This window comes from Streptomyces sp. NPDC059649 (assembly GCF_042734445.1).
Lineage (GTDB): Bacteria > Actinomycetota > Actinomycetes > Streptomycetales > Streptomycetaceae > Streptomyces.
Genome location: NZ_JBHWDV010000002.1, coordinates 110,920 through 341,605, shown reverse-complemented (window position 1 = coordinate 341,605; position 230,686 = coordinate 110,920). Strand labels below are relative to the sequence as shown.

Genomic DNA, 230,686 nt, shown 5'->3' with positions numbered 1-230,686 from the left:
TCCCTCGGCTGTGAAGTGGCCCGCCCCGACGCCGACTTCCTCGCCCTCGGCGGCCACTCCCTGCTCGCGCTCGTCGTCACCGACGACCTCCGCGAGGAACTCGGCGTCGAGCTGTCGCTCGCCGACTTCTTCGGCTCCCCCACCGTGGCCGGCCAGGCCGCCCTGGTCGAGCGGGCGTTGCTCGCCGCGCACGGTGATCTTCACCCGCACGCCCCGGAGGACCCCGATGGCCACTGACCGCCCCGCCGCCCCGTCCCTCCAGGAAGAGCTGTTGCGCCGGGCACGGCAACGTGCCGCTGCCCGCCCCGCCGCCCGCCCCGATTCCGCCGACCGCGGCCCGGCACCGCTCTCCCGCGCCCAGCACCGCATGTGGCTGATGGACCGGCTCGGTCACGACGGCGCCTCGTACAGCGTGCCGTTCGCCACCCGGCTGCGCGGCCCGCTGGACGTCGAGGCGCTGGCCTCCGCACTGACCGAGCTCGTCCGTCGGCACGAGATCCTGCGCACCCGTTACGTACAGCGGGACGGCGAGCCGTACCAGGAGGTGCTCCCGGCACCCGAGTCGATCGCGGTGCCGGTGGTCCCGGCCGACCCGGCGGACGCCGCACCGCTGCTGGCGGCGGAGGCCCGCCGCCCGTTCGACCTCGCCACCGGGACCGTGCCCCGCGCTCTCGTCCTGCACCACGGTCCGCAGGACCACACCGCACTGCTGACGTTCCATCACATCGCCATCGACGGCCCGTCTTTGGCGATCGTGGCGGAGGAACTCGCCGCACTCTACGAGTCCGCCACCCGACCACGGCAAGCCTCGGCACCCGCGCCCGCACAGCCGCACCCCCAACCGCCCCAGTACGCCGACTTCGCCCGGCAGGAACACCGAGCCGCGGCCGACCGTCTCGACGCGGGACTGCGCCACTGGCAGGCCCTCCTCGACGGCGCCGCGCCCCCACGGCTCCCCGGCCCCGCACATCCACCCACCGACCTCGCCGCCCGGCCCACCGGGACGCACACCACACCGCTCGCCACGGACGTACCGGCCGCGCTGCGCGAGCTGGGCCGACGGCACCGCGCGACGCCGTTCACCGTGGCACTCGCCGCGGCCTTCGCCACCCTGCACCGCTGCACCGCCCAGGACGACCTGGTGATCGGCATCGCCGGTACGCACCGCCGGGGCGCGGCCATGCGCGGGCTGGTCGGGCTGTGCGTCAACACCCTTGCGCTGCGCGTCGACGCCTCCGGTGATCCGTCCTTCAGCACGCTGCTGGAGCGGGTGCGTACCGCACTGCTCGATGCCCAGCAGCACGCCGACGTGCCGTTCGACCTCATCGTGGACCGGCTCGGCGCCGCCGCCCGCGGTGCGGACGGAACGTCCCTGGTGCGGGTGACCGCGGACGTCCTCGGCCCACCGACGACGCTGCGGCTGCCCGGAACGGAGGCGGAGTACGTCGAAGTCGGATTGGGAGAAGCCAAGTTCGACCTCTCCTTCGGCCTGGTGGACACCGATCGGCCGGCCGCTCTGGTCCAGTACCGTCGCACCGCACTGGACGAAAGGGCAGCCACCGACCTCGGCGCGACCTACGCCGCCCTCCTCACCGCGCTCGCCAGCGCCCCGGACGACCTGCCGCTCTCTCAACTGCCCAAGGTCGGGGGCGAACTGCAGCTTCCGGTAGGTGAGTTGAGGAAACGCGAGGCACACCCCGCCGAGCAACTGTTGCGCTCCCACCCGCACCTCTCCGACGCCACGGTGATCTCGCCTCCCGGTGGCCCGCTGCTCGCCTACGCCACCCTGCGGGACATCGGTGGCCCGTCGCCGGCCGAGCTCCGCGCGCACCTGCGGGAGCGCCTGGCACCCGACCTCGTCCCGGCCGCCGTCACCCTGCTCGACGTCCTCCCCCGCGCCGCCGACGGCACGGTGGACCCGGCTCAGCTGCCCGGGATCCCCTCACTCCCCGCACCCGAGGAAGCGTCCGAGGAAGCACCCGAGGGGCCACACGCGGACGCCGTACGCGACGGCTTCGCCGCGCTCCTGGGCCGGACGCCCGCCCCGGACGATGACTTCTTCGCCCTCGGCGGCCACTCGCTCGTCGCCGTACAGCTCGCCGAACGCCTACGCCGCGCACTGACCCTGCCCCTGACCGGCCTGGACATCATGCAGGCCCGCACTCCGCGGGCGGTCTCGGCCCTCCTGGACAAGCGAGCGGCGGAACGCGCCGCCGCGTCCGCCCGACCGGCCACCCGCACGGGACGAACGGGCGGAACGGGCCGGACGGAGCAGGCGGGGCAGGCGGGACAGACGGAGCAGGCGGGGGAGACAGGGCTGACGGGCCGGGCCCGGCAAGGCACCGTACTGGTCACCGGCGCCACCGGCGGCGTCGGCAGCTTCCTCCTGCGGGAACTCGCCGCCCAGGGACGCCCCGTACTGGCCCTGGCCCGCCCGGAATCCGCGCACCTGGTCGCGGCGGACGGCGTCGAGGTCATCGAGGGCGACCTCACCGATCTCGAGGGGCTGCGCAAGGCCGTCGAGGGTGCGGACGCCATCATCCACGCGGCCTGCACCTTCACCCGGCCCAAGGTGGACGTGGCGGCGATGGACGCCATGGTGGACGCCTGGTCGCGAGGCCCGTTCGTCTTCGTCAGCAGCGTCGATGCGTACGGGCATCCCGACGGCGGCCGGGTGGCCGAGGAGTCTCCCTCGCGCGAACCGCTCAGCCCCTATGGCCGGGCGAAGCTCGACTGTGAGGCGCGGCTGCTCCGGGCGGCCGGCACCGCGGGCCGGGGCGGCGCGAGCGTGGTTCGTTCCCCGCTGGTCTGGGGCCCGCACGACCGGCTGCGCGACCAACTGCGCTGGGGCGCCACGGGAGTCCTCTACCAGGCCGCCCGCGAGGGTCGGCCGCTGCTCCTCCCCCGCCCGGGCGCCGGCGGCCACAGCTGGTACGGCGCCCCCTGGGTACACGCCGCGGCGCTGGCCCGGGCGGTGGTCTCCTGCCTGGACACCCCCGTACACGGCGTGGCCAATGCCATCAGCGGCCACGTGGCCTGGCAGGACCTCGCCGCGGAGATCTCCCAACTCCTCGGCGTGGCCACCAAGTTCGAGGAATCGGACGACATCCACCCCGATCTCGACCACCACTGGCACTACCGGTCCGAGCGCCTGTCACGCCCCCTGCGCCCGCTCCCTGGCGAAGACCTCCCTTCCGTCCTCGCCGCCATGATCACCCCGTCCCCGGCCCAACGGCCCAGCCCGGCAACATGAACCTTTACCCCCCGGTCAACCACCTATCACCGCAGGTCAGGCAGCTTCCCCACATCCATTGATCGCCATGCGCGGACCCCTCCGATCAAGTCTGGAGGGGTCCGCCCGGGCAGCCACGGCGCCCTGGCGATCATCGAAGTACCGGAGGAATGACGCGCGATCCCACGGACGCCGCCCCGGCGATTCGCTCTCGAACAGCCTCCTGGTGTAGAACCTTCCCGATCAATCATGATCACGTCATTCTTCGCTTCACGGGGGACTTTCAGCATGAAGCCAACTCGGCGACTCATCAGCACGCTTGCGCTCGTTGCCGCGCTCGGCGCCGGCCTCACCGCCTGCGGCCCGGAGGACGACCCCTACGGCGACAGCGCCGGCTCCGACGGTTCCGGCGGCTCCAGCGCCTCCGCCCAGCCGTCGAAGAAGCCGGCCCCGAGCGCCCCGAGCGACAAGGCCGGCGACAAGGCCGGCGACAAGCCCAGCGACGAGGCCGACGGCCCCGGCGACTGCGGAACGCCGCCGAAGCTCCCGGCCGGGCACAAGCGGGTCGAGCCCGCCGCACCCCCGTCCAAGGGCTCCCTGTCCGCCAAGGACGCCAAGCCGGTCTGCACGCCCAACGACTGGATCTACCACGGTCAGGGCAAGGCCAAGTACTACCTCTTCGCCGAAAACGTCAAGGCGGAACTGGCCACCGGGTCCGGCAGCACGAAGGCGGTCCCGGTCGGCGAGCTGTGGATGCACGCCGGCGACTGCATGACGAACCAGAGCGCCGTGAAGGCGCCCTACAGCTGCTCCGGGAACATCTACGACATCACCCTGGACGCCGAGGGCGAGATCAACAGCATCAAGGAGATCTGGCACCCCTGAGCCGGACCGGCCACCGGAATCCCGGACCGGCCACCGGAATCACTGCCCCGGTGCCTCGTTCCGTACCCGCGCCTGTGCCTGTGCCTGCACCTCCGTATAGGCACAGCCCGGGCACGACCGTGACTACGGCCACGGCGTCGTGCCCGGGCCCGTTTACGTCCGTGATTACCTGCCCGTTACGCCCGGGCCGGGGCAACACCTCAACCCCAGGCTTCCACTTCAGATTCCGGACACCATCGCCACCGTGAACGGTATCTGCGGCGTTCCCTTCCCCATGGGGCCGCCCTTGTCGAACTGGGACCGCACGACGAGCGTGTGCCCGTGACTGCGGACCAGGGTGGTCGGGATCTGCAATGCCTTGTCGGTGACCTTGCGCTCCAGGCGCGCCGACGCGCCGTCGTCGAAGACGTGCCAGCGGCTGATCGTGTTGGTGGTGTTGTGGACCACCCACAGCGTATTGCCGCGCAGTTCCAGCCCGTCGCCGTGCAGGACGTTCCCGCCGTGCAGCGCGACCCGTCGCACCGCACCGGAGCGCAGGTCGACGCGGTACAGCGTGCCGGCGGTCATGTCGACGGTCAGCAGATAGCGGCCTGAGCGGTCGGCTGTGATGCCGTTCAGCGTGACGGCGTCCGCCGGGCGGGGGCCGAGCACGCCGGTCAGGTCGTAGGCGGTGGTCAGCCCGGCCCGTCGGCCGTGCGTGGCCGCCCTTGCCAGTTGCTGCGGCGTGACCCGGTAGAGGACGGCACGGTAGCTGTCCGTCAGATACGCGGTCCCCTCAGGAGTGATCGCGAGGTCGTTCACGAACGACTTGGCCGACCCCGTGACGTCGAACCGCGCGACGAGCGCACGACTCCGCAGGTCGTAGACGGCGACGCCGGCCGTCGAATCGGTGACCCAGAGATGACCGGCACGGTCAACCTTGAGGCCGTTGGCGGTGGTACGTCCGTCGGTACCGGCCGGCAGGAAGACCTTGGCCGTGCGGTGACCGGGTGTCGCCTTGTAGACGGCGCCGGTCGTGTACGAACCGACGTAGAGGTCGCCGCTCACCGGGTCGGCGGCGATTCCCTCGGGGTAGACGCGGTCACCCGGCAGATCGTACGCAGCGGAGACCCGCGCACGTGCGTCCTGCTGGGCGGCAGCCGGATGCGGGGCGCGCCCCACGTCCGCCTGGGCCGTGGCCGCGACGGCAACGGAGACGGAGGCGGCCGTCAGAGCCAGGGCGGCCGCGCCCAGCACATGGCGCCGGCGCCGGTTGGTGCGGGACAAGAAGGTGGATACCTCGCGGGACAAGGTGAGCGCCTCTCGGTAGCAGATGGAGATCCGGCTCCCGGCAGTCAGGAGCCGGAGCGAGCACGCACACGCACGGACCGGGAGCCGCAGCCCCCGTCGGCGATGAGCACGAACCTAGATTAGAACTCTAATGCTCGTCAAGGCTCGAATGGACGCATGCACTCTCACTGACGCCTACACCCTCACCAATGGGTGGATCCTCCCCCTCCGCACAGCCGTTACGATGCGGAGATGACGTCCATGCCCGCTTCCGAGCGCCTCGGATCCTCCATCAAGCTCGCCGAGCGGGCGCTCCAGAGCGCCAAGCACGCGGCGCTCAAGCCGGCCGGTCTGACGGTTCCGCAGTACGCGGCCCTGCTCTACCTCGCCGAGAGCCCCGGAATCTCCGCGGCCGCATTGGCGCGTACCTGCGGGGTGACGCCCCCGACCATGAACACGGTGCTCAAGAACCTCCAGGAGCGCGGCCTCATCGAGCGCACCCCGCACGAGTGGCACAAGAACGTCCTGGAAACCCGGCTCACCGAACAAGGCCGGGCCGTGATGAACGACGCCGACGCGCGCGCCATCCGCGTCGAGCGCGCACTGGCCGCGGAGTTCACGGACGAGGAGCGAGCAACGCTGGTGGCGCTCCTGGGCCGCTGCGCCACGCTCCTGGATTCCGTACGCCCGGACTGACGGGACATCCCGACTGACGAGCCATCCCGACCGACGGGATGCCCCGTCTGCCGTGGCGACCGTCGGGCGGGAAAAACGAGAAGAGGGCCTCTCATCCGTCATGAGAAGCTGCAGCATGTCCAAGCACCTGCGATTCTTCTTCGAAGCCGGCGTCCCGCACACCCCGTTGTGGCCCCATGAACTCAAGAGCCCGTACGGCTACCCCACCGATCTGCAACGGTTGCCGATCAGCCCGGCCACCCGCACCGAACTGACCAGACTGTGCGAGTGGTTCCAGTCCTCCCTCGACTGGAAAAACCCGGCCGGTCCTTCTCCGTGGTCCACCGAAGAAAGGGACCTCTTCGACCGGCAGTCGGACGCCGCGCTGGAAGCCCTCCGCCGGGAGCTGGGCGACGACTGGACAGTGGGCGATGAGCGACTGCCGTGGTGATACCGACAACCACCGCGCACCGTGAGTCTTCTTGAGGCAACAAGGCGGCAAGGCAACAAGGCGACCAATCGCCCGTCGCCCGTCGCCCGTCGCCCGTCGCCCGTCGCCCGTCGCCCGTCGCCCGATCATCCCCCCGTGGCGAAGCCAGGGAAGAGCGTCATCCCGCCGTCCACGTACAGGGTGCTGCCGACCACGTAATCCATGAGGTCGGAGGCGAGTACGGCGACCGCGTTGGCGATGTCGTCCGGGTCGCCGACCCGCCGGTAGGGAATCAGGCGCAGCAGGTCCTCCTCGGCCTCGGGGGTTTCCCAGGCACTGCGGTTGATGGGCGTACGGATCGCTCCGGGGGCCACTGCGTTCACCCTGATCCGGTGGGGTGCGAGCTCCTGGGCCAGCGTCGCCATCATCATCAGCACGCCGCCCTTGGACGCCGCGTAATTCACGTGGCCCGACCAGGGGATGATCTGGTGGACCGAGCTCACGCAAATGATCTTCCCCGCGGAGGCCGAGACCTCCGGGACCACCCCGCGGCGCAGGAATTCCTTGGCCGCCTCACGGGCGCACAGGAATTGTCCGGCGAGATTGACCTCCATGACCTTCTTCCACTGGTCGAGGGTCATATCGGTGCTGGGCGCGTCCCGCTGCAGCCCGGCATTGGCCACCAGGACGTCGATCGTGCCGAACTCCTCGACCATGCCCGCGAACATCGCCCCGACCTGGTCCTCCTGGGACACATCCGCCTCATGCGCGTACGCCCGCACCCCGAAGCTCTCGATCTCCCGGACCACCTCGTCGGCGGCTTCACGGCCGGCGACGTAGTTGACCACGACGTCCGCCCCCACCCGCCCCAGCGCGAGGGCGGTCGCCCTGCCGATCCCGGAGTTGGCACCGGTGACCAGCGCCTTCTGCCCTTTCAGAAGAGGAAGTGACGCCAGCTGGCGCGGCCGGTCAGCCGCGCTTGCCGAAGTGGTTACGGATGTGGTGGTCACAGGTGATCTCCCTGTCTGTCGCGCAGGTGGTCTCCCGGTACGTCGTACCGACCGGAACGTGACCGGCCGCCAGACTTCAGCCGGCCATCCGCCGGGCTCTCAGGCGGTTGCCCCGGCGAGGCGCGGCACAACCATGGCGACGGCGGTCAGCAGGGCGAGCAGACCCCAGACGGGCGTGAAGCTGCCCGCGCGGTCCTTGAGCAGACCAACGCTGCCGCCGGGCTGAACGGTGCTGTAGCCCGCACCGACCACCAGCAGTACGGCGAGCAGGGACAGATACCCCGGTGCCGCACTCCCCGCCAGCAAACCCGCGGCGACGATGCAGCCGCCGATCCCGACGACCCAGCGCTCGTTGTAGCGGTCGAGCAGTTCCCCGGCCACCAACAGGCCTACCAGCGGTACCAGTTGGGCCGCAGAGAGCAACAGCCCCAACTGGGCCGTGCTCAGGTGCAGGTCGCGTTGGAGGTGGATGCCCATCGCCCCGATGCCCTGCACGAAGAAGGCGGAGGCGGCCTGGGTGAAGGTGGCGGTGCCGAGGACGACCCACCGGTATCGCCCCACGCGGCGCGTCGTCCGGTCGACGGTCACCGGCCAGCCGCCTGGGATGACGCATCGCCGAGTCGTCCGAGACTGATGCGGAGGTGGGGTGGGTGCGGGAGGCGAGACCGTCGAGGCTGTAGGGATCCCACGGCTGAGCACCTCTCACGGTCGCCAGTACAGCGACGGGTCGGGGTGGTCGACGAAACCGAGCGCGCGGTAGAGCGGTTCGCCGGCGGCCGAGGCGTACAGGTCCACTCGGGAGACCTCACGCTCCCGGAACCAGTCGAGCAGGCCCGCCATGATGGCGCGACTGTGCCCGCGCCGCCGGTACGCCGGGTCGGTGACCACGCCGATCACATGGCCGACCAACCCGTTCCGGTTGTGCGGACCCGGGAACCACCGCTCGACGGTGCCGATACCGCAGGCAGCAAGCCCGTCGTCACCCTCCACCACGAGGATCCGCACGGCATCCGTCGCCGTCAGCTTTTCCTCCAACACCTTGGCCAGGGCAGACCGCCAATCGTCGCCTGCCGACGGGGGGTTGAAGAACTCCCCACCGAGCGTCTCGAAGAGCAATGCCCGCAGGCGTACCAGCTCAGCGATGTCCTCCTGCACCGCCTGACGCACTTCAGGGAGGTGAGCGGTGCGGTTTACGTAGCGTGTGCGGCGTTCGCAATGCCCATGGCGTTCGCGACGTCCATGGCGTCCGCAATGCCCATGGCGTTCCTGATCTCCGTCGCGTTCCTGATGTCCGTCGCGTTCGCGCTGTTCCATGCCGAGCACGATGATGTAATGGTCTTATGCACCTCAACCCTTACGGCAAGGACGCGGTGAACCTGGCCGCGGACCTGGCCAACCGGCGGCCGGCGAGCCCGGAGGAACTCGCCGACCGCTGCCGCGCCGCCGGGCTGGTGCTCGAACGCCCGGTCACATCAAGGGACTTGGCACGTCTCGCCGTCGCACTGGAGGCATGGGAGAAGGTCGTCGACGCCTCCGACGACGAACGGGAACGCGCCGAGTTGCTCAACGAAATGCTGAGCGAGGCCACCGCCCACCCGCGGCTGACCGACCACGCGGGCAGCGGCTGGCATCTGCACTACCGCGACGCCGACCAGCCGCTCGGCTCCCTGCTGTTCGCCCTCATCTCCGTGGGCACCGCACTGCATCTGGTGGGACGGGGCATGCACCGCCTCCGACGGTGCGCCATCGCCGACTGCGCCCTGATCTTCGCCGACACCTCCCCCACCGGGCGGCAGCGCTATTGCTCCCCGGCGTGCACCAACCGCGACGCGGTACGCCGCCACCGCGCGCGAGCCAAGCGGTAAGGCCCCATCAACTCGCCTTCCCGGCCGGCCCGGGCAGCATCGACGATCCCTCGCTCGCTCACCATGGGAGCCGGTTCGACGATCAACCGACGTGGGCGGCGATGGTTCGCGCACACACCAGGGATTCGGTGTGCGTCGTGTCCACCTCCAGGTCGTAAGACACACCCTGGTGCACCACTTCCGCCTGCGACGCGGCCATCCCCTGAATGCGATCTCCTCGTGCGACCTCACGGACCGCGGCCACCGCACTGTCACACCTGACGCCGACCCACAACACGCTCACGTCACCAAGTGCCTTCTGCCACCGCCGCTGGGACTCCGCACCGCCGAGGAAGACGTCATCGATGATGATCCTGGCGCCGGCCCGGACCATCGCCACGATGCCCGCCGTCCAGGCCAACTCCAGCGCCCGGAACTCCGCCCCGACGCTCACCTCGCCGTCCGCCGCGAACGCGATCCCCTCGTCCGACGCCCGCAACTTCGCGGGCATGGCGTCGACGAACGAGTCGCACCCGAAGGCCAGCCATGGATCCGGCAGTACGTCCTGCAGACACCGTACGATCCCGGACTTCCCCGAGCTGGAACCACCGTTGAGAATGATCATCTGAGTCGCCACCGCGCCACAGTATGACGCTTCCCGCACGGCACGAAGCGAATATCGGCGCATGCTTCTGTGCTGAGCAAGCGGCATCAGGCGGCTTACCCCAGGAATGCCGCAGTGGTCGCCGCGAACCGATCGGCATCGTCGAGCCACGGGTAGTGGCCCGCTCCCGGCTGCACGACGAGTGTGGCGTCACGGAACAGCCCCGCGAACTCCGCTACCGACTGCGGCGGGCTGTTCAGGTCGAACTCTCCGGCAAGCAGCAGCACGGGGCCCTCGTAGGCGGCGAGTGCAGCGCGTGTGGCCTCTGGGGCGAAGGCACCCTCGGACGCGAAGAGCGCGACGGCTTGCTGGTTGTCCGGTTGGCTGGCCACGTGGTGCTGCTGCGCCGCGGTGTCCCACCGGCCGTAGAAGAAGGGGGCGATGGCCTCCCAGTCACTTCCCTCGCCCTCGGTGATCGCCTCCAGGGCGGCGAAGGCCGACGGGAACCAGGGCTCGCCCACCCGTAGTTGCGCGAGATGACGTCGTGTCTCCCCGGTGATCGCGATGCCAACCGCGCGCGTACTGGGGGCAATCAGGGCCAGCTTGCTGACGCGCTTCGGACACCGGGCCGCGTACTGCGTCGCGAGGTTCGCGCCGGCGGAGTGGCCCAGCAGATCGAGCTGGGTGAGTCCGAGGTGTACGCGCAGGGCCTCGACATCGTCGACGAGGCGGTCACAGCGGTAGGTGGAAGTGTCCTCAGGAATCGCGGACTTACCGGTGCCGCGGAGGTCCAGGAAGATCACCTGGCGGTGCGCCGGCAGTCCTCCGAGGTCGCCCAGGTAGCGGGAATCCGTGGGCCCGCCCGGGAGACAGACCACCGGGCGGCCGTCGCCGTGGATGCGGTAGGCGAGTCGGGTGCCATCGGGTGCGGAGAAGGTGGGTGACATGACGCGCATCGTCGCAGCCATAACCGAGTTATACAACCGGGTTATGACGCCAGACGAGGCAGGTGTATAACCGGGTTGTGGCAGGCAAAGACAACCGGCACCAGATCGACGGCGACACCCGGCAGCAGCACGCCGACGGTGGGCGGCAGCAGAACGACGACGGCGCTCGGCAGCACAACCACGACCGCACGCGGCAACACGACGACGACCGCACCGGGAAGCAGCAAGACAACGGCGTGCACCAGGCCCCGCAGGCGCTCACCGAGGAGCAGGCCGCGCGGATACTCGCCGGCATGAACGAGGTCATTCGTGCGGGCGAGGAGATGCGGAAGCTGCGCACCGAGATGATCACGATGTTCGCCGCCTTCGGCTGGACTCAGGACACGATTGCCCAGCTCACCGAGATGAGTCAGCCCGCCGTGTCCAAGCAGGTGAAGAAGTCGAAGCTGGGTGACGCACCGCCCCCGATGGACCTCTCCCTCGACCAGCACGACATCCCCTGGCTCGAAGGACGCCTGTGGGGCCTCGCCGAGGAGATCTCGGAGGCCACGGAGGCCTGCGACGACACCGCCCGCTGCACCCGCTACGTCAACGCCCTCGCGCGGGGACGGAAGCGATTCACCCCCCAGAACATGGACGAGCTGCGACGCCTCGTGGAGGAGGACCTGAGACGACATCAGCCGCACCTGCCCAGCGGCTATCGGGACGCGTACGACCAGATCAGCCGAGCTCTCGACGTCCCCCCGAAGGCCACATCCAGCACAAGCAAAAGCAAAAGCACAAGAAAAGGCACAAGCGCAAGCACCACCACTTCCCCTTCCACTTCCCGTTCGACGTCCGCCCCCACCTCCACCTCCACCTCGTCACCCTCGGCGCGGCGAACCCTCGCCTATCAGATCCAGCGTGACCAACTCCGGGGCGATTCCTGACCTCAGGGGCACTCTCCGCCCCACGGGCGGACCTCGGGACGGATCTCCGGGATACCTCAGGGTCGGTACCTGATGTCACTCAGGGTGCCGAGTCCGTACTTTTTGATCATGACTTCACCACGCACCGCATTCCTCACCGCCCCAGTCCTGATGGGCGCATACGGCGTGCTCCGCATCATCGACGGGCTCGACGGCAGTCGCGGGCCGGGCGCCGCATGGACCGTCGGCCACCTGTGCTTCCTCGGCTCGCTCGTATTCTTCGTTCGGGGCTTCGGCGCGATGCGCGCGTGGGCGGGTCACAACCTGCTTTCTACGGTGGGGCTTTGGACCGGCATAGCGGGAGCCGTTGCCCTCACCGTGCAGTTCCTCATCGACCTCACCGTCGGGTTCCTCTCTGCCGACCACGGTGCCATGCAGGAACTGTTCACCCGTATCCAGGCGATACCTGGAGTGCTGCCGCTGGTCTATGACTTCGGGCCGCCGCTGTTCTTCGTCGGCCAGCTGATCCTCGTCGCCCAGCTCGCCGTCCGGCGCATCCTCAAGCCGTGGGCACCCGTCCTCGTACTCGTCAGCACCACACTGCCCTTCGCCACCAAGGACCTCATACCGCTCGGAGCCGCCCTCCTGCTGCTCTCCTTCGCCCCGCTGTACCGCCGCCGCGCGGTCCCACACCAGCCGACCAGCAAGACACTCGCGGCGTGACGCCATAGCTGCTTGGGGATGCTGGCGAGCCCTTGCTCAGGCCGGCCGCATCCTTGAGCACCTGGCGGAGCAACTCGCCGAGCGGATCGGCCAGTGGTGAACCCGATGAACACCAGTGGAGGTGACTCGTCCAGCGGACAGTCCTACGCCTCAAGGGAGCAGGATCAGCTTGCCCTTGGTGCGGCGGGCCAGCAGGTCCTCGTGGGCGTCGCGAGCGTGGCCGAGGTCGTACTCGGCGCCGACCAGTGGCCGCAGGCGTCGTCGTGCGGCGAGGCCGAGCAGTTCCTCAAGTGCCGCACCACCAGCGCCCTTCTGGGCGATCAGCGGGATCAGCCAGAAGCCCGCGACGGTGATGCTGTCCACCGCGAGCCGGCCGGGGTCGATGGCAACGGCAGCCTGCCGGGAGGAGGCGCCGTACGTCACCAGGCGTCCCAGATATCCGAGTGCGTCCAGTGCGGAGTCGAGTACGGGGCCGCCGATGGCGTCCAGAATGATGTCGACCGGGCGACCGTGATTGGCGGCGAGGACGCGCTCTCGGTAGCCCTCCGCGTCGCCGTCGATCGCCGCGTCCGCGCCGAGTTCCAGAGCGAAGGCGCGCTTCTCGTCGGACGACGCCGTGGCGATGATGCGCCCGGCTCCGAACTCCCGGGCCAGTTGGACGGCGAGACTGCCCGTCCCGCCTGCGGCGGCATGGACCACCACGCTCTCACCGGGCCGTATCCGCGCGACCGAGCGCAGCAGATGCCATGCCGTCAGTCCCTGTACGAGCAACGCCAGCGCCTCGCCGGCGCTCACTCCGTCCGGCAGCGCGACCAGGTCACGGTCGGCAACGACCGTCTTGGCGGCGTAACCGCCCTGCCCCACATAGCCGAGCACCCGTCGCCCGTCCGCGGTCCGCCCGACGACCTCCATGCCCGGAATGCGCGGTAACGGTCCCTTCGGCGCGTACGGGCCTTCGGTGTGTTCGCCGGCGATCTGCTTGATGTCGCCGAAGTTGACGCCGGCAGCCTCCACCTCCACAAGGCTCTCGCCCGGCCCCGCCACCGGGTCCGGCACATCGGCTTCCCGCAAGACATCGGGACCACCGAACCGCTCGTAACGCATCGCCCGCATGGACACACCTCTCCCCGCACTGATCATCACGCCTCGCCCAGTGTCACTCATCGCCAGCCCCCTCAGCAGCGGGAGAGCCACGATCGGCAGCCCGCCCGTGGGAGCCGCCCGTCAGGCCAAGGCCCGATGTCAGTGGCGTCCGCTTCAATGCCTGGCATGAACGAACAGGACGAGGCACGGACCGCCCAGGAAACACTCCTCTCGGCCGTCCACCGCCTGGCGTGGCCAGGCACCGGCGATCTGGCGTGCGAAGAGCCAGGACACCCGGCGGGACACGTATGTCTGGCGGTGCCAGCGCACCCTTCAGACCCTTCGGACCCTTCAGACCGTTCGAACCCTTCGGGCTCTTCGGGCCCTTCGGACTCCTCGGGCCGGGTCGGCCTCTCCGCGCTCCAGGAAGCGCTCAGCGGACGCTACGGGCGGCCGCGCAATCTCGCGATGGACGGGTACGCCGATCCGACCGTCACCCCGCGGACGGGGTTGCCGCTGCTGACCCCGTTCGGTGAGCGGCTTGTCGAGATGCGTGCTTGGGCACACGGGGGCCGGTGGATCGGCTGCGGGGCCGCCCGCTTCGACGACGGCATACGGCCCGTGGTCCTGGTCGCGGAAGGGCAGGACCCGGCGGCGGACGTACCGGAGGGCTCTTCCTGGTTGGACGGCATCGTCGCCGTGACGGGGTGGGACGCCTCCGGGAGGCCTGCGGTCGACTGGGCGGAGGTCGAGGCCCGGATCGGAACCTCGCTGCCCAGTGACTACAAGCGCCTCGTCGACATTTTCGGGGACGGCGCCTTCGACGACTATCTCCAACTCCACGTACCGGGCGCCCACTTCAAAACCACTGACATCGTGCGGCGCACCGAGTGGCTGAGCGAGTGGGCGCGCGCCAGAAACAGCGGCCTATGGGAACCGTATGAGCTGTATCCCACGCCCGGCGGGCTACTGGAGTGGGCGAGCACCGAACAGGCCCACCAATTCTTCTGGCTCACCGAAGGCACCGACCCCGACCGGTGGCCCCTCTTCATCACCGAAGACATCCCCGACTCCTGGGTCCGCTTCGACGGCACAACCACCGAGTTCATCTACCGCATGCTCACCGACCGACAGCATCCCTTCTCCACGGCCCGCTATTTCGAGAGCCACTGGTTCGAGAGTTACGGGAGCGGGGGCCGGGACGAGGACGAGGGCGAGGACGAGGACGAGAACAAGGAGTTGGCTTAGGACTTCGCCTCGGACTTGGGCAAGGACTTGGACTTGGACTGGGGCTAGGACTGGGGCTAGGACTTGGACCACGCGGCCAGGAGACCAGGAGGCCAAGGCCCGAGGGTGCAGCGGGGGTTCAGGCGTCGAGGAGGTCGGTGACGAACTTGCGGAGGCGGCCGGTGCGGACCGGGGTGACTCCGTGGATGACGTGGGCGCCGTAGGCGACGGCCACGCCGGGGCGGGCGTCGGTGGTCCAGCGGGTGCGGGGCGCGGAGATCAGCCAGGTCGGTGCGCTGTCGTGTGGGTACCCGTTGGGGGCGTGTTCGAGTCGGTGGGTGAGGGGCGTACCGGGAAGGTACCCGTCCGCTTCGCCGACCGTTTCTCCGGTCCAGATGGTGGGGCTGGAGGTGGTTTCGATGAAGAACTCGCCTCCCTGGTCGGCGTCCTCCAGGACCACGCCGATACGACCGATACGGCGTGGCGAGCCGGCCGGGTCGGGGATGCCGTCGAGGTGCGTGGGCACCTGATCACCGCTGGTCAGCTCGGTGTAGGCCCACGGTGCGCAGGCCCCGATGGACGGCATGGCGCGCTGGATCGCGGGCAGCGCGCGTGCCGTGGCTTGATGGAGGATCTCCTGGGCGAGCGAGGGCGCGGGGATGACCTCGGCCTGGAACCTGGGGGCCCAGCCGGTCGCGGTCTGCTCGGCGTCCATGATCTTGCGCAGTCGGGTCAGGTCGTCGCCGGTGAGGAAGTCTTCGACGGTCTGCAGGGCCAGGGTTTCGCTGATGTGGATCACGGCTGTCCTTCGCGGTCGAGGCGAGCAGGGAAGCGTGAAGTGGCGAGGAGCGACGTGGCGAGGAGCGAACTGGCGAGGAGCCACGTTGTTCCTTTCACTGTGACCAGGAGACCCGGGGGTGGGCAGGGCGGTGTGGGGGCGCATCGAGGACATCAGCGGCGACTCTGCGGCAGGCTGCGCGCTGGGGGCTTCCGCCGCTGTCCGGTGCGCCCTGGCAGCAACGGGGATGCGGTGCTGCACTGTGCGTCGGGAGAGCGGGTCGGGCGGTATCGGGGGGGCGTTGGCGCTTGGCACTTGGCACTCGGCGACTGGCGCTGGGAAGCGGGGGCCGGGACGGGGGTGGCGGTGCGGCTGTCGGGGTTCGACGGGAAAGTGACGGTGGTGACGGGTGCCGCGGGCGGGATCGGGGCTTCCGTATGCCGAGCTCTGGCGGCCTGTGGGGCTGTGGTCGCCGCCGTGGATGACGACGTGGCCGGGCTCGGCCGCCTGGTCGCGGAGAGGGATGGCGACTGCCGGCGGAAGGTGGTCGCTTACCCGGGAGATGTGGCGGTTGACCGCTCGGCCCGGGAGATCCTGCCGCGGGTGGAGCGGGAATGGGGGCCGGTGGACGGCCTGGTGAACGTCGCCGGCATCCTGCGCGCCGGGTCCGCTCTCTCCTGTACGGCGGAGGACTGGTCCTCGTCGATGGCGGTCAACGCCACCGGGGTCTTTCTGTGGTCGAAAGCCGTGGCGGCGCGGATGGCCGCACGCGGTACGGGAGCGATCGTCACGGTGGCGTCCAACGCCATAGGGGTGCCCCGTATGGGCATGAGCGCGTACACGGCCTCCAAGGCAGCGGCCGCCGCGTACACCCTCGGCCTCGGGCTTGAGGTCGCGCCGCGCGGCGTCCGCTGCAATGTGGTGTGTCCCGGCACCACCGAGACGGCCATGCTGGCCCAACTCGGGCCGGACGCCGCGGCCGCCGCCGTACGGGGCGACCCGGCCGCCTACCGCGTCGGGATTCCCAACGGGCGGGTGGCCCGGCCCCAGGACGTCGCCGATGCCGTCGTCTTCCTGCTCTCCGACCAGGCGCGGCACATCACGCTGCACAGCCTGTACGTCGACGGCGGAGCCGCGCTGCGCGGCTGACGTCGCCCACGTCGTGGCCACGTGGGCAGGCTTCTCAGGTCGTCCCGCTTCTCAGGTGGCCAGGTTGCCCAGGCGGCCAGGTTGCTCAGGAGCGCAGCCCCAGTACCAGGTTGCCCGGAGCCGCAGGGTCGGTGCTGGTGTAGTACTCCATCACCGCCTGCTGCCACTCCTCCACCGTCACGGCCCCGTCGCCGTCCCGGTCCAGGGCCTCGAATGCCGCTCGCGCCGCCGCCGGGTCCTGCCCGCATGCGCACTGCGAGTCGACGAACTCCGCCACGCTCACCACGCCGTCGCCGTCGCGGTCCACCAGCAGCACATGCGCCTCGACCGACGGGCCGACGAGCTCACCGATCAGGCCGGCCTGGCGTGCCCGCTCCAGCGCGTCGACGAACGCCGCCTCATCCAGCCGCTGTTCGGGCCCCACCTGGGCGAACTTCGTCACGCCCTGCCAGAACGTCCGCGCACCGGCCAGCACCGCCCTCCCCCGCTCGGACGTCACGGGCTCTCCCACGGCCCGGAGAAGCCGCTCGGCCCGACGCATCGCGTCCCGCTCGTCGATGAAGCCGTCACCGTCCGCGTCGTGCACACGAAATCGGTGAGCGTACTTCTCCCGCAATTCAGCATCGGACATGGCTGCGCACCTTTTCTCCCGAGGTCCAGTTCGTCACCGAAAGTAGCGGCCCGTCGTCCTCGCCGCCGTCAGGCCACGCTCTCGCGGAGGAGCTTGCACCCCTTTGGTGTGACGACCCGCGACGACCTGACCCTCAAGAAAAAGGCGAGGAGGTAGTCCTCCGTATCTGCGTCGGGGCGCACATGGGAGCGGCCGCCCCGATCCGGTGGTCGGGGCGGCCGCTTCGTGTCAGTGCGGGTGGTGCGGGATCGCGTGCTGGTGGCTACTTGGCCGCGGGCTGCGGGCCGTTCGCGGCCTTGCGGGTGGTGCGCCAGCGGCTGAGGAGCAGGTGGGACGCGACGCCGAAGACCAGGCCCCAGAAGGCGGAGCCGACGCCGAGGAGGGTGACCCCGGACGCGGTGGTGAGGAAGGTGATCAGGGCGGCCTCGCGGTCCTTTTCCTCGGTGACCGCTCCGGTCAGACCGCCGGCCAGCGCTCCGAGCAGGGCGACGCCGGCGATGGCGGCGACCAGTTCCTTGGGCAGGCCCGCGAAGAAGACCACGAGGGTGGTGCCGAAGGCGCCGATCAGGAGGTAGAACGCGCCGCACGCGACGCCGGCGATATAGCGGCGCTTGGGGTCGCGGTGGGACTCGGGCCCGGTGCAGATCGCCGCGGTGATGGCGGCGAGGTTGATGGCGTGCGAACCGAACGGGGCGAGCAGCGTGGAGACCAGGCCGGTCGAGCCGATCAGCAGCCGGTCCTTGGGCCGGTATCCGGACGCGGTGAGCACTGCCATACCGGGGGCGTTCTGCGAGGCCAGGGTGGCCAGGATCATGGGCACCGCGATGCCGATGAGCGAGGCGACCGAGAACTCGGGAGTGGTCAGTACGGGGCGGGCCAGCTCGATGCTGTGCAGGTTGATGTGCAGGCGCGAGGTGGCGGCACTGCACACCACGCCCGCGGCCAGCGCGATCAGCACGGCGTAACGGGGCAGCCACCGCTTGCCGAGCAGGTAGGCCAGCAGGACGGGTCCGGCGATCCACGGCGCGGTCTTCAGGGAGGTGAAGACACCGGTGCCGAAGGAGAACAGGATGCCGGCGAGCATGGCCGACACCACCGCCGTGGGGACCTGCCGGATGAGCCACCCGAACACCCCGGTCAGACCGACCAGGGTGATCACGACACCGGTGACGAGGAACGCGCCGATGGCTTCCGGGTAGGAGTAGGCGCCCAGGCTGGTGACCAGCAGGGCCGCGCCGGGCGTCGACCAGGCGGTGATGACCGGCATCTTCGTCCGCAGGCTGAGCCCGATGCAGGTCAGGCCGCTGCCTATGGAGATGGCCCAGACCCAGGAGCCGGTCTGCGCCTGGTTCAGATGGCCGGCCGTGGCGGCGGCGAGCACGATGACCAGCGGCCCGGAGTACGAGACCACGACGGCCACGAATCCGGCGAGGACGGCCGAGAGGGAGAGGTCGCCCAACAGGCCACGGCGCGGCGCAGGTTGGCCGGATCCGGTGGGTGTGGGGGTGCCAGGACCGTCCGCCGTGCCGGTGCTCCCCCCGGTGGTGCCGGTGCTTGTGCTGGTGTGACCAGTGGTGCTTGTACGTGTGCTGGTGCTGTCGGTGGTGCTGGTGTTGCTGGTGTCTGAGCTCACGGGGCGTCCTTCGCGGCGCGTTCCAGTGCCTGCTCCAGATCGGCGATGAGGTCGGCCGGGTCCTCGACGCCGATGGACAGCCGGAGCATGTCCTTGGGTGATGTGCTGTCCGGTCCCTCGAATGTGTAGCGGTGTTCGATCAGGCTTTCCACCCCGCCCAGGGATGTGGCGCGAATGAACAGTTCACAGTGTTCGGCCGCGCGCAGCGAACGCGTCCAGTCCCCGGCGATGTGCAGCGAGAGCATGCCACTGTAGCCGCCGGTCATCTGCCGGGAGGCGACCTTGTGCCCCGGGTCGGTGGGCAGTCCCGGATAGGCGACCCGGCTGACCAGCGGGTGGGCGGAGAAGTGCTCGGCCAGGGTCATGGCGGAGGCAGATATCTGGCGCATGCGCGGGAAGAGCGTCCGTATACCGCGCAGCAGCAGGTACGTCTCCCACGGGCCGAGGATCGGGCCGGTCAGCCGGCGGTGCAGGCGCAGCCGCTCCCAGAGTGCCCGGTGCTCCTCGGTCGGGTCCGGGGCGGCCACGAGGAGGCCGGCCACGACGTCGTTGTGGCCGTTCAGGTACTTCGTGCCGGAGTGCATGATCAGGTCGGCGCCGAGCTCGAAGGGCCGGGTGTGCACCGGCGTGGGGACGGTGTTGTCCACGCCGAAGAGCGCACCGGCCCGGTGGGCGATCTCGGCACAGGCTTCGAGGTCGGTGACCAGCCAGGTGGGGTTGGCCGGGGACTCCGCCCACAGCAGGGCGGTCGGCGCCGCGTTGACCGCCTGGGCCACCGCGTCCAGGTCGTCCATCGGGACGCGTACGACCTCGAGGCCGCGCTGCGGACCGAACTCCAGCAGCCACTTGGTGAGGCCGAAGTACATGGTCTGCGGCACCACGACCCGGGCGCCGGCGGGCAGGACCTGGAAGACGGCGGTGGCGGCGGCCATCCCGGAGGAGAACACCAGCGCGTCGGAGCCGCCTTCCAGGCCGGCGACGACGCCTTCCACCTGCTCGTAGCCCGGGGTGCCCTGGTCACGCAGATACGCGAGGCCGGCCGGGGTGCGGTACTGGTCGTCGCGGGCGTAGGTCGCCCCCATGCTCACCGGCGGCGGCACGGCACCGGTGGTCGGGCAGCGCCAGCCGTCGCCCTGGGCGGCTCGGGTCTCGATGCGGTACTCCCGGGTCCAGGGAGTGTAGGTCTCGCGGTTGCTCATGTTGTCCTCTTGGTCAGGGCCGGCAGGGCGGTGCGGAGGGCGAGTTCGGCGTCCTTCAGCGCGCGGGACGGTGCGCCGGGCGAGGGGACGTAGTGGTTGTAGTAGCTGGACCCCTCGGTGTGCGGGCCGAGGAAGAACAGCGTGCGCCGTACCTCCCCGGCGGGACCGATGCCTTGTCCTTCGCGGGTGACGTGGAGTCCGGTGACCCGGGTGCCGCGCCGGGCCAGGGTGGAGATGCGGCCGGCCGCGACGAGCCGGCCCAGCAGCGAGCTGGGCAGCCGGTCCGCGCTCGGCTCGGCGACATGGGCGTGCACGACGTGCCGGACCTCGACGTTTCCGGGCCGGGCCAGACAGGTGGACTCCAGGCGCCACGGGCCCTGGCCGCTCGGAGCGATGACCTTCGGCCGCGGTCCGGGGCCGAGCCGGAGCACTCCGGCGTCCAGCAACGACAGCAGCTCCGCCGACCGGTCCAGCTGCGGGCCGATCACCAGGCGGTTGACGGTGGAGTTGAACTCCCCGAAGAAGTGGTCCAGCGAGGGGTCGTCGACACCGGGCGGGTCGATGACGGCCCGGAGGGCGTCGCGGTGGTCGCGCAGCACCTCCAGGGCCTCCTTGACGGGGCTGGCGCCCAGTCCTTCGCGGGCCTCGGCCAGGTCGTCCTCGACCCGGGCGGCGAACCATGCGGCGTACCCGGCCGCGTCGGCCCATTGCCGGTCGGCGGGCTCCTCGGTCAGCACGCCGTGCAGCGGGTACGACCCGAACTCCTCCCGTGCCGCGGCCAGCGCCCGGTCGACGCCCGAGGTGGCCACCCGGTGGGCGAACTCGGCGCCCGCGCCCGCGGCGTCGCCCGTCCTGCCGGCCAGGACGGTGCGGTAGTAGGTCAGTTCCATCTCGGCTTCCAGCAACGGCAGTACGTCGTCGAGGAAGGTGAGCCGTCCGTCCGCACGCTGCCGGCGCAGGGCCTCGATCCGGTCCGTGGTCAGCACGAGGGGCGCGAAGCGGACCCGGCCCGGGTTGAGGTGCGGACGGCTGCGCGAGGGCATCCCGGAACGGTTGGCCAGCACGATCCGCGGCTCGCGGCCGCTGGGTACGTAACGCAACCGGCCGCGGTCGTCCGCCGGTTCGTGCCGGCCACCGCGTCCCAGCGTCAGGCTGGCGATCACGTCCATGGCGGTCAGCCCCATGCCCAGCACCGCGACGTCGTCGCCGGGGGCGATGCTGTCGAGCGCGGTGGGCAGCGGGTAGGGGCGGGTGATCAGGCCGGGACCAGCGGGCGGTTCGGGCCGTAAAGCGTCCGGGAGGTGCAGCGTGTGGTGTCCGACGGTCACGAAGACCGCGTCGGCCTCCAGGTGGGTGCCGTCGTCGAGGAGGACGATCTCGCCGCCGTCTTCGCCGGGGCGGATGTCGGTGGCCGTGGTGGCGTGCCGGATCAGGACGAAGCAGGGCGGCGCGGCGGCGACGATGCGTTCGGCCGCCCAGGTGAGGTAGGCGCTCAGCAGCCGCCGGGGCAGGAAGTCGTTCGGCCGGATCGGCCGCCCCTCCCCCGCCGTCACGGTGTATCCGTCCGCGCCCAGCCGCAAGTCCCTTTCCTGGCACCAGGTGTGCAGGGAAGGGCCGCTGACGCGGGTCGGGCCGTCCACCATCTCGTCGTCCGCGAAGGCGGTGATCTGCGCGCAGACCGTGTTGAGCAGGAGGTGATCGGGCTGGTCGCGGAGGTGGAATCCCGGGCCGAGGGGCTGGGGGTCCACGAGGTGGACGGTGACCGGGAAGGGCTCCGCCAGGCACTGGCTGACGAGCCGCTCCACGAGGCCCAGTCCACGCGAACCGGCCCCCACGATCGCGAGGGTGGGCGGCCGCTCGCCGTCCCCGTCGCCCGCCGGGGCGGCCGAGGAGGCGCCCGCCTGCTGGGTGTGCGCTGTGTACCGCTCCGTGGTCACCACCGGCGCGTCTCCCCGAAGAAGTTGGGGACGGCGATGGCCGAGCCGGCTTCCCGGGCGTGCTGCAGGACGTACGCGCCGACCGCCAGGTCGAGGACGCCGAGGCCGAACGGCGAGAAGATCACCGGACGTTCCTCGGACACCGTCACCTCGCCGCTCAGGACGCCGGCGAGCGTGCCGGTCACGAAGTCCCGGGAGCCGGTCAGCTGCTCCGCGAGGTGCGGCGAGGTGTTGGCCTTCAGACAGTGGTCGATGTCGTCGAGGAGGTTGTCCGCCGCGAGCACCACCTCGGGCTTCAGGTCCCGCAGCGAGATGTTCAGCACGAGCTGGCCGGGCTTGAACGGGGTGGTGACGTACGGCTCCAGTGCGGTGGTGGCGAAGACCACGGTCTCCGCCTCCAGCGCCGTGTCCAGGTCGGCGGTGAAGGAGGCCGGGCGCTGCTGGGTGGTGCGCAGATGGTCGGCGAGGGCCTGGCCCGACTCCTCGTGGAGGTCGTGCACGAGGTAGGCGTCCGGGGTGCAGCCGGCGGCGTGGAGGTAGTCGCAGATGTTACGGGCGATGACACCGCCGCCGACGACCGCGATCCGGGTGCCCTCGAAGCCGCCCGGACGCAGGGTCGTTGCGGCAACGGCGGCGGACGCGGCGGTGCGGGCGGCGCTGATGTTCGCGGCTTCCAGACAGGCGATCGGATAGCCGGTCTCGTAGTCGTTGAGGATGAGCACGGCCGAGGCGCGGGGCTTCCCGGCCTGGGTGTTCTTGGGGAAACTGGCGATCCATTTGATGCCCGCGAGCTGGACGTCGGCGCCGAGGTAGGCGGGCAGGGCGATGATCCGGGAGTCGGGCTTCTCCGGGAACCGGAGGAAATAGCTGTCGGGGTTGATGCTTTCCCCGGCCTCATGGCTGCGATATGCCTGGCTGACGATGCCGAGGACCTCGGCCCGCCGGTCGCTCAGGATCTCGCGTACGGTCTCGCCCGCCACCACGTCGAAGTCGAACATGAAAAACACACCTCTCCTCAGGCGCCGGCCTGAGAAACTTCCGAAATTTCCGAGCAGATGAGTTCGGGCCAACGGTCGGCCACCCAGGAGTCGTTGTAGATCGTCTCCAGGTAACGTTCACCGAAGTCCGGTGAGATGGCGACCACGACGCTTCCCTCGGGGATTTCCTTGGCCTTGGCGCGTACCGCGGAGAGCACCGTCCCGCTGGATCCGCCGAGCAGCAGACCGCGTTCTTCGGCCAGCATTCTGCACATTTCCACGGCATCCGCCTCGGGCACCATGACGACTTCGTCGATACGGCGCTCGTCGAGGATTTCGGGACGCCGGCTCGTGCCGAGCCCCGGGATGTGCCGCCGGGCCGGCGGACCGCCGAAGGACACCGACCCGACGGCGTCGACGGCGATGATCCGGGTGTCCGGGCTGTGCTGCCGGAAGTACTCCGCGCATCCCATCAGGGTGCCGGTGGTCCCGGCCCCGATGAAGGCGTAGTCGACCTGGCCGATCTCGTCCAGGATGGAGCGCCCGGTGCGGTCGCGGTGTACCTGGGGGCCAGCCGGATTCGCGTACTGATTCAGCCAGTACGTGTCGGGCTCGCACGCCAGACGGTCGCGGATGTAGTTGATACGGGACTGCAGATAGCCGCCGTTGCCGTCGCGGATGTCGATGACCACGACCTCTGCGCCGAGCGCCTGCATCAGCCGCACGGACTGCGCGTTGGCATTGGGGTCCGTCACGCAGGTCAGGCGGTACCCCTTGGCCGCACAGACCATGGCGAGGGCCACGCCGAGATTGCCTGACGTCGATTCGATGAGACGGGTACGCGGAAATTCACGCCCCGAGTCCTCGGCCTTGGCCACCAGGGCGATGGCCGTCTTGAGCTTGACCGAGCCTGCCGGATTGAGACCCTCGAGTTTGAGGAAGACGGAACTTCCAGGTACGAGATGATCGGCCCGGATGAACAGGTCATCCAAGACCAGATCATAGATTTCTTCTGCTATCACGGAAATCCAACACTGTTGAGTGCGGGCACGCAGACGTGCGGCCCAGGCCGAAATTGCGAGAACCCATGGGCGTGCTCACTGCGCCCGGTCAATACGCAGACATGCAGAAGATGATTCCCCCCGTTGTCGCCTACTTGTCCCCCGAGTCCGCGACGCTCAAATGGTGCCACATGCCAGCATGGTTCGTACAGGACATTTTTTCGACTAGGGACGTTTCGCCCGCTTCCGACTCGTCCGGAATTTAACATTCCAAATACGCTTCAGAAGTCAACACTTTGAAGGGAGTCGCAATGTGCAGATCGGAGGCGCTGCGCGCGCCGCCGGTATTGCGTTCCCCTCGCACCTCGGACTCAACGGAAGTGGATTTCCGGTCTCCATTTGCCGGTTCCCACCATCGGCCGGCGCCCCGGGTACGGCTACCATCTGCCGATGCCCCGCAGCGAAAAGACCGCCCGTCGCCTCGTCGTCGACGGCGCAACCTTCCTCTGGTCGTTGCACCACCTCCACGACGCCGTGGGCAACGGCGCGTACCACGGCTGCCGCGAAGTCCTCGTCATCCGCCGCTTCAAGGCCCGCGGTCGACTGCACATCGTCTTCCGGAGCGGCCCCGACAGGCTCGTCCCGGACGGCTACGTCATGCCCTCCGGCGCGGTCGGCACCGCCAACGGCCCCCTGCTCAACCTGCACGAGCCGGGAACCGTCCGCGCCTTCCTCGACGAGGCCCTGACCAAGGGCTGGCAGCCCGACGATCCCCCGACCCACGAGATGGACGGCTGGCGGCCCTTCGAGACGGTGGCCGCCCGCCGCGGCGAGGAGCGACCGGACTAGCCCTGCCGCCCGAGCCGTTGCGGCCGTCCAGACGCTCGCGGGAAGACTCTGCGAGCCGTTCCTCGAACATGGTCCCTCTTGACTGATCGAAGCAGGGTGATCAGGCGACTTTTTACCTCAACTCCCGTCGGCCAGGCGCTACTTCGCGCGGACCTCCGAACTCCGGATTGGGCAATGACTCCGGGAGGCGGGGGCCATCATCCGCCGGACGTCCGCAGCTGCAGCGCCCGGACGGACCAGTCGAGCACCGGTGCCAGGCTGTCCGGGGCCGGCCAGCCGTTGACCGCCGCCAGCAGTTGGAAGTAGCGGTCCCTGCGAGGGTCGTTCATGCCTTCCAGGCGGTGCAGCAGCCGGCGGTGCACTTCCGGGGTGTCGCCAGGGGTGTCAGGGTCGGCCTGCAGGGTCACGTAGTGGGCCGTGAAGGCCGCGACGATCGGATCGGCTTCGGGCGCGGCGGGGTCGATGCCGGCGGCCAGAGCGGGACCGACGTGCGCGCGGACGACCGCGGCCAGGTGGGGACGCAGCACCACGGCGGCCCCGGGCTGATTGGCGGCGGAGTCCGCGTACTCCTCGACCCACCGTCGCACCGCGGCGCGGAAGTCGAGGTCCAGGGACAGTTCGGCCAGTTCCACCCAGGCTTTGACCTGCTCGGCGGTGGGGTCGTCGGGCAGCTCAGGGGTCATCGAGCGCATGATCCCCGTGAACGTCGTGGACTTCGTGGACTTCGTGAAGGTGTCGGGGCCAGACATGGGCTCGGTGGTGAGGTCGCCGAAGACGGAGGTGAGGAAGTCGTCGATCAGACGCCGGCGTTCCTCTTCGGTGAGCTGGGACAGCTTGTGCAAGGAATCGGTCTCCTCAGGTGTGGACCCGCGCTCGGCCACCGCCGTCAGCACCGCGTGCCGCAGCCGCAGTACCCGGATCTGTACGGCCAGGGCTTCGGCGTGTGCCGCGGCGACCTCCGGGAGGGAGACCTCGCGCTCCATGACCTTGCGGACCGTGGCGAGATCAAGCCCCAGGTCGCGCAGGGTCCGTACGAGCTCCAGCCGGGCGACGGCGGTGGTGTCGTAGCGGCGGTAGCCGGCCGGGCTGCGGTCGGCCGGTGTCACGATTCCGCGGTCGGAGTAGAAGCGGATGGTCTTGACCGTGAGGCCGGTGCGCCGGGCCAGTTCGCCGATGGAGTAGAGGGCGTCGCCACCCGGGCGCTCGGGGCAGTGGGAGTGGTGGGGATCGGTGGCGGGGTGGGAGTCGGTGGCGGGGTGGGAAACGTTGGCGGGGTGGGAATCGGTGGAGAAATGGAAATCGTGGGAGTGGGTGGAGCGGAGGGGGTCGCCGTGCATGTCCTCACCTTTGCGTCTCCCCTTGCTGGAGACTCAAGTGGGTATCGGTACGTCCGCCTCCCTCAATGCGGTCGCGGCGGCGTCCAGTCGGCATGGCGCAGGATCGTGCGGACGGTGACGCCGGACGGGGCGAGTCGAAGGGCCGTGTTGCGCAGGGCGATGGCCAACGGGTGGGTCAGTTGCTGGCCCATACGGCCGGCTTGGCGGGCGGCGCGGGCGATGGACTGGGTACGGGGGCGGCGTTCCGCGTCGTAGCGGGTCAGTGCCGCCTCGACGCCGCGCTCGGCGGCCAGTGCGGCGGCGAGAGTGGCCGCGTCCTCCAGAGCCTGGCAGGCGCCCTGGCCGAGGTTCGGGGTCATGGCGTGGGCCGCGTCGCCGAGCAGGGCGATCCGGCCCACGGCGTAGGTGGGCAGGGGGGTGGCCAGTTCGTTGATGTCGTGGTGCAGGACGGCCTCGGGTCGGGTGGCGTCCAGCAGCGCCGGGATCGGGTCGTGCCAGTCGGCGAATCGGCGGCGCATCTCGGCGAGCGGGTCGGGAAAGCGCACGCCGGCGGGCGAGTTGAGGACCGCATGCCACTCGGCGCGTCCGTCGGTGAAGGCGATGTGGCCGAACTCGGCGCCGGGCCCCCAGGTCAGTTCGAAGTCGGTGCGCAGCTCGACCGGGCGCTCGGTGATGGCGCGCAGTACGGTCGCGCCGCTGTAGGCGGGCCCGGGGTGGCCGGGGAAGAGCTGCCTGCGCAGCCGGCTGTTGATGCCGTCGGCGGCCACGACCAGATCCGCGTCGAGAACGGCGTCCCCCACCGGTATCCGCACCCGGGCCGGGTCGGCGCGGTCGACGGAGGTCACCTCGGCGCCGATGCGGAGCGACTCGGGGGGCAGGGCCTCGCGGAGCACCCGGTGGAGTGCGGCACGCGGGATGCCGACGATGGGGGTGCCCAGTGCGCGCTCCAGCGCGACGCCGTCCATACGGGCCAGCCGGCCGCCGTCCGGCGTACGGGTGCCGCCGACGTACTGCGGGCGTGCGGCGGCGCGGACCGCCGCGCCGACACCGAGGGCGTCCAGGGCGCGAATGCCGTTGGCGTGCAGGGAGATGCCCGCACCGGCGTCGTCGAGGACGGCGGCGCGTTCGACGACGGTCACGTCCCAGCCGATCCTGCGCAGGCCGATCGCCGCGGCCAGCCCACCGATGCCTCCCCCGACCACCACCGCACTGCTGCCCACCACGGTCCCCTCTCTCCCGGTCTCCGGTCAGGCCTGACCGGAGAGGCCTGCGCCGGCCTCGACCGGCCGCTACCTGTATCTGCCTGTCTCCGCCGGCCTCTGTCGACCTCTGCGGGGAGGCCTCCGTCAGCTTCTGCAGGCTTCTACAGATGTAGAAGATCGTATCCCGTACCTCTACAGGTGTAGAAAGGAGGGGTGACCACGGATCAACGCACGGCTCGACGCACGGTTCTCGCCGATGCCGCCATCGACGTGCTGGCCGAGGCGGGGATGCGGGGCCTGACCCACCGGGCCGTGGACCGCGCCGCGGAGCTGCCGGCGGGGACCACCTCCGCGTACTACCGCACCCGGCAGGCACTGCTCACCGCGCTGGTCCGGCGGCTCGTCGCACGCGACCAGGAGGAGCTGCAGAGGGCGGGGGAAGCGACGCCTGCGCCGCGTGACGCCGAGGAACTCGCGGGCCAGATCGCCGGGTTCGTCGAGCGGCGGCTCACGGGAGAGGGCCGGCAGCGGTCCCTCGCGCGCTATGCGTGCGCCCTGGAGAGCGCGCACCATCCTGAGCTGCGGGAGATCCTGGTACCGCGGGAGAACGCCGGACGGGACACCGTGCGCGGCTTCCTGGCCGCGCAGGGCGTGGCCGATGCCGAAGGCCGCACGCTCACCCTGCTGGCCTGCGTGGACGGACTGGTCTTCGACCGGCTGCTGGGTGGCGGGGGCGTGCTCGAGGAGGAGATCCGGGGGCTGATCGCCGCCGCGTTGCGGTAGCCGCGGGGAGGGAGGCGGTCGCGGGGAGGATGCCGCCCGGCCACCCCCGCCCGGCCGCTCACGGCCCCAGGGGCTCCCAGCCGAAGAAGATCGTCCCGAAGATACTGAGCACCCAGAGCACGGCGAGCGCCGCGACCACGCCGAGTGCGGCGATTCCGATCACAACTGCTTTGGCCCCTGCGCTGTTTGCCATGGCTCGATTCTCCTCCGCACCTTGTCAGGAGCGTGCGGCGGGGTGCCGGTTGCGAGGGTCACCGGCCAGCACGGGCCGCCGGTCACCGGAAGCGTTACGCTCGTGATGCAGGCAGGCGTTCCGACCGCAGTGGCGGCCACGAGCCAGTACGCGGAGGCGGCCATGAGCCAGTACGACGAATACACGACTCCGTCGCAGGCCGAGGGCGAACGGCTGGAGGAGGACATGGATCCGGGCCAGCCGCAGCACCCCGAGACGATGCGGACCCAGCCTTCCCAGGCGGAGGGCGAGCGTCGGGCCGAAGACGACGAGTGAGGGGCCATCGGCTCACGGGCCGAGGGCCGAGTGGGGTTCACCGCGGTGGCGGCGTCCGCTCACCGGGTGGGTGGTGTCGTCCACTCACCGGCTGGTGTCGTCTGCTCACCGGGTGGTGTCGTCTGTTCGTCCCCGCGGCGGCCTTCCGCGCCCGCGAGTGTCTCCCGTAGCGCCGCACGGGCCGCCGCGAGCTCGGCGGACCGCTGGTCGAGGGCGCGCAGCTGTTCCCGGAGCGCGTCGAGCACGCCGGGACAGGGCCGTACCGCGGACGTGCCGGTGGTGCAGGGCAGCACCTGGCGGATGACCCGGGTCGGCAGCCCGGCGGCGAGGAGGGCGCGGATGCGCCGTACGGCCGCGGCGTCGGAGTCCGCGTAGACCCGATAGCCGTTGGCCAGCCGCTCGGGCCGCAGCAGTCCCGCCCGCTCGTAGTAGCGCAGCAGCCGCTCGCTGGTCCCCGTCCGCTCGGCCAGCTCCCCGATCAGCACGGCCTCCCCCTCTCGCTTGACCTTCCAACGGTGTCAGGGATCAACACTGGCCCCGCCGCCCGCATTCCGCCGGTGGCAGGCACCCAGGAAGGCGCACATGATCATCGATGCCCACAGCCACGTCCACGACCCGCTCGACCTCCACCTGGCCGCGCTGGACGACGCGGGCGTGGACCGTACGGTCCTCTTCCCGACCCGTCCGCACCCGGAACGGGCGACGGACCTGGCGTCCCTCCGTCACGAGATGGGCGTGCTGGAGCGTGCGCTCAGTGGCGGAGCCGGTGGTCGTACGGGCACGGCTGGTGACGACGGGTACGCGGCGGCCTGGCGGGAGCTGGACGAGGCGCTGGCCGCCCACCCCGCCCGCTTCCTGGGCTTCGGCTCCGTACCCCTGGGGCGGGGTGCGGACGAGACCGCGGCGTGGGTGGCCCGGGAAGTGGTCGGCCGCGGACTGCACGGTATCGGGGAGCTCACCCCGCCGCCGGACCGGGCGATCCTGGTCGAGCCGGTGCTGCGGGCGGCGCACGACCACGGCGGGCTCCCCGTGGTCGTCCACGGCTACGCCCCCACGTCCGCGGCCGACGTGCGCACGCTGGCCGGACTGGCGGCCCGCTACCCGAAGGTGCCGCTGGTGATCAGCCAACTGGCCGGAACCCATTGGATGGCGGCGATCGAACTGGCCCGGGACACACCCAACCTCTACCTGGAACTGTCCACCGCGAACATCGTGTTCGCCGTCCGCCTGGCCATCCACGAACTCCCCACCCGCACCCTCTTCGGCTCGGACGCCCCGTATGGCGATCCCGTCCTCTCGCGCGCCACCGTGGAGCGGGTCACGCCGCCCGGGGAGGTCCGCGAGAGGGTGCTGGGCGGGAATCTGGCGGAGCTGCTGGGCCTGGGGTGACGCGCTCAGTGGGCGTGCTGCTGCACCGTGGCCGGGATGATCCGGTAGTCCCGCTCGAAGACGAGGTTGTGGACCTGCGCGGCCGCGATCTCGCGCAGCGCCGTCAGCTTGGCGGCGGCCTGCTCCTCGGTGAAGACGTTGAGCGGCCAGTCGCGCAAGCTGCCACCGCGCAGATGCGGATGGTGGAATCCGGCGCCGAAGAAGGCGTGCAGCACGACCGGGCCGACCCCGGCGTCCCGCTGCTCGGGCCAAGTGAGGGACCAGACCGCGTCGGCCCCCTCGTCGCCCGACCGCATGCCGGTGGCCAGGATCTCTCCGGTGCCCAGGAGCAGGTCCTCGTTGATCTCGCCGAGTGCCTGCCGCGCGTACGGGTCGAGGAGCTCGATCGTCCGGGCGAAGAGACGCTCCTTGTCCTCACGGGAGACCGCCCGCTCGTGCGTACCGTCGCGGAGATCGGCGAAATGCCTCAGCAGCTCTGCGGTGTATCCGGGCCGGGACGCGTCCATGGGTCCTCCTCACTGGGGGCGCGGTGCCCGCGGGCAGCGGGTGCTGTGCGGGCACCGCCGCGGCTCTCTCCCTCCAGCGTTTGCCGGAACGGACAGATCCGCACGCCGGGATCCACAGGGCCCGATGCGTCGCGGAACGGAACCCGATGCCGCACGGAGATCGCATACCGCGGAAATTTCGATGCACCTGGCAAGCACGTCGGTTACGCTCTGCGGCGACATCGCGTGTCGGTCACCGGCTGGGTGAGGCATGGAGGTGTCGGGAGATGCCTTCGGAGGCATTCCTTGTCGGTTGAGTTGAACCACACGATCATCCACGCCCGGGACAACCGGGAGTCCGCCACCTTCTTCGCGGACCTGCTGGGCCTTCACATCACCACGGAGTGGGGCCCGTTCATCGCCGTCGGTCTGAGCAACGGCGTCACGCTGGACTTCGCCACGATCCCCGCGGACAAGATCACCCCGCAGCACTACGCCTTCCTGATCTCCGAGGAGGAGTTCGACCGGGCGTACGCACGGATCACCCAGCGCGGCCTTGAGCACTGGGCCGACCCGCACCAGCAACAGCCCGGCGCGATCAACCGCAACGACGGTGGTCGGGGCGTGTACTTCCTGGACCCGGCGGGCCATGCGATGGAGCTGATCACCGTCCCGTACCGCGGCTGGCCGGCGTAAGCACCCGCGCCGAAGCACCGAAGGCCGCACCCCGCCGAGGGGTGCGGCCCCGGCGGCCGTCCGGACCGCCACGGCGTGCGGGTCAGCGGCTGCGCGGCGGCAGCGGGAGCGGGAGGCCCGGCAGGCCGTCGATGCTGGCGGCGATGTGTTCCTTCTTCTCGAAGTAGTGGGACAGGGAGGCGTCGTCCTCCCGCGCGAAGCGCTTGCGGTGCAGATCGCGGTCCTCTTCGTACGTCATGAAGGGCACGGCGTAGCCGCAGGTGTCGCGGATGAGGTCGGCCGTCACCACGATGACGGCGCGCAGGCCGTGCGGGGTGGGGTCGACGTCCGGGAAGTGCCTGAGCAGTTCCTCGAAACGCGGGTCGTCACGGAAGACCGGCTCGCCGTGGCCGTGGACGCGCACGATGTTCGGCGGTCCCTGGAATGCGCACCACATCAGGGTGATACGGCCGTTCTCCCGTAGATGGGCGATGGTTTCGGCGTTGCTGCCGGCGAAGTCGAGGTAGGCCACGGTCTGTTCGTCCAGTACCGCGAAGGAGCCGACCAGGCCCTTCGGGGAGAGGTTGACCGTGCCGTCGCCGGACAGCGGTGCCGTCGCGGTGAAGAAGAGCGGCTGTGCCTCGATGAAGGCGCGCAGTCTGCCGTCTATGCGTGAGTACGTCTTTCCCATGCGTCGATTCTCGTCCGGGCGTGGGCGCATGGACGAGGGAGTTGGGGCGGTCAGCGGTCCCGGTAGCTGTTCCCGGACGAAACAGGAGCGCCCTTCACCGTGGACACCACCAGCATCTTCGTGACCGCTCCGGTGTCCGAGACGACGTCGCGTACGTGGCGGAAGCCGAGGCGTTCGCAGAGGGCGAGGCTGGCGGTGTTCTCGGCGCCGACCATGCCGTAGACCTCTTCGAGGCCGAGGGTGTCGGCGGCGTAGGTCAACAGGCCCTGGACGAGTTCACTGCCGAGGCCCCGGCCCCAGTGTCTTCTGACCAGGGCGGCGATGGCTTCGTGGCCGTCGACGTTGCCGGTCTTCTTGATCTCGGCGTGGCCGATGTAGTCGCCGTCGGACCAGACTCCCCACACGTCGAAGAGGTTCTTGCCGTAGACGTCGGTGAGGATCGAGCGGTAGACGGTGCGGATGTCCGCTTCGGAGCATCTCTCCTGGCCCATCCAGCGGCAGACCACTTCGTCGCTGAGGAGCCCGACGAAGGCGTCCTCGTCCTCGGGACGGTAGGGGAGGAAGAGCAGCCGTGCGGTGCGCAGGGTCGGGGTCATGGCAGACGTCCTTGTCGTCGGTGGGAGGGCCACGGGCAAAAGGCCACATAGGGATATCCGGGGGGGACGGGAGGTGGGGGGACGTGTCGCCCGGTCGGCGTGGGGCGCGGCGGGGTGCCGCGCCCCACGCGTACCGGTGACGGGTGATCAGGCTCCGGCGTTCTCCATGCGTTCGCGGAGGCTGCGGGGGCGCATGTCGGTCCAGACCTCGTCGACGTAGGCGGAGCACTCGTCCTGGGTGCCCTCCTTGCCGACGGCGTGCCAGCCGGCCGGGATCTCCAGGTCGGCGAGCCACAGCGAGTACTGGTCCTCGTCGTTGCGCAGGACCTGGTAGCGGGCGTTCTCGTCCATGTCACTTCTCCTTGGGTCGGTTGAGCCGGGTTGAGGTGCCGTGAGTGATTCTGGTGGGTCGGTGAGGGTGGTTCAGAGGCTGCTCCTGGCGTGCCGGGCTATCTGGTGGAGGGCCTCGGTGAAGTCCTCGGCGACGGAGCGGACGGTGGTCTCCTCGTGGGTGTCGGGGCGGTAGTGCCAGGTGAAGGTGAGCCGGCCGTTCTGGACGGCGCCGACCGCCTCCAGCAGGTGGGAGCCGGGGTCGCGGGGATCGTGGTCCTGGCCGAAGCTGCCGTGTTCGGCGCGGATCAGGCCGCCGTCGGTGCCGGAGCCCGTGCGGCGGGCGTCCCATTGGCCGAGGTAGTTGAAGACGAGCCGGCCGTGGCCGGTGCGCTCCAGGCGTTGGCGGATCTCCGGGCTGCCGTAGGTGCGCAGGGCCCCGAAGCCGAGGCCGTTGCCGGGGACGGTACGGAGTTGCCGTCGGACGGACTTGACCAGGGCGCGCCAGTCCCGGGTGGGCCCGAGGTCGGTGCGGTCGGGGATGTGCAGGCCGACCGGGTGGACGGTGGTGAACCAGCCGACGGTGCGGGAGAGGTCGACGCCGTCCAGGACGTCCTCGCGGCCGTGTCCTTCGAGGTCCACGGAGACCCGGTCCTGGTCGGTCCAGCGGGCCAGGGCGAGGGCCAGGGCGGCGAGCAGGACGTCGTTGATGCGGGTGCGGTAGGCGGTGGGGGCGGCCCGGAGGAGTGCCGTGGTGTCGGGCTCGTCCAGGGTGCGGGTCAGGGTCCTGGTTTCGGCGGTGGTTGCGGGCTCCGGGGTGTGGTCGACGGGGAGCGGGGCGGAGGTCAACGCCTCTTCCCAGTACGGGAGTTCGTGGTCCAGGGCGCCCGCGGCGACATGTGCGGCCAGGCCCCGGGCCCAGTCGCGGAAGGACGTGGTGCGGGCCCCGAGCGTGACCGGCCGGCCCTGGGCGGCCTGGTGGTAGGCGGTGTCCAGGTCGTCGAGGAGGATCCGCCAGGACACCGCGTCGACGACGAGGTGGTGGGCCACCAGGAGCAGGTAGCTGGGGTGGTCCTGGTCGCCGGTGAAGAGCGCGGCGCGGAGCAGCGGGCCGCGGCCGATGTCGAAGCCGGTGTGCAGGGTGTCGGCGGTCGTGCGGAGGGCGGTGTCGGTCTCGTCGGGGGTCAGTCCGGTCAGGTCGTGGTGGGTGAGGAGGCGGGCCGGGGTGGCGGGTGGGGGCGGGTTGTGCTGGTGCCAGCGGCCGTCCTGTTCGGTGAAGCGCAGGCGGAGGGCGTCGTGGTGGGTGAGGAGGGCGGTGAGTGCCGCTTCCAGTGCGGTGGGGTCGGGTGCGCCGTCGAGTTCGAGCAGGGCGGACTGGTTGAAGTGGTGGTGGTTGGCGCGCGGGGTGGTCAGGAACCAGTGCTGGATGGGGGTGAGGGGCAGCTCGCCGGTGACCGGGCCGTCGTCGGCCCGGTCGGGGCCGGTGGTCACCACGGTGGCCAGCTCGGCAACGGTTTGATGGGTGAACAGGTCCTTGGTCGCGAGGTGCAGTCCGGTCCGGCGCAGTCGTGAGACGACCTGCATGCTGAGGATCGAATCGCCGCCCAGGGCGAAGAAGTTGTCGTCGGCGCCCACGGTGTCGAGGCCGAGGACTTCGGCCCAGATCCGGGCGATACGGCGTTCGGTGTCCGTGCGCGGGGCGACGTGGTGGGCGGCGGTGGCCGTGGACGGGGCGGGTGCGGGCAGTGCCCGGCGGTCGGTCTTGCCGTTGGGGGTGAGGGGCAGCTCGGCCAGCGGGACGAACACCGACGGCACCATGTGGGACGGGAGGGTGCGGGCGAGGTCGGCGCGCAGTTCCTGGACGTCCAGGGCCTCCGGTGGCCCGTCGGCGGGGACGACGTACGCGACCAGTCGGCCGGGGGCGGGCGGCCGGGCGTCGGACGGGCCGGTGGTGCGGACCACGACCGCGGCGTCCCGGACCTGTGGGGTGCGCCGCAGGGCGCTCTCGACCTCGCCGGGTTCGATGCGGTAGCCGCGGACCTTGACCTGGTCGTCGGTGCGTCCGGCGTAGCGGAGTTGGCCGTCGGCGCCCCACCGCACCAGGTCGCCGGTGCGGTACATCCGGCTGCCGGGCGGGCCGAAGGGGTCGGCCGGGAAGCGGGCGGCGGTCAGGCCGGGGCGGCCCAGGTAGCCGCGGGCGAGTCCGGCGCCGGCCACGTACAGCTCGCCGGTGACGCCGACCGGTACGGGGCGCAGGGCGGCGTCCAGGACGTAGGCACGGGTGCCGTCGAGGGGCTCGCCGATGGGCGGGGCGCCCGCTCCGGGGGTCAGCGGTCCGGTCCAGGTGGCCACCACGGTGGCTTCGGTGGGGCCATAGGAGTTGATCATGCGGCGGCCCGGGGACCAGTGGTCGACGAGGTCGGCCGGGCAGGCCTCGGCGCCGACGATGAGGGTGCGCAGGTCCGTCAGGGTGCCGGCCGTCTCGGGCGGAACGGTGGCGAGTGCGGCGGGCGGGATCAGGGTGTGGGTGATCCGCCGGTCGGCGAGCACCTGGGCGAGCCGGTCGCCGAGCAGCGGCCCCTCCTCCCCGGCGATCAGGGTGGCGCCGGTGAGCAGGGAGATGCACAGCTCCAGTACGGAGGCGTCGAAGCTGGGCGAGGCGAATTGGAGGACCCGGTCGCCGGGGCGTACGTCGTAGCGGTCGGCGGCGGCCGCGGTGAAGCCGGCGAGTCCGGTGTGCGTCACCACCACGGCCTTGGGGGTGCCGGTGGAACCGGAGGTGTAGATGACGTAGGCGGGGTGGGCGGTGGTGAGGGGGGCCGGGCGGTCCGCGTCGGTGGGGGCGGTCGTGGGGCCGTCGGGGCACCAGACGTCCTTCGGGTCGTCGAGGACCAGGGCGGCCGCGGAGTCGCGGACCATGAACTCCCGGCGTTCGGCGGGGTAGTTGGGGTCGACGGGCAGGAACGCGCCACCGGCCTTGGCGACCGCGAGTTGCGCCACGACCATGTCCGTGCCGCGCGGCAGCGCCAGGGCGACCAGCCGTTCCGGGCCGATGCCGCGGGAGATCAGCCGGTGGGCCAGGCGGTTGGCGGCGGTGTCCAGCTCGGCGTAGGTCAGTACGCGGTCGCCGTCGGCGACCGCGGGAGCGTCCGGCCGCCGGGTCACCTGCCGGGCGAACAGCTCGGGCAGGGTGGCCGGCGGGACCTGGTGGCGTTCGCCGTGCCGGGCGGTGAGCAGGCGGCGGAGTTCCTCGGCGGGCGCCAGCGGGAGGGCGCCGAGCGGGCGGTCGGGGTCGTCGGCGAGTGCGGTGAGCAGGGTGGTGAGCTGGTCGGCCGTCCGGCGTGCGGTGTCCGCGTCGAACAGGTCGGTGGGGTAGGTGAGCAGCCCGTGCAGGGCGCCGGATTCGGCCTCGGCGAATTCCAGGGTGAGGTCGAAGGCGGCCTCGTCCCGCTCGGGTGCGATGTCGCTGACCTTCAGGCCGGGCAGGTCCATCGGCGCGCCGGGGGCGTTCTGCAGCACCACCATGGCCTGGAAGAGCGGGGTGCGGCTGGTGTCGCGGTCCGGCTGGACCTCGTCCACCACCCGCTCGAACGGCACGTCCTGGTGCGCGAAGGCGTCCAGCACGGTGCCGCGGACCTCGGCGAGGAAGTCCGGGAAGGACCGCTCCGGGTCGACGGTGGAGCGCAGCACCAGGGTGTTGACGAAGAAGCCGATCAGCCGCTGGGTTTCCGGGCGTTCACGGCCGGAGGTGACGGTGCCGACGGCGATGTCGCGCTGGCCGGAGAGCCGGGCCAGCAGTGTCTGGACCGCGGCGACGAGGGTCATGAAGAGGGTGGTCTGCCGGGTCCGGCCGAACTCGGCGAGCCGGCGGGCGGTTTCCGGCGGCAGGACGAGTCCGATCGTGGCGCCGTGCCGGGTGCGCACCGGCGGCCGGGGCCGGTCGGTGGGCAGCTGCAGTGGTTCGATGCCGGTCAGTCGGTCCTTCCACCAGCGGAGTTGGTCCTCGGCGGCCGGGCCGGTGAGCGCGGCCCGCTGCCATTGGGCGACGTCGGCGTACTGGACGGGCAGCGGCGGCAGCGTGGCCGGGGTGCCGGTGAGCGCGGCGCGGTAGAGGTGGGCCAGGTCGCCGGTGAGGATCCCGGTGGACCAGCCGTCGGTGACGATGTGGTGCAGGGTCAGGGTCAGGACGTGGTGGTCGTCGGCGAGCCGGATCAGTCCGGTTCGCAGCAGGGGGCCGCGGCGCAGGTCGAAGGGGCGGGTGCGCTCGTCGGCGAGCAGCTGCGCCAGTCGCTCCGGGTGGTCGCCGGGCGGCAGCGCCGTCAGGTCGTGCAGCGGCAGCGGGACGTCCTGCGGCGGGTGCACGATCTGCACGCCCTGGCCGTCGACGGAGTCGAAGGTGGTGCGCAGCGATTCGTGCCGGGCCACCAGTGCGGTCAGCGCGGCGGCGAGCGCGGTGGTGTCCAGCCGGCCGCGCAGCCGCAGTGCGAGCGGGGTGAGGTACTCGGTGCTCTCCGGGGCGAACGAGTCCAGGAACCACAGGCGTTGCTGGGCGAAGGACTGCGGGAGCGGGGTGTCCCGGCCGACCGGGACCAGGGCGGCGCCCGCCCCGCCGGCGGGCTGCTCGGGCGCGGTGAGCAGTGCGGCGAGGGCGGCCGGGGTCGGGTGGGTGAACACCGCCCGCGGGGTCAGCTCGGTGCCGAACTCCTCCGCCAGCCGTGAGGTGAGCCGGATGCTGAGGATGGAGTCGCCGCCGAGGGCGAAGAAGTCGTCGGTCACCCCGACCTCGGGCACGCCGAGGACCTCGGCCCAGACGGCGGCGGTGCGGCGTTCGGCGTCGGTGCGCGGTGCGACGGCCTCCGCCCGGCCGGTGGCGGCGTCGGGGGCCGGCAGGGCGGACCGGTCGACCTTGCCGTTGGCGCTCAACGGCAGCGCGTCCAGCGGGACGAGGGCGCTGGGCACGAGGTAGTCGGGCAGGGTGCGGCGGGCGTGGGCGCGCAGTGCGTCGGGGTCGAGCCCGTCGTGCCCGACGACGTAGGCGACGAGCTGTTTCGCGCCGGAGCGTCCTTCGCGGGCCACCACGGCCACGTCCGCGACGGCCGGGTGGGCCGCCAGGGCGCCCTCGACCTCGCCGGGTTCGACGCGGAAGCCGCGGATCTTGACCTGGTCGTCGGCGCGGCCGAGGAACTCCACGGTGCCGTCGGGGTGCCGGCGGGCGAGGTCACCGGTGCGGTACATCCGGGTGCCGGGCGGGCCGGACGGGTCGGCGACGAAGCGGGCGGCGGTCGCTCCGGGCCGGCCGAGGTAGCCGCGGGCGACGCCCTCGCCGGCCAGGTAGAGCTCGCCCGCGGTGCCGGGCGGTACCGGCCGCAGCCGGGCGTCCAGGACGTGCACCCGCATGTCGTCGAGCGGCCGTCCGATGGGCACCGGGTCGGGCACCGCGGCCGCGTCGGTCATGGTGTGGGTGGTGGCGAAGGTGGTGGTCTCGGTCGGGCCGTAGCCGTCCACGACGGTCAGGCCGGGGCAGGCGTCGAGGACCCGGCGGACGGCCACGGCCGGGACCACGTCACCGCCGGTCCATACCTGGCGCAGCCCCGCGAAGCAGTCCGGCGCGTCCTGCGCCAGCAGCCGGAACAGCCCGGCCGTCAGCCACAGTGCGGTCACCTCTCCCCCGCCGGCCAGCCGCCGCAGCCGGGCCGCGTCGACGGCGCCCGGCGGGGCGACCACGATGCGGCCGCCGTTCAGCAGGGGCGCCCAGACCTCGAAGGTGGCGGCGTCGAACGCCACCGGGGAGTGCAGCAGGATCCGTGCGCAGTCCGGGCCCTGGAAACGGCTGTCGGTGGCGAGCGCGGCCACGTCGCGGTGGCGCACGCCGACGGCCTTGGGCTCACCGGTCGAGCCGGAGGTGAACATCACATACGCGAGGCGGTCGGGGTCGGCGGCCGGTGCCGGCGGCGGTCCGGCCGGGCCGTCGGTGCGGGCGTCGGTCACGTCCTGGTCGGTGAGCCGCACCGTGACCCCCGCCTGGTGGAGCAGGGTGCGGCGGCGTTCCTCGGGGGCGCGCAGGTCCACCGGGACGTAGGCGCCGCCGGCCTTGAGCACCGCGAGCTGGGCGACGACGAGCGGCACCGAACGGTCCATGAGCAGCGCCACCCGGCCCTCGGCAGGCAGTCCGCCGGAGCGCAGCCGGTGCGCCAACTTGTCTGCCCAGTCGTTCAGTTGACGGTACGTCACGTCTTGTTCGCCGTCGCTGAGGGCGACGTGGTCCGGGGTGCGGTGGGCCTGTTCGGCGAAGAGGGCCACCGGGGAACCGGCCGGTGTGCGGCGCGCCGGGGTGTTCCACCGCCGCAGCAGTGCGCGGTCGGCGTCGGTGAGCGGGTCGAGGTCGTCCACGGTCCGGGCGGTGCCGTCGGCGACGGCGGTGAGCAGGGCCCGCAGCCGGTCGGCGGTGCGCTCCACCGTGCCGCGGTCGAACAGCGCCGGGTCGTAGGCGAGACCGAAGCCGAGGCGGTCGGCGAGGTAGGCGCGCAGGCAGAGCGGGAAGGTGGGGGCGTCGTCGGCCCGCACCTCGGTGATGCGGATGCCGGCGCCGGCCGCGGCCGACTCGTCGAAGGGGTAGTTCTCGAAGACCACCATGCTGTCGAACAGCGGCTCGCCGGCGGGGAGTTCGCTGAGTGCCTGGATGCGGGCGAGCGAGACGAAGTCGTAGCGGCGGGAGTCGCTCTGCTGTTCCTGGAGGTCGCGCAGCCAGTCCGGCACGGTCCGGGCGCCGTCGATCCGGGCCCGGGTCGGGACGGTGTTGATGAACATGCCGACCATCGACGCCACACCGGCCAGTTCGGCCGGGCGGCCGGAGACGGTGGTGCCGAACACCACGTCCCGGCGGCCGGCGGCGCGGGCCAGCAGCAGCGCCCAGGTGCCCTGGACGACCGTGTTGACGGTGAGCCCGTGGCGTCCGGCCATCGTCCGCAGCCGGTCGGAGACCTCGGGGGTCAGTTCGACGGCGACGCTGTCGGTGGCCCGGGCGCGGTGCGCCTCGGTGGGCCGCCGGTCGTACGCGAGCGGGGTGCGGGCGGTGAATCCGGCCAGCGCGTCGGCCCAGTGCCGTTCGGCCCGCTCCTCGTCCTGGTCCGCCAGCCACTGGAGGAAGTCCCGGAACGGGCGGCGGGCCGGCGGGCGGACGGTGGTGCCGCGGGCCGCGGCGGCGTACTGCGCGCACACGTCGGTGAAGATCTGGCCGGTGCTCCAGCCGTCGAGCATCAGGTGGTGCGAGGACCATACGAGGAGGATCTCGTCGTCGGGGAGCGCGGCCACCGCGATCCGGCTGAGCGGGGCGCGGGTGAGGTCCGGGCCGGCGGCGCGTTCCTCGGCGAGCAGCTTCTCCAGTGCCCGGTCGCGTTCGCCGGGTGTCAGGGTCCGCCAGTCGTGGTGGGTGACGGGCAGCACGGCGTGCCGGTGGACGACCTGGACGGGGTGCGGCAGGCCGTGCCAGTGGACGCTGCTGCGCAGGGCCGGGGTGTGGTCGGCGACCCGCTGCCAGGCCGCGGCGAAGGCGTGCGGGTCGGCGATGCCGGCGATCTTGACCGCCATCTGGTCGAAGTAGGCGCCGGCGTCGTCGACCAGCCCGTGGAAGAGCATGCCGGCCTGGAGCGGGGTCAGCGGATGGATGTCCGCCACGTCGCGGCCGTCGCCGGCGAGCTGGTCCACCTGGCGCTGGTCGAGTCCGGCGAGCGGGAAGTCGGAGGGGGTGCGGCCGCCGGTGTCCGGGCGGGCGCAGTGCGCGACGATCTCGTCGAGCGCCGCGAGGGTGTCCTCGGCGAGGCGGCGCACGGTGGACTCGTCGTAGACGGCGGGCGGGTAGGTCCAGCCCAGTTCGAGCCGGCCGTCCTGGACCACGCCGGTCACATCGAGCAGATAGCTGCGTTCCTCGTCAGGGTCGGTGTCCTGGCCGGCGGGCGGCAGCGCGGCCCGGTAGAGCCCGTCGTCCGCCGGGCGGTCCGTGGCGGCGATCTCCCACTGGCCGTGGTAATTGAAGCCGATCCGCGGCCGCGGCGCGTCGGGCAGCGGGGCGTCCGGGGCGAGGTGGCGCAGCGCGCCGTAGCTCAGTCCACGCAGCGGGACGGCCCGCAGCTGTTCCTTGACGGACCGGACGGTGTCGCGCCAGTCGGCGTCCGGGGCGACGGTCAGGGCGAGCGGGAATTCGGCGGTGAACCAGCCGACGGTACGGGACAGGTCGAGGTCCTCGAAGAGATCCTCGCGACCGTGCCCCTCGACGCCGAGGAGGACGGTGTCCCGGCCGCTCCAGCGGCTCAGGGTGCGGCCCAGGGCGCTGAGCAGGACATCGTTGACCTGGGTGCGGTAGACGTCCGGGACCTGACGCAGCAGGGCCTCGGTCGCGTCCCGGCCGAGGCGGACGGTCAGGGTGGCGGCGGCGCCGTCGGGGTGGGCGCCGGGCCGGTCGACGGGGAGGGCGGCGGGGGTGCCGCAGACCCGGGTCCAGTACGGCAGATCGCCGTCGAAGGCGCCGGAGCGGGTGTGCCGTTCCAGGCGGTCGGCCCAGTGAGGATAGGGGGTGCTCGCCGGGGGCAGGGCGGCCGGGCGGGCGGCGGAGGTGTCGCGGTAGGCGGCCGCCAGGTCGGCCAGCAGGATGCGCCAGGAGACCCCGTCGATGACCAAGTGGTGTGCGGTGAGCAGGAGTTGGAATGGGCGGCCGGCCCCGTGATCGAAGAGGAGGGCGCGGACGACACGGCCCTCGGTGGGGTCCAGGGAGATCTGTGCGTCGGCGGCCGCGCGCTGGACGGCGTCCTCCTGCGCGCGGTCGTCGAGCCCGGTCAGGTCGAGGCGGGTGAAGACGTCCCCGGGGGCGGCGGGCAGCACCTCCTGGTGCCAGGTGCCGTCGGTGTGGCGGAACCGGGTGCGCAGCGCCGGGTGGTGGGCCATCAGGGCGTCGACGGCGCGGTGCAGCGCCTCCGGGTCGGTGCCCGGGGCGAGTTCCAGCCGCTGGGTCATGGTGAAGTGCAGCCGGTCGCCGGGCCGGCGGCCGTCGAGGTACCAGCGCTGGATGGGCGTGAGCGGTGCCGGTCCCGCCGGGGTCGTGGTGTCGGCGGTCGGCGGGGTGGCCACCGGGCCGGTGCGCAGGGCGAGTTCGGCGACGGTCTGGTGGCGGAAGACGTCCTTGGAGGTGAGGGCGAGTCCGGCCTGGCGGGCCCGGGAGACGATCTGGATGCTGAGGATCGAGTCGCCGCCGAGGGCGAAGAAGTTGTCCTCGACGCCGATGCGGGGGGTGCCGAGCACCTCGGCCCAGATGCCGGCGAGCAGCGTTTCGGCGTCGGTGCGCGGCGCCACGTACGGGGTGTCGGTGTCGGGCTGGAGCGGGGGTGCGGGCAGGGCGCGCCGGTCGGTCTTGCCGCTGCTGGTCCGGGGCACCCGCGCGAGCGGGACGAAGGCCGCGGGGACCATGTAGTCGGGCAGCGTGCGGCGCAGGTGGACGCGGAGTGCGTCCGCGGCGGGTTGCCGGCTGTCGCGGGGCACGACGTAGGCCACCAGCATCGTGCGGCCGGCCTGGGTGCGGGCCGCGACGACGGCGTCGCCCACCTCGGGGTGGTCGAGGAGCGCCGCCTCGACCTCGCCCGGCTCGATGCGGAAGCCGCGGATCTTGACCTGGTCGTCGGTGCGGCCGAGGAATTCCAGGAGTCCGTCGGGGTGCCGGCGGGCGCGGTCGCCGGTGCGGTACATCCGGCTGCCGGGCGGGCCGAACGGGTCGGCGAGGAAGCGCCCGGCGGTCAGGCCGGGCCGGCCCCGGTAGCCGCGGGCGACCTGCGCGCCGGCCAGGTACAGCTCGCCGGGCACACCGACCGGTACGGGCCGCAGCGCGCCGTCCAGCACATAGGCGCGCAGGTTGCGGCCGGGGCGTCCGATGACCGGGTGCGCGGGGTGGTCGGTGAAGCGCCCGTAGACCGCGTCGACGGTGCATTCGGTGGGGCCGTAGATGTTGTACGCGGTGACGCCGGGCAGCGCCCGCAGCTGCTGCCAGGCGGCGGTGCCGACGGCCTCGCCGCCGACCAGGACGAGCCGGGGGTGGTGCTCGCCGGTGGTGAACAGCCCGGCGGCCAGCAGCTCGTGCAGGAAGGACGGCGTCACGTTGAGGCAGTCCAGGCGGTGGGCGGCGATCTGTGCGACGAACGCGGCCGGGTCGAGCCGCACGTCCTCGTCGATCAGCTGCACCTGCTGTCCGAGGGCCAGCAGCAGCGGGCCCTCCCAGGAGGTGTCGAAGGAGAACGCGGCGCTCAGCGCGACGCGCAGCGGGGTGCCGTCGGCGGTGTGCGGGGCGACCAGCCCTTCCCGGTGGTCGTGGCAGAGGTTGATGAGCTGGCGGTGTTCGACGGCGACGCCCTTGGGGCGGCCGGTGGAGCCGGAGGTGTAGGTGAGGTAGGCGGTGTGCGCGGGGTGCAGCGGGGCGAGGCGGTCGGCGTCGGTGGGGTTGTGGGTGGGCTGCCGGTCCAGCGGGGCGTCGCGCAGCGTTTCGGGGGTGAGGACGGTCTGCGGTGCGGCGTCCGCGAGCAGGTACGCCACCCGGTCGGCGGGCAGCTCCGGGTCGACGGACAGCTGGGTGCCGCCGGCCTTGAGGACGGCCAGCAGCGCCACGAACATGTCGGTGGTGCGCGGGAGTTGGACGGCGACCACCCGCTCGGGGCCGACGCCGAGCGCGATGAGGTGGTGGGCCAGCCGGTTGGCGCGGGTGTTGAGCTCCGCGAAGTCCAGGGTGGCGTCCCGTGCCACCAGCGCGGTGGCGTGCGGGGTACGGGCCGCCTGGGCCTCGAACAGCTCGGGGAACGTGGTGTCCGGCACGGGCAGTAGGGCGCCCTGCCACTCCTCCAGCACCTGGTGGCGTTCCGCGTCGGACAGCAGCGGCAGGTCGCACACCGGGCGTCCGGGGTCGTCGGCGACCGCTTCCAGCAGCAGGCGCAGCCGGCCGGTCAGCCGCTCGACGGTGTCCCGGTCGAACAGGTCGGTGTGGTACTCGACGAAGCAGGTGAGGCCGCCGCCGTCCTGCTCGACGAAGTCGAGGCCCAGGTCGAAGGCGGCGGTCCGGCCCGGCGGCTGGACCGTCTCGACCTCCAGACCGGGCAGCTGCGGGGCCCGGCCGCCCAGGTTGTGCAGGGCCACCATGACCTGGAACAGCGGGGTGCGGCTGGTGTCACGTGCCGGCTGGAGCGCGTCGACGACCCGCTCGAACGGCACGTCCTGGTGGGCGAAGGCGTCCAGCACGGTGCCGCGCACCTGTGACAGCAGTGCCTCGAACGGCTCCTCGGCGCGCACCCGGGTGCGCAGCACGAGGGTGTTCACGAACATGCCGACCAGCTGCTCCAGTTCGGGGCGTTCGCGGCCGGCGGTCACGGTGCCGACCGCGATGTCCTCCTGGCCGGCCCAGCGGGCGAGGAGGACCTGGCAGGTCGCGAGCAGGGTCATGTAGAGGGTGGCATCGGCGCGCCGGCCGGTCTCCCGCAGCCGGTCGGTCAGTGCGGCGGGCAGCGAGAACTCCAGCAGTGCGCCGTGCTTCGTGCGCACCGCGGGCCGGGGCCGGTCGGTGGGCAGCTCCAGCGGGGCGAGGTCCGCCAACTGCTCGTGCCAGTAGTCGAGTTGCTGCTCGGCCGCGGCGGACCGGGCGCGTTGCCAGACGGCGTAGTCGGCGTACTGGACGGGCAGCGGGGGCAGGTCGGGCCGGCGGTCCTGCAGGGCCGCGGCGTACAGCTCGCCCAGGTCCCGGCCGAGGACGGCGGTGGACCAGCCGTCGGTGACGATGTGGTGCAGGGCCAGGGTGAGGACGTGCTCGTCCGGGGCGAGGCGGATCAGCCGGGTGCGCAGCAGGGGTCCGCGGGCCAGGTCGAAGGGGGTGGCGGCCTCGTCGGTGAGCAGCTCGTCGAGGGCGTCCGGGCGGGCGTCGGCCGGGACGGCGGACAGATCGTGGGTCGGCAGGTCCACCGGGCGGGGCGGGTGGACGTGCTGGTGGGCACGGCCGTCCTGCTCGGCGAAGGTGGTGCGCAGCGGTTCGTGCCGGGCCACCAGTCCGTCCAGGGCGGTGCGCAGCGCGGCCTCGTCGAGGCGGCCGCGCAGCCGCAGCACGAAGAAGGTCAGGTACTCGGTGCTGCCGGGCTCGAAGTGGTCGAGGAACCACAGGCGTTGCTGGGCGAAGGACAGCGGGAGCTCGGTTTCGCGGTCGGCCGGCGGGATCGAGTCGGCCGCGGCCCGGCGGTCTCCGGCCGGGTCGGGCAGCGCGGCGGCGAGGGCGGCCACCGTCGGCCGGGTGAACAGCAGTCGCGGCGAGACGTCCACGCCGAAGGCGGCGCGCAGTCGGGAGGTGACGCGGACGGCGAGGATCGAGTCGCCGCCCAGCGCGAAGAAGCTGTCCTCGACGCCGATCTCCGCGGTGTCCAGGACCTCGGCCCAGACGTCGGCGACCAGCCGTTCCGCCGCGGTGCGCGGGGCGGTGTGCTGCTCGCCGGCGGCGAAGCCGTCCGGGCCGGGGGCGGGCAGCGCCCGGTGGTCGAGCTTGCCGTTGACGGTCAACGGCAGCGCGTCCAGGGGCACGTAGGCGGCGGGGACCATATGGGCGGGCAGCGTCCGCTCCAGGTGGGCGCGGAGTGCGGTGGCGGACGGTGGGGCGTCCTGCCCGGTGCCGACGACATGGGCGACCAGCCGCCGTACGCCGGGGGTGTCCTCGCGCGCGGAGACCACGCAGGCGCTGATTCCGGGGTGGGCGTTGAGCGCGGCCTCGATCTCGCCGGGTTCGATGCGGAAGCCGCGGATCTTGACCTGCTGGTCGGCCCGGCCCAGATACGTAAGCGTGCCGTCGCGCCGCCACCGGGCGCGGTCGCCGGTGCGGTACATCCGGGTGCCGGGCGGCCCGAAGGGGTTGGCGACGAACCGTGCGGCGGTCAGCCCGGGCCGGTTCAGATAGCCGCGGGCCAGTCCCTCGCCGGCCACGTACAGTTCGCCGACGGCGCCGGGCGGCACCGGCGCGAGGTCGGCGTCGAGCACATGGAGTCGCAGGTCGGGCAGGCCGGTACCGATGGCACTGCCGGACGCGCCGGTCACCGTGGCACGGTCCAGCGGTGCGTGGGTGACGTGCACCGTGGTCTCGGTGATGCCGTACATGTTGACCAGGGCCGGGGCGGTGTCCGGGTGCCGCTCGTACCAGTCGGTGAGCCGGCCGAGGTCGAGGGCTTCGCCGCCGAAGATGACATGGCGAAGGGCCAACCGGCCGCCGTATTCCGGCTGTTCGGCGTCGGCGCGCATCAGCGGGTAGAAGGCGGAGGGTGTCTGGTTGAGGACGGTGACCCGTTCGTCCGCCAGCAGACGGAGGAAGTCCGCCGGTGAGCGGGCGATGTCGTGCGGGACCACGACCAGGCGTCCGCCGTGCAGCAGGGCGCCCCAGATCTCCCACACGGAGAAGTCGAAGGCGTAGGAGTGGAACAGGGTCCATACGTCGTGCTCGTCGAAGCCGAACCGGTCGCGGGTTACGGAGAACAGCCGCACCACGTTGGCGTGCGGGACGACCACGCCCTTGGGCCGGCCGGTGGAGCCCGAGGTGTAGATGACGTAGGCGGGGCTCTCCGGCAGCGGGCGGTGCTCCGGTGCGAGGCCGGTGGTGGGGCGCCGGGCCAGGTCGGCGCGGACCTCGGCGTCGTCTAGGAGCAGTCGCGGTACGGCCGTGTCGCCCAGTCGTGCGGCGACCGCGGTGGTGGTGACCAGCAGGGCGGGGGCGGCGTCGGTGAGCAGGTGGGCGATGCGGTCGCCGGGCAGCTCCGGGTCGACGGGTACGTAGGCGGCGCCCGTCTTCAGCACCGCCACGAGCGCCACGAGCAGGTCCGTCGAACGGGGCAGGGCGAGCGCCACGAAGCGCTCGGGGCCGGCGCCGGACGCGGCCAGTCGATGCGCCAACTGCTGTGCCCGGTCGTCGAGTTGGGCGTAGGTGAGGGTGTCACCGGAGCAGGTCACGGCAGTGGCGTCGGGGGTGCGGGCGGCCTGGGCCTCGAACAGGTCGACCAGGGTCCGGTCGGGCCGGCCGTGCGCGGAGCCGTTCCAGTCCACCAGCATCCGCCGGCGTTCCTCGGCGGTCGTCCAGGCCAGGTCGCGCAGCGGCCGTCCGGGGCCGACGGCGATCTCGTCGAGCAGCAGGCACAGCCGGTCGGCGAAGGAGCGGACGGTGGGCTCGTCGAAGAGGCCCGGGTCGTAGGCGAGGTCGAAGCCGAGGCGGTCGCCGTGGTGGGCGCGGAGCACCAGCGGGAAGTTGGTGGCGTCCAGGGAGGTGACGTCGAGGATGCGCACGCCGGCGCCGGAGGTCCGGGCCTCGTCGAAGGGATAGTTCTCGAAGGCGACCATGCTGTCGAAGAGCGCGGTGCCCGCGGGTACGTCGCTGAGCGAGGTCAGCTGCGCGAGCGAGGCGGTCTCGAAGCGGCGGGACTCGGACTGGGCGTCCTGGAGCTCCCGCAGCCAGTCGGCGGCCGGGATGTGTCCTTCGACGCGTACCCGGGTGGGCAGGGTGTTGATGAACATGCCCACCATGGCTTCGACGCCGGGCAGTTCGTCGGGGCGGCCGGAGACGGTGGTGCCGAACACCACGTCCGGCTCCCCGCTGTAGCGGGCCAGCAGCAGCGCCCAGGCGCCCTGCACCACGGTGTTGAGGGTCAGTCCGTTGCGCCGGGCGGTGTCCTCCAGCGCGCGGGACCGCTCGGGGGTCAGGCCGGCGGCCAGGACGTCGGCGGAGCGGGCGCGGTGGGCCTCGCGCGGCGGGCGGTCGCAGGGCAGCGGGGTCGGGGTGGCGAAGCCGGCGAGGACGGTGCGCCAGTGGTCCTCGGCGGCGCGCCTGTCGCGGCCGGTGAGCCAGCGGACGTAGTCGGCGAAGGGGCGGCGGACGGGCGGCGTCGCGGCCCGGCCGGTGGCGAGGGCGGCGTACTCCTCGCACACCTCGGTCAGCACCTGTGCCAGGCTCCAGCCGTCCAGGATCAGGTGGTGCGAGGTCCACAGCAGCCGCAGTTGCCCGGCGGGCAGGCGGATGAGGGTGAGCCGCATCAGCGGGGCGGTGCCGAGGTCGAGGCCCTGCGCCAGGTCGTCGGCCCGGAGGCGGGCCAGCCGGTCCGCGCGGGTGGCGTCGTCCAGGTCGCGCCAGTCCAGGTGGACGACGGGGACGGTGGCCCGGCGGTGGACGAGTTGCAGCGGGGCCGGTACGCCGTCCCAGACGACGGAGGTGCGCAGTACGGGGGTGCGGTCGGCCACCCGCTGCCAGGCCCGTGCGAAGGTCTCGGGTTCGGTCACCCCGTCGAGGAGCAGGGTGGCCTGGTCGAGATAGACGTCGCCCTCCCCGCCGTCCTTGCCGTCCTCGCCGACGAGGCGGTGGAAGAGCATGCCTTCCTGAAGGGGCGTCAGGGGGTAGAGGTCCTCGATGCCGCGTCCGTCGCCGACGAGGCGGTCGAGGGCGGCCTGGTCCAGTCCGGCGAGCGGGAAGTCGGACGGGGTGCGGCCGCCGGCCCCGGGCCGGGCGCAGTGGGCGACGATCGCGGCCAGCGCGCGGACCGTGCCGTCGGCCAGGTCGCGGACCGTGCTCTCGTCGTGCACCTGGTCGCTGTAGTGCCAGGTCAGTTCCAGTACGCCGTCGGCGACCACGGCGGAGACGTCCAGCAGGTGGTCGAGCGGCACGTCGGCGGCCAGCTCGCGGCCGGGGGCCGGGCCGACGGGCGCGAAGTCGGCGTGCTGTGGGGTCTCCCACTGGCCGTGGTAGGTGAAGCAGACATCGGGCAGTGGCTGGTTGCGCAGGGTGCGGGCGGCCGGGTCGGGTGAGCCGAGGCGGGCCAGCGCCTCGTAGCCGAGGCCGTGGTGCGGGACGGCGCGCAGCTGTTCCTTGACCGCCTTGAGGGTGCCGCCCCAGTCCGGCTCGTGCGTCGGGCCGGCCGGGGTGAGGGTGACCGGGTACTGGGTGGTGAACCAGCCGACGGTCCGGGACAGGTCGACGGCGCCGGCGTCACCGGTATCCGTGTCGCGGGCGTCGTCGTCGGTGGCGCCGAGGTCCTCGCGGCCGTGGCCCTCCAGTGCCACCGTCACCCGGTCGGTGCCCGTCCAGTCGGCGAGGACCCGGCCCAGGGCGCTCAGCAGGACGTCGTTGACCTGGGTGCGGTACACGCCGGGGACCCGGCGGAGCAGGGCCTCGGTGGTGTCGCGGTCGAGGCGGGCGCGTACGGTGCGGACCGATCCGGCGACCGGGGTGCCGGTGCGGTCGGCCGGCAGCGGGGTGCGCGGGACGGCGGTCTGCTCGTTCCAGTGGGCGAGGTCGTCGTCGAGGCCGCCGTTGTGCACATGGCGGACGAGGGTGGCCGCCCAGGTGGTGAACGGTGTGCCGGTGGGCTCCAGTTGGACCGGTCGGCCGGCGGCGGCCTGCCGGTAGGCGGTCTCCAGGTCGGCGAGGAGGATGCGCCAGGAGACGCTGTCGACCGCAAGGTGATGGGCAGTCAGGAACAGTTGCGGACGCTCGTCCGGGCCGGGCAGGAACAGGACGGCGCGCAGCAGGGTGCCGGCGGCCAGGTCCAGGGCGGCGCGGGCGGCGTCGGCGGCCTCGGTGCGGGCGGCGTCCCGGGCCGCGCCGCTGGTCCCGGACAGGTCGTGGCGGGTCAGGAGGCCGGGTGCCACGGGGGCTCCGGGGTGCTGGCGCCAGGTGTCGCCGGCGCGCAGGAAGCGGGTGCGCAGCGCGGGGTGGTGGGTGGCGACGGCGTGCAGGGCCCGTTCCAGCGCGGCCTGGTCGAGGTCGTGCGGCAGGTCGAGCAGCATCGACATGGTGAAGTGCCGCAGCGGCCCGTGGGTGGCGAAGAACCATTCCTGGATGGGGGTGAGCGGGGCCGGGCCGGTGTCCTGCTGCGGCCGGGGCGCGGTCGCCGGGGCGGTGCGCGGGGTGATCGCGGCGGCGAGGTCGGCGACGGTCTGGTGCCGGAAGACGTCCCGGGAGGTCAGCTGCCAGCCGGCGGCGCGGGCCCGGGAGACCGCCTGGATGCTGAGGATCGAGTCGCCGCCCAGCTCGAAGAAGTTGTCCGTCACGCCCACCCGGGCGAGACCGAGGACCTCGGACCAGATCGCGGCCAGCTCGCGCTCGGCGGGGGTGCGCGGCGCGACGAACTCCCGCTCGCGGGGGGCCGCGTCGAGGTCGGGTGCGGGCAGGGCGCGCCGGTCCAGCTTGCCGCTGCTGTTGAGCGGCAGGGCGTCGAGGACGACGAAGGCGGTGGGCACCATGTGCCCGGGCAGGGTGCGGGCGAGGGCGTCGCGCAGGGCGGACGGGGTGGGCCGTCCGGTGGCGGAGGGCGCCACGTAGGCGGCGAGCCGGGCGTGGCCCTGGCCGGTGTCGACGGCGACGACGGCCGCCTCGGCGACGTCCGGCAGGTCCAGCAGGGCCGCCTCGATCTCGCCGGGTTCGATGCGGTGGCCGCGGATCTTGACCTGGTCGTCGGCGCGGCCCAGGTAGTCGAGCCGTCCGTCGGCCGTCCAACGGGCGAGGTCGCCGGTGCGGTACATCCGGCTGCCGGGCGGTCCGTACGGGTCGGCGGTGAAGCGGGCGGCCGTCAAGCCGGGGCGGTGCAGATAGCCGCGGGCGACCTGGGCGCCCGCCAGATACAACTCGCCGCCGACACCCGGCGGCACCGGGTGCAGCCGGTCGTCGAGGACATAGGCGCGCACGTTGGCGAGCGGCCGGCCCACCACGGGACGCCCGGTGCCGGTGATGCGGCAGGCCAGTGCGTCGACGGTGCACTCGGTGGGGCCGTAGAAGTTGTACGCGGCGGTGTCGGGCAGCGCGGACAGCTCCCGCCACAGGGCGGGACCGACGGCCTCACCGCCGAGCATCAGCACCCGGGGCCGGTGGCGGGGGTCGCTGAGCAGTCCGGCGGGCAGCAGTTGCCGCAGGTAGGAGGGGGTGAGGTCGAGGAAGTCGAGGTGGTGGGTGACGACGTACTCGACCAGCGCGGCCGGGTCGAGCCGGGTGGTCTCGTCGATCAGGTGCAGCTGGTGGCCGTCGGCCATCAGCAGGACGCCCTCCAGCGAGGTGTCGAAGGAGAACGACGCGGTCAGGGCGACCCGCAGCGGCCCGCCGCCGGCCTCGGCGACGAAACCGTGCCGGTGGGCGGCCAGCAGGTTCATCAGGGACCGGTGCTCGACGGCGACGCCCTTGGGCCGGCCGGTGGAGCCGGAGGTGTAGAGGACGTAGGCGGTGTGGCCGGGGTGCAGCGGGGCGTGCCGGTCGGCGTCGGTGGGGTTCGTCGCGGGCGTGTCGTCGGGTACGGCACGCAGGGCGGCCTCGTCGAGCACCAGCATCGGCCGGGCGTCGGCGAGCAGGAACTCCACGCGTTCGGTGGGGAGTTCGGGGTCTAGAGGCAGGTATCCGGCGCCGGATTTGAGGACGGCGAGGAGCGCCACGATCAGGTCGGCGGTGCGCGGCAGCCGCAGTGCGACGAGCCGTTCGGGGCCGGCGCCCCGGCGGATGAGGTGGTGGGCGAGCCGGTTGGCGCGGGCGTTGAGTTCGGCGTGGTCCAGGGTGGTGTCGCCGGCGACCAGTGCGGTGTGGTGCGGGGTGCGGGCGGCCTGCGCCTCGAAGACGGCGGGGTAGGTGGTGGGGGCGACGTCCAGGGCGGTGTCGTTCCACTCGGTGGTCAGCCGCCGCCGGTCGTCCTCGGCGAGCAGCGGCAACTCGCCGAGCGGCCGGTCGGGGGCGGCGGCCACCCCGGCGAGCAGGAGCACGAGTTGCTCGGCCATCCGCGCCACGGTCGGGGCGTCGAAGAGGTCGGTGCGGTACTCCAGCAGCCCGGTCAGGCCGTCCCCGTCGGGCACGAATTCCACGCTGAGGTCGAAGGTGGCCGAGCGGCGGGGCACGGTGACGTTCTCGGCGGTCAGCCCGCGCAGGCCGGGGGCGGCGGGCGGGGCGGGGTGGAGCAGGACCATGACGTCGAAGAGCGGGTTGCGGCCGGCTTCCCGGGTGGTGCCGACCGCCTCCACCAGCCGCTCGAAGGGGGTGTCGTCGTGCGCGAAGGCGTCGAGGACGGTGGCGGCGGCGGTGTCCAGCAGCTCGCGGTAGGGGCGGGCGGTGTCGACGGGGCAGCGCAGCACGACCGTGTTGACGAAGAAGCCGACCGCGCGCTCCAGTTCGGTGCGGCCGCGGCCGGGGGTCAGGGACCCGAGGGTGATGTCGTCCTGCCCGGACCAGCGGGCGAACAGCGCCTGGCAGCCGGCGATCAGCGCGGCGAAGAGGGTGGTGTGCTGGTCGGCCGCCACCTGCCGCAGCCGGGCGGTGGTCCGTGGCGGAACGTGGAAGGTGTGCACCGCGCCGCCGGCCGGTTCGGCCCCGTCGCGGGGGCGGTCGAGCGGCAGCTCCAGCGGTACCGCTCCGTCCAGTTGCTTGGTCCAGTAGGACAGCTGCTCCTGGAGCAGGGCGCCGGACAGCCGGCCGCGCTGCCAGACGGCGAAGTCGGGGTACTGCGTGGCGACCGGCGCCAGGGCGGGCGTCTCCCCCGCGGCGAAGGCGTCGTAGAGCGTGCAGAGTTCGTCCAGCAGCACGCCCATCGACCAGCCGTCGGTGACGATGTGGTGCGCGGTGAGCAGCAGGACGTGCCGGTCGGCGGCGGTGCGTATCAGCAGGGCGCGCAGCAGCGGCCCGGTACGCAGGTCGAACGGGCGGGAGTACTCGGTGAGCAGGAGGGCGTCGAGTGCCGCCTCCGGGCTCTCCCCGGACGTGTGGTCCGGTTCGTCCGCGAGGTCGCGCAGCGGCAGCGGCACCGGGGCGGGCGGCCGCACGGTCTGTACGGGCCGGCCGTCGTGGTCGTCGAACGTGGTGCGCAGTGCCTCGTGGCGCTCGACCACGGCGTCCAGCGCCCGGGACAGCGCGGCCCGGTCCAGGCCGCCGGTGAGCCGCAGTGCGACCGCGCTGTTGTAGCGGGCGTCGCCGGGCCGCAGCTGGTCGAGGAACCACAGCCGCTGCTGGGCGAAGGACAGCGGCAGCGGCCCGGACCGGTCCGCGCGGGGGATCGCCGGCCGGGCGCCCGCCGCCGGGCCGCCGGCCTTGCCGGCCAGGCGGCGGCGCAGGGCTTCCTGGAGTTCTGCCGGCAGGGCCGCGGCGCGGCCTTCCTTCGAAGACGTCATGTCGTCGGTCCTCACCGTTCGTCGGGGTCGTGGTCGCCGCGTGCGGCGTCTTCGAGTTCGCGCAGGACGTGCTCCTCCACCAGCTCCGCGAGGGCGGCGACGGTGCGGGAGGCCAGCACGTCCCGAGGGGTCAGGGCCACGCCGAAGGTCTCGTTGGCGCGGGCGGCGATGTGCAGGCTGCGCAGCGAGTCGCCGCCGAGAGCGAAGAAGTCGTCCTCGACGCCCAGGGCCGTCTCCAGGACCTCGGACCAGAGGTCCGCGAGGACTTCCTCGGTGGGGGTGCGGGGCGCGGTGTGCCCGGCGGGCCCGTCCGGTTCGGGTTCCGGTGCGGGCAGGGCGGCGCGGTCGGTCTTGCCGTTCTCGGTGAGCGGGAAGCGCTCCAGGACGGCGAAGGCGGTGGGGACCATGTGGGCGGGCAGCGTACGGGCGGCGAACGCCCGTAGTTCCGCCCCGGCGGGGGTGTCGGCCCCGGGTGCGGCGAGCAGATGGGCCACCAGCCGCGGCTGCCCGGGCTCGTCCTCCCGTACGGTCACCACGGCGTCGCGGACGGCCGGGTGGCGGCCGAGAGCGGCCTCGACCTCGCCCGCCTCGATGCGGTGGCCGCGCAGCTTGATCTGGTGGTCGGTGCGGCCGAGGTGGTGGAGGTCGCCGTGGGCGTCGCGCCGTACGAGGTCGCCGGTGCGGTACATGCGGGTGCCCGGCGGGCCGTAGGGGTCGGCGAGGAAGCGTGCGGCGGTCAGGCCGGGGCGGCCCAGGTAGCCGCGGGCCAGGGAGGGGCCGCTGATCCAGAGTTCCCCGGGGACGCCGTCGGCGACCGGCCGGAGCCGCGGGTCGAGGACGTAGACCCCGGTGGCGGGCAGCGGGCGTCCGATGGGTGGCGTGCCGCCGTCGGGCCGTAGCGGTTCGGACCAGGTGGCGACGACGGTGGTCTCGGTGGGCCCGTAGGAGTTGATCATCCGGTGGTGCGGGGCCCAGCGGCCGGCCAGTTCGGCGCCGCAGGTGTCCGCGCCGACGATGAGGGTGCGCAGGTCCGGCAGGGTGCCGGGGGTGTCCGGCGGCACGGTGGCGAGCGCGGCGGGCGGCAGCAGGGTGTGGGTGATGCGGGCGGTGCGCAGTACGTCGGCGAGTTGCGCGCCGAGCAGCGGGCCGGGCGGCGGTACCACCAGGCAGGCGCCGGCCGGCAGGGCCATGCACAGCTCCAGTACGGACGCGTCGAAGCTGGGTGTGGCGAAGGCCAGTACGCGGTCCCCCGGGCGGACCTGGTAGTGCTCGGCCTCGGCGGCGGCGAAGGCGGCCAGTCCGCGGTGGGTGACGACGACGCCCTTGGGGGTGCCGGTGGAGCCGGAGGTGTAGATGACGTAGGCCGGGTCGTCGAGGTCGAGGGGGCGGGTCCGGTCGTGGTCGGTGGGGCGGTGGGACGGGGTGCCGTCCGCCTCGGCCGCCGGCAGGTCCTGGACGTCCGCGGCCCGCAGGGTGACGGCGGGCGCCGCGTCGCGCAGCATCAGGGCGACCCGCTCGTCCGGGTAGCCGGGGTCCACCGGCAGGTAGGCGGCGCCCGCCTTGGCGGTGGCCAGTTGGGCGACGATCATGTCGGCCGATCTGGGCAGGACCAGGGCGACGAGGTCGCCGGGGCCGGTTCCGCGGGCGATCAGCCGGTGCGCGAGCCGGTTGGCGCGGTCCTCCAACTCGGCGAAGCTGAGCTGGAGTTGGGCGTCCTCCAGGGCGGGCGCGGTGGGCGTCCGGTCCACCGCCGCCTCGACGAGCGCGGCCAGGGTGGCCGGCGGGACCGGGTCGGTGTCCGGCCGGGTGGGCCGGACGGTCAGCCGGGCCCGCTCCTCCGGCGGCAGCACATCGATCCCGTCCAGGGACGTCGCCGCGCCGGGTTCCGTGAGGGCGCCGAGGGTGTGCACGAGTTGGCCGGCCAGGGATCCGGCGGTGGTCTCCTCGAAGTACCGCGGGTCGTAGCCGAGTTCGACGGTCAGCCGGGAGCCGGGCGACACCACCACGGTCAGGGGGTAGTTGGTGGCCTCCAGGGCGTGCAGATCGCGTACCTGCAGGCCGTGTGCGGTGGCGGCCGTGGTGGTGATCGGGTAGTTCTCGAAGACCACCAGGCTGTCGAACAGCGGGGTTCCGGCGGGCAGTTCACTCCAGTCGTGCAGGTCGGCGAGGGCGACGTGTTCAAACCCGCGGGCGTCGGCCTGTGCGGTCTGGACGCCGCGCAGCCACTCGGCCGGGGATGCGTCGCCGGTGACGTCGACGCGTACCGGCAGGGTGGTGATGAACAGGCCCGGGATGGCGTCGGCGCCGGGCAGGTCGGCGGGCCGGCCGGAGACCGTGGAGCCGAAGCAGACGTCCCGTTCCCCGCTCCAGCGGGACAGCAGCAGGCCCCAGGCGCCCTGGACGAGGGTGTTGAGGGTCAGGTGGTGGCGCCGGGCGAAGTCCTGGAGTGCCGCGGTGCGTTCCTCATCGAGGTGGAGCGAGAGCCAGGTGCCGGAGCGGGTGGCGGCGCCGGGGGCCGGGCGCCGGTCGTAGGGCAGCGGGGTGGGGGCGGTGAGCCCGGTCAGCGCCCGGCGCCAGTGCGCCTCGGCCGGGGCCGGGTCCTGGGCGGCGAGCCAGCCGACGTGGTCCGCGAACGGTCTGCGGTCCGGCAGCCGGGGCTCGGTGCCGGCGGCGAGCGCGGCGTGGCAGGCGAAGACGTCGGCGAGCACCTGGAAGACGCTCCAGCCGTCGAGCAGGACGTGGTGGAAGGTCCATACGACCCGCACCTCGGCCGGGGCGAGCCGGATGAGGGTGAGCCGCAGCAGCGGCGCCCGGTCCAGGGCCATGCCGCGGGCCCGGTCCTCGGCGAGCAGCCGTTCCAGCGCGGCCGCCCGCTCGACCGGCGGCAGATCGCTCCAGTCCACTTCGGTCACCGGCAGGGTGACGGAGCGGTGCACGGCCTGCAGCGGGGCGGGCGTCTCGTGCAGCAGCACCGCGGTGCGCAGGACTGGGGTGCGGTCGACGACGTGTTGCCAGGCGGCGGCCAGCAGCCGGGGGTCGCGGACACCGTCCACGACGAAGGTGGCCTGTTCGACGTAGAGGCCCTCCTCGGCGGCGTCGAGGCCGTGGAAGACCATGCCGGCCTGGGTGGGGGTCAGCGGGTAGAGGTCGGTGACGTCCCGGCCGTTGCCGACCAGCCGGTCGACGGTGTCCTGGTCGAGGCGGGCCAGCGGGAAGTCGGAGGGCGTGCGGCCGCCGGCACCCGGTTCGGCGCAGTGCCGGACGATCTCCCGCAGTTCGGCGGCCAGCTCCTCGGCCAGCCGGGCCACGGTCGACCGCAGATGCCGCTCGGTCGAGTACGACCAGGTGAACTCCAGCCGTTTGTCGGCCACCCGGCCGACCACGTCGATCAGCTGGGGCCGTTCGGCCGCCGGGTCCATACCGCCCTCCAGCGGGCCGTACGGTGCGTGCAGCAGGCCGTCACCGGCGGAGGCGTGCCAGTCCTGCTGGCCGAGGTAGTTGAAGCCGATCTGCGGGGCGGCCGGGAGGCCCGGGGCGGCGGGGCCGCGCAGGTGGCGCAGGGCGCCGTGGCCGAGGCCGTGCCGGGGCAGCGCGCGCAGGCCCTCCTTCACCGACTTCAGGGCGGCGCCGAGGCCGGCGCCCGGCGGCACGTCCAGCGTGACCGGGAACATGGTGGTGAACCAGCCGACGGTGCGGGACAGGTCGACGTCGTCGAAGATCTCCTCGCGGCCGTGGCCCTCCAGCCCGACCAGCACCCGGTCGTGTCCGGTCCAGCGGGCCAGTACCCGGCCCAGGGCGCACAGCAGGACGTCGTTGATCCGGGTCCGGTAGGCGTCCGGCACGTCCTGGAGCAGCCGGCGGGTCTCCTCGGCCTCCAGACGGACGGTCACGGTGTCCTCGGAGGCGGCGGTGTTGCGGCCGGTGCGGTCGGTGGGCAGGGCGGCCGGCGGGTGCGCCCGGGCCCAGTACGGGAGTTCGTCGTCGAAGCCGCCGGCCGCGGTGTGGTCGTGCAACCGCTGTGCCCAGTCGCGGAAGGAGGTGGTCCGGGGCCCGAGGTCGGCCCGGCCCCCGGCGCGCACCGCGCGGTAGGCGGTGTCGAGGTCCTCCAGCAGGATGCGCCAGGACACCGCGTCCACGACCAGGTGGTGGGCGGCGAGCAGCAGTACCGGGCGGGCCTCCCCGTCGTCGGCCGGGCGGCACAGCACGGTCTTCAGCAGCGGCCCGTGTGCCAGGTCGAAGCCCGCGCAGAGTTCCTCGGACAGGGTGCGCAGCGCCGCGGCGCGGTCCTTCGGGTCCCGGCCGGGCAGGTCGCGGACCTCCAGGGCGGGGGCCGCGCCGGGGGCGGTGGTGTGCTGGCGCCAGCGGCCGTCGCCGGCCGGTGCGTACCGGGAGCGCAGCGCGTCGTGGTGTTCCACCACGGCGGCCAGCGCGGTGCGCAGCGTGTCCTCGTCGGTGTCGGCGGCGAGTTCGTAGGAGAGCGACTGGGTGAAGTGCGCCGCGGTGCCGGGCAGGGTCTCGAACAGCCAGTGCTGGACGGGGGTGAGCGGCACCTCCCCGACCACCGGGCCCTGGTCGGCGGGGGCCGCCGGGCCCGGCAACTGCCCGACGGCGGCGGCCAGTTCGGCGACGGTCTGGTGGACGAACAGGTGCCGGGGTGCCAGGTCGAGGCCGGCGCGGCGGGCCGCGGAGACGATCTGGATGCTGAGGATCGAGTCGCCGCCGAGGGTGAAGTAGTTGTCGTCCACGCCGACCGTCTCCACGCCCAGTACCTGGGCCCAGATGGAGGCCAGCGTCCGTTCGGTGTCGGTGCGCGGGGCCACCTGGCCGCCGGTGGGGGCGGTCCAGTCGGGCGCGGGCAGGGCGCGCCGGTCCAGCTTGCCGGTGGTGCCCAGCGGCAGTCGGTCCAGGGGGACGACGACCGAGGGGACCAGGTGGTCGGGCAGGCGCGCGGCGAGGAAGGCGCGGACCGCGGCGGGGTCGGGGCGGGCCGCGCCCCGACCGACCGCGTAGCCGACCAGGCGCTTGTGGCCGTCGGTCTCGACGACCCGCGCGGCGGCCTCGGCCACGTCGGGGTGGCGGGTCAGCGCGGCCTCGACCTCGCCGAGTTCGATCCGGAAGCCGCGCACCTTGACCTGGTCGTCGGTCCGGCCGAGGTACACCAACTGGCCGTCGTGGTCCCGGCGTACGAGGTCGCCGGTGCGGTACATCCGCGCGCCCGCGGGGCCGTACGGGTCCGCGAGGAACCGGCGGGCGGTCAGACCGGGCCGGGCGAAGTAGCCGCGGGCCACGCCGGTGCCGGCGAGGTAGAGCTCACCGGGTACGCCGACGGGCACCGGTCGGAGCCGGGCATCGAGGACGTAGGCGCGGGCGCCCCCGACGGGGCTGCCGATGGGCGGGGTGCGGTCCGGGTCGGCGGGGTCGCAGGTCCAGGCGGTGGCGTAGACGGTGGCCTCGGTGGGGCCGTAGATGTTGGCGACCGTGCAGCCGGGGATGGCGGCGCGGACGTCCCGGACGGTACGGGCGGCGAGTCCTTCGCCGGCGAGGACCACGGTGTCCGCGGTGACATGCACGGTGTCCTCGGCGAGCAGCCGGCCGAGGGCGGAGGGGACGGCGCTGAGCAGGCTCGCGGTCCAGGGCTCGGTGCGTTCGGCCAGCGCCAGCAGGTCCGGTACGAGGTCGATGCGGCCGCCGCAGAGCAGCGGGCAGAGCAGTTCGAAGACCGAGACGTCGAAGTTGAGCGAGGTCGAGGCGACGACGTGGGCGAGGCCCCGGCTGCCGAATGCGGCCGCCGCCCAGTCGGCCAGTGCCACCACCGAGCCATGGGTGACGACGACGCCCTTGGGGCGGCCGGTCGAGCCCGAGGTGTGGATGACGTAGGCGGGGTGGGCGGGCAGCAGGGCACCGGCCCGCTCGGCGTCGTGGGGGTCGGCGGCGGACTGCTGCGCGAGCCGTCCGGCCAGCGCCGGGTCGTCCAGCGCGAGGCGGACGGTGGGCCCTTCGGGCAGGCGGGCGGCGAGTTCGGTGGTGGTCAGCAGGATGTCCGGGCGGACGTCGTCGAAGAGGAAGGAGATCCGCTCGGCCGGGTACCCGGGGTCGACCGGCAGATAGCCGGCGCCGCTCTTGAGGACGGCCAGCAGGGCCACGACCAGGTCGGCGGTGCGCGGCAGCGCGAGGGCGACGAACCGTTCCGGGCCGGCGCCGGAGGCGATCAGCAGCCGGGCCAGCCGGTTGGCGCGGGCGTTGAGTTCCCGGTAGGTGAGGCGTGTGGTCCCGGCCAGCACGGCCTCGGCGTCGGGGGTGCGGGCCGCCTGTTCCGCGAAGACCTCCGGCAGGACGCGGTGCGGCGTCGCGGTGTCCGGTGTGCCGGACCGGTCGAGGAGCTGGGCGCTCTCCTGCGCGGTGAGCAGTGGCAGGTCCGCGAGCCGGCGGTCCGGATCGGCGGCCATTTCGGTGAGCAACACGCGCAGGCAGCCGCCGAGCCGCTCGATGGTGGCGGCGTCGAAGACGGCCGGGTCGTAGTCCAGGGCGATGGTGAGGCGATCGCCGGGGGCGACGACCACGCTGAGCGGGTAGCTGGTCGGCTCCAGTTCGCTCTGTTCGGCCACCCGCAGGCCGTGCCGGGCGAGGGCGCCGCGGTCGAAGGGGTAGTTCTCGAAGACCACGATGCTGTCGAACAGGCCGACGCCGCCGGGGAGTTCGCTCCAGTTCTGCAGTTGGGCGAGGGAGACGAAGTCGTGCCGGCGGGATTCCGACTGGGCGGACTGCACCTCGCGCAGCCAGTCCAGCAGCGGACGGTCGGCGTCGATCCGTACCCGGGTCGGGAGGGTGTTGATGAACACGCCGACCATGGATTCCACACCGGGCAGGTCGGCGGGCCGGCCGGAGACGGTGCTGCCGAAGACCACGTCGTCGGTGTTTCCGTAGCGCCCGAGCAGCAGGCCCCAGGCGCCCTGGAGCACGGTGTTCATGGTGAGGCCGGCCCGCTGGGCGGTCTCCCGCAGCCGTGCGGAGTCCGTGGCGTCCAGCGTGAGGTGCACGCTGTCCGAGGACGCGCTGCGGTGGGCCCCCAACGGCGTGCGGTCGCGGGGCAGTTCGGTGGGTGCGGTGAAACCGGTCAGCGTGCGGCGCCAGTACTGCTCGGCGTGGGTGTCGTCCTGCTCCGCCAGCCAGCGCAGATAGCCGGCGAACGGGGCGCGCGCGGGCACCTCGGGGCGGCGGCCGGCGGTGAGTGCGGCGTACCGCTCGAAGACCTCGTCGACGACCTGGGCCGCGCTCCAGCCGTCGAGCAGGATGTGGTGGAAGGTCCACACGAGGCGGACCCGGTCGGCGGAGAGCTTGATCAGGGTCAGCCGCATCAGGGGCGCGGTGGTGAGGTCGAGGCCGGCCGCCCGGTCCTCGGCGAGCAGGGCGGTCAGGGCTTCCTCGCACTGCTCGGCGCTCCGGCCGGTCCAGTCGTGGTGGGTGACGGGGACGGTGGCCCGGGTCTGCACGATCTGCAGCGGTTCGGGGGTCTCCTGCCACACCAGGCGGGTGCGGAGCATGGGGTTGGCGTCGGCGGTCCGCTGCCAGGCCGTGGCCAGTGCCGCGGGGTCGGTGACGCCGGTCAGCAGCAGCTGGACCTGGTTGAAGTAGGCCTCGGAGGTCGGGTCCATCAGGCCGTGGAAGAGCATGCCGGCCTGCATGGGGGTGAGCGGGTAGACGTCCTCCACGGTGCGGCCGTCCGCCACGATCCGGTCCACGGCGGCCTGGTCGAGGCGGGCCAGCGGGAAGTCGGAGGGGGTGCGGCCGCCGGCGTCCGGGGCGGCGCAGTGCGCGATGAGCTCCGTCAGCGCGGTGCGCATGCCCTCGGCGAGCGCGGTGACCGTCTCCTCGTGGTGGACCCCGCGGCTGTAGTGCCAGGTGAGTTCCAGGCTGCCGTCCTCGACCCGGCCCACGACGTCGAGCAGGTGCGGCCGTACGGACTCGGGTGCGGCGGCGCCGTCGAGTCCGCCGCGTACACCGCGGATCAGTCCGTCGCCGTCGGCGGTCCAGTCGAAGCGGCCCAGGTAGTTGAAGCTGATCGGCGGCAGGGGCGCGTCGGCGATCCCGGCGGTGGGCGCGAGGTGGCGCAGTGCGCCGTGGCCGAGGCCCCGGCCGGGTACGGCGCGCAGCTGCTCCTTGACCGACTTGAACGCGTCGGCCCAGCCGCCGGCCGGCACGTCGAGGGCGACCGGGAACAGGCTGGTGAACCAGCCGACCGTACGGGACAGATCGACGCCGTCGAAGAGGTGGTCCTCGCGGCCGTGGCCCTCCAGTCCGATGGCGACGGTGCGGCGGCCGGTCCAGTCGGCCAGCACCCGGCCGAGTGCGGTGAGCAGGACGTCGTTGATCTGCGTGCGGTAGACGCCGGGCACCTTGTGCAGCAGGTCGGCGGTGTGCCGCGGGTCCAGGCGGACGGTGACCGAGCGCAGGTCGGCGATGGTGTTGCCGCCGTCGGCGTCGACCGGCAGCGGGGCCGCGCAGTGTTCGGCGACGGCGTTCCAGTGGGCGCTCTCGCCGGTGAATCCGCCGGCTTCCGTATGGGTCCGCAGCCGCCGGGCCCATTCCTGTACGGAGGTGGTGCGGGCGGGCAGGCGGACCGGCTCCCCGGCGCGTGCCTGGCGGTAGGCGGTCTCCAGGTCCTCCAGCAGGACGCGCCAGGAGACACCGTCCACGATCAGGTGATGAACAGTCAGAAACAGTTCAGGTGATGGCAGTTGACCGCCGGTGAAGAGCCGGGCGGCGAGCAGGGGGCCGTCCGCGAGCCGGAAGCCGGCGTGGGCCTCGGCCATGGCCGCGTCGGCCTCGGCGGTGCGCTCCTCGGCGGTCCGCCCGGTCAGCCGGTGGATCCGCAACAGCTCCGGTTCCGTCGCGTCCGGGCCGGGGCAGTACTGGTGCCAGGTTCCGTCCGTGCGCCGGCTGAAGCGGGCCCGCAGCGCGTCGTGGTGGCGCCACAGCGCGTGCAGCGCCGTCTCCAGGGCCTGTGGGTCGGGGTCCTCGGCCAGTTCGATGACGACGGACTGGTTGAAGTACCCGGGACGCTGCGGGTCGGCGTCGAGGAACCAGTGCTGGATCGGGGTGAGGTCGACGTCGCCGTCGACCGGGCCGGTGCCGGTGACGGGTGCGGCGGAACCGGTGGCGGCCGCCAGGGCCGCGACGGTCGGGTGCCGGAACACGTCCCGGGGCGTGAGGGTCAGGCCCGCCTTCCGGGCGCGCGAGACGACCTGGATGCTGAGGATCGAATCGCCGCCCAGGGTGAAGAAGTTGTCCTCGACACCGACCCGTTCCACGCCCAGCAGGGTGCGCCAGATCCCGGCGAGGATCCGCTCGGTCCCGGTGCGCGGCGCGACGTGTTCCGCGGCGCCGGCCGTGGACCGGTCGGGGGTCGGCAGCCGGCGGTGGTCGACCTTGCCGTTGGCGGTGAGCGGCAGGGCGTCCAGGGTGACGAAGGCGGCCGGGACCATGTAGTCGGGCAGTTCGGCGGCGAGCGAGGCGCGCAGTTCGTCCGCCGTCGGCACGGTCGTGCCCGCGGCGGGCACGAGATAGGCGACCAGGCGTTTGCGGCCGCCGTCGGCGGGGACGGCCACCACCGCCTCGGCGACGGCTTCGTGGCGGGTGAGCCGGTCGGCGATCTCGGCCGGTTCGACGCGGAAGCCGCGGATCTTGATCTGGTCGTCGGCCCGTCCCACGAAGTGCAGTTCGCCGTCCGGGCTCCAGCGCACCAGGTCGCCGGTGCGGTACATCCGGCTGCCGGGCGGGCCGAAGGGGTCGGCGAGGTAGCGTTCCGCGGTGGCGCCGGGCCGGCCGTGGTAGCCGCGGGCGAGTCCGGCGCCGGCGACGTACAGCTCGCCGGGGATGCCCGGCGGCTGGGGCTGCAGCGCGCCGTCGAGGACGTAGACCCGGGTGTTGTCCAGCGGGCGTCCGATGGGGAGGGTGGCGGGCAGCGGGTCGCCGGCCCGGAAGACCCGCCGGGTCGCGAACGTCGTCGTCTCGGTGGGTCCGTAGCCGTCGACCACGGTGAGGTCGGGGCAGGCGGCCAGGACGCGGCGCACGGCCCCGCCCGGTACGGCCTCTCCCCCGGTCCATACCTCCCGGGCGCCGCGCAGGCAGCCGGGGTCCTCCTGGGCGAGCAGCCGGAACAGCCCGGCGGTCAGCCAGAGGCAGCTGACGCCCTGCTCGGTGATGGCCCGGCGGACGGTGGTGGCGTCCACGTCAGCGGGCGGGGCGAGGACGGCGCGGCCGCCGCGCAGCAGCGGCACCCACAGCTCGTAGGTGGCGGCGTCGAAGGCCTGCGGGGAGTGCAGCAGGACCCGGTCGTGTCCGGCGAAGGCACGGTCCGCGGCGAGCGCCACGACGTCCCGGTGGCGCACCGCGACGCCCTTGGGCCGCCCGGTGGAGCCGGAGGTGAACATCAGCTGGAGCACCTGGTCCGGGTGGACCGCGGGGATGGGTACGCCGGCCGGGGCGGGGTCGCCGTCTTCGTCGGTCACCAGCACGGTGCGCCCGTTGGGGGCCACCGCCGTGGCGGTGGCCTGCCAGGCGGCGTCGGTGAGGACGAGGTCCGCGGAGCTCTCCGCCAGCACCTGCCGCAGCCGCTGCTCGGGCGCCCGGCCGTCCAGCGGGACGTACACGCCGCCGGTCCTGGCGAGGGCCAGCTGGGCGACGACGAGGGCGGCCGAGCGGTCCATGAGGACGGCGACGGGGTGTTCGGGGCGGACCCCGAGAGCCATGAGCCGTTGCGCCAACTCCTGTGCGCGGGCGTCCAGTTGGCGGTAGCTCAGGGCTCGGTCACCGGTGTCCAGGGCGGTGGCGTCGGGGGTGCGGCGGACCTGGGCGGCGAACATCCCGGCGACGGTGTCCTCGGGGAGGGCGGTGGCGGTGTCGTTCCACTCCTCCAGGACCTGCCGGCGGCGGGCGGCGCCGAGGACCGGCAGCCGGGCGGGCGGGCGCCCGTCGTCGGCGGCCAGCTCCGTCAGGAGGACGGTGAGGTACTCGGCCATCCGCTCGACGGTGGCGGCGTCGAACAGCTCCGGGTCGTAGCCGAGCCGCAGGGCCAGTTCCGGGCCGGGGTAGGCGACGAGGCTGAGCGGGTAGTTGGTGGTCTCGATGCCGTCGAGGCCGGTCAGTCGCAGGCCGTGCGCGGCGGCGAGGTCGTCACCTACGGGATAGTTCTCGAAGACCACGATGCTGTCGAAGAGCCGGGCCCGCTCGGGCAGTTCGGTGAGCGCCGTGAGCTTGGCCAGCGGCACGTGGCCGAAGCGCCGGTCGTCGCTCTGCATCTCCTGCACCCGGCGCAGCCAGTCCCGCACGGTGCCGTCGGCGGGGACGGTCAGCTGGGTTGGTACGGTCGCGATGAACAGGCCGTTCATCGCCTCGGCGCCGGGCAGCTCGGGCGGCCGGCCGGAGACGGTGGTGCCGAAGACGACATCCGGCCGGCCGGTCTGGCGGGCCAGCAGCAGCGCCCAGGCGGCCTGGACGCAGGTGTTGACGGTCAGGCCGGCGCGGCGGGCCAGCTCGTCCAGGCGGCGGGAGGTGGCGGCGGGCAGGGTGACCCGCACCGCTTCGGAGGACTCCGCGCGGTGGGTCTCGGTGGGTTCGCGGTCGTAGGGCAGTGCGGTGGGTTCGGTGAGCCCGGCGAGGCGGTCCCGCCAGTGCCGTTCGGCCTCGGTGCGGTCGCGGTCGCGCAGCCAGGCGACGTAGTCGCGGAACGGCCGGCGCACGGGCAGGCCGGCGTCCGTCGGGGTGCCGCCGTCGCCGGTGGCCGGCTCGCGCAGCAGCGCATGGCTGCGGAAGACGTCGGACAGCACCTGGAACAGGCTCCAGCCGTCGAGTATCAGGTGGTGGAAGGACCACACGACCTGCACTTCGGTGGCGGACAGCCGGGCCAGGGTCAGGCGCTGCAGCGGGGCGGTGTCCAGGTCGATGCCGCGCCGCCGGTCCCGGTCCTGCAGGTCCCGCAGGCGCTGCTGCCGTTCGTCGTCCGTGCGGCCGCGCCAGTCCAGGTGGGTGACCGGCACCTCGGCCCGGCGGTCGACGACGAAGAGCGGCTCGGGCACGTCGTGCCAGACGACGCGGCCGCGCAGCACCGGGGTGCGGTCGGTCACCCGCTGCCAGGCCGCGGCCAGCGTCTGCGGGTCGGGCACGCCGTCCAGCACGAAGGTGAGCTGCTGGTGGTAGACGCTCTGATCGTCCTGGGACAGCCGGTGGAAGAGCATGCCGGCCTGGGTGGGGGTCAGCGGGTGGATGTCCTCGACGGTCCCGCCGTGCCCCACCAGCCGGTCCACGGTGGCCTGGTCGAGGTCGGCCAGCGGGAAGTCGGACGGGGTGCGTCCGCCGGCCCCGGGCCGGGTGCCGTGCCGGGCGATCTCCTCCAGTGCCCCGGCGAACTGCCCGGCGAGGTGGGCGACGGTCTCCTCGCGGTGCCGGTTCGCCGAGTAGAACCAGGTGAACTCCAGGGCGTCGCCGTTGAGTTGGCCGACGACCTCCAGTGTGTGCGGCCGGTCCGCGGCCGGGTCGGCGTCCAGCGACAGCCCGCGGTGCAGGCCGCGGTAGAGGCCGCCCGCATCGCCGGGCAGGCCGAACTGGCCCAGGTAGTTGAAGCTCAGCCCGGCGGTCGGCGCGTCGGGCAGGGCGGACGGGCGGCGCAGATGGCGGTGGACGCCGTGGCCGAGGCCGCGGCGGGGCACGGCACGCAGCTGTTCCTTGACGGACTTCAGTACGGTGCCCCAGTCCGCGTCCGGTGCCACGGTCAGGGCGACCGGGTAGCGGGTGGTGAACCAGCCGACGGTACGGCTGAGGTCGACGTCCTCGAAGAGCTCCTCGCGGCCGTGGCCCTCCAGGTCCACCGGGGTCCGGTCGCGGCCGGTCCAGTCGCGCAGAACCCGGGCCAGCGCGCTCAGCAGCACGTCGTTGACCTGGGTGCGGTAGGCGGCGGGGAGGGTGTGCAGCAGGGCGGCGGTGGTCTTCGCGGGGAGGCGGACGGTCACCGAGCGGGCCGAGGCGTAGGTGTCGGGGCCGTCGAGGTCGGTCGGCAGCTCGGGATCGCAACTGGCGGCCAGGTCCGCCCAGTAGCCCGTCTCGTCGGCGAAGCCGCCGGCGTCCGCGTGGTCGGTCAGCCGCCGCGCCCAGTGGCGCAGCGGGGTGGACTTCGGCGGCAGGGCGACGGGTTCGTTGCCGCGGCGGGCCCGGTAGGCGCGGTCCAGGTCCGCCAGCAGCAGGCGCCAGGAGACGCCGTCGACGACCAGGTGGTGGACGGTCAGGTGGAGGACCGCGGGGCGATTGTCGGTGCGGTCGTGCAGGACGGCGCGGAGTAACGGCCCCCGGGCGAGGTCGAACGGGCCCAGGTGGGGTGTGTCGTCGTCGGGCCCGGTGTGCCGGTGCAGGACGACGTGGGGCGGCTCGGCGTCGATGTGCTGCCGCCACCGGCCGTCGTCGTCGCGGTCGAAGCGCGACCGGAGCGCGTCGTGGTGGGCGACCACGTCCCGCAGGGCCTGCTCCAGCGCCAACGCATCGCAGTCCTCGGTGAGTTCGACGGAGAGGGTCTGTCCGAAGTGGCTTGCCCGCTCGGCGTCGGTCTCGAAGAGCCAGTGCTGGATCGGGGTGAGCGGCGCGGTACCGGTGGCGGCCTCGTCGGCCCGGGCGGGTTCGGCGGGGCGGTCGGCGGCGTCCAGGCACTGGGCGAGCGCGCCGACCGTCTGGTGCCGGTAGACGTCGCGCGAGGTCACGGCCAGGCCGGCCTGCCGCGCCTGGGCAACCACCTGGATGCTGAGGATCGAGTCGCCGCCCAGCGTGAAGAAGTTGTCGTCGACGCCGACCCGTTCCACCCGCAGCACCTCGGCCCAGACCGCGGCCAGCGCCCGCTCGGTGGCGGTGCGCGGCGCCACGTAGTCGGTGGTGGCCTCGGCGGAACGGTCCGGGGCGGGCAGCCGGTCGCGGTCCAGTTTGCCGTTGGGGTTGAGCGGCATCGCCGGCAGGACGACGACGGCGGCGGGCACCATGTAGTCGGGCAGCCGGCGGCCGAGCGCGCGGCGGATCGCCTCCGGGTCGGCCTCCGTTCCGGGCGCCGGGACGACATAGCCGATCAGCCGCTTGTGGCCGTCGTCCTCCCGGGTGGTGGCGGCGGCCTGGGCGACGTTCTCGCAGGCCAGCAGCGCCTCCTCGACCTCGCCCAGCTCGATCCGGAAGCCCCGCACCTTGACCTGGTGGTCGGCCCGGCCCAGGTACTCCAGCTCGCCGTCGGCGGTCCACCGTGCCAGGTCGCCGGTGCGGTACATCCGGCTGCCCGGCCCGGCGAACGGGTCGGCGACGAACCGGGCGGCGGTGAGCCCGGGCCGCCGGAGGTAGCCCCGGGCCAGCCCACCGCCACCGAGGTACAACTCACCTGTCACGCCCGGGGGTTGGGGACGCAGCCGGGCGTCGAGGACGTAGGCCCGGGTCCGGGCGACCGGCCGGCCGATCGGCGGGGCCTGCTCCGGGGTGCCGTCGTCGGCGAACCATGCGGTGGCGTACACGGTGGCCTCGGTCGGGCCGTAGATGTTGGCGATCTCGCAGGCCGGCATGGACCGGCGGATCTCCCGTACGGTCTGCGCGGGCAGCGCCTCGCCGGCCAGGACCACGGTGCCGGCCCGTACGGCGGCGTCCCGGGTGAGCATCCGGGACAGCACCGACGGCACCCCACTGATCAGCCCGGCCCGCCGCGGCGCGCCGTCCGCCGCGTCGGCGAGGGCCGGCAGGTCGGGGACCACGTCGATGCTGCCGCCGGAGAGCAGCGGGCAGAGCAGTTCGAAGACCGAGACGTCGAAGTTGAGCGAGGTGGAGGCCACCACGTGGGCCAGCCGCTGCGGGCCGAACCGCTCGCCCGCCCAGGCCGCCAGGTCGGCCACGCTGCGGTGGGTGACCACCACGCCCTTGGGCCGCCCGGTCGAGCCGGAGGTGTAGATGACGTAGGCGGGGTGGCCGGGATCCAGCGGCCGGACCCGTTCGGCGTCGGTCAGGTCGTGCGCGGGGCGGGCGGCGAGCGCGTCGACGGTGCCGGGCTCGTCGAGTACCAGCGCCTCGGTGCCCTCGGGCAGGCAGCCGGCCGTCTCGCGGGTGGTGAGGACCACGGCCGGGCGGGCGTCGGCGAGCATGAAACGGATCCGGTCGGCCGGGTAGCCGGGGTCCACCGGGAGGTAGCCGGCGCCCGCCTTGAGCACCGCCCACAGCACGGTGACCAGGTCGGCCGAGCGCGGCAGGGCCAGGGCGACCAGTGACTCGGGGCCGACTCCGCGGGCGGCCAGCAGCCGGGCCAGCCGGTTGGCGCGCCGGTTCACCTCGGCGTAGCCGATCCGGGTGTCCCCGCAGACCACGGCGGTGCGGTCGGGGGTGCGGGCGGTCTGCTCCTCGAAGAGCGCCGGCAGCGTCGTCTCGCGGTCGGGCGCCTGCGGGGTGTTCCAGGCGTCGAGCATGGTGCGCCGCTCGTCGTCGGTGAGCAGCGGGAGTTCGGACACGGTCCGGTGCGGGCCGTCGGCCATGCCCGCCAGCAGGAGGTGCAGATGGCGGGCCAGCCGGGCCACGGTCGCGGCCTCGAACAGGTCGGTGTTGTACTCGACGGTCAGCCCGAACGAGCCGTCGGCGCGCGGCAGGAACTCCAGCACCAGGTCGAAGCGGGCCGCCGGGCGCGGCAGCGGGTGCTCGTCGATCCGGACGCCGCCGGCCCGACCGGGCGGCACCATGGCGGTCTGTTGGACCACGAGGACCTGCACCAGCGGGGTCCGGCTGGGGTCGCGGGGCGGTGCGAGTTCCTCGACGACCCGGTCGAAGGGCACCCCGTCGTGGGCGAAGGCGTCCAGCAGTGTCGTGCGCATGGTGTCCAGGAAGCGGTCGACGGTGGCGGTGCCGTCGACGTCGTGGCGCAGCACCACGGTGTTGACGAAGAAGCCGGCCACCTCCTCCAGTTCCCGGCGGTCGCGGCCGTTGGTGACGGTGCCGAAGGCGATGTCCCGCTGGCCGGTGTAGCGGGAGAAGAGCACCGCGGCCGCCCCGGAGAACAGGGTGAACAGCGTGGTGCCCTTGGCCCGGGCGAGCCGGGAGAGGCGGTCGGTGAGGTCGGCGGGCAGTTCGTGCCGGTGGGCCGCGCCGGCGGTGGTGCGCACCGGCGGCCGGGGCCGGTCGGTGGGCAGGTCCAGCTGCGGCAGCCCGGCCAGTTGCCGCTTCCAGTACGCGAGGTCGTCGGCCTGCCGCTCCGGTGCCGGCCGCCCGTGCTCCCAGAGCGCGAAGTCCGGGTACTGCAGGACGGGTTCGGGGAGTCCGTCGGGCGATCCCTCGGCCTCCGCGGCGTAGAGCGCGGCCAGTTCGCGGACGAGGAGGCCGACCGACCAGCCGTCGGTGACGATGTGGTGCTGGGCCAGGAGCAGCAGATGCTCCGCATCGTCGAGCCGGACCAGCAGGGCCCGGGTCAGCGGGCCCTGGTCCAGGTCGTAGGCGCGCCGGAGTTCCTCGGTGAGCAGGCGCTCGACCTCTTCGGGGCGCCGGTCGGCCGGCAGGTTGCTCAGGTCGGCGGTGTCGAGCGGCAGGGCGGCGGGGCCGTCGACCCGCTGCACCACGCGCCCGCCGACCGTCGTGAACGTGGTGCGCAGCGCGTCGTGGCGGGCGGCGAGCCGGTCCAGGGCGCGGCCGAGCGCACCGGTGTCCAGCGGGCCGCGCAGCCGCAGCCCCACGCCGGTGTGGTACTCGGTGCCGCCAGGGGTGAGGTCGTCGAGGAACCACAGGCGCTGCTGTGCGCGGGAGAGCGGCAGCGGTCCGGTGCGCGGGGCCGCGGTGATCGGCCCGGACGGGTCGTGGGTCTCCGCCACGTCGAGGAGGGCGGCCAGTCCGGCCACGGTGCGGGCGGTGAACAGGTCCCGGACGGTCAGCCGGACGGCTCGTTCCGCCCGGATGCGGGAGAGCACCCGTACGGCCACGACGGAGTCGCCCCCGAGGGCGAAGAAGTCGTCGTCGGCGCCGACGGGTTGGACGCCCAGCACCTCGGACCAGATGCCGGCGACGGTGCGTTCCGCGGGGGTGCGGGGAGGGGTGTGGCCGGTGCCCTGGAGCGGGCCGGGTGCGGGCAGGGCGCGCCGGTCGACCTTGTGGTGCGCGGTCAGCGGGAGGGCGTCCAGGACGACGACGGCGGACGGGACCATATGGGCCGGCAGGGTGCGGGCGACGGCCGTCCGCAGCGTCCCGGGCCGCGGGGGCCGGGCCGGGTCGCCGGCCGTGACGTAGCCGACCAGCCGCTGGCGTCCGGGCTCGTCCTCGCGGACCACGACGACGGCCTCGCCGACCCCGTCCTGGTCCGCCAACGCGGCCTCGATCTCGCCGAGTTCGACGCGGAAGCCGCGGATCTTGACCTGGTGGTCGGTCCGCCCGAGGAATTCCAGCTCACCGTCGGCGTTCCGGCGCGCCAGGTCGCCGGTGCGGTAGAGCCTGCTGCCGGCCGGGCCGTACGGATCGGCCACGAAGCGCGCGGCGGTCAGGCCCGGGCGGCCGAGGTAGCCGCGGGCCACGCCTTCGCCGCCGACGTACAGCTCGCCGGCGGTCCCGGTGGGCACCGGCCGCATCGCCGCGTCGAGCAGGTGGACCTGCGTACGGGGCAGCGGCCGGCCGATCGGCGGGGTGCCGGCGCCGACGGCCAGCGGTCCGGTCCAGGACGCGACCACCGTGGTCTCGGTGGGGCCGTAGGAGTTGATCAGCCGCCGTCCCGCCGCCCAGCGGTCGGCCAGTTCGGCCGGGCAGGCCTCGGCCCCGACGACCAGGGTGCGCAGGTCCGGCAGCGGATTGCCGTCCGCCGGGCCGGGCAGCGTACCGAGCGCAGCCGGCGGGATGAGCGCATGGCTGATCCGGTGGTCCCGCAGCACGTCGGCGAGTTCGTCACCCAGCCACGGGCCGTCCGGCGGGATGACGAGGGTGCCGCCCGACAGCAGGGAGATGCACAGTTCCAGGACGGCGGCGTCGAAGCTGGGCGAGGAGAACTGCAGCACCCGGTCGCCCGGCCCGACGGCGTATCGTTCCTGCGCCGCGGCGGTGAAGGCACCCAGTCCGGTATGGGTCACCACCACGCCCTTGGGGACGCCGGTCGAGCCGGAGGTGTAGATGACGTAGGCCGGGTGCCCGTGGTGCAGCGGGGCCGGCCGGTCGGTGTCGCGCGGGGTGCGGTCCGGGCCGGTGGCGCGGCGGATCCGGGCCGGGTCGTCGAGGACCACCGCGGGCGCGGCGTCGGAGAGCAGCAGCTCCCGGCGTTCGGCGGGGTACGCCGGGTCGACCGGCAGGAAGGCGCCGCCGGCCTTGGCCACCGCGAGTTCCGCCACGATCAGTTCCACCGAACGCGGCAGCACCAGCGCCACCGTGCGCTCCGGCCCCACGCCCCGCGCGATCAGCTCGTGCGCGAGGCGGTTGGCCCAGGCGTCGGTCTCTCGGTAGGACCAGGTCCGCCGGCCGTCCGTCACGGCGGGCGCCTCGGGGGTGCGGTCCACCCACGCCGCGAACAGTTCGGCGAGCGGGGCGCGCGGCACCGGACGGACCGGGTCGGCCCCGGGAACCTGCGAAGCGGTCCGGTCCTGCGCTGGTGCGGACGCGGGTACGGGGTTTCGGGGCTGGTCCTTCATGGAGGTCAGTCCTTCGAGGCGGGGACGGAAAGGGTGCAGCGGTGCGCAGCGGCCCGGGTGAGCGGTCCCGGACGGGTGGGGGTGTGCGGGCGGGTCCGGCGCACGGATGGGGGGAGGCGCGCGGAACCGCCGGTGGGAGCGGTCAGCCGAGGTCGGTGCGGCGTGCCGTCCGGCCGGTGATCTGGAGCCGGTCGATCGCGCCGGTGTCCGGATCGCGGAGGAAGCGTCCGCCGGGCAGCCGGCGGCCGGTGGCGGGGTCCACCAGGTCGCAGCTCAGGTCCGGGTGGCAGACCAGCGGGGCGGGGCTGTCGCCGTTGACGGACAGCGTCAGGGAGCCCTGTTCGTCGGCCGTGACGCGGTAGTCGACGGTGCCGTTGCGGTACGTCCCGGCGCACTGGGGAAGTGCGGGGACGGGGGCGCCGTCGCGCGGAGCGGGGGCGGGCGGGAGGCTCACGCCGGCGATCCGGGCGAGGTCGTCGGCCAGTTCGTGCCACAGGGCGGTGCCGCTGTTGGCGTTGCTGGTGAAGGCGACGATGTCGCCGCTGTCGGGTTCGGCCCGCAGGTAGCAGGACGTGCCCTGGGCGTTGCCGTCGTGGCCGCACCACTGCCGGCCGCTGTCCTGGAAGAGCGCCAGTCCCAGCCCCCAGGCATCGGCGAGCACTCCGGGGTGGGCGCCGGGGACGGGGCGGCGCATCTCCTCGGCGTCCTTTGCCGTCAGCACCGTACGGGGGCCGTCGCCGGTCAACGCCCGCCCCAGTGCGACGAGATCGAGCGCACTGGCCTGCAGTGCGCCGGCCGGGGCCTCCACCGGTGCCAGGGTCTGCTGCACCGCGCGGACGCGGCCGGTGAGGGCGTTGGCGGAGTGGCCGCGTGCCACCGGTCCGGCCGGTGCGGGGTCGGTGAGGAAGGCCGGTGAGGTGCCCAGGGGATGCAGGAGGAAGGCCCGTACGGCCTCCTGCCAGGACATGCCGGTCACCGCTTCGATCAGCCGTCCCGCGGCGACATAGCCGGCATTGGAGTACGAGAAGCCACTGCCGGGCGGGCAGACCAGGTCGGTGGCGTGACCGGCCAGATAGCGGGCCGGGGTCAGCGCCGCCGCGTCGTCGGAGTCGGGTCCCGTCGGCAGACCGGCGGTGTGGCTGAGCAGCTGCCGCACGGTCATCCGCGGCAGCCGCGCCAGCTCCGGAACGTAGCTGCCGACGGGGTCGGTGAGGGACACATCGCCGTCGGCGACGAGCAGCATGACGACGGCCGCGGTGTAGACCTTGGTGACGGACCCCAGCGGCACCGCGGTGCCGCCGCCCATCGGTTCGCCGGTGCTGACGTCCGCGACGCCCGTGTGCACCGCGTACGTCATCCCGCCGGTACGGACCGCGAGTTGGACGCCCGGGACCTGGTGGGTGCGGGCGAGGGTGTCCAGACGCTCTTGTAAGAGGCGTCGTATCTGCGTCGGCTGCCGGGTGGTGACCGGAGCAGTCGTGGCATAGGGCATGAGAAGGGCACTCCCGGAATGTGGGACGAAGAAAGGGATGACGCGCAGGCCCGCGGGCGGGCTATCGCCGCTGCACTTCGACCGGCAGTCGGCGCACGCTGACGATGACGGCCGGATTCTGCAGCTCGACCTCGTCACGACAGGGGATCGCCAGAACGGAGAAACGATCCAGCAGCTGCCGCAGCGCGATCCGCGCCTCCAGCCTGGCCAGGGGGGCACCGAAACAGAAGTGGATGCCGTGCCCGAACGTCAGGTGGGGGTTGGGGTTGCGGGTCACGTCGAAGACATCCGGGTCGGCGAACCGGGCGGCGTCGCGGTTGGCGGTGGCCAGGTTCGCCATCACCACGGAGTCGGCGGGGAGGGTACGGCCGGCGAGCTCCACCTCGCGGGTGGTGCGGCGGCCCAGTTCGGGGAACGGCGGGAGCCAGCGCAGCACCTCCTCGATGGCGTCCGGCAGCCGGCCGGGCTCGGCCCGCAGCAGCGCGGCGGCCTCCGGATACCGGTCGAAGCTCACCACGGCGTTGCCGAGCAGGGCGGTCGTGGTGATGTGCCCGGCCACCAGCAGCAGGGCCACGAACCCGACGATCTCCTGGTCCGCCAGCCGGGTGCCGTTCACCTCGGCCGCCAGCAGCCGGCCGATCAGCCCGTCGCCCGGGTCCTTCCGCTGCTGCCGGATGTGGTCGAGGACATAGCCGTTCATCTGCCGGACGGTCGGCGCGATGGAGTCCAGCGCCTGTTCCACATCGGCCATGTCCAGCGATTCGCCGATGCCGTCCCCGGCGAAGAGGGTGGTCGCCCACTCCTGGAACAACCCGCGGTCGCTGACCGGCACCCCCAGCAGCTCGGCGATCACGATGATCGGCAGCGGATAGGCCAGCGCGTCCACCAGGTCGAACCGGTCCCGGTCCGCGACGGCGTCCAGCAGCTCCCGGGTGAGGGCCTCGATCCTCGGTTCCAGTCCGGCCACCACACGCGGGGTGAACGCCTGGCTGACCAGGGTGCGCAGGGTGCGGTGCGCCGGCGGATCCATCCCGACGAAGTTCCCCCGGCGGAAGGTCTCGAAGTCCTCCTGGGTGGGGACCAGGCCCGAGAAGTCCGAGGAGTACGTCGCCGGGTCGGCGAGCACGGCGGTCACCGTGCGGTGGTCCGTGACCTGCCACAGCTTCTGGTCCTCGTCGTAACGGACCGGACCGGCCTCGCGCCGCGTTCTCCACCGGTCGACGAGCGCGTCGAAGGCGAAGGGTGCCTGGCTCACCTTGCTGGTCACCGCTTCTCCCTGAAGGCCGGACGCAAACGGGGGGCGTGGCGGGAAAAGGAGCGTGCCCCGTGAGCGGGCGGCGGCCCTATCGGTCGGCAGCCGGGTATGCCGCCGGATAAGCACTGCTCCGAACGGCACGAGGAACTCCAGGAACTCACTGTCACCGCAAACTCCAGATCCTGATTGCTGCCTGGCGAGTTGTCGTTGTGCACGCGTTCCGCACCGCTCAGCCGGGCCATGCCGAAATGACCGCAGCCGGAACGGCGGTAGCGGTATTCACGTTGTCATCGGTGCCCTACGCGGAAATGGAGCACCGTAGGCATCCATCGGCCCATCGGTCCGGTGGCCGACGGACTTATGTGGATGTGCGGGCCGGGCGGCACCAGGTGCCTCCCACGACGGCCGCATATGCGTCCGGGCGCGGACAGCCGACGGAAAACCGTCCGGATCCCGCCGCGTACCCCCTCCGCCTCGATGCACACATCCGAGGCGATGCGGACATCCGCGGGGCGCTTCCTCCGCTGTGCGTCCCCGCGAGGACGCCCGGCGGCACCCGCACCATGGCCCGGCTCGCTATCACAGACCCCCCACCACATAAGAGCTGTTGACAACCGACGCGCACGAGACCCCCTCGGCGCGTCGCAGCCCCTCGCATACGAGCCGGCGAACACCCGAAAGGAGGAACGAGAGAAGGGTACGGATTACCGACAAGTACCGTTCGGCATTCTCTGCGATCCGTGCTGCAGAAGCTTTTTGCGCCAGTTCGGCGTGGCCACAGTCTCACCCCCGGTGACGCGCTAGCAACCCCCACCCGGACTAACCGAGGGTAACTTTTACCCTCATTTACTTTACCGCTCGACAACACCGGAGCCCCCCTGTTGCACATGGGACGACGGAATCGCCTGTTCGTTCGAGCAATGCCGTGGACCGGCAGCCTCGACGGCCGGGCCCGGCGGTCCGGAAGTGTACGCGCGCACAGTTCTTCACGGGGCAGATTCTGCGGTGCCCGCCCGGCCAGGGAGAGGGTTCACCCGATGTCTGACTTTCGACTGCCTATTCATTGGCCGAATTTCATGCATTGTCCGAGGCCTACGCCGGAGTAGCCGTCTCACGGCCGGTTTTACCGGAATGAGCCGGCGGGGCACGCCCCGTCGTACGAGGCGTCCGGCAGGGGCGCCCACCACGTCCCCGGCGGTCGCGGGGCCGGAGAGGTGGGCCCCGCGCGCGACCTGAAGCGACGGGATGTGAAGATGCCACCATGAGCAACAACGACGTGTACTTCGACATCACCATCGACGGCGAGCCGGCCGGCCGGATCGTCTTCACCCTGTTCGACGACGTGGTCCCCAAGACCGCGCGGAACTTCCGCGAGCTCGCCACCGGCCAGCACGGCTTCGGTTACGAGGGCTCCGGCTTCCACCGGGTCATCCCGGCCTTCATGCTCCAGGGCGGTGACTTCACGGCCGGCGACGGCACCGGCGGCAAGAGCATCTACGGCGAGAAGTTCGCCGACGAGAACTTCCGGATCAAGCACACCAAGCCCGGCCAGCTGTCGATGGCCAACGCGGGGCCGAACACCAACGGTTCGCAGTTCTTCATCACCACCATCGTCACCGACTGGCTCGACAACAAGCACGTCGTCTTCGGTGAGGTCGTCGAGGGCATGGACGTGGTGAAGAAGATCGAGGCCCTGGGCTCGCGCAGCGGTGCCACGAGCGCCGACATCGTCATCGCCAAGTCGGGCGTGGTGGGCCAGTAACGGCCCCTCCCCGGAACCGAGCCCGAGCGCCCCTCACGCAGGGGCGCTCGGCCGTTCCCGCCGTCCGAAGGTCGGCAGGCCGTTCCCCGCTCTGGCGCCGGCGACCGGAGCACGATGAGGTGGCTTCCACGCGGACGGGAGGAGTTGCGGGCATGGAGTTGGAGCTTCGGCACCTGAGGGTGCTGTGTGCGATCGCCGATGCCGGGAGCGTGGGCCGGGCGGCCTCGGAACTGGGGTACTCACAGCCCGCGATGAGCACCCAACTCCGGCGGATAGAGCGGTACTTCGGCCGTCCGCTGTTCGAGCGGCACTCCTCGGGCGTCGAGCTGACGCGGTACGGCACGGAGGTCCTGGCGCAGGCCCGGGACGTACTGGCCCGCGCGGCCGCGATCGGGCGCCTCCCGGCCGCGGGCCCGCGAGCCGACCGGCCGCTCCGCCTGGCGTCGACCAACTCGCCGGTCCTCGCCGGGATGCTCGTCCGGCTCCGCAGCCGGCTGTCCGATCTCGCGCTGACGGTGAGCAGCGTGTATCCGTCCTCGGAGATCGTCGAACTCCTGGAACGCGGCGAGGTGGACGCCGCGATCGCCGCCGACTACCCCGGACGTGAGCTGCGGCACTCCGCCGCCGTGGCGCACCGCGGGATCGTCACCGAGCCGAGCTTCGTCGCCCTGCCCTCCGGGCACCGGCTCCGGCACTGCCAGGAGGTGGCGCTCGCCGACCTGGCCGACGACCCGTGGTTCCTCACCCCGGACGACGGCGCGGGCTGGCCGGGAGTCTTCTACGCGGCCTGTGACGCGGCCGGGTTCGCCCCGGCGACAGTGCATGAATTCCTGGGCGACCAGCAGCAGTTGCAGAACATGATCGCCGAGGGCCTGGGGACCTCCATCGTGCAGGCGACGTTCCGGCCGATCCCCGGCGTCCTCGTCAAACCGCTGGCCGGTACGCCCCTGTGGTGCCGCTATGTGCTGGCCTGGCGGCGCGGGAGTCCTGCCGACGAGATCGCGGACACCCTCTTCACCTCCGCCGCCGCGGCGTACCGCGCGCTCATCGCCCAGTCACCGCACTTCCGCTCCTGGGCCTCGCGCACCTGGAACGTGACGACCAAACCGTAGCCGGCCCCAACTCCCGTGCTCCGCCCGGGGTTTCTGGGGCCCGTGGGTCCCGATTGTTATGGCGGCGTTGTGCCATGTGCTATGTCACACAGTATTGTCGCCGGCCGGTGTGCGCTGAGAAGGTGCCAGCCGCGCCTCTGCTCCGATCCGAGGCGCATCTGACCCCCCACGAAGGAGCATGGATGCGCTACCGCTTCCCCCTGCCCAGATACGTGACCGGCGCCCTGGCCGCCTGTGCCACACTGGCCGGCCTCCTGACCGCACCGGCGTTGGCGACACCGCGCCCGCCGGCCGCCCCGGACCAGGCCGTGTCCGTATCCCGGACCAGCACCCCGCACGCCGTACCGCCGACCGGTCCGACCGTCGAAGCGAACGAACGGCCCGCGTTGCAGCGCCGCCCCCTCCGGACCCCCCAACTCCCCCCGCTCAGCGCGCAGAAGCCCCTCACCTCCTCGACCGGCGCGGGACGGCACCACGCCCCGAAACCCGGCAAGGGCTCCTGCAGCCCGGGCGACTTCGGGAGTCGTACCGGGTCCGAACTGGTCGCGTTCGTCCAGGCCTCGACCACGGAGTGCGTGAACACCCTGTTCAGCATCACCGGCACCGTTGCGCGCGACGTCTTCCGCGAGGAGCAGATGGTCACCGTCGCCGACGCCTTCAAGAGCGGGGCGACGGCCTATCCCGGTAACAACTCGGGCAACGTGTTGCAGCTCGTGCTGTTCCTGCGCGCCGGCTACTACGTACAGTCCAACCATCCGGACGACGTGGGCGACTACGGCTCGAAGCTGGCAGCGGCCAGCGAGGGCAGCCTGGACGCGTTCTTCGCCAACTCGCATTCCAGGGACGTCTCTTCGGGCAACGGCGACGTCCTGAGCGAGGTCGTCATCCTCACCGACAGCGCCAACGAGCAAGGCCGCTATCTGAAGACCTACAAGCAGCTGCTCAGCGGCTACAACAGCTCCTACAACGACATCCCCAGCATGCTGGCCGCCGTCAACGACGTCTACACCCCGCTGTGGCGCGGAAACTGGAACCCCGAGTACGTCAAGGCGGTCACCGCCGATCCGAGCATCATCGACACCCTGAACAAGTTCGCGCTCGCTCACCTGGACCTGCTGGGCACCGAGAATTCCTACCTCGACTCCAACGCCGGGATGAACGTCGCCCGGTACGTCGAGCACCAGGCCCTCCGGAACAAGGTCCGGCCGCTCATGAAGGGCCTGCTGAACGCCTCGAAGATCACCGGCCCGACGGCGCCCCTGTGGGTCACCGTCGCCTCCCAGGCAGACTCCTACGACAAGGACAACTGCTCGTACTTCGGCGTCTGCGACCTCTCCGACCAGCTGACCAAGGCCGCGCTGCCGGTCACCCACGAGTGCGATGCCACGCACACCATCAAGACGCAGGCGCTGACCGCCCAGGAGCTGGAGGCCGCCTGCGCCAGTGTGCTGAGCCAGGACGCGTACGTCCACGACCTGGTGAAGAACGACGGCCCGATCCCCAACCAGTACGAATCGACCATTCAGCTCGCCGTGTTCGGCAGTCGCAGCGACTATCAGACCTACGCCGGGGCCATCTTCGGCGTCGACACCAACAACGGCGGCATCACCATGATCGGGGACCCGACCAAACCGGACAACAAGCCGCTGTCCATCATGTATCAGCGGAGCGACGACAACGGTTTCCCGGCCCGGATCTGGAACCTCAACCACGAGTACACCCACTACATCGACGCCCGTGACGACATGAAGGGCGACTTCGGCAAGCAGACGTCGGTCCCGGACGTCTGGTGGATCGAGGGCTTCGCCGAGTACGTCTCGTACGGCTACCGCAAGATCACCGACGAGGAGGCGGTCACCGAGGCCGGGAAGCACACCTACAAGCTGAGCACGCTGTTCGAGAGCACCTACGACAACAGCGATGTGACCCGGACCTACCCCTGGGGCTACCTCGCCGCGCGCTACATGGTCGAGAAGCACCCGGACGACGTCGCCACCATGCTCGGCCACTTCCGCACCGGCGACTACGCGGGCGGCTACGCCGTCTACCACGACGGCATCGGCACCCGCTACGACGCCGACTTCGACTCCTGGCTCACCGCTTGCGCCTCCGGTGGCTGCGCCGCCACGGCGATACACAGCTGATCGACGGAGCACTGACCGCCGGCGTGAATGCCGCCGGCCCGAGTACCGCTGTTCGTCCCGCCCGGCCGACCCACGACGGAGTCGGCCGGGCGGGGGCGGTGACGGCCCGCACCCTCCGGGCCGTGACCGCGCGCTCAACCGGCGGCAGCGCCGAACCACTTCGGCAGATGGCCGTTCAGGTCCTGCTGGTCCTCACCGGCCCAGGCCACATGGCCGTCCGGCCGCAGCAGCACCGCGGGCGCGTCCAGTTCCTCGCTGACATCGACGACATGGTCGACCCGGTCCACCCAGCCCGCCACCGAGAGCCGGCCGGTCTGGTCCAGCAGCAGGCCGCGGCCGCCCCGCATCAGCTCGTAGAGGCGTCCGCGCTTCAGCTGCACGTCCCGCAGCCGCCGGCCGAGCAGTTCGTGGCCCGCGCCGAAGTCGTAGCGAAGCCCGATCGCGGTGATCTTCTCGATCAGGTACCGGTTCACCTCGTCGAAGTCCATCAGCTCCGCCACCAGCCGGCGCACTGCCTGCGGGCCCGACTCGGTGGACATCAGCTGCATCTGCGCGCGGGTGTGGTCCAGCACGTCGGCGGCCACCGGGTGGCGTTCCTCCTGGTAGCTGTCCAACAGCCCCTCCGGCGCCCATCCGTTCACCTCGGCGGCCAGTTTCCAGCCCAGGTTGAAGGCGTCCTGGATGCCGAGGTTGAGGCCCTGCCCGCCGGTCGGCGGGTGGACGTGCGCGGCGTCGCCGGCCAGCAGCACCCGGCCGACGCGGTAGCGCTCGGCCTGCCGGGTGGCGTCGCCGAAGCGGGACAGCCAGCGCGGCGAGTGCACGCCGAAGTCGGTCCCGGCGGTCGCCCGCAGCTGCTTCTTGAACTCCTCGAACGTGGGCGGGACCGTGCGGTCCTCGGCCACTCCCTCGGCGGGCACGACGGCGCGGTACACCCCGTTCCCGAAGGGCGTGAAGCCGAACCGCTTCTGGGTCTTGCGGACTTCGGCCATCACGGTGGTCAGCGTCTCCTGATCCACGCCGACCTCCATCTCGCCGAGCAGCGTCTCGACCCTGCTGGGCTCGCCGGGGAAGTCGACGCCGAGCAGCTTGCGCACCGTGCTGCGGCCACCGTCGCAGCCGACGAGGTAACGCGCGCGCAGCTGCGTGCCGTCCCCCAACTCGGCGGTCACCCCGTCCTCGTCCTGACGCAGCCCGACCACCTCGCAGCCGCGCCGGACCTCGGTGCCGAGCTCGGTGGCGCGCTCGGCCAGCAGGCGATCGGTGAGGGGCTGCGGGATACCGAGGACGTACCCGTGCGCGGTGTCCAGCCGGTCGGGCCAGGGCTTGTCGATGCCGGCGAGGAAACCGCCGACCCGGTACTGCGTGCCGAGCGCGAGGAACCCCTCCAGCAGACCGCGCTGGTCCATCACCTCGATGCTGCGCACGTGCAGTCCGAGCGCGCGGACCACCTTGGTCGGCTCCGCCTCCTTCTCCAGCACGACCACGTGCACACCGTGCAGCCGCAACTCGGCGGCCAGCATCAGGCCGGTCGGTCCGCCACCGGCAATGATCACGTCGAACACAACACTCCCCGTTTCCGCAGGTCCTGGCGTCGACCGGTGATTCTGCGGCATGACGGGGACCTTGCCGCAAGGCCCCCCGTGCGCTATACGTTGAGAGTGGCAGGGAGCGGTGCGCTCCTTGCCTTTCTTTTTTGTTGTCTCCTTTTGTCGTCCGCTGCGGACGGACGGCCTCCTCGCGAAGCGGCGGTTCGGCACCGCCAAGACTCCCCCTTCGGGGCCTTGTGGCCTGCGTCACGGTATGGCTAAGCTCCGGCACACTTCGAGCACATTTCCTCCGCAAGTTGACCTAAAGGTGTGTCGATCTTCACGATCTGCACACAGATATGGGGTGGCTTCGCATGGAACGAAGACCAGCGGGGCCCTCAGCAGGCGACTCGCCGTACGACTTACCTCAGGACCGCCGACCGGACGCCCACACCGGCGGCGGACCGCAGGCCCGGCGCGACATCCGGCTCTTCTGGTGGGCCGGCACCTCCGACGCGCTGGGCAGCCAGGCATCCGGGCTCGTCCTGCCGTTGCTGCTGCTGAGCCTGGGCCGCTCCCCCGCCGAGGTCGGCGCCGTCGCGGGGCTCTCCGCGGCAGCGACCCTGCTGCTCGGCCCGTTCGCCGCCGTTCCCGCCGATCGCGGGGCGCGCAAACGTGTCATGGTGGGCGCCGCACTGACATCTGCCGCCTCGATGACGGTCGTCACGGCAGCAGCATGGTCCGGCAGAGCCCCACTGGCCGTACTCCTCGCCGTCGTGCTCATCGAACGGGCGGCGACCGCCTGCTACGAGACGGCGTCCCTCGGCACCGTCGCCCTGGTGTGCGCCCCCGCGGACCACCGACGCGTCCTGTCGCGATTACAGGCGGGGGAACGGGCCGCCCTCATCCTCGGGCCCGCGCTGGGCGGACTGCTCTTCCCCGTCGGGCGCTGGCTGCCGTTCCTCGTGGACGCGGTGTCGTACGTCGTTGCCGCGGCCTGCATCGGGGCCATCCGGGCCGATCTGTCACCGCAGCACACCGGGCATCCGGCGGCCGGCGGACCGTCCCGGTCCTGGCGGGCGCTGGCCGCCGAAGCCGGGGCGGGGCTCGGCGTGGTGCGTCGGGAGCCCTTCCTCAGGCTGGCGCTGTTATGGCTCGCCACCGTCAACGCCGTGCTCATCGCGCTGTATTACACGACGGTCTTCGCGCTGCAGGACCACGGCCGGGGCGCGGCTCCCCTGGGTCTGGTCCTCGCGCTGGCCGGGGCGGCGGGTCTCGCCGGTTCGCTCGCCGCGCCCCGGCTGGCCGGCCGGCGCTCCGCGACACAGCTGCTGGTGACGGTGTCCTGGCTGCTGGTGCCGCCCGCGGCGGCCCTGGCGGTGGCCCGCGAGGCCTGGCAGTTCGGGCTGCTCTTCGGTCTGCTGTGTGCGCTGACCCCGCTCGCCACCGTGGCGCTCCAGGCCCGGGTGCTCCAGGTCGTCCCGCCCGCGCTGCAGGCCCGTACCGGGACCGTGCTGGCCACCGCGTCGGGCGCGGCCGCGGCCGGGGCGCCGGCGGTCGCCGGACTGGTCACCGATGGGGCCGGGACCGTCGCCACCGTCACCGGCTGCGCCGTGCTGCTGGCCGGGCTCGCGCTGTACGCGACCTGCGCCCCGGCAACCCGCCGCGAGGCGGAGACGTCCCGGCGCGACGCAGAGGCGTCCCGTCACGGCGCAGAGGCGTCCCGCGTCAGCCCGCGGGGGCCCTCCGCCGCCCCGAAGGAGCGGGCATGAACGCGTCCGCGGCCCACCCCCGCCCCCTAGCGGCCCCGGGTACCGGCTTCCAGGTCTACCGGCCGGCGCTTCCCGAGGTCTGCCCGCGCGACCCGGCACGGATGGCGCTGGCCGCGGACGCCGACGGCCGGTGCGAGATCTTCACCTGGGACGCCGGTACGGGCACCACCCGCCAGGTCACCGACAGCCGCGACGGGACACTGCACTGCGCGGTCGACGCGGACGCCCGGGTGTGGTGGTTCACGGAGGACCGGAACGGCCGGGGCCGGTGGTACTTCCAGGACTTCGACGGCGGGCCGACCGTCCCCGGACTGGCCGGCCTCCGGCCGGGGTTGCCGCACGGCCTCGCCGTCAGCGACACCGGGACGGCGGCGATCGGCCTGGGGGACGGCCGCCGTACGACCGTGCACCTCGGCCCTGCGGGCGGTCCCGGCCGTCCGGTGCTGACCATCGACGGCCATGCGCTGCTCACGGGCATCTCCCCGACGGGCCGGCTGCTGGCGGTGTCGGGGGCGGCCGGTCCCGATCGTGCGGTCACCCTCGTCGACTGCTCGGGCGGGGCGGCCGCGGAGGTCGCCCGGCTGTCCGGACGGCACGGGCGCCTGTGGGCGCTCGGTTTCGCCCCCGGGGCCGCGGTGGACGGTGAGCTGCTGCTCGTACAGGAGGCCAACGAGGGCTATCTGCTTGCCAGTTGGACACCCGGCGCCGGGCTGCGGAGCCACGACTGGTGCCGCTTCGACACCGAGATCACGGCGCGCTGGTACCCCACCGGACGCCGGGTCCTCGTCCGGCAGGACCGGCACGGCCGTTCCACCCTCGCCACGGCCGACCTCGACCGGTGCACCCTCACCACGGTGCCCACCCCGCCCGGCACGCTGCTCGACGCCGCCCCGCGCCCGGGCGACGAGGTGCACTACCTCTGGACCGACACCACCACTCCCCCGCAGCTCCGCTCCACCGCCGGCACCCGGCTGCCGGCCCTCGCCGGCCTGCCCGCCCCCGTTCCCGGCCGGCACCGCGACCTGTGGACGCCCGGCCCGGACGGTCCGGTGCACACCCTGCTGAGCCAACCGGACCCGGCACCCGGACCGCGGCCGCCGCTGGTCTTCCTGGTCCACGGCGGCCCCGCCGACCACGACCGCGACGCCTACGACCCGCAGGTGCACTCCCTGGTCGCCTCCGGGTTCGCCGTCGCCCGGGTCAACTACCGCGGCTCCACCGGCTACGGGCCGCGCTGGCGCACCGCGTACACCGAGGGCGTCGGGCTCGCCCAGGTCGCCGACCTGGTCGCGGTCCGTGCCGATCTGCTGCGCCGCGGCCTGGCGCGGGCGGACGCGCTCGGGCTGTGGGGCAGCTCCTGGGGCGGCTATCTGACCCTGCTGGCGCTCGGCACCCGGCCCGGTCTGTGGCAGGCGGGCGTCGCCGTCAAGCCCGTCGCCGACTGCGCGGCGGCGTACCGTGCCGGCACCCCCGCGTTACGCGCCCTGGACGAGCGGCTGTTCGGCGGCACCCCCGAGACCGTTCCCGACCGCTACCGGCGCAGTTCGCCGCTGCACTACGCCGCCGATGTCCGGGCCCCGCTGCTGGTGGTCGCCGCGAGCCTCGACGCCAAGTGCCCGCCCGGCCAGGTACGCAGCTACCTCCGCGCGCTGCGGACGGCCGGCGTCGCGCACGAGTCGATGTGGCTGGAGACCGGACACGACGGATACACCGGCGCCGACCACATGGCCGTCCTGCGGCGCGCCCTGGGCTTCCTCGACCGGCAGCTGCGCCCGGCCCCGACGGCCCCTCGAACTCCCCGCTTCCCCGAGAGCGGGGTCCCCGGGAGCACCGGCCCCACCGGTGCTCCCGGACCGCACGATCCGCACTCCGTTCACCGACAGAAAAGGAGAGTCAGTCATGCAGAAGGACATCATCCACAACGACCCGCTCGCGGGTGACGAGGAGAACCGCAAGCCGGGCATCGGCATCACGGTGACCGTTCCGTTCCGCACCGCGGAAGACACCGAGGAGGAGTGACCTCCCCGGCCGGCCCGGTACACCACCGGGCCGGCCGGCCACCGCACCCGCCGGCCCGCTCGCGCCCGCCGGCCGCTCACACCCCGCCAGCCGCCCACGAGGAGCCGAGATGCGCGTCCTGCTGGTCAACATGCCCTGGTCCCCGATCGATCTGCCGTCCCTGGCGCTCGGCATCCTCCGACGCAGCGTCGACGAACGCACCACGGGACGGGCCGACGTCCTGCACGCCAACCTGGAGTTCACCGACTGGATCACCCGGCGCACCGACTTCACCGGCGACGACTACCAGTTCTATGCGCTCTCCTCGTACTTCATGGGCTGCGGCGACTGGGTGTTCTCGTCCGCGCTCTACGACGATCCCGAGTGGCGCACGGCGGAATTCAGCGCCGCGATGCGCGGCAAGCTCAAGGCCGAGCGCATCCGGATGTCGCACCAACTGCACCGCGTGGTACCGGAGTTCGTGCAGGAGATCGCCGAAAGGATCGTGGCGTCCGGGCCCGATGTCGTGGGTTTCACCTCCACCTTCCAGCAGAACACCGCCGCGCTCGCCGCCGCCAAATACGTCAAACGCCTCGCCCCGCACATCCGGACCGTCATGGGCGGCGCCAACTGCGACGCCGAGCAGGGCGCCGCCGCCCACCGCAACTTCCCCTTCCTGGACTTCGTGGTCCGCGGCGAGGGCGAGGCCGCCTTCCCCCAGCTGCTGACCGCGCTGGACGAGGGCACGGACCTGGCCGCCGTCCCGGGACTGTGCCACCGCGGCCCCGACGGCACGAGCACCGCCAACCCGATGAGCACCAGCCCGCTGCCGCCCGCCGCCATCCTGCCGCCCGACTACAGCGGCTACTTCGAGCGCCTGGCCCGCTCCGTCGCCCGTAACTGGGTGGAGCCCAAGCTCGTCGTCGAAGGGGCACGCGGCTGCTGGTGGGGCGAGAAGCACCACTGCACCTTCTGCGGCCTGAACGGCTCGTTCATGCAGTTCCGCAGCAAGAGCCCGGACACCTTCTACACCGAGATCATGGACCTGGCGCGCCGGCACCGCGTGCTCGACATGTACGTCGTCGACAACATCCTCGACATGGGCTACCTCGGCACCGTCCTGCCCCGCATCATCGACAGCGGCTACGACCTGCGCATGCACATCGAGATCAAGGCCAATATGCGCCGGCCACAACTGCGCACCCTCGCCGATGCGGGCATGATCTACGTACAGCCGGGCATCGAGAGCCTGAACAGCCGGGTGCTGGACCTGATGGACAAGGGCGTCAGCGGCTGCCAGAACGTCCGTATGCTCCGCGACGGCGCCGAGACCGGACTCTCCGTCTCCTGGAACTACCTGCACGGCTTCCCCGGCGAGACCGCGGCCGACTACGAGCCGGTCATCGCCCAGATCCCGGCCCTGGAACACCTCAACCCGCCGGTGGACCTGTCCGCGCGGATCGCCATCGAGCGCTTCAGTCCGTACTTCAACCGGCCCGAACTCGGCTTCACCGGGCTGCGACCCGAGGAGCACTACCGCTTCACCTACGACCTGCCCGAGCGCGAACTCCTCGATCTGGCCTACGTCTTCGAGGCCCCGGAACGCGGCATCGGCGAGCCCACCGTCACCGCGCTCAACGAGGCACTGGGCGCCTGGAAGAAGCGTCACGCGGACAGCCGGCTCACCCATGCCGACCTCGGTGACCGGATCGTGCTCGTCAGCCGCCGGCACGCCTTCGACTGGGGCACCCGGGAACTCACCGACCCGGTCGAGACCGAGGCGTTCCGGCTGCTCGACCAGCCGCACGCGCCCGCCGCGCTGGCCCGTAAGCTCGCCGCGCGGCTGCCCGAGCACACCGTCGACGCCGCCACCGTGCACGCCCTCCTCCAGCACTGGTTGACGCTCGGGCTGGTCTTCACCGACGGCGGCCAGTACGTCCACCTCGCCCCGGCCGCCGTCAACGAGGACCTGCTGCGCCTGGACTTCATGCGGCACAACCATGCGGCGGACACCACCCGGCCGGCGCCCGACGCGGCGGCTCCCGCCGTCGCCCGGGCCTGAACCGCCACCTTCCGCCGTCGCCCGGGCTTGAGCCGCCACCCTCCGCTCGCCGACGAGCACGTCGTACTTCCCAGGAGACCGCATGCCCTCCGTCCTCACCCCCGCCCACCGACCGCTGACGCTGCAGGCCTGGCGCGACTACGACGCGCAGGCGTGCGCCCTGCCCGGAATGAGTCTGGGCCGGCTCGACCTGACCGGCCCCCCCGACGCACAGGCCGATCGGCTGTGGGAACTCGGCGTCCGCCGCGTCGAGTTCACCGACGAGATCGATCTCACGACGGTGGATTCCCCCGACGCCGCCGCATCCGCCGTCCGCCAACTGTGCCTGATCCGCGACCTGACGGCCCGGGCCGTCCTCGTCCACTGGCGACTACGCCTGCCCGCGGCCGGCCCCGACGACGACACCTGGCGCGACCTCAGTCACCTCCAGCCGCCCACGGCCCTCACCGGCCCGTCCGACGCCGACGCCGCGCTGACGCAATGGCGCAACGAGCACTACCTCTGCAAGTGCCTGTGGCGGCAGGGTCCGGGCTTCGTGCAGATCCGCGACCGCCGGTGGGGCGACCTGCGCCGCTTCACCGCCGACGAGCCCGCCTACCGCGAGGCGATCGCCCGGCTGTCCTACGGCGCGCCCCGGTCCGCGGTCCCGGAATCCATCGCCACCGACTTCCTCGCCGAACGCCTGGTCCGCCGCACCGGCCCGTTGCTGTGGTGGCTGCCGTACCGGGTGAACCGCTGGATCCAGGAGGCGATGGCGATCTGACCGCCCGCGCCGGCGCCTCACGGGGCCATGCGGGTGACACGCGGCCGGACGGCAACCCACCGGTAGGGACGCTCCCGTCCGGCGCCGCCACCGCTCCCCTCAGCCGCGGAAAACCCCTGCTCACCCCCTGTGCCGGTCTCCGTACGCGGCGCCGCGCCGGCCCCTCGGCGCGGCCTTCCGCACGGGTCCGGTGCGCGCTTCGGCCAACTGGCGGGCGGAGGGGAGAACGCATGTCCTGAAGGTGGGAGAACGCCCTCCCGCAGTCTCACCCCTCTTGGAGGAACTCATGCGTTCCATCTCCGCTCTCTGCGGTGTCGCAGTCGTCGGCGGTGTACTGGCCCTGGGCAGCCCGGCCGGACATGCCGAGACGGCCAAGGGCTCGTGCTCCGGCGCGATGAACTCGGCCAAGAAGGCCAAGTCCTCGTACGACTCCTACGCCAGGGAGCTCAGGGACCTCACCAACCAGGGCGGGCACCCGGACCGGTCGCAGCGCGACCACCTGGACAGGCTCAGGATGAATTCTGACGACGCGTCCTCCATGGCGAACCGGACCTGCGGGAAGCCCAAGCCGGCCAAGCCCCGCAAGACCATGCCGAAGTCCATGCCGAAGCCGATGCCGCACGGCAAGGTGAAGGCCGGCGCCGGGGCCATGAGCGCCACCTCGGGTCCCTCGGACCTGGCCCTCACCTCGTCCGCGGCGCTGGTCGCGGGGGCGGCCGGGGTGTGGCTGCTGCGCCGCCGTGACGACGAGGAGCTCGGCTGACCGGGGCCTCGGGACACCGGAGCTCTGCCCCCACCGCCTGTCCGTGGCAACTCGCCACCGGCAGCCGGGGGCAGGGCTCCGCCCCGTAACCACCAAGGCCCCCTCGCCCCTCGCCCCCCGCACACCTCCGCACCTCCGCACCTCCGCGAAAGACATCTCGCGAAAGCCCTTGGCGAAAGACCTCTCGTGAAAGACACGTCGTGAAACGCCTCGCGCCTGCGTCCCTCCCCCGCGGCACCGCCCGCACCGTGGCCCTGTTCCTGGCCCTCGCCGGCATCGCCTGCCTGGTGTGGGGCTGGCACAGCCATCGTTCCGCCCCACCGCCCCGGCCCTCGCGTGCCGAATCGCTGGCCCGGCAGCCGGACGCCGGAGCCGGGAGCGTCCCGGGCCCCGCGCCGCTTCCGGTGTCGGAGCCGGTGCGCGTGCGTATCCCGCGCACCGGCGTGGACGCCCCGTTGATGAGGCTCGGACTCGACCGCGACCGGCGTCTCGACGTGCCGCCGCCCGACGACCGCAACCTGGCCGGCTGGTACAAGGACGGCGTGACGCCCGGCGACACCGGAACCGCCTTGATCACCGGACATGTGGACACCAGGACCGGACCGGCGGTCTTCTACTCGCTCGGTGCGTTGAGGAAGGGCGACACCATCCGCGTGGTCCGCAAGGACGGTCGCACGGCCGTCTTCACCGTGTATGCGGTGGAGGTCTTCAGCGGCACCCACTTCCCTGACCAAAAGGTCTACGGCGCCTCCGCACGGCCCGAACTCCGCGTCCTCACCTGTGGCGGCGGTTACGACCGGGCCCGCCACGAATACCTCGGCAACGTCGTCGTCTTCGCGCGCATGAGCGCCATCGCCTGAGCGCCATCGCCTGACGGGGGTCGAGTCGGAGGTGACGGCACGCGGGCCCCGTGCCCGTAGAGCGGCAGAAGGTGCGCTGAGCTGCGACGGTAGCCTCCTCCCATGCTGAACGAACCCGTCGATCCTGACGTCGACCTCCGCGGGCCCACCCGTCGCAAGGGGCCCCCGTTGTGGCAGGGCCCGGTCGTGGCGGTCGTGGCGCTCGGTGGGGGCGCGGGCGCGGCCGCGCGCTATGGGGCCGCTCTCCTGTGGCCCACGGCACCCGGCGGTTTCCCCTGGACGACGCTGGTCGTCAACGCCGTCGGCTGCGCGATCATCGGTATCTTCATGGTCGTGATCACCGATGTGTGGGCGGCCCACCGGCTCGTGCGACCGTTCTTCGGCACCGGTGTCCTCGGCGGCTTCACCACGTTCTCCACCTACGCCGTGGACATCCAGCGCCTGCTGGCCCAGGGCCGGGCCGGCGCCGGGCTCGGGTACCTCGCGCTCACCCTGGTCGCCGCGCTGGCCGCCGTCTGGACCACGGCCACCATGACCCGCCGCATCGTCGAGTGGAGGCAGCAGTGAGACTCACCGGCCCCGCCCTGCGCGTCACCGTCTTCATCGGGGAGAACGACACCTGGCACCATAAGCCGCTCTTCACCGAGATCGTCCACCGCGCCCACCGGGCCGGTCTGGCCGGCGCGTCGGTCTTCCGCGGTATCGAAGGCTTCGGCGCGTCGTCCCTGATCCACACCACCCGTCTGCTGTCGCTGAGCGAGGACCTCCCGGTGGCCGTCGTCATCGTCGACACCGAGGACCGGATCCGCGCCTTCCTTCCGCAACTGGACGAGCTCGTCAGCGAGGGGCTGGTCATCCTCGACGCGTGCGAAGTCATCCGCTACACGGGCCGTGGCGAGGAGGAGCAGGCGCGGTGAACTGGCTGCTCGTGATAGCCGGGGCGGTGGTCGGGGCCCCGCTGCGCTACCTCACCGACCGTGCCGTGCAGACCCGGCACGACTCCCTCTTCCCCTGGGGCACGTTCACCGTGAACGTCGTCGGTTCGCTGATCCTGGGCCTGGTCACGGGAGCGATCGCCGCCGGGGCGGCCTCCTCCCAGCTGCAGTTGCTGATCGGCACCGGCTTCTGCGGGGCCCTGACGACGTACTCCACGTTCTCGTACGAGACCCTGCGGCTGGCGGAGGAGGGCGCCCGCTTCTTCGCCCTGGCCAACGTCGTGGCGAGCCTGGCCGTGGGTCTCGGCGCCGCCTTCGCCGGCGCGGCACTGGCGGGGGCCCTCTGGGGTTAGGTCGTCCGGCCTGCCCTCACAGGGGCGGGTTACGGCTGACGGGCGGTGACCACCCAGGCGGTGCTGCGGAGTCGTACCGCGCCGTTCTCCTCGTGGGAGCGCAGGACGTCCGTGAGCCGCTGCCGCACACGGTCCTGAACCTCTGGGGAGACTTGGCCGGTCAGGTGGCGTCCCGGAGCGGAGTCCAGCAGAAAGCCGGCCGCATCCTCCGCGTCCCGGCCCCACAGCCCCTGCATCTGCACCCGTTCCACGGTGACGTGCTGCCACCCGGCGGCGGACAGCACCTCCCGGATACGGTCCGGGTCCGCCAGGGAGAACATGCCCGGAGCTCCCGGCGCACCGAAGTCCCCTACGGGGAGGAGGTCGCTCAGTGCGGCGATCGCCTGGAGCCACTCGTTGCCCCTGGGGTCGGCACTACAGAGGAAGGCCATCCGGCCGCCGGGCCGTACGGCCCGCCGCAGGTGGGCGAAGGCAGCCACCGGGTCGGCGAAGAACATCACCCCGAAGCGGCTGATGACGACGTCGAACGTCTCCGGTGGGAAGGTGTGGACCTGGGCGTCGCCGGCTTCGAAGCGGACGTTGCCGAGTCCCTCTCGCTCGGCGGTGTCACGGGCCCGCGCCAGCATCGGCCGCGACAGATCGAGGCCCAGCACCTGGCCCCTACGGGACCGCTGCGCGGCCAGTCTCGTCGTCTGCCCGGTTCCGCAGCCGACGTCCAGGACGTGGTCGCCCTCGTCGATCGCGGCGGCGGTGAGCAGCGGCTCGTTGAAGCCCCCGTTCACCGCGTCCCAGCGGTCCTGGTGCTCGGCCCAGTAGACGCCCTCGTAACCGTTCCAGGCCTCCGCCTGCTCGGTATTGGCGATGCGTGACATGCGTACCTCCTGCGACGGGGGGTGGACCTCGTGCTGGGCGCGGATCCGCGCCCGGACTAGAATGGGCGTACGCCCAAACAGTATGGGCAGGCGCCCATACTGGCAATCCCCTTCCCTCAACTGCCGCTCCAGCGGCCCCTTCAGGGGCAGTTCGGCGGTCCCGTCGCATCAGGAGAGGCTCATGTCACCCCGTGGAGTAGCGATTCCCGACGTTCGCGACCGGCTCTTCGACGCCGCGGAACGGGTCCTGGCCGACGCCGGCCCGGCCGCCCTGACCAGCAGGGCGATCACCACCGAGGCGGGCTGCGCCAAGGGACTGCTGCACGCCCACTTCTCCGGGCTGGACGGGTTCATCGCCGCGCTGGTCCTGGACCGGTTCGCGCGCATCGCACGGCAGGCCGGACAACTCCCCGGCCAGGCAGGCACCGCCACCGTCGCCGAGAACCTCCACAAGGTCGCTCTCGGACTGCTGACGTCCGTGAACCCGACGGTCGCCGGCCTCGCCATGACCCGCCCCGCCGCCTCACTGACGATCCGTCAGGCACTGGAGGCGGGCGCTCCGGGCTTCACCGCGATCGAGGACTCGATAGCGGAGTACCTGGACGCCGAGCGGCAGCTCGGGCGCCTCGCGGACGGCACCGACAGCCGCGCGGTCTCGCTGGCCCTCGTCGGATCCGTTCACCACCTCCTGATGACCGGCTGGGCCGGCACACCGGACCCCCGCGCACAGCTCAAGGGGCTGGTCACCCAACTCGTCGCCGGCCACACGTGATCGGCCGGACACGGAACATCCGGAAAGGGCGGTTAGGGGCGCCGGGCCGGCAGCAGATCGACCACATAGGTCTCCGCCACCACCTCAGCGGGGAAGATGCCGCGCAGCCGACTGCGTTCGTCCGCGAAGAAGAACGGCTTAGGACGGGGCGCCCGGCCTACGAGGGAAGTCGGCCTTCCGCAGCAGCCGTTGGGGCCGCCGTCCCGGAGGGCGAGGCGCCGGCAATGCCCTCCGGCATCGCGGGCTCGTGCAAGGTGCGGAGGAGGAGCCAGCCGAGAGCGGGCAGGGCGATGAGGGGGATCAGGGCGGTCTGGAGGGTGGTGGCGTCGGCGACCGCGCCGAGGAGGGGGCTGGCGATGCCGCCGATGCTGACGGTCAGGCCCAGGGTGACGCCGCTGGCCGTGCCCATGCGCCGGGGCAGGTAGTCCTGCCCGAGGGTGACGTGCAGGGAGAAGGGCACGTACAGGCCGGCGGAGGTGAGGGCGACCAGTACGTAGAGCGGCGGGCCGGGGACGAAGACGACGCCGGCCACGGCGAGGACCGTCAGGGCGTAGGACCACTGGACGACCCGGATGCGTCCGTAGCGGCCGGCGAACTTACCGCCGGCCACCGTACCGATCGCGCCACCGAGATAGAGCACGAACAGGGCGACGGTACCGGCGACTTCACCTCCGCCGGTGCGCTGGCGCACGTAGAGCGAGATGAAGGTGCTCAGGCCGACGAAGACGATCGAGCGACAGACGATGGCCCCGGACAGTTTGACGAAGGACGCCCAGTCATCACGGCTGCTGACCGGCGCCCGGTCATCACGACTGCCCGCCGACGCCCGGTCATCACGGCTGCCGGCCACGTCGTCCGGCGGAGTGCCGACGGTGGCGCCTCGGCCCGCAACTTCCGCCGGCGCCTCGGCCGTTGGGTTCGCTTCGGCGGGCCCCGACGCACCGGCCGCCCGCGTCGCCTCCGCATCCCGCGCCCGCATCGCCCGGAGGGCCGCCGTGCACAGTGCGGCGCCGGCGAGGGCGGGGAGGACCAGCAGCGGGGAGGCGTGCAGACCGCCCGTGGTGATGGCGGCGGAGACCAGCAACGGGGCTGCCGCGAAGCCGAGGTTGCCGCCGAGGGAGAACCAGCCCATCCCGGTGTGGCTGCCGCGGCTGGCGTGGCGGGCGACGCGCGCCGCCTCGGGGTGGTAGGCGGCCACGCCGATACCGGAGACGGCGACCACGGCCAGGGTGAGGGCGTAGGAGCCGACGATGCCGCTCAGGGCGACGCCGACGCCGCCCACCAAGGTGCTCACCGGCAGCAGCCACGGCAGGGCCCATCTGTCGGTGAGCGCACCGAACAGTGGCTGGATCACCGATGACAACAGCGAGGCGGCCAGCACGATGCCGGAGGCCGCGGCGTAGGTGTAGGCGCGTTCGGAGACGAAGAACGGCACCAGCGCGGCGACCGCTCCCTGGTAGACGTCCACGCAGGCGTGGCCCAGGGACAGGAGGGTGAGGGGGCGGGTGCGCGGGGCGGTGGTGTGGTGGTGGGTCGTGGTCACTCGTCGATCGTCGCGACTCCCCCGCATGTCGCGCTTCCGATAAATTGCCAACCCATGCCGAAGATCCGCCACTTGCCGGAAGCCTGCACCCGTGTCCAGACACTGGCCGCCGGAGAGGTCATCGATGCGCACCGCCACGACGACCACCAGATCGTCTACGCGGGCTCCGGCGTCGTGGCCGTCACCACCGATGCCGGCACCTGGTTCGCGCCCGGGACCCGCGCCATCTGGGTCCCCGCGGGGACGGTGCACGCCCACCGCGCCCACGGCCACCTCGACCTGCACCTGGTCGGCCTGCCCGCCACGGACAACCCGCTCGGCCTGGCCGGCCCCACCGTACTGACCGTCGGCCCGTTGCTCCGCGAACTGATCCGCGCCTACACCGCAGCCCCCGACGACACCGGCCCGGAACGCCGCCGTCTGTGCGCCGTGCTGCGCGACCAGTTGCGCGCCTCTCCGCAGCAGCCCGTTCACCTGCCCACGCCCAGGGATCCCCGGCTGACGGCCGTCTGCGCGATCCTGCACGAAAACCCCGCCGAGCCGCGCACGCTGGCCGCACTCGCCACCGCGACGGGCGCCGGCGAACGCACCCTCAGCCGCCTCTTCCGCTCGGAATTCGGCATGACCTTTCCGCAGTGGCGCACCCAGTCACGCCTCTACCACGCCCTGCGGATGCTGGCCGACGACACCCCGGTCACCACCGTCGCCCACCACTGCGGCTGGTCCTCCACCAGCGCCTTCATCGACGTGTTCCGCCGCTCCTTCGGGTACACGCCGGGCGCCCACAACCGCCGCTCCGCCACTGCCCGCCGTGACTCCTCCGTCGCACCGCATTCCTCCGCGGATCCGCATCCGCATCCCTGACCGCATCCGCATCCCTGACCGGGAACTTCCCGCGCCACATCACCGCTACGTACACCAGCGCCACGAGGACCGGAGTGCCAGGTGGTTCCAGATGATCACCAGCGAGGACACCCTCAGCTTGCGGTCACCGGTGATCGCGTCGAGCCGGTCGTCACGGACCTTGGCCAGCACCGGGTACTTCATGATCAGCAGGCCGACGGCGGGGCCGGTCCCAGGGACCTCGGTGCGGCACACTGGCAGGATCGCTTACGGTCCGCGGCCAGGATCGCTTACGGCCTGCGGCGGAACGGGCGTGCGGCTGATACGTTCCGCTCGCCCCTCCCCAAGGAACCATGAAGGAATCCGGACCCATGGCCACCACCCCGCTGACCTCCGTGCTCTTCGTATGCGTCCACAACGCGGGGCGTTCGCAGATGGCCGCCGGATTCCTGTTCCACCTCGCGGGCGACCGCGTGCAGGTCCGCTCCGCCGGTTCGCTGCCCGCGGACCAGGTCAATCCGGCCGCGGTCGAGGCGATGCGGGAGGTCGGCATCGATATCGCCGACCAGCGGCCGAAGGTGCTCACCACGGAGGCCGTACGGGCATCCGACTACGTCATCACGATGGGCTGCGGCGACGCCTGCCCGGTCTTCCCCGGCAAGGAGTACCTGGACTGGGCCCTGGAAGACCCGGCGGGCCAGGGCGTGGAGTCCGTGCGCGCGATCCGCGACGCGATCCGGGTCCGCATCGAAGCCCTGATCGCCGAGATCGACGCACGGCGGGAAACCGGGCTCCACGCACGACGGGACACCGGGATCGACGCACGACGGAACGCCCAACCGGACAAGTGAACGCGGCCGCGTCACGGCGCACTCGTCCGCCGGGCGCTCAGGGTGCAGAGTGGAAGGCGTGGACCTCCAGCGGCGCTTTGGCGGTCAGTGGCAGCCATGGCAAGCCAGTCATGCGCTGGTCCTGATCCCGCTTGTGCTCATCGCGGTGATCACGCTCGTCGACATCATGGTCCCCGCCGACGTCCATCTGGGGCCGCTGCTCGTCGTCGCTCCCGCGCTCACGGCCTCGTTCGCCGGCCCCTGGCTCACCGGGTTCGTGGGGTTCCTGGCCGTCCTCGCCCAGGCGTACATCGGGGTGCACTTCGGCGTGCTCTTCACGGAACGCAATGTCATGGTGCAGGTCCTGGCCCTGGCCGCGCTTTCGGTCATGATCGTGTTCTTCTGCGTGGTGCGCGAGCGACGGCGGCAGGAACTGGCGAAGGTACGGTCGGTGGCCGAGGCCGCCCAGAAGGCGCTGCTCCGTCCGCTCCCCCACCGCATCGGCCCGTTGCACATCGCCTCGTTCTACCTGGCCGCCGAGGAAGAGGCCGAGATCGGCGGTGATCTGTACACCGCGACCCGTACCCGCAACGGAACCCGGCTGATCATCGGCGACGTACGGGGCAAGGGCCTGGCCGCGATCGGTGAGTCCGCGCTGCTGCTCGGCGCCTTCCGCGAGACGGCCCACCACCACCTGACGCTGCCCGCCCTCGCCGCCGCACTGGACCGCAGCGTCTGCCGCTATCTGACCGACTTCATCGAGTCGGACCGTGACATCCCCGAGCACTTCATCACCGCGCTGCTGCTGGAGATCCCGGACGAGGGCCCCGGGACCCGGATGACCGACTGCGGGCACCCTCCGCCCCTGCTCCTGAGCCAGGGCCACGTCGGCCCCGTCCCGAGCCCGCACCCCGCTCCCCCGCTGGGCATGGGCGGAATGGGGGCCGGCACCTACCCCGTCGACGAGATCACCTTCGAGTTCGGTGACACGCTGTTGCTCTACACCGACGGCGTCACCGAGGCCCGCGACCGCCACGGCACCTTCTACCCCCTCGCCCAGCGCGTCGCCCGCTGGCCCAGATGCGATCCCGAGGCGCTCCTGCACCACGTCCGGCGCGACCTCCTCGCCCACTGCAGAGGGCACCTCGGCGACGACGCGGCCCTCATCGCCATCCAGCGCACGCCCGTCCCCCAGCCCCGCCACCGCCTGGGCTTCCTCAGCCAGACCGACGGCTCCCGCCCTTGAGGCAGCGGACCGGTGCACAGGGATCGCACGGTGACGATCACACGGTGGCCAGCCCCAGACCGTAGAACCGCACCGTGTACGGACGGATGTCCTCGCCCTCACCGCCGATCAGCAGGTCGTCCGGGGACGCCACGCCCTCCGCACGTGCCGTCGCCACGACCATCTCCGCCAGTGTCCGGCCCCGCGGCTCCCCGGGCCCGCCCGCGTCGAAGCGCCACCTCGGTTCGTACGCGTCCTGCCAGGTGTCCCGGCTCATGGGGTGTTCGGCGACGGTGCCCCAGCCGAGCGATGCCGGATCGATGTCGTCCTCCGCGTACGAGGCCAGCATCAGGCGGTGATCGGCGTCGATGTCGAACAGGAGCGGGGCGGAGCCGCCGACCCGACCGTAGACCGGGATGACCCGGGCGATGCCGAGTGCCGCGAACTCGGCGGGCAGGGTGGTGAAGAAGGCCGCCAGCGCGTCGGTCAGCGTCTCCCAACTCTGTGCCGACCAGCGGCCGGGCAGGCTCAGACCGGCGTTGGCGGGGCCCGGCCGGCTGCCGAAGTAGCCGCTGATCGCGTGCTCTTCGCCGTGGCCGAGGCTCCACAGCCAGTTCTCGAACGGGGCGGTGGGCGCGAGGACGAGTTCCGGCCCGCGGTCGCCCGCCCGCAGTTCGAGGGTGTCCCGCCTCCCCCGCCAGCGCAGGAACGGCGCACCCCAGGCCGGAGTGGTGGCGTAGTACGGGCCCAGGGAACCGTACGAGCCGATGGCCGACGGCTCGCCGAGCGCGTCGGTGAGCTCATCCCCCGCGGCACGGAAGCGTTGCGCCTGCCACACCGCGTCAGACGCGGATTCGCCCACGGTTGCGGGTTGGGTTTCGGGTGCGGGCGCGGATCCCGGCTCCTCGGATGCGGATCCAGGCTCCTCGGGCGCGGATCCGGGCTGCTCGGATGCGGATCCGGGTTCCGGGGCGGTCGCCGTCACGCTCGCCACGAGTTCGAGATATGTCACCTTCTCGACATACCGCTCCTCAGCCGGTCCGACGGGACGCAACCTCAGGTCCCCCGGCGTCGCCCCACCCGTCGCCCCGGCCACGGTCTCCGCGCGTCCCGCCGGTGCCTGGACCATCACCTCGTCCCACCGCCGCCCCAGGCCTTCGACGAGCGCGCGGGCACCGTCCTCGGTCCAGCCTCCGGTGTCCATCTCACGGAAACGAACGGCGAGTTCGGCCAGCGGTACGCCGGCAGCGGTACGGCTGAGGTGTCGATCGGTCATGCCGCGATTCTGTCGCACGCCCGCAACTGGTCCGCACCCGCGCCCGTGGAGCGACGACCAGGGCCTTTCCCACCCCGGCCCATCGAACAGGCCCTAAACCAGGGGGTGCCGGTGAACGGGCGGCAGGTCGGGCAGAAGGCCGGGCCAGACGGTGTCCAGCACGTGCGCACTCGGCGTGAACAGCCCGGGCGCCAGGGCCGGCAGGTCGTTGACCTCGTGCCACTCCCAGCGGCGGATGAGGTGCGGCTCGCGTACGACCGGTTCGCCGGTGAAGGCGGTGACCCGCACGGCGGCGGTCAGGCGCGGGATGCCGTGGACGGAGTCCATCAGGATCGCCAGCAGCCGTGCGTCACCGGGCTCGGCCCGCAACCCGGTCTCCTCCGCCAGCTCCCGGACGGCGGCCTCGGTGAACGACTCGTCCGCATCGTTCTTCCCGCCCGGAAGCTCCCACCCTCCTCGGACGGAGTGGCCCAGGAGCACCCGCCCGGCCGCGTCCGTGACCACCACACCGGCACCCGTCAGCGCGTGCGGGGACGGACGGCCCTTGTTGCGGTACGCCACCCGCCTGGAGACCGGAGTGCGCAGCACGAGGACGGCGAGCCCTTCGGCATCCCGGCGGTCGACGGTGTGCCAACCGGCGGTCAGCAGCGCGATCTCCGCTTCGTCGAGTTCATGAGGCGCGATCTCGCGCTTGCCGTCGGGCGCGGAATCGCCGACGGAATCGGCGACGGGCGTGATGACGACCATCGCGCCGCCGGGACGTAGGAGTTCGCGCAGCCGGTTCAGTACGCGGGTGCGGTCGCGGAGGAAGGCGAGGGACAGGCGCAGGGTGATGAGGTCGTACGGTGCGCGCAGACCGTCCAGCGCATCCCTCTCGACGTCACACCGGACGAAGCGCACGTCGCACGGGACGAAACGCGCGTCGCACCGGACGAAGCGCACGTCGTTCGTGGTCGTAGCCGTATCCGGAGCCCGAGCCGGTGCGGGTGGCTGGGCCGCGGCGAGCCGGAGGGCGGCCGGGGCGAAGTCGACCGCGTCGACGTCGTAGCCCTCGGCCGCCAGATGGCGGGCCAGCTCACCCAGGCCGCACCCGACATCCAGCGCCCGACCGCCGCCGTCCGGTGCCGGGACGAGTGCGTGGAGCAGAGCCCGCTCCACGTCGCCCAGCGGACGGAAGGACTTCCCGCTGCCGTAGTGCGCATCCCATCCATCCCGCTCGTCCCGCTCGTCCCGCTCACCGTGTTCCACTGCGCCTCCCACCGTCCGACTTCCCAGGGCAACTTGAGTCCGTCGTCGCCAGTCTTCACCGCCACACGTCCGAGTGAACGCCCCTCAAGGACATCGGTATCGCCCTCACCGCCCCGTGCGCATTCCTTCCTCGAATGGGTGAAAAGGGCTCCAGCGGCCTCACATTGAGCACGTGTGTGCCGAGAAAGGGGAGGACAGGAAGCGGCAACGGGTCGCTTGAATTAATCGGAAGGTTAGGTATGTCACGGATCACGCGGATGACCGCTCTGGCTGCTCTCGCGGCAGGCACCGCTGTGGGCGGTACATCGGCTGCATTCGCCGACAGCAACGCAGCCGGCGGCGCTGTTGGTTCACCGGGGGTGGTGTCGGGCAACCTCATCCAGGTCCCGATCCACATTCCGATCAACGTCTGTGGCAACAGCGTCAACATCGTGGGGCTGTTGAACCCGGCCTTCGGCAACACCTGCATCAACGGCCTGCAGCGTCGTCTGATCGTCCACCGCGTCGAAAGGCACGAGTACCACCACGACTTCAAGCGGAAGGACAAGAAGCACCACGGTCACGGCGGCTCCATGCACAAGAGCTCCAAGCACCACAGCAGCAAGTAGCCGGCACCGCCGCGCCCGGGCCCGGGCCGTTTCCTCCGACAGCCCTTCCACCTTCACCGGAGAAACGGCCCGCCTTCTGGCGGCATAGCGTGGCCGCACCATGCATGCATGGTGCGGCCCGCTGCTTTTCGGAACACCTGCCTTTTCAGAGAACCTCTACCAGTTGCTGGGCGAACTCCTTCGGGTGCTCTGTGCAGCCGACGTGCCCGCCGGGGAATTCCACGGCCTTTCCGCCGGTCAGATCGGCGAGCCGGGTGGCCGGTCCGTACAGCGGCTCCTGCGTACGCGAGTCCCGGCCGACCGCCAGTACCAGACGGTCCGCGGCGCGCTGCAGCGCGGCGACATCGGGCCGGCTCCCCGAGAACGGGCACAGGATGTGCTCCAGGAAGACCGGCAGGTTGGCGTGCATGCGCGGAGCCATCTCCTGGATCTCCGGCGGCAGTTCGGTCGCCCGGTCGCCCGGCCGGCCTCCCAGCCCCTCACTGAAGCGCGCCATCGCGGCGCCGACGCCCTGCGTACGGAACGTCTCGCGTACGTCGGCGAACAGCGCCCGGTGCGGGGCCGGCTCCGGGAGGAGCTCCAGCAGCGGCGGTTCGTGGGCGACGACCCGGCGGAGCCGTTCGGGGTGTCGAGCGAGCAGGTCGAGGGCGACGATGGCGCCTGAACTGCTGCCGAGTACGGACGCCTCCTCGTTCGGCGCGAGCAGGTCGAGCAGCCGGCGGGCGTCATCACTCCAGACCTCGACCCGCTGGTCGGTGAGCGGACCGTCGAGGCGGCTACGGGACAGGCCGCGCGGGTCGTAGGACACCACGGTGTAGCGGGTGACCAGCTCCTTGGTCATGGCCGCGTACAGCCCGGCGTCCGCGGCGCCGCCCGGTATCAGCAGCAGCACCGGCCCGCGGCCGCGGTATTCGTAATGCAGGGTGGCACCGGGCACATCGAGGGTGCCGGTGGTGGGCTCGTTCATTGTTCTTCCCCCTCGGATCGGGTCGGCCAGTTCTCCAGGAGCACATGCAAGGCGTCGAGGGAACGGGACCAGGACTCCTGGACGGCGCGCGGGTGGCCGAAGCCGCCGCTCAACTCCAGGTGGATATAGCCGTGGAAGGTGCTGCGCAGCAGGCGCCCGGCGTCGGTCAGGTCCGGCTCGGTGAGGTCGTAGGCGCGCAGCATGCCGTAGGTGAGCTCGATGCTGCGGCGCAATCCGGTGGAGTCGCGGACCTCTTCCGGATCGAGCTGTATCTGGGTCGCCGCGTAACGGCCGGGGTGCTCCAGCGCGTAGCCCCGGTAGGCGTTGGCGAAGGCGACGAGTGCCGCCTTGCCGGAGCGGCCCGCCACCGCCGCGCCGATCCGGTCCGTCATCTCCTCGGACGCCAGCAGGGCCACTCGAACGACCAGGTCGCGCCGGCTCTTGATGTGCGAGTACAGGCTGGCGTCCTTGACGCCGAATTGCCGCGCGAGCGCGGACACCGCGACCTTGTCCAGCCCGACCTCGTCGGCCAGCTCCGCGGCCGCCCGGGTCAGCCTGGCGACAGTGATCCCCGCGCGCACCATGCGACCTCCCACATCCAATTTCCGTACTGAGCACAGGACTTGTCATGACTTAGCTAGAGCTCTTAGGAATAAACCTAGCATGATTAGGAATGAATGGTGCGGCGACCTGTTTCTGACCGCGGCACGGCCGACCGGTACACGATCGATCTTGCTCCGTGGACGTGATACAGCGGGCGCGGGCGCCATTGGCATACTCCAGCCATGGATACGAGGGCGGGGGAGGACGGGATGCGGCCAGGCCACCCGGCGCCGGAGAGCGAGTCGGAGCGTCCTACGGGATGGGCACTGCGTTCCGCCGAGCCGGCCGACGTCGAGGCAATCGCGGAGTTGCGGGCGACGGTGATGCGCCCGGACCTGGAGCGGTTGGGACGGTTCGACGAGCATCGGGTCCGGCAGCGGCTGCGGGATTCCTTTTCCCCGCGGCACACGTCGGTCATCGTGGCCGATGGCGCCTTCGCGGGCTCCGTCACCGTGCGCCCCGCCGAGGACGGTCGATGGCTGGAGCACTTCTATCTCGCTCCGGCCCTACAGGGCCAGGGGCTCGGATCGGCCGTGCTGCGAACGCTGCTGAAGCGGATTGACGCCGAGGGCGCACTCGTCCGCCTGAATGTCCTGCAGGGCAGCGCCGCCCGGCGGCTGTACGAGCGTCATGGGTTCACCGTGACGACTGAGGACCCGATCGACGTCTACATGGTGCGACGGCCGGATGCGGGCACCCTCGGGGCCGGAACCGCGTGAGCGGCACCGTCCCGCGTGAGGCGTTTCGGGGGCCGCCCAGTCATCAGTAGGCCCCGAACGACCAGAAGACGCCCACCTCGTCGCCAGTCACCGCGATCAGGCCCAGGTCCTCGAACAAGTCGATGCCGTTGAGGTACGCGGACGTGCGGAAGCCATGGGAACGAGTGCCGTGGAGGCCCGCCGTGAGGAAGTCCGGGGCCGGGTTCGACGCGGCGGCGATCGCGTTGGTCCAGTAACTCCCTTCGGAGCCATACCGGTTGAGCAAGGCCCGGGCGTCGGCCAGCACGGCGTCCCGGTCCGGGCGGGAGCGGACGGGGGCGGGTTCCGACTGCCACTCCTCGGTCATGACGGCGAGCAGACCGACCGCCGCATCCGCTTCCAGGCGGTACAGGCGGTCGGGGAACTCCGCCACGGCCGGCGGGTCGAAGGGGTACGCGGGTACGGTGCGGCGAGCGTCGGCATTGCGACGATCCGGGTCCAGTCGCACCCAGCCACGGGGATCGGGGACCGCCCGGTGCATCACGGCGAGGGCATCGTGCGCCCAGTGCTCGTGCCGGCGAGGACCGGTGGCCGCGAAGGTGTACGTGTCGTCGAGCAGCCGCAGCGCTGCCGCGTTCCAGGGACAACGACGGCTACGGAACTCCGCCAGCAGGCTGCCGACCCTGCGGCCGAAGACGTCCTTCGGCTCGCGGGGGATGCTCCGGAGCTGGTCGAGGGCCCACGGCACAAGCTCCCTGGCCCCGTCCGCGGCGCACCCAGGCGCAACTTCCGGCAGCGGAAGGTCCCTTCCGTCCCAGAGCGCCTCCAAGTGGGCATCGAGCATATCCAGGGCGGACCGGTCGTCGGGCAGGGGCATTCTCATCACTTTAGCGATCTCTGGTCACTCCAGTGCGCTCCCGTCACTCCAGTGAGCTGTGGGGCTGTTCTTGCAGGCAGTTGGACTTGCGCTCCGGCTCTCCCGATCGACGCCACCCCGATTCCAGTCCCCATTCCAGTCCCAGTTCCCGTCCGTTCCACGACGAGATTCCGTGACGGCCTGAGACGCGTCGGTGGTGGTCCCTATACTTTCGGCGACTTGTTGATCATCACGGGGGATCGGAGATGCCATGTCGGTCCGACGGCTTGCGGCGCCCGAAGACTTGGCGACACCGCATCCGCTACCCGCGCGTTCGCCCGTCCCCCAGCGGATCACCGCGGTCGCGGTCACCACTGATCTGAGTCGAACGGCGATCGCGACGGCCGCGCCGTGGTTCCGGGACTTCGCCGAGGTGCTGGTGCTGGCGGACGGGGCCGTGACCCGCCTGGCCATCCCCGATCGCCGCCGTGTCCACGATCTCCTCTTCGACCCCGACGGCACGGCGCTGACCGCCATGGCCAGCCGCAACTCCCTCTACCGCTGGGCGCTCGACGACCCCGGCGAGCGGTGGCCGCTCGGCATGACCGGGAGCGGCGGATCGCTCGACCTGCCGCTCGCCCAAGTGGCGGTCGGCGGACGGTCGTTCGCCACGGCCAATGCGTTCACCCAGAACGTCGTCGTCCGGGACGCGCAGACCCGGCGTGTCCACCACGACATCCGCGAGACCTTCAAGGACCTCGCGTACGACGACCGGGTGGTGGGCGAGGGAACCGTCGCCCTGAACGCCGATGGATCACGCCTGGCCTTCTGCCGCCCTCGCCGCTCGTTCCTGAAGGAGGACGAGGGGGTTGTCGTGCAGGAAGTCGGCAGCGGAACGCACACCGAGCACCGCACCGGCATCCCCTGGGCGAACGGTCTGGCGTTCCGTCCGGACGGTGCCGCGCTGGCCGTCGTGGGCGCCCGGCCGGGCGAGACGGTGGCCACGATCCTCGACCTGAACGACCCGGCCGACGATCCCGTCGACGACCCGGTCGACGGCCTGGCCGACGAACCGGCCGACGGTGGGGCCCACGACCCGGAACCCGTGGTTCTGCCGACCGATCAACGCGTCGACCGGATCAACCTGCGGCCCGTATGGTGCGGCGCCGAACCCCGCGTGCCGATCGTGGACCCGCACCGCGTCACCGTCTGGAACCTCGCCAGCGGCTCCGCCATCCTCTCGGTGGACGTCCCCGGCCCGCGGATCGCCGCCACGCTCACGCCCGACGGCCGCACCCTGGTGATCGCGTCGCCCGACGACGGCGTCCATGCCCACCCCCTCCCTTCCCCCTCCCCTCCCCCGACCTCCGCACCACGTAGGACGCCGTTGCCATGAGCTCCCTTGACGAACTGCTGAAGGCGCACCCGACCAAGCAGATCTGGCATGAAGTCTGCCTGTTTCTCGCGGAGTTGGACGAGGAGGGACTGGACGCTGTCGCGCCCCGGGTGCTGGCGTGGCCCGCGCAGCAGCGTCCGATGCCCGACGACTGGTGGGCCCGGTGGACGGCGGGCGATGTGCGCCCGTACCACTCCCTCGCCGGAGTGCGCCACCTCGGACACCTTGACGTTGCCGACGGCGAGTCCGTGGTGGGCGAGGAGACGGAGGAGGCCGAGGAGTCGGGGCTCGACGAGGCGTATTTCTACCACGGGGCGACCGCGGTGGCGGCGCCCTCCGACCTGTCCTGGGTGGCGTTGGGCGCGGCGGCCGAGTGGCACCACAACGGCGGCGACATCGCCCGCTGGGACACCGTGGAGAAGGACCGGCTGACCTGGTTCCTCAACGGAGCCGACTATCACGACGAGCCCCACGACATGCAGGTCAGCCCGGACGGTCGGATGGTGGTGACCTCCGTCGAAGGCCGCCTGCACGCGTGGACCGCCGAGACCGGCGAGGAGATGTGGACCTTCCCGGTGTCGTCCGGGTCCTCCGCCCCGCACGACGAGGACGACCTCGACGACGGTGGTGAGAAGGAGGACGAAGCCGACTTCGCTGACGAGGACGACTTTGATGACGAGGACGACCTCGATGATGATGACGAGGACGACTTCGAAGGCGAAGGCGAAGGCGAAGGAAGTCTCGGCATGGACGACCCCGTCCGGATCGGCTTCAGCGGCGACGGCTGCCGGGTGGCCATCGGCACCTGCGTATCCGGCCGGGTCGCCGTCATGGAGGCGGATACGGGCCGGGTGCTGCTGACCGTTCCGGCCGAGCAGCAGGCGTTCGGCCCCGTCGCGCTGGACGTGAACGGCCGGCTGTTGGTGCACACGTCGCAGGAGGGCCGTGTGGTGGTCCGCGAGGTCGACAGCGGCGCCGTAGTGGTCACCGCCCCGACCCGGCTCAGCCATGTGCACGCCCTCGCGCTGGCCCCGGACAGCACCGCCGTGTTCGCGTTGGGCCGCGTGGCCGATGACGCCGCACCCACAGCCCAGTTGCTGAGTCTGGATCCCGCTGGCACGGTCGGTGAGCTGATCCGGCCGACGGAGTTCCCGGTCGAGATCGGCACGCACTCGGTGCTCGCCGGTGCCGGAACCCGCGCCGTGTGGACCGACCGCGGCCCGTACGCCTTCGTCTCGACGGGCAACGGCTCGGTGCTCTTCGACTCGACCGCGCGAACGTTGTGGGCGGACCCGAACCGCCAGATCGTCTCGTTCACCCCGGACGGGCAGGCGATGGTGACCGTCGACGAGACCATCGAGGCATGGTTCCTCGCGGGCCTGGCACTCCCCGAGCCGCCTCGCGCGATCGGCTGACGCCAAGCACGGACGCATGGGGCCGTGTTGTAGCCCTGACCAGCCGTGACGTGCCTTCGCCACGATGGCGGTGCGACGCCCTCGGGCCGGGCCAGGAGATGCCGCCATGCCGCCATGCCGCCATCCCGGTATGCCGAGATACCGCTATACCGCTATACCGCTATACCGCTATCCGGTGTACCGGTCAGTCGACGTCCGCGGGCAGGGGCGGAAGCCGCAGATGGGCGAGGTCATCAGGCGCCGGGGTGGTGTGGGGCCACATGGGGGTGACGTCGGTGTCGACGGCCGCGGGAGCATCGGTCAGGCGCATGCGCTCGCGCAGCCTGCCGTAGAAGTCGGTCGGCTCCAGTCGCACTACGCGCAACCGCTGTGGAGCCGCGTAGACACCGATCCAGTCCCCCGGAGCCAACACGCCGCGCAATTGGCCGTCGACGCTCACCGCCGCATGGCCGGAATGTTTCAGGACGCGGAGGGCGACGGCCTCGTCGGGGGCGGCGACCACCGAGCGGTTGAAGGTCATGTGTGGGGCGACGGGGGTGAAGATGATCGCGTCGGCTCGTGGTGAGATGACGGGGCCGCCGGCGGCGAAGCTGTAGGCGGTGGATCCGGTGGGTGTGGCGACCAGGACGGCGTCGGCGGAGTAGGAGGCGAGCAGTCGGCCCGCGAGGTACACGCCGAGGGCGACCTGCCGATCGCGTGCCAGTTTCTCCAGAACGATGTCGTTGAGGGCCGTCACATTCAGGGCCACCCCCCAGTCCTGGGCGACGGCACAGTCGGGTCGCACCGGCGGAGGCGGCAACGCAGGCCCCCGCCCGTAGCGCAGGAGCGTCTCCATCCCCTCGGGAAGCTCCAGCGGACAGGAGGCTCGCATCGTCAGCATCAGCCGGGTCTCGACTTCCACATGGCCGCGGTGAACGGCCTCCAGCGCGCGCTCGACCTCGTCGGCCGGCACCTCGGTCAGAAAGCCGAGGGTGCCGAGGTCGACGCCGAGGACGAGCGCGTCGTTCTGCGCGGCCAGGCGGGCTCCGCGCAGGAACGTACCGTCTCCGCCGAGGGTGACGATCAGGTCGGGACTGCCGGCCGCGTCGACCTCCTCGCGCGCATCCCGCCGTTGTTCGCCCGTTCCCCACACGTCGATGGCGACGCAGCCGACACCCTGCCGCTCACACCACCGTCGCACCACATCCGCTGCCGCCACGGCGCCAGGCCGCCCCCCGTGCACGACGACCCCCACCCGTTGCACGCTCACGCAGCGTCCTCTCTTTTCGGGGTGCCCGATTCGTCTCGCGCTCGGCCGTAAAAACGCCCATTCCACGAGCGAACCGAGGCCCGGCCCGCCCGACCACACCAGCGAGCACCGGCCGACCGTAAATCGATAGCGTCCGCATCAGCAGACATTTGCTTACATTCTCGGGCATCCTAACCGGCGTCCTGATGTCCGCTACGGCGGCAACTCACCCGAGGATGCGCATTTCCCGTCCGCCTGGAAACCCGCGATCTTGCTGCTAGCTGCGGAGTCGCCCTATGGGTGGGCGTTCCGTGCGCGCGCCAGCAGGAAGCGGTGGAGGAGCGGTCCGAGGAGGCCGACGACGGCGGTCAAGCCGGCTGCGACGGCAAGGTCGGGGTGGTCGAGCGCATCGTCCAACAGGCAGCTGGCGCCCAGCGCGAGGGCGAGCAAGGCGATTTTGGCGACGGCCAGCCGGACGAACGACAGATGCGTGCGGTGGTGCGCGGGCTGGTCGTGCGGGGGCTGGTGTTCCGTGCGCCGGGCCTCACGGCGGCGGCGTGCGAGGTGCAACAGCGGGGCGGCGACGAACAGGAGGACCAGTAGCTTCGCGGCGTGCTCCCACGGCGGTGTCCCCTCGTTCACGGCCCAGGCGGCGCCGATGACGAGTCCGGCGGTGGGGTACGCGAGGTAGGGCTTGGTCGGGTGCCTCCTGCCGGGAGCCATGTCTGGGGATGGAGCCTGGGGTGGGGCCTGGGGTGGGGCTGGGGGTGGGGCTTGGGATGGGGCCGGGACCCGGGGTTTCGCAGCGTTGCTGGTGGGGGTGGGGGGAGGGTGGCGCGTGGGGGTGGGCATGGCTGCCTCCGGGGGCTGATGCGGCGGGGCGAGCTGTGGGTGCGCGGGTGGGTCGGCGTGGGGTGGGGTGGGGCGGGGTGGTGGGTGCGTACGTGGGTTGGTGGGTGCCTGGGCGGGTCCTGGGGTCGGGGGTTCCCGGGGTTGGCGGTGCCTGGGGTTGGGGGTGCCTGGGATGGGGTGGGCGATGTTGGTGTCTCGTGCGCAGCCGTTGGGAGGGGGCGTCAGTCGAGGGAGAGGGGGAGGCGGCGTAGGCCGCGGAGGGTGATGTGGTCCTTCCACTCGGGATCGCCGGCCAGTCGGACCTGCGGGGCGCGCTGGAGCAGCATGCGCAGGGCGATCCGGGTTTCGAGACGGGCGAGCGGAGCACCGAGACAGAAGTGGATGCCCTGGCCGAACGCGAGGTGCCGGACGGGCGTGCGGCCGATGTCCAACCGCTCGGGGCGCTCGTACGCCGCGGGGTCACGGTTCGCCGCGCCGATCAGCAGCAGCAGCGTGGTGCCCGCCGGTACCGGGACCCCGGCGACCTCGGCGTCCTGCAGGGCGAAACGGACGGTGAGCTGGACCGGCGAGTCGTAGCGAAGCAGCTCCTCCACCGCGTTCTCGGTCAGGTCCGGGTCGCTGCGCAGGCGCGCCAGTTGGTCGGGGTGGCGCAGCAGAGCCAGTGTGCCGTTGCCGATCAGGTTGACGGTGGTTTCGTGCCCGGCGATCAGCAGCAGCGTGCAGGTGGCCAGCAGTTCGTTCTCGGTGAGGGTGTCACCGCCGTCGTGCACGCTGACCAGCGCGGAGAGCAGGTCGTCACCCGGTGTGCGACGACGCTCGACGACGAGTTCGCGCAGATAGTCGGTGAACTCCCGGCGGGCCTGCGCCTCTTGTTCGGCGGCACCGGGCGGCAGGAGGAAGTCGGGGACGAGGGCACGCGCCACCGCGTGGGACCACATCAGCATCCGGTGGCGGTCGGCATCGGGTACGCCGAGCAGTTCGCTGATCACCGCTACGGGGAGCGGCGTGGCCAGACCCTCGATGAGGTCGACCGGCCCCGGCGCGCTCTCCATGGCCGTGAACAACTCGGCGGTGAGCTCCTCGATCCGCGGTGCCAGGAGCTCCACGCGTCGCCTGGTGAATGCCTGGGAGACCAGGGAACGCAGGCGCGTATGGCTGGGCGGGTTCAGGCCCAGGAAGCCGCGTACGGGGCGACCGTCTTCATCGACCAGGACCTCGAGGGCCGGGCGGGACCGGCCGGTGAAGCGGGGGTCGTCGGTTTCCGCGTGCCCGAACCGTGCGTCGCGAAGTACCGCGGCGCAGTCCTCGTACCGGGTGAGCACGAGGAGCTGCTCGTCGAGACGCGCGAGCGGCGCCTGGGTGCGCCAGCGGGAGTAGAGCGGGTACGGGTCGGCTTGATTACGCGGGTCGAGCAGGTCCTGCAGCGACGGCAGGGCGGCCGTGGCGTCGACGTGGGTCATCACTTCTCCTCGTCGTCCTCGGAAGAAGAATCGGGAGATGAATCGAGGGGTGGCGGGTCGGTGGGTGCGGTGGCGTTGGGGGCCTGGGGGCCGGGTGTGGGGGCCTCGGGGGCCTGGGTTCCGGCTGCCGTGCCGTTGGCTGCGATTCCGGCGAACAGCCACCGCATCGCCTGGCCCAGCAGCTCGTCCGGCACGCTGGCCGGGTCGATCCGGCGCTGGCGCAGCAACCCCTGGAAGAGCGCCATCGCGATGGTGGCGACCGCATCGGCGGACACGCTCGGCTGCGCTCCGACGTGCTCCAGCGCTTTGCCCATGAGGCTCGCCAGCTCGGCCCGCGGGCCGCGCAGCTCCTCCGCCAGCGTTTCCAGCAGTGGGGGGTTGCGCACCGCGTAGAGCCAGAACTCGGCCTGGAGCGGAGCAAAATCCGGGTCCTTGTCGGCGGCGTTCGCCAGCAGCCGGCCGAGTGCCGGGACCGGGTCATCGCCGGTCTGTGCGTGGGCCACGATCTCGGTCGCCCGGGACACCTGCTCGCTCGCGCGTTCCTTCAGCAGCTCCACGAACAGCCGGTCCTTGCTGCCGAAGTTCGAGTAGACCGCGCCGATGGAGAAGCCCGCCGCCTCGGCGATCTCCTCCACGGAGGCCGCGGCGAATCCCTTACGCGCGTACGTGCGCGCGGCGGCGTCGAGCAGCAGCCGTCGGGTGCGGGCCTTGGCCTCTGCCCTGGTCGGCCGGCGCTTCGGGGTGTGGTCGGCATCCGCGCTCATACCTTCCACGCTACAGATAGCGTTCACTATGTCAATAGCGCTCACTATCTGAAGCTCACCCCGCGACCCGATGCAGAGAGTAGATGTAGGTAGCATCTAGTTGGTCAGCCTCTCCTCGCGGGCAGACCCATCACCCACCCCGGGCCCGCGTCCGCGTCCGCACCCACCTCGACATCCGTGGGTAGCGTGGCGCCGAGAGGGGCGTGGTGATATCCAAGTCCCCGGTCGAGCCCCGGAAACATCGACTGGCGGGTCGGACCCATTCGGCGTTCCATGAGAGCAGGATTGGTTCCGATAGAGGAACCTCCCTGACGTCGAATTAGGCGCCTATCGCGCGAGCGGCGCAACTCGGGACGGCCGACACTTCGGGACGGCCGATACCTGCCCGGCTGGCCAGTACACGCTCATTCCCGGCCCGGCGAGGATGTCCGGGAGTTGTCCCAGGGCTCCGGTACATAAACGACACGGATCCGGATGTGCCCACCGGGTCCCCTTGGCGAACAGTCGCCGACAAGGCCTCTGACCACCCCTGAAGGGAGAGAATGATGTTTGTGCCGACTGACAAGATAGGGCTCTTTCCGGTCCGCATGGAGATCGAAGACAATGACGGAAGCCCTCGGGTGCGGTTTGATTTCGAGCGATTCGTCGATAGCGGGGTACCCGGCGCCGGAAGTACCTTGGCAGCGGCATTCAGTTTCTTCAGTTCGGATGTCACTGGCGTCTCAACTTCCAACGGGAGCCAACGATTGGAGGCCGATGTCCTGGAAGGTTCGGACCTTCCCATTCCCCAGCAGGAGCCCGATGCCAACCTCAGGGTTGTCCTCTCGGAGGCTGCCCCCACTTCGGCTCTGGAGACCCAAACCGTGAGACTGGCCTTGGGCGGATTCTTCATGGGAAAATGGAGCGTTCAGTTCGAGACGCCGATCCATGTATTCAACCTTGATGGTCGGTGGGCAAAGGCTTGATCCCATAGCGGATGCCTCAACCGGCTTGACGCGCCCACCAGTTGGCGTCTGGATGGGCCCTGGACCGCGTCGGGGCGGTGCCTGGATGCGAGGAGCACAGTCGCTACGCGGTCGGCTCGCCCCAGACCTTCAGCCACCCAAGGACGTTCACCCAAAGACGTGGTGCTGACGGCCCCGCCGCCCGCGCTCCATCGATCGGTCCGCCCCCCGCACGCACTGACACCGGTTCAGGCAGGCCAGTCGCAGGTCGCGTGTCTGGACTTCGTAAAGTGTGGGGCATGTCGGCGGAATCCCCCCTGATCCAGAGCATGCGTACGGCTGTTGCCGCGGCGCCCGATGACGTCCCCCTGCGGTTGCACCTCGCCGAGTTGCTGCTGGCCGGGGGGCTCGACGACGCCGCGGTCAGCGAGGTCGCGGTAGCACTGCAGCACGCGCCCACCGACCTCCAGGCACGGGAGTTGATGCTCCGGGCACTGACGGACACGTCGGCAACCCAGCACGGCGAGGCCGCACTTCCCGTGCCACCGCAGACCCCGGCGCCCGACCACCACCCCGCCGACCCCGCACCCCAACCACCGCACCCCCCGGCACCCGCCCAAGCACCCATCCACCCCGCCGACCACCCCACCAGCCCCGCCCCCACACCCACACCCAACTCCCCCACACCCAACCCCGCGCCCACCCCCACCCCACCGCCGGCGCAGGCATCCCGTTTCGACTGGAAAGCCGCCGAAGACCAGGTCGGTGACGTCGTGCCGCCCCGGTTCGTGGAGGCGCCGCTTGCCGTTGACGGCAGTGGCGATCCCGGGGAGGCGGCCGCGTGGGACGTGGAGCGGCCGGGGGCCGTTCGGCTCGCCGATGTGGGCGGTATGCAGGAGGTCAAGGAGCGGCTGGAGGCTGCGTTCCTGGCGCCGTTGCGCAATCCGGAGCTGCGCCGTCTGTACGGCAAGAGTCTGCGCGGCGGGCTTTTGCTGTACGGGCCGCCCGGCTGCGGCAAGACCTTCATCGCACGGGCGGTCGCCGGTGAGCTCGGGGCGAGCTTCCTGTCGGTATCGGTCAGCGATGTGCTCGACATGTGGATCGGCAACTCCGAGCGCAATATGCACGAGCTCTTCCGGACGGCGCGCAGGCAGGCGCCGTGCGTGGTCTTCCTGGACGAACTCGACGCGCTCGGCGGCAAGCGCAGCCGCACCCAGAGCGCCGGTATGCGCAACACCGTCAATCAGTTGCTGACCGAGCTGGACGGCGTCGATGCGGACGCGAACGAGGGTGTTTTCGTGCTGGCCGCCACCAACGTGCCCTGGGACGTGGACATCGCCCTGCGCCGGCCCGGCCGGCTGGACCGGACCTTGCTGGTGCTGCCGCCCGACGCGTCGGCCCGGGAGGCGATCCTCCGCTACCACCTGCGGGAGCGGCCCATCGAGAACGTCGACCTGGGCAAGCTCGTCAAGGCCACGGACGGGCTGTCCGGCGCCGATCTGGCCCATGTGTGCGAGGCCGCGTCCGAGCACGCGTTGCTGGACTCGGCGCGTACCGGGACCGTACGCATGATCGGGATGAAGGACCTGCTGGCCGCGGCGGGACAGATCGCGCCCTCGACGGAGCCGTGGTTCGCGGCCGCCCGCAATGTGGCGATGTACGCGAACGACGGCGGGATGTACGACGACCTCGTGGCCTATCTGAAGAAGAGGCGCAAGCTGTGACCACACTGCACCCGGCCGTCGAACAGGCCCAGGCGCTCATCGATTTCGACCGCTACGACCAGGCGCTGGCCGTGCTCGCACAGCACCTCGCCGAGAACCCCGACGACACCGACGCCTGGGTCAAGACCGGCTACTGCCATCTGAACACCCAGCAGCCGGCACGCGCCCTCGACGCGGCTGACGAGGCGCTCAAACTGGCTCCCGGGGACTTCGGGGGGCTCATCCTGCGCGCCCGGGCACTGACCCGGATACCCGACAGGGCATGGCGCGAGGCGGAGCCCGTACTGCGCGAGGCGGTCCGGGCCGATCCGCACCACTGGTTCGGTTACGCGATGCTCGCCGACGCCGTGAGCCGTATGTCCATGGTCCGTCACGCCCGGGCGACCGGCGCCAGGGAACTCCGCCCCGAGGACATGGCGGAGGTCATGCGCGAGGCGGCCGATCTGGCCGGAGAGGCGCTGCGGCTGGGCCCCGAGGAGGTCTACGCCCACGAAGTCGCCCAGCAGATCGCCGACTTCTCCGGCAACCGGACGCTCGGTGAGCAGCTCAACCAGGCCATCCTGCGGATCGACCCCACCCACGCCGAGGCGCTGGCCCGGCAGACCCGGAAGGCTGCGGAGGCCCCGGGGGTCCCGGCCGCCCAGGCCGCCGACCTGTACGCCACCGGGCTCGCCGCCGTACCGAACTCCGCCGAGATGCAACAGGGCCTGGACCGGGCGACGTACCGCATGCTGCGCGGGGTGCGGTGGCTGGCCCTGCTCTGCGTGGGCCTGGCCGGGGCGATGATGGACCTGTTCGCCGTGGACGGCGAGGTGCAGCGGGAGTTGCCGCTGTCGCTCGGGCAGCGCCTGTGGTATCTCGTGCCGATGACCGTGATCTGGCTCGTCGGCGGACTGCTGCGCTACCGGCGTCGGCGCGCCGGCGTCCGGCTCAACGTGCGGTCGTTGATCCGCCGCCACGGATGGTCCCGCGTCGTGGTGACCCAGGCGGCCTGGGCCATGCTGTGTGCCCTGCTGATCGCCGAAGTGCCTTGGGCGGAACGGCCGTTGGCGCAGGTGCTGTTCTGGGCGGGACTCGTACCGACGCTCGCCACGGTCTGGTTCGACCGCCCCAAGACCCGCTGAGGCTTCGCCGGCCCAAGAACCGCTGAGGCGTCGACTGGTCCAAGAACCGCTGAGGCTTCGAACGACCCCAGACCCGCTGACGCCACGGCGGCCTTCAGGACGCATACCCATCCTGAGGGCCGCCGTCGCAGGGGCGCCCGCCCGGCTCAATGGCCCGCCGGCCGCACCACCCCCGTCTCGTAGGCGAACACCGCGGCCTGGGTCCGGTCGCGCAGGGCCAGTTTGGTCAGGATGCGGCCCACATGGCTCTTGACCGTCTGTTCCGCCACGACCAGGCGCTCGGCTATCTCACCGTTCGACAGCCCCTGGGCGATCAGGGACAGCACCTCGGTCTCCCGTTCGGTCAGATCGCCGACCCGGGTCTTGAGCGGGGCCCGCCGGGTGCGGGTGACGCGGGAGAACTCGGTGATGAGCCGCTTGGTGATGTTCGGGGCGAGCAGTGCATCACCAGACGCCACCACCCGTACGGCATGGGCGAGTTCGGCCGCCGAGGCGTCCTTGAGCAGGAATCCGGAGGCGCCGGCGCGCAACGCCTCGTAGACGTACTCGTCGAGGTCGAAGGTGGTCAGCACCAGGACCTTGACGGTGGCGCCGGCCGGTTCGGCGATCCGGCGGGTCGCCTCGATACCGTCGAGCCGGGGCATCCGGACGTCCATCAGGACGACGTCCGGGACGAGTTCGGCGATCTTGTCGAGGGCGTCGAGGCCGTCCACGGCCTGGCCGACCACCTCGATCCCCGGCTCCGCATTGAGCAGCACCGTAAAGCCCTGACGGACCATCACCTGGTCGTCGGCGATCAGTACGCGGATGGGCGTCACGGGGTGTCCTTCGTGAGGGCGGAAGCGGGGAACGGGGGTGCGGCGGCGGGCCGGGCGGCGTCGGCGGGCAGGAACGCGGTGACTTCGTAACCGCCGTCGGGCGTCCGGCCGGTGGCCAGCTCGCCGCCGAGCATGGCGGTCCGTTCGCGCATCCCCAGCAGTCCGTGCCCGATGCCCGGTGACCGTGGGGCGGGGCCGGTCGGTGCGGAGTTGGTGATCCGCAGGCTGAGGCCCGCCCGTTGGTGACCGAGGGTGACCCGTACGTCCGCGCCCGGCGCATGCCGCATCGCGTTGCTCAGCGCCTCCTGCACGATGCGGTACGCCGACAGCTCCAGGCCCGGGGCCAGCGGCCGCGGGACGCCCACCGTCTCGGTGGTGACCTCGACCCCGGCGTCGCGCACCTTGCCGATCAGCTCGTCCAGTCGGTCGAGGCTCGGCTGCGGGGCGTGCCGCGTCCCGTGCGCCAGGGCCTCTTCCGAGCGCAACACGCCCAGTACGCGCCGTAGTTCGGCCAGCGCCTCGACGGCGTTCTCCCGGATGCCCGCGAGGTTCTCCCGCAGTTCGTCCGACGGATTCTCGGCCAGGTGCGGGGCGACCTGCGCCTGGATGGAGATGACCGACATGTGGTGGGCGACCACGTCGTGCAGCTCGCGGGCGATCCGGCTGCGCTCTTCCAGGAGGGTGCGCCGGGCCCGCTCCTCGGCGGTGAGCACCTCCTGTTCGGCGAGTTCGGCCCGGGCCACCCAGCGGTCGCGCAGCGCGGCGCCGACCACCACCGCGGTGATCAGTACCGGTACCGTGCGCCCGACGTCGAAGTTGTGCGGCCCGGTGACCAAAGCACTGCAGGCCACCCCCGCCACGAGGGTGATCACCAGCGCCTCGACCGCCACCCGGAGCCGGTGCCGGAACGCCAGCAGGAGCAGCACCCCGCTCTGCGCGACGACCCCCTCGATCGTCCACGGGAAGACCACGCCCGGGTCGACGGTCGGCTCGGAGACCCGCGCCACGGCGACCATGATGACGGTCACCGCCCACCAGGCGGGCACCGGGCGGACCATCGCGACGACGAACGCCACCGCCTCACCCGCACCGAACAGCAGGGCGTAGCCCCCCTCCATCCCGTGCCACCCATGGAGCGAGTCCACGGCGAACACGGCCAGGCACGCGGCGGTCAGCACCCACAGCGTCCCGAACGCCGGCAGCCAGTCCAGCCAGCTGGGCCCCGGGAGGCGCGGCAGCGGCGCACCCCGGGTCGTCCACAGATCCTCGCGCAGCGTACGCGGCAGCCTCCGCAGAGCCCGCAGCCCCCGCAACGGCGCCCCGGCCAGCGGCCGCCGGCCCCGCCATCCCCCCGTCTTCACGAACGTCACCTTAGACACGCCGGGCCTTCCACCACCGAGGCGGGTGGGTACTCCCCCACCAGGGCGGGTGGCCGCCGGCGGATGCCCCGCCCGCCGCCGCGACGTTTCCGCCGCCCCTGCTCGTACGGGTGGAACGCCGCCCAGCACACCCCCAGGGCCACCACGAACACCGGAAGCCAGCCCAGCCGTTCCAGCACCCAGCCGGCCCCGTCGGGCAGGGTGTGCAGGCCGGGCAGCGGGTCACCGGCGAGCAGTCCGGTCGCCGTCACCGCCATCATCGCGGTCTGGTGCCACAGGAAGATCGTCATCGCCGAGAGGTTCACCAGTGCCACCGCCGCCCAGAGCGCGGGGCGCCGCAGCGCCCGCCGCAGCGGCCCGATCAGCAGCAGGGCCGCCCCGCACTGAGCCAGCCCGAAGGTGACGACCGCGAGGGTGGGCGGGTTGAGGTTGGAGACCGCGGCGCCCGGCACCCCGACCATCGACGCCGGATAGCCGCCCCATACGACGAGCCCGGCGGTGACGGCAGCGCCACCGACGAGCAGCACCCACCCGGTCGTACGGTCCCGCAGCCCGCCGCGTGCCCAGGCCGCCCCCAGGCAGAACGGCACCAGCCACCCCGCGGCCACGTTGATCCAGCCGAGCCGGCCGGGCCCGCCCAGGCCGAACCGGACCAGATCGACATGCAGCACGACGGCCAGCGGCCACAGCGGGTGCAACCTGGCGACCAGGGGGGTCGCGGCCGTCAACGCGGTGAAGACCAGCAGGAACCACAGCGGCGACAGCACCAGCTTGCCCAGTGTGTGCACGGTCTCCAGCCGGATCCCGGAGGCGAGCAGCGCGGCCGCCACCACGCCCCACACCACCAGTACCGCCGCGACCGGCCGGAACAGCCGGGACACCCGCGCGCCGAGCCACCGCCGGTACGACCGGCCGCGGGCCCGGGCCGCGGCGTAACTCTGCGCGGCCACCTGCCCGCCCACCAGGAAGAACACCGCCAGGGTCTGGAACACCCAGGAAACCGGCGTGAGTTGGGGCAGGAAGTGCAGCGGGCTGACGGCGCGCACCGTTCCGCTGTCGGCGACCAGGGCGGTCACCATCCAGTGCCCGAGCACCACACCGAGGATGGCGAGCGAACGCAGCGCGTCAACGGTCCGGTCACGGTCGGCCGGGGTTGCCGCGTCGATCCGCCGGGCGAGGTGGTGCAGGGCGGAGACGTGCCGCCGGACGGACTCACGCAGCACGGCGGACCTCCCCGACCGGGTGCTGCCCGTTGACGATCCGCGCGAGATTGGCCAGGGACAGCGAACCGGGCTTGAGGTAGTCGCTGTGCCCGCCCGGACCCGCCGCGAACGGCCGGGCACCGAACGCACGCGATACCGGATCGGCGCCCAACCCGAGGGTGCAGAAAGGCAGTTCCCACCGCATGTGCGGCACCTCTGCGACCCAGTCGTCGCCGCCGCGCCCCGCCCATACCCTCGCCCGGGTGTGCAGCCCCGCGACGCTGTCGGCTCCGGTGCCCGGACTGCCGTACAGCACGATGTCCCCCACCGCCAGCCCGGACGCGGCCCGGCCGCACACCACCGATCCGTACGAGTGGCACAGCACGGTGATCCGCACGCCAACACCCACCATCGACCTCAACTGGCCTATGAACGAGCGAAGTTGAGGCGCGGCCGCGGTCGCACGTGCCGGCGAGACCACATCGGCGCTCACCGTCCCCGGCGTCTCGTACCCGAGCCATGCGAGGACGGCCGCCCGGTCGCCCAGCTGCCGTCGCAGCGCCACCGCACCGGCCCGCAGCCGTCCGTAGGTGTCGAGACCGGTGTCCGAGCCGGGCACCAGCACGGCGATCCGCCGGGCCCGTGCCAGATCGCCGAACGCCTCGACGGTACGGCCCCCGTCCCGGCCGTCGAAGGTGAGGAACTGCCGCGCGGGCGACGCCATGGGGCGCAGCGCGGCCGCCCGTACCAGGTCGCCGTGGCGGGCGGCCATCCGCTCCGCCGCCCGGATCCCGGCACGATTGACTTCGTACCGCCCGGCGAGCTCCCCGGCGGTGGCCGCCCGCAACGGCGCGAGCGGGGCCGGGGCCGGCGCCGGAACGGCCGAGGGACGCGCCGCGCCGGAAACGGGCACGGCCACGGCGGCGGCGACAAGTGCGGCTAGCAGGGTGCGCGACAGACGTCTGGTGCGCGGGCGGGGCGCCATGGTGATGATCGATCCTTCCGTACCGGAAGCCGGTCGTGCTTCCGGTACAGAAGCTATGGAGCAGGCCTTTTGCCCCGCGTCCCGCTGGGGAGCGCATTCGCCGGATAGCTCTCAGGTATGAGAGGTACGGCCACCGCTGAAATGGCCTTCGCCGCCCTGCCGTTGGTGATTACCCTTCGCCCATGAACTCCACCTGGGCGTCCACCATGACCGGGGTCCTGCGCCTGCCGTCCGGCATTCTGGTCCGCGGCCGAGGGCTGCGGAAGCCCCTGCCGCCGGGACCGCATCCGGATTTCGCGCTCTACCTGCGGGGCCGCCGTCCGCAGCCCGTGGCCTGGGAAAGCCGGTGGTTGCGCTGGCCGGACTTCTGGCTGCCGACCGACCGCGACGGATTCGCCGAAGCCCTGCGGGACGCACGGGCACGGGCGGAGAGCGAACGGGTCGAGATCGCCTGCGGCGGCGGGTTCGGGCGCACGGGCACGGCTCTCGCCTGTCTGGCGGTGCTCGACGGTCTGCCCGCCCAGGAGGCCGTCGACTTCGTCCGCCGGAACTACTCACCGCGCGCGGTGGAGACCCCTTGGCAGCGCCACTTCGTCGGCCGGTTCGGGTAGTCCGTAGGAACCGCACGGCGAGCGGACATCGAGGACATGGACTGACCCATGAGGACAGCACCTGACCTATATGGCCCCTAAGTTCGTCCCATGACCACTCATTCTTCGGAAAGCCCGGCCTCCTCCCTTCCCGGCGAGCGCGGCGAGCTGGTGCGCGCGCTCGCCGAGCAGCGTGAGCTGCTGCTGATCACGGTGCGCGGCATCACCGACGCACAGGCGAGGCAGCGCACCACCGTGAGCGAGCTGACGCTGGGCGGCATCATCAACCACATGGCCCGCGGCGAGCAGGTGTGGGCGCAGATCCTGGCCAAGGGGGACGGAGAGCTACCGGACGGCATGCTGGACACCGGGCAGTACCGCATGGCCGAGACGGAAACGCTCCCGGAGCTGCTGGAGCGGTATGCGGCCGCGGCACGGACGGTCGAAGAGACCGTGCGCGCCCTGCCGGACCTGGACCGGACCGTGCCGCTTCCCAGGACTCCGTGGTCCCCGCCGGAGACGGTCCACTGGTCGGGGCGCCGGATCCTGCTGCACCTGCTCAGGGAAACGGCCCAGCACGCCGGGCACGCGGACATCATCCGGGAGACGTTGGACGGGGCCAGCACCACCGCCCAACGCTGATCACCGCACCCCACGGGAGAGTCAGCCGTGATCGGAGATTCAACCGTGACCGGTGGTTCCTACCCTGCCGTCGTGGCCTCGGAGTACTTCTTGATGAGGTCGTAGGAACGCAGGCGGTCGCGGAGGTCGTAGACCGGTGTGGTGAGCATCAGTTCGTCCGCGCTTGTCTCAGCGGCCAGTTGGGCAAGCCGGTGCAGGACGGTCTCGGGTGTGCCGACGGCTTGCTGGGCGCGGAAGCCGGCCAGTGCCTGTTGTTCCTGTGCCGTGAAGGGGTGGCCGGCCGCTTCCTCGGGGGTGGGGAAGGGGATCTCGCTCAGGCCCTTGAGGAGACCGGCCTTGACGACGTTCATCGGCCCGATGCGCCACGCGGCTTCCTCTTCCGTCTCGGCGCAGACCGTCTCCACACACAGCAGCACCCGGGGGCGCTCGCACCAGCGGGACGGGGTGAACTCCGCCCGGTAACGCTCCACCGCCGCCCGGGTGTTGTCCGGCCGGATGTGGTGGGCGAGGGCGACCGGCAGGCCGAGGCGTGCGGCGAGGGCGGCACCCGCGGTGCTGGACGCCAGCAGCCAGGGTTCCGGCAGCGGGTCGAGCGCGACCTCGTCGACGAGGAAGGACAGGATCGCGGCCACATCGTCGTGGTACTCGGCATCGGTCGTCGGGCCGGCTCCGCGGCGCAGTGCCCGGGCGATGGCCTCGTCGAAGGTGCCGGGGCCGCGGCCGACGCCCAGGTCGATGCGGTCCGGGTGCAGGGCGGCCAGCGTGCCGAACTGCTCCGCCAGCAGGAGGGGCGCGTGGTTGGGCGCCAGCACTCCGCCCGAGCCGAGGCGGACGGCGGAGGTCGAGGCGGCGGCGTGCGCGATCAGCACGACCGGGGGGAACGCGCCGATGGCCGGGGAGTGGTGGTGCTCGGCGTACCAGATCCGGTGGTAGCCCAGCCGTTCCATTTCCCGTGCGAAGGCGGTGGTGTCGCGCAGGGTCTCCTCGGGCCGGGTGCCCGTTTGGACCATCGCGACTTCCAGCGCTGAAAGGGGTACATCGATCATGACGTCAGCATAGGGACGAGTGTTCGACGAGGGGCCTTCTTTGGTCCACCCCGGCCGCCTTTGACCGTCTTCGCCGTCAACCGTACGAGTACCGGCAAGCACCCCGCCCCTACGGCGGGTGCGGGAACTAGCAGGCCACCGGCGTCGCGGCGGCCCATCAGGGTGAATCGAAAGGGTGAAATGATCTCAAACCCTTCACCAGAAGCGCACAGCTGCCGAAAGGAAGTGACAGGAGGCGGTAGCGAGCCGCCGCGATCGATCGGGAGATTTGCTATGTCACGCTTCACGCGAGTGACTGCTATTGCCGCACTTGCGGCAAGCACTGCGCTGGGCGGCATGTCGACAGCGTTTGCAGACAGTGACGCATCCGGCGTGGCGGCCGGATCGCCGGGAGTGGTGTCGGGCAACGTCCTTCAGATCCCGATCCACATTCCGATCAACCTGTGTGGCAACACCGTCGACATCGTTGGTGTGCTGAACCCGGCCTTCGGCAACACCTGCGTCAACAGCTCCGAGCACGTCGTGGTTCTCCGCCACGATGTCGAGCACCGGCACTTCAAGCACCACCACGCCAAGCCGGTCGAGAAGAAGCACCACAAGAAGAAGAAGCACCACAAGAAGAAGCACCACCGTCCCGCCGGTGGCATCCACACCGGTGGCGGCGGCCTGGCCGGCTAAGGACGGGAGCCGTACCGGGTGTGGCCGATGGACCACGGCGCCGCCCGGGACGGTCGTTGAAGCCCGCACCACAACACCCGTGCCGGGTCGTTTCCTCCGACAGCCCTTCCACTTTCACCGGAGGAGACGGCCCGGCACGGGCATTTCTGTGTGTCCGGGCAGAAGTGCTTCCCCTCCCCCCTCCCTGCGGCCCCGGTGAGCGTTCCCTCCCCGCGGCCCCGGTGAGCGGACGGTGAGCGTGCGGTGAGGCCGCGTCGGCAGTGTGTCGGCATCGCCGGTTCCACAGAGAGGACCGGCCGCCGAGTGAGGGGCTGACGATGGCTGGGACGACGGGTGCGTTGACGGGGAAGACGGCATTGGTGACGGGCGGATCGCGGGGCATCGGCCGCGCGGTGGCGCTGCGGCTGGCTGCCGAGGGGGCGTGGGTCGCGGTCCACTACGGGGGCAATGAGGAGGCGGCCCGGGAGACCGTGGCCCGGATCGAGGGGGCGGGCGGACGGGCCTTCGCCGTGCGGGCCCGGTTCGGGGACGACGGGGCGGTGGACCGGCTCTTCGAGGAGCTGGTCGCGGGGCTTGCGGGGCGGGGGCTGGACATCCTGGTCAACAACGCGGGCATCTCGTCGGGGAACCCGGTCGCGCAGGTGACCCGTGAGGAGTGGGACCGGCTGCTCGCGGTCAATGTCACCGCGCCCTTCTTCGTCGTCCAGCGGGCCCTGCCGCTGCTGAACGACGGCGGCCGGATCGTCAACATGGGTTCCACGGCCAGCCGCTTCGCGGTCTCCACACAGATCGGCTACACCGTCAGCAAAGCGGCGCTGGAGTCGCTCGCCCCGTCGCTGGCCAATGAGCTCGGCCGGCGCGGGATCACGGTGAACACGGTCGCACCGGGCGCGGTACGCACCGATCTGACCGCCGCCTATACGTCCGTGCCCGAGGTGGTCGCCGGGCTGGAGGCGATCACCGCGCTGGGGCGCCTCGGTGAGCCCGAGGACGTGGCCGACGTCGTCGGGTTCCTGGCGGGACCGCAGGGACGGTGGATCACCGGCCAGACCATCGACGTCTCCGGCGGTACGTATCTGGGTCCGATCGCCTGACCGGTGCGGGTGGCTCACCACCCGCTGGCGCTGTGGATAATCACCCCCATGCGCTTCGGAATCCTCGGCGGGACGCTGATGTGGGGCGACGACGGGGCGGAGGTCTCCCTGGGCGGACCCGCGCGGCGCGCGCTGCTCACCCTGCTGCTCGTCCGGCCCGGGGACGTCGTGCCGGCCGACCGGCTGGCCGACGGCACCGGGCCGCAGGGCACACCGTCGCCGCACGCGCTCCAGTCCCAGATCTCCCGGCTGCGGTCGGCCCTGGGCGAGGCGGCGGCGATCGAGCGGACCGGGGCGGGTTACCGCCTCGTCGTCGCCGTGGACGACGTCGATGCCGGGCGGTTCGAACGGCTCGCGCAGCAGGGCCGGGCGGCGCTGCGGGAGGGCGAGGCGCGGCGGGCGGCCGCCCTGCTGCGCGAGGCGTTGGAACTGTGGCGGGGGCCGGCGCTCGCCGACGCCGCCGACAGCGAGCCGGCCCGGGCCGCCGCGGCACGGCTGGAGGAGCTCCGGCTTTCCGCGTACGAGGACCGGATCGAGGCCGCACTGCTCCTGGGCGAACACCGGGCCGTGATACCGGAGTTGCGCGAACTCCTGGACCGCCACCCGCTCCGGGAACGGCTGGCCGGACTGCTGATGAGGGCGCTGTTCGCCGATGGCGGGCAGGCCGAGGCGCTGGTGGTGTTCGAGAAGACCAGGCGGCATCTCGCCGACGAGCTGGGCGCCGATCCGTCGGCGGAGCTCGTCGGGCTGCACCACGAACTGCTGAGTGCCGACCCGTCCCCCTCCCCCACCGCGCCGCCCGTCCCGCTGACGGCCTTCGTCGGCCGGGCCGACGAGGTGGCCGCGATCACCCAACTCCTCGGCGGCGCACGGCTGGTGACGCTGACCGGGCCGGGCGGTGTGGGCAAGACCCGGTTGGCGGTGGAGGTCTGCGTGGCGGCGGCCGAACAGGTCTGCTTCGTGGAGCTGGGCGCGTTGCGCGACGGTGCGCTCGTACCGCAGGCGCTGCTGCGCGCTCTCGGCCTGCGGGAGCGGGGGCTGCATGTGGCGGCCGGTGAGCGGGATCCGCTGGACCGGCTGCTCGCGGCCCTGTCGGGGCGGGCGCTCCTCCTCGTCCTGGACAACTGCGAGCACCTGGTCGAGGAGGTCGCCGCGTTGGCGGCGCGGCTGCTGGCGGCGTGTGCGGGTCTGAAGGTGCTGGCGACCAGCCGGGAGGCGCTGGGCGTCATCGGTGAGCACCTCCATCCCGTACGGCCGCTCGACGACGGGGCGGCCGGGGAGCTGTTCACCGCCCGGGCGCGTGCGGTGCGGCGCGGGTTCGTGCCCGATCCGGGGGCCGTACGGCGGGTGTGCGGGGCGCTGGACAACCTGCCGCTGGCCATCGAGCTCGCGGCGGCCCGGCTGCGCACGGTCAGCCTCGACGAGCTGGCGGCGCGGCTGCCCGACCGGCTCGCGGTGGCCGCACGCGGCACCCGGACCGTGGAGGAGCGGCACCGGACGCTGCGCTCGGTGATCGCCTGGAGCTGGGACCTGCTGTCCGATCCGGAGCTGCGGGCCGCGCGGCGCTTCGCGGTGTTCGCCGAGGGGGCGAGCGTCGCCTCCGCGATGCGGGTGTGTGACACCGACGAGGAAACGCTGGAGTCGTTGGCCGACAAGTCGTTGCTGGAGGGGGCCGGCGGGCGCTACCGCATGCTGGCGACGGTCCGCGCGTACGCCACCGAACGGCTGGGCGCGGCGGGCGAAACGGCGGCGGTGCGGCGGGCGCACGCCCGGACGCTGCTGGAGCTGGTCCGCGACGCCGAACCATGGCTGCGCCGGCACGAGCAGCTCCCGTGGCTGGCGGTCCTCGCGGCCGAGCACTCCGATCTGCTGGCGGCCGTGCAGTGGGCCGTGACGGCCGGGGAGACCGGGACCGCCGCGGAGCTGCTCGCCTCGGCCTCGACGTACCTGTGGATCCGGGGTGTCTCCGGCGCGCTCGCGCCGCCGGCGGCCGCGCTGCTCGACGCCGTGGGGGACGCTCCGCCGGCCGGGCACGGCGAGGCGTACGCGATCTGTGTGCTGCTCGCGGCGGCCGGACCGGCCGGCCGGGAGGTATGGCGCCGTCACCGGGCCCCGGCCGAACGGGCGCTGCGGGCGGCGTGGTCGGGCCCCGAGCCGGGTCGCTACCCGGCCGCGCTGCTGCTGTGGATGATGCACAACGCCGGCGACGGCGACGGGCCCGCCGCGCTCGCCCTGGTCTCGGCCCAACGCGACCGCCCCGAGCCGTGGGTCCGCGCGGCCGCGCACTACGTGTCCGCCTTCGGCTTCCTCGGCAACGGCGAGGGGGAGAAGGCCGAGCCGGCGTTCCGTGCCGCGGTGGCCGGGTTCCGCGCACTGGGTGAGCGCTGGGGTGCCGCGCTGGCCCTGGACGCACTGGCCGGTCTCGCGGGCGCGCGCGGCGCGCACGAGGAGGCGCTCGCGCTCACCGAAGAGGCCCTCACCCTCGCCGAGCAGTTGGGGGCCTGGGAGGACTGTGCCGATCTGCTCGTCAACCGGGGCGACCACCGCATCGACGCCGACCCGGCCGCAGCGCGCGCCGATTACGCCCGGGCCGCCGAGTGCGCCCGACGGGCCGGCAGCGCCCCGGCCGTGGCGGCCACCCGGCGCGCATTCGGCGATCTCGCGCTCCTGGAGGGGGACCCGGCCGCGGCCGAGGAGCTGTACGCCCAGGCCTTGGCGCAGCTCGACCCGCACTGGATCAAGGGGCTCGGCCACCGGGTGCGTGCGCTGGCCGGACTCGGCCGCGCGGCGGAGGCCCGCGGCGACCGCGCCGGGGCCCGGACCTACTACCAGCAGGCCGCCCGGTCGGCGTCCGTCCAGGGAGCGGCCCTGCCCGACGCGCTGCGCTTCCTGGGGTTGCCCGAGTCGTTGGCCGAGGCGGTCAGCGGCGGATGAGAGAGACGGAGAACCAGATGGATCTGGACGAGATGTCCGAGGCCGACATCGAGGAGCTCAAGGAGCGCTGCCGCGAGGCGTTGGAAGTCACCCCTGACGACGCCGAGTTGTTGACGGAGCTGGCCGTTCTCGAACTCCACGATCTGCAGATACCGCACGGTGAGGGCGTGGAACTGCTCCAACGGGCCTTTGACCTCGACCGCAGCGACACGATCTCGTTCTCCCACTACCTCGGTGAGCTGGCCGGGGTCGCCGATGAGGAGGAGATCGACGAGGTCTGCCGCCAGGCGATCGAGGCCGGGAACGTCACCGCGATGTTCGAGCTCGGCGTGCGCCTGGACGAGCGCGACGAACCGCGGGAGGCCGTCCCCCACCTGCGCCGCGCGGCCGACAACGGACATGCCGAAGCCCCGAGTTACCTCGCCGCACTACTCCGCGAGGTCGGTGATCAGGTCGATGACCAAGTCGGTGACCAGGTCGGTGACTAGTGGCCTTCGAGCCGCCGTTTCTCCGGTGGCATCGGTGTCACTCCGCCTCGAGCCAGACCTCTTCCATGGCGCCGATGGCGTGTTCGGTGTGGCGCACGCGGAAGACGGACTCGATGCGGCCGGTGTGGTCGAGGGGTGCGACCTTCTGGAGGGCGAGGCGGAACAGGCCCTCCCAATGGAAGGTGTTGGCGGCGGCGTCCATGTCGACCCACGCGTCGGACAGTTCCGCCGCGGTGATGCCGAAGGCGCCGACCACGTCGGCCGGTGAGCCGTCGAGATCCCAGAAATCCAGGCTTTCTCCGTACCAGCCGGCGGCGAACAGCCGGGTCCCGTCGGGGTGGATGATCTTGTAAGCGCCATAGGTCATGTGGTGGTCGATGGTGCACGAGGCGATGATCACGGCGTCGGGGAAGCGCTCGGCGAGGGATTCCGCTTCCTCCTCGACCGGGAACCTGCCGTCGCAGTGCACGAGACCGGGGTCGGTGATCTCGGTGACGCCGCCCCAGCTCCCGACCCGGACCAGTTCCAGGTCCGCGCGGGTACCGGCGGATGCGCCATCCGTCGCGGGGACGGTTCCCAGGTCTTCCAGGACCGCGTCGATGGTGCCGAAGGATTCGGCGAACCGGCGCGCGGCGGCGGGGTCATGCGCCGGGAGAGCGGCCGCGTCCGTGGGGGCTCCGGGCCGGACGAGGGTGAGCTCGTATTCGCCGGACCGGACGACATCCGCGTCCGGGGGAAGGTCCCAGAGGGAGGATGCGGTGAGTGAGGAGTCCGTCATGGGCCTCACATTAACTTTCCCGCGAACTGGCGTTTGGGAGGGGTGAGTTGGTTGAGTGAGCGCATGTCCCTTTCCGCACCGCAACGGCGAAGACGCCTCGTTGCCGCGCTGCTCCTCCTGAGCGCCGCGATACCCCTGACGGCCTGTGGTCAGCAGCACGTCGCAGCCGACGCACCGAGCACGTCCCCCGGCACGCCATCCCCCTCACGTCCCGGCCCCGCCGGCCCCGGCGCCTCTCCGTACGTGGAGCCCGGGGCCCACGACGGGGCCCCGCACTACGACGAGAACAACGCCCACCGGCAGCCCCGCGAGATGTCCCCGGCCAGTGAGAAGGACGCGCGGAGGGAGGCCGGCCGCATCGAGCCGGTCCTCAAACGCCTCTGGAAGCAGGGGAAGTGGGACCCCAAGAGCGTCCGCTCGGCGATGCTCGCGCTCGGGTACGAGCAGCAGCGGACCGGCGCCAAGGGTGAGCAGCTCGGCGGGAAGCTCGACGTGCGGGGCATGGAGCCCCGCTTCGAGGGGGACCACTACGTCACGCACGAAGGCGCACGGATCGGCCTCCGCGTCCACCGCGACGCCTGTGTCACCGCGTTCGTGCAGAAGACCAATTACCAGGTGCAGGTCAACGGGCCGTACCTGGAGTCGGGTTGCTTCGAACCGCCCTTCGCGCACTGAGGGACAAGGCCCCCGCCCGCCGGTGTGCGACGGGGGCCGCCGCTCTGAGGGACCCCACCCACTTTCACAAGTGCACAATCTCGTAAGCTGTCCTCAGCGCGAGGGAGCCCGCTCAGCCGTCCGGCGACCAACCTCCGGCTGAGGGGGGCTCCCTGCCTGGAATCACCGTCATCACTCAGCTTCGCGAGAGGGGATCCCCATGCAGTCTACGGAGGAACGGCCGCCGGCACCCCGGCGGTTAGGCCGATGGCGCCGCTACCGCAGGCTGGTCGCCACCAGCTTCCTGCGCGGCGCGTCCTACGCGTGCGGTACCGCGGCCATCAGTTTCGTGGCGTGGTGGGTGCGAACCCGCTGACGCACCGGCGGACCCGCTGATGCGGAGGCCCCTCCGGCTGCTGTCGGAGGGGCCGTTGCGTGCGGCTGACGTCCGTTCCCGCCGTCAGCCGCAGGTGGGCCGGGACGGCGGGGTGGTTCCCACGTAGCGGCGCCATTCGGCGTCGGTCAGGCTGCGGCCGGCGATCCGGCAGAGGCTGTCGATCCAGGAGTCCACGGAGAAGCCCCAGGAGAGGATCTCGCCGCCTTCGGTGGCGGTCCACAGCGTGCCCGAGTCGTCGACCAGGAACTCGGTGTGCTCGCCGATACCTCCCGTTCCGGACAACGTGCGGGGTGGGATGGGGAGTTGGGGGCCGCCGAGCCGGTCGCCGGTGTCGGCGTCCCATCGGGTCAGGGCGCCGCTGTCGGCCAGGGTGACGACGGTACGGCCGTCATCGCTCACCGCCACCCGGCCGCCGTTCGGCTCATCGCTCTGCCAGCGCAGCCGCCGCTCGTCGAGGTCCCAGCGGCCGAAGGTGCTCCGGGCACCGTCGAGGAACAGCGCACGGCCGGTGCCGGCCAGGGCGAAGGCGTACACCGCCTCGTGGTTTTCCAGCCGCGCCGTCTGCAGCTTGTGTCCGGAGGGGACCGCGTAGACATCGACCGCCCCTTGGGGATTTCCCACGGCGACGGTACGGCCGTCGGCGCTCAGGGAGGACGGCAGTAGGTCGTCGGGGCCGTGGGAGCCGGGCGGGACCACGATCCGGGTGCGCTGCGCCGACGGGTCGGCGAGATGGACCGCACCGTCCCCCGTGGTCACGACCAGAGAGCCGTCCGCCAGCGGGGCGATGTGCAGCGGGACCGCATGGTAACCCTCCTGCGACCCGGCCAGGGCCACCGTGCGCCGCTTCTCCAGGCGTTTGCCGACGAGGTGCCACTCCTGGACCAGGTGCTCGTCGCCCGCGTAGAGCGTGCGGCCGTCGCTGCTGAAGGCGACGCAGTAGTAGCTCCGCCCGTCATCGCCGCCGGCGACGGTGCCGCCGTCCGGGCTCCAGACGTGCAGCACGCGTTCCGGTTCCGATGTCGGCTCGTCCTCCAGCAGGTTGCTCCAGGCGATCCGGCCCCCCGGCCCGGTGGCCAGCGGCGGAGCCTGGACCATGGTTTCCTCGTCGGTGAGGGACAGGCCGTGCGCGTGGGCCGTCCGGGCCGCCTGGTCGAAGTTCCACAGCGCGACCGTGCGGCCGTGCGCGGAGGCGAGCCGGCGGCCCGTGGCGGAGAACTCCAGCAGCCCGGCACGCCCGACACCGGTGAGGGTGCGGACCTGGTTCGGCTGTCCTGCGGTCGGACCGTCGTCACCGTCCCCGTCGACCACCGTGATGCCGGACGCCGTCCCGACGGCCATCCGGTCGGTATCGGTGAGCGCCAGCATCAGCGCCTCCTCGTTGGGGATGAGGGGGAAGCTTCCGCAGGTGTCGGTGAGGGCTTCATGGCCCTCGGTCCTGGGGAGGCCCGCGCTGATGAAGCGCCCGTATTTGAGATAGCCGAAGCAGTGCCCGCCCAGGGACACGGCCGGCGCGTGCTGCCCGGCCGGCACCATCGTCTCCTTGCTGTCCATGACCGTGCGCAGCTCGGGCACGGTGTAGAGCGCGCCGCCGCCCACCAGGTCGCGCACCAGCAGGTGGGTCTCCTCGTTCTGGAAGACCACCCGGCTGTCGCGGTGGCCGGTGCTCCGCGAACGGAACTTTCTCCGGGCCTGCTCGTAGAGCGTCACCGTGCCGTCCTTGTCCGCGGCGGCCAGGTCTCCGCCCATGCCGAACGTCACCGAGCCCACCGCGCCCGGCATCGGCGCGAGCCGCCGCAGCTTCCGGCTCCCCAGGTCGTAGACGCCCAGATTTCCCTTTTCGTCGCCGACCGCCAGACGTTTGCCGTCCTCGCTGAAGGCCGCCGCCGTGATCCGGTCGGGCAGCGCGGTTCGGGCGCGTACGGTGCCGCCGTCGCTGCGCCACACCGTGACCGCACCGCCCTCGTCCCCCACGGCGACGGCGGCGTCGTCCGCGCTGAAGGCGAACGCGGTGATGTCCTTCGCGCTCGACACCATGGCCACCAAGTACGGGCTGTCCGTAGCGAGTTGGTTCAAGGCGGCGATGGCCTCGGGGGACCGCTGCATGCGGTACGCCTCGATGCCCAGCAGCGAGGCCAGTCGCAGGTTTCCGTCCTTGAGGTTCAGGGCCGTGGCGGCGAGCTGCCGGGAGGTCGCCAGCCGGGCCTGGCTGCGGGCCTCGTTCCGCTGCAGGACCGCGACCACGGAGGCCACGCCGGCGAGCACGGCGAGGGTGGTGATGACGGCGAGCGCGCCCCGGGCCAGCCGCCTGGTCTTGCGGTGCTGGGCGACGTCCGCACCGATCAGGTCCTCTTTGGGGCGGCCGTGCAGCGGAGCCGCCAGATCGGCCACGCGCTGCTGGAACCGGGGGTCGCGGAGCGAGCCGGGGTTGTCCTCCGGCATCCAGCGCAGGTCCACCCAGCGTGGTTCGTCCGTGAACATGCCCGCCATGGTGCGCGGCAGGCAGGTGGTGCGCTCCCAGTCGAAGTCTCCGCGCTGCTCGTCCCATACGAGCTCCCCGCCGGTGACGACGATGAGCACCTGCCGCGAACCCCGCCCGGCGCGCCACCAGTTGATCTCCTTCTGCACCCACTCCGAACCGGCCGATCCCGGGCAGGCGAGCAGGATGAAGGCACCGGATTCCGCGAGCTGACGCTCGATCTCCGGCCACAGCCCCGGATTCGCGGACAGCGAGGCATTGTCGAGAAAGACGCGCAGTGCGCGTAATTGCCGCCAGCTGCGCGCGAAATTCTGCAGTCCGCGCCGCAGATGGGCGGCCTTGGCGCTGTCCGAAGCATGGTGGTAGGAAATGAAGGCGTCGTTCCGGTACACCCGCACCCGCTGCTGTGCCGCGGTCCCCTCACCCATTTTCGGATCCCCCGTCCGTCAGGCCCGCCACGGGCCCGTCCCGGGGCCCATGGCCGCATCATCCTCATCGGCACCGGCCTGCGCAATGGCGCATTGACGGAGGCGCGTTGAGGCCCTCGCGGTCCACGATCGGCGTTCCCTCCCGGACGCCCGCGATCGCCTCTAGACTTCACCTTCCTCCGGTATTTCGGAGTCACTCTGCGCGGGCGGGGGGGGCGGGCTGCGGATGAGCGAGATGCGCACACTCGGGGACGAGGATTTCCCGGCGGTATTCCGGTCGGCCGACGCCGCTTCCCTGTCGGGGCAGCGGCGTTACATGTCCGGCACGAAATGGCGGCTGCTGCTGGCGATCGCCGCCGCGGTCTGCGCGGTGTCGAGCGCGGACGCCGCGGTGGCGCTGGTGCTCCTGGCGTTCCTGGCGACCGTCTACGTAGAGGTCTGGATGCTGAGCGAACGGCCGGAGCGGGCCTGGTACGACGGGCGTGCCCTGGCCGAGTCGGCGAAGACGCTGTCCTGGCGTTACGCGGTGGCCGGCGATCCCTTCCCGGCCGATCTGCCCACGGACACCGCGGAGCGCCGGTTCCACCGACGCCTGGAGGTGCTGCTGCGGGAGGCGCCCAGCGACAGCATCGTCCCGGTCGGTTCGATGGCCGCCACCGAGGTCATGGCCGAGCTGCGCCGGAGCCCGTTCGCGGCCCGCAAACAGGCCTATCTCGCCGGGCGCATCGCGGATCAACAGCAGTGGTACGGCGCCAAGGCCACCACCAACATCGCCCTCGCCCGCCGCTGGCGGCTCGCCCTGATCACCGTCGAGGGGCTGGGCGTGCTCGCCGCCGTACTGCGCCTCCTGGAGATCATCTCGTTCGACCTGCCCGGCGTACTGGCGGCGGTGCTGGGTGCCGGGGCCGCGTGGTTCGCGGTCCGGCAGTACGAGTCGCTCGGGCGGGCCTACACCTTCGCGGCGACCGAACTCAGCATCGTGCACCAGCGGCTGACCGCGGTGCACGACGAGTCACGCTGGGCGCAGGAGGTGGCCGACGCGGAGGAGGCGATCAGCCGGGAGCACACGATGTGGCGGGCGTCCCGCGGGGCGGTGTAGGCGTCCCGCGGGACGGTGTCGGCGCCGGCGGGCACATGCGACGGACTTCCGGACCGGCCCGGTGGGTCGTCCCTCTCCACGAGCCAACACCCTTCAGTGCAGGATCTTTTCCTTCGCCCGCTGGAATTCCGCCTCGGTGATGTCGCCCTTGCTCTTGAGCTCGGAGAGTTTGGCCAGCCGGTCCACGTCTCCGGCGGGGCCGCCCGCCACGTCCCGGATGTAGGCGTTCATGGCCTCCTGCTGTGCACGCGCATGGTGGATCTCGCGTTCACCCATCTCCCGGCCGCGCACGATCACATAGATCAGGACGCCGAGGAACGGGACCAGCATCACGAGGATGAGCCAGCCGGCCTTCGCCCAGCCGTTCATCCGCCGGTCGCGGAAGATGTCGACGATGATGCGGAACAGCAGCACCAGCCACCAGATCCACAGGAAGATCCACATCACGGTCCAGAAGGCGCCGAGGACCGGATAGTCGTACGCCAAGTACTCAGCCACAGCCATCGCTCTCTCCTGATCACCAGCCCGATCACCAGTGGTACGCCCTCACCGTCGCCCGCGCCGGCCGTCGGCGGCATCACCCGCTACGGGCGAACCGGCGGGCCGGGCGGCGAGTCGTCGCCGGGCGGCGAGTCGTCCTTGTGCGGGCCGGGGGGCGTGTCGTCCGTAGGCGGGCCGGGCTCCGAGTCGTCGGTACGGGGGCCGGGGCCGGGTGGCGCGCCGGGCGGTGCCGTCGTCGGTGGCGCACCGGTGGGCGGGGCGGCGGACGGCGGAACAGTGGCCGGCGGAGTGCCGGCTGCGGCGAGGATGCCCAGCAGCACCAGCACGACGACCACGATGCCGAGGACGAGGGCGACCGAGCCCGGTGTCGGGTAGTTCCACAGCACCAGGACCAGCGCACCGATCGCGATGACGACACCCGTCGTCCAGGCCTGGTGGGCGTCCAGCCACCGGCCCGCTCCCCCGGTGCGCATGCCGACGTGGGCGAGCCGTCGTCCGCTCGCGCCCGTGGTCCTCGCGGCGCCGGAGCGTACGGCGCGGGCAGCGCGGCCGGGCCCGTAGAGGTACGCGGCGATCGCGGTGATCACGGCGATGACGAACACCGTCCAGGTGCTGTTCCGCAGGAAGCGCACCAACGTGTCGAAGACGGCCTGCGCGGCCTGTTGGGTCTGGGTGCTCGGGGGCACCGAATCGAGGTACTGGCGGCGCGCGACCGCGAGCCCGACCAGCAGCAGGAGCATCATCACGGCGAGTCCGACACCCGCCGTCAGCAGGGTGGCCCGGTGGGCCGGCGCCGTCCACACCGCCAGCAGAACCAGCACCAGGACCGTCACGGGCAGCCAGACACCGACGATGTTGAGCACCATCATGGCGTTCTGTGCCTGCTGGAGCTTGTCCGTCTTCAGCAGGACGACCTGCCGGTCGACGTCGGGGATGTACTTGGCCTTCTCGAAGCCGCGGTCGACGAGCCGTTGCTGGACCTTGTCCACGACGGTCCCGATGTTCAGGACGACGGTGTCTCCGCGGGCCTGAATGGCGCTGTTGCCCTCGCCCGTGAGGACGTTCACCACGGCCGCGTGGGCGCGCAGGTTGGCGGCGTCCCAGACCTTGGCGAACTCGTCGCTGGTGACCACCTTGTAGACCACTTTGTGGACCGCGTCGGTCACCGCGTTCTCCAGCGGCCCGCCCAGCCGCCTGGTCTCCTTGACGATGATGGGCGGCGCGTTCCGCTGGGCGAGCGACTTCGCCAGGGCGTCGGTGACCCGTTTGACGTCGAGCTTCTTGACCACGTCGTTGGTCAGCCGAGTGGTCACCGCGTTCTGGATCGCCGGATCGCGGGCCAGCGGGGCGACCGTCTGTACGTACCGGTCGGCGTCGGAGACCTGGGACTGCGCCCAGGCGGCGACGGCGCCGAGCGGGGCCAGCAGGAAGGCCAGGACGAGGAGGACGGCCGCGCACGCGATGCGCAGCCTGCGGTGCTGCACGTGGGACGCGCGCCGGAGCCGCTCGTACTCGTGGCGCTCGGTGGGACTGAGGGGACGGTGGTCCTCGGGGCGGTCGCGGCCTTCGTCCGGACCGTTCGGGCCGTCGGGGCCGGGGGTGGCGGGGGTGGCGGGGGTGGACATGCGCGGCTCCTCGCTGACCGGGCCCCTGCCCTGAGGCGACCGAGGGGGCGTACTGCCCGGCATCGGCGGCAACTCGGAGAGGCACGGGCCGACGGAGTTCCCTCGTAGGCTGCCGCGCGCGGGAGCAGCGGCCATCACTCGTTCCGGGTGACCTTGCGGGCGCTGCCGCCGGGATGCCGGGGGCGGTCGCCTCCACTCAGGGGACTCGGCCGCCGGGCGCCGCCCCTGTTGCGGCGATACGCGAGCGTGCGACGTTACGCTCCCTGCGACCGGGAGGCGCCGGCACAGCAGGCGCGCCGGAGCCCGTGCGGCGACGGCGGCTCGGGGCCCGCCGCGCCCAGCCGAAGGAGCACAGGTGAGCGGAAACGGCGGGTGGGCCGTCGCTGCGGTGGCCGCGGTCACCGGCGGGTACGCCCTGGTCTCCCGGCGACTGGCCGCACGCTCCGTATCGGCCCCGATGGTGTTCACCGCGGCCGGCGTGCTCATCGGCCCGGTCGGTCTCGGGCTGCTCGACCTGCAGCACGACGCCGGACCGGTGCTCACCCTCGTCGAGGCGGCGCTGGCGCTGGTCCTGTTCTCGGACGCCGCCACCGTCCGTTCCGAGGAATTCCGCGGCGGCTGGTTCTTCCCCGCCCGTCTGATCGCCGTCGGACTGCCGCTGACGATCGTGGGCGGCGCTCTGTTGGCGTGGCCGCTGCTGCCGGGGGTGAGCGGCTGGGGACCGGCGCTCGTCGCGGTGATCCTCGCGCCCACCGATGCGTCCGTGAGCAAGAGCGCGGTGTTCGCCCCGCGCATCCCGGCGGTCGTACGGCACGGGCTCAACGCCGAGTGCGGCCTGAACGAGTGCTTGGTCCTGCCGGCCTTCGCCGTGCTCCTCGCCACCCTGCCCGGCACGGCGGCCGCGCACCAGGGCGTGGTGGGGATCCTCCAGCGGGTGCTCCTGCTCAGTCCCGCGCTGGGCCTGGTGGTCGGTGGCCTGGGTGGGTGGCTGCTGCGCCGGTCGCGCGCCGCGGACGGGATCACCCATGAGTGGCGGCGCATCCTCCCGCTGGCCGTCGCCGCCGGAGCGGCCGCGCTCGCGGCGGCCACGGAGGGCAGTCCCTTCGTCGCCGCCTGGGTGGCGGGCTTCGTCTTCTCGCTCGCGGTCCGCCCGGCGGCACGGCCCGGTGCCGCTCCGGACGGTGCGGACAACCCCGTCGAGGCGGTCGAGCACCTGGCCGCGCTGCTGGCCGCGCTGAGCTTCCTGGTCTTCGGCGCGGTACTGCTCGGCCCCGCGCTCACGCAGCTGAGTTGGCCCGTCGTCGGCTATGCGGTGCTGAGCCTGACCGTCGTCCGGCTGCTGCCCACCGCCCTCGCGTTCGCGGGCAGCGGGCTGCGCGCGCCCACCGTGCTCTATGCCGCCTGGTTCGGTTCGCGCGGGCTGCCCTCCCTCGTCCTCGGTCTGCTCGTGGCGACCGAAGCAACCCCCGGGGCCCGGCCGGCGGGCACGGTGGTCGCCGTCACCATCGGGCTCAGCGTCCTGCTGCACGGGCTCTCGTCCGTCGTCCTGGCGGACCGCTACGGCCGGTGGTACGAACGGGCCGCGGCCCGCCGGCCGGCCCTCCGCGAGGGCATCACGGACCGGCTGCCGGGCGAGCGCCGGCCGCCCGAGTGGAAGAGCCAGTGACCGAAGGCGCGCCGGTGGGCCCGACGGTCAGTCCCGCCGGGCGGTGACCCGGCCGCGGTGCACGGCCTCGTCGAGTGCCCGGAAGTCGCGCTCGTTGCGGTCGGCATAGGTTTCGGCGAACTCGGCCAGGGCCCGGTCGAAGACGTCCTTGCCGCCCAGGTAGGCCGCGATGGCGATCCGGTCGCCGGACCGGGCGTGGGCGCGGGCCAGGGTCGCGCCGCACAGCTCGCCGTAGAGCCGCATCCGGTCCGGCGACATCTGATCGGTGCGGGCGGCTCCTTTCCAGTCGTGCAACTGCCGTACATAGAAGTCGCGTTGACGCCCGTCGATGCCGGTGACGCGTTCCCAGCCGAGGAAGATGTCGCTGACGGCCTGCATCAACTGCTGTCCGTGCACCACGCGTTGGCCCTCGTTGGCGCATCCCGTCGGATCCGTGTAGGGCGCCAGGACCGACGGGTCGGCCTCCTTGGCCTGCAGGAACAGGGGATCGTCGTCGTCCCGGCCGAGCAGCAGCACGATCCAGCAGCGGGTGCCCACACTGCCGACACCCACGACCTTGCGGGCGGCGTCGACCATGCGGAACTGTCGGAGGAGGTGCCGGCGATCGGCGGGCAGGCTCTGGCCGTAGCCTTCGATGAGGCGGCGCAGGTGGCCTTCGAGTTCGGCGCGGTGGGCGCCGGTCAGCAGGTCGCCCAGCGGAACGACCAGGGGCGGGTCGGCGACGATCCGCCGGGTGCCGTCGACGACCTCGGTGAGCCGCTCGAAGGACCTCAGGTGGTCCCGGCTGCGGGCGGTCTCCAGGATCCGGGCGAGCCGGCGGCGTCCGCGCTTGCCGAGCCGGTCGGCGAACAGCGCGCGCAGCTGCTCGGTGTCGGACCGCGCGTACCACACGTCGAGGGTGCGCATTCCGGCGAAGCCGCGCATCGCCTCCCGGTAGGAGCGGACCGTGGCACGGACGACGTCCCGGCGCTGCTCGACCGGGAAGCCGTTGTCGCGGGCCGCGACGGCCGTGCTGGCCGCCAGCCGTTTGACGTCCCACTCCCACGGGCCGGGCAGGGTCTCGTCGAAGTCGTTGAGGTCGAAGACCAGATGGCGCTCGGGCGAGGCGTAGAGCCCGAAGTTCAGCAGGTGGGCATCACCGCACAGCTGGGTCTCGATCCCGGTGTGCGGACGGGCGCCGAGATCCGCGGCCATGAGGGCGGCGGCGCCGCGGTAGAAGGAAAAGGGCGATTGCAGCATCCGCCCGTAGCGGAGCGGCAGGAGGTCCGGTACGCGTCCGGCGCTCTGCCGGTCGAGGATCTCGACCGGGTCGGGCCGGTCCGGCCGGGGCTCGAACTCGGCGTGCGACGAGCGTGGCAGGCGGTCCCGCGCCGCCTTGCCGCGCCTGGCACGTTCGGCGGGTGTCGGGTGGGAGGCATCCGTCCTCATGGCCCGCTCCTTCCTCCTCCGGCCAGTTTTGCGCGGTGTCGTACGAACCAGGCGCCCGCCGCCAACAGGGAGACCACGACGAGCACGAGCAGGGCGGTCCCCCAGAACCCGCCGACGACCCGCACCCCGGCCAGTGCGACCGCGGCGGCGGCGAGGAAGGGCGCCACGGTGAGGGCGAGGAGGCGCAGGATGGCCGCGATGCCGGCCGCCCGGGGCACGCGGGTGAACCCGCGCCGGTGGCGGACCCGGTCCCCGGTGGCCCCCGGGGTGTAGTACCGCAGGGCTTTCGCCCCGAGCCGCAGGGAGTTCTGCCGGTAGATCCACGCCAGGGCCGGCACCCAGATCAACGGCAGCACCATGCCCACGAGGAAGAGGGCCCCGATCAGGGCCGTCGACACCACCCGCTGGAGGGTGCTCGGCTTCTCGCCGCCGCCGGTGATGCCGAGGATCGCCGCCATCCTGACGATCAGTGACCACCGGGTCCGACGGGGAAGCCGGCCCCGGCCGCCCGGTGGGTGGCGCGGCACCTCGGGCAGGACGGCCTCGGCCGCCTCGGTCGACGGGTACACGTCCTGCAGGACCAGCAGGTCCGCCACGCGGGCTTCGCTCCGGGGGTCCTGTCCGGCGAGCGCGGCCAGTTCGAGGACCATCCGGGCCTGGGCGAGCAGGGCCGCGACGAAACTCAGCGGCATGAGGACCACGAAGGGCCCGCCGAGCACGGCTCCGTCGGCGATCGTCATCCGCGTGCCGTGGGCGATCACGTCCCCGGCGAGTTCGTCGTGCCCGGCCTCGGGCCGGTGCTGCTTGCGCCGGGCCACGGCGGTCGCGGCCCGCGGCCCGAACCGGCGCACCGCGAAGAAGGCCAGTTGCTCGGGCATGTGCCGGGGGTCGGCCCAGATCATCGGCAACAGCGCCTGGGCCTGCACCCTCGTCGAGTCGTCCGGCCCGGCCGGCCGCGACCCGTCGGTGGTGTCTCCGCCGCCGTTCATCCGGCTCCAGTTCCTCCGCTGCCTCCGTGGCGCCGGGCTCGCTCCTCGGCCGTGGTGGTCCGGACCGTGGTGGTCCGGCCGTGGTGGTGGTCCGGCGGGCGGCCGGCTGGCACGGTCCGCCGTCACCGCTCCGGCCTGCACCCGGCGGCACTGCCACTCTGAGTGCCGCCCGTCCGGACTGCCTCACCCGTTCCGGGTGACGGTGGCGACCGCGTCGGACCGCCACCATGGGGCTACGGACCGGCCGCGAGCGAGACGCCCTCAGCCACATCCGGCCCTCCGGGCCATGCAACAACGTACGGAGATGCCATGAGACGTGTCGGCGCGCCCGGGCGGGCGGGGCAGCGCTGGAGCGCGCGGCTGGCGGTCGTGGCCGGAGTCGGTGCGACGGTGCTGCTGCTGTCCGTGGCGGGGCTCCGGAGCCTGGTGCTGGTGGCCATGGGGCTGGCGGGACTGGTGGTTTCGGCGGCGGCCGGCTGGTGGGCGCTGTCGCGCCGGGGGGTGGCGCGCGGGGTGGCGCTGCTCCTGGCCGTGCTGGCGCCGGTGGCGGTGCTGGTGTCGTATGTGGCGGCGCGCCTGCTCTGGCTCGTGCTGGTCTCCCTGGGGCTGTGGCTGCTGGCCGCCGCCGCGGGCTGGGCCGCGCTGCGGATGGACACCCTCGTACTCCCCTCCCCCGGCCGGCCGACCCAACCGCCGGAGCGCGCCTGCCTGCTGATGAATCCGCGCTCCGGGGGCGGGAAGGTGGGGCGCTTCGGGTTGCGGGAGAAGGCGGAGGCGCTGGGTGCGGAGGTGCTGCTGCTCGACGCCGCCCACCACGGGGACGTGGCCGGGCTCGCCCGGGACGCCCTCGCCCGTGGTGCCGACCTGCTCGGTGTGGCGGGTGGTGACGGGACGCAGGCGCTGGTGGCGGCGGTGGCCGCGGAGCACGACGTGCCGTTCGTGGTGATCCCGGCCGGGACGCGCAACCACTTCGCGCTGGACCTGGGGCTCGACCGGGACGACCCGGCACGGAGTCTGGAGGCGCTGACCGACGGGGTGGAGTTCCGGGTGGACCTCGGGCGGGTCGGGGGGCGGGCCTTCGTCAACAACGCGTCCTTCGGTGCGTACGCGGAGGTCGTACAGAGCCCGGCGTACCGCGACGACAAGGTCGGCACCCTGCTGCGGCTGCTGCCCGATGTGCTGACCCATCAGCACGGTCCGCGGCTGTCGGTCAGTGCCGGGGACGTCAGCGTCGACGGCCCCCAGGCCGTGCTGGTCAGCAACAACCCGTACCGGGTCGGTGATCGTGCCGGGCTGGGCCGTCGCGACCGGCTCGACGGCGGGGTGCTGGGCATGGTGAGCGTGACGGTCGACAGTGCGGTCCAGGCGGCCGGTCTGCTGCGCGGCCGGCATGGGCAGGGGCTGGTCTCGCTGACCGCCGAGGCGCTCGTGGTCGACGCCGACCGGCCGGAGGTGAGGGTCGGGGTCGACGGTGAGTCGCTGGCCCTGCCCACTCCCGTGCGCTGCGTCTCGGAGCGGGCCGCGCTACGGGTGCGGGTGCCCCGGGACCGCCCGGGCGTCCCGCCGGCCCGGCCGCGGCTGGACTGGCGGCGGCTGGGCACCCTCGCCCTCCCTGCGAGGCATGGGTCAGCCGGCTGAGCTGACGGCCTTCGTGGCCGGCCGCTCGGCCGGCAGCCGGCGGGTGAACGGGAAGGCGGCGAGCGGGACGGCCGCGGCGGCCAGGACGGCGGCCTTGAGGCTGTTCAACTGCGCCGTGGCGTAGGAGTCGACGAGCGCATCGGTCTCGGACGGCGGCAGCGCGGCGCGTTCCGCCGCCGCGCGCACCTGGTCCGCGCTGACGAAGCTGACCCCGGCCTCCATGGCGATACCGGCCTGGTGGCGTGCCGCGTCGGAGACCTTCGGGTTGTTCTCGATCTGTGTGGTGAAGGCACTGACCAGGGCGCCGATCAGCAGGGATCCGATGAGCGCGGTGCCCAGGGACGACCCGAGGTTCTGCGCGGTGTACTGCAGACCGCCCGCTTCGCTGCGTTCGGTCTCCCCGACGCTGGACTGCACGATGTTGCCCAGCTGGGAAGCGAGCAGCCCCATGCCCAGGCCGAGGACGGCCATCGCCAGGCCGAAGGAGAGGTTGTCGATCCGGGGCTCGATCGTCGCGAGGAGCCAGCCGGCCGCCACGACGAGCACGAGGAGGCCGCCTCGCACCACCGTGCGGGGTGCCGCGATCCGGCCGAGGAGGGGGCCGGTCATGGCGGACAGCAGCATGGTCACCGACACCGGCAGCAGGCGGAGGCCGGTCTCGAAGGCGTTGAAGCCCTGGACGACCTGCAGGTACAGCGGGATGACGAAGAACAGGCCGAGCAGGACGAGGTTCTGGCAGAGCAGCATGGTCAGGCCGGAGCGCAGCGGCGGGACGCCGAACAGGGACAGCCGGACCAGGGGGATCCGGCCGCGCTCCTGCTCTCGCCGCTCCCAGCCGCAGAACAGCCACAGCACGGCGGCCCCGGCGGCGATGACGAAGAGGGTCGGGGCGAAGCCGAACAGCGTGAAGGGAGGATTGCGCGGTGTGAGCCATCCCCAGGAGCTGCTCTGCAGCACGCCGAGGACGACGAGGGCGAGCCCGGCCGCGGACAGCGCGACGCCCACCCCGTCCAGCTTGGTCCGCGGCCCCGGCGGGGCGTCCGGGATCCACCGGACCACGCACAGCATGGCGACGACCACCACGACCTCGCCGGCGAACACCAGCCGCCAGGTCAGGTACGTGGTCACCCACCCGCCGAGCAGCGGCCCCACCGCGATGCCGGCACCGGCCAGGCCGCCGATGACGCCGTAGGCGACCGCCCGCTCCCGGCCCCGGTACGCGCCGGCGACGAGCGCCGCGAGGGCCGGGAGGACGAGCGTGGCACCGAGGCCCTCGATCACGGACCAGCCCAGGGTCAGCACCCACAGCGACGGCGCAAGCGAGGTGAGGGCGGAGCCGACCGCGTACACGATCAGTCCCACGGTGAAGACCCGGCGGCGCCCGAACGCGTCGCCGAGCTTCCCGCCCGTGATCATGAAGGCGGCCATGACCAGGGTGTAGAGCGTGATGACGCCCTGGATGGCGGTGACCTCGGTGTCGAAGTCCTCGACCAGCTTGCTGATCGACACATTCATCACCGCGGTGTCCAGCACCATCAGGAACTGGGCCGTCCCGAGCACGATCAACGCCCGCCATCGCTGCACGCCTGCACCTCTCCCGTTCCGGTGCTGCCCGATGAGGGCGAGCGACTCTTGATCGCACCCTAGGACCGCCGGTGTCGAACGGTCGGCGGGCCACGGGGCGTGTCGCCCGCCCGGCCGGGCCACCGGCCGGGCAGCCGTTGTGCGATCACCGGCCGGCCGTGGCGAAGATGGACGTGCAGGCACATGACGGGTGAGCAGGGACATGACGGGTTCGCCCCGGGGCGGCCCGGCTCGTGTGGTGCACGGGTGCGGGGCCGGGCCCGCGGCCCCCGTCTCACGGTGGTGATCGGATGCCTTCGACCGGAGACCCGCTCCCGGACGCCGGTTCGCGGACGACGTTGCCGTGGTCCGGCGATCCCCTGCTCGACGCCAAACTGACGGTGCCCGACGCGCCGCGGGCCCACGTCCTCAGGCACCGTCTGCTCGACGCGCTCAACGCCGGCACGGCCGGGCCGCTGACCGTGATCACCGGCCCGGCCGGCAGCGGAAAGACGACCCTCGCCGCCGCCTGGGCGCGGAGCGGCGGGCACCCCGGGCCGGTCGCCTGGCTGACGCTCGACACGTACGACCGGACGCCGGGCGTCTTCTGGAGCTACGTCGTGGAGGCGCTGCGGCGGGCCGTTCCCCGGTTGCCCGACGGGATCGCGATGCCGTCCTCCCCCGGTGACGCCGGCGCCTCGCTGCTGACCCGGCTGGCGGCCGCGACGGAGCGGCTGCCGGCACCGGTGGTCGTGGTCCTCGACGGTTTCGAGAAGGTGGCGGGCCGGCGCGTCCCGGCCGGTCTGGAGTTCCTCCTGGAACACGCCGGCCCGCTGTGGCGGCTGGTCGTCATCAGCCGGGTCGAACCCCTGCTGCCGCTCCACCGTTACCGGGCCGAGGACCGGCTCGCAGAGATCCGGGGCGCCGACCTGGCCCTCACTCCGCACGAGGCCGCCGTGCTGCTGCGCCGCCACGGCCTCAGGCCGCCGGACGACGTCGTGCAGGCCCTCACCCGGCGCACGGAGGGGTGGGCCGCCGGGCTGCGGTTGTGTGCCCTGGCCATGTCCCGGACCGGCGATCCGGCCGCCTTCGCCCGCTCGTTCGTCCGCTCCGAGCAGGCCGTCTCCGGCTATCTGCTCGCGGAGGTGCTCGACGCCCAGCCCGCCGCCACCACGGAACTGCTGCTGCGCACCAGCGTGCTCGACCGCATCCACCCGGACCTGGCGAACGCCCTGGGCGGCGGGGTGGACGCGGAGGCGATCCTGGCCCGGCTGCTGCACGACAACGCCTTCGTCGAGCCCGTGCCCGGCACCACCTGGTGCCGGGTCCACCCCCTGTTCGCGGAGGTGCTCCGCACCCAGCTGCGGATCCGGCACCCCGGCCTCGCCCCACGCCTCCATGCCCGTGCCGCCCGCTGGCTCGCCGGGGCGGGCTGTGTCACGGAGGCGCTGGAGCACGCCGCGCAGGCCGCGGACTGGCCGTACGCCGCCTCGCTGGCCGTCCGTCAGCTGCTGGTCGGAACGCTGCTCGGCACGCCGGAGGCCGAGCGGGTGGCGGGCGCCTTCGCCGGTCTGCCGTCCTCCGTGCCGGGAGCCGAACCGGCCCTGATGGCCGCCGCCTGCCGGCTGGCGCAGCAGGACCGCGCCGGCTGCCGCGCGCACCTCGCCGTGGCCGAACGAGAGACGGCCGGGCGAGAGACGGCCGGGCGAGAGACGGCCGAACGGCGCCCGGCCGGGCCGGACCCGCGCCCGAAGGGCACACAGCCGGCGCCGGAGGTCGCGCTCACCCAGGTCCTCCTCCGCCTGTTGTGCGGGCCGGGGGAGGCCGGGCGGGACGAGCAAGGTGCGCACCACAACGAGCACGAACAGCGCGAGGGCACGGGCGGTGGCGACCGACGGCTCGCGGCAGCCGAGGAAGCCGCCCGGGCGGTCTCGGATCTGCTGCGGCAAGTACCGCAGGATCTGGTCCGGGCGCACCCCGAGATCGAGGCGCTGCGGCTGCACGGGCTCGCCCGGGCGTACTTCGGTGCCGGTCGTCTCGGCGAGGCCCGCCGCCTGGGCGCCGCGGCCGTCGACGCCTGCCCGACCGCATCGACCCTGCCGCTACGCCACCGGGCGCTGGGCCTGCTCGCGCTGGCCGAGAGCGCCGAGGGTGCCCTGACGTCGGCGGAGGACCATGCCCTGCGGGCCCTCGCCGCCACCGACGAGCAAGGGATCGCCCCGGACCACCGCTCGGGGGCCGATCGCCTGGCGCTGGCCGTGGTCGCGCGCGAACGGGACGAACGCGAGGGCCGGGACCTCGCCCGCCGCCACCTCGTACAGGCCCTTGCCTGCCCCGACGTGCATGCCGACCCGGTCCTGGCCGCCGAGGCCGCCGTGCTGCGGGCCCGTCTGGAACTGTCCGGTGGGCGCTGGGAGGCGGCCCTCGACGCGCTTCCCCGCCCGGGAGCCGACGACGAGCCGTGGCCCGCCCAGCGGCTCGCCCTCACCCGCGCGGTCGTGGCGCTGGCCCGCGGGGATCACCGGGCCGCCGTCGCCGCCGTGCACGACGCCCCGGCCGACGGACCGGCCCCGCTCATCGCCCTGGCCGGCGCGCACCTCGCCGCCGGGCGCCCGGACCGCGCCCGGCGGCTGCTGGACCGTGCCGGCGGCTCTGCGGACCTGAGCCTGCCGGACCGGGTGGCCGGGCAGTTGGGACGCGCCCATGCCGCCGTCCTGGCGGACGACCGGACGGCCGCTCGGCAGCTGCTCGTCGACGCGCTGGACGCCGCCCGGCCCGAACGGCTGCGGCGGCCGTTCACCGACGCCGGCCCCTGGCTGCGCCATCTGCTGGGCGACCTCGACGGCACCGCTGCCGCACCGGCCCGAGGTGCCTGGCTCACCGCACGGGGCGGCCCCGCCTTTCCCGGCCCGGTGCAGCCCCTCAGCAGCCGGGAACGCGAGGTGCTGGTGTGTGTGCAGAGGATGCTGACCGCCGACGAGATCGCCGCCGAACTGCGCCTCTCCGTCAACACCGTCAAGACCCACCTGCGCAGCGTCTACCGCAAGCTGGGCGTCTCGCGGCGCCGGGACGCGGTGGAGCGGGCCAGGGAACTGCATGTGCTCTGACCCCGTGGCCGTCCGCCCGGCCCCACCTGTTCCGGGTGGTGGCGACGGCCGCCGCCGGCCGCAGGCTGCTCCTGAAGGTGCCCCAGCCGTGGGGAGCAGCACGACCATGCGCTACGAATTCCGTGTGACCGGCGATGTTTCCCGTCTCCTGAGCGAGGCGTTCCCCGAGCTGGAGACGGAACCGGTCCCCCGGCAGACGCTGTTCTTCGGCACGGTCACGGACGAGGCCCACCTGTACGGGCTCCTGGCCCGCTTCCAGGACCTCGGGCTACGGGTCGAGGAGATGCGCCGCCTGCCGGAATGAGAGAGCCTGCCCGGGATGAGGGGCGCTGCCCAGCCACACCCCGGGGCAGCGGGCCCGTTCCCGCCGGCTCGTGGGCGCGGCCCGGCAGCAGGAGAGGCGCGGTGAAGGTCCTGCAACCCACGCTGACGAAGGTGCCGTGGATGCTCGCGGCGCTGGTCCTCCTGGCCGGCGTCGTCCTGGACCTTCTCGCGCCCGAGCCGTACACGGGGCTTCCGCTGCTGGCCGCCGCCCCGCTCATCGCGGGCGCCACGCTGCCGTTCCGCTCCGCGTGCGCCGTCGTGTGCGTCACCTGCGTGGTCTCGGTGGCGGTGGACGTCGAACGGGGACGGCCGGCGACGCCGTTGCTGGTCGATCTGGCCGTGGTCGGTCTGATCGGTGTGCTGGCCCTGGTGGTCAACCGGCTCATCGTGCGGCAGGGGCTCGATCTGGCGCGGGCCAGGGATGTCGCGGAGGCGGCCCAGCGGGCGGTGCTCCCGGACCCGCCGCGGCAGGTCGGGCCGGTGGCCGTCGCCGCGAGCTATACGGCGGCGCAGGCCGAGGCGCGGATCGGCGGCGATCTCTACGCGGTGCAGGAGACGCCGTTCGGGGTGCGGGTGATCATCGGGGACGTACGGGGCAAGGGGATCGCGGCCGTCGCCGCGGTGTCGGTGGCGATCGGTGCGTTCCGCCAGGAGGCCGAGTACGCCCGCACCCTGGCCGCGCTGTCGCAGCGGATGGACGAGGCGCTGGCCAGGGAGGCGGCCCGGAGCGGCCCGGTGATCTCCACGGAGGGCTTCACCACCGCCGTACTGGTCGAGGTCTCCGTCGACGGTGAGGTGCTGTACCTGGTGAACCGCGGGCATCCTCCGCCGTACCTGGTGCACGACGGTCGGATCGTGCGGCTCGACCCGACCGCCCCGCAACTGCCCCTCGGGGTGGGACTGGGCGATCTCGCGCCGGCCGGCCCCGTGCCGGTCGATGCGGTGCGGCTGCCGCCGGGAGCGTCGTTGCTGCTGGTGACCGACGGCGTCACCGAGGCGCGGAACAGCCGGGGGACGTTCTACGACCCGGTCTCCTCGCCGCGCCTGCACCGGCGGTTCGACGGCCCCGAGGCCCTGGTGGAGACCCTGACGGAGGACGTCGGCCGCTGGACCGGGGGCGACCACGAGGACGACATGGCCATCCTGGTGCTCACCCGGCGCGGCCGCCCTCCCCGCCCCCTCTGATCACGCAGCCGGCCTCAGGCGGTGAAGACGAGGCTGACGTTGTGACCGCCGAAGCCGAAGGAGTTGGCGAGCGCCGCGTGCCACCGGCCGGTCCGGTTCTCGCCGCGCACCACGTCCAACTCGACGCGGGGATCGAGCCGTTCGAGGTTGCGTACGGCGGGTGCGACGCCGTCCCGGAGGGTGAGCAGTGCCGACAGGGCGCCCACCGTGCCGGAGGCGCCGAGCATATGACCGGTCATCGACTTGGTCGCGGTGACCGGGGCGTGGTCCCCGACGGCGAGGCCGATGGCCTGTGCCTCGGCCAGGTCGCCGGACTCGGTGGAGGTGGCGTGCGCATGCACATGGCCGATGTCGCGGGGGCTCACCCCGGCGTCCCGTAGCGCGGCGCCGATGGCGTGGACCTGGCCCTCCGTGTTGGATGCGGTGATGTGGTCCGCGCTGGAACTGATGCCGGCACCGGCCAGCGTGCCGTAGGTGCGGGCCCGCCGGGCGCGCGCGAACTCGGCGCGCTCCAGCACCATCACGCATCCGCCCTCGCCCATGACGAATCCGCTGCGGGCCGCGTCGAAGGGGCGGGAGACGGACTCGGGATGCTCGTGCTGCGGGGAGAGCGCCTTCATCTGGGCGAAGGCGGCGAGGGTGAAGGGGTGCAGACAGGCCTCCACCCCGCCGGCGACCACCACGTCCGCCCGGTCGTAACGGAGCAGGTCCAGGGCCATGGCCAGTGCTTCGGCACCCGAGGCGCAGGCGCTGACCGGGGTGCGGGCGCCGCCCTTGGCGCCGAGGTCCATGCTCACCCAGGCGGCCGGGCCGTTGGGCATGAGCATCGGAACCGTGAACGGCGAGAGCCGGCGGGCGCCGGACTTCTCCAGGAGGTCGTCCTGGCCGAGGGTGGTCAGCACACCGCCGGTCCCGGTGCCGAGGACGACGGCGAGCCGTACCGGGTCGACCTCCGGGGCGCCGGCGTCCTGCCAGGCCTCACGGGAGCTGACCAGGGCTATCTGCTCCACGCGGTCCAGCTTCCGCGCCTGTGTGCGGGGCAGCGCGGCGGCCGGATCGTCGGAAAGCCTGGCGGCGATGTGGACCGGAAGGTCCGCGGCCCACTCCTCGTTCAGGGCCCGCACACCGGACTTCCCCGCCAGCAGGCCCGCCCAGGTCGACGGCGCGTCACCCCCCAAGGGCGTTGTCGCACCGACACCGGTCACCAGCACCTGATCCATCGCGGCCATTCCCGCTCCTTAGAGGCCAGAGGAAACTGACAAGGTCTGCAACGACCTGTTCCGATGATGTCAGTGACTGACCAGCAAAAAGATCGGGAAGTTGACCGATTCGACGAGCCGGGAGTTATGGAACCTGAACAAGAAAGGTCCAGACAAATAACACCGGACAAGAAGGTTCGGAGATAAGGAGGACCGGGGAATCCGTAGCCCTACGGAGCGCGCAAGGCATCGACGGCGATGCGGGCGGCCGTGCCGATGACGGCGTCGGCCGCGGGCAGGGTGGCGGCCGTATTGGCGGTGCGGGTGAAGACGGCGACGGCGTAGCGGCCGCCGTCGGGATACTCGACGACGCCGACTTCGTTGCGCACGGTCGGCAGGCTGCCGGTCTTGCCCGCCACGTGGACGTCGTCGAAGGGGAAGCCGGAAGCCATGCGGTGCGGCCAGACCTGCAGGCCGAGGACGCGGCGGATGGCGGCGGCGTGCTCGGGGGGACAGGCCTCGTCGCGCCAGACGGTGCCGAGCAGGCGGGTCATATCGCGTGGGGTGCTGCGGTTGGTGCGTGCCGGGTCGAGGGCCCGGAGCCGGGTGATGACGTGCGGGTCGGTCAGTGCCCGGGCGCCGCCGGGGCCGGCGTCCGCCCGTATGGTCGCGAAGAGTTCGCCGAAGGTGTGGACGGCGTGTGTGCCGGTGAGGCCGAGGCGGGCGGTGGTGCGGTTGACGGCGTCGAGGCCGACGCGGCCCAGCAGGAGGTCGGCGGCGGCGTTGTCGCTCACCGCCATCATCAGGTACGCGACATCGCGCAGGGACATCCGGACGGGGTCGAGCATCGCGGCCAGCCCGGTGGGGCCCGCGGTACGGCCGGCCGGCGGGCAGTCGATCTGTTCGCCGAGGTCCAGCGCGCCCGCGGCGGCCAACTGGTGCAGGGTGACCAGCAGACAGAGTTTGTGGACGCTGGCGGTGCACACCAACTGGTCGGCGCCGGCGCCGAGTTGGGCGCCGGAGTCGATGTCGAGGGCGTGCAGCCAGCCGGTGACGCCGGCTTCGGTGAAGGCCGCCTGGATGCGGGCCGGGGTGTCGGTCACAGCCAGTACTCCGATGCCGGGCGAAGGTGCAGCGGTCGCAGGGGCGCCTCGGCCCGCGCACCGGCGGTGGTGCGCAGCGCGTGCGTGGCCGCGTCCACGAACGCGCCGACGGCGGCGTCGCCACGGCCCTTCGGCCAGGCCACGGAGTGCCGCCAGGCCAGCGGGGCACCGGCGAGCGGACGCCATACGACACCGGAGCCGGCATCCGCGCCCGGGTCGCGGACGTCAGCGGGCTGGCTGTCGTACGGCCCGAAGGCCACCGCCCCGGCGGACAGGACCAGCCCGCGGACGAAGCTCGCGCCCTGGCCGTGCCGGACGGCGGCGGGCGTGAAGCCGTTGCGGGCGCATGTGGTCAGCAGGTCGTCGTACAGCGCCGGGGCGCTGCTGCGGGGGAAGAGGATCAGGTCGTACCCGGTGAGCGAGGCGAGCGGCACCTCGTCGAGCGCGGCCGCGGCGGCGCTGCGCGGCAGCAGCACCCCCAACTCGCGGCGCAGGACCGGGCCCAGCTCCAGACCCGTGACGTCGCAGGGGTGGTGGATGACGCCGACGTCCAGGTCCTGCGCGGCGAACCGGGCGAGTTGCTGGGCCGTGGACAGCTCGTGCAGTTCCAGTTCGAGACCGGACCGACGCCGAGGGAAGTCCGCCAGTACCGCGGCGACGGTCTCGCCGGCGAGGTCGGGGAGCAGGGCGGCGCGCAGCAGGCCGGTCTCGCCGTCCCGGATGCGGCGGGCGGTGGCCATGAACGCCTCGGAACGGGCGAGGAGTTCCCGCGCCTCGGCCAGCAGCAGCGTCCCGGCCTCGGTGATCGTCACCTGTCGGCTGGTGCGCTCGAAGAGCCGGACCCCCAACTCCCGCTCCAGCCGCTGGATGCGCTGTGACAGCGGCGGCTGGGCGATGCCGAGCCGGGCCGCGGCACGGCCGAAGTGTGACTGTTCTGCAACAGCCACGAAGCACTCCAGATGCCGAACCAGGTCCATGGCCAGCGATCATATCGGCAATTGATGAATCCGAGATCGATATCGGTCTTGGACACGATGCGGTGGACATTGCTCTCCTCGGGACATGGACACCTTTTCCGCATATCGCCGCGGCCGCCCGGTGCGCGCCTGGTACCTCGCACTCGCCCTGCTGCTCGGCCCCGCCCTCGCCGGTTGCGGGACGACCGAACAGCCGGAGTCACCGGCCAAGGCCACCGGCTCGTCGCCGGCCTCCGTGGCCCCCACCCGCGAGAAGCTGCGGGTCGACGGCCGTACGCGGGAGTACTTGCTGCACCGCCCCACCGCGCACGGCGACGGACCCCGGCCCCTGGTCATCGCGTTCCACGGCCGCGGCTCCACCGCCTCGTACCTGCGCGAGCAGAGCCGCCTGGACGCGGACGCCAGGGCGCGCGGCATGCTGATCGCCTATCCCGAGGGCCTGGGCAAGCTGTGGGGCGCCGGCACCCGGGCCACCGCGCGACGGCCGGATCCGGACGTCGACGTGCGGTTCGCCAAGGCGCTCATCGACGAACTGGTGCGCACGGAACGGGCCGACCCCAAGCGGGTCTACGTCGTCGGGTTCTCCAACGGCGGCTCGATGGCCCTGCGCGTGGCGGCCGAGCACCCCGGACTGCTGGCGGGGGCGGCCGCGGTGTCCGGCGAACTCCCCACGGGGAACGCCGTGGTCAAGCCCACCGGACCGGTCCCCCTCGTGATCATTTACGGCGCCGACGACCGGGTACGCCCGCTCGCCGGAATGCCCAGCCCCTCCCCCGCCCCGGCCGGCGAGGAACCGGTCACCCCGACCATGTCGGCCCGGGACAGCGCAGCGGCGTTCGCGGCCGTGGGTGGGGCCACCGCATCGCCGAAGACGAAGGCCGAAGCCGGCTACGACCGCACCGTGTGGCGCCTCAAGGCCCCCGGAGCCACCGTCCAACTCCTCGTCATGCACGACGCGGGACACGCCTGGCCGGGCTCGCGCATCAAGCCACCGGCGGGCTTCGGACGCACCAGCACGGCGCTGAACGCGACCAGCACGATCCTCGACTTCTTCCGCCTCTGACCCACCGACCAGACAAGGACCTTGCGATGCCCCGATCCGGCCACGCCGCCGACAGCGCCACCACCCGCCGCCGTCAACCTCGCCCCGTGGTGCGCACCGTCACCGCGGTGGCGGTGGTGAGCGCGGTCGTCGTGGGCGGAAGCTACGCGGCCGGGCTCGGCCCGTTCGCCCGTGGCGCCACCGAGCCCGAGCCCGCGGCCCTGGCCCAGGCCCGCGCGTTCCTCGCCGACTGGGCCGCCGGGCGCCTGCCGAAGGCGGCCGACCGCACCACCAGACCCACCACCGCACAGGAAGTGCTGCGCAACTTCACCACCGGGCTCGACATCCACCGGCCCACGCTCACGGCCGCGACGACACCCACCCAGGCCGAGGACGACACCGTCAGCGTCCCCTTCACCGCCACCATGCCCATAGCCGACCTGGGCACCTGGACGTACCGGTCGAAGCTTCCGCTGCGTAAGCAGGGTGACGGCGGCTGGAAGGTGGACTGGTCGCTGTCGGTCGTCCACCCGCGGCTGAGCGGGACCAGGAAGTTCCACCTCGCACGGGAGGACGCGGACGCCGCGCCGAACGTCACCGACCGCAGGGGCGTATCCCTGTCGGGCGACCGGTTCCCGTCCCTGCGTCCCGTCCTCGACCAGCTCGACACCGGTACGGGCGGCGGCGGTCAGCGCGGTGCGATCCAGCTCGTCGACCGGGTCACCGGCAGGGTCGAACGCACCGAGGCCACCCTCGGGAAGAAGCCCGACCGGCCGGCCCGCGAGCCCGTGCGTACGACGCTCGACGCCACCTGGCAGGCCGCCGCGGAGAAGGCCCTGGCCTCCGGCGCCCACGGCCGGAACGCCTCGCTCGTCGCCCTCCGGATCGACAACGGCGAGATCCTCGCGATGGCCAACTCCCCGTCGTCCGGCTTCAACCGCGCCGTCTCCGGCACCTACGCGCCCGGCTCCACATGGAAGATCGTCACCAGCAGCGCGCTGCTGCTCAAGGACGCCGTCGCCCCCACCGACATCGTCGACTGTCCCAAGTACCTCACGGTGGGCAAGGAGTTCCACAACGTGGAGACGTCCGAACACCGCAACGCGACCTTCCTGAAGGACTTCACCGAGTCCTGCAACACCGCGTTCATCAGCCTGCGCGGCAAGCTCGGCGACCGGGAGCTGGGCGATGTGGCCGGGAAGTACTTCGGCGTCGGCCAGAGGTGGCACCTCGGCATCCCCTCGTACGACGGGTCGGTGCCGGCGCCGCGCGACCAGACCGAGAAGGCCGCCTCGATGATCGGGCAGGGCAGGATCCAGGCCAATCCGCTGCTCATGGCGTCGGTCACCGCCACCGCGGTCTCCGGCACCTTCCACCAGCCCTCGCTCACCCACGGGAACCGGGACACGACGACCACCACACCGCTCCCGCACAAGGTCGTCACCCCACTCCGCACGATGCTGCGCAGCACCGTCACGGACGGTACGGCCCGGGTCCTGTCCGGTCTGCCCGGCGGCATCGGCGCGAAGACCGGCACCGCCGAGGTGTCCGAGGAGGAACCCAACAACGGTTGGCTCGCGGCGCATCGCGGCAATGTCGCCCTCGCCTGCGTCGTCGAGCAGGGAGTGACGGGCGGCGGCTCCGCCGGTCCCGTCATCCGCGACCTGCTGACCGCCGTTCCCACCGATCCCTCATGACGACCGGTCCGTCGTCGAAGGGACCGTGGAGTTCGCTCATGTCTGGTTCAGATACGCGAGGACCGCGAGGACGCGGCGGTTGTTGTTGTCGTCATCGGTGATGCCGAGTTTGCCGAACATCGAGGTGGTGTACTTGCTGATGGCGCTTTCGCTGAGGAAGAGCCGCTGGCCGATGGCCTGGTTGGACAGCCCTTCGGCCATCAGGCCGAGCACGGAATGCTCGCGTTCGGTGAACCGTTCCAGGCGGCGGTTCGAGGAGCCGTTGGAGAGCAGTTTGGCGATGACGGCCGGGTCCATCGCCGTCCCACCCCCGGCGACGCGTTCCAGGGCATCGATGAACTGATCGGCGTCGAAGACGCTCTCCTTGAGGAAATAGCCGATACCGCCGGCGCCGTCGGCCAAGAGCTCGCGGGCATACAGCTGTTCCACGTGCTGGGAGAGGATCAGCACCGGCAGCCCGGGCACTTCGCGGCGGGCGGCGAGGGCCGCCCGCAGGCCCTCGTCCGACTGCGTCGGCGGCATACGGACATCGATGACGGCAACGTCCGGCCGCCGGGTCAGCAGCGCATCGAGCGTCTCGGGCCCGGTGGACGCGGTCGCCACCACCTGGTGTCCGTATGCCTCGATGAGGCGGACCATCCCGTCGCGCAGGAGGTAGAGGTCTTCGGCTACAACGATTCGCATGGCACCACCATTCTCGCGCAGGTCGGGCCGCCCGCCGGACTGCTGATCTCCAGGCTGCCGTCGAACACCGCCAGGCGCCGGCGCAGCCCCGCGAGACCACCGCCGGCCCGCTCGCCGGCTCCGCCGCGGCCGTCGTCCGCCACCTCGACGACGAGGCCGGTGCCGTCCAGGGCGAGGGAGATCCGTGCCCGGGTGGCCCGGGCGTGCTTGATCGCGTTGGTCAGCAGTTCGGCGATCCCGAAGTACACGGCGGACTCGATCGGCGGGTCCAGGCGGAGCGGGAGGTCGGCGCTGACCTCCGCCTCCAGCGGGCTGTCCAGGGCGAGGGCGCGCACGGCGTCGACGAGCCCTCGCTCGTTCAGCACCGGCGGGTTGATGCCGCGGACCAGTTCGCGCAGTTCCGTCAGGGACGTGGCCGCGCCGGCCCGTGCCTCCCGCATCAGCGCCTTGGCCCGGTCGGGGTCGGTCTCCATGAGCTTCTCGGCAGTCGCCAGGGACAGGCCGAGCGAGACCAGACGGGCCTGCGCCCCGTCGTGCAGATCCCGCTCGATCCGGCGGATCTCGGCGGCCTGCGCGATGGTGGTGTCCGCGCGCTGGGCGGTGAGTTCGTCCACCCGGTCCGCCAGTGCCCTCGTGGGCGACGGACGCAGGAAGCGGACGGCCACCGGCTTGACGGACCGCCAGGCGTACGGGGCACTGGCCAGGGCCACGACCAGGCCGAGCACCCCGGCCAGGCGCGCGGGAAGCGCCGATTGGCCGAAGCCGAGGACCGCCGCGGCGACCCCGGCCGGCGGGACGGCCGCGAGCACGCCCATGGTGAGCGGCGCGATCGCCAGGAACCGCAGGTCGCGCCAGGTCGCCGGATCGCTCCACCAGAGCCGCCACCGCTGCTCCTGGCGGGCGTCCCGGCTGCTGCGCCGGTAGGAGAACCCGTTCCACCAGTATCCGGTGGACATCTGCACCACCGGCTCGGCCTGCCGGTATCCGGCGGGAATGACAGTGCCCGTCCACTGGGCGACGAGCCGGCGGACCGTACGGCAGAGCGGCCGGGACACGGCGAACGTGCCGATGGCCGCCCACACGAACACCGCTGTCCACGCCCACGGGTTCCCCGCCCACCAGACCCCCAGCACGACGGCGGCCCACACGGCCGGCACCAGCATGCTGACGGCCACCACCCCGCACGCCCGGACGAACCCCACCCCGGCACCCGCCACCCACGAACCCAGTTTTCGCATGCCCATCCCTTGTCGCTTCTCCTTGCCCGTGCTTCCACTGTGCGCCGGGCAAAGCCTGGTCCCCGCCGGTTCGGCCCGGTAGTGGGGCTGGCCCCACTCACCCGTACGTCCAGGCTCATACCGCGCCGCTCGGGCGCTCCCTAGCGTCGACACCATGACGACGACACGAAGCACGCACGACAGCAGCACGCATGACAGCAGCACGCACACCACGGGCACCACCGGCCACCCGGCGGCCGCGACGGCCCACCTCCACCCTCCGCGCACCCAGCGGGCGTTCGGCACGGCGAAGAACCTCGTCGCGGCCTACGGTGCGCTCAGCGCCGCCGTCCTCATCACGGTCGCCGTCCTCGCGCTCACCGGACACCCGGTGACCTCGTTCATGTGGGGCCGGTCGGGCGGAATGCTCGGGAGCGCCGCGGTGATCTACTGGATGACCGTCCTCGCCGCGCGGGGCACACGGTGGGCCTATCTCCGCGTGCGGATCCTCACGGTCCTCATGCCGATCGCGATCATCGGCGTCGACATGATCCCCGGCATCTGCCCGCCCTGGTTCGCCCTGAGCCAGGCCGCCTCCGCCCTCCCCCTCGCCGCGGCCGCCTTCCTCAGCAACGGGTCCCGACTGCGCGCCGCCTTCCCCAAGGGCGCCTAGGAAAGCACCTTCTGACGACGCTGCCGGGGCCCACGTCCGGCACCGTTGCCGTACCGCACCGGACGTGGGCCCCACTCACCGCGTGCTCAGGAGGATCTGGCGGGAAGGGTGGCGCGGACGTTGCGGGCCGCGGTGACCAGGTTCTCCAGGGAGGCGCGTACCTCGGCCCACCCGCGGGTCTTCAGGCCGCAGTCCGGATTGACCCAGAGCCGCTCCGGCGGGAGGGCCGCCAGCCCCTTGCGCAGCAGGGCCTCCGCCTCGTCGACACCGGGGACGCGGGGAGAGTGGATGTCGTAGACGCCGGGCCCGGCCTCGCGGGAGTAGCCGGCCTGGGCGAGTTCGTCGGCGATCCGCATATGGGAGCGGGCGGCCTCCAGGCTGATGACGTCGGCGTCCAGGTCCTCGATGGCGGCGAGGATGTCGCCGAACTCGGCGTAGCACATATGGGTGTGGATCTGGGTGTCCGGGCGTACGCCGCCGGTGGCGAGCCGGAACGCCTCGGTGGCCCAGGCCAGGTAGGCGGGGCGGGCCTCGGCCCGCAGCGGCAGGGTCTCGCGCAGTGCGGGCTCGTCGACCTGGATGACCGAAGTCCCGGCCCGTTCAAGGTCGTTGACCTCGTCGCGCAGGGCGAGGGCGACCTGGCGGGCGGTGTCGGCGAGCGGCTGGTCGTCGCGGACGAAGGACCAGGCGAGCATGGTGACCGGACCGGTGAGCATGCCCTTGACGGGGCGGCCGGTGAGTGACTGGGCGTACGTCGTCCAGCGCACGGTCATGGGCTCGGGACGGGCGATGTCACCGGCGAGGACCGGCGGGCGGACGTAGCGGGTGCCGTACGACTGGACCCAGCCGTGCCGGGTGGCGAGGTAGCCGGTGAGCTGCTCGGCGAAGTACTGGACCATGTCGTTGCGTTCGGGCTCGCCGTGCACCAGGACGTCGATCCCGGTCTTCTCCTGGAAGGAGATCACTTCCTGGATCTCGGCCTGGATGCGCTCCTCGTAGGCGGCGGCATCGATGCGTCCGGCCCGCAGGTCGGCCCGTGCGGTGCGCAGTGCGCCGGTCTGCGGGAAGGAGCCGATGGTGGTCGTCGGGAGCAGTGGCAGCGCGAGATGGGCGCGCTGCGCGGCGGTCCGCCGGCCGTACGGCTCCGGGCGGCGGGTGTCGCGGTCCGTGACGGCCGCGGCCCGCGCACGTACGGCAGGGACGCGGGTGATCGGCGAAGCGGCACGGGAGGCCAAGTCGGCCCGGTTGGCGGCCAGTTCCGCGGCGATGGTCTGGGTGCCCCGGCCCAGACCACGGGCCAGGGTGACGACCTCGGTGGCCTTCTGCCGGGCGAAGGCCAGCCAGCGCAGGATCTGCGGGTCGATGTCGTGTTCGGCGGCGGTGTCGAGGGGCACGTGCAGGAGGGAGCAGGACGCGGCGACGTCGACATGGCCGGCGAGTCCGAGGAGGGTGCCGAGGGTGGCCAGCGACTTCTCCAGGTCGTTGATCCAGACGTTCCGGCCGTTGACCACGCCGGCGACCAGCCGCTTGCCGGGCAGTCCGCCGACGGCGGCGAGATCGTCGAGGTTCCCGGCCGCGGCCTCGGTGAAGTCCAGCGCGAGACCGTCCACCGGGGTCCCGGCCAGTACGGGCAGGGCGTCGCCGAGCCGGTCGAAGTACGAGGCGACGAGCAGCCGGGGCCGGTCGGTGAGGCGGCCGAGACCGTTGTAGGCCCGGCCGGCGGCTTGGAGCTCGGCGGGGGTGCGGTCCTGCACGAGCGCGGGCTCGTCCAGCTGCACCCACTCCGCACCGGCGGCCCGCAGATCACCGAGCACCTCGGCGTACACCGGCAGCAGCCGGTCGAGCAGCGTCAGCGGGTCGAAGTCCGCGGCCACCCCGGGGGCGGGCTTGGCCAGGAGCAGATAGGTGACCGGACCGACCAGTACCGGGCGGGGGCGATGGCCGAGCGCGAGGGCCTCGCGCAGCTCGGCGACCTGCTTGCCGGAGTCGGCGCGGAAAACGGTGTCGGGGCCCAGTTCGGGCACCAGGTAGTGGTAGTTGGTGTCGAACCACTTGGTCATCTCCAGCGGCGCCACGTCCTGCGTACCGCGCGCCATGGCGAAGTAGCCGTCGAGGGGGCATCCCGTGCTCGGGCGAAGCCCGGCGCTTGGGGAAGGATCCGCCTCGACGGCCGCGCGGTGGCGTTCGGGCACGGCACCGACCATGACGGTGGTGTCCAACACGTGGTCGTAGTACGAGAAGTCGCCGGTCGGCACCTCATGGATCCCGGCGTCGGCCAGCTGCTGCCAGTTCGCCCGGCGCAGCCCCTCCGCGGTCCGGCGCAGCTCATCGGCGGTGACCCGGCCCTTCCAGTACCCCTCGACGGCCTTCTTCAGCTCCCGCCCCTGGCCCTGGCGGGGGTATCCGTACACGGTGGCCCGAGCCGTCGTGTCCGCGGCCTTCCCGGCCCGGGCACCTGTCGCTGTCACGGTCTCCGTCACAAGAAACTCTCCTTCGCGAGCTTGTCTGTTACAGATCCCGGAGACGGAACGGGGCGCGAAGGACGAACGAACCGGAGGAAGCCGCAGCTCAGGAGTTCAGCAAGTGCCGCCCACCGTCCGGTAGGTACGCCGACCCGCCCTCGAAGGTCACCGGAATGTCCGCACGTGATCCCTCACGCGCGGGCAACGGGCAGGTCTTCGGACTCGCGGGCACGTCCCCCTGGGAAAATCGCCCAGGCGGACACCTACCGGCCGTCGCTTCCCAGACCCGTCCGGGTCCAGTGCGTATGACGGCGATCGTTCCCACTCACCGCTGCGGGGCAGTCCCGGAATCCCACCGGGTTCCCTCTTACGACGCACCTGCCTGGCGGGCAGGGCGAACCAGCTGCCCGACCAGCCTAGCGCCTCTTCAGGGCTGTCGGCCGATTGCGGCCGGTCGGTATTCGGTGAGGAGGAGGGCGATGTCATCGGCGCGGTAGGAGGAGCGTTGGGCGTGGTGGAGGAGACGGTCGGCGAGTTCGTCGAGCGAGTCGGCCGGGGCGTGGGCCATGGTGCTGCGGAGCTGGTCGATGCCCACGTCGATGGGGGTGGTGCGTTCCTCGACCAGGCCGTCGGTGTAGAGGGCGAGGGCGGAGCCGGGCGGGAGGTCGACGGGGGTCTCGGGGTAGTCGCTGGAGTGGTCCACGCCGAGCAGCGGGCCGGTTTCCAGGTCCAGTACGTCGGTGTGTCCGTCGGGATGGCGGAGCAGCGGCGGCGGGTGGCCGGCGCGGACGGCCCGGGCACGGTGGCCGGCGGGGTCGAGGAGGATGTAGCAGCAGCTGGCGAGGAGGCCGGTGCCGAGGTCGATCAGGGTGCGGTTGGCACCCGCCAGGACGTCGCCGGGGGCGTGCCCCACCACGACGAACGCCCTTACCGCGCTGCGGAGTTGGGCCATGGTGGCGGCCGCCGCGATGCTGTGTCCCTCGACGTCCCCGATGACCAGGGACACGCCGCCCCTGGTGCCCGGGATGACGTCGTACCAGTCACCGCCGATGTCCATGCCGCTGGTGCAGGGGAGGTAGCGGGCCGTCGTCCGCAGGTCGGGGAGTACGGGCAGCCGGTGCGGCAGCAGGGCCTGTTGGAGGCCGCGGGCGAGGGCGAACTCGGAGTCGTAGAGCCGTGCGCGTTCCAGCGCCTGGGCGATCAGGCCGGCGAGCGCGGTCAGGACGCTGCGGTCCTTGGCCGTGAAGCGATGGACGTCGTCGAAGCCGAGGACGCAGGTGCCGACGGGACGGCCGGAGGCGATCAGCGGGAGGTACGCCCAGGAGTTCACACCGCCGACCGGGATGCCGGGGTAGCCCTGGGAGAGGCTCTGCTGCGACTCGATGAAGAGGGGGATGCCGGAGGTGAGGGTCTCGGTGCCGGGCAGGGCCGCGTGCAGCGGCATGCCCTGCAGCCAGTCGAGGAAGTCTTCGTGGTGGCCGGTGTGGAAGATCAGGTGCATCGTGCCGTCACGGACCGAATAGAGGGCGAGTTGCTGGCCGCCGAAGGCCGGGAGGAGCTGCTCGGCGACGACTTCGCAGACCTGGTGGGTGGTGACCGCCTCGGTCAGCGCGCTGCCGAGTTGCAGGACGTGGTACATGACGCCCAGGCGGGCCGGTGCGGCGGCCGCGGTGGTCGAGGGGGCCGGAGGGGCCGAGGGAGATGCGGCCGGCGAGGGGGACTGGGGCGGTGAGGTTGCGGCGGGCGGTACGGCGGACTCCGGTGAGACCTCCGGGCGCCCGGTGGGGACGACCCGGCCGGTGACGCCGTTCGGATCCGGGTGGAGGGAGAAGGCCAGCCACTGGTCGGGCGGGCGGCAGACGAGGAAGGACGTCGGTGTCTGCGAGACCATCGCGGACCGGTGCTGGTACTCGATCACGGGGTCGGACAGCCACGGCAGGGCGTCCCACAGACACTGCCCGATCACCTCCTCGCCCTTCACGTCCAGCAAGCGCTCCAGGCTGCCGTTGACGTAGCTGACCCGGCCGTCGGGGGTCAGGGAGAACAGTCCGTCCCGCAGCCGCTCGACCGCCGCGGCCGCCGCACGGCCGGCCCGTGCGTCGATGACCACGCCGACGAGGTGGGCGCGGGCCCGGTCGTCCGGCAGGTCGGGTACCCGGCCCCACAGCGCCACGCTGTGGTACCCCTCGTCGATGCCGTGACCCTCACCGCCGCCGTCCGCGCCGCCGCACGGCCCGGCGCCGGCGCCCTCGCGTACCCGCAGCGGCCGGGACATGATCCGCCCCTCGGCGGCCGCCCCACGGGCCGCGGCACGGAACGCGGCGCGGTCGCCGGGGTGGAGACGGGCGGCCAGCGTGTCCACCCGCGCGTCGAAGGTCTGCGGGTCGAGGCCGAAGATCGCGCAGAACTCGTCGTCCGCGGTGAGGGCGCCGGTGGCCAGGTCCCAGTCGAACAGGCCGGCCCGCACGGCGGGGGCGGAGGGGGCCGGGGTCTCGACCGGGGCGGTGTGCGGATCACACTCCAGGGGGTCGCCGGTGCGGGCCCGGAAGGCGGCCAGGGCGGCGCCGAGGCGGTTGGCGAGGGCCCGCAGATGGCGGCGCTGGGTCTTGGTCAGCCCGTCGCTCCCGGGCGGCGCGGCCCAGACGACCGCGAGCGCCCCGAAGGTCTCCCCGCCCGCCCCGACCGGCACGGAACAGGAGCCGAAGGCGTACGGCAGGGCCACCGCGAGCTGGGGGAAGCGGCGCATGGTCTCGTCGGCGTCGGTCAGGTGGATCGTGCGCCCGGAGCCGTACGCCACGGCGACCGGTATCGGACTGCTCACCGGGACCAGGCTCCAGCCGCCCAGCAGGGACGGCGGCACCCCGCAGGTCGCGGCGAGCACCAGGGAGCGGCGGTCGCGGGAGCGCAGGAAGATGCTTCCGGCGTAGGCACCCGACCCCTGAACGGCCTTGACCACGGCTGCCGCCAGCAGGTCCTCGCGCTCCGCCGTCCCCTCGCGCACGGTCGACCGGCCCATGCCTCCAGTGTGCGCAGAGGCAGGCCCGGGAGCCCAGGCGGTGACGCCATGCACATCCTCCACAACGGAGGGTAAGTGTGGTGCGTCAGGGCCCCGGGGGTTCGGCCCCGGTCTTCCCGGCGGCCTCTTCGCGGGCACCGTCCAGTTCCCACCCTCGGAACGCGAAGAACACGATCAGGACGCCGCCACAGACGATCGCCCAGTCGGCGAGGTTCATCACGCTGAAACCGCGGACGGAGATGAAGTCGACCACGGCGCCGCGGAGTTGGCCGGGGCTACGGAAGAGACGGTCCGTCAGATTCCCGAGTGCACCGCCCAGCAGGAGGCCCAGGGCGATCGCCCACGGGACGCTGTGGAGACGGCGCGCCAGACGGACGATCGCCAGGGAGACGGCCACGGCAATCACCGTGAACACGAAGGTACTTGCCCCGCCCATACCGAACGCCGCACCGGAATTGCGTATCACCCGCAGCTGCAGCCAGGTGCCTAGCACGTTCACCGCGTCGTGGTGTTCCAGCTTCGCCACCACGGCCAGTTTGCTGAACAGGTCGATCGCGTAGGCCGAGCACGCCACCGCCAGGAGGTGCGGGATACGCCGTTTGCCCCTGGCTTCCGCTCCCCCGCGCTCGTGCTCACCCTCGCTGTCGTGCTCGCTCTCCCCGTGCGCCGCCGCGCCCCGCCCCGGATCCGTCACGTTCCGCCCCTCGAAGTCCGTTGTCACGCCCTACCGTTCCATGATCGCCCATGTCGCCCGCGGGGCCGGGGCATCTCACCTCACCCGGCACGAACACCTCCGGCCCGCCTTCCGGAAAACCGGAGGACAGGCCGGAGCGAAACGGTGGGAGCAGACGGTCCGGAAGGTCCGGACGCTCCGCCGGGGTCAGACCGCCGGCGGCACCGGGTAGGTCGGGTACTCCACCCCGGAGACGTGCTGGACGACACGGATGACCTGGCAGGAGTAGCCGAACTCGTTGTCGTACCAGAGGTAGAGGATCGCGTTGTCGCCGTCGACCTTGGTGGCGCCGGCGTCCACGATCGAGGCGTGGCGCGAGCCGACGAAGTCCATGGAGACGGCGTCGGGGGCGGTGGTGAAGTCGATCTGGCGCTTCAGCGGCGAGTGCAGCGAGACGCCGCGGAGGTACTCCAGGACCTCCTCGCGGGTGGTCTCGCGGCCGAGCCGCAGGCTCAGGATCGCGATCGAGACGTCCGGCACCGGCACCCGGATCGAGCTGCCGGTGATCGGCGCCTTGAGGTCGGGCAGCGCCTTGGCGACGGCGGAGGCGGCGCCGGTCTCGGTGATGACCATGTTGAGCGGCGCGGACCGGCCGCGGCGGTCGGCCTTGTGGTAGTTGTCCAGCAGGTTCTGGTCGTTGGTGAACGAGTGGACGGTCTCCACGTGACCGCGCAGCACGCCGTACTCGTCGTCCATCGCCTTCAGCGGCGGCACGATGGCGTTGGTGGTGCAGGACGCGCAGGACAGGATCTGCTCGTCCGGCTTGATCGTGTCGTGGTTGACGCCGTGCACGATGTTCGGGACGTCGCCCTTGCCCGGAGCGGTCAGGACGACCTTCTCGACACCGGGGCGCAGGTGCTTCGACAGGCCCTCGCGGTCCCGCCACTTGCCGGTGTTGTCGATGAGGATGGCGTCCTTGATGCCGTACGCCGTGTAGTCGACCTCCGAGGGGTCGTTGGCGTAGATCACCTTGATCGCGTTGCCGTTGGCGATGATCGTGCTGTTCGCCTCGTCGACGGTGATCGTGCCCTGGAACTGGCCGTGGATGGAGTCACGGCGCAGCAGCGAGGCCCGCTTGACGAGGTCCTGCTCGCCGCCCCCGCGGACGACGATGGCACGCAGTCGCAGCCCGTTGCCCGAGCCGGCCTTCTCGATGAGCAGGCGGGCGACGAGCCGGCCGATGCGGCCGAACCCGTAGAGGACGACGTCCCGCGGCGCGCTCCGCTCGATCTTGTGGGCACCCGTGGCCCCGGCGACGGCCTCGGCGGTGAACTCCGCCACCGAGAGACCGCGGTCATCGGCCTTGTACAGCGCGGCGAGCATGCCGAGGTCGATCTGGGACGGGCCGAGATCGAGCGTGGTGAGGGCCTGCAGGAAGGGCATCGTCTCGGTGACCGAGAGCTCCTCACCGGCGATCTGCCGGGCGAACCGGTGCGTCTTGAGGATGCTGACCACCGACTTGTTCACCAAGGAGCGGCTGTGAAGCAGGACCGTGACGTCCCGCTCCCTCTGCAGCTTCCCGATGATCGGGATCATCGACTCCGCGATCTCCTCGCGGTTTATCCAGTTGGTGAACGAGTCGTCGTTGACAGTCACAGGTTTATCTTTCGAGCTAGGCGGTGCTCATATGCTAACCCCTCCCGTTTTTGATCGTTCAAGCGGTCCCACCTGAACGGGATCCGGTCATCAACCTCATGAGGGCCCAGGGTGCAAAATGTCCCACCTTGCGAAGTAAGTGCGTAGTCACATCAAGGCGATTCGCCCAATTCATCCCTGCCGTGACCGCGACCCCGCCCCCCGGCACCGGATGCGCTCCAGAGTCGTCACCTCCGGACACCGCGTGCACCGAAAACGAGATTGCACCGGTCACCGATGATCACTAAGGTCAGCCGGGTGACTGCCGGGTCGGCCATGGGCCATTCACCAGTGAGGTTCCCGGCCTCGGCGTGAGCACGAGGCGGGCCAGAGCCCCGCCCCCTTTCTCCGCGTCTTCGCTCGCTTCCGGCGCCCCACGCGGCGCCCCAGCCCAGCACTTCAACACTTCAGCGCGTCCAAGACCCGGAGACACACCACCATGCCGTACGACCAGCAGCACTCCGCCATACCCGAGCTGCCGACGACCACCGTCGAGCTCAACCACACCGCCATCTACGCCAGTGACCGCCAGCTGTCGGCCGAGTTCCTCGCCGCGATCCTGGGCCTCAAGGTCAGCGCACCGTTCGGCCCCTTCCTTCCCGTCGATCTCGGCAACGGCGTCACCCTCGACTACATCGAGAAGCGCGACGAACCGATCCAGTCCCAGCACTACGCCTTCCTCGTACCGGACGCCCAGTTCGACGCCATGATCGCCCGCCTGGAGGCAGTCGGCGTCACCTACTTCGCCGACCCGCACCACACCGAACCCGGCGGGATCAACCGCCTCTTCGGTGGCCGCGGCGCGTACTTCGCCGACCCCGACGGCCACAACATGGAGATCATGACCCGGCCGTACGCCCGCCCGTAGGCAACTCCCGCTCTGTCGGCCCGCGTTGCGCCCGGGCCGACAGGGTGGCGCCCCACGGGACCCGCCCTCGCTAACCGGCTTCCGATGTTTCCGTGGTGGCGGTGGCGGCGGGAGGGGGTGTGGGGGCCGCATCGTGTGCCTCCAGCAAGCGGTTGCGGAACAGGTCGAGTACACCGTCCAGGGCTGCGCGGGTCGGCTGGCCCGGTTCGTCGATGAGGTGCTCGGTGAGTACGGAGTGCGGCCGCAGTACGGCGTCGGGGTTCGCGGCGTCGTCGTCGAGTTCGACGGCGACGAACGCGTCGCCGAGTTCGCGGCGGAGGAAGGCGAACCGGTCGCCCGGCACCAAGCGGTCCGAGCGGAACCGCAGCCCCATGACCTGAAGGCCGTCGCGTTCGCAGCGGGTGCGGACGGCGGCGAGGTCTTCGCTGGAGATGTCGATGCCGCCGGCCTTGCTCTTGGTGAGGGGCAAGGGCAGGGACGGCTGGGACAGCACCGGGGCCACGAGGCGCTCGTCGACGGCCATGGCCAGCGCGAAGCCGCCGGTGAGGCACATGCCGACGGCGCCGACGCCGGGGCCGCCGCAGCGCTGGTGCTCGTGGGCGGCCAGCGCCCGTAGCCAGGTCACCACGGGGGAGGATTTCCCGGTGGCCAGCAGGGTGAATTCGCGGCTCACGCAGACCTTTCCCAGGGAAGAGGCCAGGTACGTAGCGGACTTGAGCCGACGGCCGGCCGCGAAGTCGGCAGGCCGGCCGGGCGTGCCGAAGAGCACCGGAAGCACGGCGGTGCAGCCGATCGCGGCCACCCGTTCCGCGAAGTGCAGCACCTTGGGCGTGATCCCCGGAATCTCCGCCAGCACGATCACCGCGGGGCCGGTACCGCGGCGCAGGACCTCGCGGGTGACTCCGTCGCGGGTGAAGGTGTCGCGGTCAAAACCGGTCGGGTGGTGATCCGTTGCCATGGGGTGCCCCAATCCTGTCCTGGTCAAGTGCCGGGGAATGCCTCGGGCGTTGGATCAGGATGCCGGTCCCGGGGCGGGAGCGCAGCGGTGAACAGCACGGCAGTGGTGAGGATCACGGCAGCGGTGAGCAGCACGGTAGTGGATCACGGCAGTGGTGAGCAGTACGGCAGCGGTGAGGGCGACGACGGGGATGAGCATCACGGCGGGCATGAGCATCACCACGGGGAGGAGATCGCGGTAGCGCGGTTGCGGGGTGTGACGTCGCGCCGCGGTCCCTCAAGTGGCGCTCTGTGGGTGGCCGGCCGTCGCCGACCGGGGTGGCCAGGACTGGGGAGCGAGGATGCCGAGGACGTAGGCGCGGGCGACCAGGGCGCAGCGGGTGGGGGCGTTGAGCAGGTCGCGTAGACGGCTGAGGTGGTAGTCGACCGTTTGGCGGGAGAGGTGGAGGGAGGTGGCGATCTCGGCGTTGCTACGGCCTGCGGCAAGGAGGGAGAGGATGCGGACCTGACTGGCCGTCAAGGCCGGGTGCGGTTCGTGGGCGAGGCTCTGGTGGGTGATCACTGCCCAGACGCGGGCGGCGCGGGTCGGGCCCCGGCCCACGGTGGTGAGGTGCAGTTGGGCACGGCGCTGACGGCCGCGGCCGTCGACGAGGACGGTGGACGTCTGGATGCGCCGACTGCGGCGGGCTATCAGGGCGTACCAGCTCTGCCGGAGTGCGGGTAAGTCCGGGGCGGGTGCGAGCACGGAGTCTGCGCGGCGGCCCACGAGGTCGGAGAGCCGGGTCTGCAGGAGTTCGGCGGCTGCCGCGCTGGCCTGGAGGATCCTTCCACCGGCGGAGATCAGGGCGCACGGCAGTCCGCTGTGGTCGCGCAGCGCGTAGAGGTTCTCCTCGGCCTGTTGTCTCTGGTGGAGGGCGCGGGTGTGGTCACTGATGTCGATGTAGATGCCGGCGACGCAGTCCTGGATGCCCTCGCGTACGGGGAAGCGGTGGCCGGCCGCGTAGCCGGTGGTGCCGTCCGCGCGGTGGTAGGTGAGGGTGTGCCGTACCGGTTTGCCGCGGGCCAGCACCTCCTGGTCCAGGGCGAGCACCCGGTCGGCGTCGGCCGGGGCGTCGACCTCGCGCACGTCCTTGCCGATGACGTGCTCGGGGGTGGTGCCGTAGAGGTGCGCGTAGGCGTGGTTGGCCCATAGATAGCGGCCGTTGGGGTCACGGATGAAGGCCGCGGCGGGGGCGAGGTCGGCGAAGGCGTCGTAGCGGCGGGTGGCGGCGGGAGGGGGAGCGTCGGGAGCCGGGGATGGGGCCAGTTCCCGGTCCTCCCCGGACACCTCGACCGCGATACCGCGGAGGCGGTCCTGCCGGGGCGGGTCCAGCGGCCAGTTCACGTCGAAGAGCCGGCCGTCGAACCGTGCCCGCCAGTGGTTGCCGGCCCGCCATGCATCGGCCGCCCACCCTGGGTCGGTGGCCTGCGATGCGTGGGTGGCTCGCGGGTCGACGGCCTGCGACGGGTCGGTGGCCCGCCATGCGTCGGCTGCCCTTCGTCGACCGTAGGCCTGCCATTGGTCGGTGACGGTGTCGAGGAAGCGCTGGGCGGTGCGGGCGTCGTCGAAGGCTCCTCCTCCGCTGTCGATCACCCGTAGTTCGCGGTCGGCCTCCCACCAGGACACCGGGAGGTGTTGGAGCAGCGACTTCAGACCGGTCTCGTCCACGACGGCCTCTCTGTGACGAAGAGACGGAGAGCTGGGCAGGGCGTGGGCGCCGCCTCGCGTGCCGGACCACCTCGCGTGCCGGACCGGCACACGCACCGGACCGACGTGCCTGTCCCGGACCGACTCTCGCGCGCCGGACCGACTTTCGTGCGCCGAGGTGAACCCGTACGCCGAGGCGCTCGCCCCTGGGCATGCGTATCCCCCGCCGTCACGCCGTATGCCCGGTTCTCGGCCGATCTGGTGGGCGAAGGCCCCGAACGGGCCGGACCCCATACGGCATCACAGAACCTTCACAGCCGCCCGGTGAACTCCACAGCTCTGGCATTTGCCTGAGCGTTCGGCGCCCGTGGCGGCGGATCGGGTGCTGCCCGACTGGTTCTCTGGAGGTACCGCGTCCGGGTCCCGGCCGCCGCGCCATCAACGGCCGTTCGTACGGCCCCACCCCGCCTGTGAAGGAGTCGGATTTCAGTGACCACAGTGCTGTTCGTGTATGCCAAGGGCGGGCCGCCCTTGGGGTATGCCCTGTCACGGGTCGCCGCTCGGTCGGCAGTGCACCTGCTGGCGCTCAGCACGCTTCCGCCCACCGTCGCCGCCTCCGCCGAGCGCGAGTGTGCGTCCGTGCGGACCGCCACCGGGCCCGAGCGCGGCGACCTGGTGTCCCTGATCGTCTCCCGTGCCCAGGCCGTGGGCGCGGACGCGGTCGTCACCTTCTCCGAGTACGCCGTCGTCGCGGTCGCCGAGGCCTGCGAGAAGCTCGGCCTGGCCGGCGCCGGCGCCTCCGGTGCGCTCGCCCGTGACAAGCGGCTGATGCGCCGGGCCTGGAGCCGGCGGGGCATCTCCCAGCCGCGGTTCCGTCCGGTGGCCGACGAGCGGGAGCTGCGCGACGCTGCCGCCGAACTCCGCCTCCCCGTACTGCTGAAGGCCGCCTGGAGCGCCGGCTCCACCGCACACCGGATCATCCGTTCCACCGACGAGGTACCGGCCGCCTGGCAGCGGGCCCGCGAGGTGATGGCCGAATCCGCCGAACTGGGCTACGCCGAGCTGCACGTGGCCGACGCCGGGGCGGACTTCCTGGTCGAGGAGATCGTGCCGGGCACCGCGGACGGCTGGTTCGACCAGCCGGGCTGGGGGGACTACGTCAGCGTCGAGGGCGTCGTCGTCGACGGCGTGTTCCGACCGGTCTGCCTCAGTGGCCGGATGCCGACGGTGGAACCGTTCACCGAACGCGCCGGCATCACCCCGGCCGCACTGCCGGCCGACGCCCAGCGGCGCGTCGTGGCCCTCGCACGCGAGGCCGTCGACGCGCTGGGGCTGGAGAACTGCGGTACGCACACCGAGATCAAGCTCGGTGCCGACGGCCAAATGTGGGTCATCGAGACCGCGGCCCGGTTCGGCGGGGCGATGACCGTCCCGCAGATCGAGGAGGTCTTCGGCCTGGACCTCATCGGCATGCTCGTCGACCACCTGCTGGGCCGCCCGGTGTCCTGGCCCGCCCGGGCCCTCACCCCGCAGGAGGCGCGCGGCGCGGCCGGCTCCTTGGTCGTGCTGGCGGTGGACGGCGCCGGTGACGCCTGGCCGGACCGGCGGCGATGGGACTTCCCGACCGTACGGGACGCGGTGCCGCTGAGCGCCGGCAGCCAACTGTCCGTAGTGGCCGAGAACTCGCTCCCGGACGGGGCCCAGGTACCGGTGTACGACCCGGCCGCGGGCGCCAACACGATGGCGGCGCTGTGTCTGTTGTCCGCCACCGACCCCGAAACCGTGCTCCACGACTTCCGCACCCTGGTGGACGCGTTACCGACCGTGCTCCCTCAGGAGGAGAAGCACGGGAAGTGCGAGACGGAGACCGAGACCGAGACCGTGGAGGCGCGCTCATGACCATCACCGACCTCGCCCCCCTCACCGGCGCCACCGCCGCCGCCACGGTCACCGCCACCGCCACGGCCACCGCCCACGGCCACGACCACACGGCAGCCGCCGACCGTACGACCGTCGGCGCGCACCTGGCCCTTCCGCTCTTCCGCACCCTCTGCGGCACCCTGGCCGGCCACCCCTACCTGAAGGTCGTGGTCGACCGTGCCGAGAACACCTGGCACCTGCTGGACGCCGCCGTCCACCCCTTCCACGTCGACTACATCGCCACCCGCGTCCTCGGCATGGAACTGGCGGAACTCGACTCCTGCCTGGACGCGTTCAACGCCTCGGTCTACGCCGACCCCGAGCGCAGGTTCCTGTTGGGCGTGCTCTCCCTGCACAGCGACATGGGTACGGGGGCGGCGGGTGCGCGTGCGACCGCGGGCACCCACCTGCCCAACGACCACCGCCAGCGCCCCTTCCTCGTCCTGGAGACGACCGAGGCCGACACCATGAGCGGCCCGATGCTGGAGGAGTTCTACACGTTCGTCCGCCACCGGCTCGACAGCCGGCTGCCGCTGCTGCTGAAGCCGGCGAACCACGGGCAGGAGCACGCGCTCGCCGCGATCAGTGACGTCCGGGTGCCGCGGATCCTCAGCCACCAGCTGTTCGGCAGCCGCACCCGCACCCCGCTCAACCCCGGCGAGGCCGTCGGCCGGCTGCGCCACTTCCGCACCGCCCAGGAGTACGAGCAGTACGCGGCCGATGCCGGCACGCTCGGCGGGTCCGACATCGTCGCCATGCCGTGCCTGCCCGACGACGTACCGCGGGTCGCCGGCTTCATCAACACCGCGCCCACCACCCCGCTCTCGCACACCAACGTCCTCGCCTCCGGCTGGGGCATCCCCAACGCCATCATCCGCGACCTGGACCGGCTCATCGAGGCGGAAGGGCTCGCGGACGCCTGGGTCCGCTACGAGGTGCAGGACGACGACATCACCCTCGTACGGCTCCCCCAGGCACCGGCATCGCTCCCCCGGACACCGGCCATGCCGCACTCCCAGGCCTCCGCGGCGCGCGCCCAGACACCGGCTCCGAACGCGTCGGACCGGCGTCCGACGCGCCGGATCCGCCTGGAACCCCCGCTCCTGCACGCCGACATCCCCGCGCTGCCCCTGCACCAACTGCGCCGCACCGACCGGAACCGCTACGGCACCAAGGCGGCCAACCTCGGGGAGCTGCATCACCTCCTGCTCGCCAGTGACCAGGATGTTCAGGCTGGTCAGGGCGGTTCGTCGGCTCAGGCCGGTCAGGGCGGTGAGCCGGGGCAGGTTGGCCAGGGCCGTGAGCAGGGTCAGGTTGGCCAGGCGTTCGACCACACCGTCGACCTGACCACGTACTACGGCCGTCCCAGGCCACCCCGAGCCGACCTCTACGCCCACCTCGCCGCCCGCCTGGGCCTTTACCGGCATTCCCACCTTCCGCAGGGCACGCGAGGCGAAGATCTCCGTGCGGAACTCCGTTCCGCCGCACGGGAATTCGTCCGCACCACGGTCACCGCCCCCGACGGCATCGCCCTCCCCTTCGCCCTGCAGCACCGCTTCCTCATGTCCTCCCCCGCCGTCCAGCAGGCCATCGGCGAACTGAAGGCCGCCCTGGCACGCGGAACGGCCGCCGACACAACCGAGGTGACCGACCCGATCGGCGAGGTCGGTGAGGCCGGTGAGGCCGGCGCGATCGACCCGCTCGCCGGGATCGACCCGCTCTGTCGGCGGCTCCAGGAACTCATCCAGCACACCGCCCCGATGCCCGACGACGTGGCCCGTGCCATCACGGACTCCGCCCGCGCGCTGTCGGCCTCCGGCCGGGCGCTGCCCTGCGACCCGTCCGGCACCGGCCGGCTCGTGGTCCGTTCGTCCTCCAACGCCGAAGACCTGCCCGGCTTCTCGGCTGCGGGGGTGTACGACTCGGTCACTCGGGTGCACGGCCCGGACGAACTCCTCGCCGCGGTACGCCAGGTCTGGGCGTCCCTGCTGTCGCCGCGCAGCGTCCGGCTGCGCCACCAGGCGGGCATCTCTCCCGACGACACGTACATGGGCGTGATCATTCAGCGCTATCAGCCCGCGGACCTCGGGGGCGTGCTGGTGACCTGCAACCCGACCCGGCGCGCGGACTTCCGTAACGTCTACCTCAACTGCTCGCCCGGTTCCCCGGAGAACGTCGTCGACGGCACCGCGCTGCCGCTGCAGTACCTCTACAACACGGTCGAGGGCGGCGGCCGCACCGTCGCGCTGGGCTCGTCCGCCGAAGACCTGCCGGCCGCCACCCGCGAACGCCTGGCAGACCTCGCCCTGACCGGCCGGCTGCTGCAGTCCCACTTCAGCAACCCAGGCGCTGACGAACCGGACATGGAAGTGGACTCGGACACGGACGCGGACGCGCACATCGATGCCGTGGACCACCCGCTGGACATCGAATGGCTGATGACCGATCAGGGCACCTTCCGCCTGGTCCAGATCCGCCCTTACGCCCGATGAGCCGCCACCTCACCGGCCCCCGGTGCGGCAGCCGTGCCGGCCAGCGCGCGAAGACCACGAGGGACGCCGCGCCGCCGCCCCTGCCGCCCCGGGCCCGCCGCATCATCCGCCTGAACAACGGCTTCCAGCTCCTGTTCAACCTGCTCTGGTGGATGCCGGTGTTCTACGCCTACCAACGACAGGCGGGGCTCACCGACGGCCAGATCTTCGGCATCCAGAGCATCTACTACACCGCGTTCTGCCTCTTCGAGATCCCCACCGGACTGGTCGCCGACCGCATCGGCACCCGCAACTGCCTGCGGGCCGGCGCGGTCGTCATGACCGCGGCCAACCTGGCCCCGGTCTGGGCTCCCAGCTACACCGGTTTCCTCGCCCACTTCCTGCTCATCGCGGCCGGCCGCTCCCTGACCTCCGGTGCCGCCAGCGCCTATCTCTACGAGGGCCTGCGGGCCGAGGGCGCGGGCGTCCACTACCTCAAGGCCGAGGGCCAGGCCCGCGCGCTCGGCCTCGCCGCGAAGGTGCTGTGCTGGCCGCTGCTCGGTCCGCTGATGGCCCTGGCGCACTCCGCGCCGTACGTCCTGAGCGCGGCCAGCGCGGGCGGCTCCCTCGTCTGCGCCGTACTGCTGCCCCGGCAGGCCGCGGCCGCCCCCACCGTGGGCCGGAAGCGCGCCACGGGCCACGAGGCGGCCGCCGCCCTCCGCGCCCTCCGCAACACGCCCTGGCTCGCGCTGGTCATGGTGCAAGGGGTGGGCCTGTTCACGCTCTCCCGCATCTGCCAGGTCAATCTCTTCCAGCCGGTACTGCTCGACCACGGCATCGGCGAGGGCTCGCACGGCACCGTACTGGCCGCCATGACCGTCGCCGAGGCCGTGGCCTCGGCCCGCCCGCAATGGCTCACCTCGCGACTCTCGCCGGTGGCCTGGGTGTCGCTGCTCAGCCTCGCGATGGCGGCGGCTCTGGCGGGCAGCACGCTCGGCGGGCCCTGGACGGCCGTCGCGTTGCTGTGCGTGTTCGCCGCCGTCACGGGCCTCGCGTCTCCGCTCCAGCGGAAGCTGGTCAACGACGCGGTCCCCGCGGGCGCGCCCCGCGCCACCCTGCTGTCGGTCGAGAGCCTCGTCGACCGCGCGGTGTGCGCCCTGGCGGCCGTCGCCGCAGGCGCGTACCTCTCGGCGCACCGCCTGGACGCCCTGCTGTGGCACAGCGCGCTGGCCACCGCCGCCCTGCTGGCCGTCCTCCACCTGCTCCTACGACGCCACGGCCGCTCGGAGAAGACGCAGACCCACACCGAGAAGGGCCAGACCTGCACGGAGACACACACGCAGGGCGGCCGGTCGGAAGCGGGCCGTACCGACGAGCTACGCCCGCTCGCCACAGCAGGAAAGCCCTGACCCCCGCCGCCATACTGGAGGGGTGCGTGCTGCCGGGCACTACGGTGAAGACGCCTTCCGGCCGGAGGACGCCGGCGAGGCCGACCGCATCGACCTGGGCGCGCTCGCCTACGACGCGGTGAGCACCGCACGGCTGACGGCGCTGGGCGCCGGCCCCGGCTGGCACTGCCTCGATGTGGGCGCCGGGACCGGCACCGTCGCCCGGTGGCTACTGGAGTCGGCGAATGTCACGTCCGTCCTGGCCGTCGACCGTGACACCCGCTTCCTCACCGCCGATCCCCCGCCGGGGCTCGTGGCCCAGGCCACCGATGTCACCGCACTCGACTTCGACCCCGGCCGCTTCCACCTCGTCCACGCCCGCTTCGTACTCATGCATCTCCGCCCGTGGCGACGCATGATGAACAAGCTGAGCTCCCTGCTCGCCCCCGGCGGCGTACTCGTGCTCAGCGACGCCGTCGACCTGACGACCTCCTCCGCACCGGCCACCCCGTACACCCGGGTCATGCGCGCGATGTGGCAGGCCCTGCGCACCACCATCGGTACGGACATCTCCTGGGTGCCCGACTACCCGTCCTTCCTGTTGGAGGAGGGCCTGCACTCCGTGGCCGCCGAAATCCACGTGCCCCCACTCCTGCCCGGCAGTCCCATCAGCCGCTTCTGGGAGGACACTTGGCAGCGCACACACGACGCCATCCTGGCGACCGGCCAGGTGGACGAGGCCCAACTCGAACAGGCCCGGCAGGCCCTGTCCTCCCCGCACTCCGCCGCCCTCTCCCCCGGCATGCTCACCGCCTGGGGCTGGAAACCACGGCACACCGCCTCTCCGCCTCCTTGATCGGGCGGCAGGTGCCCCGTTGGCCCGTTGGCCCGTTGGCCCGTTGGCCCGTGAGAAGATCCGTTCGCCCCATCGGCCGGTTCCCGGCCTGACGAGTGTGAGCGTGGAAGGTGACGATGTACGCGATAACCCTGGGGGAGCTGGGGGACTGCGGTGACAACGGTGACCACCGCGCCGAGCTGCGTCCGCTGGAGCCGTGGCAGGCTGAGGAATTCCTCGCCCACATCGACCGCGGTCGGGAGTTCATCGGGCAGTACATCGGGCTGCCGGACCTGATCGTGGACCTGGAGGCGAGCCGCTCGTACCTCCACTCGTACGCGGAGAAGGCCGCCGCCGACACCGGCCGCATCTGCGGCATCTGGTGGGACGGCCAGCTCGTCGGCGGGGTCCTCCTCCGCACCATGGACGTCGAGCAGGGCACTGCCGAGGCGGGCTGCTGGCTGGAGCCGTCGGCAGTGGGCAAGGGACTGGTGACCCGGGCCGTACGCGTGCTCATCGACTGGGCCGTCGAGGAGCGGGGCATCCACCGGGTGGAGTGGCTGGTCGCGGCGGGCAACGAACCCAGCATCGCGGTGGCCCGGCGACTGGGAATGACCAAGGACGGCGTGCTGCGGGAGAGCTATCTGTACCGCGGCAAGCGGCACGACATCGAAATCTGGTCGGTACTGGCCCCTGAATGGCGCGCCGCCAGGCAGGGAGCATGAGAGCAGGGAACATAGGGGCCGGGAGCATAAGGGCAGGGAGCATAGGAGCCGGGAGTCGTGGGCCCCTTACGCCCGTGCGCGCGAATTACGCCCGTGCGCGCGAAGAGACCACCAGGATGTACGTACTGGTGGCCAACATCCAGCCAGGAAAGGCCAGTTCGGTCCACGGGACGGCACCGACCACGAACAGCAGCACAAGCGCGGCCGCATAGCCGAGCACCGCGAGCCAATGCGGGAAGACCCTCAGGCCGAGGCCGATGGTCGTCGTGGACAGCGTGAACACCGCGGCCATCCGCATGGCGTAGCTCGCCAGCAGGTTGAGCGTGGTCCGCCCGTAGGTCCAGAGCTCCTGCGCGCCGGCCGGAACGTCGCCGGTGATGGCGAGCAGGCCGCCGGCCGCGGCCCCCGCCGCGAGTACCAAGGCGGTGAACATCAGCCCGCTGCACAGGAAAAGGGTCGCGAAGAACCTGTTCTCCGCGCGCTCCACCTCACTTCCCGAGACGGCGTTCGCCGCAGGCCCGAGGCCCCGCTCCGTGCGCCCGACGTAGTCGCGTACGGCACCCATGAACCACAGGAAGAAGATCCCGGAGAACGGCAACAGGCCCAGGGCGGTTTCCAGGACCTGACGGTGGGAGGAGTGGGCCGGCCACTCCCTCGCGTGGGTGGGAACCGCGGAGGGCAAACTGACGCGGACGATGATGAGTACGGCGGCCAGCAACAGCGCCGCCAGCACTCCCGCCGCCCCGGCCGCCCGGGGTGTGCGCAGCGCCCCACCCGGCCTGGCCTCCCGAGACTCTCTCTCCTCCATCGCCCCATGGTGGCGCCACCACATCCCCGACCGGCCGCGCAACCACCCGGCTCCCCCTCATGGCCACCGAAATGGCTTACAGCCTCTGGGACACCCGCTTGGCACGGCTTACCTCCCTCGCTGCCGAGGCGGGGCGGGACTCCCCACTCGCCTCCAACCCTGCCCACCCCTCTTCACCCTTCCCTTCCCTTCCCTTCGCTTCCCTCCGCTTCCCTTCCCTTCGTTCCTCTCAGCCTCCCTCAACCTCCCCTAACATTCCTCAAACTTCCCCATTGCTCCGACAGATAGGGGAAGTTAGGGTACGTTCATGCCTGATCATTTCTACTCCGTGGAACAAGTAGCGGAGCACTTGGGCCTGCATGTCCGCACCATCCGGAACTACGTGCGGGACGGACGTCTCCACGCGGTCCGCATCGGCAAGCAGTACCGCATCGCCCACGAAGACCTGGAAGCCTTCACCGGACGTCCGGCGCCCGCGCCCCTGGGCGACACGGACGTGCGGCCACCTCAACAACAGCAGCAACACACCGAGGTCTCAAGCATCGTCCAGATCGACGCGATCAGCCGCGAGACGGCCGACCGCCTGACCAACCTCCTGATGAGCCTGGCCACCAACCGCGGCCCCGGCCATGCGCCACTGCGGATCGAGACGGCCCACGACAAGGAGCGGGCCCGGCTGAAGGTCATCGTCCTGGGCGGTCTCGCCGACACGGCCCGGGTGTTCGACTGCATGGAAGGAGTACTCACCTCATGAGCACGAGCACGAGCCCCACCCCCACGAGCGCGATCTACAAGACCGAAGCCGGTGCGAGGGAGATGCAGCAGCGTTACCGGGAGATGCTGCACGCCTGGCCGGTCCCCGCCGAGGAGGTACGGATACCGACCCGCGAAGGCGAGACCTTCGTCCTCATCTCCGGCCCGAAGGACGCGCCGCCCGTACTGCTGCTGCACGGATCGGGAGCGAACACGACGATGTGGCAGGACGACATCGCCACCTGGTCGCGGCACTTCCGTACGTACGCCCTCGACTTGATCGGCGAACCAGGTTTCAGTGCCTCCTCCCGCCCGCCCTTGTCCTCCGACGCCCATGCACTATGGCTGGACGAGGTGTTGGACCATCTGGGCCTCACCCGCACGGCGATCGTGGCCGCTTCCCTGGGCGGATGGGTGGCGCTGGACTACGCCACCCGCCGGCCGGACCGAGTGACCCGCCTGGCTCTGCTCTGCCCCGGCGGCCTGGGCAGGCAGAAGGTGGCCTGGCTCTTCAAGGCCGTGCTCCTGCGCGCGTGGGGACGCCGCGGAGTGCGCCGCTCCGTAGCGACCGTCGCGGGCCTGGAGGCACCCGAGGCCCGCCACCTCCTCGATCACGTCATGCTGACCTTCACTCACTTCAAGCCCCGCACCGAGCGGCTCCCCCGCTTCTCCGACAGCGCGTTGCAGCGCCTGACCATGCCCACGCTGGTGACGGTCGGCGGCCGCGACGCCATGTTCGACTCCGCGGACACCGCCCGACGCATACGCCGCTGCGTCCCCCACGCGACCGTGAACGTCCTGCCCGAGGCCGGCCACGCCCTCCTCAACCAGACCGACTCCCTCCTCACTTTCCTCCGCGCTGACTGACCTCCCTCGCGCACAGGCACGACGCCCCGCGCACACACGCCTCACGGCAACCATCAGCGCGTTCCTCCCCAACGTGAGCGGCCCGCACGGCCCCTCGCCCCGGCCCCCGCACGACCCCTGGGCCCGACCCCCACCCCCCGCCCCATGGCATCCCCGGCATGCCCTCTCGCCCGCCCGAGTAGCACCGCGCCCACCCCGGCACAACCCTCACACGGCACCGGAGGGACGGTGGACTGTGGCGACCGGCACCATGACGCGCCGTAGTGGCCCGTTCGTACGGTGAGCAGCAACCCTGCGGGGGCGCCCACCGCTGGCCCGCGGGACCCTTCGAACCGGCCCCCGCGCCCCCGCCCCTACCGTCGCCACAGGAGGTCACGGTGACGCTTCCCCCACCGCACCAGCCACCACCACCGGCATCGCCACCACCCCACCAGCGGACTTCCGCGCCCTCACCCGCCCCAGTACGGCACCGCCGCCGACGCCCGCGCCTGCCCCGTCTGCCCCGTCTGACCACCACCTGCCTGGCCACCGCCGCAGCCGCAGCCTTACTCACCGCAACACCAGCCGCAGGCATCAACCCCCACCCACCAACGAGAAGCAGCAACGGCCCCCACAACCACAGCCACGACCACAGCCACAACCCCACCACCACCGCCACCGCCACCGAACGACCGGCCATCAGCCTGCAAAAGGTGCCCAACTTCGGTGCCAACCCAGGCAACCTCGCCATGTACGTCTACCGGCCGCCCCAACTGCCCACTCGTCCCGCCGTAGTTGTCGCCTTGCACGGCTGCACCCAGAGCGCCCAGATCTACGCCGACAATTCGGGGCTGACGACCTTCGCGGACCGGTACGGCTTCCTCCTGGTCTTCGCCGAGACGACCTCCGCAAACAACCCCAGCCGGTGCTTCAACTGGTTCCAACCCCTCGACAACCAGCGCGGCCAGGGAGAAGCCGCCTCCATCCGGCAGATGGTCGCGTACGCCCGTTCCACCTACGGGGCGGACCCCTCCCGCACCTACGTCACCGGACTCTCGGCGGGCGGCGCCATGACCTCGGTGATGCTGGCCACCTACCCCGACGTCTTCACGGCGGGAGCAGTGGTCGCCGGCCTCCCCTATAACTGCACCAGGGACACCGGCCCGTTCACCTGCATGAACCCCGGCATCGACCGTACGCCCGCCACCTGGGCACAACGCGTACGCGACGCCTACCCGTCGTATTCCGGCCCTTGGCCTCGGGTAGCGATCTGGCACGGTGACAACGACACCACCGTCGCGCCGAGGAACGCCGACGAACTACGCGACCAGTGGACCGCGATCCACGGTCTGGGCCAAACCCCGGACCGCACTTCCACCATCGGCCCGAACGCCACCCTCAGCCAGGAGTACCTGGCGCAGGACGGCACCGTAGCCGTCCAGGTCAACAAGGTGCCGGGCATCGGCCACGGCACCCCGGTCGACCCGGGCACGGGCCCCCAACAATGCGGACGGACCGGAACCGCCCACTTCATCGCCTCCATCTGCTCCAGCTACTGGATCACCGCATTCTTCGGCCTCGGCACCTAGCCGGCCGGTCGCGGTCCTGCATACGGCCGTGCGCACTTGCCCCTCCTTCACGCACTGCCGTCGCTCTCCTTGAAACTGGTGCGTTCGGGAGCGCGGGTGGCACCGATGGAGGCGAGGGCTACGGCGAGGACGCCGGCCCATTGGGGAGTGGCCAGGTGCTGGCCGAGGAAGAGGAGGCCGATGAGGGCGCCGACGGCGGGTTCGAGGCTGGTGAGGACGCCGAACGCGCGGGGTGGCAGGCGGCGGAGGGCTTCGAGGTGGAAGGTGTAAGGGAGAACGCTGGAGAGGATGGCCACAACGGCGGCCAGGGCGAGGGTGGTCGGGTGGAGCAGTCTGGTGCCCGCCTGGGCGATGCCGTAGGGGAGGCTGAGGAGTGCGCCCCAGGTGACGGCGAGGGCCAGGCTGCGGCCGTCCGGGACACGTTCGGCGAGCCGCTTGCCGACGAGGATGTAGCCGCCCCAGCAAGCACCGGCGAGGGTGCCACAGGCCAGTCCCGCGGCGTTGAGCGGGATACCGGAGCGGCTGAGCAGCACCACCCCCGCGGCGGCCAGACAGGCCCACAACAGGTCGGCGGCCCGGCGTGAGCCGAACAGCGCGATGGCGAACGGACCGAGGAACTCCATGGTGGTGGCGGCGCCCAACGGGAGCCGGTCGACCGCTTCGTAGTAGCTGAGGTGGTGGACGGCGAGCAGGGTTCCCGCGGCGGCCGCGATGCCGAGGGTGGTGCGGTCCCAGCGCAGTCCGGGGCGCCACAGAACGGTGAGGACGACGGCGGCGAGGCACAGGCGCAGCGTCACCACCCCCGCCGGACCCACGACGGGGTAGAGCCGGGTGGTGAGCGCGGCCCCACACTGCAGACCGAGCACGCCACCCATGACCAGCCCGGGCGCGGGCACTCCGCCCAGCCCCCGGCTGATCGCGGCAACGGCGTGCTCACGATGACTGGCGAGCTGACTGATGGCGCCCTCCTCCAGGTGGGAAACGTTCGTCCCGGCGGCGTGCGTCTGGCCAGACGGTGCCTCTCGCTGTCGCACGGACGTGAAGCACGCGGACGTGATCACGCGAACGTGATCGCGAGGAGTGCATCTTGAGGACGCAGATCGCGAGGACGCGCACCGCGATGCACATGCATCGCGAGGACGTGAACATGGCACGCCAACAACACCGCCACAACCCCCAAACGATCAACGAAATTCGCATGATGTCCGCCGGCGCCGGCCACTGGTCGGCCCCATCGACCGTGCGTATGCGGGCAGCCGCACCCCCATTGCAGCTCTGTCCACCCATCAGGTTTCCGCGGAAGGAGGCGACAGCCGAACTCCGTCCCTCGTCCAGTCTTTGTCCGGCCTTTGCACGGACTTTGCAGGGCCCAAGAGAGTTCCAAAACCCGCCCCGTACACCGGGCAGCTCAGCCGGGAGGACGAAGACCGCCGTCGAGCGTCTCCGTATCCACCCCCGCATCACTGAGCACCCCGGCGGCCACTCCACGACCGATCTGAGCGAGCCCCAGAAGCAGATGGTCACAGTCGATGCGCCCCGAACCCGCTGCCTCGGCCCGCTCTTCCGCGATCGCCATGGCCTTACGGGAGTAGGGCGTCCAGGCGATCCGCTCCGCCGCCTGCGACGCCCCCATGCTCAGTCGTGTCCCCACGGCCTTGTGCAGGTCCTCGGGCGATGCGTTGACGGCCCGCAGAAGACGCGTTGCCGTGTTGTCCTCCGCGGTGAGGCCCCAGAGCAGGTGCTCGGTCCCGATGTAGTTGTTGCGGTGATGCACCGCGGCCTGCTTCACCTGCACCATGGCCCGGCGGAGGTCGTCGGTCATCGTCTCGGGACCGTAGCGCTTGTGGGGCGCGTGAAAGCGCTGCTGCACCGCCTGCCTGGTCACGCCCAGCGCCGTTCCGATCTCGGTCCACGAGCTGCCGTGCATCCGGCAGTGCTCGACGTAGTCCTCGACCAAGTCATCTGCGAGCGCCTGCAGTTGGCCGGCCACGTTCGCCGCCACCGTGAGCAGTGCGAGCCAGTCCGGCTGCTCCTGCCCGCCGGCTCGGTGCGCGGCGTCGCAGGTCCTGTCTACTTCCGCGATGAGGTCATCCAAATCAGGGAGAGGCATAAAGCAAGTACGCCTTGACACTTCAAAATTGTCAAGGGGTGCTTGCCTGCCGCAGGCGCTTGCCTGAGATCCGCACCCCGACACCCCGAAACCCCGCCCTCGCGTACGCTGCCCCGATGCCCCGCACTCGCCCAATCCCCCACCCCGCCATGGCCGTTACGAACGGCGAGGCACGATGACCACAAACAGCTCCTCGTACCTCCCTTCTCCCGACGCCCTCTGGTCGCACGCCGCCACTCTCGCCGCCTGGAGCGCCGACCAACAACTTCCCGTCCACAACTACCGCGTTGACGAGACCGGGCTACGCTCCGAGGACGTGGGCAACGGTTGGTGGGCCCTGTCATGGGTCGAGGGCGGACGGGCCGTGCTCTACGGCATCGACCACGACTACAGCGAAACCGTCAGCCTGTCCCCACCCCTCGACCTCCTGGCGGGCGGCCCCTCCTGGCTGCCATGGCAGTGGCTCGACGACGTCATCACCGGCGGGGAAGAGATCGGCTTTCTGTATTGGTGGGACGGGGAGGCGTGGGGCCGGGCACCCTATCCGGACGAGGTGCACGACGACGGCGTGCGCAGCATGGTCCCCGCGGACGACAGCGAGGTACGGACGGTCTGCGACGCCCTGGTCGCCGACGGCGCGGACCCCACCGCCGTACGCGAACGCGAGGCAGCACACCGACGCACGGCCGCCGCACACGGTCCGCAGGCGGCGCACCGACGGACGGCCGCCTTCCCGAATGGGGCCGCCGGGTTACCGGACACCGTCCCGAACGGGGCGGCCGGGTCGCCGGACGCCGTCCCGAACGGGGCCGCTGCGTTGCCGGCCGGTCATGGCGAGCCCGCTGACCGGCGGGTCCCGTGCTGGCTACCCGAGCAGCACGCCGCGGTACTCGCCGTGGAGATGAAAGCGGCCACCGAACTCGACCGACCGACGCCGGCCGCCACGCCGGAACAGGAGCAGCTGCTCGCCTGGCTGCACACCAACGGCACCAACGGCGCCGCCAACACCACCTCGCACGAAGGCCGTTCGGTGCTCTCCGCAGCGTTCGTGGATGCGGGGGACCCCGATTACGGACGCGGCGCGGACGGATTCCTCGATGCGCTGGGCCGACGCATCTTCGGCGAGGCAGCCACACTGCTGACCGCCCTACGTGACGCCGAAGCCGACCCCGAACGGGGCCGCTGGCTCTACATTCGGATAACGGTGGCCGAGACCAACACCAACAGCGACACCAACAGCGACACCGACACCGACACCAGCACCAGCACCGACATGGAGACCGACACCCACACCGACACCGACACCGGCACCAGCAGCACCATCGCGCGCGGCTACGACTGCCTGCCCGACTGGTGGCCGGCCGGACGCGGAATCGTCGCCGCCCTCCCCCACACCGTCCGGCTCGAAATGGCACGCCGAGCGGCGCCCTGGCGCCCGAACTGGGCCGACCTCCTCGAAGAAGACATCCGCCACGACGGCGCACCAGCCCGACTCTGCCGGGTGGAGCCGGAACGGGGGCTCCCCCGCATCTCGGATCCGGCGGCAGATGCGGATCCGTCCTCGTAGCCCTTGTATTTCTCGTAGATGCGTGGCGGGGCTCTTTCGTACCGATGACGAGCCCCATGTGGAGGCATGACGGCCCCCACATGGAGGCCACCGGTCACCTTCCGCGGAGTTCTCGCGATTCGCCCGCAGAGGGCATGGCGCGTGGCAACGATCACGGCCTTACCTCCTCAGGCTCAGGCTCGACCTCGACCCCAGGCTGGGTCTCGATCTCCCAGGTCTGCTGCTTGAGCGCCATGCGTGCGGCCGGCGCCCGGCCGGGGATGCTCGCCCAGTACGGGTGCGTGGCGATCCGCACGGACAGCTGCTGCAGTCTGCGGCGCAGCACCGTGGTCTGGGACGGGTTTCTCTCGTGCGAAAGCTCTCGGTAAGCGGTGTACCAGGCACGCTGAGCCTGCACGAGATCTTCGGGGAAGGCGTAAGGAGGAGTCACAGAAAGATTGCATCACATGTTCGAATTGAGGTGCAGCACACGCACGAGTGAATCTCGTCGCCCCCTTCCTTGACCGAACGTTGCTGTCGGCGGATGCGCGTCTGTGCCGCGGGAGGAGCCGATGGGCCGCGCGGCAGCCGGCGAGCAGGGCTCGCGGGCGCGCAGCCGCGCGGGCCCGCGGTACCTCTCCGTCTGCAGGTCCAGGGCCCCGCCCGTGCGTGCCCGCCCCTGCGCCTTCCCGACGCCTACGCGGCGGCCGACTGCCGCGCTCGCGTCCTGGCCTGATCCGGATACCACCTCGTGAAGCGCAACGCGCCCACGAGCAAGGCGATCGGAATGACCCAGTTGAGCCAGTCCGCCCCTGACGGGATGTGCAGCGCGAGGATGCCCAGAAGGGCCATCACCAGGAAAACCGCGCCCCACACCGCCGTCAGCACCCGGTTGACATGCCGGAACAGCGGGCTCCCCCAGTACACGCGGGGCACGGACTCCCGCGCGTACTGCTCGGTGAACGGCATGAAGGCGAGTGAGGTGAAAGCCACTGCGGCCAGCACGCCGCCGGACAGGGTCTGGGCGTACGTCTCCAGCCAGATCAGGTCGTGACGGTCGAGGACGAGCGACAGGATGCAGATGAGAGCGAAGAAGAGCAGGCCGACGATGTCCAGGATCTTCAAGCTGCGGCGCCTGATGTCGGGGATGCTGATTCCGATCGCCGTGATGAACGCGGCAAGCGCGGCGAACCCCCACGAGCTGGGGCTCGCCACCACCCCGAAAACGATCCAGGGCGCGAAGCCGAGGAAGAGATTGACGCCCCGTGTGCTGTCGGAACGTTGCGCCTCACTCGGTGACGGCGCGTCGTCAGGCTTGGGCGTCGCGTCGGGATGACTCATACGAAACCTCCGGTCGGCTCCGTTCGGTCCGGCTTCCCTGCTGCCATGCTCTGCTCCGCCGACCGGAGTCGCATCCGGTACAGGCATCCGGCTCGCCGACCCGCTACTACGGGGAGTGGCCGTGGGTCGACTCCGAGCAAATAGAGACGAAAGACGGGCAAACACCCCGTGCGTGGCGAGCCTGTCCTGCGCCATGACATGGAACCGCCATCCGCCGCGGATCCGGGGGCCTCACCGGTGCCGAGTTCAGCGCTCCGCCAGGCGTTCGATGTTCGACCTAGGCGTTTTAGGATCACGGACGATCGCCGTTCAGACCGACGTTCAGACGCGGGTTGTACTGCCATTCAGACACCGGTCGAATCACCGTTCAGACACCGGTCGGATCACGTTCAGGGAACCGAAGGAAGTAAGGGGCCGATGGCATTCGAGATAGACCTGCCGCTGGGCGAAGAAGCCGAAGCGGCAGACGACAAGGCCGCCCGGCTCGCCACGGAACTCGCCGACCTCGGCAACGAACGGTTCCTACGAGCGGTGCTCCGCGACCAGCCGCCGGCACGCTTTCACCACCGCAGCACCGACCGCCTCGTGGGCTGGTCCGCCGGCGCCTCAACCATCACCGACATCACCGACACCGAACCCACCTCCAGCCTCCTGCTGCGCGCCCTCCACACCTGCTTCACCGCTCACCTCCCCCTGAGCCTCTCGCCCGACCTCCTCTGGTACGCCGTCGTGCACGAAGTGGCCGTACACGTCCGGCTGAACCCCGAGACGTACGAGGGGATTTTCACCGAGACGCCCGGGCACCGGCAGACCATCGTCGTACGGGACGACCTGGCTCCGCTGGACTGGGGGCGCTCGATCAACCTGGTCCAAGAGCCACTGCGGGCCCGGATCGGTGACGAGGTCGCCGACCTGTTCCAGCCCACCTTCTCCACCACCACGGACACGGAGGCCACGGCCATGCTGGTGGCGCTGATGGACGTGGTCAGCCCGTACTACCGCTTTCGATGGCAGACCCTCTGCGGCATTCCGCGGATCCGGCTGGAGGGCACGGACCGGGACTGGCGCCTGCTGGCGGCCCGGGTCCAGGACCTGGCGGAGTGGTTCGAAGGACTGCGGCCGTGGATCACGGCGCTGCAACCGGTGCTGGACGCGATCTGGGCGACGGCCTCGGGATGGGGCGTCGACCAGGACTTCTGGCGTTCCCTCTACAAGTGGGAGTCGGCCTCGGGCGGCGACCGGGTCACGGGGTGGATCACCGCGTTCTTCGCGCACCGTTACACCGACGACGGGCCGCGCCCGAAACAGTCGTTCGGGCCCGGCACGACCGCCGAGGAGGACTTCCCCTCGCACGTCTCCCAGGTCCCGTTCCGCTGGGAGACTCCCGCGGGGACCTTGGACATGGCGTTCCTGGGAGGCGTGCTCGGCATCGGGCGCGAGGGAGAGTGGATCCGGCCCCAACTCGGCCACTCAGTAGTCGAATTGTTCCCACCGTACAAACCCGTCACCGAACCGTACAGCGAGCCGAACGGCGAACCGAACGGGGAATCGGGCGGGGAATCGGGCGGGGATTCGGGCGGCGGACGGGACGGGGATCCGGAGGAAAAGCCGTACGGCGTGCGCCTGCCCGCCCCCTGGACGTTGGCGGACGTCCAGCGCCTCACCGGCTGCCCGCAAGCCCATCTGCTCACCACCATCGGCACCGTCACCCACAACGGCGTCCCCCTCCATGCCGACTGCGCGATCAACCTCGCCGGCATCTGCGCGGTCCGAGCCCGCGCCGCGGACCGCGACGACGAGGCCACTGCCAATGGCGGTGGCGGTGGCGGTGGCGGTGGCGGTGGCGGCCGTAACGATGGCGGTGACGGTGGCGGTGGCAGTGGCGGTGGCAACTGGTATCTGGGCGATCTGGTCTCCGATGCCGGGGACATCCAGTGCTGGGCCTCCTACGGCCCGGACCTTCGCGACGCACTCCGCGCGCTCTAACAGCCAGCCGGCACCGAGGGCCACTTACCTCACGAGGGCCAGGAGGCGGAAGGCCGTCGCGGTTCGGGGAGGGTCACCGGAAGTCGGCCGCGTGGTCAACGGCCCACTGGCGCAAGGTCCGTGGGGCACTTCCGGTGACGTCCTCGACCGTGGTGGTCGTGACCGGACGCGGCGCGTCAAGCATCTCGGCGTACCCGTCCAGCAGGGTGTCCACGAACGAGTCGGGGAAGGCGTCGTCCGCGAGCAACTGCTCCCGGGCTTCCTCCCGCGACAACTCCTCCCACCGGAGCAGCCGTCCCATGGCCTCACCGATGATGCGCACCTGATCGACCTGCGTCAGTACCTCGGGCCCGGTCAGCGTGTAGGTCGCCTGGTCGTGGCCGTCCTCGATCAGGGCGCGTACGGCGACGGCGGCGATGTCGGCCTCGTGCAGCAGGGCCATGGGCACCGCTCCGTAGGCACCGCGCACCACGTCACCGGCGCGGATCTGGTCGGCCCACCAAAGGGTGTTGCTGGCGAAGGTGCTGGGTCGCAGATGCGTCCAGCCAACTCCCGCCCCTTCGATGAGGCGCTCCACCGCGGCGTGGGAGCGCCCCACGGGGTGCGGCTGTTGCTCGGGGGCGAGCCCGTCCTGAACGGCCCCCGAGGAGAGGAAGACGACATGCTCTACGTGGCCCCGCAGCGCATCGACGACAGCGGGCGCGGGGGCAGCCGTGTGAAACGGCCACATAAGGAAGGCCCGGTCGACGCCCTTCAGGGCGTCTTCCAGACCGCGGGGGTCAGCCAGATCGCCGGCCCGCACCTCGACGCCGCCGTACGACAGACCGGCCGAGTCCGCGCTCCGGGTCAGGGCCCGCACACGCACACCGGTTGCCAACAGTTGAGTGACGACCTGACGGCCCACGTTCCCCGTCGCCCCGGTCACCAGAACGGTGCACTCCGCCGTACGCTCCGCCGCCCCATCCATCGCTGCCTGCCTGCCCATTGCTGTTCCCCTGCCCACTGCTGCTCCCCTGCCCATTGCTGTTCCCCTGCCCATCGCGCTACTCCCTCTTCAGTCGGTGCCTGTCCCAGTTGGCACCGTCTACGGTGAGCGACGGGATACCGATGGCAGGCACTACGACGGGGAATGTGGCGGATAACGGCGTCTTGTCATCCGTTACGACGGATACCGTCACCGATCGACGGCGGCGGCAGCAGCAGCACCGGCGGGCTGGCTGATGGCGGGGCCCCTCACCGTCGGTCCGGGGCTACGGTGCCGGGCCGGCCGGGGAGACAGGCCGGGATCGGGCCGGGATCGGTGCGGAGCCGGACCTGGTACGGAGTGGCGCGCGAGCCGGGCGCGGTGCGGTGCGGTACCCCGCACACATGCCGAGTCCGGAGCGCCGGTCACCGTACCGGCGCCCCGGGTGCAATCGGCTCAGGCTCTCATCAGTCACAGGGCTTCGGACAGGTGCAGCAGGTCCACGCAGGTGAGGGCCCAGCTCGAAACCCCTCCTCCTGCCCTGCCCTCCTCCCCCAGCCCCACCTCACCTCACCTCACCGATATCGGCTACAACACCGGATCCGATGTCCCCCGCTGCTGCGGAATTGCCATGCCCTCCGGCTGCTGCAGTGCCACGGTCCGTGTCGGCGCGGGAATTCTGATGCCCTCGGCCCGGTACCGCTGATGGAGCCGCTTGATGAATTCATGCTTGATCCGATACTGGTCGCTGAATTCACCCACCCCCAGAATCACCGTGAGGCCGATCCGGGAATCACCGAAGGTGTGGAAGCGGACTGCCGGTTCATGTTCCGGGATGGCGCCGCTGACGTCGGTCATGACGCTCTTGACGACCTCCATGGTGACCTGCTCGACATGCTCGAGGTCGCTGTCGTAGCCGACTCCCACCTGGACGAGAATCGACAACTGCTGTTCCGGGCGGGTGAAGTTGGTCATGTTGGTGCCGGCCAGCTGCGCATTCGGGATGATGACGAGATTGTTGGAGAGCTGACGCACCACGGTGTTACGCCAGTTGATGTCGACGACGTACCCCTCCTCCCCGCTGCTGAGCCGAATGTAGTCTCCGGGCTGCACGGTCTTCGAAGCCAATACGTGCACACCGGCGAAGAGGTTGGCGAGGGTGTCCTGCAACGCCAGGGCAACCGCGAGGCCACCCACACCGAGCGCGGTGAGCAGAGGGGCTATCGAAATGCCCAAGGTCTGCAGGATGACGAGAACACCCATTGCCAGCACCACGATACGGGTGATGTTGGCGAAAATGGTGGCCGATCCGGCCACGCCGGAACGTGACTGGGCCACGGACTTCACCAGACGGGTAATCATCCGGGCCGCGGTCAGCGTGACGACCAGGATGAGCAGCACGGTCAGTGCTTGGTTGACGTCCCGTCCGACCGTAGGCGTCAGCGGCAGCGCAGCGGCCGCAGCCGCCAGGCCGCCGCATATCGCCGCCCAAGGAACCACGGACCGCAGTGAATCGACAATGACATCGTCGCCGCTCCATCGCGTCCTGCTCGCGTGCTTTCCCAGCCATCGCAAAACCGCTCTGCACAACAGCCCGGTGACGATACCGGCAATCAGCGCGGCACCGGCAATGATCAGGTCATGCAGTGTGACAGCACGGTTCACCGGTCGCCCCCCACTCCCGGGAATTTCGGCCCGGCCACTGCCACGCACCGCATGTGATGCTCCATCATTCGGCTTTACCTGCTTGTCTCTAGGACTTCGAATGCGTCGGGAACCGTTCGCGACGTAGACGTCCTCGTGGTCGTAGAGCCGTCGTGGTCGTAGACGCCGTCGTGGTCATCGATGCCACGCCCTCGTAGACGATCCGCAGACGTAGACAACCCGCAGACGTAGATTCCCTGACGCGATCAGCCATCCTGCCGCACGCCTTGCGGCCCACTGCGGGCACCCCGGCAAAAGCCCATCACCCCCTCCCTGCCCGCCCACCTCCGTCACCCGTGCCGCTCGCCAGGAACCCCAACCCACGTTATTGAGCCCCGATCTGACCCATTTTGCCATCACCCACACGTGCGATCCTGCGCATGGCGGATTCTTGCGAGGGGAGTCATGCGGAGCCGCACACGTCGAACCGACAGGGCGGCGGACCAACTGGTGACTTGAGAAGGGCCCACTTGGGCGTGAGAAGGACCGTGAGAAGGACCACGTGAACCAAGTGGGGTCTGAGGGAGGGGTGTTCCGTGCGCCGCTTGGCCGCTCTCATGCTCGTGCCGCCGCATTCTGCGGAACGGTCACCTCCACACCCGGTCAGGCCATCGCCCTGGCCAAAGAACCATGTGGCTTCTACGAGACGGGCAGTGATGCGTTCTACCGCCATTGCACCATGGACGTTCGGACGTCGTGATCAAGGTGGAGGTCACTAGGGCCCCCGACTACCAGCTAACAGCGTTGCGTGGGCCCCGGCCGCACATGGCTGGGCTCCGCCTCCAGTATCCAGGGCGCCCATTACGTCTGGCGCACCTGCTGATCAGCGGCAAGCTGCCCCTCCTGACACAGCCCGCCGCAACGACTCCGCCACCGATGGCCAGGCCGTCGGTCCGTCACCCTCAGGCCGTCGTAATGGGAAGGGAAGGGACGGAAGGGGACTTCACCATGCGCCAGGCGCGATGCAAAGTATGTGGCAACTCCGCCTGGCTGACTCACTGGCTCACTGGCTCACTGGTGGAGCGGCGGCGGCCCCACACTGGCCGGGGGCCTGAACGCGGACAAGGCCTGATGTGCTCTCGCACGCGCCGGCGGCTGGCTCTACCGGACGGCCGATCAGCTTCCTTGGCCGACATGCTCAGAAGGGCACGGCCACCCCAGCCTCTCGCAACCGGCTCAGGGCGCGGCCCATGCACTCGGCGGCCGAGGCGCCGTCAGCTCGTACCGCTGTCAACGGTCCACCGTTGGCGACGAAGGTCCACGCTGGCCGGCCCTCGCGCAGGCGCTCCGCATCTACGCGGATCATGGCGCCAATCCCCTGCTCACCGAGCCACTCCAGAATGAGCAGCGTCGCATCCTCGACGCCACTGTCCAGGTCCCCCTTGGGCCACCGCCCCATTCCCCTACCCATGGCTGCAAATCCTAGGTGACCGGTGACCAGTGACGGCGATCGGTGCGCGGTAGGCGGCAAGCGGTAAGCAGCAACCGGTAAGCAATGCTGTCCAGGTTGTGCAGTCTCGCGTCCGTCTCGGCCGCCCCAATCGCGATCCGATACTGGCCTTCCTGCCGGCTACGCCGCTGCAGATGGACAGCACCCTGACGCGGACGGCTTGGATCGCTCGGCCAAAGTCGTGGTGGAGGCTTCGGCCAGGGGTGCCGGCGGGAACGTCCACGCCGGCCTCAGCGGTGATCCGGCCCTGATCCGACCCTGGTCGGGGCGTCCGGTCCATGGCGCATAGGCGGGTGCCACGAGCCTGACACCCGCCCAAGGGCGGGCGAAACCCAGCCCCTCTACAGGCGCTTGATGACCGCTGCCCCCCGGCCTACGGACCATGGCTCACGCTCCAGCGCACCTCGGGGTACGGCTCGGCTCGCGTCGCAAATGGGGAGCCCGACGGGCGCATCGGGTGCGGCGGCGCCGTCGCATGTATGGGCGATGGGGCCGGGAGCCTGGGGCCGGGGGCCTTCCCCGGGCCTGGGACCTGCATGAGCACGTGCAGACCGTCAGGTGGTGGTGCCTGATGTCGGCGGCCCTTGCTCTCCAGCCCCAGGGCCTTCCCCGTCTCCCTCTCCCTCCCCATCGTCCTCCCCCTCCCCCTCGCCCTCCATCTGCACCCTTGGCAGGACAACCACGCCCCAAGTGACCAGCACTGCCCCGATCGCCTCCGGAATCAGCCACCATCCGGTGCGTACGCGGTCCCCGTACACCACGATGCCCAGGGCCAGGCTGACGAGCCCCTCGCCCAGGGTGAGGACGGGCTGGGAGACCACCAGTGGGCCGGATTCCAGGGCGTTGGCCAGCAGGAACAGCGCGCATGCGCCTGCCGCCACGAAGCCGTAGGTCTGCCAGGAGGCGAAGAAGGCACCGGGGCCGTGCCGGTTGAAGGTGTCGGTCGCGGACTTCATCAACGTTGCCGTGAGGGCGTAACCGATCGCGGACGCGGCGCCGAAGAGGGCCGCGCGGGCCTTCCCCCGCGGGCGGGGGGCCGCGGCCGCAGCACACAGCGTGATGGCGCCCACGGTGGCCAGCAGCGTCACCACCCACGTGGCCGACGAGACCTCGGTACCCGCACCGGACGGCGCGGCAGCGGCCAGCGCCAGACCGAGGCCGGCGGCGACGCTCAGGGAGGCAGCCCAGCCGGCCGCCGGAAGCCGTCGGCGGGCCAGCGCGCAAGCGATCACCAGGGCGAGCGGCAGTTCGGTCACCAGGATCGGCTGGACCAGGACGAGCGAACCCAGTGCCAGGGCCAGCGCCTGGCACGCCGCGGCGCCCACCACCACGGCGATCCCACCGAGCCATGCCGGATTACGCACCAGGTGCCGGACCAGCCTGGGGCTGAAGGCATCACCCGCCGGGACGGTCCGCGCAGCCAGGCGCTGGAGCACGGTACCCGTGGCATTGCCCACGGCCGCCAGCAGCGCGAACAGCGCAGACAACACAGCCGCCACCGTGCGATCCCCTCGGGTCGTCAGCCATCGGTCCCACGCAGCAACCGTGGCAGAGCAATCGGCAACGCGCGGAGCACGGCACGCCACCAGATGAGGACGACGACCACATCGCCACGCCCATACGTCCCATCCGGAGAGACTTACACGCCTGACACCATCGGGTGGATCAAGGCTGACGGTCATGCGGAGGGCCAGCTCAGCCAGCGCTGAAGCCCACGGCACGCCGCGGACCTTGCCGTGCCGGCATACCTTGGAAACTGCGTCTGGCCGGCTCGGGATCGGCGGTGTCAGTGACCGCGGCTAGCGTGCGCGCATGTTCTCATCACTGCCCGATCGGCTTCCGCCAGGCCGTTGCCTCCCCGAAGTCGTCCGAGGGGACGCCCCACCACCGCGCATGTGGCTGTCCGAGGAACCAGTTTCGGATCCTGTGGACTCGTGGACGCACTGCCAGAGTGCACGGGAGGAAACCGGACTGTGGCCACTGCTCGTCTGCACCCCTTACGGACCTGGGCGGCCCACCGCCCTCGCGGCCGTCGACGCCCTGGACCTTCACGACGTGCTGGAACGGGACTGGCACTCCTATCGCGCCTTCCAGCTGAGGCAGCTTGCGGCGCCGCAAGAACCGGAGAACCTGCCAGAGGACGTCGAACCCTGGGACGAGGATCCCGGGGCGGCGTTCAACCGCTGGCCCGGCCTGGCGGCCGGCATCCCTTCCCTGGCCGGAGCCGACCCGGATACCGCCGCCCGCACGGCCATCGCCCGGCTCATGGCTGCCCCTTACCCGCTGCCCAAGCCTCATCTGGCTCTGGTTCCGGCCACCCGCTCCGCCGACATTCCCGCAGTCATGGGCTGGCAGGCGGAAGCCCCCTTGCCCCTGCTGTGCGCCCTGCTCCGCAGTTGGGAGGACCGCTTCGGTGCGCGGGTCGTCGCCTTCGACGGCGCAATGATTCACGTCTCCGCCGCCCGCCCGCCCCGGGACGCCGATCATGCCACCCACCTCGCTCTCGAACACGTGCTGACCGGCGCCGACAACATCAACGACGGCACCGTCCCGTACTCCGACTACGCCGCCTCACTCGTCAACTCTCCCGTCTGGTCCTTTTGGTGGGACTGACAACGGCCGCGGCAGCAAGCTGAGCTGCCGGTGCGTGATCAGGCACAGGCGAGCTTCAGGAAGGGCCTCATGACTGTCGGCTCGGCGTTCCCAGTCGGCTCGGTGTTCCCAACGGACGCGGAGGCGCCGGAAGCCGTGGAGCCAGGCGAAGCTCCGCTCGATCACCCAGCGATATGAGCCGAGCCCCGTGCCGTGTCGGGTGCCGTATCGGGTGCTGCGGCGGGCGATGGCCGGCACGCTGCCATGAGCCCGGACTTGGTCGCGGTACAGGTCGTGCTCGCTCGTAGCCACGGTCGGCGGGCAGCGAGTCGGGCTTGCGGCAGGGACGGCCTGCCCGGCGCGCCGGGGATGGCTTACCCGGCCGCGGATGGGTGGGATCGCGTCAAGCAGCCGCAGCAGCTGGGGAACGTCGTCACACGGTTTCCGCCGGTCAGGGTGATCGCAAGCGGTCACACCACGGACGGTAAGGCGTATGGATGGCGAGGCGTGGCGGGCCGTCATGCAGCGGGCACGGTGACCGTCGGTGCTGGGCTGAAGAGGGGTATGCCCTGGCGGCGGTGGAAGGCGCGGCTGTGGCGGACGGTGAGGGCGACCATGGTTGCCAGGATGCCGAGGGACTGGAAGCGGCCGATCACTGGCACCAGGTCGACGGGCAGCGTCACTGCCTCGACGGTGCTCAATGCGGCGTCGAGCAGCTGCGCGGTGCCCCACAGCGCCGTGAGTCCGCGGAACGCGGCTCGTAGGTCCGGCCGCTCGGACCAGGTACGTTCCGCCGCCTCCTCCGCGGACGGCCCGCGCAGTCGGCGTCCGAACTGGTACGCCATCGGTCGGGCCGCGAACAGCGAGCCCAGCATCCATACGCCCAGGACGGCGGGGACGGCCGCGTCCTTCAGCAGGAGGACCCGCGGACTGCCGCTGATCAGTGAGGTAACGGCCGACACGACCAGCAGGGCGACCGCCAGCAGGTCGAAGAATTCGATGCGCCGGCGTACCACCGCGGTGCCCGCTGCGTGCGCCGCCGGAACAGCGCCGCTGAGCAGCAACGCCTGCCACTGGGCGATGTCCTGCGCACGAAGCACGTAGTAGACGGCAAAGGGCAGGAGGAGGTTGATGCTCAGCGGGATGAGGAGGGCGCGCCATCGACGTGCGTCGTCCGTATGCGTGGCTACTACTGGACCTCCCGTGGAATCCGAACCCTCCACGGTTTTCCTATCCTCCACGGTTTTCCTGTCCTCCGCGCCTTCCATGGTTTTCACGCCCTTCACGGTTTTCATGAGGCCCCCCAGCGGTGACGAACGAAACGAAGATGACGAGGTGTCCGGCCGTGCGGCAGAACCGCTGCGGCCACGTACATCGACGTTAGGAGTGGGGAGGGTGGAGCAGCATCGACCTCAGGGTTGGTCCTGCGGTGGCCACACTCCACCCGTGCTCCTCAACCTGTGGGTGGAGGCGCGACACGTTGGCCGGCCACGCAGCCGAGGTGACCGTTACGGGCAGAAGCAGGCCCATGAGCGTCGTGAGAGGTGCTGCAGGGGCCATGGTCGCGAACGCGTAGAGGGTGAAGGCCGGGATGAAGAGGCCGTCGATCGCTCCCACCGCGACCAAGGGAAGGCACCACCACAGTGGGCCGCGGAGCCACGGCGCCGAGGAGGGGACGGCAGGGGGAGGGGCACGGCAGGGGGGAGGGGCACGGCAGGGGGTAGGGCCACGGCAGGGGGTAGGGCCACGGCAGAGCGCGAGCGTGAGCCCGCGCCCACGACCCGGAGTCCAAGACCCGGAGTCCAAGACCCGCAGTCCAAGGCCACCCGCTCACCCTGCCCCGTAGGAGAATCAAGCCATGACGCTGCCCTTCACCGCCCGGCTGGTGGTTCTGCGCCATGCCAAGTCCGCCTGGCCGCCGGATGTGTCTGATCATGAGCGCCCGTTGGCCAAGCGCGGCCGCAGGGACGCACCGGCGGCCGGGCGCCGGCTGTTCGCGGACGGGTACGTACCCGACCTCGTCCTGTGTTCCACGGCCCGCCGCACTCGTGAGACCTGGGAGCTGGTCGCACCGGAGCTCGGCGCCCGCCCGGAGGTGGTCTTCGAACCGCGGGTGTACGGAGCGAGCGTCGCCGAGTTGGTCGAGGTGTTGCGTGAGGTCCCGGAGCAGCGGCGCACGGTGCTGTTGATCGGCCATCAGCCGGGCGTCCAGGACGTGGTGCTGTCGCTGGTGGGAGAGGGAGTAGGAGAGGGAGTGCGGCCGGGAGAGGGGAGCCGGGACGGCAATGGGGCCAAGGTCGGGGCCGGGGCCGGCCCCGGGAACGAGGAGGCGCTCGCGCGACTGCGGGCGAAGTTCCCGACGTCGGGGGTTGCGGTCCTGGGCCTGTCGGGCGCCTGGGCGGATCTCGCGCCGGGCACCGCCACCCTCATGGATTTCGCCGTCCCCCGCGGAGAATCCCCCCGGAAGTGACCCGGAACGGAACGGTCAGTGCGCACTTCCCCCGTCGCTGGGCCGCTCTCGGCATGCACCACTCAAACGCCCAGCCGCCTGCCCCCTCACCGCCCCCCGCCCCCGAACATCGCCGCGCTCTCCACGCCCCTTGCCTGGTTTTCCGTCACGTACGGCCGCAGTTCCGCCTCGTAGGCGGCGAAGGCGGTGGTGTGGTCTCCGTTTGCGGCGGCCAGGTGTCGGGCCAGGGTCCGGGCGGCGACCAAGGCCTGGGAGGTGCCCATGCCGCTGGTGGGCGCGGCGCAGTACCCCGCGTCGCCGAGCAGTGCGATCCGGCCCTGTGACCAGCGGTCCAGGTGGACCTGGCAGGCCGAGGAGAAGTAGAAGTCGTCGGCCTCCGTCATGGCGTCCAGCAGGCGCGGAGCTTCCCAGCCGCGTCCCGCGAACGCGGTGCGCAGCGCCTGCTCCTGTTCGTCCCGGTCGCAACGGTCCAGCGCGGGCGTCGGCGTGGCGAACGAGAGACTGACCGTCAGCCGGTCCGGGTCGCCCGCGCTGAACGCGTAGATCGCCGTGTCGGGCGCATGCTGCAGCACGCCACTGTGGTCGAGGCCGAGGTAATTCGCGGTGCTGAAGCCGGCGCCGGAGAGGCCCAGGTGGCGTACCGCGTCGGAGTGCGGGCCGAACGCGAGCCGGCGGACCTTCGAGTACACCCCGTCCGCCCCTATGACGAGGTCGAAGACACGGGGCGCGCCGCGCTCGAACTCGACGGCGACGCCGGAGTCGTGCTGGGTGAGCGCGCTGATCGAGTCGTTGAAGACGTACTCCACGTTCTCCGTGGTGATCCGGTGAAGGATCCCGGTCAACTCCCGCTTCGGCACTTCCAGTTCACCCGCGAAGGCCTCGGCCGGCAGCATCCCCGTCTCGGTGCCGTCCTCGTCCACCAGGGCCGTTCCGCGCATCTTGGTCTCGTGGTGGCGGACCTCGGCGAGGATCCCCAAGTCGTCGAGCACGTCGAACGCGGCGCCGCGGAAGTCGACCGCGTATCCGCTGTCCCGGAGGTCCGGGGCGCGTTCCACCACGGTGACGTCGTACCCGTCGCGGTGCAGGAAGTAGGCGAGGGCGGGCCCTGCCACGCTCGCACCCGAGATCAGAACCTTCGTGGAAGTCATGGGAGGACCCTAGCCAGGGTTTGCCCATTTGGTCAAACCATATGGGCAAGTCGGTGGTCAAACCATTTGGATGAACCATGCGGACAACCCTTGGGTAGGCTGCGCGCATGGGAAATCGAGAGGACCTCCTCGCCGGCGCCAAGCAGTGCCTGATCGAACGCGGCTGGGCGCGGACCACCGTCCGGGACATCGCGGCGGCGGCCGGAGTCAGTCATGCCGCCATCGGCTACCACTTCGGCTCCCGGGACGCACTGCTCACCCAGGCGCTGGTGAAGGCCGTGGACGAGCTCGGTGACGAGCTCGCGAGTCGCACGCCCGAAGGGACGCCGGAACAGCGCTGGCAGGCGCTGATCGACAGCTTCACCACGCATCGGGCCCTGTGGGTCGCCCAGTTGGAGGCCGCGGTGCAGGCCGAGCGGTCACCGGAGGTACGGGCGCACCTCGCCGAGGGGCAGCGCATGGCGCGCGAGGGGCTCGGCGGCTCGGTACCGCTCGCCCTGCTGGGCGGTCTGATGCTGCAGTGGCTGGTGGATCCGGAGAACGCCCCGTCGGGCGCGGAAGTCATCGCGGAACTGCGCTCGACACCCCTCGACTGACGCGCAGGGACGACATCTCTGGATTGACATGCCGCGCAGGGATGACACCTCTGGATTGACGTGCCGGGATTGGCGCCCCCGGAGCCCCCTCACAGAGCCGCCCACTTCCACACCCCACCCCCACCCCACGCTCACCCCCTCCCCACGCTCATCCCACCCCCACCCCACCCAGAGCCCCATTTGTGGCGACTCCTGAGCTATGTGAGATTTGGTGGTGTTGAGGTTCCGGAGCCCGCCGGTCGGCCCCGGTGGCAGCCGAAGGGACGAACCATGGGCTTTGAACCGATGACGCCGGGCCTGGACGAGGTACACATCTTGTGGACCTCCGAGGGCATGAGCTGCGACGGGGACACGGTTTCGGTCACCGCGGCGACGCTGCCCAGCCTGGAGGACGTGGTTCTGGGGGCGATTCCCGGTCTGCCGAAGGTGCATCTGCACAACAAGGTGCTGGCTTATGAGACCGGCGACGATTTCATGGCGGCCTTCCACCAGGCGGCCCGCGATGAACTCGGGCCGTTCATCTTCGTCGTTGAAGGTTCCATTCCCAATGAGAACATCAACGGTGACGGCTATTGGTCGGCGATGGGGAACGATCCGGAGACGGGCGAGCCCATCACGCTGAACAAGTGGATCGACCGGCTGGCCCCCAAGGCGTGGGCGGTCGTGGCCATCGGAACCTGTGCGGCGTACGGCGGCATTCATGCGATGGCGGGTAACCCGACCGGGTGTATGGGGCTGGCCGACTATCTGGGATGGGATTTCCGGTCGGCCGGTGGGCTGCCCATCGTGAACGTTCCGGGCTGCCCCGTTCAGCCGGACAATTTCATGGAGACCCTGCTGTGGGTCCTGCACCAGGCCGCCGGGCTCGCTCCGCCCATTCCGCTGGACGAGCAGCTCCGGCCCACCTGGCTGTTCGGCAAGACCGTGCACGAGGGGTGCGACCGCGGCTCGTATTACGAGCAGGGGGATTTCGCGAAGGACTACAACTCACCCAAGTGCCAGGTGAAGGTCGGCTGTTGGGGTCCGGTGGTCAACTGCAACGTCACCAAACGCGGCTGGATGGACGGGGTGGGCGGCTGCCCCAATGTCGGCGGTATCTGCATCGGCTGCACGATGCCGGGGTTCCCGGACAAGTTCATGCCGTTCATGGACGAGCCGCCCGGTGGCACGGTGTCCTCCGCCCTGATGGGCGTGTACGGGCCGTTCATCCGCACACTGCGTTCCCTCACCAATATCACTGCCAACAAAGAGCCCAAGTGGCGCCATAACAAGGACGCGTTGACCAGCGGTTATGACCCGCACTGGACCGGACGCACATAATTCGCGCCAACTCACACTCCCCGACGCCAACGAACACAACGCCCGCCCCCTACGCCAGCACTCACTCCACGCCCTCCACGCCTCTACGCCCTCCACGCACTCCACTCCCCCCACGCCATCCGCGAGAGGAATCCCCCGTGGCGACCGCCCAGAACAGCGATGCGGAGCGACGCGAACTCACCGAGGTCGCCTTCGACCCGATCACCCGCATCATCGGAAACCTCGGCATCTACACCAAAATCGACTTCGCCGCTCGGGAAGTCGTGGAATGCCGGAGCACCTCCTCGCTCTTCCGTGGCTACAGCGTGTTCATGAAGGGCAAGGACCCGCGCGACGCGCATTTCATCACCAGCCGGATCTGCGGTATCTGCGGCGACAACCACGCCACCTGCTCGCTCTACGCCCAGCAGATGGCTTATGGCGTCAAGCCGCCGCCGCTCGCCGACTGGATCATCAACCTGGGCGAAGCCGCCGAGTTCATGTTCGACCACACGATTTTCCAGGACAACATGGTGTTCGTCGATTTCTGCGAACGCATGGTGAAGGAGACCAATCCCGGTGTCCTGGAGAGGGCCGAACGCACCCCGGCCCCGCACGCCGACGTCCACGGCCACAAGACCATCGCCGACATCATGCGCGCCTTCAACCCGTTCGAGGGGCAGACGTACAAAGAGGCGCTGCAGATGAGCCGGCTGACCCGCGAGATGTGCTGCCTGATGGAGGGCCGGCACGTCCACCCCTCCACGCTGTACCCGGGCGGCGTGGGCACCGTCGCGACCCCGCAGGTCTTCACCGACTATCTTGTGCGGCTGACCCGCTGTCTGGACTTCGTCAAACGCGCGGTGGCCATGAACGACGACGTCTTCGACTTCTGGTACGAGGCGCTGCCCGGTTACGAGGAGGTGGGCCGCCGCCGCACGATGCTGGCCTGTTGGGGCTGCTTCCAGGACCCCGAGGTGGTCGATTACGACTACCGGACCATGAACACCTGGGGGAACGCGATGTTCGTGACCCCCGGCATCGTCGTCGACAACGAACTGGTCACCACCGACCTCGTCGACATCAACCTCGGCATGCGCATCCTGCTCGGCAGCTCCTACTACCAGGACTGGACGGGCGAGGAGACGTACGTCGACAAGGACCCGCTCGGCAACCCCGTCGACCAGCGTCATCCGTGGAACCAGACGACCGTGCCGAAGCCGCAGAAACGGGACCTCGACGGCGGCAACTACAGCTGGGTGATGAGCCCCCGCTGGTTCGACAAGCGAACCGGCGACCACCTGGCGCTCGACACCGGCGGCGGACCGATCGCCCGTCTGTGGGCCACGGCCCTCGCCGGCAAGGTCCGTACGCCCTATGTGCGTTCGACCGGCCACAGCGTGGAGATCGACCTCCCGCAGACGCCCAACAGCCCGGAGGTCCGGCTGGAATGGACGCCCCCGCCGTTCCCCAACACCATCGAGCGCGACCGGGCCCGGATGTACTTCGTGGCGTACGCCGCCGGGATGGCGCTGTACTTCGTCGAGCGGGCGCTGGACGAGGTCCGGGCCGGCCGCACCAAGGTCTTCGAGGACTTCAACGTCCCCAAGGAGGCCATCGGGGTCGGCTTCCACGAGGCCGTACGGGGCGTGCTCTCGCACCACTTGGTGATCCGGGACAAGAAGATCGCCAACTACCACCCGTACCCGCCGACCCCGTGGAACGCCAGCCCCCGCGACTCCTACGGCACCCCCGGCCCGTACGAGGACGCGGTGCAGGGCCTGCAGATCTTCGAGGAGAACGGGCGGGAGGACTTCAAGGGCATCGACATCATGCGGACGGTCCGCAGCTTCGACCCGTGTCTGCCGTGCGGCGTCCATATGTACCTCGGTGGCGGCCGGACCCTGACGCAGAGCCATTCCCCGACCTTCGGCCAGCGGGCGTGAGGAGTGCCATGACCTGGGACGACCGGCAGGCACGGGACCACGTGGTCCGTACCGAGACGCTGCTGACCGCGCTCTCGGGGCTGTCCGATCCCGCCGCGCGGGACCGGGCGACCGAGGCCGCCCAGGCACTCGTCGCGCTCTACGGGGAATGCCTGGCCCGGGTCATGGCGCTGGCCGGTGCGGACACCGCCCGGGCCGTCGCGGACGACGAACTCGTCGGCCATCTGCTGCTCGTGCACGGACTGCATCCCGAACCTGCCGACGCCCGCATCCGCACCGCACTGGCCGGCCTGCGGGGCCTCGGTGACGCCGAACTCCTCGCCGTGAAAGGCGAGTTCGCCCGCGTGCGGGTACGGGCCCGGGGGTGCGGATCCTCCGGCGAGACGCTCCGTACGGCGGTGCGGGAGGCGGTCGCCTGGGCCGCGCCGGAGATCGAGCGGGTGGAGATCGAGGAGGCGGCGACGAGTGTCGAGCCCCCGCTGATCCCCGTGGAGGCACTGTCGCGCGGCGGTGCCCGGACGGGCGGGGCGCGCTCATGAGCACCGTGGTCGCCACCGCCTCGGCGTTGCGGGACCTGGCCCGCCGCCCGCTGCCGGAACCGCGGGACGACGACCGGTGCGAGCTGTGCGCGGAGCCCGTGCCGGCGGAACACCGTCATCTGCTGGACACCACGGCGGACACCCTGCTGTGCGCCTGCCGGGCGTGCGCGCTGCTCTTCGACACCGACCGGCACAGCGGCGGCCGCCGGCCCTACCTGCTGGTGGCCGAACGCCGGGTGCGGCTGGACGGTATGCGGCTCGACGCGCGGCAGTGGGCCGCCCTGCGGGTACCGGTCGGGCTCGCGTTCTTCCTGCGCGGCGGCCCGCCCGACGACGAGATCACCGCCGGCTACCCCGGCCCGATGGGCGTGACCCGCGCCCCCGTGGACCGCACGGTGTGGGCCGGTATCGAGGCCGGTCGGCCGGCCCTCGCCGCCCTCGCCCCGCGTACCGAGGCGCTGCTGGTCAACCGGGCCGGCGGCAGTCAGGAGCACTGGATCGTGCCGCTGGACGACTGCTACCGGCTCGCCGCCCTGCTGCGCACCCACTGGAGCGGACTGGCCGGCGGAGACGAGGTGTGGCAGCACGTGCGGCAGTTCTTCGACCATCTCACCCCCGTCGATCCGGACGATTGACAGCACCCGAGGAGAACCATGGCTGACATCACCGTCGGAAAGCGACAGGTACGACCGGACTTCACCGCCCACGTCCCCGGAGTGCGCCGGGGCAACCACGAGGGCCACTACAAGCGCCAGCCCGGTCACCTCCCCTATGGCAGGTCGACCTCGCGCCGGTCCACCGGGATCCATCCGAAGACCAAGAACCCCATCCTGCCCGGCATGCCCAACCTCTCCCCGGCATGACCGGCGGCAGCGCGGTGAGCGGCATGAGGGACGGGAGTGCGGCACAGGCGCACGGCGGGCTGCCCGATCTGTCGTTCGCGGTGACCGGCGTGGGCGCCCTGCCGCACGCCGCGGTGTCCACCCTCGTCCTGACACTGGCCGTCGCCCGCACCGGCGGCGGCCCGATCCGGTCCCTCACGCTGTCCACCACCGTGCGCATCGATGCCGCGCGCCGCAGTTACGCGCCCGCGGAAGTGCGCGCCCTGGCCCAGCTGTTCGGGCAGCCCGACCAATGGGCCACGAGCATGCAGCCATTGGCCTGGGCGCAGATCACGTCCGTCGTGCCGCCGTTCGACGAGCGGACCGAGATCGATCTCGCGATCCCCTGCGGCGGCGACGCCGGGCTCGCCGTCGTGACCTATCTGCGCGCCGTGCGTGACGGCGAGGTCCCCCTGGACCTGCTCTTCCGCGGCACCGTCTTCCACACGGACCCCGGCGGGCGGCTGGCCACTGCCCAGATCCCCTGGGACAAGGAGACCGCCTGCCGGCTGCCCGCGGAGCTCTGGCACGACCTGATGAGCCGCTACTACGGCGCCACGTCCTGGCTGCGCCTGTCCCCCCGTACCCACGACCGGCTCAGCACCTACCAGACGTCCCACGGCCTGACCGACGCCGAACAGGCCGTCAGCGCCCTCCTGGACACCGCCCTGCCCCGGCCCGCACAGACCACGGAAGCGACATGGACCCCCTAGCCTCGGTCGAGAAGATCGCGCGCACCTGCCTGTACGAGGGCTACCTGTTGTGGCCCTACCGGCGGTCGGCGCTCAAGAACACCAAGCGCTGGACGTTCGGCGGCGTCTACCCCAAAGGGGAGGCGGAGGCCCTCGGCGAGCCCGCCCAGATGCGCACCGAGACGCTGCTGGAGACCACACCCGGCACGTCCGTCACGATCCACCTGCGGTTCCTGCAGGTCGTCGAGCGACAGGTCTACCGCCGGGACGACGGGGAACACCGCCCGGTCGACACCCTCACCGTCGCCGGCGAGACCCACCTCACCTGGCACGAGGCCGCGGAACGCGAATGGGTGCTGCCCGTCTGGTCCCCTTCGGACGGGCGCACCCTCGACACCGTCGACCTGCCGGACGGAGAACACGAGGAGACGCTGCGCGACGAGCACGGCCGGGCCGTCGGCATGCTCGTACGCCGCTGGAAACGGCTGCACGGCACCGTGGAGGTCGACGCGCAGCCGGTTCCGGGCAACGGGCCGGCGGACACCGTCCGTCTGGCGCTCACGTTCACCAACACGACCCCGTGTCCGCCGCACACCGGTGACCCGCGCGAGGGCCGTGACAAGCTCGCCCCGTACGCGTTCGTCTCCACCCACACCGTGCTCACCGCCCGCGACGGCAGCTTCGTCTCCCTCGCCGACCCGCCCGCGGACCTGGCCGGGGCGGCCGCCGTCTGTCACAACGAGGGCACCTGGCCGGTGCTGATCGGTGACGCGGCCGAGCCGGACCGCGACCCCCACCGGTCCCCCACGGTCCTCTCGTCGCCCGTCACCCTCTCCGACTTTCCCGCGGTCGCGCCGGAGAGCCCCGGCGACCTCTTCGACGGCGGCGAGATCGACCAGCTCCTCATCCTCAACGTGCTGAGCCTGACCGCTGAGGAACAGCGGGAGGCGCGCGCCACCGATCCCCGGGCGCGGGAGATCCTCGACCGCTGCGCCGCCCTGTCCCCCGAGGACCTGCTCGCCCTGCGCGGCACCATCCGGAGTCGCCGGACGATCAAGGAAGACGCATGACCGCGCCCCGCCTCGCCGGACACCCGGAGTCCCTGCGGCCGGGGAGCCGGGTACGGCTGCGCCCCGGCCGCCGCAGCGACATCTTCGATCTGGCCCTGTCCGGCCGGCTGGCCGAGGTCGACGCCGTCGAAGAGGACTCCGAGGGGCGGACACACCTCGTGGTCACCCTGGTGGACGATGCGGGCCGGGACTTCCCCACCGGTCTGGGGCACCGTTTCTTCTTCGCGCCGGACGAGGTCGAACCGGTCGGCGCGCCGTCCCCGGGCCGTCCGCGTGTCCTCGTCGCCGCCACCGGCGACTCCTTCGCCCCCGACGACGCCTTCGGCTCCGCGCTCCTGGCCGCCCTGGGCGAGCTTCCGCTGCCCGACGAGGTGCATCTCGTCGACTTCGGGATCCGCGGCGCCGATCTGGCCCACCGCCTCCTGACCGGCTACGGAACGGCGGTCGTCGTGGGCACGGCGGCGCTCGGCGGACCGGCCGGCACCCTGCACCTCACCGAACACGGCGGCGACGGCACCACGGGCCCCACCGGACCGGCAGACGCGGCGGAATCCGCCGGACCGTACCGCCAGCTGGCCGCCGCCGAGCGCCTGGCCCGCGCCCGGCGGACGCCGCTCCCCCGGCTCTTCGTCCTGACCTGTGAGCCTCCCCCGCCCCGGAACGGGAAGGCGGTCGAGGAGGCCGTGAAGCTGTTGGCAGAGCTTCTCGGGAGCCTGTGCACCGGACCACGTCCCGCTCCATTTCCCCCAGGAATTCCCTAACGCAGAGGGAGAACCCGTCATGAAGAACGGCATCTTCATTCCCGCGATCGCGGTGCGCATCACCGTCGGCGTACTGGCCGCCGCCGCGCTGACCGCCATCGCCTTCAGCGCGCCCGACGCGGTGCGCTACATCAAGATGGAAATGATGTGAGAGACCATCCCGAGGACGGTGGGCCATGAGCGAGAAGACGGCAGAGGACGAGTACCTGCGGCACCTCAAGGAAACCCGCTCCCTGGAGCGGCTGATCGAAACCGCCCTGAGCTCCCTCATCGCCTCGACCCGCGCACCGGAACTCAGAAAGCCGCTGGAGACGCACCGTGAGGTGACGCGCCGGCACATCACCGCACTCGGCAGCCGGCTGCACGCCTACCACGAAGAGCCGTCGACCGTGAAGGACATGACGCTGCGGCTCATCGGAACGGGCTATGCGCTGCTCGCCCGGACCCGGCGCGACCACGCCGGAAAGCACGCCCGCGACGCCTACACCCTCATCCATCTGGTGCTCGCGGGCTACGAAATGCTCCACCACCTCGCGGTGCGCAACGGCGACGAACAGACCGCCAGACTGCTGGAGCAGCACATCGCCGAGGAACGGGCGGCCGCCGCGCTGATCGACACCAAGTGGGACCTGGTGGCCGATCTCTCCCTGCGGCACGCCGGCGTGATGGCCGCGCCGCCGGTGAAGCCGCCCCACACCTACGCGAAGGAACGCTGACCGATGGGGCCTGCCCCGGACATCATCGAGGAACTCACCGCGGATCACCGCGCGGTGCAGCGGCTGTTCGACCGCATCCGCGCCGCCGCACCGGGAAGTGCCGCCCGCAAGGCCCTCGTCGAGCAGGTGTCCGCGGCCCTGGTCCGGCACTCCGTCGCCGAGAAGGAGCACCTGTACCCCGCCGTACGGGACTACGTGGCGCACGGGCGGCGGTGGGCCGAGAAGGAGCTGTCCGACCACGAGCGCATCGAGGAGCTGCTGCACGATCTGGCGCAACGGGAGCCGCAGGACGAGGACTTCACGGCCCTGGTCCTGGCCCTGTCCACCCAGGTGACCAGCCACATCCTCGACGAGGAACAACGGCTCTTCCCCCGGCTGCAGGCCACCTGCCCCGCGGACACCCGGCAGGAGCTCGGCGAACGGATCCGGCGGGCGCGGAACAGCGCCCCGACCCACCCCCGCCCCAACGCCCCGGACTCCGCCCTGGCCACCCGCGCGGTGAGCCCCGGCCTCGGCCTGCTGGACGGCCTACGGGACTTCCTCACCCGCCGGGGCCGCGCCCGTCACTCCTGACCGGGCGGCCGAGCGTCCAGACCTGCGCGGGCCGGCGGCCATGTGCCGGAAAGCGGCGCGCCAGGCGGGTGGCGGCGGGGGCCGTTCCGTTTGGCCGGGTCGTGGAGGTGTTACGGCTAGGCGGTGCGCTGGTGGTATGCGTCGAGAAAGGGCTCGTGTGATGACCGAGCAGCGGCCGGACCAAGACGGTGGGGTACCCGATCCGCCGGACCCCGCGGGCAGATTCTCCGAGGCTGCGGGACGGCTGTCCCAGGAGGTGGCGACCCTGGTACGGGCGGAGCTCGATCGGGCGAGGTACGAACTGACCGAAACGGCCCGCGAGACGGGCCTGGGTTCGCTGGCCCTGACCGCCGGCGGGGTGTGCGCCGTGCTGGCCCTGCTGTCGGCCCATGAGGCCGTGCTGCGGGCGGTGGAACAACGCTGGCCGCCGCCGCAGCGGGCCGCCGCCACCGTGGCGCTCGGCTACGCCTCGGCCGGCGCGGCGTTCGCCTCCTTCGGCTGCCGGCGGCTGCAGAAGGCGCGGGCCGCCTCGCGCGAGGCACTGGCGCACATGGTCCCCGACCGGACGGCCGACTGAGCCCGTACGCCGAGCGCGCCGGTGGCGGCCGTCGGGCCCGGGTTCGGTTGGCTCCGCGGTACGGGTACCCGGGTGCGTGCTCGTCGGTGCGGGGCCGGGGCCAGGGAGGCACCTCCTAGGGGCGGAGAGGGAGTGGAGCATGCTGTTCCAGAAGCGGAAGGCCCGGCTCGCCGCGCAGTCCCGCCAGGCGGCCGTCACCAGCTACAGCGCGCTGGACCGCCGGGCCCCGGTCTCCGAACTGGCGAAGGAGCTGCTGCGCAAGGCCTTCCCGGACCACTGGTCGTTCCTCCTGGGCGAAATCGCGCTCTACAGCCTCGTGGTGCTGATTCTGACCGGAAGCTATCTGACGCTGTATTTCGAACCCAGCATGAGCCAGAGCACGTATCACGGTGCGTTCCGCCCGCTGGACGGGCTGGTGATGACCGATGCCTATGCGTCGACCCTCGACATCAGTTTCGATGTCCGGGGCGGGCTGTTGATCCGGCAGATGCACCACTGGGCGGCGCTGGTCTTCGTGGCCGCGCTGGGCGTTCACATGCTGCGGGTGTTCTTCACCGGGGCCTTCCGCCGTCCCCGCGAATTCAACTGGATGATCGGGGTGACGCTCTTCCTACTCGCCCTGCTGGAGGGATTCGCCGGATATTCCCTGCCCGACGACCTGTTGTCCGGCACGGGGCTGCGCACCGCGAACACCATCGTGCTGTCCATTCCCGTCGTGGGGACGTATCTGAGCTATTTCCTGTGGGGCGGGTCGTTCCCGGGCCACATCCTGATTTCCCGGCTCTACACGGTGCATGTGCTGTTCGTACCCGGCATCCTGCTCGCGCTGCTCGGGGCACATCTGGTGCTGGTGGTCTACCTGAAACACACCCAGTGGTCGTCCCGCGGCAGGACCAATCGGAACGCCGTCGGGCAGCCGATGTACCCGCAGTTCACCGCCAAGTCCTCCGGTCTGTTCCTGATGGTCTCCGGGGTGGTGGCCTGGCTGGGGGCGGTGGCCCAGATCAACCCGGTGTGGGACTACGGGCCCTACGTGGCGGACCAGGCGTCCACCGATGCCCAGCCGGACTGGTACGTGGGCTTCCTCGAAGGGGCGCTGCGGCTGATGCCCCCCTGGGAGACCAACGTGGCGGGCCACACCATCATGTGGAACGTCTTCCTCCCGGCGGTGGTGCTGCCCGGTCTGCTCTTCCTCGTGCTCTACCTCTACCCGTACTTCGAGAAGTGGGTGACGGGCGACCTGATGGAGCATCACCTCTGTGACCGGCCGCGCGACCGCCCCACCCGTACGGGCCTGGGCGTCGCCGCGATCGTCTTCTACGCGGTGTTGCTGGTGGCCGGTGGCAACGATGTGGTCGCCGCGGTCTTCGAGGTCTCGGTCGAGGCACTGACCTGGATCTTCCGGATCGCGGTGATCGTCGGCCCGGTCCTCGCCTTCCTGATCACCAAACGGTTCTGCCTGGCGCTGCAGGCCCATGACCGTCAGCTGTTGGAGGAGGGCGAGGAGACCGGTCAGATCAGCCAGAACGTCTACGGCGGGATCGGCGAGAGCCATCGCCCGCTGGACACCGAGCAGCGTTACCGCCTGCTGGTGAGGGACGTCCCCGAGCCGCTGGAGCACCCGGGAGAGCGGGCACCGCGACGGAAGCGGCTGCGCGCCGCGCTGAGCGCCTGGTACTACCGCGACCGGGTCGACATGCCGGCCACCGCGGAGGAGCGCCTGCAGATTTCCGGCCGGACGATGGACCCGGTGGCCGGCGCGGGGCGCGTGGAAGAGGAAGAGACCCCCTAGGAGGAACCCATGGCTGCCGACTCCCCCAGGGACGCGGCGGGGCTGCGCATCGTGGTCGTCGGTGCCACCGGCAACGTGGGCACGAGTGTCGTACGGGCGCTCGCTGCCGAGCCCGCCGTCGAGTCGGTGCTGGGGCTGGCGCGGCGGGTGCCGCGGTGGTCGTGCGCCAGGACGACGTGGGCCGCCGTGGACGTCACCGAGGACGATCTGAGCGGGCACTTCACCGGCGCCGATGCGGTGATTCACCTCGCCTGGCTGTTCCAGCCCACCCGCGATCCGGTCACCACCTGGCGGAACAACGTGCTGGGCAGCATCCGCGTCTTCGAGGCGGTGGCCGCGGCCGGAGTCGGAACGCTGGTGTACGCCTCGTCGGTCGGCGCCTACTCGCCCGGCCCCAAGGACCGGCAGGTCGACGAGTCGTGGCCCACGCACGGGTGGCCGGATGCCGCCTACTGCCGCGAGAAGGCCTATCTGGAGCGCTTCCTGGACGGCTTCACAGGTACGCATCCCCGGGTCCGGGTCGTACGGCTGCGGCCGGGTTTCATCTTCCAGCGGGCCGCGGCCTGCGCGCAGAGCAGACTGTTCGCCGGTTTCACGCCGCCGCGCGCCCTGGCCTCCAAACGGCTCTTCCCCGTCGTGCCCGACCTGCCCGGTCTGCGGTTCCAGGTGCTGCACGCCGACGACGTCGCCGACGCCTACCGGCGGGCCGTCCTGCGGCCGGTCGCCGGACCCTTCAATCTGGCCGCCGAGCCGGTGGTCGACGCCGCGCTGCTGGGCGACCTGCTGGGAGCCCGCGTCGTGCGGCTGCCGGCCGGGCCGCCGCGTGCGCTGCTGTCCGGCGCCTGGCACCTGCGCCTGCTGCCCACCTCCCCGCACCTCTTCGACGCCGTGCTGCGGCTGCCCCTGATGGACACCGCCCGGGCCCGGCAGGAACTGGGCTGGGCTCCCCGGCACAGCGCCCAGGACGCCCTGGAGGACTTCCTGCGCGGCCTACGGGAACACACCGGTCTGCCCACCGCGCCGCTACGGCCGCCCCGATAGGCCGACGAGCGCCCGGCGGGCCGGCTCAGTCATCGCGGCGGGCGAATTCGAAGGCCATACCGAAGACCGCGGTCACGGTGACGCCGAGCCCGATGAGGATCAGCCACGCCGCGTAGACCAGGCCGAGCGCGAGCAGTGCCACGCCCAGCGCGACCACGATCGGATAGCCACTGTGCGGCGGGAAGAAGTCCAGCGGGCCGCTGCGCTCGTGGATCTCCGATTCCTGTCGGTCCTCCGGGCGTTGGCCCTTGCGGCGGTAGTTCATGGCGCAGAAGAACGAGATGACGACCGCCATGAAACAGGACACCGTGAGCGCGGCAATGCCGGCCGGTTCCCGGGCGAACCAGATGTACACGGCGTCGGTGAGCAGGAAGAAAAGGGCCACGCCCGCGAAGAGGTATGCCTCGGTCTTCATTTCTGCTCGTCTCCGAAGGTGTCCGGGGTCGGTTCGGACGTTCCGCGTTCACCCGGGGGGAGTTCAAGGTACTGGGGATGGTGGAGGTCGAAGGCGGGCGAGTCGGAGCGGATCCGGGGAAGGGCCACGAAGTTGTGCCGGGGCGGTGGACAGGAGGTGGCCCACTCCAGCGACCGCCCGAATCCCCATGGGTCGTCAACCTTCACGCGGGGCGCGTATTTCGCGGTTTTCCAGACGTTGTAGAGGAAGGGCAGCGTCGACAGGCCCAGCAGGAACGCGCCGATCGAGGAAATGGTGTTGAGGAGGGTGAAGCCGTCGGCGGCGAGATAGTCGGCGTAGCGGCGCGGCATACCCATCTCACCGAGCCAGTGCTGGACGAGGAAGGTGGTCTGGAAGCCGACGAACAACGTCCAGAAGTGAACCCTGCCCAGTCGCTCGTCGAGCATCCGGCCGGTCCACTTGGGCCACCAGAAATAGAAGCCGCCGAACATCGCGAAGACGATCGTGCCGAACAGCACGTAGTGCAGATGCGCGACGATGAAGTACGTATCGGTGACCTGGAAGTCCAGGGGTGGTGAGGCGATCAGAACGCCGCTGAGGCCCCCGAGGAGAAAGGTGACCATGAATCCGACGGCCCAGAGCATCGGCGTCTCGAACGACAGGCTGCCCCGCCACATCGTCCCGATCCAGTTGAAGAACTTCACCCCGGTCGGCGCCGCGATCAGGAAGGACATCAGGGAGAAGAACGGCAGCAGCACCCCGCCCGTGGCGAACATGTGGTGCGCCCACACCGTGGCGGACAGCATGGTGATGGCGATCGTCGCGCCGACCATACCGACGTATCCGAAGACCGGTTTGCGGCTGAAGACGGGCACGATCTCGGTCACCACGCCGAAGAACGGCAGCGCGACGATATAGACCTCGGGGTGGCCGAAGAACCAGAAAAGGTGCTGCCACAGCAGCGCCCCGCCATTGGCCGCGTCATAGACGTGCGCCCCGAGCCTCCGGTCGGCCAGCAGCGCGAGGAGTGCGGCGGTGAGTACGGGAAAGGCGAGCAGCGCCAGGATGGAGGTGAACAGGATGTTCCAGGTGAACATCGGCATCCGGAACATCGTCATTCCGGGGGCGCGCAGCGTGATGATGGTGGCGATGAAATTGACCGAGCCCAGGGTGGTGCTGAGGCCGGCGACGACCAGGCCGGCCGCCCACAGATCGCCGCCGGCGCCCGGCGAGAACACCTCGCTGTTCAACGGCGCGTAGGCGAACCAGCCGAAGGGTGCCGATCCGCCGGGCACGACGAATCCCGACACCACCATCAGCCCGCCGAAGAGGAAGAGCCAGTACGTCAGGGCATTGAGCCGGGGAAAGGCGACGTCGGGTGCGCCGATCTGCAGCGGCATGACGGCATTGGCGAACCCGGCGAACGTCGGGGTCGCGAAGAGCAGCATCATGACCGTGCCGTGAATGGTGAACAGCTGGTTGTACTGCTGATTGCTGACGATCTGCATGCCGGGTCTGGCCAGCTCCGCGCGCATCAGCATCGCCAGAATGCCGGCGAACAGGAAGAAGCCGAAGGACGTGACGAGATACATGTTGCCGATCACCTTGTGATCGGTGGTCGTCACGTACTTCCGGATCGTGTTGCCCGCCTTGACGCGCGGATTCTGGGCGGTGTCCGGCGGCTCTCGCCGCCGGTCGTGATCCAGCTGCGACATCGCCCCTCCGAGACACTGGCGGCCGGCGGCGGGTTCCGGCCCCTCACCGCGCCTCACTGTGTAGCCGCAACCGTCGGCCGCCAAACCTCCTGTCGACCATCCAGACCCGCGCGCCACGGCCCGCCGCACGTCATCCCGGCACCAGGTCCGAATACCACCGGGCCCGGTGCGGCACCCGTCGCAGACTTTTCCGTGGAGGAGAAATCCGGTGCCGACGCTCCCATGACACGGGCGGCCCGCCGCGCGGACAACAGCTGCCGCGCCAGGAAGTGCCCGCGGGCCGGACCACCCACACGTAACGTCGGACCACGCACACGCAACGAGGGACCCCACCATTGACCGACGCCACCCGACCGGACGGCGCCTCTCCGCACGGCTACCAGGCGTCGGACGGCATCATGGACCGCCGTGACGAGGGACTCCGCCCGGCACAGCTGATCGACGCCGTGACCGCCTCACCGCTGGCGTACGACCCGGCCCGCAGGACCGGTGTCGTGCTGCACATGAGGGGCTCGGGCCCCATGGTCCGCCACGGGAAGTTCGGCGCCCTGTGCATCGGCACCGACCACGCCAAAACCACGGTCCTCATGCAACAACTGCGCGTGCTCGTCGATGAGTTGGTGTCCGGCGATGCGTCCGGGCTACGAGGGAATCCACCACGGAACCCAAGGCGACATCCAGGGCAAGATCCGAGACGCGCGAGGTCCTGTCGCAAGGGCGATCGGAGCGCTGCTCAGGGCGGCGGACCCTCAGCCCGGTCCGTCGCCGGGTCATGGCGACGGTCCCACAAGCGGGCGGAGAGACGGGCGAGCATCCGGGCGGCCGGATCACCGAAGGCCTCCCCCGAGGCCAGGGGGCCGGCGTAGCAGACCGCGACCGCATAAGGGGGCGCGTCGGGTGGGCGGACGATCCCGGCGCTGTGCCGCACCCCCCGCACCCAGCCGTTCTTGCACGCGATCCACGTCCCGTCCGGAAGGCCCGCCGCCAGGTCCTCCCAGTGGACGTTCCCGGCAAGCAACTCCAGCTGCTCGGGCGGCAACCAACACAGCAGCCGCACGAGGTCCGCGGCGGTCACCAGATTGGTCACGCCCGCCGCACGGGCCCCGGCGTCCTCGATGCCGCGCCGGGTCACGCTGTGCCGGGCGCCGGCCAGCCGCCACACCTCCGCCACCGCCTCGCTGCCCACCTGTGCCAGGCAGATGTTCGTCGCCAGGTCCGACGAGTGCTGCACCATCCGCTCCGCCAGCCACCGCAGCGGCACCCGCTGCCCCAGCATCCGCCAGGTCCCGGCGTCGACCTCCCAGTCCGGCGGGATCCGGTACGCGGGCCCGGGTACGGCCGAGGTGAAGCAGTTCTCCACCGGCACGGGCGCGTCCAGGTCGAGGCCGCTGCGATACAGGGCGGCGAGCACCGCGACCTTCATGGTGCTCGCCGCGTAATACCTCTGATCGGGCCCCCGGCTGACACAGGGCTCCGCGCCCCACCGGGCCGCATAGACCGACATCACGCCTGCGCCTTACCCACACGGTCCGTGCCGCACGCTCCGCACGTCAACGGGGGTGGTGCCGTGCCCGAGCCGTGGGGCATCAGTGGTCGACGCGGGTCAGGCAGAGCGTGGTGTCCCCCAGCCTGCCGCCCCGCTCCTCGTACTGGGTGAATTCAGCGGGGCACTCGCCGCGGGGGCCGGGGGCGAACCGGATCTTGTAATCCGCTTGGGAGTCGGCGCAGTTGATGGTGAACATCACCGGCTTGGCGTGCGTGCCCCGGTTTTCCAGACAGTCCCCGGCCCTCGCCTCCCGGGCGGTCCTGGCCGGCTCCTTGCCGTCGCCGAGCAGCCAGAACACCGTGCCGAGAGCGGCCACCACGGCCAGCGCGATCACCGGCCCAAGGGGGCGGTCCGGCCGGCGGGCCATAGGGGTTGGGGCCGTTCTGGTGATGCGGGGACGGACCGCCGGGAGGCGGCGGTGAGTACGCGGACAGAGTGTTTCCGCTCGCCGTTCGATGTTCGGTACGGCAGGCTGCGCCCCCGGCTGTGCGAGGGCTCGGCGAGGGGCTAGCGTCCTCGGCCATGAGCGAATCACCCCATCTGCGCGCCGTGCGCACGGCCTACGACACCGTCGCCGTCGACTACGAGCGGCTGCTGCGCGACGCCCTGGAGGCCAGGCCGCTGGACCGGGCGATGCTTGCCGCGTTCGCCGAAGCGGTGCGGACCGAGGACGCGGGCCCGGTCGCCGATCTCGGCTGCGGTACCGGCCGGGTGACGGCGCATCTGCATGATCTCGACGTCTCCGTTTTCGGCATCGACCTGTCGTCGGAGATGGTGGCCGTGGCCCGCCGGACGTTCCCGGGCCTGCGGTTCGACCAGGGGTCGATGACGGCTCTCGACCTGGAGGACGGCGTGCTCGGCGGCATCGTCCCCTGGTACTCGATCGTGCACACCCCACCGGAGGTGTTGCCGACGGTCTTCGCCGAGTTCCACCGGGTGCTGGCCCCGGGCGGTCATCTGCTGATCGCGTTCAAGGTCGGCAATCAGCTGCGTCACCTGGACCAGGCCTACGGCCACGCACTGTCGCTCGACGTCTACTGGATGCCGCCGGACGAGATCGCCGAGTTGCTGGGCGCGGCCGGGCTGGTCGTGGATGCGCGGCTGATCCGCGAGCCCGACGAACAGGAACGGCCGAAGCAGGGCCGGCAGGCGTATTTCCTGGTCCACAAGCCCGGCCAGCCGGCAGCCTCAGGGACCTGATCGCCGGGGAGGGGACTGCGATGGCCCGTCCAGCTCGCCGGAGGGGACGGCGGAACGCCCTCCAGCTCGCCGTCGGCGACGGCGAAGGCCCCACCAGCTCGCCGCCGGGGACGATCCCCGGCCCCCGTTCGACGCCGGTGACGTGCAGCAGGCGAGCCGCGAACTCATGGCCTCCGCATCGCAGTTGTCGGCGGAATCGCAGACCTGGGCCCGTCCCTCGGAACCACGGCGCCTCCGTCCGCGTGATCATGCGGTATGGACCGGAAGACCGAAGCGGGACGTCTCCTCGCCCACCTCGCAGCCGTTGCGGGCATCGGCTGTGTGCTGACCGCCGTCCAGTTCCAGGCGGTGATGATCGCGCTCTTCGCCGACAGCGCCGCGGCACTCGTAGCCGTCCTGGTCGTCGGGGCGGCCCTGGGCATGACGGCGCTCGCCGCCCTCGCCACCTCCATCCGCGGTTTCGTGCCGCTCACCCGCCGGGCCCGCGGCCGGTGGGTCTGGGCGGCGGGCGTCTACGCGTGCGGCACGGCGGGGGCGGTCGCAGCCGTGGCGGCGAACCTGCGGGACGACGGCTTGCATCTCACCGTTGCCCTCTACCCCTGGGGCGGCGTCTGCTACGCGCTGGGCGCCGCCTTCTTCCTCCCGGGTACGCGGACCCGGCTGGTCACCCTCGCCGCCGCGGTGCTCCTCGCGGCCGGCGGCTCCTACCTCGCCTGGGCCGCCGCCCAGCCGCCCACGCTGGCCGAATGGCTCACCGCCAACGGCGTGGACCGCGCCCTGCTGCGGGTCGGTGAACCGCCTTCCGGATACGCGCTGGAAGACGTCGGCGCGAGCGAGGACAGCTTCGGCGCGACCTATGCCCGCCCCGACGCCCCGGACCTGCACCTCTCGGTGGAGCGGATCGGGCACGACACCCGACGCGCCGATGCGCGTGGCTGTCCCGTCCCGTTCGGCGAACCGATCCATTGCTCGGACGACGGGGAGGGCCGCCAACTGGTCGCGTACGAGGGCGACTACGAGCGGCGGGAACTGCGGTTGCGCCGCAACGGCCTGGTCCACACCGTGACCTTCGAGGGCGATGGCCGCGCCGGCCTGTCCGCGGCCCGGCACCTGCTGAGGACCCTCAGGTCCGCGACCGACGCCGAGCTCACGCCCCTCCTCGACCGGCCGATGCGCGACTGACGCCCCTACGAACCGCGCCCGGGGCCCTTCCGGTGCCTTTGCCCGGCCCCGGCCCCGAGCCCGAGCCCGCGCCCAGGCCGCCGAAAAGGAGGAGCGGGAGGGAACGGCTCCGCAGTACGGTCGCACGGTGGATGGCGTGGATGACGTGCATGACTTGGATGGTGTTGATGGCGTTGATGGCGTGGAAGACGTGAGCGGCGTGGACGAAGTGGACGATGCGGACGGGTATTTCGGAGAGCGGGTCGCCGCGAGGTACGACGAGTCGTCGTCGGACATGTTCGCCCCGGACGTCGTAGCCGAAACGGTCGAGGTGCTGGCAGAGCTGGCCGGCGCGGGCCGCGCCCTAGAACTGGGCATCGGTACGGGGCGGATCGCGCTGCCGCTGGCGCGCCGCGGGGTTCCGGTGCACGGTATCGACATGTCGCGGGCGATGGTCGCGCGGCTGCAGGCCAAGCCGGGCGGTGACGCGATCGGCGTGACGATCGGCGACTTCGCCACGGCGCGCGCACCGGGGACGTTCTCCCTCGGGTATCTCGTGTTCAACACGATCATGAATCTGACGACACAGGCGGCACAGGTGGCGTGCTTCCGCAATGTCGCGGCCCACCTCGAACCGGGCGGCTGTTTCGTCATCGAGGTCGGGGTTCCGGAGCTGAGGAAGCTGCCACCCGGCCAGAAGGCCGTGCCCTTCCATGTGAGCCCGACGAGTTGGGCCTTCGATGTGTACGACGTCGCCACCCAGGCCATGAGCTCGAACTACGTCGACGTCATCGACGGCCGCGGGGAATACCGGTCGATCCCCTTCCGGTACGTCTGGCCCTCGGAGCTCGATCTGATGGCTCAGATGGCGGGGCTGCGGCTGCGCGAACGGTGGGACGGTTGGGCGAAGGGCCCCTTCACGAGCGAGAGCCACCGGCACGTCTCCGTATGGGAGAAGCCCGTCGGCTGACCGCGCGCATCCTCCGCCGCTCGCTGTCTCGGGCTCAATCAGCCCCTCCCTGGTCGGCGCCTTCCGCCACTCTGGCCAGGTTGCCGAGCATGCGGCGGTGGCGCAGTTGGAGCAGCATGTCGACGCCCGCGTTGTGCAGCCGTCCGCTCGGGCCGGTCAGCGGGTGCTCGTCGGCGATGACCACGGTGTGCTCGCCCCACGGGCGCAGCTCCAGGGCGATGCGTGCGGTGCCGAGCCGTCCGCTGTCGATCTCCAGCTCGAGCCGTCGGGGTGGCTCGCTGCACCGAACGATGGTCTGACCGTCGAGTTCCCACGGTCCCAGCCGGACCGTGTACTCCAGCGCGGAGCCGAGCCGCGGCCAGTGGTCGTCCTTGGGGCGCGAGCGGGCCGTTCCCACTACCCAGTCCTGGTAGCGCGAGCCGTCCGCCAGTACGGCCCATACCGTCTCGGGCCGCGCCTTGATCAGTTGGTGCCGTAGTGCCATGGGCACGCACCGCCCGCCGCCTCGCCTCGCCTCGTGCCTTGTCGTTCAGCCTAGGTGGCTGCGGCGTGGTTGGCAGGTGCAGGAATGCCCTGCCGGTCGGCACCCAGGATCCCAGGCCCCGCAGACCTCAGAACCCCAGACCCCAGACCCCCAGGCGCCGCGCCCCCGGCCCCCGGACCCCCGATCCCCCAGCCCCCAGCCCCCAGCCCCCAGCCCCCAGCACGGACACGATCAGTAAGCACGCCGGTGCGCTCTGCCTCTGCGGGCATGGCGGGTGGGAGCCCTGAGAGCGGTGGTGAGCGTGAGCAGCGGGAGTCGGGTCAACGGGGGGCCGGGAGTACAACCGGGCGGCCACAAGACACCGCACTGCGGGACAAAACCAGTCAGGAAACTGTCGCCGTACGTAAATTCGCAGTTTCTTGCTTGTTGAACATCTGTCAATCGATCTCAACTCGTGGCAATCTTCGGTCGATTCACTCCTCCACCGGGCACCCCACCCCTCGGCTGCCCGGCCCCACCTCTTGGACCGCGACCCCGCGGTCCTCACAAGGGAGACCGAGTTGAGACGGACTTCGTCCACCCCCCGCAAGTACACCCTGCGCGCTGCAGCCCTGGTCGCCTCCGCCGCGATGGTCGCGGTCGGTGTCCAGGCCGGATCGGCCAGCGCGCAGCCGGACCGCGCGACCGGCGCGTCGGCGGTCCAACTCTCCGCAGCACAGCGGGCGTCCGCACTGCACGACGCGCAGAGCAGTGCGTCCGCGGTCGCCGCCAAGATCGGCCTTGGCGCCCAGGAGAAGCTCGTCGTCCGGGACGTCATCAAGGACGCGAACGGCACGGTGCACACCCGCTACGACCGCACCTACGCCGGCCTGCCCGTTCTGGGCGGTGACCTGGTGGTGCACCAGGCCGAGGACGGCACCCGCAGCGTCACCAAGGCGACCAAGGCCCGGATATCCGTGGCCAGTACGACCGCCGCCCTCGCCCCCTCCGCCGCGAAGAAGAGCGCCCTCAGCGCTGCCGCGGCGAAGAAGGACACCAAGACCGGCACCTCCACCACGCCGCGCAAGGTGATCTGGGCCGCCTCGGGCAAGCCGGTCCTCGCGTACGAGACCGTCGTCACCGGCACCCAGAAGGACGGCACCCCCAGCGCACTGCACGTCGTCACGGACGCGGCCACCGGCAAGAAGCTGTTCGAGGACGAGGCCATCGAGACCGGCACCGGGACCAGCACCTACAGCGGCACGGTCCCGCTGACCACCACGAAGGGCAGCTCGGCCTACCAGCTCACCGACGGTGCCCGCGGCGGCCACAAGACGTACGACCTCAACCAGAAGACGTCCGGCACCGGGACGCTGTTCACCGACACGGACGACGTGTGGGGCGGCGGCCGGCAGACCGCCGGCGTCGACGCCCACTACGGCGCCGCGGTCACCTGGGACTTCTACAAGAACACCTTCGGCCGCAACGGCATCCGCAACGACGGCAAGGGCGCGTACTCCCGGGTCCACTACGGCAACGGCTACGTCAACGCCTTCTGGGACGACGGCTGCTTCTGCATGACGTACGGCGACGGCAGCGGCAACAGCCACCCGCTGACCTCGCTCGACGTGGCCGCCCACGAGATGAGCCACGGCGTCACCGCGGCCACCGCGGGCCTCAACTACAGCGGCGAGTCCGGTGGCCTCAACGAGGCCACGTCCGACATCTTCGGCACCTCGGCCGAGTTCTACGCCAAGAACGCGACGGACCAGGGCGACTACCTCATCGGCGAGAAGATCGACATCAACGGTGACGGCACCCCGCTGCGCTACATGGACAAGCCCAGCAAGGACGGCGGCTCGGCGGACTACTGGTCGAGCACGGTCGGCAACAAGGACGTGCACTACTCGTCCGGCGTCGCCAACCACTTCTTCTACCTGCTCTCCGAGGGCAGCGGCGCCAAGACCATCAACGGCGTCAGCTACAACAGCCCGACCGTCGACGGCTCCAAGGTCACCGGCATCGGCCGGGACAAGGCCGAGAAGATCTGGTACAAGGCGCTCACCACGTACATGACCTCCACCACCAACTACAAGGCCGCGCGCACCGCGACCCTGAAGGCGGCCGGTGACCTGTACGGCACGACCGGCACCGAGTACAAGGCGGTCGCCGCCGCCTGGGCGGGCGTGAACGTGAAGTAGCCCCGAGCCGGCTCACGGCATCGGGCACCAGGTAACAGGGCGTCCCGGCACCGCGCGGACTTCGATGAGCATGACGGGCATCGAGGTCGGCGTCGGCGCCGGGACGCTTGCGTGGGGGGGCCTTGGCACTGAGGGACGTTGGCCCTCTGGGGCGTTGGCACTGTGGGGCCTTGGCGCTGTAGGGCTTGGCGCTGTAGGGCTTGGCGCTGTGGGGCCTTGGCACTGTGGGGCCTTGGCGCTGTGGGGCTTGGCGCTGTGGGGCGTTGGCGCCCGGCAAAGGCCGGCCGGGGCTCCGGGTCTCGGCGGTGATCAGCGGCCCGCGGTATTGCGCGGATGGCGCCGCGCCGACCGCTCGTTCCCCCGGCGGTAGTCGCCCGTCCAACGCGCCATCACCAACTGGGCGTCACCGGACGCCACTTCCCGCAGGAACTGCGCGGCCCGATCGCCGCGCAGCACCGCCGCCCGTCGCCCGTGATGCCACACCACGACTCGGTCACCCTGCTCTTCGTACGCGAATCCCTGCGCTCTCGACACCGCTTCCCCCATTCGCCACCGCCCGGGAGGGCCGCCCCGGACGGGTTCGCACGTCATCGTGGCCTCCTCCACCGACCTCGCGCGACCTGATTTCACCGGATCCAGACCATCGTCAACCGCGGGTTGACACACGCTCCACTGTCAACCTACGGTTGTCACATGACGAATCCAGTCGGATCCACCCATCCCGTGCGCCTCGACGACCTGATCGAGGCCATCAAGAAGGCCCACCCGGACGCCCTCGACCAGCTCACCGACGCGGTGATCGCCGCCGACCACCTCGGCGACATCGCCGATCACCTCATCGGCCACTTCGTGGACCAGGCCCGGCGTTCCGGCGCCAGCTGGACCGACATCGGCAAGAGCATGGGCGTCACCCGCCAGGCCGCCCAGAAGCGGTTCGTGCCGAAGGCGTCGGGTGACTCGGACCTCGATCCGAGCCAGGGCTTCAGCCGGTACACCCCGCGGGCCAGGAGCGTCGTGGTGGCCTCGCAGAAAGCGGCCCATGCGGCAGGCAACGGCGAGATCGGCACCGTGCACCTCGTCCTCGGGCTGCTCACCGAACCCGATGCGCTCGCGGGGAAGGCGATCCTCGCGCAGGGCGTGTCGCTGGACGCCGTCCAGGAGGCGGCGACGGCGGCCCTGCCTCCCTCCGGAGGACCGGTCCCCGCGCTCATCCCGTTCGACGCCGAGGCGAAGAAGGCCCTCGAACTCACCTTCCGCGAGGCCCTGCGGCTGGGCCACAACTACATCGGCACCGAACACATCCTGCTGGCACTCCTGGAGCACGAGAACGGCTCGGGCCTGCTGACCGACGCCGGCATCAGCAAGGCAGCGACACAGGAGCACGTGGTCGCCGCGCTGTCGGACCTGCTCAAGGGGACGGAGGCACCCGCGGACGGGCAGGGGAAGGCGGACGGATAGCGGGGCTTACGCTTCGGCACCCGGGCGGCGGCGAAGCTGAAGCCGTCGGCGAAGCGGAAGCCGATGCCACAAGCCGATGGGTCCGGCCGGAAAACCGGCCGGACCCATCAGCTCGTGCTCATGCAGGTGGAGGTGGAGTGCGGTCAGTGGCCGCCCTCGTCCACGACTGCGACCTCCTCGATGTTCTGCTCGATCTCCGCGGCCGGGACGGCGGAGGCGCGGGCCCAGTAGTAGATCCCCACGGCGAACGCCGTGACGATGACCATGTCCCACCAGAGCGGGATGTGGCTCTGGCCGCCGAAGCCGCCCTGCCAGGAGATGAGGCCCATGCCGATCAGGTACACCGGAAGCCACCGCGCGGCCTTCCAGTCCAGTCGCGGAGCGTTCGGCAGCTGCTTCTTCGTCGCGTACCAGGCGTAGCTGCCGAGCAGTACGTACCCGATGATGATCGCCCAGCCGAGCCGCTGGAGGGTCTCCCAGCCGGCCCAGTAGATGATCAGGCTCGCGACGACGAAGGCCAGCGGCGCGATCACATGGCCACCGGGCAGGCGGTACGGCCGCTGGTGGTTCGGCAGGCGGTCACGGAACACGCCGAACGCGAGCGGTGCACCGGCGTACATCAGGACGCTCGCCGAGGTGATGAAGGAGACCAGCTCCTGCCAGCTCGGGAAGGGCAGGAAGCAGATCACACCGGTCACGAACGAGATGATCAGGCCGAACCACGGCACACTGCGGCGGTCGGTCTTCTCGAACAGCCGGGGTGCATAGCCGTTCTTGCTCAGGCCGTAGGAGATGCGCGAGGTCGAGGTGGTGTAGATCAGACCGGTGCCACCGGGAGAGATGATCGCGTCCACGTACAGCACCCAGGCCAGCCAGCCCAGACCGACCGTGGTGGCGAGACCGGCCCACGGGCCGCTGATGCCGGGGTAGTCCAGCTTGGCCCAGCCGTGCGCGAAGGAGGCCAGCGGCAGTGCGCCGATGTAGACCACCTGGAGCAGGATGTAGATGGCCGCACCGATCGCAACCGACCCGAGCGTGGCGCGCGGCAGGTCGCGCTTGGGGTTGCGGCTCTCGCCGGCCAGCTGGATGGCCTGCTCGAAGCCGAGCAGCGCGAAGATGATGCCGCTGCTGCTGATGGCGCTGAGGACGCCCTTGGCGCCGAAGGGCGCGAAGCCCTGCGCGGTGAAGTTGTGCGGGTGGAAGTTGGTCACCGCGATGACGAAGATCGCCCCGAGGGGTACGGCGATCTTCAACCAGGTCGCGACGCTGTTGGTGCGCGCCAGCACCCGCACACCCAGGAAGTTCACCGAGACGAAGACCGCCATGAGGATGACGGCGACGAGGAAGCCGCTCGTCGTGAGGGTCCCGTTCGCATTCAGGAATCCTTGAGCCCACTTCCAGTGACCGGCGTAGCCGATCATGGCCTCGACCTCGATCGGGGCCACCGTCGCCGCCTGGAGCCAGGAGAACCAGCCGAAGGACATGCCGGCCAGACCGCCGAAGGCGTAGTGCGGATAGCGCGCCGTACCACCGGCCACCGGGAAGAGGCCCCCGAGCTCGGCGTGCACCAGTGCCAGGAGGACGATCGCGACCGCGCCGATGATCCAGGAGATCAGCGCGGCCGGACCCGCCACCACTACGGCCTTCTGGGCTCCGTACAACCAACCGGACCCGATGATGGAGCCGACCGAGGCCCACATCAGGCCGATCAGCCCTACGTCCCTGCGGAGTGAACCTGATGAGCGCGGCGCCTTCAGGGGCGTGAGCTCGTCAACGCTTGCCATGTGTGGCCTTTCAAGACAGAACTGGCCGAAAAGTTGCCTCAGACTAGAGAGCATTCAGAGCCCTGCAAAGAGCCGTTGACTGAATAGTTACATTCGGCGGAAATGCATGCCTAATACATAGACTTACCGTCCGGACATTTGGCCGCGCAGAGCGCCCAGTTGAGCCTCACAGCCGCACCTGCACACCTGAGAGCTACCGGCCGATTACCCGAGCAGGTCGGCAATCCGAGAATTCGAGTTGGCGAAATTTTGAACATTCGCGGCGGATAAATTGGCCTGGCAGGTATTGCTTGGGGTCGATGTTCGGGGTAGTTGCGGGTGGAGCGGACGGTGGGCCGGTTGACCCGACGAGGGACGACTCGGAGTTGACAGCCCCGGCGATCATCATCGGCACGCGATCAGGGTAAGGCGTGCAACGGAATGCCGAACTCCAACCGCCGTACCCTTTCGGCAAGTTGAGACACGGCCGGCCCGCATCTCCACAGAAATACGACAGCGGCTGCGACGCGGACGCCTCCCGCGGCCGGACCCAGTCGTCCACCCTGAGGGTGGATGGGACCATGAACCACACTTTGTCCGTTTTTGGTATTGCCTGGTGGACACGTACACCTCAGTGTCGATTCGGTCAGCCGTTGATCACGCCATGGGAGGCCGGCGCGCAGCCGCCACCGTGCCCGGCCCTCCCCCACCGGTACGCCAACGGCACCCCCCGAGGCAGGGGACTCGTCCGGCCCGCCCGCGTCTCCGACACCGGGCGCTCTCTATCCAGCCAAGGCAAGGTTCCACGATGACTGAATACGACGCCGCCCCACGCAGCGCCGCAGCCGTACGCAGCGAACTGGACCACTTCATTCAGTCCCAGGAGTTCAGCTGCCTGGGCGCCCGCGCCGCGCTCAAACGCGACACCATTACGCACCGGCACTACCGAAGAATGGGCGAGGAGAGATCGGCCCAGGAGAATTACCGCGACCTTCTGGCGTACGTGGAGGAGGTGCGGCCGCTGCTGTCGGACCAGAGCTTCCGTACGTTCGTCGCGACGTTCGACGAGCCGGGGAACGTGGACGAACCCACCTACGAGGGGCTGATATGGCAGCACCTCCAGCTCATGCATGACATGGACAGCCGGACCTTCGGCCTGGACAAGGGCGCCTCGTCCGATCCCCGCACGCCGAACTTCGGATTCCACACGGGCGGTCACGCATTCTTCGTCGTGGGAATGCACCCGGGCGCGTCCCGGGCGAGCCGTCGCTTCTCGACGTCGGCGATCGCATTCAACTCCCTTGCCCAGTTCATGCTTCTCGGCGAGAAGTTCTACTCGATGCAGGACGCCATTCGCAGACGGGAGACCCAGAACAACGGTTCCGTCAATCCGAGCTTCACCGTGTACGAATACGAGCAGCCCGCGCGGCACTTCTCCGGTCGCTTCACGGAGGAGGACTGGACGTGCCCGTACGCCTCGCGGCACGCACCGGCGACCGAGGACTTCACCGAGGGACTGCTCCAGCACGGGCGGTGAGGGGGGAAGAGGGAGGGGGGCCGAGGCCCGGGGCTCGGGGCTCGGGAGTTCGGGGCCCGGCGGCCCGGTGGCCCTGGGACCCGGTGGCCCTGGGACCCGGTGGCCCTGGGACCCGGTGGCCCGGTGGCCCGGTGGCCCGGGGGCCCAGCGGCCCGGGTGGCGGCCCCCGGGCGGTGCGGCGCCCCGCCACGAAGGCGCGTCAGCCGTGCTGCGCCTGCTCGTACGCCGACTTGGCCGTGGCGCCCAGCACCGGACCGTACATATGGGTGCTGTGCTCCAGGCCGTCGCCGTGGCTGTTGACCGAGACCAGAACGCCCTTGCCGGTCGCACGGTCGAAGTCGGCCAGCCAGGGGCCGCCGCTGGCGCCGCCGCCCAGGTCACACGGGACGGCCTGCTCGCGCCCGGGCGCCGGCTTCGCCGTACCCGTGCAGTGCAGGAGCTCCTCGCCGCGCTGCGGACGCGTGGCCGGGTAGCCGAAGGCGACGGTGTTCCCACCGACCCGGCGGTTGAAGGCGATGCGCTGGCCGCCCACCACGTCACCCAGCGCACGCCCCTTGGCATCGGTGTCCACGGCGAGCGCCGCCACGTCGTTGACGGCCTCCTCAGCCCAGGTACGGGGAGTGAACGTGGCCCGGACCGCGAAGGCGCCGTACGGCAGCTTTCCCTTGCGGTAACCGGGGACGAAGACCATGTCGACGTAGGTGGTGTACGGCGACGCGCCCCGCCGTACACAGTGCCCCGCGGCGATGACGACGGAGCGGTTGGCGCCGCCGACGGAGGTCGCGGTGCACCAGGTGTCGGCCCCGTCACCGTTCACGAAGAACAGCCGCCCGACGGTCTTCATCTCCGTGCCCTTCCAGGGCAGGGACTTCGGCCCGGTCGGCCCCAGGTCCACGGACTTCCCCACGGCCTTCATCCGGGCCGGCGTCCAGTAGGCAAGGGCCGCTCTGCGTTCCTTGGCGGTGTAACCGACCCTGAGGACAGCGGCAGTTGGGGCCTTCGGGGTGGTGACGGCCCCGGCCCCCGGAACGGCGAGCAGTGAGAGCGCGGTGCCGCCGACGGCAGCGAGAGCGGTGAGACGGAGGGAGCGGGCGGACCTGGCGGACATGGCGATCGACTCCTGGAGGGACGTGAAGGATGTGAAGGGGCGTGCGGGCAGCAACGGCCGCCGGCCCCACCGTCGAGGACGGGCCGCGGGGATGCCCGGTTTCACCCGAAGCCGGTGAGGAGGGCGGATCACCACCCTGCCGGGCGTCGGTGCGTAGAGTCACGGCCCGTAAGCCACAAGTCAGAGAGCAGAGAGCCGGAGAGACACCATGCCGAGTTCCTTCACCGATCTGTCCACGCCGCTGGTGGCCGACGCCTGTCTCCGCCGCAACGTCCCGCTGCGCACCGCTCCGGCCGGCATCCGCCCCGTCGTCCCCGGACAGCGGGTCGCCGGCCGCGCGTTGCCGGTACGGCATTACGGCAGCGTGGATGTGTTCCTGGAAGCGTTCGCCCAGGCCGAAGAGGGCGACGTACTGGTCATCGACAACGGCGGGCGGACGGACGAAGCGTGTATCGGTGACCTGACCGTCCTGGAGGCCGAAGCGGCGGGCGTGGCGGGGCTGGTGGTGTGGGGCCTGCACCGCGACACCTCCGAGTTGGTGGACATCGGCCGCCCGGTGTTCAGCTACGGCGCCTGTCCGCCCGGCCCGGTACGGCTCGACGAGCGGGAGCCCGAGGCGCTCACGACGGCACGGTTCGGCGAGCACCAGGTCAGCCGCGACGACCTGGTCTTCGGTGATGACGACGGGGTGGTGTTCCTCGCCGCCGCGCGGGCCGAAGAGGTCCTTGGCACCGCACACCAGATCCGGCGGACGGAACGCGAACAGGCCCGCGAGATCCGCGCCGGCCGGACGCTGCGCCACCAAACCTCCTTCGACGACTACCTGGCCCGCCGCAGCACCGACCCCACCTACACCTTCCGGCAGCACCTCCGTCGTATCGGCGGCGCCATCGAGGAGTGAGCCCGGTCGCGCCCCGCCCCGCCCCGCTGTGCCAAGGTGTGGTCCATGGTCATGACACCCGACGGACGCACCGTGCCGCCACCGCACGCCGATGAACGCACCACCCTGGAAGCCTGGTTGGACTTCCACCGCGCCACCCTCCCGCTCAAGTGCGAGGGGCTCGACGACCGTCAGCTACGGCTGGCCTCGGTGCCACCGTCATCGATGACGCTGCTGGGCCTGGTGCAGCACATGGCTGAGGTGGAACGCAATTGGTTCCAGCGGGTGTTCGCCGGCCAGGATGTTCCCGCGGTCTTTGCCGATGACGACGACCAGGGTGAGGCCGACGGCACCGGAGGCAGCGATGGCTTCGCGCTCGTTCCCGGGCGCGGGATCGACGAGGCGCTGGCGGCCTGGCGGGCGGAGGTCACCCGGAGCCGCGAGCTGATCGCGGGCCGTTCCCTGGACGACTCCGGACAGCTCTCGGAGCAAGAAGCCGGCCACGTCGGCGGCAACCGCGTTTCGCTGCGTTGGATCCTGGTCCACATGATCGAGGAGTACGCGCGCCACAACGGCCACGCGGACCTGCTCCGGGAGCGCATCGACGGCGTCACGGGGGCGTGAGTCGTCGCGGGCCCACTACCGGGGCCCGCGACCCGGGCCACGCACAGAGACCAGCGCCCCACACCGGCCAGGGCCCCACACCGGAGACGGCAGGCGGGGCGGCCAACGACCGGACCCCGCCCGAGTTGCCCCGTCCACGCGAGGCATTACCTCGCGTGGACGGGTACCTCTCCTCGTCGCGTTACTTCACGTCGACGTAGTCACTGGTGGACGTCGCCACCGACGACGTCGCCGTGCCGGCGAAGACGTAGCGCCAGTAGCCGTCGGCCGACGCCTTCACGGTCGTCCTCAGGTTGCCGCGGCTGTCCGACGTCACGGTCTTCACGGTGCTGTAGCTGCTCGCGCCCTGCTTGCGGAACTGCAGCTGCACGGACTGCTGACCGTACGCGCCGTACTTGTCGGTGTCCCAGTTCGCCCGGCTCAGGGCACCGGTGACGGTGAGGCTCGCGCCCTTCTTCACCGGCTCGGGACCGGCGTCGGTGGTCAGCTTGGAGGCACGCTTGACCCAACCGGACTTGTACGTGTTCCTGACGGTGAGGTCACCGTCCTTGCCCACCGCGGCGGCGTAGACGTGCCACCTGCCGGCGAGGCGGTTGCCGTAGATGGTGGAGTCGGGGTCGGCGACCAGGGTGACCGAGCAGGTGGCGGTGGTGGCGTTGACCTGCTTGCAGCTGCCGTGCTTGGCGCTCGGGGTCATGGCGCCGTCCACACCGGTCCGGGAATCCAGGTCGGTGCCGTGCCACAGGAAGGCGTAACCGTCGTAGATACCGTCCGGATCGGTGGCGGTGACCGAGACGGTGTACGTCTTCTTCAGGCTGGTGCCGACCACGATGTCCTTGCCGCCGTTGACGGTGACGTTCGTGATCTTGGTGTCTCCCCGTGTCTCGTCCGCCCCGGTCACGGCAGGGGACTGCGCGACGAACGGCGAGAGCCGCGCCGTGGCGGCGCCGGCGCCCGGGACGTCCGCGGCCTGTGCGGCCGGGATGGCGAGGGCGGATATGGCCAGGGCGCCGGACAGTGCGGCGGCAGTGGCGCGAATACGCATGTGTTCCTCGAATGGGAAAGGGGCACCGCCGGCGTGGAAGACGGCCGGCGGGACCCGGGTCGGTCGTGGAGTCCACTGACTCCGATCACAAGACCTGTGAAGGTTGTGAACGGTTGTACGTTCAGATGGAGTTCCTGTGTCCGCATGTACGTGCCACAGCCGGGCACGCGCCCTCCCATGGGACTCCTGAAGCAGATGGAACACGTAGTGGAGGAGTGCGAGAGCGCACTGATCGCCAAGATCACCGGGAACGACCCCGTCGAGCTGTGCGACGACCTACGGCGGGAATGCGACGAGCACACGATCGTCTGCAACCAGCACCGCGTTCTCGTACCCAATGAGTACACGGTCGAGCTCGCACCGGAGGTGCACGCCGAACTGGCCGCGCGCGGCGGGCAGGTGGGGCAGCAACTCACCGACGTACTGGCGCAGCACGCCACGAAACGCGACTACGAGTGGGCCGGCCCGCTCGCCGTCCATGTCACCGCGGCGGATGTGCCGAACGGCCGCTACCGCATCACCAGTACGGCCCGCGCCCACATCCCCGCCGGCGCCCTCGCCGCACGGACAAGGTGAGCCCTCTCCCGGAGGCCCGGCTCCTTCTCCCCGGCAGCTTTACGCCGACACCTGCGACGATGTCACGCTTTGCCGGGATCCGGCCACGAACGCCCCCGCCCTCACTCACCTTTTCCCGCCGCGGGACAGGAGGCACGACACCTCGCTCACGACCTGATCACGACGCAACCCTCGGTGCGCACATCCCTCCTGCGCCTGTCCTGCCGGTGACCACCGGGCCGCCCCACGCCCCCACGCCCTCTCCCACAGGGCGCATACGACACACCGTGCGCACCGGCCGCTGCCGTCAGCCCGCCGCGCCCTATCCTCTCCCGTCCGGCCCCGCATACTGACGACCGAGTACTGGCCGGAAATTCCCCGCATTCGGCCGAAGCGGCCGGCGTTCACCACGGGCGGCCTTCGGACAGGCCGAATGCCCGCTTGCCCTGAAGTCGTCGCTCTGGGAATGCGAAATCCTTGAAGGAAAAACCGCTCGACCCATTCGACGTCCGGAACGCGACTTACGAGCGGGCACCGACGAACCATAGGTTCCTTTCCGAGGCACATGCCTTGGGAAAGTGCACCATCAAACCTTTTCGCGTGACGCGTATGCCGTCACCGTGATGTTTATGACGTCACCATGACGCGTACGACGTCACCAGGTCAGGAGGAGCCCGTGGCAAGTCGCAAGGCCATCGCCGCCGTTCTGTCCGCATCCGCCCTGCTGAGCGTGGGACTACTGTCCACCGGCAGCGCGCAGGCGGCAACCGTCTCGACGGTCCAGCCGGACGTGCGGTACACGTTCCAGAACGTGGGCAGCGACCGTAACCTCGACGCCTTCGGAAACGACACCCTCAAGTCCTGGTCTCCCGACATCTCCGGAACTCAGGACTTCTACCTGAAGTCCGGACGGTTCCAGGGCTATCAGCTGGAAAGCGCCCATCACCCCGGCCGCTGCGTCACGGCCAAGGGCATCGGGCAGCAGATTGCGCTGGAGGACTGCAATTCCGGAATCCAGGCCCAGTACTGGGACTACGCGAACAGAGACGAGGGTTCGGCCCTCATCAGCCGTAAGTTCGCCAGGGGTTGCATTGCCGATGCCGGCAATCGCAGTGCGGTATCCCTCGCACCGTGCACCGGGTCCGACGACCAGCGGTGGATCCCCTTGATCGGCTGAGCACCGGTCCCACGGCACCAGCTCAACCTGGCGGGGCGGCGGGTCCGGCAGATGCCCCGCCCCGCCAGGCGTACGCGCCGACGCGGTGGCTCGCGGCGGATCAGACCTTGGTGAAGCACAACGTGTAGCTGGCGGTGTGCCGGCCCACGTAGTCGATGCCGTAGTCGTACTTCGGTCCGCACTTCTGGGCGGGTCCGTCCAGCCGCTCGCCCAACTTGTACTCGGCGTCCGCAGAGCCGCAGTCGACGATCAGCGTCATCGGCTCGCCCTCGGGGTCCTTGACCTTGACGCAGTCGCCGATCTTGGGGTTGTACTTCTTGTCCGCCGCCTCCCGCCGGGCCACCCGCTGGGCTTCCTCCTTGGCCTTACCGCCGTTGGGGTTGGTGTTGTAGTCCCACACGTACCAGGCCCCGCCGCCGAAGACGGCCAGGAGGACGAGGGCGGTGATGAGGCCCCGCAACGGGCTGCGCTGCGGCGGCCGTTGGGGGCCGCCGGGGGGCTGCGGGTGCCCGTACGGCTGCTGGACGGGCGGCTGGGCCGGCTGCGCATAGCCGTACTGCTGGTGGTGCGGCGGCTGGTTCTGATACGGCGGCTGGTTCTGGTACGGCGGCGGTGCGGACATGCTGGGGGTCCCCCACGGTGGACTGCTCAACTCTGGCGGAGATCAACAGGACGTTGACCCGGGGCAGGCTACCCGGCGTGACCTGCACGGCGGGCATCGGTCCCGTTCCGGATGAGGCTTCTGCCGCTCTGGGGCGTATGGGCGGTGACGAACGGGCCGCGGGCGGTGGTGCCGTCGGGCAGCTGCCAGACAGTGACGATGTGCCCGACAACCTCCGTAGCGGAGGCGGGAGTTGAGGCCGTCCCCCGCTGCGGCTGGAGGGCGCGGTGGATGTGCAGGGTGAGGTGCCTGGTGGCGTCCATGGCCAGGAGGACATGGGTGCCGTGCGGTCCGTTGACCACTTCCACGGGTGTGATCACCACCGAGGCGCCGCTGACGCTCGCCCCGGTGAGGGAGGAAGCGGTGCACGATGCGGTGACGGACGGGTCGAGGGCGTCGCTCGCGTTCTGGTCCTGGGGCGCGGCCTTGCCGGTGAGGAGGGCGAAGAGCTGCGCCATCAGGACCGGGTCGTGGGTTCCGTCGTAGATCCACCGGCGCCCCAGCACCCCGTGCTCCGTGTTGCCGACGAGCGCGTGCTCACTGCCCTCCAGGGGAGCGCCGCGGTAACTGAGCGGCACGTGGTACGTGACGGGCTGGTCCCCGGATGCATCGGTGACCGCCATGAATTCCAGGCCCACTTCACCGTCCGGATCGTCCAGCCGGAAGCCACCGGCCTTGGTGAGGTCGGGCGCGCTCCCGACGCCGAGGTACCAGGGCTGCGTGGGCAGCCATGAGGTGAGCAGCTCCAGTTTGCTGGGCGTGAGCGTGGTGTGGTGAACGACGGCCATGCTGCCTTACGCCTTCCTCGAACTTTCCCGGGTTTTCCCGGTTGTGGGCATCTTGCCAAGCTCGCCAAGACGGAAAGCTCGCTGTCTCAAAGCGCGGGAGAGCGGGCGTTACTACGATGTGGGGGCGGTGGGGCGTTCGTTCGGGGTGCGGATCCCACAGTTGGCCCAGGAGGGCGGGGACGGCGGTTCCGGGGAGCCGGGGCCGAAGGCGTAGGGCGGCCGTTATGGGTGAGGGTGGGAAAGGGAACGGGAACGGGTTAGCAGGGCGTCCGGCGAGCGCGGGCCCTGGTGCCGGCCTGGGGGTGGATGAGCGCGTCCTCGGGGCGGGAACGGGGCTGCGATTCCTTTTGCTGATGGTGCTGTTCCTGACCAGCAGTGTCACCGTGACCGTCAAGATCGTCGAGTCGCTCGCCGATCCCCGCAACATCCGGGTGGGGTGTGCGCTCGCGGCCGGTGCCGATCCGGACAGCGACTACCTGGGTATCGCGTTGACCACGGTGCGTGCCGGTGAGGCGTACCAGAACTGTCTGGACCGCTTCGTCCCGTCGGCCGCGGGATGGATCCCGGTCGTCGTGCTCTGCGCGCTGCTCGTCGCGGCCGGCGGACTCTACTGGATGCTGCCGCGCTGGAAGGGCCGCAGCGCGCGGGTCGTTCCCGTGGAAGCAGAACGCGTCGCAGAACGCGTCGACGGACAGGCCGGTGGACGCGACGGTGAACAGGCCGATGGGCCGGGTGAGTTGCGTGCGGTGTTGGACGAACTGGTCGAGGTGGCCGGGCTGTCCGGTCGTCCGCCGCGGTTCGTGATCGCACCGGCGGAGGTCACGGCCGGTGCGGTGGTCTTCGGACGGCTGCGGCGCTATACGGTCTGTCTGCACGGCGGGCTGGTGGCGCGCAGGCGGCAGGATCCCGCGGGCTTCCGTGCGGTGGTCCTGCATGAGCTCGCGCACCTGCGTAATCGGGATGTCGACGTCACCTATGCCACGGTCGCCCTCTGGCGGGTGTTCCTCGTCGCGGTGCTGCCGGCGTATCTGGTCTGGATCGCGCTGGACCTGAGGTCGTCCGCGGCGTCGGCGGTCCTCGGGCCCGCCGAGCGGCTCGGCATGGCGCACGAATTGGTGCTGTCGGCCGCGATGATCGCGTTCGTCCATCTCGCCCGTGCGGATGTCCTGCGGACCCGTGAGACGTATGCCGATCTGGACGCCCTGACCTGGGGCGCGGATGCCGGGGCGTGGCGGGGCCCGGAGTCGCCCCGGGCCGCGCGCTTCTCCCGTGCCGCAGGTTCCAGCCGGTCTCCGTCCGCACGTCTCCTCCGCCTCATGGGGTCGTTCGTCGCGTTGTGGCGGACGCACCCCCCGTGGGACCGGCGGGTGGCGTCGCTCAGCGATCCGCGGGAACTGTTCGCGCCCCATGCCGGCACCCTCTTCGTGGCCGGTGCCACGTCGACGATCGTCGGCGACCAGATGGCCGACCTCTTGCCGGGCGTACGGCAGGGATGGGCGCTCGGGCCGCTGACGGCCCTGCTCGCGGGCCTGATCGCGGCGATTCCGGGCGTTGCGTTGTGGCGCGGCGTCGCGCGTGCGGTGCTGACCGGCGGGCGGGTGCCGTCGGGGCTGCGTGCGGGGTGGTGGCTCGGGGTGGGGCTCGTCGTCGGCGAGTTGCTGATGAGCACGACGTCCGGGAGCACGCGCTGGCTGCCGCGGCATCCGGAGGCGTTGACCCTGCTCGTCGTGATGAGCGTCGGCATCCTGTGCTGGACGGCGCAGTACGCGGAGCTGTCGGTGCGTGCCTGGCGGGGCCGCACCCTGCGCCCGGCGATGCTGCTCGGACTGGCCGCGACCTGGGCGGTGTTCGCCCTGTGGTACGCCTGGTGGCAGTCCGACGGTCATGTGCTGACGATGGGGTGGGCGTACTCCGGGACCGGGATCCGGGAGGCGCTGGAGCGCGATCTGCCGGGCGCGGTGCCCGGTCATGAGGGTGCGCTGTCGGCGATCGCGATGGCCTTGCCGGTGCTGCTGCCGATCGGCACGGACCCGATGATGCTGTGGGCCGCTGCGCTGCTGTGGCTGCTGCCGCTGCTCGGGTGGGTACGGCGGAGGGGCACGGAGGAGGCGGTGCCGCGCTGGGTACGGAGTGCGCTGCGCGGTGCGGCCGGCCCGGCCCAGGAGCCCGACCGCGCACCCGGCCCCGGCCGGGGGCCGTCGGTGATGCTGCCGCCGTTGCGCCGGGTCCTGTGGTCCGCCGGTATCGGCACGCTGGTGTGCTGGGCCGGTCTCGTCGCGGTGATGGCCTCGATGCACACCTGGCAGCCGCCGGCCGACCACCGGTACGGCACCTATCTGCTGGTCTTCCTCGCGTCCGTACTGATCGTGCTGGTCTGCGGTACGGCCGCCACGGCCGCGGTGACCGCCGCGTTCGCCGCCCGCTCCCCGCTGCTGCTCGGTCTTGTCGCGGCCGGGACCACGGCGCTGCTCGGGCTGGCGGGCCTGTTCGTGCTCGGGTCGTTCGACGGCTGCCTCGGTCCGCTCAACACGCTGGATTCCACGTGCCGTTGGCGGCCCGGCGGGATCGGGTCGGCGATCGAGATCCTGCTGCCCCTGGTGCTGGGACTCGGGATCTTCGTCTCCGCCGTGACCGCTCTGGTGGGTATGGGGATGGGGAGGGCGGGGCGGTGGGCGTTACGACGGAAGCGCCCAACTCCCCGTAGCGACAGGCGCGTTGGGAAGAAGTCAAAGTCGAGGCCGGCCGGTCCCCGGCGGGAGAGGGTGGTCGCGCGACGGGTGTGGGTCGGCG

General features: G+C 71.6%; 174 protein-coding genes, 5 pseudogenes and 1 riboswitch (2 of these 180 running past the window's edge). Of the genes and pseudogenes, 95 read left to right on the top strand and 84 right to left on the bottom strand.

The features are described 5' to 3' along the window. The 3 genes from ACFV1J_RS04415 to ACFV1J_RS04405 all read left to right on the top strand — a co-directional run. Nucleotides 1–237, top strand: partial view of an amino acid adenylation domain-containing protein gene (locus ACFV1J_RS04415; RefSeq protein WP_385855708.1) — the end only. 1,803 nt of this gene lie to the left of the window's left edge; only the last 237 of its 2,040 coding nucleotides appear in the window; the start codon falls outside the window, past its left edge; its stop codon occupies nt 235–237. Next, on the top strand, nt 227–3,253 hold the full coding sequence (locus ACFV1J_RS04410) for a condensation domain-containing protein (protein WP_385855707.1): 3,027 nt from the start codon (nt 227–229) through the stop codon (nt 3,251–3,253). The genes ACFV1J_RS04415 and ACFV1J_RS04410 overlap by 11 nt, the downstream gene beginning before the upstream one ends. A gap of 267 nt (nt 3,254–3,520) precedes the next feature. Then, nucleotides 3,521–4,117: a hypothetical protein gene (locus tag ACFV1J_RS04405; protein WP_385855706.1), complete on the top strand. Its 597-nt coding sequence runs from the start codon at nt 3,521–3,523 to the stop codon at nt 4,115–4,117. A gap of 219 nt (nt 4,118–4,336) precedes the next feature. Here the strand turns inward: ACFV1J_RS04405 and ACFV1J_RS04400 are convergent, their stop codons facing one another. Next, nucleotides 4,337–5,383: an SMP-30/gluconolactonase/LRE family protein gene (locus ACFV1J_RS04400; protein ID WP_385855705.1), complete on the bottom strand. Its 1,047-nt coding sequence runs from the start codon at nt 5,381–5,383 to the stop codon at nt 4,337–4,339. A gap of 255 nt (nt 5,384–5,638) precedes the next feature. On the opposite strand from ACFV1J_RS04400, the gene ACFV1J_RS04395 reads away from it, so the two are divergent. Both ACFV1J_RS04395 and ACFV1J_RS04390 read left to right on the top strand, forming a co-directional pair. Further along, on the top strand, nt 5,639–6,082 hold the full coding sequence (locus tag ACFV1J_RS04395) for a MarR family winged helix-turn-helix transcriptional regulator (RefSeq protein WP_385855704.1): 444 nt from the start codon (nt 5,639–5,641) through the stop codon (nt 6,080–6,082). Nucleotides 6,083–6,197: 115 nt separating this feature from the next. Continuing rightward, nucleotides 6,198–6,512: a hypothetical protein gene (locus ACFV1J_RS04390; RefSeq protein ID WP_385855703.1), complete on the top strand. Its 315-nt coding sequence runs from the start codon at nt 6,198–6,200 to the stop codon at nt 6,510–6,512. A gap of 125 nt (nt 6,513–6,637) precedes the next feature. On the opposite strand, the gene ACFV1J_RS04385 is transcribed toward ACFV1J_RS04390, so the two are convergent. The 3 genes from ACFV1J_RS04385 to ACFV1J_RS04375 form a co-directional block, all read right to left on the bottom strand. After that, nucleotides 6,638–7,447 (bottom strand): SDR family oxidoreductase, encoded by an 810-nt coding sequence (locus tag ACFV1J_RS04385; RefSeq protein WP_385855992.1) that lies wholly within the window; start codon nt 7,445–7,447, stop codon nt 6,638–6,640. 153 nt (nt 7,448–7,600) lie between these two features. Beyond that, nucleotides 7,601–8,062, bottom strand: coding sequence for an MFS transporter (locus tag ACFV1J_RS04380; RefSeq protein ID WP_385855702.1), 462 nt, complete (start codon nt 8,060–8,062; stop codon nt 7,601–7,603). A 141-nt stretch (nt 8,063–8,203) separates the two neighbouring features. After that, the gene (locus tag ACFV1J_RS04375) at nt 8,204–8,815 is read right to left on the bottom strand and encodes a GNAT family N-acetyltransferase (protein ID WP_385855701.1); all 612 of its coding nucleotides are present in this window, start codon (nt 8,813–8,815) and stop codon (nt 8,204–8,206) included. A gap of 26 nt (nt 8,816–8,841) precedes the next feature. Between ACFV1J_RS04375 and ACFV1J_RS04370 the strand changes: the two genes are divergently transcribed. Next, nucleotides 8,842–9,366, top strand: coding sequence for a CGNR zinc finger domain-containing protein (locus tag ACFV1J_RS04370; protein ID WP_385855700.1), 525 nt, complete (start codon nt 8,842–8,844; stop codon nt 9,364–9,366). An 82-nt stretch (nt 9,367–9,448) separates the two neighbouring features. Here the strand turns inward: ACFV1J_RS04370 and cpt are convergent, their stop codons facing one another. Then, on the bottom strand, nt 9,449–9,982 hold the full coding sequence (gene cpt / locus ACFV1J_RS04365) for a chloramphenicol phosphotransferase CPT (RefSeq protein WP_385855699.1): 534 nt from the start codon (nt 9,980–9,982) through the stop codon (nt 9,449–9,451). Nucleotides 9,983–10,065: 83 nt separating this feature from the next. Further along, complete coding sequence (locus ACFV1J_RS04360) at nt 10,066–10,896, bottom strand: alpha/beta fold hydrolase (protein ID WP_385855697.1); 831 nt, start codon at nt 10,894–10,896, stop codon at nt 10,066–10,068. A gap of 77 nt (nt 10,897–10,973) precedes the next feature. Between ACFV1J_RS04360 and ACFV1J_RS04355 the strand changes: the two genes are divergently transcribed. Then, nucleotides 10,974–11,825 carry a sigma-70 family RNA polymerase sigma factor gene (locus ACFV1J_RS04355; protein WP_385855696.1) on the top strand — a complete coding sequence of 284 codons (852 nt, stop codon included), beginning with the start codon at nt 10,974–10,976 and terminating at the stop codon, nt 11,823–11,825. Between the two features lie 108 nt (nt 11,826–11,933). After that, nucleotides 11,934–12,527 carry a hypothetical protein gene (locus ACFV1J_RS04350; RefSeq protein WP_385855695.1) on the top strand — a complete coding sequence of 198 codons (594 nt, stop codon included), beginning with the start codon at nt 11,934–11,936 and terminating at the stop codon, nt 12,525–12,527. Nucleotides 12,528–12,677: 150 nt separating this feature from the next. Here ACFV1J_RS04350 and ACFV1J_RS04345 read toward each other — a convergent pair whose 3' ends face one another. Beyond that, nucleotides 12,678–13,640, bottom strand: coding sequence for a zinc-binding alcohol dehydrogenase family protein (locus tag ACFV1J_RS04345; protein WP_385855694.1), 963 nt, complete (start codon nt 13,638–13,640; stop codon nt 12,678–12,680). 438 nt (nt 13,641–14,078) lie between these two features. Between ACFV1J_RS04345 and ACFV1J_RS04340 the strand changes: the two genes are divergently transcribed. Next, on the top strand, nt 14,079–14,858 hold the full coding sequence (locus ACFV1J_RS04340) for a hypothetical protein (RefSeq protein ID WP_385855693.1): 780 nt from the start codon (nt 14,079–14,081) through the stop codon (nt 14,856–14,858). Nucleotides 14,859–14,976: 118 nt separating this feature from the next. On the opposite strand, the gene ACFV1J_RS04335 is transcribed toward ACFV1J_RS04340, so the two are convergent. After that, on the bottom strand, nt 14,977–15,636 hold the full coding sequence (locus ACFV1J_RS04335; RefSeq protein WP_385855692.1) for a hypothetical protein: 660 nt from the start codon (nt 15,634–15,636) through the stop codon (nt 14,977–14,979). Between the two features lie 339 nt (nt 15,637–15,975). Here ACFV1J_RS04335 and ACFV1J_RS04330 point away from each other — a divergent pair, with 339 nt between their 5' ends. Then, a complete protein-coding gene (locus ACFV1J_RS04330; protein ID WP_385855991.1) occupies nt 15,976–16,764 on the top strand; it encodes an SDR family oxidoreductase in 789 nt (262 codons plus the stop codon). An 85-nt stretch (nt 16,765–16,849) separates the two neighbouring features. Here the strand turns inward: ACFV1J_RS04330 and ACFV1J_RS04325 are convergent, their stop codons facing one another. The 6 genes from ACFV1J_RS04325 to sbnA form a co-directional block, all read right to left on the bottom strand. Continuing rightward, nucleotides 16,850–17,395, bottom strand: a complete 546-nt coding sequence (locus ACFV1J_RS04325; RefSeq protein ID WP_385855691.1) for an EF-hand domain-containing protein — start codon at nt 17,393–17,395, stop codon at nt 16,850–16,852. A 262-nt stretch (nt 17,396–17,657) separates the two neighbouring features. After that, nucleotides 17,658–18,857: a benzoate/H(+) symporter BenE family transporter gene (locus tag ACFV1J_RS04320; RefSeq protein ID WP_385855990.1), complete on the bottom strand. Its 1,200-nt coding sequence runs from the start codon at nt 18,855–18,857 to the stop codon at nt 17,658–17,660. A 167-nt stretch (nt 18,858–19,024) separates the two neighbouring features. After that, nucleotides 19,025–20,227, bottom strand: a complete 1,203-nt coding sequence (locus ACFV1J_RS04315) for a trans-sulfuration enzyme family protein (protein ID WP_385855690.1) — start codon at nt 20,225–20,227, stop codon at nt 19,025–19,027. Continuing rightward, nucleotides 20,224–22,164 carry an FAD/NAD(P)-binding protein gene (locus tag ACFV1J_RS04310; protein ID WP_385855689.1) on the bottom strand — a complete coding sequence of 647 codons (1,941 nt, stop codon included), beginning with the start codon at nt 22,162–22,164 and terminating at the stop codon, nt 20,224–20,226. Before ACFV1J_RS04310 ends, ACFV1J_RS04315 begins: the two co-directional genes overlap by 4 nt. Then, nucleotides 22,161–23,162 carry a 2,3-diaminopropionate biosynthesis protein SbnB gene (gene sbnB, locus ACFV1J_RS04305; RefSeq protein ID WP_385855688.1) on the bottom strand — a complete coding sequence of 334 codons (1,002 nt, stop codon included), beginning with the start codon at nt 23,160–23,162 and terminating at the stop codon, nt 22,161–22,163. The genes ACFV1J_RS04310 and sbnB overlap by 4 nt, the downstream gene beginning before the upstream one ends. A 17-nt stretch (nt 23,163–23,179) precedes the next feature. After that, a complete protein-coding gene (gene sbnA, locus ACFV1J_RS04300; protein ID WP_385855687.1) occupies nt 23,180–24,163 on the bottom strand; it encodes a 2,3-diaminopropionate biosynthesis protein SbnA in 984 nt (327 codons plus the stop codon). Between the two features lie 429 nt (nt 24,164–24,592). Between sbnA and ACFV1J_RS04295 the strand changes: the two genes are divergently transcribed. Next, on the top strand, nt 24,593–24,991 hold the full coding sequence (locus tag ACFV1J_RS04295) for a hypothetical protein (protein ID WP_385855686.1): 399 nt from the start codon (nt 24,593–24,595) through the stop codon (nt 24,989–24,991). A 197-nt stretch (nt 24,992–25,188) separates the two neighbouring features. On the opposite strand, the gene ACFV1J_RS04290 is transcribed toward ACFV1J_RS04295, so the two are convergent. Continuing rightward, nucleotides 25,189–26,328: a MerR family transcriptional regulator gene (locus ACFV1J_RS04290; RefSeq protein ID WP_385855685.1), complete on the bottom strand. Its 1,140-nt coding sequence runs from the start codon at nt 26,326–26,328 to the stop codon at nt 25,189–25,191. Nucleotides 26,329–26,390: 62 nt separating this feature from the next. Further along, nucleotides 26,391–27,548 (bottom strand): FAD-dependent monooxygenase, encoded by a 1,158-nt coding sequence (locus ACFV1J_RS04285; protein WP_385855989.1) that lies wholly within the window; start codon nt 27,546–27,548, stop codon nt 26,391–26,393. 270 nt (nt 27,549–27,818) lie between these two features. Here ACFV1J_RS04285 and ACFV1J_RS04280 point away from each other — a divergent pair, with 270 nt between their 5' ends. After that, on the top strand, nt 27,819–28,313 hold the full coding sequence (locus ACFV1J_RS04280; RefSeq protein WP_385855987.1) for a TetR/AcrR family transcriptional regulator: 495 nt from the start codon (nt 27,819–27,821) through the stop codon (nt 28,311–28,313). Between the two features lie 58 nt (nt 28,314–28,371). Here the strand turns inward: ACFV1J_RS04280 and ACFV1J_RS04275 are convergent, their stop codons facing one another. Then, nucleotides 28,372–28,506, bottom strand: coding sequence for a hypothetical protein (locus ACFV1J_RS04275; RefSeq protein WP_385855684.1), 135 nt, complete (start codon nt 28,504–28,506; stop codon nt 28,372–28,374). Between the two features lie 162 nt (nt 28,507–28,668). On the opposite strand from ACFV1J_RS04275, the gene ACFV1J_RS04270 reads away from it, so the two are divergent. Then, nucleotides 28,669–28,821 carry a hypothetical protein gene (locus tag ACFV1J_RS04270; protein WP_199816279.1) on the top strand — a complete coding sequence of 51 codons (153 nt, stop codon included), beginning with the start codon at nt 28,669–28,671 and terminating at the stop codon, nt 28,819–28,821. 59 nt (nt 28,822–28,880) lie between these two features. On the opposite strand, the gene ACFV1J_RS04265 is transcribed toward ACFV1J_RS04270, so the two are convergent. Beyond that, the gene (locus ACFV1J_RS04265) at nt 28,881–29,306 is read right to left on the bottom strand and encodes a MerR family transcriptional regulator (RefSeq protein WP_385855683.1); all 426 of its coding nucleotides are present in this window, start codon (nt 29,304–29,306) and stop codon (nt 28,881–28,883) included. A 97-nt stretch (nt 29,307–29,403) separates the two neighbouring features. Here ACFV1J_RS04265 and ACFV1J_RS04260 point away from each other — a divergent pair, with 97 nt between their 5' ends. Next, a complete protein-coding gene (locus ACFV1J_RS04260; protein WP_385855682.1) occupies nt 29,404–30,210 on the top strand; it encodes an amidohydrolase family protein in 807 nt (268 codons plus the stop codon). Nucleotides 30,211–30,215: 5 nt separating this feature from the next. Here the strand turns inward: ACFV1J_RS04260 and ACFV1J_RS04255 are convergent, their stop codons facing one another. Further along, nucleotides 30,216–30,716 carry a hypothetical protein gene (locus ACFV1J_RS04255; protein WP_385855681.1) on the bottom strand — a complete coding sequence of 167 codons (501 nt, stop codon included), beginning with the start codon at nt 30,714–30,716 and terminating at the stop codon, nt 30,216–30,218. Between the two features lie 285 nt (nt 30,717–31,001). On the opposite strand from ACFV1J_RS04255, the gene ACFV1J_RS04250 reads away from it, so the two are divergent. Further along, nucleotides 31,002–31,391 carry a VOC family protein gene (locus ACFV1J_RS04250; RefSeq protein WP_385855680.1) on the top strand — a complete coding sequence of 130 codons (390 nt, stop codon included), beginning with the start codon at nt 31,002–31,004 and terminating at the stop codon, nt 31,389–31,391. Between the two features lie 82 nt (nt 31,392–31,473). Here ACFV1J_RS04250 and ACFV1J_RS04245 read toward each other — a convergent pair whose 3' ends face one another. The 7 genes from ACFV1J_RS04245 to ACFV1J_RS04215 all read right to left on the bottom strand — a co-directional run bounded on the left by ACFV1J_RS04245 (nt 31,474) and on the right by ACFV1J_RS04215 (nt 74,550). Further along, nucleotides 31,474–32,061 (bottom strand): pyridoxamine 5'-phosphate oxidase family protein, encoded by a 588-nt coding sequence (locus ACFV1J_RS04245; RefSeq protein WP_385855679.1) that lies wholly within the window; start codon nt 32,059–32,061, stop codon nt 31,474–31,476. Between the two features lie 50 nt (nt 32,062–32,111). Beyond that, the gene (locus tag ACFV1J_RS04240; protein ID WP_385855678.1) at nt 32,112–32,657 is read right to left on the bottom strand and encodes a GNAT family N-acetyltransferase; all 546 of its coding nucleotides are present in this window, start codon (nt 32,655–32,657) and stop codon (nt 32,112–32,114) included. Between the two features lie 147 nt (nt 32,658–32,804). After that, nucleotides 32,805–33,008: an MbtH family protein gene (locus tag ACFV1J_RS04235; protein WP_385855677.1), complete on the bottom strand. Its 204-nt coding sequence runs from the start codon at nt 33,006–33,008 to the stop codon at nt 32,805–32,807. Nucleotides 33,009–33,080: 72 nt separating this feature from the next. Beyond that, nucleotides 33,081–53,150: a non-ribosomal peptide synthase/polyketide synthase gene (locus ACFV1J_RS04230; RefSeq protein ID WP_385855676.1), complete on the bottom strand. Its 20,070-nt coding sequence runs from the start codon at nt 53,148–53,150 to the stop codon at nt 33,081–33,083. A gap of 11 nt (nt 53,151–53,161) precedes the next feature. After that, nucleotides 53,162–71,791 (bottom strand): non-ribosomal peptide synthase/polyketide synthase, encoded by an 18,630-nt coding sequence (locus ACFV1J_RS04225; RefSeq protein ID WP_385855675.1) that lies wholly within the window; start codon nt 71,789–71,791, stop codon nt 53,162–53,164. Nucleotides 71,792–71,933: 142 nt separating this feature from the next. After that, nucleotides 71,934–73,283 (bottom strand): serine hydrolase domain-containing protein, encoded by a 1,350-nt coding sequence (locus tag ACFV1J_RS04220; protein WP_385855674.1) that lies wholly within the window; start codon nt 73,281–73,283, stop codon nt 71,934–71,936. Between the two features lie 61 nt (nt 73,284–73,344). Beyond that, complete coding sequence (locus ACFV1J_RS04215; RefSeq protein WP_385855673.1) at nt 73,345–74,550, bottom strand: cytochrome P450; 1,206 nt, start codon at nt 74,548–74,550, stop codon at nt 73,345–73,347. Between the two features lie 1,249 nt (nt 74,551–75,799). Here ACFV1J_RS04215 and ACFV1J_RS04210 point away from each other — a divergent pair. The 3 genes from ACFV1J_RS04210 (at nt 75,800) to ACFV1J_RS04200 (ending at nt 79,556) form a co-directional block, all read left to right on the top strand. Continuing rightward, complete coding sequence (locus ACFV1J_RS04210; RefSeq protein ID WP_385855672.1) at nt 75,800–76,300, top strand: peptidylprolyl isomerase; 501 nt, start codon at nt 75,800–75,802, stop codon at nt 76,298–76,300. Between the two features lie 152 nt (nt 76,301–76,452). After that, complete coding sequence (locus ACFV1J_RS04205; protein WP_385855671.1) at nt 76,453–77,412, top strand: LysR family transcriptional regulator; 960 nt, start codon at nt 76,453–76,455, stop codon at nt 77,410–77,412. Between the two features lie 182 nt (nt 77,413–77,594). Next, nucleotides 77,595–79,556 carry a collagenase gene (locus tag ACFV1J_RS04200; RefSeq protein ID WP_385855670.1) on the top strand — a complete coding sequence of 654 codons (1,962 nt, stop codon included), beginning with the start codon at nt 77,595–77,597 and terminating at the stop codon, nt 79,554–79,556. 134 nt (nt 79,557–79,690) lie between these two features. Here the strand turns inward: ACFV1J_RS04200 and rox are convergent, their stop codons facing one another. Further along, nucleotides 79,691–81,118 (bottom strand): rifampin monooxygenase, encoded by a 1,428-nt coding sequence (gene rox / locus ACFV1J_RS04195; protein ID WP_385855669.1) that lies wholly within the window; start codon nt 81,116–81,118, stop codon nt 79,691–79,693. A gap of 338 nt (nt 81,119–81,456) precedes the next feature. Here rox and ACFV1J_RS04190 point away from each other — a divergent pair, with 338 nt between their 5' ends. From ACFV1J_RS04190 to crcB (ACFV1J_RS04150), 9 genes are all read left to right on the top strand, one after another. Then, nucleotides 81,457–82,854 (top strand): MFS transporter, encoded by a 1,398-nt coding sequence (locus ACFV1J_RS04190; protein WP_385855668.1) that lies wholly within the window; start codon nt 81,457–81,459, stop codon nt 82,852–82,854. Then, nucleotides 82,851–84,794 (top strand): S9 family peptidase, encoded by a 1,944-nt coding sequence (locus ACFV1J_RS04185; protein WP_385855667.1) that lies wholly within the window; start codon nt 82,851–82,853, stop codon nt 84,792–84,794. The genes ACFV1J_RS04190 and ACFV1J_RS04185 overlap by 4 nt, the downstream gene beginning before the upstream one ends. Before the next feature lie 188 nt (nt 84,795–84,982). Beyond that, entirely contained in the window at nt 84,983–86,914 is a 1,932-nt protein-coding gene (locus ACFV1J_RS04180; protein WP_385855665.1) for a RiPP maturation radical SAM C-methyltransferase, read from the top strand. 82 nt (nt 86,915–86,996) lie between these two features. Beyond that, complete coding sequence (locus ACFV1J_RS04175) at nt 86,997–87,677, top strand: DUF5825 family protein (protein WP_385855664.1); 681 nt, start codon at nt 86,997–86,999, stop codon at nt 87,675–87,677. Nucleotides 87,678–87,963: 286 nt separating this feature from the next. Continuing rightward, on the top strand, nt 87,964–88,440 hold the full coding sequence (locus ACFV1J_RS04170; RefSeq protein WP_385855663.1) for a hypothetical protein: 477 nt from the start codon (nt 87,964–87,966) through the stop codon (nt 88,438–88,440). Nucleotides 88,441–88,640: 200 nt separating this feature from the next. Next, complete coding sequence (locus ACFV1J_RS04165) at nt 88,641–89,300, top strand: class F sortase (protein ID WP_385855662.1); 660 nt, start codon at nt 88,641–88,643, stop codon at nt 89,298–89,300. Nucleotides 89,301–89,402: 102 nt separating this feature from the next. After that, on the top strand, nt 89,403–89,867 hold the full coding sequence (gene crcB / locus ACFV1J_RS04160; RefSeq protein ID WP_385855661.1) for a fluoride efflux transporter CrcB: 465 nt from the start codon (nt 89,403–89,405) through the stop codon (nt 89,865–89,867). Continuing rightward, the gene (locus ACFV1J_RS04155; protein ID WP_385855660.1) at nt 89,864–90,217 is read left to right on the top strand and encodes a DUF190 domain-containing protein; all 354 of its coding nucleotides are present in this window, start codon (nt 89,864–89,866) and stop codon (nt 90,215–90,217) included. Before crcB (ACFV1J_RS04160) ends, ACFV1J_RS04155 begins: the two co-directional genes overlap by 4 nt. Next, nucleotides 90,214–90,588 (top strand): fluoride efflux transporter CrcB, encoded by a 375-nt coding sequence (gene crcB, locus ACFV1J_RS04150; RefSeq protein WP_385855659.1) that lies wholly within the window; start codon nt 90,214–90,216, stop codon nt 90,586–90,588. The genes ACFV1J_RS04155 and crcB (ACFV1J_RS04150) overlap by 4 nt, the downstream gene beginning before the upstream one ends. Nucleotides 90,589–90,617: 29 nt before the next feature. On the opposite strand, the gene ACFV1J_RS04145 is transcribed toward crcB (ACFV1J_RS04150), so the two are convergent. Next, a complete protein-coding gene (locus ACFV1J_RS04145; RefSeq protein ID WP_385855658.1) occupies nt 90,618–91,460 on the bottom strand; it encodes a class I SAM-dependent methyltransferase in 843 nt (280 codons plus the stop codon). Between the two features lie 181 nt (nt 91,461–91,641). Here ACFV1J_RS04145 and ACFV1J_RS04140 point away from each other — a divergent pair, with 181 nt between their 5' ends. Beyond that, nucleotides 91,642–92,232, top strand: a complete 591-nt coding sequence (locus ACFV1J_RS04140; protein ID WP_385855657.1) for a TetR/AcrR family transcriptional regulator — start codon at nt 91,642–91,644, stop codon at nt 92,230–92,232. 157 nt (nt 92,233–92,389) lie between these two features. On the opposite strand, the gene ACFV1J_RS04135 is transcribed toward ACFV1J_RS04140, so the two are convergent. Further along, entirely contained in the window at nt 92,390–93,775 is a 1,386-nt protein-coding gene (locus tag ACFV1J_RS04135; protein ID WP_385855656.1) for an MFS transporter, read from the bottom strand. A gap of 54 nt (nt 93,776–93,829) precedes the next feature. On the opposite strand from ACFV1J_RS04135, the gene ACFV1J_RS04130 reads away from it, so the two are divergent. Further along, nucleotides 93,830–94,639 (top strand): AraC family transcriptional regulator, encoded by an 810-nt coding sequence (locus ACFV1J_RS04130; RefSeq protein WP_385855655.1) that lies wholly within the window; start codon nt 93,830–93,832, stop codon nt 94,637–94,639. 87 nt (nt 94,640–94,726) lie between these two features. On the opposite strand, the pseudogene ACFV1J_RS04125 reads toward ACFV1J_RS04130, so the two are convergent. After that, nucleotides 94,727–94,840, bottom strand: a pseudogene (locus tag ACFV1J_RS04125) (arsenical-resistance protein); the annotation flags it as partial. Nucleotides 94,841–94,989: 149 nt separating this feature from the next. Between ACFV1J_RS04125 and ACFV1J_RS04120 the strand changes: the two are divergent. Together ACFV1J_RS04120 and ACFV1J_RS04115 are read left to right on the top strand one after the other, a co-directional pair. After that, a complete protein-coding gene (locus ACFV1J_RS04120) occupies nt 94,990–95,469 on the top strand; it encodes an arsenate reductase ArsC (RefSeq protein ID WP_385855654.1) in 480 nt (159 codons plus the stop codon). A 58-nt stretch (nt 95,470–95,527) separates the two neighbouring features. Then, nucleotides 95,528–96,694 (top strand): PP2C family protein-serine/threonine phosphatase, encoded by a 1,167-nt coding sequence (locus tag ACFV1J_RS04115; protein WP_385855653.1) that lies wholly within the window; start codon nt 95,528–95,530, stop codon nt 96,692–96,694. 37 nt (nt 96,695–96,731) lie between these two features. Here ACFV1J_RS04115 and ACFV1J_RS04110 read toward each other — a convergent pair whose 3' ends face one another. Both ACFV1J_RS04110 and ACFV1J_RS04105 read right to left on the bottom strand, forming a co-directional pair. Continuing rightward, nucleotides 96,732–97,949: a hypothetical protein gene (locus tag ACFV1J_RS04110; RefSeq protein ID WP_385855652.1), complete on the bottom strand. Its 1,218-nt coding sequence runs from the start codon at nt 97,947–97,949 to the stop codon at nt 96,732–96,734. A gap of 93 nt (nt 97,950–98,042) precedes the next feature. Then, entirely contained in the window at nt 98,043–99,197 is a 1,155-nt protein-coding gene (locus ACFV1J_RS04105; RefSeq protein WP_385855651.1) for an NUDIX domain-containing protein, read from the bottom strand. Nucleotides 99,198–99,454: 257 nt separating this feature from the next. Between ACFV1J_RS04105 and ACFV1J_RS04100 the strand changes: the two genes are divergently transcribed. Beyond that, the gene (locus tag ACFV1J_RS04100) at nt 99,455–99,805 is read left to right on the top strand and encodes a chaplin (RefSeq protein ID WP_385855650.1); all 351 of its coding nucleotides are present in this window, start codon (nt 99,455–99,457) and stop codon (nt 99,803–99,805) included. Between the two features lie 145 nt (nt 99,806–99,950). Here ACFV1J_RS04100 and ACFV1J_RS04095 read toward each other — a convergent pair whose 3' ends face one another. Further along, nucleotides 99,951–100,772, bottom strand: coding sequence for an alpha/beta fold hydrolase (locus ACFV1J_RS04095; RefSeq protein WP_385855649.1), 822 nt, complete (start codon nt 100,770–100,772; stop codon nt 99,951–99,953). Beyond that, nucleotides 100,769–101,356 (bottom strand): TetR/AcrR family transcriptional regulator, encoded by a 588-nt coding sequence (locus ACFV1J_RS04090; protein ID WP_385855648.1) that lies wholly within the window; start codon nt 101,354–101,356, stop codon nt 100,769–100,771. The genes ACFV1J_RS04095 and ACFV1J_RS04090 overlap by 4 nt, the downstream gene beginning before the upstream one ends. 228 nt (nt 101,357–101,584) lie before the next feature. Here ACFV1J_RS04090 and ACFV1J_RS04085 point away from each other — a divergent pair, with 228 nt between their 5' ends. Beyond that, complete coding sequence (locus tag ACFV1J_RS04085) at nt 101,585–102,094, top strand: GNAT family N-acetyltransferase (protein ID WP_385855986.1); 510 nt, start codon at nt 101,585–101,587, stop codon at nt 102,092–102,094. Nucleotides 102,095–102,137: 43 nt separating this feature from the next. On the opposite strand, the gene ACFV1J_RS04080 is transcribed toward ACFV1J_RS04085, so the two are convergent. After that, on the bottom strand, nt 102,138–102,950 hold the full coding sequence (locus ACFV1J_RS04080; protein ID WP_385855647.1) for a hypothetical protein: 813 nt from the start codon (nt 102,948–102,950) through the stop codon (nt 102,138–102,140). 250 nt (nt 102,951–103,200) lie between these two features. Here ACFV1J_RS04080 and ACFV1J_RS04075 point away from each other — a divergent pair, with 250 nt between their 5' ends. Beyond that, nucleotides 103,201–104,325, top strand: a complete 1,125-nt coding sequence (locus ACFV1J_RS04075; RefSeq protein ID WP_385855646.1) for a hypothetical protein — start codon at nt 103,201–103,203, stop codon at nt 104,323–104,325. Next, the gene (locus ACFV1J_RS04070) at nt 104,322–105,740 is read left to right on the top strand and encodes a PQQ-binding-like beta-propeller repeat protein (protein ID WP_385855645.1); all 1,419 of its coding nucleotides are present in this window, start codon (nt 104,322–104,324) and stop codon (nt 105,738–105,740) included. The genes ACFV1J_RS04075 and ACFV1J_RS04070 overlap by 4 nt, the downstream gene beginning before the upstream one ends. Nucleotides 105,741–105,924: 184 nt before the next feature. On the opposite strand, the gene ACFV1J_RS04065 is transcribed toward ACFV1J_RS04070, so the two are convergent. From ACFV1J_RS04065 to ACFV1J_RS04050, 4 genes are all read right to left on the bottom strand, one after another. Continuing rightward, nucleotides 105,925–106,989: an NAD(+)/NADH kinase gene (locus tag ACFV1J_RS04065; RefSeq protein ID WP_385855644.1), complete on the bottom strand. Its 1,065-nt coding sequence runs from the start codon at nt 106,987–106,989 to the stop codon at nt 105,925–105,927. A 273-nt stretch (nt 106,990–107,262) separates the two neighbouring features. Continuing rightward, nucleotides 107,263–107,691, bottom strand: a complete 429-nt coding sequence (locus ACFV1J_RS04060) for a hypothetical protein (protein WP_385855643.1) — start codon at nt 107,689–107,691, stop codon at nt 107,263–107,265. A gap of 350 nt (nt 107,692–108,041) precedes the next feature. After that, complete coding sequence (locus ACFV1J_RS04055) at nt 108,042–109,280, bottom strand: cytochrome P450 (RefSeq protein WP_385855642.1); 1,239 nt, start codon at nt 109,278–109,280, stop codon at nt 108,042–108,044. After that, on the bottom strand, nt 109,280–110,044 hold the full coding sequence (locus ACFV1J_RS04050; RefSeq protein WP_385855641.1) for a TetR/AcrR family transcriptional regulator: 765 nt from the start codon (nt 110,042–110,044) through the stop codon (nt 109,280–109,282). Before ACFV1J_RS04050 ends, ACFV1J_RS04055 begins: the two co-directional genes overlap by 1 nt. Nucleotides 110,045–110,595: 551 nt before the next feature. Between ACFV1J_RS04050 and ACFV1J_RS04045 the strand changes: the two genes are divergently transcribed. The 3 genes from ACFV1J_RS04045 (at nt 110,596) to ACFV1J_RS04035 (ending at nt 113,836) form a co-directional block, all read left to right on the top strand. Next, nucleotides 110,596–111,009, top strand: a complete 414-nt coding sequence (locus tag ACFV1J_RS04045) for a hypothetical protein (RefSeq protein ID WP_385855640.1) — start codon at nt 110,596–110,598, stop codon at nt 111,007–111,009. A gap of 278 nt (nt 111,010–111,287) precedes the next feature. Continuing rightward, complete coding sequence (locus tag ACFV1J_RS04040; RefSeq protein WP_385855639.1) at nt 111,288–112,712, top strand: ATP-binding protein; 1,425 nt, start codon at nt 111,288–111,290, stop codon at nt 112,710–112,712. Then, nucleotides 112,709–113,836, top strand: coding sequence for a tetratricopeptide repeat protein (locus tag ACFV1J_RS04035; protein ID WP_385855638.1), 1,128 nt, complete (start codon nt 112,709–112,711; stop codon nt 113,834–113,836). Before ACFV1J_RS04040 ends, ACFV1J_RS04035 begins: the two co-directional genes overlap by 4 nt. Before the next feature lie 146 nt (nt 113,837–113,982). On the opposite strand, the gene ACFV1J_RS04030 is transcribed toward ACFV1J_RS04035, so the two are convergent. The 4 genes from ACFV1J_RS04030 to ACFV1J_RS04015 are packed head-to-tail and all read right to left on the bottom strand — an operon-like array spanning nt 113,983 to nt 118,220. Continuing rightward, nucleotides 113,983–114,654, bottom strand: coding sequence for a response regulator (locus tag ACFV1J_RS04030; protein WP_385855637.1), 672 nt, complete (start codon nt 114,652–114,654; stop codon nt 113,983–113,985). Further along, nucleotides 114,651–116,015 (bottom strand): sensor histidine kinase, encoded by a 1,365-nt coding sequence (locus tag ACFV1J_RS04025; RefSeq protein WP_385855636.1) that lies wholly within the window; start codon nt 116,013–116,015, stop codon nt 114,651–114,653. The genes ACFV1J_RS04030 and ACFV1J_RS04025 overlap by 4 nt, the downstream gene beginning before the upstream one ends. A gap of 5 nt (nt 116,016–116,020) precedes the next feature. Beyond that, complete coding sequence (locus ACFV1J_RS04020; protein WP_385855635.1) at nt 116,021–117,256, bottom strand: acyltransferase; 1,236 nt, start codon at nt 117,254–117,256, stop codon at nt 116,021–116,023. After that, entirely contained in the window at nt 117,246–118,220 is a 975-nt protein-coding gene (locus ACFV1J_RS04015) for an alpha/beta hydrolase (RefSeq protein WP_385855634.1), read from the bottom strand. The genes ACFV1J_RS04020 and ACFV1J_RS04015 overlap by 11 nt, the downstream gene beginning before the upstream one ends. A gap of 182 nt (nt 118,221–118,402) precedes the next feature. Between ACFV1J_RS04015 and ACFV1J_RS04010 the strand changes: the two genes are divergently transcribed. Then, complete coding sequence (locus ACFV1J_RS04010) at nt 118,403–118,831, top strand: protein-tyrosine phosphatase family protein (protein ID WP_385855633.1); 429 nt, start codon at nt 118,403–118,405, stop codon at nt 118,829–118,831. A gap of 90 nt (nt 118,832–118,921) precedes the next feature. Continuing rightward, a complete protein-coding gene (locus ACFV1J_RS04005) occupies nt 118,922–119,452 on the top strand; it encodes a DinB family protein (RefSeq protein WP_385855632.1) in 531 nt (176 codons plus the stop codon). A 59-nt stretch (nt 119,453–119,511) separates the two neighbouring features. Here the strand turns inward: ACFV1J_RS04005 and ACFV1J_RS04000 are convergent, their stop codons facing one another. Continuing rightward, complete coding sequence (locus tag ACFV1J_RS04000) at nt 119,512–120,498, bottom strand: LLM class flavin-dependent oxidoreductase (protein WP_385855631.1); 987 nt, start codon at nt 120,496–120,498, stop codon at nt 119,512–119,514. Between the two features lie 336 nt (nt 120,499–120,834). Here ACFV1J_RS04000 and ACFV1J_RS03995 point away from each other — a divergent pair, with 336 nt between their 5' ends. From ACFV1J_RS03995 to ACFV1J_RS03980, 4 genes are all read left to right on the top strand, one after another. Continuing rightward, the gene (locus ACFV1J_RS03995) at nt 120,835–121,176 is read left to right on the top strand and encodes a chaplin (RefSeq protein WP_385855630.1); all 342 of its coding nucleotides are present in this window, start codon (nt 120,835–120,837) and stop codon (nt 121,174–121,176) included. Nucleotides 121,177–121,493: 317 nt separating this feature from the next. Beyond that, nucleotides 121,494–122,270, top strand: a complete 777-nt coding sequence (locus ACFV1J_RS03990) for an SDR family NAD(P)-dependent oxidoreductase (RefSeq protein ID WP_385855629.1) — start codon at nt 121,494–121,496, stop codon at nt 122,268–122,270. Nucleotides 122,271–122,318: 48 nt separating this feature from the next. Beyond that, nucleotides 122,319–125,204, top strand: coding sequence for a BTAD domain-containing putative transcriptional regulator (locus tag ACFV1J_RS03985; protein ID WP_385855628.1), 2,886 nt, complete (start codon nt 122,319–122,321; stop codon nt 125,202–125,204). Further along, nucleotides 125,201–125,692 (top strand): hypothetical protein, encoded by a 492-nt coding sequence (locus ACFV1J_RS03980; protein WP_385855627.1) that lies wholly within the window; start codon nt 125,201–125,203, stop codon nt 125,690–125,692. Before ACFV1J_RS03985 ends, ACFV1J_RS03980 begins: the two co-directional genes overlap by 4 nt. Nucleotides 125,693–125,729: 37 nt before the next feature. Here ACFV1J_RS03980 and ACFV1J_RS03975 read toward each other — a convergent pair whose 3' ends face one another. Further along, on the bottom strand, nt 125,730–126,470 hold the full coding sequence (locus ACFV1J_RS03975) for a DUF6333 family protein (RefSeq protein ID WP_385855626.1): 741 nt from the start codon (nt 126,468–126,470) through the stop codon (nt 125,730–125,732). Nucleotides 126,471–126,533: 63 nt separating this feature from the next. Here ACFV1J_RS03975 and ACFV1J_RS03970 point away from each other — a divergent pair, with 63 nt between their 5' ends. Next, on the top strand, nt 126,534–127,145 hold the full coding sequence (locus tag ACFV1J_RS03970) for a hypothetical protein (RefSeq protein ID WP_385855625.1): 612 nt from the start codon (nt 126,534–126,536) through the stop codon (nt 127,143–127,145). A 439-nt stretch (nt 127,146–127,584) separates the two neighbouring features. On the opposite strand, the gene ACFV1J_RS03965 is transcribed toward ACFV1J_RS03970, so the two are convergent. Then, nucleotides 127,585–130,425, bottom strand: a complete 2,841-nt coding sequence (locus ACFV1J_RS03965; RefSeq protein WP_385855624.1) for a TIR domain-containing protein — start codon at nt 130,423–130,425, stop codon at nt 127,585–127,587. A gap of 235 nt (nt 130,426–130,660) precedes the next feature. Between ACFV1J_RS03965 and ACFV1J_RS03960 the strand changes: the two genes are divergently transcribed. Then, nucleotides 130,661–131,524 carry a DUF4231 domain-containing protein gene (locus tag ACFV1J_RS03960; protein WP_385855623.1) on the top strand — a complete coding sequence of 288 codons (864 nt, stop codon included), beginning with the start codon at nt 130,661–130,663 and terminating at the stop codon, nt 131,522–131,524. A 93-nt stretch (nt 131,525–131,617) separates the two neighbouring features. On the opposite strand, the gene ACFV1J_RS03955 is transcribed toward ACFV1J_RS03960, so the two are convergent. Then, complete coding sequence (locus ACFV1J_RS03955; protein WP_385855622.1) at nt 131,618–132,028, bottom strand: SHOCT domain-containing protein; 411 nt, start codon at nt 132,026–132,028, stop codon at nt 131,618–131,620. 80 nt (nt 132,029–132,108) lie between these two features. After that, nucleotides 132,109–133,650 carry a hypothetical protein gene (locus ACFV1J_RS03950; protein ID WP_385855621.1) on the bottom strand — a complete coding sequence of 514 codons (1,542 nt, stop codon included), beginning with the start codon at nt 133,648–133,650 and terminating at the stop codon, nt 132,109–132,111. A gap of 355 nt (nt 133,651–134,005) precedes the next feature. Here ACFV1J_RS03950 and ACFV1J_RS03945 point away from each other — a divergent pair, with 355 nt between their 5' ends. After that, nucleotides 134,006–135,316: a cation:proton antiporter gene (locus ACFV1J_RS03945; protein WP_385855620.1), complete on the top strand. Its 1,311-nt coding sequence runs from the start codon at nt 134,006–134,008 to the stop codon at nt 135,314–135,316. A gap of 27 nt (nt 135,317–135,343) precedes the next feature. On the opposite strand, the gene ACFV1J_RS03940 is transcribed toward ACFV1J_RS03945, so the two are convergent. Further along, nucleotides 135,344–136,744, bottom strand: coding sequence for a DUF2252 domain-containing protein (locus tag ACFV1J_RS03940; RefSeq protein WP_385855618.1), 1,401 nt, complete (start codon nt 136,742–136,744; stop codon nt 135,344–135,346). Next, a complete protein-coding gene (locus ACFV1J_RS03935) occupies nt 136,741–137,733 on the bottom strand; it encodes a hypothetical protein (protein WP_385855617.1) in 993 nt (330 codons plus the stop codon). Before ACFV1J_RS03935 ends, ACFV1J_RS03940 begins: the two co-directional genes overlap by 4 nt. A gap of 309 nt (nt 137,734–138,042) precedes the next feature. Here ACFV1J_RS03935 and ACFV1J_RS03930 point away from each other — a divergent pair, with 309 nt between their 5' ends. After that, complete coding sequence (locus ACFV1J_RS03930) at nt 138,043–139,371, top strand: diacylglycerol kinase family protein (RefSeq protein ID WP_385855616.1); 1,329 nt, start codon at nt 138,043–138,045, stop codon at nt 139,369–139,371. Here ACFV1J_RS03930 and ACFV1J_RS03925 read toward each other — a convergent pair. Next, on the bottom strand, nt 139,360–140,955 hold the full coding sequence (locus tag ACFV1J_RS03925; RefSeq protein WP_385855615.1) for an MFS transporter: 1,596 nt from the start codon (nt 140,953–140,955) through the stop codon (nt 139,360–139,362). The genes ACFV1J_RS03930 and ACFV1J_RS03925 overlap by 12 nt on opposite strands. A gap of 290 nt (nt 140,956–141,245) precedes the next feature. Between ACFV1J_RS03925 and ACFV1J_RS03920 the strand changes: the two genes are divergently transcribed. The 3 genes from ACFV1J_RS03920 (at nt 141,246) to ACFV1J_RS03910 (ending at nt 145,550) form a co-directional block, all read left to right on the top strand. Next, the gene (locus ACFV1J_RS03920; RefSeq protein WP_385855614.1) at nt 141,246–144,041 is read left to right on the top strand and encodes a LuxR C-terminal-related transcriptional regulator; all 2,796 of its coding nucleotides are present in this window, start codon (nt 141,246–141,248) and stop codon (nt 144,039–144,041) included. 106 nt (nt 144,042–144,147) lie between these two features. Continuing rightward, nucleotides 144,148–144,345, top strand: coding sequence for a hypothetical protein (locus tag ACFV1J_RS03915; RefSeq protein ID WP_385855985.1), 198 nt, complete (start codon nt 144,148–144,150; stop codon nt 144,343–144,345). 101 nt (nt 144,346–144,446) lie between these two features. Continuing rightward, a complete protein-coding gene (locus ACFV1J_RS03910) occupies nt 144,447–145,550 on the top strand; it encodes a PP2C family protein-serine/threonine phosphatase (RefSeq protein WP_385855613.1) in 1,104 nt (367 codons plus the stop codon). Between the two features lie 14 nt (nt 145,551–145,564). Here the strand turns inward: ACFV1J_RS03910 and ACFV1J_RS03905 are convergent, their stop codons facing one another. The 3 genes from ACFV1J_RS03905 to ACFV1J_RS03895 all read right to left on the bottom strand — a co-directional run bounded on the left by ACFV1J_RS03905 (nt 145,565) and on the right by ACFV1J_RS03895 (nt 148,829). Then, on the bottom strand, nt 145,565–146,779 hold the full coding sequence (locus ACFV1J_RS03905; RefSeq protein ID WP_385855612.1) for a beta-ketoacyl-[acyl-carrier-protein] synthase family protein: 1,215 nt from the start codon (nt 146,777–146,779) through the stop codon (nt 145,565–145,567). Between the two features lie 200 nt (nt 146,780–146,979). Beyond that, nucleotides 146,980–147,852, bottom strand: coding sequence for a serine hydrolase (locus ACFV1J_RS03900; RefSeq protein ID WP_385855611.1), 873 nt, complete (start codon nt 147,850–147,852; stop codon nt 146,980–146,982). Beyond that, nucleotides 147,849–148,829 (bottom strand): LysR family transcriptional regulator, encoded by a 981-nt coding sequence (locus ACFV1J_RS03895; RefSeq protein ID WP_385855609.1) that lies wholly within the window; start codon nt 148,827–148,829, stop codon nt 147,849–147,851. Before ACFV1J_RS03895 ends, ACFV1J_RS03900 begins: the two co-directional genes overlap by 4 nt. An 85-nt stretch (nt 148,830–148,914) precedes the next feature. Between ACFV1J_RS03895 and ACFV1J_RS03890 the strand changes: the two genes are divergently transcribed. Together ACFV1J_RS03890 and ACFV1J_RS03885 are read left to right on the top strand one after the other, a co-directional pair. Then, complete coding sequence (locus ACFV1J_RS03890) at nt 148,915–149,892, top strand: alpha/beta hydrolase family esterase (RefSeq protein WP_385855608.1); 978 nt, start codon at nt 148,915–148,917, stop codon at nt 149,890–149,892. A gap of 26 nt (nt 149,893–149,918) precedes the next feature. Continuing rightward, nucleotides 149,919–151,568 carry a penicillin-binding transpeptidase domain-containing protein gene (locus tag ACFV1J_RS03885; RefSeq protein ID WP_385855607.1) on the top strand — a complete coding sequence of 550 codons (1,650 nt, stop codon included), beginning with the start codon at nt 149,919–149,921 and terminating at the stop codon, nt 151,566–151,568. A gap of 36 nt (nt 151,569–151,604) precedes the next feature. On the opposite strand, the gene ACFV1J_RS03880 is transcribed toward ACFV1J_RS03885, so the two are convergent. Together ACFV1J_RS03880 and ACFV1J_RS03875 are read right to left on the bottom strand one after the other, a co-directional pair. Continuing rightward, a complete protein-coding gene (locus tag ACFV1J_RS03880) occupies nt 151,605–152,252 on the bottom strand; it encodes a response regulator (RefSeq protein WP_385855606.1) in 648 nt (215 codons plus the stop codon). Beyond that, entirely contained in the window at nt 152,237–153,490 is a 1,254-nt protein-coding gene (locus ACFV1J_RS03875) for a sensor histidine kinase (protein WP_385855984.1), read from the bottom strand. Before ACFV1J_RS03875 ends, ACFV1J_RS03880 begins: the two co-directional genes overlap by 16 nt. A gap of 154 nt (nt 153,491–153,644) precedes the next feature. Here ACFV1J_RS03875 and ACFV1J_RS03870 point away from each other — a divergent pair, with 154 nt between their 5' ends. Further along, nucleotides 153,645–154,142, top strand: a complete 498-nt coding sequence (locus ACFV1J_RS03870) for a hypothetical protein (protein ID WP_385855605.1) — start codon at nt 153,645–153,647, stop codon at nt 154,140–154,142. Between the two features lie 86 nt (nt 154,143–154,228). On the opposite strand, the gene metE is transcribed toward ACFV1J_RS03870, so the two are convergent. The 4 genes from metE to ACFV1J_RS03850 all read right to left on the bottom strand — a co-directional run bounded on the left by metE (nt 154,229) and on the right by ACFV1J_RS03850 (nt 161,949). After that, nucleotides 154,229–156,622, bottom strand: a complete 2,394-nt coding sequence (gene metE / locus ACFV1J_RS03865) for a 5-methyltetrahydropteroyltriglutamate--homocysteine S-methyltransferase (RefSeq protein ID WP_385855604.1) — start codon at nt 156,620–156,622, stop codon at nt 154,229–154,231. A gap of 192 nt (nt 156,623–156,814) precedes the next feature. After that, nucleotides 156,815–156,974, bottom strand: a riboswitch (cobalamin riboswitch). Nucleotides 156,975–157,031: 57 nt separating this feature from the next. After that, the gene (locus tag ACFV1J_RS03860; RefSeq protein WP_385855603.1) at nt 157,032–159,620 is read right to left on the bottom strand and encodes a SpoIIE family protein phosphatase; all 2,589 of its coding nucleotides are present in this window, start codon (nt 159,618–159,620) and stop codon (nt 157,032–157,034) included. An 85-nt stretch (nt 159,621–159,705) separates the two neighbouring features. After that, a complete protein-coding gene (gene lspA / locus ACFV1J_RS03855; protein WP_385855602.1) occupies nt 159,706–160,341 on the bottom strand; it encodes a signal peptidase II in 636 nt (211 codons plus the stop codon). A gap of 159 nt (nt 160,342–160,500) precedes the next feature. Further along, entirely contained in the window at nt 160,501–161,949 is a 1,449-nt protein-coding gene (locus ACFV1J_RS03850) for a glyceraldehyde-3-phosphate dehydrogenase (RefSeq protein WP_385855601.1), read from the bottom strand. A 478-nt stretch (nt 161,950–162,427) separates the two neighbouring features. On the opposite strand from ACFV1J_RS03850, the gene ACFV1J_RS03845 reads away from it, so the two are divergent. Continuing rightward, nucleotides 162,428–162,856 (top strand): VOC family protein, encoded by a 429-nt coding sequence (locus ACFV1J_RS03845; RefSeq protein ID WP_385855600.1) that lies wholly within the window; start codon nt 162,428–162,430, stop codon nt 162,854–162,856. 70 nt (nt 162,857–162,926) lie between these two features. Here ACFV1J_RS03845 and ACFV1J_RS03840 read toward each other — a convergent pair whose 3' ends face one another. Both ACFV1J_RS03840 and ACFV1J_RS03835 read right to left on the bottom strand, forming a co-directional pair. Then, the gene (locus ACFV1J_RS03840; RefSeq protein ID WP_385855599.1) at nt 162,927–163,814 is read right to left on the bottom strand and encodes a dienelactone hydrolase family protein; all 888 of its coding nucleotides are present in this window, start codon (nt 163,812–163,814) and stop codon (nt 162,927–162,929) included. 276 nt (nt 163,815–164,090) lie between these two features. After that, on the bottom strand, nt 164,091–165,521 hold the full coding sequence (locus ACFV1J_RS03835; RefSeq protein ID WP_385855598.1) for a PAS domain-containing protein: 1,431 nt from the start codon (nt 165,519–165,521) through the stop codon (nt 164,091–164,093). Nucleotides 165,522–165,989: 468 nt separating this feature from the next. Between ACFV1J_RS03835 and ACFV1J_RS03830 the strand changes: the two genes are divergently transcribed. From ACFV1J_RS03830 to ACFV1J_RS03810, 5 genes are all read left to right on the top strand, one after another. Then, nucleotides 165,990–167,399, top strand: coding sequence for an acetyl-CoA carboxylase biotin carboxylase subunit family protein (locus tag ACFV1J_RS03830; RefSeq protein WP_385855597.1), 1,410 nt, complete (start codon nt 165,990–165,992; stop codon nt 167,397–167,399). After that, on the top strand, nt 167,396–169,912 hold the full coding sequence (locus ACFV1J_RS03825; protein WP_385855596.1) for a PEP/pyruvate-binding domain-containing protein: 2,517 nt from the start codon (nt 167,396–167,398) through the stop codon (nt 169,910–169,912). The genes ACFV1J_RS03830 and ACFV1J_RS03825 overlap by 4 nt, the downstream gene beginning before the upstream one ends. Next, entirely contained in the window at nt 169,909–171,300 is a 1,392-nt protein-coding gene (locus tag ACFV1J_RS03820) for an MFS transporter (protein WP_385855595.1), read from the top strand. Before ACFV1J_RS03825 ends, ACFV1J_RS03820 begins: the two co-directional genes overlap by 4 nt. Nucleotides 171,301–171,322: 22 nt before the next feature. Continuing rightward, nucleotides 171,323–172,135, top strand: coding sequence for a class I SAM-dependent methyltransferase (locus ACFV1J_RS03815; protein WP_385855594.1), 813 nt, complete (start codon nt 171,323–171,325; stop codon nt 172,133–172,135). Nucleotides 172,136–172,251: 116 nt separating this feature from the next. Further along, nucleotides 172,252–172,839, top strand: coding sequence for a GNAT family N-acetyltransferase (locus ACFV1J_RS03810; protein ID WP_385855593.1), 588 nt, complete (start codon nt 172,252–172,254; stop codon nt 172,837–172,839). 85 nt (nt 172,840–172,924) lie between these two features. Here ACFV1J_RS03810 and ACFV1J_RS03805 read toward each other — a convergent pair whose 3' ends face one another. Beyond that, nucleotides 172,925–173,647 (bottom strand): hypothetical protein, encoded by a 723-nt coding sequence (locus tag ACFV1J_RS03805; RefSeq protein ID WP_385855592.1) that lies wholly within the window; start codon nt 173,645–173,647, stop codon nt 172,925–172,927. 307 nt (nt 173,648–173,954) lie between these two features. Here ACFV1J_RS03805 and ACFV1J_RS03800 point away from each other — a divergent pair, with 307 nt between their 5' ends. From ACFV1J_RS03800 to ACFV1J_RS03790, 3 genes and pseudogenes are all read left to right on the top strand, one after another. Next, nucleotides 173,955–174,401 (top strand): helix-turn-helix domain-containing protein, encoded by a 447-nt coding sequence (locus tag ACFV1J_RS03800; protein WP_385855591.1) that lies wholly within the window; start codon nt 173,955–173,957, stop codon nt 174,399–174,401. Then, nucleotides 174,398–175,267: an alpha/beta fold hydrolase gene (locus ACFV1J_RS03795; RefSeq protein ID WP_385855590.1), complete on the top strand. Its 870-nt coding sequence runs from the start codon at nt 174,398–174,400 to the stop codon at nt 175,265–175,267. Before ACFV1J_RS03800 ends, ACFV1J_RS03795 begins: the two co-directional genes overlap by 4 nt. A gap of 692 nt (nt 175,268–175,959) precedes the next feature. Next, a pseudogene (locus tag ACFV1J_RS03790) lies at nt 175,960–176,826 on the top strand (alpha/beta hydrolase family esterase); the annotation flags it as partial. Nucleotides 176,827–176,882: 56 nt separating this feature from the next. On the opposite strand, the gene ACFV1J_RS03785 reads toward ACFV1J_RS03790, so the two are convergent. Together ACFV1J_RS03785 and ACFV1J_RS03780 are read right to left on the bottom strand one after the other, a co-directional pair. After that, nucleotides 176,883–177,869: a DMT family transporter gene (locus tag ACFV1J_RS03785; RefSeq protein WP_385855589.1), complete on the bottom strand. Its 987-nt coding sequence runs from the start codon at nt 177,867–177,869 to the stop codon at nt 176,883–176,885. 374 nt (nt 177,870–178,243) lie between these two features. Next, nucleotides 178,244–178,945, bottom strand: a complete 702-nt coding sequence (locus ACFV1J_RS03780) for a Clp protease N-terminal domain-containing protein (protein ID WP_385855588.1) — start codon at nt 178,943–178,945, stop codon at nt 178,244–178,246. Between the two features lie 175 nt (nt 178,946–179,120). Here ACFV1J_RS03780 and ACFV1J_RS03775 point away from each other — a divergent pair, with 175 nt between their 5' ends. Further along, the gene (locus tag ACFV1J_RS03775; protein ID WP_385855587.1) at nt 179,121–180,512 is read left to right on the top strand and encodes a hypothetical protein; all 1,392 of its coding nucleotides are present in this window, start codon (nt 179,121–179,123) and stop codon (nt 180,510–180,512) included. A gap of 151 nt (nt 180,513–180,663) precedes the next feature. Here the strand turns inward: ACFV1J_RS03775 and ACFV1J_RS03770 are convergent, their stop codons facing one another. After that, nucleotides 180,664–180,942 carry a hypothetical protein gene (locus ACFV1J_RS03770; RefSeq protein WP_385855586.1) on the bottom strand — a complete coding sequence of 93 codons (279 nt, stop codon included), beginning with the start codon at nt 180,940–180,942 and terminating at the stop codon, nt 180,664–180,666. Nucleotides 180,943–181,187: 245 nt separating this feature from the next. Then, nucleotides 181,188–181,832 (bottom strand): hypothetical protein, encoded by a 645-nt coding sequence (locus tag ACFV1J_RS03765; RefSeq protein WP_385855585.1) that lies wholly within the window; start codon nt 181,830–181,832, stop codon nt 181,188–181,190. A 417-nt stretch (nt 181,833–182,249) separates the two neighbouring features. Between ACFV1J_RS03765 and ACFV1J_RS03760 the strand changes: the two genes are divergently transcribed. Then, the gene (locus ACFV1J_RS03760; RefSeq protein ID WP_385855584.1) at nt 182,250–183,818 is read left to right on the top strand and encodes a DUF4419 domain-containing protein; all 1,569 of its coding nucleotides are present in this window, start codon (nt 182,250–182,252) and stop codon (nt 183,816–183,818) included. Nucleotides 183,819–183,891: 73 nt separating this feature from the next. On the opposite strand, the gene ACFV1J_RS03755 is transcribed toward ACFV1J_RS03760, so the two are convergent. Further along, nucleotides 183,892–184,803, bottom strand: coding sequence for an SDR family oxidoreductase (locus tag ACFV1J_RS03755; protein WP_385855583.1), 912 nt, complete (start codon nt 184,801–184,803; stop codon nt 183,892–183,894). A gap of 567 nt (nt 184,804–185,370) precedes the next feature. Continuing rightward, entirely contained in the window at nt 185,371–186,447 is a 1,077-nt protein-coding gene (locus ACFV1J_RS03750; protein WP_385855582.1) for a mechanosensitive ion channel family protein, read from the bottom strand. Between the two features lie 541 nt (nt 186,448–186,988). On the opposite strand from ACFV1J_RS03750, the pseudogene ACFV1J_RS03745 reads away from it, so the two are divergent. Next, nucleotides 186,989–187,309 (top strand): annotated as a pseudogene (locus ACFV1J_RS03745) (DUF6355 family natural product biosynthesis protein). Between the two features lie 1,181 nt (nt 187,310–188,490). On the opposite strand, the gene ACFV1J_RS03740 reads toward ACFV1J_RS03745, so the two are convergent. Next, entirely contained in the window at nt 188,491–189,435 is a 945-nt protein-coding gene (locus tag ACFV1J_RS03740) for a DMT family transporter (protein WP_385855581.1), read from the bottom strand. 427 nt (nt 189,436–189,862) lie between these two features. On the opposite strand from ACFV1J_RS03740, the gene ACFV1J_RS03735 reads away from it, so the two are divergent. Further along, nucleotides 189,863–190,549 carry a DUF4253 domain-containing protein gene (locus ACFV1J_RS03735; RefSeq protein WP_385855580.1) on the top strand — a complete coding sequence of 229 codons (687 nt, stop codon included), beginning with the start codon at nt 189,863–189,865 and terminating at the stop codon, nt 190,547–190,549. Here the strand turns inward: ACFV1J_RS03735 and ACFV1J_RS03730 are convergent. Together ACFV1J_RS03730 and ACFV1J_RS03725 are read right to left on the bottom strand one after the other, a co-directional pair. Then, nucleotides 190,508–190,998 (bottom strand): annotated as a pseudogene (locus ACFV1J_RS03730) (transposase); the annotation flags it as partial. The gene ACFV1J_RS03735 and the pseudogene ACFV1J_RS03730 overlap by 42 nt on opposite strands. Before the next feature lie 48 nt (nt 190,999–191,046). Next, the gene (locus ACFV1J_RS03725; protein ID WP_385855579.1) at nt 191,047–191,751 is read right to left on the bottom strand and encodes a VC0807 family protein; all 705 of its coding nucleotides are present in this window, start codon (nt 191,749–191,751) and stop codon (nt 191,047–191,049) included. A 635-nt stretch (nt 191,752–192,386) separates the two neighbouring features. On the opposite strand from ACFV1J_RS03725, the gene ACFV1J_RS03720 reads away from it, so the two are divergent. Further along, entirely contained in the window at nt 192,387–192,998 is a 612-nt protein-coding gene (locus ACFV1J_RS03720) for a SixA phosphatase family protein (RefSeq protein ID WP_385855578.1), read from the top strand. Nucleotides 192,999–193,084: 86 nt separating this feature from the next. Here the strand turns inward: ACFV1J_RS03720 and ACFV1J_RS03715 are convergent, their stop codons facing one another. Next, nucleotides 193,085–194,146 (bottom strand): FAD-dependent monooxygenase, encoded by a 1,062-nt coding sequence (locus ACFV1J_RS03715; protein ID WP_385855577.1) that lies wholly within the window; start codon nt 194,144–194,146, stop codon nt 193,085–193,087. Between the two features lie 107 nt (nt 194,147–194,253). Here ACFV1J_RS03715 and ACFV1J_RS03710 point away from each other — a divergent pair, with 107 nt between their 5' ends. The 15 genes from ACFV1J_RS03710 to ACFV1J_RS03640 all read left to right on the top strand — a co-directional run bounded on the left by ACFV1J_RS03710 (nt 194,254) and on the right by ACFV1J_RS03640 (nt 206,629). Then, nucleotides 194,254–194,742 carry a TetR/AcrR family transcriptional regulator gene (locus tag ACFV1J_RS03710; RefSeq protein WP_385855576.1) on the top strand — a complete coding sequence of 163 codons (489 nt, stop codon included), beginning with the start codon at nt 194,254–194,256 and terminating at the stop codon, nt 194,740–194,742. Nucleotides 194,743–195,012: 270 nt separating this feature from the next. Next, complete coding sequence (locus tag ACFV1J_RS03705; protein ID WP_385855575.1) at nt 195,013–196,062, top strand: hydrogenase expression protein HypE; 1,050 nt, start codon at nt 195,013–195,015, stop codon at nt 196,060–196,062. 137 nt (nt 196,063–196,199) lie between these two features. Further along, nucleotides 196,200–197,987, top strand: a complete 1,788-nt coding sequence (locus tag ACFV1J_RS03700; protein ID WP_385855574.1) for a nickel-dependent hydrogenase large subunit — start codon at nt 196,200–196,202, stop codon at nt 197,985–197,987. Nucleotides 197,988–197,995: 8 nt separating this feature from the next. Beyond that, nucleotides 197,996–198,526 carry a NifU family protein gene (locus ACFV1J_RS03695; RefSeq protein WP_385855573.1) on the top strand — a complete coding sequence of 177 codons (531 nt, stop codon included), beginning with the start codon at nt 197,996–197,998 and terminating at the stop codon, nt 198,524–198,526. Next, on the top strand, nt 198,523–199,161 hold the full coding sequence (locus tag ACFV1J_RS03690; RefSeq protein WP_385855572.1) for a DUF5947 family protein: 639 nt from the start codon (nt 198,523–198,525) through the stop codon (nt 199,159–199,161). The genes ACFV1J_RS03695 and ACFV1J_RS03690 overlap by 4 nt, the downstream gene beginning before the upstream one ends. An 18-nt stretch (nt 199,162–199,179) precedes the next feature. Then, nucleotides 199,180–199,389, top strand: coding sequence for a hypothetical protein (locus tag ACFV1J_RS03685; RefSeq protein ID WP_385855571.1), 210 nt, complete (start codon nt 199,180–199,182; stop codon nt 199,387–199,389). Beyond that, on the top strand, nt 199,386–200,120 hold the full coding sequence (locus tag ACFV1J_RS03680; protein WP_385855570.1) for a DUF6084 family protein: 735 nt from the start codon (nt 199,386–199,388) through the stop codon (nt 200,118–200,120). Before ACFV1J_RS03685 ends, ACFV1J_RS03680 begins: the two co-directional genes overlap by 4 nt. Next, nucleotides 200,108–201,169: a hypothetical protein gene (locus ACFV1J_RS03675; protein WP_385855569.1), complete on the top strand. Its 1,062-nt coding sequence runs from the start codon at nt 200,108–200,110 to the stop codon at nt 201,167–201,169. Before ACFV1J_RS03680 ends, ACFV1J_RS03675 begins: the two co-directional genes overlap by 13 nt. Next, nucleotides 201,166–201,930, top strand: coding sequence for a hypothetical protein (locus ACFV1J_RS03670; protein ID WP_385855568.1), 765 nt, complete (start codon nt 201,166–201,168; stop codon nt 201,928–201,930). Before ACFV1J_RS03675 ends, ACFV1J_RS03670 begins: the two co-directional genes overlap by 4 nt. Before the next feature lie 19 nt (nt 201,931–201,949). After that, nucleotides 201,950–202,081 carry a hypothetical protein gene (locus ACFV1J_RS03665; RefSeq protein WP_267887872.1) on the top strand — a complete coding sequence of 44 codons (132 nt, stop codon included), beginning with the start codon at nt 201,950–201,952 and terminating at the stop codon, nt 202,079–202,081. Between the two features lie 25 nt (nt 202,082–202,106). Continuing rightward, nucleotides 202,107–202,646, top strand: a complete 540-nt coding sequence (locus tag ACFV1J_RS03660) for a ferritin-like domain-containing protein (RefSeq protein ID WP_385855567.1) — start codon at nt 202,107–202,109, stop codon at nt 202,644–202,646. Between the two features lie 3 nt (nt 202,647–202,649). Then, entirely contained in the window at nt 202,650–203,219 is a 570-nt protein-coding gene (locus tag ACFV1J_RS03655; RefSeq protein ID WP_385855566.1) for a hemerythrin domain-containing protein, read from the top strand. A 160-nt stretch (nt 203,220–203,379) separates the two neighbouring features. Then, a complete protein-coding gene (locus ACFV1J_RS03650) occupies nt 203,380–203,796 on the top strand; it encodes a phage holin family protein (protein WP_385855565.1) in 417 nt (138 codons plus the stop codon). A gap of 139 nt (nt 203,797–203,935) precedes the next feature. Next, nucleotides 203,936–205,588, top strand: coding sequence for a cytochrome bc complex cytochrome b subunit (locus ACFV1J_RS03645; protein ID WP_385855564.1), 1,653 nt, complete (start codon nt 203,936–203,938; stop codon nt 205,586–205,588). 9 nt (nt 205,589–205,597) lie between these two features. Continuing rightward, a complete protein-coding gene (locus ACFV1J_RS03640; protein ID WP_385855563.1) occupies nt 205,598–206,629 on the top strand; it encodes an NAD-dependent epimerase/dehydratase family protein in 1,032 nt (343 codons plus the stop codon). A 25-nt stretch (nt 206,630–206,654) separates the two neighbouring features. On the opposite strand, the gene ACFV1J_RS03635 is transcribed toward ACFV1J_RS03640, so the two are convergent. Next, nucleotides 206,655–207,044, bottom strand: coding sequence for a cytochrome c oxidase subunit 4 (locus ACFV1J_RS03635; RefSeq protein WP_385855562.1), 390 nt, complete (start codon nt 207,042–207,044; stop codon nt 206,655–206,657). Continuing rightward, nucleotides 207,041–208,759 carry a cytochrome c oxidase subunit I gene (ctaD, locus tag ACFV1J_RS03630; RefSeq protein WP_385855561.1) on the bottom strand — a complete coding sequence of 573 codons (1,719 nt, stop codon included), beginning with the start codon at nt 208,757–208,759 and terminating at the stop codon, nt 207,041–207,043. Before ctaD ends, ACFV1J_RS03635 begins: the two co-directional genes overlap by 4 nt. A gap of 398 nt (nt 208,760–209,157) precedes the next feature. On the opposite strand from ctaD, the pseudogene ACFV1J_RS03625 reads away from it, so the two are divergent. After that, a pseudogene (locus ACFV1J_RS03625) lies at nt 209,158–209,322 on the top strand (peptide ligase PGM1-related protein); the annotation flags it as partial. Between the two features lie 170 nt (nt 209,323–209,492). Here the strand turns inward: ACFV1J_RS03625 and ACFV1J_RS03620 are convergent. Continuing rightward, nucleotides 209,493–210,263, bottom strand: coding sequence for a serine hydrolase (locus ACFV1J_RS03620; protein WP_385855560.1), 771 nt, complete (start codon nt 210,261–210,263; stop codon nt 209,493–209,495). Between the two features lie 82 nt (nt 210,264–210,345). Beyond that, on the bottom strand, nt 210,346–210,639 hold the full coding sequence (locus tag ACFV1J_RS03615; RefSeq protein WP_385855559.1) for a hypothetical protein: 294 nt from the start codon (nt 210,637–210,639) through the stop codon (nt 210,346–210,348). Between the two features lie 188 nt (nt 210,640–210,827). Here ACFV1J_RS03615 and ACFV1J_RS03610 point away from each other — a divergent pair, with 188 nt between their 5' ends. The 3 genes from ACFV1J_RS03610 to ACFV1J_RS03600 all read left to right on the top strand — a co-directional run bounded on the left by ACFV1J_RS03610 (nt 210,828) and on the right by ACFV1J_RS03600 (nt 213,636). Further along, complete coding sequence (locus ACFV1J_RS03610; protein WP_385855558.1) at nt 210,828–211,505, top strand: class I SAM-dependent DNA methyltransferase; 678 nt, start codon at nt 210,828–210,830, stop codon at nt 211,503–211,505. 255 nt (nt 211,506–211,760) lie between these two features. Then, on the top strand, nt 211,761–212,687 hold the full coding sequence (locus tag ACFV1J_RS03605; protein WP_385855557.1) for a hypothetical protein: 927 nt from the start codon (nt 211,761–211,763) through the stop codon (nt 212,685–212,687). Between the two features lie 208 nt (nt 212,688–212,895). Then, entirely contained in the window at nt 212,896–213,636 is a 741-nt protein-coding gene (locus ACFV1J_RS03600; RefSeq protein WP_385855983.1) for a class I SAM-dependent DNA methyltransferase, read from the top strand. Nucleotides 213,637–213,670: 34 nt separating this feature from the next. Here the strand turns inward: ACFV1J_RS03600 and ACFV1J_RS03595 are convergent, their stop codons facing one another. Then, nucleotides 213,671–214,120: an SRPBCC family protein gene (locus ACFV1J_RS03595; RefSeq protein WP_385855556.1), complete on the bottom strand. Its 450-nt coding sequence runs from the start codon at nt 214,118–214,120 to the stop codon at nt 213,671–213,673. A 629-nt stretch (nt 214,121–214,749) separates the two neighbouring features. Here ACFV1J_RS03595 and ACFV1J_RS03590 point away from each other — a divergent pair. After that, nucleotides 214,750–216,300, top strand: a complete 1,551-nt coding sequence (locus tag ACFV1J_RS03590; RefSeq protein ID WP_385855982.1) for a M4 family metallopeptidase — start codon at nt 214,750–214,752, stop codon at nt 216,298–216,300. A 309-nt stretch (nt 216,301–216,609) separates the two neighbouring features. Here the strand turns inward: ACFV1J_RS03590 and ACFV1J_RS03585 are convergent, their stop codons facing one another. Next, nucleotides 216,610–216,834, bottom strand: a complete 225-nt coding sequence (locus ACFV1J_RS03585; protein WP_385855555.1) for a hypothetical protein — start codon at nt 216,832–216,834, stop codon at nt 216,610–216,612. A gap of 159 nt (nt 216,835–216,993) precedes the next feature. On the opposite strand from ACFV1J_RS03585, the gene ACFV1J_RS03580 reads away from it, so the two are divergent. After that, on the top strand, nt 216,994–217,758 hold the full coding sequence (locus tag ACFV1J_RS03580) for a Clp protease N-terminal domain-containing protein (RefSeq protein ID WP_385855554.1): 765 nt from the start codon (nt 216,994–216,996) through the stop codon (nt 217,756–217,758). A 143-nt stretch (nt 217,759–217,901) separates the two neighbouring features. Here the strand turns inward: ACFV1J_RS03580 and ACFV1J_RS03575 are convergent, their stop codons facing one another. Further along, complete coding sequence (locus tag ACFV1J_RS03575) at nt 217,902–219,542, bottom strand: APC family permease (RefSeq protein ID WP_385855553.1); 1,641 nt, start codon at nt 219,540–219,542, stop codon at nt 217,902–217,904. Between the two features lie 787 nt (nt 219,543–220,329). On the opposite strand from ACFV1J_RS03575, the gene gntA reads away from it, so the two are divergent. Then, nucleotides 220,330–221,058 (top strand): guanitoxin biosynthesis heme-dependent pre-guanitoxin N-hydroxylase GntA, encoded by a 729-nt coding sequence (gene gntA / locus ACFV1J_RS03570; RefSeq protein ID WP_385855552.1) that lies wholly within the window; start codon nt 220,330–220,332, stop codon nt 221,056–221,058. A 199-nt stretch (nt 221,059–221,257) separates the two neighbouring features. Here gntA and ACFV1J_RS03565 read toward each other — a convergent pair whose 3' ends face one another. Beyond that, entirely contained in the window at nt 221,258–222,166 is a 909-nt protein-coding gene (locus tag ACFV1J_RS03565) for a trypsin-like serine peptidase (protein WP_385855551.1), read from the bottom strand. Between the two features lie 208 nt (nt 222,167–222,374). Between ACFV1J_RS03565 and ACFV1J_RS03560 the strand changes: the two genes are divergently transcribed. Both ACFV1J_RS03560 and ACFV1J_RS03555 read left to right on the top strand, forming a co-directional pair. Beyond that, nucleotides 222,375–223,067, top strand: coding sequence for an RraA family protein (locus ACFV1J_RS03560; protein WP_385855550.1), 693 nt, complete (start codon nt 222,375–222,377; stop codon nt 223,065–223,067). Nucleotides 223,068–223,112: 45 nt separating this feature from the next. After that, nucleotides 223,113–223,670: a DinB family protein gene (locus tag ACFV1J_RS03555; RefSeq protein WP_385855549.1), complete on the top strand. Its 558-nt coding sequence runs from the start codon at nt 223,113–223,115 to the stop codon at nt 223,668–223,670. Nucleotides 223,671–223,851: 181 nt separating this feature from the next. Here ACFV1J_RS03555 and ACFV1J_RS03550 read toward each other — a convergent pair whose 3' ends face one another. Beyond that, nucleotides 223,852–224,715: a calcium-binding protein gene (locus ACFV1J_RS03550; protein ID WP_385855548.1), complete on the bottom strand. Its 864-nt coding sequence runs from the start codon at nt 224,713–224,715 to the stop codon at nt 223,852–223,854. Nucleotides 224,716–224,892: 177 nt separating this feature from the next. Here ACFV1J_RS03550 and ACFV1J_RS03545 point away from each other — a divergent pair, with 177 nt between their 5' ends. After that, complete coding sequence (locus tag ACFV1J_RS03545; RefSeq protein WP_385855547.1) at nt 224,893–225,291, top strand: DUF3662 domain-containing protein; 399 nt, start codon at nt 224,893–224,895, stop codon at nt 225,289–225,291. Nucleotides 225,292–225,946: 655 nt separating this feature from the next. Continuing rightward, on the top strand, nt 225,947–226,447 hold the full coding sequence (locus tag ACFV1J_RS03540) for an RICIN domain-containing protein (RefSeq protein ID WP_385855546.1): 501 nt from the start codon (nt 225,947–225,949) through the stop codon (nt 226,445–226,447). A gap of 100 nt (nt 226,448–226,547) precedes the next feature. Here ACFV1J_RS03540 and ACFV1J_RS03535 read toward each other — a convergent pair whose 3' ends face one another. Both ACFV1J_RS03535 and ACFV1J_RS03530 read right to left on the bottom strand, forming a co-directional pair. Continuing rightward, on the bottom strand, nt 226,548–227,069 hold the full coding sequence (locus tag ACFV1J_RS03535; RefSeq protein ID WP_385855545.1) for a hypothetical protein: 522 nt from the start codon (nt 227,067–227,069) through the stop codon (nt 226,548–226,550). Nucleotides 227,070–227,137: 68 nt separating this feature from the next. After that, nucleotides 227,138–227,896 (bottom strand): 1,4-alpha-glucan branching protein, encoded by a 759-nt coding sequence (locus tag ACFV1J_RS03530; protein ID WP_385855544.1) that lies wholly within the window; start codon nt 227,894–227,896, stop codon nt 227,138–227,140. Between the two features lie 353 nt (nt 227,897–228,249). Here ACFV1J_RS03530 and ACFV1J_RS03525 point away from each other — a divergent pair, with 353 nt between their 5' ends. Next, nucleotides 228,250–230,686 carry the 5' portion of a M48 family metalloprotease gene (locus ACFV1J_RS03525; RefSeq protein WP_385855543.1) on the top strand. The gene runs 551 nt beyond the window's last position, so the window shows 2,437 of its 2,988 coding nt (coding positions 1–2,437); the start codon lies at nt 228,250–228,252; its stop codon lies off the right edge, out of view.

What these genes read in the sequence shown, in the direction of transcription:
- ACFV1J_RS03530 (WP_385855544.1), bottom strand. Translation starts at nt 227,896, where the DNA reads ATGGCCGTCGTTCACCACACCACGCTCACGCCCAGCAAACTGGAGCTG.
- ACFV1J_RS03905 (WP_385855612.1), bottom strand. Translation starts at nt 146,779, where the DNA reads ATGGCCGCGATGGATCAGGTGCTGGTGACCGGTGTCGGTGCGACAACG.
- ACFV1J_RS04100 (WP_385855650.1), top strand. Translation starts at nt 99,455, where the DNA reads ATGACCGCTCTGGCTGCTCTCGCGGCAGGCACCGCTGTGGGCGGTACA.
- ACFV1J_RS04185 (WP_385855667.1), top strand. Translation starts at nt 82,851, where the DNA reads ATGAACGCGTCCGCGGCCCACCCCCGCCCCCTAGCGGCCCCGGGTACC.
- ACFV1J_RS03655 (WP_385855566.1), top strand. Translation starts at nt 202,650, where the DNA reads ATGGGGCCTGCCCCGGACATCATCGAGGAACTCACCGCGGATCACCGC.
- sbnB (WP_385855688.1), bottom strand. Translation starts at nt 23,162, where the DNA reads ATGTTCGACTTCGACGTGGTGGCGGGCGAGACCGTACGCGAGATCCTG.
- ACFV1J_RS04395 (WP_385855704.1), top strand. Translation starts at nt 5,639, where the DNA reads ATGACGTCCATGCCCGCTTCCGAGCGCCTCGGATCCTCCATCAAGCTC.
- ACFV1J_RS03890 (WP_385855608.1), top strand. Translation starts at nt 148,915, where the DNA reads ATGGACACCTTTTCCGCATATCGCCGCGGCCGCCCGGTGCGCGCCTGG.
- ACFV1J_RS04075 (WP_385855646.1), top strand. Translation starts at nt 103,201, where the DNA reads ATGTCGGTCCGACGGCTTGCGGCGCCCGAAGACTTGGCGACACCGCAT.
- ACFV1J_RS04345 (WP_385855694.1), bottom strand. Translation starts at nt 13,640, where the DNA reads ATGCGGGCGATGCGTTACGAGCGGTTCGGTGGTCCCGATGTCTTGCGG.
- ACFV1J_RS04095 (WP_385855649.1), bottom strand. Translation starts at nt 100,772, where the DNA reads ATGAACGAGCCCACCACCGGCACCCTCGATGTGCCCGGTGCCACCCTG.
- ACFV1J_RS03715 (WP_385855577.1), bottom strand. Translation starts at nt 194,146, where the DNA reads ATGACTTCCACGAAGGTTCTGATCTCGGGTGCGAGCGTGGCAGGGCCC.
- ACFV1J_RS03950 (WP_385855621.1), bottom strand. Translation starts at nt 133,650, where the DNA reads ATGTCCACCCCCGCCACCCCCGCCACCCCCGGCCCCGACGGCCCGAAC.
- ACFV1J_RS03640 (WP_385855563.1), top strand. Translation starts at nt 205,598, where the DNA reads ATGGCTGCCGACTCCCCCAGGGACGCGGCGGGGCTGCGCATCGTGGTC.
- ACFV1J_RS03965 (WP_385855624.1), bottom strand. Translation starts at nt 130,425, where the DNA reads ATGGGTGAGGGGACCGCGGCACAGCAGCGGGTGCGGGTGTACCGGAAC.
- ACFV1J_RS04340 (WP_385855693.1), top strand. Translation starts at nt 14,079, where the DNA reads ATGGACGGGTACGCCGATCCGACCGTCACCCCGCGGACGGGGTTGCCG.
- ACFV1J_RS04010 (WP_385855633.1), top strand. Translation starts at nt 118,403, where the DNA reads ATGAACTCCACCTGGGCGTCCACCATGACCGGGGTCCTGCGCCTGCCG.
- ACFV1J_RS03765 (WP_385855585.1), bottom strand. Translation starts at nt 181,832, where the DNA reads ATGAGTCATCCCGACGCGACGCCCAAGCCTGACGACGCGCCGTCACCG.
- ACFV1J_RS04255 (WP_385855681.1), bottom strand. Translation starts at nt 30,716, where the DNA reads ATGGACGCGTCCCGGCCCGGATACACCGCAGAGCTGCTGAGGCATTTC.
- ACFV1J_RS04405 (WP_385855706.1), top strand. Translation starts at nt 3,521, where the DNA reads ATGAAGCCAACTCGGCGACTCATCAGCACGCTTGCGCTCGTTGCCGCG.
- gntA (WP_385855552.1), top strand. Translation starts at nt 220,330, where the DNA reads ATGACTGAATACGACGCCGCCCCACGCAGCGCCGCAGCCGTACGCAGC.
- ACFV1J_RS03660 (WP_385855567.1), top strand. Translation starts at nt 202,107, where the DNA reads ATGAGCGAGAAGACGGCAGAGGACGAGTACCTGCGGCACCTCAAGGAA.
- ACFV1J_RS04245 (WP_385855679.1), bottom strand. Translation starts at nt 32,061, where the DNA reads ATGGGAAAGACGTACTCACGCATAGACGGCAGACTGCGCGCCTTCATC.
- ACFV1J_RS03535 (WP_385855545.1), bottom strand. Translation starts at nt 227,069, where the DNA reads ATGTCCGCACCGCCGCCGTACCAGAACCAGCCGCCGTATCAGAACCAG.
- ACFV1J_RS04190 (WP_385855668.1), top strand. Translation starts at nt 81,457, where the DNA reads ATGGAACGAAGACCAGCGGGGCCCTCAGCAGGCGACTCGCCGTACGAC.
- ACFV1J_RS04090 (WP_385855648.1), bottom strand. Translation starts at nt 101,356, where the DNA reads ATGGTGCGCGCGGGGATCACTGTCGCCAGGCTGACCCGGGCGGCCGCG.
- ACFV1J_RS03990 (WP_385855629.1), top strand. Translation starts at nt 121,494, where the DNA reads ATGGCTGGGACGACGGGTGCGTTGACGGGGAAGACGGCATTGGTGACG.
- ACFV1J_RS03575 (WP_385855553.1), bottom strand. Translation starts at nt 219,542, where the DNA reads ATGGCAAGCGTTGACGAGCTCACGCCCCTGAAGGCGCCGCGCTCATCA.
- ACFV1J_RS03565 (WP_385855551.1), bottom strand. Translation starts at nt 222,166, where the DNA reads ATGTCCGCCAGGTCCGCCCGCTCCCTCCGTCTCACCGCTCTCGCTGCC.
- ACFV1J_RS03690 (WP_385855572.1), top strand. Translation starts at nt 198,523, where the DNA reads ATGAGCACCGTGGTCGCCACCGCCTCGGCGTTGCGGGACCTGGCCCGC.
- ACFV1J_RS03805 (WP_385855592.1), bottom strand. Translation starts at nt 173,647, where the DNA reads ATGGAGGAGAGAGAGTCTCGGGAGGCCAGGCCGGGTGGGGCGCTGCGC.
- crcB (WP_385855661.1), top strand. Translation starts at nt 89,403, where the DNA reads ATGCTGAACGAACCCGTCGATCCTGACGTCGACCTCCGCGGGCCCACC.
- ACFV1J_RS03780 (WP_385855588.1), bottom strand. Translation starts at nt 178,945, where the DNA reads ATGCCTCTCCCTGATTTGGATGACCTCATCGCGGAAGTAGACAGGACC.
- ACFV1J_RS04270 (WP_199816279.1), top strand. Translation starts at nt 28,669, where the DNA reads ATGAGCCAGTACGACGAATACACGACTCCGTCGCAGGCCGAGGGCGAA.
- ACFV1J_RS04350 (WP_385855695.1), top strand. Translation starts at nt 11,934, where the DNA reads ATGACTTCACCACGCACCGCATTCCTCACCGCCCCAGTCCTGATGGGC.
- ACFV1J_RS04005 (WP_385855632.1), top strand. Translation starts at nt 118,922, where the DNA reads ATGACCACTCATTCTTCGGAAAGCCCGGCCTCCTCCCTTCCCGGCGAG.
- ACFV1J_RS03930 (WP_385855616.1), top strand. Translation starts at nt 138,043, where the DNA reads ATGAGACGTGTCGGCGCGCCCGGGCGGGCGGGGCAGCGCTGGAGCGCG.
- ctaD (WP_385855561.1), bottom strand. Translation starts at nt 208,759, where the DNA reads ATGTCGCAGCTGGATCACGACCGGCGGCGAGAGCCGCCGGACACCGCC.
- ACFV1J_RS04275 (WP_385855684.1), bottom strand. Translation starts at nt 28,506, where the DNA reads ATGGCAAACAGCGCAGGGGCCAAAGCAGTTGTGATCGGAATCGCCGCA.
- ACFV1J_RS03810 (WP_385855593.1), top strand. Translation starts at nt 172,252, where the DNA reads ATGTACGCGATAACCCTGGGGGAGCTGGGGGACTGCGGTGACAACGGT.
- ACFV1J_RS03940 (WP_385855618.1), bottom strand. Translation starts at nt 136,744, where the DNA reads ATGAGGACGGATGCCTCCCACCCGACACCCGCCGAACGTGCCAGGCGC.
- ACFV1J_RS03645 (WP_385855564.1), top strand. Translation starts at nt 203,936, where the DNA reads ATGCTGTTCCAGAAGCGGAAGGCCCGGCTCGCCGCGCAGTCCCGCCAG.
- ACFV1J_RS04180 (WP_385855665.1), top strand. Translation starts at nt 84,983, where the DNA reads ATGCGCGTCCTGCTGGTCAACATGCCCTGGTCCCCGATCGATCTGCCG.
- ACFV1J_RS04235 (WP_385855677.1), bottom strand. Translation starts at nt 33,008, where the DNA reads ATGGACGAGAACGCCCGCTACCAGGTCCTGCGCAACGACGAGGACCAG.
- ACFV1J_RS03800 (WP_385855591.1), top strand. Translation starts at nt 173,955, where the DNA reads ATGCCTGATCATTTCTACTCCGTGGAACAAGTAGCGGAGCACTTGGGC.
- ACFV1J_RS04390 (WP_385855703.1), top strand. Translation starts at nt 6,198, where the DNA reads ATGTCCAAGCACCTGCGATTCTTCTTCGAAGCCGGCGTCCCGCACACC.
- ACFV1J_RS03590 (WP_385855982.1), top strand. Translation starts at nt 214,750, where the DNA reads ATGGTCGCGGTCGGTGTCCAGGCCGGATCGGCCAGCGCGCAGCCGGAC.
- ACFV1J_RS03920 (WP_385855614.1), top strand. Translation starts at nt 141,246, where the DNA reads ATGCCTTCGACCGGAGACCCGCTCCCGGACGCCGGTTCGCGGACGACG.
- ACFV1J_RS04240 (WP_385855678.1), bottom strand. Translation starts at nt 32,657, where the DNA reads ATGACCCCGACCCTGCGCACCGCACGGCTGCTCTTCCTCCCCTACCGT.
- ACFV1J_RS04290 (WP_385855685.1), bottom strand. Translation starts at nt 26,328, where the DNA reads ATGCACGGCGACCCCCTCCGCTCCACCCACTCCCACGATTTCCATTTC.
- ACFV1J_RS03775 (WP_385855587.1), top strand. Translation starts at nt 179,121, where the DNA reads ATGACCACAAACAGCTCCTCGTACCTCCCTTCTCCCGACGCCCTCTGG.
- ACFV1J_RS03885 (WP_385855607.1), top strand. Translation starts at nt 149,919, where the DNA reads ATGCCCCGATCCGGCCACGCCGCCGACAGCGCCACCACCCGCCGCCGT.
- ACFV1J_RS04410 (WP_385855707.1), top strand. Translation starts at nt 227, where the DNA reads ATGGCCACTGACCGCCCCGCCGCCCCGTCCCTCCAGGAAGAGCTGTTG.
- ACFV1J_RS04375 (WP_385855701.1), bottom strand. Translation starts at nt 8,815, where the DNA reads ATGGAACAGCGCGAACGCGACGGACATCAGGAACGCGACGGAGATCAG.
- ACFV1J_RS03860 (WP_385855603.1), bottom strand. Translation starts at nt 159,620, where the DNA reads ATGGGCCGGTCGACCGTGCGCGAGGGGACGGCGGAGCGCGAGGACCTG.
- ACFV1J_RS04205 (WP_385855671.1), top strand. Translation starts at nt 76,453, where the DNA reads ATGGAGTTGGAGCTTCGGCACCTGAGGGTGCTGTGTGCGATCGCCGAT.
- ACFV1J_RS03870 (WP_385855605.1), top strand. Translation starts at nt 153,645, where the DNA reads ATGACGACGACACGAAGCACGCACGACAGCAGCACGCATGACAGCAGC.
- ACFV1J_RS04000 (WP_385855631.1), bottom strand. Translation starts at nt 120,498, where the DNA reads ATGATCGATGTACCCCTTTCAGCGCTGGAAGTCGCGATGGTCCAAACG.
- ACFV1J_RS04145 (WP_385855658.1), bottom strand. Translation starts at nt 91,460, where the DNA reads ATGTCACGCATCGCCAATACCGAGCAGGCGGAGGCCTGGAACGGTTAC.
- ACFV1J_RS03650 (WP_385855565.1), top strand. Translation starts at nt 203,380, where the DNA reads ATGACCGAGCAGCGGCCGGACCAAGACGGTGGGGTACCCGATCCGCCG.
- ACFV1J_RS04050 (WP_385855641.1), bottom strand. Translation starts at nt 110,044, where the DNA reads ATGAGCGCGGATGCCGACCACACCCCGAAGCGCCGGCCGACCAGGGCA.
- ACFV1J_RS03695 (WP_385855573.1), top strand. Translation starts at nt 197,996, where the DNA reads ATGACCTGGGACGACCGGCAGGCACGGGACCACGTGGTCCGTACCGAG.
- ACFV1J_RS03995 (WP_385855630.1), top strand. Translation starts at nt 120,835, where the DNA reads ATGTCGACAGCGTTTGCAGACAGTGACGCATCCGGCGTGGCGGCCGGA.
- ACFV1J_RS03915 (WP_385855985.1), top strand. Translation starts at nt 144,148, where the DNA reads ATGCGCTACGAATTCCGTGTGACCGGCGATGTTTCCCGTCTCCTGAGC.
- ACFV1J_RS03880 (WP_385855606.1), bottom strand. Translation starts at nt 152,252, where the DNA reads ATGCGAATCGTTGTAGCCGAAGACCTCTACCTCCTGCGCGACGGGATG.
- ACFV1J_RS03710 (WP_385855576.1), top strand. Translation starts at nt 194,254, where the DNA reads ATGGGAAATCGAGAGGACCTCCTCGCCGGCGCCAAGCAGTGCCTGATC.
- ACFV1J_RS04085 (WP_385855986.1), top strand. Translation starts at nt 101,585, where the DNA reads ATGCGGCCAGGCCACCCGGCGCCGGAGAGCGAGTCGGAGCGTCCTACG.
- ACFV1J_RS04060 (WP_385855643.1), bottom strand. Translation starts at nt 107,691, where the DNA reads ATGGCTCCCGGCAGGAGGCACCCGACCAAGCCCTACCTCGCGTACCCC.
- ACFV1J_RS03580 (WP_385855554.1), top strand. Translation starts at nt 216,994, where the DNA reads ATGACGAATCCAGTCGGATCCACCCATCCCGTGCGCCTCGACGACCTG.
- ACFV1J_RS03755 (WP_385855583.1), bottom strand. Translation starts at nt 184,803, where the DNA reads ATGGGCAGGCAGGCAGCGATGGATGGGGCGGCGGAGCGTACGGCGGAG.
- ACFV1J_RS03605 (WP_385855557.1), top strand. Translation starts at nt 211,761, where the DNA reads ATGGACCGGAAGACCGAAGCGGGACGTCTCCTCGCCCACCTCGCAGCC.
- ACFV1J_RS04110 (WP_385855652.1), bottom strand. Translation starts at nt 97,949, where the DNA reads ATGACCGATCGACACCTCAGCCGTACCGCTGCCGGCGTACCGCTGGCC.
- ACFV1J_RS03845 (WP_385855600.1), top strand. Translation starts at nt 162,428, where the DNA reads ATGCCGTACGACCAGCAGCACTCCGCCATACCCGAGCTGCCGACGACC.
- ACFV1J_RS03665 (WP_267887872.1), top strand. Translation starts at nt 201,950, where the DNA reads ATGAAGAACGGCATCTTCATTCCCGCGATCGCGGTGCGCATCACCGTC.
- ACFV1J_RS03760 (WP_385855584.1), top strand. Translation starts at nt 182,250, where the DNA reads ATGGCATTCGAGATAGACCTGCCGCTGGGCGAAGAAGCCGAAGCGGCA.
- ACFV1J_RS04225 (WP_385855675.1), bottom strand. Translation starts at nt 71,791, where the DNA reads ATGAAGGACCAGCCCCGAAACCCCGTACCCGCGTCCGCACCAGCGCAG.
- ACFV1J_RS03935 (WP_385855617.1), bottom strand. Translation starts at nt 137,733, where the DNA reads ATGAACGGCGGCGGAGACACCACCGACGGGTCGCGGCCGGCCGGGCCG.
- ACFV1J_RS03635 (WP_385855562.1), bottom strand. Translation starts at nt 207,044, where the DNA reads ATGAAGACCGAGGCATACCTCTTCGCGGGCGTGGCCCTTTTCTTCCTG.
- ACFV1J_RS03955 (WP_385855622.1), bottom strand. Translation starts at nt 132,028, where the DNA reads ATGGCTGTGGCTGAGTACTTGGCGTACGACTATCCGGTCCTCGGCGCC.
- ACFV1J_RS04040 (WP_385855639.1), top strand. Translation starts at nt 111,288, where the DNA reads ATGTCGGCGGAATCCCCCCTGATCCAGAGCATGCGTACGGCTGTTGCC.
- ACFV1J_RS03705 (WP_385855575.1), top strand. Translation starts at nt 195,013, where the DNA reads ATGGGCTTTGAACCGATGACGCCGGGCCTGGACGAGGTACACATCTTG.
- ACFV1J_RS03875 (WP_385855984.1), bottom strand. Translation starts at nt 153,490, where the DNA reads ATGCGAAAACTGGGTTCGTGGGTGGCGGGTGCCGGGGTGGGGTTCGTC.
- ACFV1J_RS03670 (WP_385855568.1), top strand. Translation starts at nt 201,166, where the DNA reads ATGACCGCGCCCCGCCTCGCCGGACACCCGGAGTCCCTGCGGCCGGGG.
- ACFV1J_RS04175 (WP_385855664.1), top strand. Translation starts at nt 86,997, where the DNA reads ATGCCCTCCGTCCTCACCCCCGCCCACCGACCGCTGACGCTGCAGGCC.
- ACFV1J_RS04080 (WP_385855647.1), bottom strand. Translation starts at nt 102,950, where the DNA reads ATGCCCCTGCCCGACGACCGGTCCGCCCTGGATATGCTCGATGCCCAC.
- ACFV1J_RS03545 (WP_385855547.1), top strand. Translation starts at nt 224,893, where the DNA reads ATGGGACTCCTGAAGCAGATGGAACACGTAGTGGAGGAGTGCGAGAGC.
- ACFV1J_RS04130 (WP_385855655.1), top strand. Translation starts at nt 93,830, where the DNA reads ATGCCGAAGATCCGCCACTTGCCGGAAGCCTGCACCCGTGTCCAGACA.
- ACFV1J_RS03980 (WP_385855627.1), top strand. Translation starts at nt 125,201, where the DNA reads ATGAGAGAGACGGAGAACCAGATGGATCTGGACGAGATGTCCGAGGCC.
- ACFV1J_RS03560 (WP_385855550.1), top strand. Translation starts at nt 222,375, where the DNA reads ATGCCGAGTTCCTTCACCGATCTGTCCACGCCGCTGGTGGCCGACGCC.
- ACFV1J_RS03970 (WP_385855625.1), top strand. Translation starts at nt 126,534, where the DNA reads ATGTCCCTTTCCGCACCGCAACGGCGAAGACGCCTCGTTGCCGCGCTG.
- ACFV1J_RS04200 (WP_385855670.1), top strand. Translation starts at nt 77,595, where the DNA reads ATGCGCTACCGCTTCCCCCTGCCCAGATACGTGACCGGCGCCCTGGCC.
- ACFV1J_RS04370 (WP_385855700.1), top strand. Translation starts at nt 8,842, where the DNA reads ATGCACCTCAACCCTTACGGCAAGGACGCGGTGAACCTGGCCGCGGAC.
- ACFV1J_RS03620 (WP_385855560.1), bottom strand. Translation starts at nt 210,263, where the DNA reads ATGTCGGTCTATGCGGCCCGGTGGGGCGCGGAGCCCTGTGTCAGCCGG.
- ACFV1J_RS04140 (WP_385855657.1), top strand. Translation starts at nt 91,642, where the DNA reads ATGTCACCCCGTGGAGTAGCGATTCCCGACGTTCGCGACCGGCTCTTC.
- ACFV1J_RS04055 (WP_385855642.1), bottom strand. Translation starts at nt 109,280, where the DNA reads ATGACCCACGTCGACGCCACGGCCGCCCTGCCGTCGCTGCAGGACCTG.
- ACFV1J_RS03550 (WP_385855548.1), bottom strand. Translation starts at nt 224,715, where the DNA reads ATGCGTATTCGCGCCACTGCCGCCGCACTGTCCGGCGCCCTGGCCATA.
- ACFV1J_RS03895 (WP_385855609.1), bottom strand. Translation starts at nt 148,829, where the DNA reads ATGGACCTGGTTCGGCATCTGGAGTGCTTCGTGGCTGTTGCAGAACAG.
- ACFV1J_RS03595 (WP_385855556.1), bottom strand. Translation starts at nt 214,120, where the DNA reads ATGGCACTACGGCACCAACTGATCAAGGCGCGGCCCGAGACGGTATGG.
- ACFV1J_RS04210 (WP_385855672.1), top strand. Translation starts at nt 75,800, where the DNA reads ATGAGCAACAACGACGTGTACTTCGACATCACCATCGACGGCGAGCCG.
- ACFV1J_RS03680 (WP_385855570.1), top strand. Translation starts at nt 199,386, where the DNA reads ATGACCGGCGGCAGCGCGGTGAGCGGCATGAGGGACGGGAGTGCGGCA.
- ACFV1J_RS04360 (WP_385855697.1), bottom strand. Translation starts at nt 10,896, where the DNA reads ATGTCACCCACCTTCTCCGCACCCGATGGCACCCGACTCGCCTACCGC.
- ACFV1J_RS04315 (WP_385855690.1), bottom strand. Translation starts at nt 20,227, where the DNA reads ATGAGCAACCGCGAGACCTACACTCCCTGGACCCGGGAGTACCGCATC.
- ACFV1J_RS03975 (WP_385855626.1), bottom strand. Translation starts at nt 126,470, where the DNA reads ATGACGGACTCCTCACTCACCGCATCCTCCCTCTGGGACCTTCCCCCG.
- ACFV1J_RS04325 (WP_385855691.1), bottom strand. Translation starts at nt 17,395, where the DNA reads ATGTCCGATGCTGAATTGCGGGAGAAGTACGCTCACCGATTTCGTGTG.
- ACFV1J_RS03795 (WP_385855590.1), top strand. Translation starts at nt 174,398, where the DNA reads ATGAGCACGAGCACGAGCCCCACCCCCACGAGCGCGATCTACAAGACC.
- ACFV1J_RS03820 (WP_385855595.1), top strand. Translation starts at nt 169,909, where the DNA reads ATGAGCCGCCACCTCACCGGCCCCCGGTGCGGCAGCCGTGCCGGCCAG.
- ACFV1J_RS03685 (WP_385855571.1), top strand. Translation starts at nt 199,180, where the DNA reads ATGGCTGACATCACCGTCGGAAAGCGACAGGTACGACCGGACTTCACC.
- ACFV1J_RS04230 (WP_385855676.1), bottom strand. Translation starts at nt 53,150, where the DNA reads ATGACGTCTTCGAAGGAAGGCCGCGCCGCGGCCCTGCCGGCAGAACTC.
- ACFV1J_RS04295 (WP_385855686.1), top strand. Translation starts at nt 24,593, where the DNA reads ATGCCCCGCAGCGAAAAGACCGCCCGTCGCCTCGTCGTCGACGGCGCA.
- ACFV1J_RS03675 (WP_385855569.1), top strand. Translation starts at nt 200,108, where the DNA reads ATGGACCCCCTAGCCTCGGTCGAGAAGATCGCGCGCACCTGCCTGTAC.
- ACFV1J_RS03825 (WP_385855596.1), top strand. Translation starts at nt 167,396, where the DNA reads ATGACCATCACCGACCTCGCCCCCCTCACCGGCGCCACCGCCGCCGCC.
- ACFV1J_RS04170 (WP_385855663.1), top strand. Translation starts at nt 87,964, where the DNA reads ATGCGTTCCATCTCCGCTCTCTGCGGTGTCGCAGTCGTCGGCGGTGTA.
- ACFV1J_RS04120 (WP_385855654.1), top strand. Translation starts at nt 94,990, where the DNA reads ATGGCCACCACCCCGCTGACCTCCGTGCTCTTCGTATGCGTCCACAAC.
- ACFV1J_RS03985 (WP_385855628.1), top strand. Translation starts at nt 122,319, where the DNA reads ATGCGCTTCGGAATCCTCGGCGGGACGCTGATGTGGGGCGACGACGGG.
- ACFV1J_RS04070 (WP_385855645.1), top strand. Translation starts at nt 104,322, where the DNA reads ATGAGCTCCCTTGACGAACTGCTGAAGGCGCACCCGACCAAGCAGATC.
- ACFV1J_RS03720 (WP_385855578.1), top strand. Translation starts at nt 192,387, where the DNA reads ATGACGCTGCCCTTCACCGCCCGGCTGGTGGTTCTGCGCCATGCCAAG.
- ACFV1J_RS04015 (WP_385855634.1), bottom strand. Translation starts at nt 118,220, where the DNA reads ATGGCGCCCCGCCCGCGCACCAGACGTCTGTCGCGCACCCTGCTAGCC.
- ACFV1J_RS03960 (WP_385855623.1), top strand. Translation starts at nt 130,661, where the DNA reads ATGCGCACACTCGGGGACGAGGATTTCCCGGCGGTATTCCGGTCGGCC.
- ACFV1J_RS04220 (WP_385855674.1), bottom strand. Translation starts at nt 73,283, where the DNA reads ATGCCCTATGCCACGACTGCTCCGGTCACCACCCGGCAGCCGACGCAG.
- ACFV1J_RS03610 (WP_385855558.1), top strand. Translation starts at nt 210,828, where the DNA reads ATGAGCGAATCACCCCATCTGCGCGCCGTGCGCACGGCCTACGACACC.
- ACFV1J_RS04280 (WP_385855987.1), top strand. Translation starts at nt 27,819, where the DNA reads ATGCGGGGCCTGACCCACCGGGCCGTGGACCGCGCCGCGGAGCTGCCG.
- ACFV1J_RS03555 (WP_385855549.1), top strand. Translation starts at nt 223,113, where the DNA reads ATGGTCATGACACCCGACGGACGCACCGTGCCGCCACCGCACGCCGAT.
- ACFV1J_RS03840 (WP_385855599.1), bottom strand. Translation starts at nt 163,814, where the DNA reads ATGGCAACGGATCACCACCCGACCGGTTTTGACCGCGACACCTTCACC.
- ACFV1J_RS04260 (WP_385855682.1), top strand. Translation starts at nt 29,404, where the DNA reads ATGATCATCGATGCCCACAGCCACGTCCACGACCCGCTCGACCTCCAC.